Consider the following 223,157-nt stretch of genomic DNA (forward strand, 5'->3'; position numbering starts at 1 on the left):
ACCTCGTCGGCCACCGCCCGGGCGATCGCGCCCGAGCCCGTGCAGAGGTCGACGACGACGGGCGCCCGCTCCCCCGCGACCAGCGCGGAGACCAGCTGCGCCTGCTCGATCGCCCAGCCCGCCAGCAGCTCGGTCTCGGGGCGCGGCACGAAGACGCCGGGACCGACGGCGAGCTCCACGTGGCGGAAGGCTGCGGTGCCGACGAGGTGCTGCAGCGGCTCGCGGGCCGCGCGGCGGGCCACGAGGGCGTCGTAGTGCTCGCGCTGGTCGGCGTCGACGTCGTCGACCAGCAGCAGCCGGCCGAGGCCGACGTCGAGGACGTGGGCCAGCAGCAGCTCGGCGTCACGCTCGGGCGAGGCGACGCCGGCCTCGCGGAGCCGGGCCGCGGCGGCGCGGCGCAGGTCGCGGGCGTCGCTCATGACTCGAGGGCAGCGAGCCGGGCGGCCATGTCGGCCTCCACGCACGAGTCGAGCACCGGCTGGAGGTCGCCGTCGAGCACCTGGTCGAGGTTGTAGGACTTGTAGCCGGTGCGGTGGTCGGAGATCCGGTTCTCCGGGAAGTTGTAGGTGCGGATGCGCTCGGAGCGGTCGACCGTGCGGACCTGCGAGCGGCGCGCGTCACTGGCCTCGGCGTCGGCGGCGTCCTGGGCGGCCTGGAGCAGCCGCGAGCGCAGGATCCGCATCGCGGACTCCCTGTTCTGCAGCTGGCTCTTCTCGTTCTGGCAGCTCGCCACGATGCCGGTGGGCAGGTGGGTGATGCGGACGGCGGAGTCGGTGGTGTTGACGCTCTGCCCGCCCGGGCCGCTGGAGCGGTAGACGTCGATGCGCAGGTCGTTGTCGTCGATGGTGACGTCGACCGGCTCCGCCTCGGGCGAGACGAGCACGCCGGCGGCCGAGGTGTGCACGCGGCCCTGCGACTCGGTCACCGGCACCCGCTGGACGCGGTGCACCCCACCCTCGAACTTGAGCAGGGCGTAGGGCGCCTGACCCGGCTCGACCGTGCCCCGGGCCTTGACGGCCGCGGTGACCGACTTGTAGCCGCCGAGGTCGGACTCGGTGGCGTCGAGCAGCTCGACGCTCCAGCCGCGGGTCTCGGCGTAGCGGGAGTACATCCGCAGCAGGTCGCCGGCGAAGAGCGCGGACTCCTCGCCCCCCTCCCCCGACTTGATCTCCAGCAGGGCGTCCTTGCCGTCGGCGGCGTCGCGGGGCACGAGCAGCCGGCGCAGCCGCTCCTCGGCGGTGGCACGCCGGACGGCGAGCTCCTCGGCCTCCTGCGCGAAGGCGGGGTCGTCGGAGGCCAGCTCGCGCGCGGCCTCGATGTCGTCGCCCAGCCGCAGCCACTCCTGCCAGGTCGTGACGACGGCCGTCAGCTCGGCGTAGCGCTGGTTGAGCTGCTTGGCCAGGCGCTGGTCGGCATGGGTCTCGGGGAGCGCGAGGCGCCGCTCGAGGTCGGCGTGCTCCTCGCGCATGCCGTCGACGGCTTCGAACAACGGTGACTCCTCGGGCTCGGGTGGGCAGACGACAAGGCGCCGGCCACCCGCGGTGAGCGGGCGACCGGCGCCTGGCGTGAGCTACTTCGTGTCGGCCGTCTCGGCCTGGGCCGGAGCCTTCTTGGCGTAGCGAGCCTCGAAGCGGGCGACGCGGCCGCCGGTGTCGAGGATCTTCTGCTTGCCGGTGTAGAACGGGTGGCACTGCGAGCAGACGTCGGCGTGGATCGAGCCGGAGGTCGCGGTGCTGCGGGTGGTGAACGACGCGCCACAGGTGCAGGTCACCTGGGTCTCGACGTACTCGGGGTGGGTGTCCTTCTTCATGGTGTCCTCTCGAATTGTTCCGGGTCGCCCGCGTGGATCGCGTAGTGACGTGAACCGGAACCGGCGCACAAGTGTGCCACCGGTGTGAACAACGGCGCCAATCCGTGGATTCCCGCCGGCAGTCGACGGGTCAGCGGGAGCCGACGATCTTGGTCACGGCCTGCGGGGAGTCGGCGGCGGCGAGCTGCTTGCGCAGGTCACCGACGACCGCGCCCTCGGCCGGGGCGAGCAGCCTCTCCTCGTGGCGGGTGCCGGAGGCGGCCACGTCGACCGCGGGCACGATGCCCTTGGCGGCGCGCTCCGCGCTGAGCACCAGCTCGAGGTTGGCGGCCCCCGAGAGCTCCTCGAGGAAGAACTCGTCGGTGGCCGATCCGGTGCCGACCGCGACGGTCGCCAGGATGGTCAGCGAGCCGCCGTCCTCGATGGCTCGGGCCGCACCGAAGAACTCCTTCGTCGGGTGCACCGCCGAGGCGTCGACCAGACCGGCCAGGACCCGGCCGTTGGCCGGCGCGGCCAGGTTGTAGGCGCGGCCCAGGCGGGTGAGCGAGTCCAGCAGGACGACCACGTGGTGGCCGAGCTCGACCAGCCGCTTGGCGCGCTCGATGGCGAGCTCGGCGACCAGGGTGTGGTCGGCCGGCTGCCGGTCGAAGGTCGAGGCGACGACCTCGCCCTTCACGGCGCGCTGGTAGTCGGTGACCTCCTCGGGGCGGGTGTCGACCAGCACCACCATGACGTGGCACTCCGGGTTGTTGGACGTGACCGACTGGGCGATCGACTGCAGGAGCGTCGTCGCGCCGGTGCGCGGAGGCGCGAGGACCAGCCCGCGCTGGCCCTTGCCCACCGGCGCGGCGACGTCGACGACGCGTCCGATCAGGTCGGCGTCCGTGGCCAGGCGCAGCCGCTGGTGCGGGTGGACCGGCACCGCGTCGGCGAACTGCGGGCGCTCCTTGGCGCCCTCGGCCTCGGTGCCGTTGACGCTGTCGATGCGGACCATCGGGTTGAACTTCTCCCGACGCTCGCCCTCACGGGGCTGGCGCACCTGGCCGACCACCGCGTCGCCTCGGCGCAGGTGGTACTTCCGCACCATGGACAGCGACAGGTAGACGTCCTCGGGGCCGGGCAGGTAGCCCGACGTGCGCACGAACGCACAGTTGTCGAGGACGTCGAGGATGCCGGCGGCCGGCACCAGGACGTCGTCCTCGAGGATCGTGGTGTCGGGCTCGTTGCGGCCGCTGCCCTGACGGGCCGTGGTCCGGTCGCGCCCGCGACGGCGGCGGTTGCGACGGCTGCCGCCCTCGCCGTCCTCGTCGTCGTCCGACAGGTGCTGGTCCTGGCGGTTCTGGTCCTGCCGGTTCTGCTCCTGGCGGTCCTGCCGGTTCTGCTCCTGGCGGTCGCGGTCCCGGTCCTGGCGGTCGCGGTCCCGGTCCTGCTTAACCTGCTGGCCCTGCTGGCCCTGCTGGTTCTGCTTCCCCTGCTTCTGGCCCTGGTCCTGCTTCTGGCCCTGGTCCTGCTTCTGGCCCTGGTCCTGCTGCCTGTCCGACTTCTTCTGGTCCTGCTTGTCCGCGCGCTGCTCGGAGCGCTGCTCCGACCTCTGCTCCGACCTCTGCTCCGGCCGCTGCTCCGGCCGCTGCTCGGCCGGCTGCTCGGCCGGCTGCTCGGGCTTCTGCGCGGACCGGTCCTCGGCCTTCTCCTCCGCCCGCTCGGCCTGCTGCTCGGCCTGGCGCTGCTTGCGGGTGCGGGTGCGCACGGTCGTCTGCGGCGCCGGCTCGGCCGTCGCGGCGGCAGGCGCCGCGGGCTCCGTGGAGTCGGCGCGCTCCGTGGCGCGCGGGGACTCCGTGGCCGGGGCGGCCTGGGCAGGCTGGTCGGGCTGGGCGGACGGCGCCGCGGCACCACCGGACTGGCTGGCCCGGATGGCGTCGACGAGCTGCGCCTTCTTCATCGAGCCGGCCCCGGCGATCCCGAGGCCCGCGGCCATCGACTTCAGGTCGGCGAGCAGCATGGAGCTGAGCCCGCCGGACTTCTTGGCGGGCTTGCGGCCCGACTCGCCGGTCGCGGGCGTCTCGGGGGCAGCGTTCTCCGCAGCAGCAGAGGGGGTCTCGGTCACGTGGATCCTTCGCACGTCGCGTCGCCTCCCGGACCGACACGAGCGGCCGGCGAGGCGGATGGTGGTCGCCCGTCCACGCGGACCTCGCGACATCGCGAGGACGGGGACGGGCTGGTACGCCGAACGGCGCGCGTTCAGGTTAGCAGGGGCGAGCGGTCCAGCCGGACATCCCGCGTCGATCCGCGTCGGCTGCGCGCACGTGCGGCGGCTCTGGCCGCCGAAACGCCCATGAGAGGGCTGCGTCCGCCGCACGTGCGGCGGGCCTCGCCGGATCTTCCCAGGTCATCGAGGACGTCATGGCCGCCGGCCGGGTGGGCAACCGCCCGCCATGACGTTCGCGCGATCAGAGGACGACGGCGCCCCGGGGCTCGATCGCCAGGTCGTGACACGCCCAGCCGTCCGGGCAGCGTGCGGCGATCGCCGCGGTGTCGGCCGACCCGAACGCCAGCACGGTCGGTCCGGCGCCGGAGACGACGGCGGGCACGCCCTCCGCGCGCAGGCGGCGTACGAGCGCGAGCGACTCGGGCATCGCGGGCTCGCGCTGGTCCTGGTGCAGCCAGTCGCGGGTCGCGGCGAGCAGGTGCTCGGGCTGTCCGTTGAGCGCGGCCACGAGCAGGGCCGCGCGCCCGGAGTTGGCGGCGGCGTCGGCGTGCGGCACGGACTCCGGCAGCAGTCCGCGGGCGACCGTCGTCTCGACCCCGGTGGGCGGGACGAACACGACCGCGGTGACGCGGGGGTCGACGCCTGCGCGGACGGCGTACCAGTGGCCGTCCTCGCGTCCCGAGATCACGAAGCCTCCGTAGAAGGCCGGCGCGACGTTGTCGGGGTGGCCCTCGAGGTCGGCGGCGAGGTCGAAGAGCGCGTCGTCGGAGGCGAGGAGCTGGCCTCCCGCCACCAGCGCCCGCGCCAGAACGACGCCGGCCACGATCGCGGCGGACGACGATCCCAGCCCGCGGGCGTGCGGGATGGCGTTGCGGCAGCGCAGGCGCAGGCCCGGCGGCTGCTCCCCCATCAGCTCGAAGGCGGCCCGCATCGAGCGGACCACCAGGTGCGACTCGTCACGCGGTACGCCGTCGGCACCGGCGCCGTCGACCTCGACCACGAGGCCCTCGGGCAGCACCTCCGCCTCGAGCTCGTCGCGCAGCGACAGGGCCAGGCCGAGGGAGTCGAAGCCGGGCCCGAGGTTGGCCGACGTGGCGGGCACCGTGACGCGCACGGGCCCTTCGACGAAGGTGGCCATGCTCAGGTCAGGCCCGCCGCGGCGGCCGCCGCGTCGACGTCGGCATCGACCACGGTGTCGACCACGTCGCCGAACGACTCCAGGGCCGTGGCGGTGTCCTTGAGGCCGTGCCCGGTCACCGTGATCGCCACGGTGGCGCCGGCGTAGCTCTCGCCGGCGGCGAGCTCGGCGAGCAGGCCCGCGACGCCGGTCGCGGAGGCAGGCTCGACGAACACGCCGTCGTGGCGGGCCAGCTCGACCTGGGCGGCGAGGATCTGCGCGTCGGAGAGGGCGGCGAACCGGCCCCCGGACTCGAGGGCGGCCGCCTCGGCGAGCTTCCACGAGGCGGGGTTGCCGATGCGGATGGCAGTTGCCTTGGTCTCCGGGTCGGGGAACGGCTCCCCGGTCACGAGCGGCGAGGCACCCTCGGCCTGGAAGCCCCGCATGACGGGGCGCTTGCTGGCGCGGCCGAGGTCGGCGTACTGCTCGTAGCCCATCCAGTAGGCCGAGATGTTGCCGGCGTTGCCCACGGGGAGGAGGTGGTAGTCGGGAGCGTCCCCGAGGAAGTCGCAGATCTCGAAGGCCGCGGTCTTCTGCCCCTGCAGCCGGACCGGGTTGACGGAGTTGACCAGGGCGACCGGGTAGTTCCAGGCCAGCCCCTTGGCCATCTCCAGGCAGTGGTCGAAGTTGCCGCGCACCATGATGATCTGGGCGCCGTGGACGACGGCCTGCGCCATCTTGCCGGCGGCGATCTTGCCCTCCGGCACGAGCACCAGCGGCTTGAGGCCCGCCTTGGCGGCGTAGGCGGCCATCGAGGCCGAGGTGTTGCCGGTCGAGGCGCACACCACGGCCTGCGCCCCCTCGTGCTTCGCGAGCGAGATCGCGGTCGTCATGCCGCGGTCCTTGAAGGACCCGGTCGGGTTGTCGCCCTCGACCTTCAGCCACACCTGCCCGCCCGTGAGCGAGGACAGCCACTCGGAGTGCACGAGCGGCGTGCCGCCCTCACGGAGCGTGACCGCCTCGAGGTCGTCGGGAAGCAGGTCGATGAGGTCGCGGTACTCCTCGATCAGTCCGCGCCACTGGTGGTGGGCCCACGGCGCGTCAGGGGCCGGGCTCACTCGTCGCCCCCCTCGACCCGCATCACCGAGGTGACCTCGCGGACGATGTCCATGCTGCGGAGCTGGTCGACCGTCGCGCTGAGCGCGGCGTCGGGTGCGGCGTGGGAGACGACCACGAGCTGGGCGTCGGCACCGCGACCCTCCTGGCGGACGGTCTGGATCGACACGTCGTGGTCGGCGAACGCGTTGGCCACCGCGGCGAGCACACCGGCGCGGTCGTCCACGTCGATCGCGACGTGGTAGCGGGTGCGGGTCTCCCCCATCGGCAGGACCGCGCGATCGGCGTAGGCCGACTCGCCGGCCCCGCGGGTCTCGGCCAGGCGGTTGCGGGCGACCGTCACCAGGTCGCCGAGCACGGCGCTGGCCGTGGGGGCGCCCCCGGCGCCGGGGCCGTAGAACATCAGCTGGCCGGCGGCCTCCGACTCGACGAACACCGCGTTGTAGGCCTCGCGGACGCTCGCCAGCGGGTGGGAGCGCGGGATCATCGCCGGGTGCACGCGGGCCGCGACCTGCTCCTGGCCGTCGGGGCCCGGGCGGAGCTCGCAGATGGCGAGCAGCTTGACCACCGAGTCCATGTCGCGCGCGCTCGCGACGTCGGCGGCGGTGACCTCGGAGATCCCCTCGCGGTGGACGTCGGCGGCGGTCACCCGCGAGTGGAAGGCGAGGCTGGCGAGGATCGCCGCCTTGGCCGCGGCGTCGAAGCCCTCGACGTCGGCCGTCGGGTCGGCCTCGGCGTAGCCGAGCTCCTGGGCCTCCTCCAGCGCCTCGGAGAAGCCGGCGCCGGAGGTGTCCATCTTGTCGAGGATGAAGTTGGTGGTGCCGTTGACGATGCCGAGCACCCGAGTCACCCGGTCGCCGGCGAGCGACTCGCGCAGCGGACGCAGGATCGGGATCGCCCCGGCGACGGCCGCCTCGTAGTAGAGGTCGCGCTCCGCCTTGGCCGCAGCCTCGAAGAGGGTCGGGCCGTCCTCGGCGAGCAGGGCCTTGTTGGCCGTGACCACGCTGGCGCCGTTGTGGAGGGCGGAGAGGATGAGCGAGCGCGCCGGCTCGATCCCGCCGATCACCTCGACGACCAGGTCGACGTCGTCGCGGGCCACCAGGCCGTGGGCGTCGGTGGTCAGCAGGCCCTCGGGCACGTCGACGTCGCGGGGGGCGTCGAGACGTCGTACGGCGACGCCCACCAGCTCGACGGGGGCACCGACGCGGGCGGCCAGGTCGTCGTGCTGCTCGCCCAGGAGCCGCACCACCTGCGAGCCCACCGCGCCGCAGCCGAGCACCGCCACCCTCAAGGTGCGCTTGTCACTCATGAAACACCCACATCGGTCGCCAACAGGTCGGCCACAGTCTCTCGTCGCAGCACGGTGAAAGTCTTCCCGTCCCGAACTCCGATCACCGGAGGACGCAGGGCGTGGTTGTAGTTGGACGCCATGGATCTGCAGTAGGCGCCGGTGCCAGGCACCGCGACGAGGTCTCCGGGACGCACGTCGCCGGGCAGGAACTCGTCCTTGACGACGATGTCACCGGCCTCGCAGTGCTTGCCCACCACCCTGGACAGGGCGGGCGGGGCGCCCGAGGGGCGCGACGCGACGGTCGCGGAGTAGTCCGCGTCGTAGAGGGCGGTGCGGATGTTGTCGCTCATTCCGCCGTCCACGGAGACGTAGGTGCGCACGAGCCCGCCGTCGAGGGCGACCTCCTTGACCGTGCCGACCTCGTAGACGGTGCACATCGACGGGCCGACGATCGCCCGGCCGGGCTCGATGGACAGCCGCGGCACGGCGACGTCGAGGGCGCGGCACTCGTGCTCGACGATCTTGGTGATCTCGGTGGCCAGCTGCGCGGGGTCGGACGGGTCGTCCTGGGTGGTGTAGGCGATGCCGAAGCCGCCGCCGAGGTCCATCTCGGGCATCTCGACGCCGACCTCCTCGACGACGCGGGCGTGCAGCGCGAGCACGCGCCGCGCCGCCACCTCGAAGCCGGAGGTGTCGAAGATCTGGCTCCCGATGTGGGAGTGCAGGCCCAGCAGGCGCAGGCCCGGTGCGTCGTGCACCCGGCGCACGGCCTCCAGCGCGTCGCCGCTGGCGATCGAGAAGCCGAACTTCTGGTCCTCGTGGGCGGTGGCGATGTACTCGTGGGTGTGCGCCTCGACCCCGGCGGTCACCCGCACCATCACGCCGGTGGTGCGGCCGAGCTCCGTGGCGACCGACGCCAGGCGCTCGATCTCGTGCAAGGAGTCCACGATGACCCGCCCGACGCCGAGCTCGACGGCCCGCTCGAGCTCGCCGAGGGTCTTGTTGTTGCCGTGGAAGCCGACCCGCTCCATCGGGAAGCCGGCGCGCTCCGCGACGGCGAGCTCGCCCCCGGAGCACACGTCGAGCGAGAGCCCCTCCTCCGCCAGCCACCGCGCGACGGTGGTGCAGAGGAACGCCTTGCCCGCGTAGTAGACGTCGTAGTCGGCGAAGGCGTCGCGGAAGGCGACGGCCCGGCTCCGGAAGTCGGCCTCGTCGAGGACGTAGGCCGGCGAGCCGTGCTCGCGCACCAGGTCGGGCATCCGTACGCCGCCGACGCTCAGGACCCCGTCGGCCTTGCTCGCCGTCCGCGACCAGAGCAGCGGCACGAGGGCGTCGGGGTCGCTCGGCTCACGCAGCCAGTGCGGACCGCGCAACGCGCCGTCCGCGTGGGCCCAGCCGGACGGGTGCGCCGTCGGCACGCCCGATCACATCCTCTCGGGAGCCGAGACGCCGAGCAGGTCGAGCCCGTTGGCCAGCACCGCCCGGGTCGCGTCGACGAGCATCAGCCGCGCGCGGTGGAGGTCGGAGATCTCCTCGTCGCCGCGTGGCAGGACCCGGCAGCTGTCGTAGAAGCGGTGGTAGGTGCCGGCGAGCTCCTCGAGGTAGCGCGCCACGCGGTGCGGCTCGCGCAGCTCGGCGGCTGCCTTCACCACCCGCGGGAACTCGGCGAGCGCGCGCAGCAGCTCGCCCTCCTTCTCGTGGGTGAGGAGCTCGGGGTGCGACTCCGCGGTGACACCGAGGTCGGCGGCGTTGCGCATCAGGCTCGACACGCGCGCGTGGGCGTACTGGACGGTGAAGACGGGGTTGTCGTTGGTCGCGCGCGACCAGAGGTCGAGGTCGATGTCGATGGGGCTGTCGCTGTGGTAGCGGGCCAGCGCGTAGCGGCTGGCGTCGACGCCGATCGCGTCGACGAGGTCGTCGATGGTGACGACCGTGCCGGCGCGCTTGGACATCCTCAGCGGCGCGCCGTCCCTGAGCAGGTTGACCATCTGGCCGATGAGGATCTCGAGGTTCTTGCCCGGCTCGTCGCCGAAGGCGCTGCACATGGCGTTCATCCGGCCGACGTAGCCGTGGTGGTCGGCGCCGAGCATGATGAAGCAGCGGTCGAACCCGCGCTCGCGCTTGTCGAGGTAGTAGCCCAGGTCGCCGGAGATGTAGGCCGGGGTGCCGTTGGACCGGATGATCACGCGGTCCTTGTCGTCGCCGTACTGCTCGGTGCGCAGCCACAGCGCACCGTCGGCCTCGTAGGTGTTGCCCATCTCGGTGAGCCGCTCGATGGCGCGCTCGACGGCGCCCGAGTCGTGGAGGGACTTCTCGTGGAAGTAGACGTCGAAGTCGACGCCGAAGTCGTGCAGGGACTTCTTGATCTCGGCGAACATCATGTCGACGCCGACCTCGCGGAAGACCTCCTGCGCCTGCGCGTCGTCGAGCTCCTTGACGTCCGGACGGCGCTCCACGACCGCCGCGGCGATGTCGTGGATGTACTGGCCGCCGTAGCCGTCCTCGGGCGCCGGCTCGCCCTTGGCGCTGGCGAGCAGCGAGGAGCTGAAGCGGTCGATCTGGGCGCCGTGGTCGTTGAAGTAGTACTCCCGGGTGACGTCGGCGCCGGTCTTCTCGAAGATCCGGCCCAGCGCGTCGCCGACCGCCGCCCAGCGCACGCCGCCGAGGTGGAGCGGTCCGGTCGGGTTGGCGGAGACGAACTCGAGGTTGATCTTCTCCCCGGCGAACGCGTCGGAGGAGCCGTAGGCCTCGCCCGCCGCGACGATGTCGGCCGCGACCTGTCCCTGGGCGCCGGCCTCGACCGTGACGTTGAGGAAGCCGGGCCCGGCGACCTCGACCTCGGCGATGCCGTCGGAGGCGCGGAGTCGCTCGGCGACGAGGTCGGCGAAGGCACGCGGGTTGGTCCCGGCCCGCTTGGCGAGCTGGAGGGCCACGTTGGTGGCGTAGTCGCCGTGCCCCTTCTGCCGGGGTCGCTCCACCGTGACCTGGGTCGGTACGCCGTCGGGCAGCGTGATCGCGCCGTCGGCCACGAGGGCCTCCAGCACGTCGACGATGGTCTCGGAGAGCTGATCGGGATTCACCGGGCAAGACTATCGGCGGCGCATGGTGGGGGCCGAACCGGTTTCACGCCCTGGCCCGCTGGACCACCACGGGAACTGCCCTAGGGTTCGGGGCGTGACGACGCACCCCACCTACGACCAGCTGGTCGACCTCCCCGCCTACGTCGAGCAGCCCGTGCCGATGCCCTTCGAGGACATCAACGGCCACCTCAACGTCCGCCACTACATCGGCATCGCCAGCGAGGGGCTCGACGAGTCGCTCGTCGAGGTCGGCATCCCGCAGATGTGGCCGCTGACCCACGGGCACGCCTGCTTCACCGCCGAGCACCACGTCACCTACCTCAACGAGCTGCGCACCGGCGACACGATGTCGGCCCGGGTGCGCCTGCTCGGCCGCTCCGAGCGTGCGGCCCACGTGCTGATCTACCTGCTCGACGAGACGCACCGGCAGGTCGCGTGCGTGGTCGAGGAGATCTTCCTCCACATCGAGCTCGAGGACCGGCGCACCGCCCCGTGGCCCGAGGAGGTCGCGGCCAGCCTCGACGCCCGGATCGCCGAGCACGAGGCCCTGCCCTTCCCCGCCGTGACGTCCGGGTCGCTCGCCCTGCGCTGAGGCGGTTTCACCACCACGCCGGGCGACCGGTAGTCTTCACCGCGCACCGGCCCGGAGCGATCCGGGTGGTGCGGGCCTCCGTAGCTCAGGGGATAGAGCACTGGTTTCCGGTACCAGGTGCCGCAGGTTCGAATCCTGCCGGAGGCGCCCTGTGATGTCGCACGACATCGGCGACGACGGACCTACGGAAACGTAGGTCCGTTGCTCATTCCCGGGTGGGCCCATCGGCTCGGGTCCCTGTCCCCCCGGGACCAAAGACCCCTGTCAAGGCGGAGGCGGAGCCGTAGCGTGAACCGGGTCCTGGGATCTCACGCAGGGGGCACGATGAGCGGTGGTTTCGGAATAGACGTCGGGACCGCGAACACGGTGGTGTGCCACCGGACCCGCGGGGTGCTGTTGGACGAGCCGTCGGTGATGGTGGTCCGCACGTCCGAGGCGCGGACCAGACGTGTCCGCCCACTGCTGGTCGGACGGGAGGCACGCGACCTGATGGGCCGCTGCCCGGTCGGGCTCTCCGCCGTGCGTCCGCTCCACGACGGCGTGATCGTCGACCTCGAGGCCGCACGGGCGTTCATGTCCGCGCTGCTGGCCAAGGCGGCCCTGCCCGCGTGGCAGCGGATCGGCGCCCGCGCCGTCATCGGGGTCCCGGCGGGCGCGACCGCCCTCGAACGGCGCGCACTGCTGGAGGTGGCCGACGAGGCCGGGATGCGGAAGGCGGCACTGATCCCGGAGCCGATCGCGGGGGCCGTCGGCTGCGGCCTGGACCCCCTCGAGCCCAGGGCGCACATGGTCCTCGACATCGGCGGCGGCACCTCGGAGATCACCGCGTTCTGCTACGGCGGCGTCCTGTCACACCGGTCGTCGCGGATCGCGGGCGACGAGATGACGCTGACGCTCTACCGCTACCTGCGGGCCGAGCACCAGCTGCTCGTCGGCGAGCTCACCGCGGAGGCCCTGAAGTGCGCCGTGGACGCCGAGGAGGGCCTCTCCACGGTGGTGCAGGGCATCGACCTGGCCACCGGCCGGCCACGCCTGAAGACCCTGGAGTCCGCCGAGGTCCTCGAGGCGCTGCAGCCGACGGCCGACGCCATCATCACCGCGCTCGCGGGCGTGCTGGACAACCTGCCGCCGCAGGCGGCCGACGACATCCTCACCGAAGGGGTCGTCGTCTTCGGCGGCTCCAGCCTGCTGCGCGGCTTCGACAAGCTGGTCGAGTCCGCCCTGGGCTTCCCCGTCCGGATGGCCGACCGGCCGCTCACCTGCGTGGCGGAGGGCGCGGCCCGCTGCGTGGCCGACCCCGACGTGGCGCGGGCCTACGAGGACGCGTTCCTCGAGGCCGGCTGACCACCGACCGGTCACCGGTGCCTGCGGGGACGGGGCCCCGTCCGCAGGATCTCCTCCTCGTGGGCGAAGAAGTAGTCCAGCACCGGCAGCACGACGGCGCCCGACGTGCTGACCCCGTGGCCTCCGCCGCGCACGAACGACGTCGCCACCACGCGCGGGCGATCCAGCGGGGCGGCCGCGGTGAACCACGAGTCCGGCGCGCCGTTGGGCGCGGACGGGTCCTGGGCCGAGCCGGTCTTGGCGCCGGCCCGGACCGGCAGGGCCCGGAGGATGCTGGCGGTGCCGGACGTCGCGGCCAGCGCCATGCCCTCGCGGACCGGCCCCAGCCTGTCGGCGTACGGCAGCCGGCGCGGCCGCGGCCACCGGAGAGCCGACCGGCCCCGCCCCTCGCCGTACGACAGGCCGAGGTGCGGCGTCACCATGGCGCCGGTGGCGATGCCGGCGGTCCACAGCGCGTCCTGCAGCGGCGTCACCGTGAGGTAGCCCTGCCCGATGCCGAGGATCACGGTGGAGCCGGGGAACCACGTCCCGCCGTCGCGGGCGACCGAGTCCGGGGTGCCCAGGTAGCCGCCGGTCTCCCCCGGCAGGTCGATGCCGGTCGGCCGGCCGACGCCCAGGCTCCGGGCCGTGCTGATGATCGGCTCGGGGCCCATCGCCCAGGCGAGCTGGTAGAAGTAGACGTTGTTGGACAACGAGATGGCGTTGGGCAGGTCCTGCGCCGGCAGGGACATCCAGTTGCCGAAGGAGTGGTCGCCCAGCGTCCAGGAGCCGCCGCCCGGCAGCACCCGGTCCGGCGGCACGGTGCCGTCCCTCATGCTGGCGGCCGCGACCACGAGCTTGAACGTCGATCCGGGCGGTGCGGCCACCTGGGTGACGTGGTCGAGCATCGGACTGCCCGGCCTGCGCGACACCCGGGCCAACGCGCCGTTGTCGACGGGCGGGCCGAAGAGCCGGTTGTCGTACGCCGGCCGGCTGGCCGTGGCGAGGACCTGCCCGTTGCGGGGATCGAGGAGGACCGCTCCGCCGAGGTCCCCGAGCGGCTGGCCGGGCCTGCTGCGCAGCACCGCGTCGAGGGACCGGGTGAGCTCACGCTGGAGACCGAGGTCGACCGAGAGGCGCAGGGTCCTCCCCCGGCGGGGCGGGGTGTAGGGCCCCATCGCCATGGGCGTGCCGGCCGGCGTCACGTAGACGCACTGGCGGCCGTCGGTGCCGCGCAGGACGGGGTCGTAGACCTGCTCGAGCCCGGCGCGGCCGGCGATCGCGTCCAGGGCCAGGTCGGGCCAGCGCTCCATCTCGACGGGAGTGGCCACGCCCGTCCAGCCCAGCACGGGGCCGAGCACGTCACCGGCCGGGTAGCGCCGACGGGTCTCCGGGACCACGAAGACACCTGGCAGCGCCGCGTTGCGGACGCGGCGACCGGCCGCCGGCGGCAGCGACGCGACGGTCAGGTCGCGGCTCGCCCGGTGCCGGTGGAGCTGGCGTCGCAGGCCGATCTCGGGGCGCGCTGTGAGGGCTGCCAGGGTGGACACGTCGGCGGGTCGCACGAGGGCCGGCACCACCGCGACCCGGTGCCGACGGACGTCGAGGGCGAGAGGCGTCCCGTGCCGGTCGGTGATCTCACCGCGCGCCGCGGGGACCCGGGTGCAGCGCAGCATCTGGTCGAGCGCGGCCTCGCGCAGCTGGGACCCCTGCGCGCTCTGCAGCTGCCAGACGAACCCGACCATCCCGACCAGGAGGCCGGTCACCACGACGGCGGTCGTGCGCAGCAGGCGCGGTCGCGCCCGGTCCGGCCGCTCTCGGAGCCAGAGGCGGTGGGCCTCCCCGTCGGCGCCCAGGGCCAGCACGAGACCGAGCGCGGCGATGTGCACGGCGGCCGCCGTGCCCCCGTAGCTCAGCAGAGGGAACGGGACCCCGGCGGTCGGGACCAGGCCGAGGTTGCCTGCGACGGAGACCGCGACCTCGACGCTGACGAGTGCCGCGAAGCCGGCCGCGGCGAGCCCCGCCGGACGGTTGCGGGTGTGGCGACTGATGCCGACGACCCGCCACACGAGCACCATCGCTGCGAGCACGGCCGCCGCGCCGGCAAGGAACCCGAACTGCTCGACCACGCTGGCGAAGGCGAGGTCCGTGTGCCGGTCCGGCAGGTAGAGCCCGACGAGCTGGTGCAGCGGGTGGTCCGCACCGCCGGTCAGTCCACCCCAGGCGAGGGCGATGTGCATCTGCCGGATCGCCCATCCGGGACCGTCGGCGTCGGTCGACCCGCTGAGGAAGGCGTGCAGTCGCTCCTGCTGGTAGGGGTGGAGCAGCTGTTCGGCGAACGGCAGCGCGAGGGCCGCGACCACGAGGCACGGCACGAGCACCTTGAGCGGGACCCGACCGAGCACCAGCATCGTCCCGGTGACGGCGCACAGCACCGCGGCCGTCGACAGGTCGGGCTGGACCAGCACGAGCCCGATGGGCGGCACGGCGACGGCCACGGCGGTCACGAGGCGCCGCGGCCACGACCGGTCGCTCCCCAGGACCAGGGCCAGCACCAGGAGCAGCCCGAGCTTGGCGAGCTCGGAGGGCTGCATGCTGAAGAACCCGATCGCGATCCATCGCTGGGCACCCCTGACCGACATGCCACCCACGTCCACGGCCACCAGCAGCACGACGCTGACCCCGTAGCAGCCCCACGCCAGCCCGCGCAGGCCGGCGGTCCGCCACCGGCTCAGGACCACGAACAGCACCACGCCACCGCCGACCACGACCAGCTGGTGCCGTGCGGCGGCCGGGTCACCCAGCGCGGCGAGGTTGGCCACGCCCAGCACGACGAGGAGGGCCACGGCCCCGACGGCGAGGGGATCGAGCAGGCGCACGACCGGGAGGCGTGCCGGCCGGCCGGGCGCCGGGCGGGACCGGCGCCCGCCCAGTAGTCCCCGTTCGACGCTGAGCATGGCCGCCGGCTAGCAGCGCAGCGACGACCCGGTGACCGGCACCGGCGACGACTGGGCGCGTGCGGGTGCCGTCGTCGTCGCGACGAGCGCCACCGCAGGTCGCCGCGGGACCTGCACCGACGAGCTGGCATAGACCCGGGTCCAGCCGGGTTGCGCGGTCACGCTGACCGGCGGTGACCAGCTGACACCGCCGTTGCACGACGTCGCCGTGCCCACCCGCCAGGTCACGACCTGCGCGGTCGCGGCCGGTCGGAAGCGAGCCGTCACGGTGACGGCGCAGAGGGCGCCTGGGGAGCAGTCACCGGCCCGCCGCAGCTCGACCCCGGTGACGGCACCGGCCTGCCGCGGCGCAAGGGTCTCGACGCGCGGGCGGGGCCGGGACGACGCTCGACCAGCGGGCTCGGGCGACTCGCCCGCGCTCGCCTTCCCGCCCGGCTCGGTGGGCGCGGGGTCGGACCTGTCCGCACCCGCACCCGGGTCGTCGCCGCGCGTGGCCAGCACGTAGCCGCTGCCCACCACCGCCACGAGCAGGAGCACGAGGGCGAGGGCCACCCGGCCGGCCGGGGCACGTCGACGGCCCCGGGCCGGGCCACGCGGCCGGCGACGCGAGAGCCGCGTCGGTGCGGGTCGGCGAGGACCGGGCGGGTGCGGATCGGGCCGCGCCACATCGGCCGGCGTCGGCGTCGGGACGCCCGGTTGCGCCGTGGTGCTCGCCGCCATGTGGACGTACGCGCGGACGAGGTCCGCCAGCTGCGCACGCAGGCGCTCGGAGGCGTCCGCCCCGACGGTCTCGACCAGTGCCCTCCGGAGCCGGGCGGCCCGCGCGCCCGGGTCGGGGGTGGTGTCGGCGGCCGCCTCCTCGAGCCGGCGCAGCAGCGCCAGCTGCGCAGCGGAGGGGTGGGCCGGCAGTCGGCGCGCGCTGTGGACGAGCTCCCCGAGCAGCTCGGGCAGCGCGGCCCCCGAACGCGGCCCCGCACGCGTCGCCTCGACGTCCCCGGAGTCCGTGAGGGCGACCACCCAGCGGTCGTCGTGGGTCAGCGTCAGGTCGAACGCCCCGTCGACCGGGTGCGGCACGTCACTGGTCTCCATGAGGCGGGCGGCCACGAAGGCGGCTTCGGCAGGGCTGAGGGTGACCATGCCCAGCAACCGGTCGAGCGGCACTCGTCCGGCTTCGACGGCGGGGCCGGGTGACCCGGCGGGGCGCTCCTCCTCGGCCTCCGGCGCACGCGGACCCGGGTCCGTGGCGCGTGATGACGAGACTTCCTGGACCATCGGATCCCCCGTTCCTGCACACCGAGACGTGCGGTGCCTCGTGCGACCGCCGCAGCGTGACGAATCTCAGTATCGGGACGCGCCCGGGCCCCGTCACAGGGTCCTTCGTCCTGTCCGGGGTGGGTCCGGCCCGGGCTGGCTACCCCCGGGTCCCGGGCGCCCCGCGCGCGCCGTCCCGTCGTCCCGGTGACGGCCGTCACCAATCCGGGCCGCCGTCGTTGAGGGGGTCGAGGGAGCTACCGGCCGGTCACTCGGACGGCCGGGCGTCGCTCCCGTCGACCCTGGGAGGGGACATGGAGAAGACCCAGCGACGGCTCGCCGCCGTCGTCAGCCTCGGCCTGAGCGCCGCGCTCGTGCTGTCCACCGGCGCCGCGCCCGCGGAGGCCGGTGGTGGCGCCGACGCCCGGGCAGCGCGGGCGGACCAGCTCACCGGATTCGGCTACCGCGGTGACGTCTACGGCGTGAAGCTGGTGACCGACAGCGTCGAGGCGCTCAACCTCAAGGACGCCCACGCGCAACAGCTCTGCACCCGGTCGGCCGGCAAGGTGGTCGAGCAGCAGAGCGCCGTGTCGGTCCCCGACAACCCGCTCATCCAGGTCTCGGCCAGCGCGAGCCGCACCGAGACGTACGTCGACGGCGAGACGCACGGCGTCCGCGGCACCAACACCATCGGCGACATCAGCATCGGCGGCACCGTCGGCCCACTGACCACGCCCCGCCTGGTCATCAAGGGTCTGCAGACGACGGCCCACGCCTTCCACACCCCGCGGGGCTACGGTCACGACGAAGGGTTCACCTTCGCCAGCATCTCGCTCGAGCTGCTCGACAACACCGTCGTGGAGCAGCTGCCGCCCGAGCTCCAGCAGCTCCTCGCCCCGCTCGACCAGGTCACCGACACGGTCTTCACCGGGACCCAGCAGGCCGCGCAGCAGGTGTTCCAGGTGCTCAGCGACGTGACCAAGCCCATCGTCATCCCCGGCCTCGGCACCATCGCCCTGGGCTACGAGAACGGCCGAGCCAACAGCCACAACGCCCAGTCCCAGGCCTCGGCCCTTCGGATCGAGGTCACCGCGGGCGACCGCCGCCAGCTCGTGGAGCTCGGCACCGCGCGCGTCCGGATGGGCGGGCCGGCCCCGGTCGGCGTCTTCCGCTCCGGCGGCACCGCGATGGACTACCAGGCGCTGCAGGGCGCCCTGCGGTTCGGCAACGTGCAGCACAAGGCGCTCCCCTGCCAGGGCACCCGCGGCCGGACGCAGACCTACCAGGTCCCGCACGCCACGCAGCTCGTCCCGGTCCCGGTCCAGCTCGACGGCGTGACCTACCAGGTCAACGGCGACCAGTTCCGCGCGAAGGCCGGCGCCAAGCGCGGCAAGGTCGCCAAGGGCTGGTCGCGCACCGCCATCCGGTCGGTGTCGATCCCCACCGCCCAGCTGGTCATCACCGACGTCAGCTCGCGCGCAGCGATGCGCCAGAAGCCCGGCAAGCGGGTCGGCTCCAAGATCTCGACCGGCGTCGGGTCCATCACCGTCGCCGGACAGCAGGTCGCGGTGCCGGCGCCCGGCGAGGTGGTGGAGCTGCCCAACGGCGTCGGCGAGATCCAGCGCCAGCTCGTCGACACCGGCTATCGCGGGTCGCAGGTGATCGCGCTGCGGATCAAGCTCTACTCCGAGGCTGTCGTCATCGACCTGGCCCGCACCGCGGGGCGCATCTACGACTCCTGACCTCTCGGTCCCGCTGCCCGCGTGGCGCACCCGTCCACGCGGGCACGGGCCCGGTCAGCAGCCGCGCAGCGTCGCGTCGCGGCGGGCCTCGCGACCCAGGCGCCGCGCCTGCGCCACGTCGGGGAAGACCACGCTGGCGGCACCCACGAACCCGATCCGCCCGCGCACGACGCACGTCGTGATCCTCCGCGGATCGACCTGCGCGACGGCCTGGGCGATCTCGAAGAGCTCGGCCGGCGAGGCGTTGGTGTCGGTGTGGGCCATCACCGTCATGACGCCGCGCTCGATGAAGCCCGCCACGTCGGCCTGCGATCGGATCCGGGCGTGGATGCCGCGGAGCGTGCGCTGCTGGTTGGCCGAGCGGTCGAAGTCGCCGCCCGGCAGGTCGTAGCGGACCCGCGAGAACGCCATCGCGTCGTAGCCCCCGAGACGGATGCGCCCCTTGGCGAAGCCCTCCTTCTTGAGGTTGGGGTCGGCGAAGCGGCGCGGGTTGGTGACGGTGATGCCGCCGATGTCGTCGATCATGTCCTCGAAGAACGGGAACCGGGTGACCACCACGTAGTCGGGCTCGATGCCGACGAGGTTGTGCATCGCACCGGCCATCCCGCGCGGGCCGGCGAAGTAGAGCGCCGAGTTGATCTTCTCCCGCCCGTGGCCGGGGATCGTGACCCAGGAGTCGCGGGGGACGCCGATCGCGGTGGCCGCGCCCGTGCGGGTGTTGATGCCCACCAGCTGCAGGGCGTCGCCCCGCGACCGGGTCATCACCTGGCCCGGCCGGGCGTCCGACCCGACGCCGAGGATCCACACCACGTCCTCGCCACCGGTGGCCACGCCCTGCGCGTGCCGGATCTTCACCAGGTTGACCTCGGTCGGCTGCATCGCCGACGTCGGTACGACGAACGCCGTCACCGCCAGGACCGCCGCGAGGGCGACCGTCCGCACCAGCCTCGTGCTCCGTCCCATCACCGGGCTCCCTTCGCGACGTCGTAGCCGAAGACGCGCCACGCACCCCTCTTGCGGGTGAGGAAGAGCCGTCCGCGCACGGTGGTCGTGCCCGTCTTCTGGCCGGTGGTGTCGAAGCGCAGGACGAACCGCGCGGTCACGGCGCGCGCCCGTCGGCCCGTGGCCAGGATGTCGAGGGTGACCGTGCGCCTGTGTGGCGCCACGGACTCGATGCGCGGACCGGCGACCTGGTTGGTCAGCAGCGCCTTGTCGGCGCGGGCGCGCTCCTCGGCGGCGTCGGTGAAGCCGGGGAACGCGGAGGGGAAGCTGCCGCGCGGGTAGGAGCCGCCGAGGTAGGCCGCCTCCCACCAGCGGTCGACTACGGCTCCGACCTGGGCGCGCACGGCCTTGCGCCGGGCGACCGGCAGCCGGCCGTGGACCCGGTGGATGCCGACCTTCGTCGACCCGGGGTGCGAGGCCAGGGTGGCCCGCGCGTCGGACCGGCTGAGCCGCTCCGGCGATGCCGACGGCTCGGCGCCGGACTGGCAGGCGGAGGCGAGCGGCACGAGCAGGACGAGCGCGAGTCCCGCGAGGCGGGAGCCGCGGGGGGTGCGGTGGGCGTGGCGGACGCGGCCTGGTGAGGGGCGGGGCATGAGGAGCTCCAGGCGGATCGAGCGGACGACGGCGGTCCCGAGAAGGTGATGACCAACGGATGAGCTGGGGGTGACTACTGGTGTGGTCGACACCATGCCTCACCAGTCGAACCCGGCCCTGCATTTGCGTGCGTGTGCGACTAGCCTTGTCGTCGACTTGGTCAATCCTCGCGCGATCACATCTGGAAGAGGCGAAACAAGCGTGGCGCAGTCCCCGAACGGGCAGTCCGGCAACCAGTCCTCGGTTGCACCGTCATCTGACCTGGGAGCCAACGAGTGGCTCGTGGAGGAGATGAAGGAGCAGTACGACAAGGATCCCGCGAGCGTGGGGCCGGAGTGGGCGTCCTACTTCGGCAACGGGAGCGCCTCCGCGGCCCCGGCGGCGCAGAAGACCAAGTCCCAGAGCCAGTCCCAGACCACGACCCGGTCCGTCGCTCCGGCGACCTCGCAGGCTCCCGCCAAGGCACCCGCCAGGCAGGCCGCCGCTCCCGAGCAGGCGGCTGCTCCCGCGAAGTCGGCCGACAAGCCGGCCCAGAAGTCGGCCGAGAAGCCGGCGGCCAAGGCGCCGACCTCCACGCCGCGCCCGAAGGCCGCCGCCGACGAGCCGGCGAAGGGCTCCAGCGCCCCCGTCGCCAAGGACCCCAAGCCCGCGGCTCCGGCTCCGGTCAGCGACGAGCCGACCTACACCGTGCTGCGCGGTGCCCCGGCCCGCACGGCCGCCAACATGGATGCGTCGCTGTCGGTCCCGACCGCCACATCGGTGCGCTCGGTCCCGGTGAAGCTGCTGTGGGACAACCGCACGGTCATCAACAACCACCTCGCCCGCGCCCGTGGCGGCAAGGTGTCGTTCACCCACATCATCGGCTACGCCCTGGTCAAGGCGCTGCGCTCGATGCCGGAGATGAACGTCGGCTACGAGGTCCGTGACGGCAAGCCCAACCTGATCACCCCGGCCCACATCAACCTCGGCCTCGCGATCGACATGCAGAAGCCGGACGGCACCCGCCAGCTGCTGGTCCCCAACATCAAGGGCGCCGAGGCGATGGACTTCGCCGCCTTCTGGACCGCCTACGAGGACATGGTCCGCAAGGCGCGCGACGGCAAGCTGACCGTCGCGGACTTCCAGGGCACCACCATGTCGCTGACCAACCCGGGCGGCATCGGCACGGTCCACTCGGTGCCGCGGCTGATGGCCGGGCAGGGCGCGATCATCGGCGTCGGCGCGATGGAGTACCCGCCGGAGTGGCAGGGCGCGTCCGAGGAGGCGATCAACCGCAACGCCATCAGCAAGGCGATGACGCTCACCTCGACCTACGACCACCGCGTCATCCAGGGTGCGCAGTCGGGCGAGTTCCTCAAGCGCGTGCACGGCCTGCTGCTCGGCGAGAACGACTTCTACGACGAGATCTTCCGCTCGCTGCGGATCCCCTACGAGCCGATCCGCTGGGCGCGCGACGTGGTCGCGAGCCACGACGACGACATCGTCAAGCAGGCCCGGATCCTCGAGCTGATCCACGCCTACCGGGTCCGCGGCCACCTCATGGCCGACACCGACCCACTGGAGTACCGCCAGCGCAGCCACCCCGACCTGGAGGTGGAGTCGCACGGCCTCACCCTGTGGGACCTCGACCGCGAGTTCGCGACCGGGTCCTTCGGCGGCGAGGGCCGGCGCTTCATGAAGCTGCGCAACATCCTCGGCATCCTGCGCGACTCCTACTGCCGCACCACCGGCATCGAGTACATGCACATCATGGACCCCGAGCAGCGCAAGTGGATCCAGGAGCGCGTCGAGCAGCCGCACGTGAAGCCGCCCCGCGAGGAGCAGCTGCGCATCCTGCTCAAGCTCAACCAGGCCGAGGCGTTCGAGACCTTCCTGCAGACCAAGTTCGTCGGGCAGAAGCGCTTCAGCCTCGAGGGTGGCGAGACCACGATCCCGCTGGTCGACGAGATCTGCGAGGCAGCCGCCGAGACCGGCCTCGACGAGGTGTGCATCGGCATGGCCCACCGCGGCCGGCTCAACATGCTCGCCAACATCGTGGGCAAGAAGTACAGCCAGATCTTCCGCGAGTTCGAGGGCAACATCGACCCGCGCACGGTCCAGGGCTCCGGAGACGTGAAGTACCACCTCGGCGCGGAGGGCGAGTTCGTCGCCGGGTCGGGCGACAAGATCAAGGTCTCCGTCGCGGCCAACCCCTCGCACCTCGAGGCGGTCAACCCGGTCCTCGAGGGCATCGCCCGCGCCAAGCAGGACATCCTCGACCAGGGCGAGAAGTTCCCGGTCCTCCCCCTCCTCGTCCACGGCGACGCCGCGTTCGCCGGGCAGGGCGTGGTGGCCGAGACCCTCAACCTGTCGCAGCTGCGCGGCTACCGCACCGGCGGCACCGTCCACCTGGTCATCAACAACCAGGTCGGCTTCACGACGGCTCCCGGCTCGTCGCGCTCGTCCCTCTACGCCACCGACGTGGCGCGGATGGTGCAGGCCCCGATCTTCCATGTCAACGGCGACGACCCGGAGGCGTGCATCCGCGTCGCCCGGCTCGCCTTCGACTACCGCCAGGCGTTCAACAAGGACGTCGTCATCGACCTCGTCTGCTACCGCCGTCGCGGCCACAACGAGGGTGACGACCCGTCCTACACCCAGCCGCTGATGTACGACCTCATCGAGCAGAAGCGATCGGTCCGCAAGCTCTACACCGAGTCGCTCATCGGTCGCGGCGACATCACGATCGAGGAGGCCGAGCAGGTCCTCAAGGACTACCAGCAGCAGCTCGAGCGGGTCTTCACGGAGGTGCGGGAGGCCAGCTCCGAGGCGCCCACCGAGTGGACGACCGTCCCGGACTACCCCGACAAGCCGGCCGGCGACTTCTCCACGGCCGTCACGCCGGAGGTCCTCAAGCGGATCTCCGACAGCTACGTCACCCCGCCGGAGGGCTTCACCGTCCACCCCAAGGTCATGCCGCAGCTGCAGCGGCGCGCCGCCGCGATCACCGACGGCCCCATCGACTGGGGCACCGGCGAGATCCTCGCCTTCGGCTCGCTGCTCATGGACGGCCGTCCGGTGCGCCTGGCCGGCCAGGACTCGCGCCGTGGCACGTTCGTGCAGCGGTTCGCGACGATCATCGACCGCACCAACGCTGACGAGTGGACCCCGCTGACCAACCTCACCGAGGACCAGGCGAAGTTCCACGTCTACGACTCGCTGCTCTCCGAGTACGCCGCCCTCGGCTTCGAGTACGGCTACTCCGTGGCGCGGCCCGAGGCACTGGTGCTGTGGGAGGCGCAGTTCGGCGACTTCGTCAACGGCGCCCAGACCGTGATCGACGAGTTCATCTCCGCCGGCGAGACCAAGTGGCGCCAGCAGTCGGGCGTCGTCCTGCTCCTCCCCCACGGCTACGAGGGCCAGGGCCCCGACCACTCGTCGGCGCGCATCGAGCGCTTCCTGACGATGTCGGCCGAGGACGCCATGGTCGTCGCGCAGCCGTCGACGCCCGCGTCCTACTTCCACCTGCTGCGTCGCCACTCCCTCGGCGAGGAGCACCGTCCGCTGATCGTCTTCACGCCCAAGTCGATGCTCAAGCGCAAGGAGGCGGCCTCGCAGCCGGCCGACTTCGTCGGCGACACGACCTTCCGCGCGTTCATCGGCGACGACGCCGCCGACCGCGACAAGGTGGAGACGCTCATCATGTGCTCGGGCCGGGTGACCTGGGACCTGATGGTCGAGCGCTCCAAGCGCGACAACGGCGACCAGTTCGCCATCGGTCGCATCGAGCGGCTCTACCCCAACCCCGTCGAGGAGATCAAGGCCGAGGTCGCGAAGTACCCCAACCTCAAGGCCGTCCGGTGGGTGCAGGACGAGCCGCGCAACATGGGCCCGTGGCCGCACTACCAGCTCAACGTGTGGCCCCAGCTCGACCTCACCGTCGAGCCGATCACCCGTCCGGCGTCCGCGTCGCCGTCGGTGGGCACGGTGAAGCGCCACGTCGAGGAGCAGAAGACGCTGCTCGACGCGGCCTTCGAGTCGCCGCGCTCCGCCGGCCACGACTACTGAGCCGGGACCTGGGGAGCAGCGGTGTACTTCACCGATCGCGGGATCGAGGAGCTCGAGCGGCGCCGGGGTGACGAGGAGGTCACCCTGGCGTGGCTCGCCGAGCAGCTGCAGGCCTTCGTCGACGCCCACCCCGACTTCGAGGTGCCGATCGAGCGGCTGGCCACCTGGCTCGCGCGGCTCGACGACCCCGAGGACTGATCGACGCCTGGCGGGCACGAGGCCTACGCTCCTCCGATGGAGCGCGACCTGGCCGCCGACCTCGGCTACTCGCACGCCACGGGCAGCCCCCTGCACCGGGTGTTCCGGTGGGGCGCGGGCACCCGCGCGGGCGGCTGGGTGTTCTCCCGCGTCCTGCGCCACGTCGACGACGTCGTGGGCCGTCTGACGAGGGGCCGCCACAGCGCACCCAGCCTGCTGGCCGGCCTCGCGGTCCTCGACGTCACCACGACCGGCCGCAGGTCGGGCCAGCGCCGCACGAGCCACCTGATCGCGACGCCGTACGACGGCGGGCTGGCGCTGATCGGCACCAACTTCGGGCAGGCGACCACCCCGGCGTGGGCGCTCAACCTGGAGGCGGACCCTCGGGCGGTGGTCACCTACCGCGGCACGACGCGCCAGGTGACCGCCCGGGTGGCGACGCCGGCCGAGGCCGACGAGGTGTTCGCGCTGGCCGCGCGCTTCTACCCCGGCTACGCCCGCTACCGACAGCGGATCGGCAGCAGCCGACGGGTCCGGGTCTTCGTCCTCGAGGACCCCACCGGCTGAGCCCCGGGGTCAGCTGGTGCGCGGGACCACCGGGCGGACGGTGACGTCCGGGATCGTGGCGTCCCGGGGCAGGTCGACGACGTGCAGGATCGTGTCGACGACCGTGTCGGGGCTGATCCAGCGCGAGGAGTCGTAGGTCCTGCCCTCCTGCTCGTGCACCTTCTCCTGCATCGGGGTCGCGGTGCGGCTGGGGTAGACGGTGCTCACCCGGACGCCGTGGTCGACCTCCTCGGCCCGCAGCGCGTCGGCGAGGGCCCGCAGGCCGAACTTCGACGCGGCGTACGCCGACCACTCGGCGCTCGCCGAGAGCCCGGCGGACGAGTTCACGAACACCACGGTGCCGCGCGTGGCCCGCACGTGGGGAAGGAGCTCTCGGGTGAGCACCGCCGGTGCGGTGAGGTTGACCGCGATCTGCTCCTCCCAGTCCGCGAGCCGCAGCCGCTCCACCGGGGCGAGGTCGACGACCCCGGCCACGTGCAGCAGCGTGTCCACCCCGCCGTCGACCTGGCGGCCGATGCCGTTGAGGGTGCCGGGGTCGGCCAGGTCGGCGACCAGGAGCTGCGCGCGGGGGAAGGTCTGCGCCAGCTCGGCCGCGCGGGCGTCGCTGCGCGCGAGCAGGACGAGCTCGTCGCCGCGATCGGCGAGGCGGCGGGCCAGGGCCAGCCCGATGCCCGACCCGGCACCGGTGAGCACGTGCGTGCGCGTCATCGGGTGAAGACGATCTTGCCGAAGACGTCACCCTCCGCCATCGCGGCGAAGCCGTCGCGGGCCTGCTCCATCGGGATGGCCCGGTCGACCAGCGGCCGGGCGCCGGTCGCGTCGAGGAAGCGCACCAGCAGGTCGAGCTCCTTGCGCGTGCCCATGGTCGAGCCGATCACGGACAGCTGGGTGAAGAAGATGCGGGTGAGGCCGGCGTCGTCGACGTCGGGCCCCGAGGTCGTCCCGCTGATGACGATGCGACCGCCCGGGCGCAGCGAGCGCACCGAGTGGCTCCAGGTGGCCTTGCCGACGGTCTCCATGACGGCGTCGACCTTCACCGGCAGGCGGGTGCCGGACTCGAAGACCTCGTGGGCGCCGATCTCGCGGGCCCGCTCACGCTTGGCCTCGTCGCGGCTGGTGGCCAGGATCGTCAGGCCGGCGGCGCGACCCAGGGTGATGAGCGCGGTGGCGACGCCGCCGCCCGCGCCCTGCACGAGCACCGTCTCGCCGGGCTTGCAGCCACCCTGGACGAAGAGCATCCGGTAGGCCGTCAACCACGCGGTGGGCAGGCAGGCCGCCTCCTCGAAGGAGAGCGAGGCCGGCTTGGGCACGAGGTTGCGGCGCGGCACGACGACCTGGTCGGCGAAGGTGCCCTGGTGGCGCTCGGAGAGCAGCGACCGGCCCGGGTCGTCCGCCTCGTCACCGGTCCACCCGGGGTCGCCGATGACGCCGTGGACGACGACCTCGTTGCCGTCCTCGTCGACGCCGGCGGCGTCGCAGCCGAGGATCATCGGCAGCGACTCCTCGCGCAGCCCGACGCCTCGCAGCGACCACAGGTCGTGGTGGTTGAGGCTGGAAGCCTTGACGGTCACGGTCGCCCACCCGTCCGGCGCTTCGGGAGCGGGCCGCTCCCCCACCACCAGGCCGTTCAGGGGATCGTCGGAGGAGAAGGACTCGGCGTAGACGGCGAACATCCTCCGACCCTAGCGAGTGGGCGAGGCGTCCCGGCCCGGGGTCCAACGGCCCTGCCGCTCCCGCGGCGTGGTCGTCACGATGGGAGTGTCGAGCCGTCGCGCGTGGAGGGAGCCGTCAGGTGCCACGGATCACCGGTCACGTGACCATCGCGGCCCCGGTCGAGGCCGTGTTCGACATGGTCGCCGACGAGCGCAACGAGCCGCGCTACAACCCCCGGATCGCGCGAGCCAGCCTGGAGGGCCACGAGCCCATCGGCGCGGGCAGCCGGTTCGTCGTCGAGCCGAGCGGCACGGGCGCCCGTGGCCGGATGGCCATGACGATCCTCGAGCACGACCGACCACATCTGCTGCACAACGCCGTGACGTCGTCGTTCATGCAGGTCGACGGCGTCCTGCGGTTCGAGGAGAGGGGTGACGCGACGCTCCTCTCGTGGGACTGGGAGATGGAGCTCGTCGGCCGGTGGCGCGCGCTGACGCCGCTGCTGCGGCTCGTCGGACCGCGCTGGGAGCGCCGCAACTGGGTGAGCCTGAAGCACCTGATGGAGTCCGGCGCCCGCGCGACCGGGCTGTCGTAGCGGAGGGATATCCGGTTGCGGGTGCCCCACCGCCACGTTTGGGTTGCCGGATGAGCATCGACGTACGTCCCTCGGAGGACGCAGCGAAGTACCTGGCCACCGATCAGCTCGTCTGGTTCGGCGAGGTCACCGACTCTGACGCGGAGCAGCTGCGCCTGGGACTCCCGCAGGACCAGCGGTTCGTCGTCGACCTGCCCGACGGCCCCGACGACCTGCACAGCGGGATCTACGGCGTGCGCCCGATGGAGATGTCGTTGCCCGGCGGCTCCGTCGTACCGATCGCCGGCCTCACCTGGGTCGGCGTGCACCCCGACGCCCGGCGCCGGGGCGTGCTCGCCGCGATGATGACCGACCACCTGGCCCGCACCCGAGCGGCCGGCACCGCCGTGTCGGCCCTCCACGCGAGCGAGGCCGCCATCTACGGACGCTTCGGCTACGGCAGCGCGGTGCTGACGCACCAGGTCGACCTCGGCCGCGGTACGACGTTCACCGCGCCCCACCTCGAGGACGACCTCGCCGGGACCACGACGCACCTCGTGGACATGGCGGCTCCCGGGGTGACCGAGCGGATGCGCGCCTGCCAGCTGGCCGTGGCGCCCGACTTCCCGGGCACCATCGTCGGCTCCCCCGACTTCTTCTCGCTCCTGGCTCACGAGCCACCCGAGCAGCTGCGCGACAAGGAGCGGCGCCGCGTCCTCTTCGCCCGCCGTGACGGCCGGGACGTCGGCTTCACCGGCCTGCGCCGGGAGCACAAGTGGGACAACGCCCGGCCGTCGGGCACCGTGGTCGTCGGCACCCTGTGCGGCGACCCCGCCGCCCGGCTCGCCCTCGCCCGCCGCGTCGTCGACGTCGACCTGATGGGCACGACCAAGCTGGAGAACGTCGGCCTCGACGACCCGCTCCTCGCGTGGATCGGCGGCCCGCGCAGCACCGGCAGCCTCCAGACCTGGGACAGCACCTGGGTGCGCCTCGTAGACCTCGAGGCGGCCTGGCCGCTGCGGTCCTACGAGGCCGACTGCGACGTCGTCGTCGAGGTCGCCGACCGCTACGCCCCCTGGAACGCCGGCCGCTGGCGGCTGACGGCCTCGTCCGCGGCCGGCTCGGCCACGCGCACCGACGCCGGGGCCGACCTCGCCCTCGACGTGGCCGTCCTCGGTGCCGGCTACCTCGGCCACGGCATCGGCGGGCTGCTCCGGGCCGGGCTCGTGCAGGAGCGCCGCCCCGGTGCGTACGCCGACCTGGCGCGGGCGATGCGCACCGCGGTCGCGCCGGAGCCGTCGATCGGCTTCTGACGCCCCGGGCGGCGCCGGTGGGCGTCGCGCCCGCGTCAGTCCAGGGCGTCGGTCCATCCCGGTCGCCGCAAGCGCCACCACCAGGATCGCCACGTCGATCACGATCCCCCACACCAGCTGGCGGTCCCAGTAGACGACGAGCACCGCGAGCGAGGCGACGGCACCCACGACGGCCAGGCCGGCCCACATCGGCGCCAGGAGCGGGACGCCCCAGACGGCGAGCCCGAGGAGGGCGAACGCGGCGACGACAACGGCGACGAGGACGATCCCCACCGGCCGGCGTGCCTGCTCGGGAAGCAGCCACGACCGGTCGAGGTGGAACGGCCAGGCAGCGTCCTTCGACGAGACGAACCACATCAGGTGCACCGGGCCGTGGGCGACGAGCAGGCCACCCACGACGATGCGCAGCACGGTCCCCACGGAGCCTCCCGCAGCACGTCACCAGGACTGCCTGCGACGCTACCTCCGCGGCGCCCCGGCCCGCGTCGACCCGTTGGGGTAGATCGGCGCTGTCAGCGCCGGGCGACCCCGTCGCGACGAGCGGCGTCGGCCACCGCCGAGCGCACCGCCCCCGGCACCCGCGGGTCGAAGGGAGACGGGATGACGAGGTCCTCGCGCAGGTCGGCGCCGACGAGCTCGGCGAGGGCGGTCGCGGCCGCGACCTTCATGCCCTCGGTGATCGCGGTGGCGTGGACGTCGAACGCCCCGCGGAAGATGCCGGGGAAGGCCAGCACGTTGTTGATCTGGTTGGGGAAGTCGGAGCGGCCGGTGGCGACCACCCGGGCGTACTTGTGCGCCAGGTCGGGGTGCACCTCGGGCGTCGGGTTGGCCAGGCCGAAGATGATCGCGTCGTCGGCCATGGAGGCCACGATCTCCTCGGGCACCTGTCCGCCCGAGACGCCGATGTAGACGTCGGCGCCCGCCATCATGTCGGCGAGCGTGCCGCTGCGGCCGAAGTGGTCGGCCGTGTCGCGGGCGAGGGCGGCCTTCACCGCGGTGAGGTCCGAGCGCGTCGAGGTGAGGACCCCCTGCCGGTCGAGCACCGCGATGTCACGCACCCCGGCCTGGAGCAGGATCCGCGCCACGGCGACGCCGGCGGCACCGGCGCCCTGCACGACCACGCGCGCCGTGGCGGCGTCGCGTCCGGTCAGCCGGAGGGCGTTGGTCAGCGCGGCCAGCGCGACGACGGCGGTGCCGTGCTGGTCGTCGTGGAAGACCGGGATGTCGAGGCGCTCCTTGAGCCGGGCCTCGATCTCGAAGCAGCGCGGGGCGGAGATGTCCTCCAGGTTGATGCCGCCGAAGCTCGGCGCCAGGCGGACGACGGTCTCGATGATCTCGTCGACGTCGGTCGTGTCGAGGCAGATCGGCACGGCGTCGACCCCGCCGAACTGCTTGAAGAGCACCGCCTTGCCCTCCATCACCGGCATGGCGGCGGCCGGGCCGATGTCGCCCAGGCCGAGGACCGCGGTGCCGTCGGTGACGACGGCGACCGTGTTGGGCACCCACGTGTAGTGCTGGGTCATCGAGGGGTCGGCGGCGATGGCCTCGCACACCCGCGCGACGCCGGGCGTGTAGGCGAGCGAGAGCTCCTCGGGGCCGGTCAGCGCCGCCGTCGAGACGATCTCCATCTTGCCGCCGAGGTGCAGGTCGAAGACGGGGTCGCCGGCGTGCGGGTGCGAGGCCATGCCCGGGATACTGGCACAGGTCAGGGTCGCGGGAGCCGCCGTCCCACGCGTGGGAAAGGCCACACCCGCAGCCGGACGACGGCCAGCACGTCAGCCTCCGGCACCGGCCCGCGGTGGCGCGAGTCGACGCCCTCGTCGGGGTTGTCGCTCAGCAGCCACCAGCCGGCTGCGCCGGAGCGCGTACGACGCTCCTCGACCGCCCGCTTGACCGCGAGGGTCCCGTCGGCGAACCGGGCGACGACCAGGTCACCGGGCCGGGGCGAGGCGCCATAGCGGACCAGCAGCAGGTCACCGTCGCGGAGCGCCGGGAGCATCGACCGGCCACGGACCACGGCCGTCCCGAACGGGGGCCCGGAGCGTCCACCCCGAGGGGCGGGACCCCGCTGCCGACGCCTCTCCACGCGGAGTAGTGTCGCAGCCGAGTGCACATTCCCCCGATCGAGAGGAACACGATGCTTCGCCACCTGCTTGCCCCGACCGTCGAGGTCTCCGCCCACTGCGACCTGCCCTGCGGCGTCTACGACCCCGCCCAGGCGCGCATCGAGGCCGAGTCCATCAAGGCGATCATCGCCAAGGTCGCCGACAACGACGACCCCGACTTCCGCACCCGCGCCATCCTCATCAAGGAGCAGCGCTCGGAGCTCGTCAAGCACCACCTGTGGGTGCTGTGGACCGACTACTTCAAGCCCCCGCACTTCGAGAAGTACCCCCAGCTCCACACGCTGGTCAACGAGGCGACCAAGCTGGCCGGCGCCTCCGGCACCAAGGGTGAGCTCGACGCCGGCAAGGCCGACGAGCTGCTCGCCAAGATCGACGAGATCGCCGAGATCTTCTGGGAGACGAAGAAGGCCTGAGCGAAGCGAAGGCCTTCGAGTCATCAAGCGCGACCGAGCCTGCGAGGTCGTGACCGCGGAAGAATGCCTGAGCCCGGTGAAGGCCTTCGAGTCATCAAGCGCGACCGAGCCTGCGAGGTCGCGACCGCGGAAGAAGGCCTGACGCCCGCTCGCTCCGACGCCGCACCGACCTCCGGGTCGGTGCGGCGTTCGTCTCGTTCGGGACCGCCGGGGCCACCCTTCTGGCTAGGCTCCGGCTCAGCGGACGGGAGGTGTCGATGATCGAGCAGGTCAGGCTGCGTGACGGCACGGACGCCTTCGTCGTGCCCCTGGAGCGCACCGACCGGGCCACCCTGGCGGAGGAGTTCGAGACCCTCTCCCCCGAGTCGCAGCGCCGGCGCTTCCTCGCACCGGTCCGGCACCTGAGCGACGCGATGCTGGAGCACCTCGTCGACGACGTCGACGGCGTCGACCACGTGGCCCTCGTGCTCTGCGCGGAGACGCGCCCCGACGTCTACGACCCCATCGCCCTGGCCCGGATGGTCCGCTACGCCGACGTCACCGACGCGGCGGACCTCGCCGTCACCGTCAAGGACGAGTGGCAGGGCCGCGGCGTCGCGACGGTGCTGCTCGAGGTGCTGTCGCGGCAGCGCCCGTTGGGCGTCGAGCGGATCGTCACCGAGGTCCTCCAGGACAACCCGGCCTCGGTGGCGATGCTCCGGCACCTCGGTGCGGTGTCGCTGGAGGACGAGGGCCACGGGGTCTACGGCGCCGTCGTCGAGCTCGAACCGCTGACGCCGGTCGACGGTGCGACCGCGGCGCCCCAACCGGTCCCCGGAGCACGAGTCGGCGTCAGGGCGGCCCCGCTGCTGCGCGAGCGCCACCGCCGGGAGGAGCTCCGCACACGCGACCAGGTGTGTCCGTGGTTCCACTGATCGTGACGGCTAGGGTGTGCGGAGCATCGGCCTCGAGGACGGGACACTGACGCAGATGGCAGACAACACGGGGGCATCTCGCGCCGACGTCGAGCTCCGGCTCCCAGCCGAGGGGGCCTACGCGACGATCGTCCGGACCACGGCGGCCGGGCTCGCTGCGCGCATGGACTTCACCATCGACGACATCGAGGACCTGCGCATCGCCATCGGGGAGGCGAGCGCGCTGGTCATCCCCGAGGCCGACCCCACCACCGACCTCGTCGCGCGCTTCTGGTTCGGCCACGGCTCGATGACCGTCGAGCTGGAGGTCGAGGCGATGGATTCCCCCCCGCTCGACACCGAGAGCTTCGCCTGGCAGGTGCTCGACACGATGGCGCAGGACGCGTCGGCAGGACCCGAGGGTGGACGCTTCCGCGTCCGCTTCACGGTGACGTCGGCGGTCGCTGCGGGAATGACAGGTGCCGAGCTCTGACATGAGCCGAGACACGGGGGACACGGGGGATCACACGGCAGCCGAGGCTGCCCTCGAGCGGGAGGTGCACGACGAGGTCGCACTCAGCGGCCTCGAGCACCTGCGGGCGCGCAGCGCCGAGCTGTTCGGCGTGCTGCACGACGACGAGGCGAGCAGCGCCGAGCGGGCGGTCGCACGCGACGACCTGGTGCACCTGCACCTGTCGCTGGTCGAGCACTGCGCCCGCCGCTTCCGCAACCGCGGGGAGCCGTTCGAGGACTTGGTGCAGGTCGGCACCATCGGCCTGATCAAGGCGGTCGACCGCTTCGAGACCGACCGCGGCGTGGAGTTCTCGACCTACGCGACGCCGACGGTGATCGGCGAGATCAAGCGCCACTTCCGCGACAAGGGCTGGGCGATCCGGGTGCCACGCCGCCTGCAGGAGCTGCGGATGCAGATCGGCGGCGCCACCGGCGAGCTCACCCAGAAGCTGGGCCGCTCCCCCACCCCCCGCGAGCTGGCCGAGGTCATCGGCTGCACGGTCGAGGAGATCATGGAGGGCATCGAGTCCTCCCACGCCTACGCGACGCTGTCGCTCGACGCCTCCGACGACGACGATGACGGCCCGCCCGCCATGCTCGCCTCGCTCGGGGTCGAGGACGCCAACATCGAGCACGTCGAGGTCCGCGAGTCGATCAAGCCCCTGCTCGAGGGCCTCGGCGAGCGCGAGAAGCGCATCCTGCTGCTGCGCTTCTTCAAGAACATGACCCAGTCCCAGATCGCCGAGGAGATCGGGGTCTCCCAGATGCACGTCTCCAGGCTGCTGACGCGCACGCTCGCCCAGCTGCGTACGTCACTCGAGGCCGACTGACCCCACCGACCCGGGCGAGCCGTCGGGCCCGCGTCACTCCTCGTGCGGGGCTTCCTCCTCCAGCACCCGCGTGGTCGCGGGGTGGAGCAGGCCTGCGATGACGACCAGCCCGGCGACCGCGAGCCCGATCGCGACGAACGTGGTGGGGGCGTCTCGGAAGTTCCACGCCAGGCCGAGCTGGATCAGCTGGGCCATCACGACCGGCCCGCGCGCCCAGCGGCGCGCCTTCCACAGCGACCAGGCGCACCACATCAGCCCGGCCGCGGCAGCGAGGAAGAACACCGTGGTGGTAACCCCCATGGTGAGCCGGGTCGATTGCAGGCTGACCAGCTCGAGGACGCCGAGGACGAGGAGCAGGAAGGCCTCGACCGCGACCAAACCTGCGGCTACCGCGAGCGGAGGCGGCGCGGTATCGTCTCGGCCACGGGGATCCACCGGGGGCGTAACAGTCACCGGACAACAGTAGTTGTGACGGACACGACCAGCAGCGGGGGTTGTGTGAACGTTCAAATGTTGTCAGTGTGGTCGCTGCGCTGTCAGGCGCCCGGGCCAGCTGAACGTCCGCAAACAGCAACCCGACGTGATGTGAAAGAGGGAATCCCCATCCCATGGATTGGCGCAGCCGCTCCGCATGCCTCGACGAGGACCCTGAGCTGTTCTTCCCGATCGGCAACACCGGTCCCGCGATCCTCCAGATCGAGGAGGCCAAGCAGGTGTGCCGTCGCTGCGAGGTGCGCGAGCAGTGCCTCGCGTGGGCCCTCGAGGCGGGCCAGGACCACGGTGTCTGGGGTGGGCTGAGCGAGGACGAGCGTCGCGCGCTCAAGCGCCGCAACGCCCGGGCGCGGATCCGCACCGCCTGAGCCCGCCCGCTCGAGCCCGACCGCCTGGCTCACTCGAGCGGCAGGTCCGCCTGCACCCGCGTGCCCCGGCTCCCGGGGCCGATCTCCAGGACGCCACCGAGCTCCGACTCCACCAACGTGCGGACGATCGACAGCCCGAGCTGGGTCGAGGAGTCGAGGTCGAAGTCGTCGGGCAGCCCTTGGCCGTCGTCCTCGACCACGACGTGCAGCCGCCCGACGATGCGGCGGGCGGTGACGGCCACGCGGCCCGAGGTGGCGGCCGGCACGCCGGCGTAGCCGTGTTCGACGGCGTTCTGCAGCAGCTCGGTCAGCACCATCGCGAGCGGCGTGGCCGCCTCCGAGGGCAGCTTGCCGAAGGAGCCCTCCCGCACCACCCGCACGGGCACCTCGACGCCGCTGACGTCGACCACCATGGACCCGAGCCGGTCGGCGATCTCGTCGAAGTCGACGGTCTCCTCCACCGCGTGGCTGAGCGTCTCGTGCACGATCGCGATCGAGCCGACCCGGCGTACGGCCTCCTCGAGCGCCGCCTTCGCGTCCTCCGCGTCGGTGCGACGCGCCTGCAGCCGGAGCAGCGCGGCGACGGTCTGGAGGTTGTTCTTCACCCGGTGGTGGATCTCGCGGATCGTGACGTCCTTGGTCACCAGCTCGCGGTCGCGGCTGCGCAGCTCGGTGACATCACGCACCAGCAGCAGCGCGCCGCTGCGCTCCCCCTGGGGCAGCAGCGGGATGCTGCGCACGATGAGGGTGACCTCGTCGGTGCCCACCTCGGTGGCGCGGCCGTCGCGGCCACCCAGCACCGCGCTCAGCGTCTCCTCGTCGGGACGCCAGCGCGCCGGCACCAGCTCGCGGGTCAGGTCGGTGAGGACCAGGCCGGCGAGGTCGCCCTGCAGCCCGAGCCGTCGGTAGGCCGAGAGCCCGTTGGGGCTCGCGTAGACGACCCGCCCGGCGACGTCGAGCCGGACGAAGCCGTCACCGACCCGGGGCGAGTCGGCGTGGTCGCTGCGCTGCCCGCTGAGCGGGAAGTGCCCGGCCGCGATCATCTGGGTGAGGTCGGCGGCGGTCTGGAGATAGCTGAGCTCGAGCCGGCTCGGCGTGCGCACGCCGAGGAGGTTGGTGTTGCGGGCGATCGTCGCGATCACCCGGCCCGCCCGCCGCACGGGGATCACCTCCACCCGCACCGGTACGTCGTCGCGCCACTCCGGGTCGCCCTCGCGCACCAGCCGCCCGGTCGTGTAGGCCTCGTCGAGCATCCGCCGGCGCCCGGTCGGGATGAAGGTCCCGAGGACGTCGTCGACCAGCGCGGTCGGGCCGGTCGTGGGGCGCATCTGCCCGCCCGCCCAGTAGCCCCTGCCCTCGCGGTCGGGCAGCCACAGCACGAGGTCGGCGAAGGACAGGTCGGCCAAGATCTGCCAGTCCGCCATCAGGAGCTGGAGCCAGGCGACGTCGTCCTCGACGAGGTCGGTGTGGGCTCGCACGAGCTCGTGGAGGGAGGGCACCCGGCCAGCCTAGGGCCCGGCGGAGGGCGGTCCAGGGCCGGACTAGGGCCGCGTCGGAGGTCACTGGCAGGATGGGGCGCATGTCGATCGGCTACTGGGACCAGGTGCAGAAGGCCGGGTTCGAGGTCCCCTCGGACCGTCCGCTCGACGACCTCACGGCCGAGCTCACCACGATGCTCGGCTCGACCGACGCCGCGGTCCGCGACGGCACGGCGTTCCCGGCGCTCGCCACCTGGATCGAGCGTGGTGTCTACGACGACCTCCTCGCCGGCCTCGGCGACGGCATGGTCGCGGGCCTGGCCGTCGGCCTCGGCGAGACCGGCACCGACACCGTCTTCCGGCGCAGCTTCAGCTCGCTGATCCTCGCGACCTGCATGGAGCGCGACAACGAGCAGCACCTCCTGCCGGGGGCCAAGATCATGGAGTGGGGCGACCACGCCGCCACCTGGTTCCTCACCGAGCGCGACACCCGCGGGTTCGTCCCCGGCAAGGGCTGGGCGCACACGATCGCCCACGGCGCGGACACGATCGGCGCCCTCGCCGGCTCGCCGCACCTCGCCGGCCCGGAGCACGCCGTCCTGCTCGACGTCCTCGCCGAGCGGGTGCTCCAGCAGCCCGCCGACGAGCCGCTGGTGTGCGGTGAGCCCGACCGGATCGCTGCCGCCGTGATGCAGGTCCTGCGCCGCAACACCCTCGGTCTCGACGTCCTGGAGCCGTGGGTGCACCGCCTCGGCGCCGCCGGCAACCCCTACGCCGGGAGCGGGCTGGCCGACGACGACCCCTACGCCGCCACGGCGGCACCGCAGGCCCTGCTCCGGTCGCTGTTCCTGCAGCTGTCCCTGGCGGCCGACCCACCGGCCGTACGACCCGACCTCCTCCTCGTCGTGATCGACGCGCTGCGCATGACCAACGCTCCCTACCTGCGAGTAGGCAACCGCTAACCTGCAGCGATGAGCGAGAGCAGCGAGATCACCGGCCACAGCGGCGAGCTGGCCGTCCACGTCGCCCGCGCCCACGGCGTGGAGACCATGTTCACGTTGTCGGGGGCCCACGTCTTCCCGATGTACGACGGCGCCGTGAAGACGCAGCAGGAGGGGCAGGGCCCGCCGGTGCGGCTGCTCGACGTGCGTCACGAGCAGACCGCCGCGTTCGCCGCCGAGGCGACCGGCAAGCTCACCCGGGTCCCCGGGCTGGCCGTGCTCACCGCGGGTCCCGGCGTCACCAACGGCATCAGCGCGATCGCCCAGGCCCAGTTCGCCGGCTCCCCCATGGTCGTCGTCGGCGGCCGCGCCCCGCAGAACCGCTGGGGCACGGGCTCCCTGCAGGAGCTCGACCAGCCGCCGATCATCGCGCCGGTCGCCAAGGCGGCGCGGACGCTCATGACGGCCGGCGAGGTGGCGGCAGGGATGGACGAGGCGTTCACCCTGGCCCGGTCGAGCCACCGCGGCCCGGTCTTCGTCGACGTACCGATGGACGAGTTCTTCGCCCCGGCCTCCGGCACCGTGGGCTCGGGCGAGGGCATCTCCATCGAGCCCGACGGCGACGCCGTCGAGGCGATCGCCGGCCTGCTGGCCCGCGCCGAGCGACCCGTGCTGATCCTCGGCACCGACGTCTGGGCCGACCACGCCGAGGCTGCCGCGCTGCGCTTCGTCGACGACCTCGGCATCCCCACCCTCACCAACGGCATGGGCCGCGGCATCATCCCCGGCGGGCACCCCTCGCTGGTCACCAAGGCTCGGGGCGCCGCCCTCTCCGGGGCCGACCTGGTGGTCGTCGTCGGCACCCCGCTCGACTTCCGGCTGGGCTACGGCGCCTTCGGCGGTCCCGACAAGAACCCGACGGGTGAGTTCGCCCGGGTCGTGCACATCGCCGACTCCCCCGGCCAGGTCTCCGGCCACGCCGAGCTCGCCGCGTCCGTCGCGGGCGACCTCACCACCGTCCTCGACGACCTCCAGAAGGCGGTCGAGCGCGGCACCAGGCCCGACTGGCAGGCGTGGGCCGACCAGCTGCGCGACCAGGTGAGGGCCGCCGCCGCGCGCGACGCCCAGCTCCTCACGGCCGAGGCCGACCCGATCCACCCCGCCCGCATCTACGGCGAGCTGGTGCCCCGGCTCGAGGACGACTCGGTCGTGATCGGCGACGGCGGCGACTTCGTCTCCTTCGCCGGCAAGTACGTCGAGCCGCAGCGGCCCGGCGGCTGGCTCGACCCCGGGCCCTACGGCTGCCTCGGCGCCGGCCTCGGCGCGGCCATCGCCGCCCGCATCGCGCGACCCAGCGCCCAGGTCACCCTCCTGCTCGGCGACGGGGCGGCCGGCTTCTCGCTGATGGACGTCGACACGCTCGTGCGCCACGACCTGCCCGTCGTGATGGTGATGGGCAACAACTCCGCGTGGGGCCTGGAGAAGGGCCCGATGCAGATGCTCTACGGCTACGACGTCGCGGCCGACCTCGCCCAGCGCACCCCCTACGACGACGTCGTCAAGGCACTCGGCGGTGCCGGCGAGACCGTCACCGACCCCAAGCAGATCGGTCCGGCGCTCGACCGGGCCTACGCCTCGGGTGTCCCCTACCTCGTCAACGTGATCACCGACGTCGAGGCGGCCTACCCCCGCAGCACGTTCGGCATCTGAGGACCGTCCCGTGGAGCTGCGCCGGATCCGGGCCGAGGACTACGCGGCGGCCGGCGACGTCTGCGTGGCGGCCTACGAGCCGTTCCTCACCGGCGCCGAGGACGACTACCGCGAGCGGTTGCACGACGTCGCGACACGCGACGCCCAGGCGGAGGTGTGGGTGGCCGTCGACGGCGCGCGTGTCGTCGGCAACGTGACCTACTGCCCGCCCGGGTCACGGTGGCGCGAGATCGGTCGTGACGACGAGGGCGAGTTCCGGATGCTGGCGGTCCACCCGGTCGCGCAGGGCACCGGCGCCGGGACCGCCCTGGCGCGGCTGTGCGAGGAGCGCGCCCGGGAGGACGGGGCCACCGGCATGGCGTTGTCGTCGCTGGCGACGATGGCGGCCGCCCACCGGGTCTACGCCCGCCTCGGGTACTCCCGCGAGCCGGGGCGGGACTGGTCGCCGCTGCCGGGCGTCGACCTGCTGGCCTTCAGCAAGACCTTCTGACCCGGGCTCAGCACCGGCGTACGGTCGCGGGGTCCTCGGGGTCGTCGAAGCACACCGTGGCCGACGGGAGAGCCGCCATCTCCGTGCCGGAGACCATCTGCCAGAGCCAGGTTCGCCACGTGCCGCCGTCCCCCGCGACCGCCGTGACGAGGGCGCCGTTGCTCGTCAGCCACGTGCGGGTGGTGTCGTCGTCGGCCAGCTCGACCTCGCCGGTCGGGCGCAGCGCGCGGAGGACGTCGCCGTCCTGCACCAGCACCTGGGCGTACGACGGGTCGGCCGCGGAGGTGACGTAGAAGGAGGCGCCGTCGGACATCACCGACGTGGGCTGGGTGGTCGAGACCCGAGGATCCGTGACGTCCAGCGGGTGCCGCAGGGTGCGGCCGTCCTCGCCCTCGATCACCAGCGTGGCCGGGTCGCCCGCCTCGAGGCGCGCGGTGAACCGGTAGCCGACGTCGAACACGGCGCTCCCGCCCGCGCCGAACGTGTCGTCGGCCACCGGGGAGACGTACGGCAGCTCGTCCGCGGTGTCGTCACCGCACGGCTGGGTCGACTCGAGGCCGACGCGCAGGCAGCCGGCGTCGTCGGGCTGCAGCACGCCCGCGTCGTCGAGGGTCCAGGTCCACGCGTCGACGACGACCGTCTCGGGTCGCAGCAGGGTCATGTTGCCCGCCGCATAGGCGTTCACCGACCTGCTCGACCAGAGCGTGCCGTCCTCGAACCAGTAGTCGTGGATCCGCACCATCTCGTAGTGCTCCGTCCTGCTGCCCGGCACCGGCACCTGGCCGCGCCGGAGCAGGTCGGGGTCCTGCGGCACCGCCTGGACCAACAGGCCGTCACGCAGGTCGAAGACGAGCGGGTGGCCGCCACCGGCGACGGCCGAGGCGTCGTCGAAGTAGAGCACCAGCTCCTGGTCGCCGTCCCCGTCGGCGTCGATGGGGTCGAGCGCGTTGCTGTCGAGCGTCGTCCCCACCTCCGCGATGCCGTAGGCCTCCTCGCCGGTGCTGCTCAGCGTCGTCTCGATCCGCAGCCGGCCGTCGTACCCCTCGGTCGGCTCCCCGCGGAAGGTGACCTTCTCGTCGGTCCCGTCGCCGTCGAGGTCGAGACGCGGGGTCCGCGAGAGGGTGGTGGGCTCCCAGCCGCGGCCCACGTCGTCGGGCAGCTCGACCCGCGGCCCGTCGGGTGAGGGTGCGACGTCGTCGGAGCGGGGGTCACGGCCGAGGCCCTGCAGCACGACACCGAGGACGAGCAGCATGACCGCCGCGGTCGCGAGCACGACCCACGGCGACCGCCAGCGCGGGCGCAGCGGCACCACGGGCGCCAGCGGCGCGAGGCGCTCGGGCTGCACCAGGTCGGCGCGCGCGGACAGGGCGGCGCGCAGCCGCCGCTCGATGTCGGACTCCCGCTCGGGCGTGGTCGTCATCGCTCCTCCTTCCCCGTGCTCGCAGGGGCCTGCATGGCCCGCTCCAGCGCGACGAGCGCGCGGCTGGCGGTGGACTTCACGGTCCCCTGGCTGATGTCGAGCGTCCGCGCGATCTCGGCCTCCGACAGGTTCGACCAGTAGCGCAGCACCAGCACCTCCCGCTGCCGCGGCGCCAGCCGCTGCAACGCCTCGATGACCTCCCGGTGCTCCTCCGCCAGCACCGCGGTGTCCTCGGGCGAGGGTGGGGACAGGTCGTGGGGTGGCGAGTAGGCCCGCGCCGTACGACGCCTGCGCTGCGCCGAGCGGGCGGTGTTGACCACCGAGACGCGCAGGTAGGCCAGAGCCTTCGACGGGTCCCGGACCGCGTCCGGCCGGCGGGCGAGCGCGGCGAACGCGTCCTGGACGACGTCCTCCGCCGAGGCGAGGTCGTCGACCAGCAGCACCGCGAGCCGGACCAGCGAGAGCCGGTGGGCGGCGTAGAGCTCGGTGATGTCCACCGACGACTCGGTCTCGATCCCCACCCCTGCGGCCCCCGCGCTCATGTCTGGTAGACGTGTGTCCGTCCCTCAGGTTGCCCCACCGACCGCCCGAATCCCGGAAGGCCTGCCCATGCCGCAGCTCGAGCCCGCCACGCTGACGTACGTCGTCACCGACGACGACACCGCCGCAGCCGTCGGCAGCGGGTCCCTCCCGGTGCTCGGCACGCCGCGCCTGCTCGCCTGGCTGGAGGCGGCCACCTGCGCCTGCCTCGCTCCCGTGCTGGCGGACGGGGCGACCAGCGTCGGCACACGGGTGCAGGTCGAGCACCTCGCCGCGAGCCCGGTCGGCGCCGAGGTAGAGGTCAGCGCGTCCAGCGCCTACGAGGACGGGCGTCTGCACCGCTTCACGGTCAGCGCGCGCGACACCTCCAGCGGGAAGGTGCTCGCCGCCGGCGAGATCACGCGGGTGGTGGTCGACGCCGAGCGGTTCATGTCGCGGCTGACGGGCTGATCACCCCGGCGAGTGCACGGCGAGGGCGGCGCGACGGCACCAGCGCTCGGAGCTCGCGCGGGGCCCGGTGGCAGGTCGAGCGTGACGACCGAGCCCGCGCCCACGACCGTGTCCGACCCACCGGGCGGCCCAACCTCGAGGTCAGGAAGAACTGCGGCCGTACGACGAGCGCGGGCCGCGCCAGGCGTCGTACCGCCGCAGTTCTCCGAGCCGGGTCCTCGGCGGATCGCTCGGCACGTGCTCGACCAGCCGCGCAACCGTGGACGGGCGAGGAACTGCGGCCGTACGACGACCGCGGGCCGCGCCAGGCGTCGTACCGCCGCAGTTCTCCGAGCCGGGTCCTCGGCGGTCGCCGGGCACGTGCTCGACCAGCCGCGCAACCGTGGACGGGCGAGGAACTGCGGCCGTACGACGGCCGCGGGCCGCGCCAGGTGTCGTACCGCCGCAGTTCTCCGAGCCGGGTCCTCGGCGGTCGGTGGGCAACCCGCCCCGCCCGACCGCGGCGGCCGAGGACGGTCCGGACATGCAAAAGTCCCCGCCGCAGCGGGGACTTCTACGAGTTGACGGCGCGGGTGCGCGTCAGGCGTTGGGGCGCTTGCCGTGGTTCGCGCCCTTCTTCTTGCGAGCGCGGCGCTTGCGTCCGGTCTTGCCCATGGTGGTCCTCCTGGAGTCGGTGCTCGGAGCAGTGTCTCAAATCCGCCGGGAGGCGGCTAATCGGGTGGGACCGACCTCAGGCGTTGCCCTCGGTGATCTGGACCTTCACCTCGCGCAGCTGGAGGCGTACGCGCTCGCGGAGCGAGTCCGGAGCCGACTCCGAGCAGGAGCGGGCCACGAGCTGCTTGACGGCCTTCTGCAGGTCGTGGCGCTCGAGGCAGGGACCGCACTCGCGCAGGTGCATCTCGACGACGGCGCAGTCGGCCTGGTCGAGCTCGTTGTCGATGAAGTAGACGATCCGCTCGATGTAGTCGACGCAGTCGTCCTTGCCCTCTGCCATGTCGTGCTCGTGGCTGCTCACGACTCGCTCCCCTCTGCCGGACCGGGCACGGTCGACGCCGGGAGGAGGTCGTTGGCCCGCACGTAGTCGGCCAGCATGTCGCGCAGCTGGCGTCGCCCGCGGTGCAGCCGCGACATCACGGTGCCGATCGGCGTGTCCATGATCTCGGCGATCTCCTTGTAGGGAAATCCCTCGACGTCGGCGAGGTAGACCGCCAGGCGGAACTCCTCGGGCAGGCGCTGCAAGGCGTCCTTGACCTCCGAGTCGGGCAGGTGCTCGAGCGCCTCCATCTCCGCTGACCGCAGACCGGTCGAGGAGTGCGACTCCGCCCGGGCGAGCTGCCAGTCCTCCACGTCCTCCGACATCGACTGCTGCGGCTGCCGCTGCTTCTTGCGGTAGGAGTTGATGTAGGTGTTGGTGAGGATCCGGTAGAGCCAGGCCTTGAGGTTGGTGCCGGGCTTGAACTGGTGGAAGGCGCTGTAGGCCTTGGCGAACGTCTCCTGCACGAGGTCCTCGGCGTCGGCGGGGTTGCGGGTCATCCGCATCGCCGCGCCGTAGAGCTGGTCGAGGTAGGGCAGTGCGTCGCGCTCGAAGCGCACGGAGCGCTCGTCGGCGGTCTCGTCCTCGACGGCGACCTCTGCAGGGGGGGACATCTCGTCCCGGAGCGATTCAGTCATCGCCTCCCACAGTACCGCCGTGGTCCGATCCAGGGTCATTGCAGTCACACCGGCGCAACACCTCACCCGCGCCGGGGATTCCCGACGACCTCACGCACCAGCCACTCCAGGGTCGACTCGACGACGATCCCCATCGCCTCGTCCTGGCTCACCTCGCCCCGCGCGGGCACCTTGAGGGAGTGGTCGCCCCCGGGGATCACCACCAGGTCGAGGCCGTCGAGGTCGCCGGGGAACTCCTCCGGACGGCCCATCGGGTCGCGCTCCCCCTGCACCACGAGCGTCGGCAGGCCCACGGCCTGCAGCTCTCCCAACCGGGTCGGCTCGGTCCTCCCCGGTGCGTGGAGCGGGAACGACAGGGCCAGGCAGCCGGTGGCGCCCAACGACCGCGCCGTGCGGGCCGCGGACCGGGCACCGGCCGAGCGACCGCCCACGACGAGGGGCGTGCGGACCCGCATCACGTCGGCGGCACACCGCAGGGCTGTGTCGAGGGTCGGCGGGGCCGTCGCGATCTTGCGGCCCGCGACACGCCAGGGCTGCTCGAACAGCACGACGGTGACGCCCTGGGCGGGCAGCGCGTCGGCCAGCGCCAGCAGATCGGGGGCGTCCACGCCGCCGCCCGCGCCGTGGCTGAGCAGCAGCGTCGCCATGGGGCTGGTGGCGCGTCGCGTGTGCAGCCGGCCCTCGCCGTGGGGGGTCTCCACCGAGCGGACCGATGCCTTCTTCACTCGACCTCCTCCAGCGGCAGCGGTTCGATGAGCTCGGGTCCGTTGTTGCGCACGTTGCTCACCAGCCTCGGCACGGGGTAGGCCTCGAGGCGGCCGGGGGCGGCGGGCACCAGCAGGGAGGTGTCACCGGGCGTGGTGGGGTCGAGCCACTGGTGCCAGCGCTCCCGCTCCACCATGAGCGGCATCCGGTCGTGGATGTGGCCGAGCGAGTCCTCGGCCTCGGTGGTCAGCACGGTGCAGGTCCAGCGAAAGCGGTCGGGGTCGTCCTCCGCCCTCGTCGGGTCGCGCCAGATCTCGTAGAGCCCTGCCATGGCGAGCACGCCGCCGTCCTTGGGACGGATGAAGAACGGCTGCTTGACCGGCTTGCCCTTGGCGTCGGTGCGCGACGTGGGATACCACTCGAAGTAGCCGTCGGCCGGGAGCAGGGCCCGCCGGGTGGCGAAGGCCTTGCGGTAGGCCGGCTTCTCCGCGACGGTCTCCATCCGGGCGTTGATCATCCGGTTGCCGATCGAGGGGTCCTTGGCCCACGACGGCACGAGACCCCAGGTGAGGACCCGCAGCTGGCGCTGGGCAGGCTGGTCGGACTCGCGCGAGGGCGGGCGCTCGACGACGGCGTAGACCTCCTTGGTCGGTGCGACGTTGTAGTCGGCCGCCAGGGGCGCGGCGATGCGGGTCTCGACGACCTCGAACTCCTCGACGAGGTCGTCCGAGCTCCGGGACGAGGCGTAGCGGCCGCACATACGACCACCCTAGGGGAGCCGGCCGACAGCCCGGGTCAGCCGCGGGCCAGCTCGTCGAGCAGCATGCCGGCGACCGCGTCCGTGCCCGGGAGCCCCTCGATCCACACGCGCACCGGGGTGTCCGGCTCGGCTCCGCCGAGGAGGGTGCGCAGGACGCGGACCCGCCGCCCGAGGTGCTCGTCGCGGCGGGTCAGGACGCCGACCCGGTGCATCCCGAGCCGCGCCACCGTCTCGTCACGCGCGAACGCCGTCCGGGCGAGCTCGCCCGCACGTGCCAACCGCATCGCCCGCGTGAAGTGGTCGCCGGACTCGTCGGACGGATCGTCGCCCGACGGCATCTCGAACACGACGAGCGCGAAGCCGCCGACGCCGTCGTCGGTCCCGGCACCCCCGAGCCGGTACAGCTCCGCGAGCCTGCTGCGCAGGTGCGCCTGGCTCGACAGCCCGGTCAGCGGGTCCTCGCACGACAGCTGGTTGAGGTAGCCCAGCGTGGTCTCGCTCCACGCGGTGAGCAGCGCCGTGACGACGTCGTACGACGGGTCGGCGCCGGTGAGGCACTGCCAGGTGTCGCGCAGCCCGGCGAGCGTCTCCTCCACCGACGCCCCGTCGCGGGCCAGCTCCTGGCCCACGACGGCGCAGACGTCGATGACGTCCGATCCTGAGGTGAGCGCCTCGCCGACAGCCTCGAACCGGTGCGGCAACCCCGACCGCTCGACGGTGGGCTGCGGCCCGCTCACCCCAGGATCGGCAGCCGCAAGACGACGCCCCCGCACGGCGAAGATCTTCACGGCCACCCCCTCCGGGTCCCCCAGTCATTTCCCCAAGGCATGCTCTCGACATGCTCTGCAGGTGTGACGGGCCTCATCGCCGTCCATGACGCGGTCCGGACCGACAATCGGGTTTCTTCACTTTCCCGGACCGTCGACGCCCCGGCCGGGCTACAGTCGGAGGAACCGGTGTCCGCCGGAGTGCTGTTCTGCGGAAGCGTCCCAACCCATGAGCGTGCAGTCATGAGCGTCCAGATGAGCGTCGAGCCATGAGCGTGGCGACGAGCGTCGAGACGGCCAGCGACGCCGAGCTGATCTCGGCCGTCCGCGGCGGGGACGTCGACGCCTACGGCACGCTGTTCGAGCGCCACGTCGACGCCGCCCGCCGGCTCGCGCGCCAGCTCGTCCCGGCAGGCGACGCCGAGGACCTGGTGTCCGAGGCGTTCGTGAAGGTGCTCGGCGTGCTGCAGCGTGGCGGCGGACCCGACCTCGCGTTCCGCGCCTACCTGCTGACCGCGGTGCGGCGCCTCCAGGTCGACCGCTTCCGGGCGGGCTCGCGGCTGCACACCACCGACGACATGGAGGCCTTCGACCCGGGGGTGCCCTTCCGCGACACCGCCGTCGAGGGATTCGAGAGCGCCGCCGCAGCGCGTGCCTTCGCCAGCCTCCCCGAGCGCTGGCAGCTCGTGCTGTGGCACACCGAGGTGGAGGGCGACAAGCCCGCCGACATCGCGCCGATGCTGGGGATGAGCGCCAACTCGGTCTCCGCACTGGCCTACCGCGCCCGTGAGGGCCTGCGCCAGGCCTTCCTGACCCAGCACGCGGCGGAGCTCGACGAGGACGCCTGCCGCTGGACCCACGGGCAGCTCGGTGCCTACGTCCGCAACGCCTCGTCGCGCCGCGACGCCGCCAAGGTCGAGCACCACCTCGACGAGTGCCGGTCGTGCATGGCGATCTACCTCGAGCTGACCGAGGTCAACTCCAACCTCGGCGGCCTCCTCGCCCCGCTGCTCCTCGGCGGCGTGGCCACCGCCTACCTCGGCACCACCGCCGTCTCCGCCGCGGCCCCGGTGGGCGTCGGGGCGCTCGTGGGGCGGGTCCGCGACCTCGTCACCGGCAACGCCGGCGTGGCTGCCGTCGCCGGCGTGGCCGTGAGCACCGTCGTCGTGGCCGGGGGGATCGCCATCGGGCTCCGCGGCTCCGACGAGCCGGCGTCCGCGCCGACGCGTGCCCTGACGTCGGAGAGCACGACGGACTCCGAGATCGCGGTGACGGGTGCCGACGACGGCTCCGCCGCCCCCGGTGGCCGCTCACCCGGCAGCCTGCGCGTGCGATCCACCGCTCCGGCACTCACCCCGCCGCCGGGCGACGCCGACGTGACCCCGGGCTCGGCGCCCGGCTCCGAGCCGACCCAGGGGTCCGACCCCACCCAGGGCACGGACCCGACGCAGGCCACCGACGACACCACGCAGGCCCCGAGCCAGGCGCCGACGTCCGACCCGGGCAGCAACCCGACGGACGGCCCGGCCTCGAATCCCACGTCGAACCCGACGTCCGACCCGACCAACAACCCCACGTCCAACCCCACGTCCAACCCGACCAGCAACCCCACCTCGAACCCGACGTCCAACCCGACCAGCAACCCCACCTCCAACCCCACCTCCAACCCGACGTCGAACCCGCCGCCCACCCAGGACCCGACGCAGGACCCGACGCAGGACCCGACGCAGGACCCCAGCCCCGAGCCGCCCGCTGCGGACGCCTCGGTGACCGGGAGCGTCGGCGGGAGCCGGCCGACGTACGCCGTCGTGGTGCGGGTCGCGGGTCTCGCGGGCGGCGCGAGCGCGCAGCTCCGCATCGAGGGCGTCGACGCGCAGGTCGTGCGCACCGTCGACGCGCGGTGCACGGTGGTGAAGACGGTCGCCACCTGCCAGGTCGCCGGGGACACCGCCGTCGCCGTCGAGGTCGTGGTCCCGCAGGGCGGGAGCGTCGTCGCCACCCTCGCCCCCTCCGGGAGCGACTCCGACGCCGGCAACAACACCTGGCGCGCCACCCTCGGCTGATCCGGCGCCCCGGCGACCGCGCCCCGCACCCCTGCGGACGGAGCGTCCTCCCCGTGGATCGTGTAGACAATGAGCCATGACGATCACCCGGTTGCTCGCCCGTCCCATGCTGGCCACGATCTTCGTCGCCGGCGGCATCAACGCCCTCCGCAACACCGAGGGCCATGCCGCGAAGGCGAAGAAGGTGACCGACAAGGTCGTCCCGGCCGCACAGAAGGCGGCGCCGCAGCTGCCGATCCCGACCGACCCGGCCACCCTCGTCCGGGTCAACGCCGGTGCCCAGATCCTCGCCGCAGCCGCGCTGGCCACCGGTCGCGCTCCGCGGCTCAGCGCGACCGTGCTGGCGGCCTCCCTCGTGCCGACCACGGTCGCCGGGCACGCCTTCTGGAACGAGACCGACCCCCAGGCCAAGAACGCCCAGCGCCTGCAGTTCTACAAGAACACCTCCATCATGGGCGGCCTGCTCCTCGCCGCCGTCGACACCGAGGGCAGGCCCGGGCTCGCCTGGCGGGCCCGCCGCGCCGCCGCCGACGTGCGCCGCGAGGCCAAGCACGTGGCCAAGGAAGCGCGTCGCGAGGCCCAACTGGCCAAGGCCCAGCTGACCTGACCTCGATAGGGTGCGCGGGTGACTGAGCTCTGGCCGGCCCCGCGCCCCACCGACACCGTCGACCGGGTCGTCTCGCTGCCGGGCAGCAAGTCCCTCACCAACCGCGCGCTGCTCCTCGCCGCGATCGCCGACGGCCCGAGCGTGCTGCGCCGTCCGCTGCGCTCGCGCGACACGCTGCTGATGGCTGCGGCCCTCTCGTCCTTGGGCACGGGGGTCGAGGACACCGGCGGTCCGGGCGCCGGCGACTGGCGCGTCACCCCGGCCGCGTGGAACCGCGACGCCGACGTCGACTGCGGCCTCGCCGGCACCGTGATGCGCTTCGTCCCGCCCGTCGTCGGGCTGGCCGAGGGCACCGTCCGCTTCGACGGCGACCCCCACATGCGGTTGCGGCCGGTCGGCCAGATGCTGACCGCGCTCGGCGCGCTCGGCGTACGGGTCGACGACGGCGGCCGGGGCGCCCTGCCGTTCGCGGTGCACGGGACCGGCTCCGTGCCGGGCGGGACGGTCACGATCGACGCCAGCGCGTCCTCACAGTTCGTCTCGGCCCTGCTGCTCGCGGGTGCCCGCTACGACCGGGGCGTGGACGTACGCCACGTCGGCAAGCCGGTGCCCTCCCTCCCCCACATCGAGATGACCGTGCAGATGCTCCGCCGCCACGAGGTCGAGGTGGACGACGGCGACGCGAACCGCTGGGCGGTCGCTCCCGGCCCGGTCCGGGCCGTCGACCACGACATCGAGCCCGACCTCTCCAACGCGGCGCCCTTCCTGGCCCTCGCGGCGGCCACCGGTGGGCGCGTCACCGTCACCGACTGGCCCGCCGCCACCACGCAGCCCGGCGACGAGCTCCGCGAGATCCTCACCCTCATGGGGTGCGAGGTGACCCTGGCCGACGGCGACCTCACCGTGGTCGGGCCCCCACGGCTGTCCGGGGTCGACCTCGACCTCCACGACGTGGGCGAGCTGACGCCCGCCGTCGCCGCGCTCTGCGCCCTCGCCGACTCGCCGTCGCACCTGCGCGGCGTCGCCCACATCCGCGGCCACGAGACCGACCGCATCACGGCGCTGGCCACCGAGCTCGGCCGGCTGGGCGCCGACGTCACCGAGCGCGAGGACGGGCTCAGCATCCGGCCGTCGACCCTGCACGGCGGCACGTTCCACACCTACGCCGACCACCGCATGGCCCACGCCGGGGTGATCCTCGGGCTAGCCGTGGACGACGTGCTGGTCGAGGACGTGGCGACGACGTCAAAGACGTTCCCCGACTTCGCCGGCGCCTGGAGCCGCGCGGTCCACGGCGGCCAGCCGTGACCGGCCGCTACTCCGAGCACGACCACGAGCACTACGAGCGGCCGCGCCGCCGCACCCGCCCGCGCACCAAGGACCGGCCGACCTACGACGACGCCGTGGACGGCCGCGTCGTCACCGTCGACCGCGGACGCTTCACGCTGCTCGTGGACGGTCACCGGGTGATGGCGATGAAGTCACGACCGCTCGGCCGCAAGGGCGTCGTCGTGGGAGACCACGTGCGCGTCGTGGGCGACACCAGCGGTGCCGACGGCGCGCTGGCGCGCATCGTCGAGGTCGTCGAGCGGACGACGACCCTGCGCCGCACGGCCGACGACGACGACCCGGTCGAGCGGGTGATCGTGTCCAACGCCGACCAGCTGGTCGTGGTCACCGCCCTCGCCGACCCGGAGCCGCGCCCGCGCCTGATCGACCGCGCGCTGGTGGCGGCCTACGACGCCGGGATGGCGCCGCTGCTGTGCCTCACCAAGGCCGACCTGGCCGACCCCGAGACCCTGCTGTCGACCTACCGCTCGCTCGGCGTGCCGTGGGTGGTCACCCAGCTCAAGGGCGAGGGCGCCGGCGACCTCACCGAGCTGCGCGCACGGCTGCGCGGTCGCACCTCCGTGCTCGTCGGGCACAGCGGCGTCGGCAAGTCCACCCTGGTCAACGCGCTGGTCCCCGACGCCGGACGTGAGGTCGGCATCGTCAACGCGGTGACCGGCCGCGGCCGGCACACCTCGACCAGCGCCTACCTGCTCGAGCTGCCCGGCGAGGACGGGCGGGGCGACGGCTGGATCATCGACACCCCGGGGATCCGGTCCTTCGGGCTCGCGCACGTGCAGCCCGAGGACCTCATCGAGGCGTTCCCCGACCTCGACGAGATGACCGAGACGTGTCCCCGCGGGTGTACGCACGGCAGCGGCGAGCCCGAGTGCGGCCTCGACGAGGCGGTCGAGGCGGGTCAGGCCGACCCCGACCGGGTGGAGTCCTTCCGGCGGCTGCTCGCCGCCCGCGAGGCCTCGAGTGACTGGTAGCGCTCATCCCCAGACGGCCTGCGCCCCGGAGTCCCCGGCGAGGTAGACCGTGACGAGCAGGGCCACCGCGCCGACCGCCAGCAGCAGCGCGACCGGGATGCCGAAGCGCGTCTTCCGCGCGCCGCGCCCCGATGCCAGGGCCGAGACGCCGCCGAGCGCCCACGCCGCGAGACCGGAGACGAGCGCGTAGCCCAGGGCCACGTTGCGCATCAGCTCGCCGGCCTCCTGATGGTCCTCCACGATCGGCTCGAGCTCGGGTCGTGCCTCGAGCAGCGACTCGCCGGCCTGGGCCGCCAGGACCGAGGCTGCGGCCGCCACCACGGCGAGCACGACGAGCGGCCACCGCAGCAGCCAGCGCCACCTCGGCACGGCCGCGTAGGCCAGGCCGGTCAGCGCCGCGAGCGGTCCCAGGACGACGACTGCGTGCACGACGAGAGGGTGCAGCGGCACACCGTTGAGCTCCATGCGTGCAGGTTAGGGCGCGATGCTGGGAATAGCCTGTGAACATGCCCATCACCGGCTCCACCGACTACACCGACGACCTGCGGCTGGCCCACGTGCTGGCCGACGACGCGGACTCGCTGACCCAGGCCCGCTTCAAGGCGCTCGACCTGCACGTCATGAGCAAGCCCGACCTGACTCCCGTCACCGACGCCGACAAGGCCGTCGAGGAGGGCATCCGCCGCACGCTGTCCCGCGTCCGCTCGCGTGACGCGGTCGTCGGCGAGGAGCAGGGCACGACCGGGCACAGCCAGCGCCGCTGGATCGTCGACCCGATCGACGGCACCAAGAACTACGTGCGCGGGGTCCCGGTCTGGGCGACCCTCATCGCGCTCGCCGTCGACGACCAGGTGGTCCTCGGCGTGGTCTCCGCTCCGCAGCTCCAGCGCCGGTGGTGGGCCTCGGTCGGCAACGGCGCCTGGACGGGCCGCTCCCTGCTCAAGGCCACCAGGTGCGAGGTGTCCGACGTACGACGCCTCGAGGACGCGTCGCTGAGCTACTCCTCCCTGTCCGGGTGGGACGAGCGCGACCGCCTCGACGACTTCGTGTCGCTGTCACGCCGTTGCTGGCGCACCCGCGCCTACGGTGACTTCTGGTCCTACATGCTGCTCGCCGAGGGCGCCGTGGACCTCGCCGCCGAGCCCGAGCTCGAGCTCTACGACATGGCCGCCCTCGACGTCATCGTGCGCGAGGCCGGCGGCCGGTTCACCTCCCTCGACGGGACCGACGGGCCGTGGGGCGGCAACGCGCTGGCGTCCAACGGTCACCTGCACGACGCCGCGCTGTCCTTCCTGGGCGCGACGCACGACGACGGGACCGATCCCGACGTGCCGCGACGCGGTCCCGGCTCCGTCAGCAGCCTGCGCGCCCGGCAGGCCCCGCCGGTGCTCGACTGAGTGCTCGACCGGTGCTCCACTGGGTGCGACGGCCGCGCGGGTCGTTCGCCCCTGTCCCTCGCAGTCCGGCTTGGCTACGGTGACGTCTCACCAGTTCTGCGGGACGAGAGGCGGGCACATGAAGATCAAGGACGTCATCCAGCACAAGGACAGCCAGGCGGTCGTGACCATCGGACCGGAGGCCACCGTGCGCGAGCTGGTCGCCCTCCTCGCCGAGCACAACGTGGGCGCCCTCGTGGTGAGCGAGGACGGCGAGCGGGTCGCCGGGATCGTCAGCGAGCGAGACGTCGTACGCCGCCTGCACGAGGACACCGCCGTGCTCGAGAGGCCGGTCAGCTCGATCATGACCGCCGACGTGCGGACCTGCGCGGGCGACGACGGCCTCACCGACCTCATGCAGACCATGACCGAGCACCGCATCCGACACGTCCCGGTGGTGGCCGACGGACGGCTGACCGGCATCATCAGCATCGGTGACGTGGTGAAGAACCGCATCGGCGAGCTCGAGTTCGAGCGCGACCAGCTCGACAGCTACGTCCACCAGACCTGACACCCACCAGAAACGGAGCAACCCGTGAGCGAGAAGCCCGACGTCGACCCCCACATGGGCGACGTGCCCACCGACCTCGAGGTCACCGACCTCGTCGAGGGGGAGGGTGCCGAGGCCACGTCCGGCTCCACCGTCTCGGTCCACTACGTCGGCGTCGCCCACTCCTCGGGCGAGGAGTTCGACGCGTCCTACAACCGCGGTACGCCGCTGCAGTTCCGCCTCGGCATCGGCCAGGTCATCTCCGGCTGGGACACCGGCGTCCAGGGCATGAAGGTCGGCGGACGTCGCCGGCTCGTCATCCCGCCGCACCTCGGCTACGGCGACCGTGGCGCCGGTGGCGTCATCAAGCCGGGCGAGACGCTGATCTTCGTGGTGGACCTGCTCGAGGTCCGCTGACCGCACGCGGACGGATCACCTAGGCCTGGGCGTCGTGGACCAGGATCGCGACCTGCACCCGGTTCTCGACGCCCAGCTTGGTGAACAGCCGCCCGACGTGGGTCTTGACCGTCGGGACGCCCATGTAGAGTTCGGCCGCGATCTCGGCGTTGCTCAGCCCCCGGGCGACCGCGTCGGCCACGTCACGCTCCCGGTCGGTGAGGGCGTCGAGGGCCACGCGCGCCGACCGCGTCCGGTCCTGCCCGTCGGCGGAGCCGCCGCTGCGGGTGACGGCGGCGATCAGCTGGGCGGTCACGCTGGGCGACAGCATCGGCTGGCCGGCGGCCACCGTGCGGATCGCCTCGACGAGGCGGGCCGGCGGCGTGTCCTTGAGCAGGAAGCCCGCCGCGCCGAGGCGCAGGGCACGCAGCACCATGTCGTCGGTGTCGAAGGTCGTCAGCACGATGACCTTGAGCCCGGGGTCGGCCGCCAGCAGCTCCTCCGTGGCGCTGAGCCCGTCGCGCACCGGCATCCGGATGTCCATCAGCACCACGTCGGCGCCCGACGCCGGGACCACCCGCAGCGCCTCCTCGCCGTCGCCGGCCTCGGCCACCACGGACAGCCCGGAGTCGCCGCCCAGCATCATCTTCAGCGCCGCTCGCACCATCGGGTCGTCGTCGACGACCGCGAGACGCACCTCCGCCCCGCTGCTCGCTCCCGTCACGAGTCCCACGGTATCCACGCCCGGACGGCGTAGCCCCCGGTGGTGTCCGTGCCGTGGCTGATGCGCCCGCCGGCCAGCGCGGCGCGCTCGGCCAGGCCGAGCAGGCCGAGCCCGGAGGCCGGGAGCGACGGCACGGTGGCCCGGGCCACCGGAGCCGCGTTGCGCACCCCGATCACGATGCCGTCGGCGGGTGACCCGGCCACGTCCACGGTCACGGACGTGCCGGGCGCGTGCTTGCGGGCGTTGGTCAGCGCCTCCTGCACGATGCGGTACGCCGTCCGCCCGGTGCCGGCCGGCACGTCGTCCTCGACGCGGTTGGACAGGCGTACGCGCATCCCGCCGGCGCGCTCCTCCGCGACCAGCGCGGCGACGTCGTCGATGCCCGGCTGGGGTCGCTCGGGGACGGCGCCGACCGGCTGCGTCGGGTCACGGAGCACGCCGAGGACGGCCCGGAGGTCGGAGAGCGCCCGGTGCGCGTTGTCCTCGATCGAGCGGGCAGCGCTCCCCCGCTCCTCCTCGCTCAGGTCGGCGCGGTAGCCGAGCGCTCCGGCGTGCATCGCCACCAGCGAGATGCGGTGGGCCAGGACGTCGTGCATCTCGCGGGCGATGCGGGTGCGCTCCGCCGCCTGTGCCTGGGCCACGCGGGCCCGCTGCTCGCGCTCGGCGGTCAGCGCCCGCTCGCGGTAGGAGTCGACGAGCTGGCGCTGCGACCCCATGGCATAGCCCGTGGCGGCGAGGATGCCCACCGTGAGGCAGCCGAAGGCGAACGACGCCCACAGCGGCAGCGTGTCCTGGGTGAGGCCGATGCGCTCCTGGACGATCCCGGCGAGCACGCTCAGCGGGGCCACCACGGCCAGCAGCCGCCAGCGGCGGTGCGACGAGATCGAGCCGATGATCCACGACCCCGGGCCCGCGCTCGAGGCGGACACGACCGAGAAGGCCACCAGGAGCCCGGCGACCAGCGCGGGTCGGCGGTGGCGCCAGCGGATCAGCACGAAGGAGAGCAGGCCGAGCACCGGGTCGCCGACGAGGAACCACATCACGGCGGGATCCGACGCCCGCTCGGTCGCGGTGACCAGCGGGATGCCCCAGACGGTGAGGCTGATCAGGGCCGCCAGGCCGTAGCGCCAGGTCGCTGCGAGCCGACCGGTTCCCACCATGGCACCGACCCTAGATGTCGGGGCACGGCGGACGCGTCCGACCCAGGTCTCGTCCTCCGGGCCGACGCCGATACCGAGGTCGGACGCGGGCGACCCCTGCGCTCGATGTCTGTGGGCAGCGGCCGCAGCAGGCTGGAGCCATGATCACAGTCGAGAACCTCACCAAGCGCTACGGCGGGTTCACCGCCGTCGACGACATCTCCTTCGAGGTCCGCCCCGGCAGTGTCGTCGGCTTCCTCGGGCCCAATGGCGCGGGCAAGTCCACCGCCATGCGGATGATGACCGGCCTCACCCCGCCCACCTCGGGCCGCGCCACGATCCTCGGCCAGCCCTACCGCGACCTGCACAACCCCGGCCGCCAGGTCGGCGTCATGCTCGACGCCTCCGCGCAGCACCCCGGCCGCACCGGCCGCGAGGTGCTCCGGGTCGCCGCCGTGTCGATCGGTGTCTCCAAGGCCCGCGTCGAGGAGGCGCTCGCGCTCGTCGGCCTGACCGACGAGGAGGCCGGACGCCGGGTCCGCAACTACTCCCTCGGCATGCGCCAGCGCCTCGGCATCGCCGCCGCGCTCCTCGGTGAGCCGCAGGTCCTGGTCCTCGACGAGCCGGCCAACGGCCTCGACCCGCAGGGCATCCACTGGATGCGCGGCCTGCTGCGGCGCTTCGCCGACGGCGGCGGGACCGTGCTCCTGTCGAGCCACCTGCTGCACGAGGTGCAGATCGTGGCCGACGACCTCGTGATGATCGGCCGCGGCCGGATCGTCGCCATGGGCTCGAAGGAGGAGCTGCTGAGCCGCGGCGGCACGTCGGTCTCCTCGACCGACGACGCCCGCCTGGCCGGCCTCCTCCAGGCCGCGGACGTGCCCGTCAGCCGGACCGGCTCCGGGCTCGTCGTCGAGGCCGAGCCGCGCGTGGTCGGCGAGATCGCCGCCCGCGAGTCCATCGTGCTCCTCGAGCTCCGCTCCGGCGGCTCGGAGGGCCTGGAGGAGATGTTCCTCGGCCTCACGGCCGCCACCTCTCGTGAAGGAGACGCAGCATGAGCACCGACACCTCGCTGAGCACGCCCGCCGTGGGCGGCGGCTCCGCAGCCCCGGCCGGCGCCCCCACCGCCCTCCCGGGTCGCCCCGGAGTGCCCTTCGCCCGCACCCTGCAGGCCGAGGTGCGCAAGATGGTGGACACCCGTGCCGGCCGCTGGATGGTCATCGTGATGGCCGCGCTGACCGTCCTCATCCTGGCCGCGTTCGTCCTCTGGGGTCCCGAGACGGACGCGACCCTCGCCAACCTGCTGCAGATCGCCACGCTGCCGCTGGCCCTGCTGCTGCCCGTCATCGGCATCATGGCCGCCACCGCGGAGTGGACCCAGCGCACCGGCCTGGTCACGTTCACCCTCGAGCCGCGCCGCGGTCGCGTCGTGCTCGCCAAGGCGTTGGGTGCCCTCGCCCTCGGCCTGGTCGTGACGGCCGTCGCCTTCGCGGCCGCCGCGCTCGCCACCGTCGCGAGCAGCGGCACGTGGGACCTCGAGGCCGCGGCCGCAGGCGGGCTCGTGCTGGCGCTGCTGATCTACGTGCTGCAGGGCGTCGCCTTCGGGCTGCTGTTCCTCAACACGCCCGTCGCCATCGTCACGGTCCTCGTCCTGCCCACGGCGTGGACGATCGCCACGCAGGTCTTCAGCTCCCTGGCCGACGTCGGGCGCTGGCTCGACCTGGACTCGGTCACCCGTCCGCTGTTCGACGGGGAGATGGCCGGCCAGGACTGGGCCCAGCTCGGCACCGGCGTCGGCTTCTGGGTGCTGCTGCCGCTGGCGATCGGCACCTGGCGGGTGCTCACGCGTGAGGTGAAGTAACCGGGGGGTCTTCACCTCTCCCCGTCGCCACCCCTCACCAGGGGACGTCGATCTCGGCCTCCCCGGTGGCGACACGGGCCGCCAGCCCGCCCAGCGTGACCACGTCACCAGGGGCGAGCTGGCGGCCTCGCCGCGTCTCGACCTCCCCGTTGACCTGCACCGCCCCGTCGGCGAGCACCGGCTTGGCGTCCGCGCCGCTCTCGACGAGGTTGGCGAGCTTGAGGAACTGGCCCAGCCGGATCGACTCGTCGCGGATGGGTACGTCGACGGGCTCGGGCTGGGGCGACGGCTGCGACGGTTGGGGCGACATGGGACCAGTGAACCAGCCGGGGCGCGAGTCGTGCCAAGGTGTGCGGGTGATGCGTCGAGCAGCCCTGCTGGCCGTGACCGTGCTCTCCCTGGTCGCGCCGCTGCTCGCGGCCGCGGCGCCGGCCACCGCCCGTCCGGCCGCGCCGGCCGCCAAGACCGGCTGCCAGGCCCAGGCCGGGTTCGAGGCGTGCTTCACCTCCCCGCTCGCGGTCCCGCGCGACCCGACGGTGCTCGACCGGGCCAGCCGCCTCTTCGACACCGCCGGCCCCGGCGACACGATCCGGGTCGCGATGTTCCGCTGGGACATCAAGGCGCCGACCGACGCGCTCCTCGCCGCCCAGCGCCGGGGCGCGACGGTGCTCCTCGTCGGGGACGACGACCTGCGCCTCAACCGGCACGGCCGCCGCCTCATCTCCGGTCTCGAGGAGCAGGACCCGGCGCGACGCAACGTGACGATCTGCGACGGCGCCTGCCTGCCGTGGCGCGCGCCCGGGCCCTTCCCCGACAGCCAGGACGTGCAGCACCTGAAGTTCTACGTCACCGAGATCGGCGGCGTGCAGTCGTTCATGACGTCCTCGGCCAACCTCGAGGACCGCCAGTACCGCCAGTACAACTCGTTCATCAAGATCGACGACCCCGGCCTCTACGCCTTCGGCGTGTCCTACTTCTCGCGGCTCGAGGCCCAGGGGCTGGCCGTCGACGGGGAGCGGTGGGACGACCGGCGCAAGGTCTGGAAGTCCGGGCCGCTGACCGCGGCCGTCTACCCCAACCGCAGCGACCTGCTGCTCTCCACGCTCAAGGACATCTCGTGCACCCGCGGCGCCCGGGACGTGTCGGCGATGTTCGCCGTCATCCAGCGCGCCGACGTACGCGCCCAGCTGGCCCGGCTCTCCGACCGCGGCTGCCGGGTGCGCATCGTCACCTCGCGCGACACCGTGGAGAACTGGGTGCAGAGGTCGCTGCCCAGCGGCGACATCCCGGACCGCCAGGTGCGCACGGTCCTCACCCACGACAAGATGCTCGTGGTGGACGCGAAGTTCCGGGGCAGGGCGACGCACCTCGTCGTCACCGGCACCTCCAACACCACCTGCGGCGGGCTGCTCTACAACGACGAGGTCATGCTCCGGGTGGTGGGCAACCGGTGGCTGCACGACCAGTACCGCGCGCACTTCGACGATGCCTACGCGCGCGCCCACCAGAGCCGGTCGCGCATCATGCCCGTGATGAAGCCCTGCCGGGCCTGAGCCTGATGGCCGGCTCCGATCGGCCGGGCCTTCGTCGTGCAGGTCAGTGCGCCAGCAGGCTGATCGCGTGGATCAGCACGCCGACGAGGCCGCCGACGATGGTGCCGTTGATGCGGATGAACTGCAGGTCGCGGCCCACGTGCAGCTCGATGCGGCGCGCCGCCTCCTTGCCGTCCCACCGCTCGATGGTGGACGTGATCACCGTGGTCACCTCGGCGCCGTAGCGCTCGACCGCGAAGACGGTGAGGTCCGCGGCGACCCGGTCGAGGCGCTCGCGCAGCGCGGCGTCGTCCTGCAGCCGCTCGGCGAAGGAGCTCACCTCGACGAGGAGGCGGTGCCGGACGGCACCCTCCGGGTCGCGGACCGAGGTGAGGAGCGCGGAGCGCATTGCCTTCCACAGCGAGATCGCCGTCGTCACGACCTGCGGGTGCTCCAGCAGGCGCTCCTTGAGCGCCTCGGTCCGCCGGACCGTCTCCTCGTCGTTGAGCAGGTCGTGCGCGAGCTGGCCCAGCATCGAGTCGAGCGCCTCCCGGGCGCGGTGGTGCGGGTCGTCGCGGATGTCCTCGAGCCACGCCATGGCCTGCACGTGCAGCCGTGAGGTGACCGCGTCGTTGAGCTTGGGCGGCGCCCACCACGGTGCCCGCTCCTCGAGCACCCGGATGAAGGTCTCGGGGTTGTCGCGCAGCCAGCTGTGCAGCTCGTCGACGGCGAGGTCGACCAGGCCGTGGTGCAGGTCGTCACGCAGCACCTCCATCAGGGTCGAGCCGAGGAGCGGCGAGATCGGCTCGTCCCGGAAGCGCGGCACGAGGGCGTGCGTCACCAGGTCGGCGATGTGGTCGTCGCGCACCTTGTCGAGCGCGATGACGGCCACCTCGGCCACCTCGTCGACCACGCGGCGGGCGTGGGCGGGCTCCCCCAGCCAGGCGCCCACGCGGGCCGAGATGGTGGCGGCGGCCACGCGCTCGCGGATGATGTCCTCCTGGAGGAAGTTCTCCCCCACGAACTCCTCGAGGCCCTTGCCCAGCTCGTCCTTGCGCTTCGGCACGAGCGCGGTGTGCGGGATGGGAAGGCCCAGCGGGTGCTTGAACAGCGCCGTCACGGCGAACCAGTCCGCGATCGCACCGACCATCGACGCCTCGGCGCCGGCGTTGACGAAGCCCCAGAAGCCGTCCTGCCCGAGCGTGGCGACGTACACGCAGGCGGCGAGCAGGAGCAGCCCCACCGCGACCGTGCGCATCCGGCGCAGCCCGCGGCGGCGGGCCTCGTCGGCGCCCGGGTCGGGCGTGATGAGCGAGATCGGAGGGGGACTCGGCGGCGCGCTCGTCGACGAGCGCGCGGAGGAGCCCCGGGACGAGGTGGCGGAGGAGGCGACCATGCCGGCCATCCTCCCCCAACGCCCGTGACGACCCGCGTGCCAGAATGCCGCGCATGCCTCGCACCGTGATCACCTTCGGCACGTTCGACGTGTTCCATGTCGGACACCTGCGCGTCCTCGAGCGCGCGGCCGAGCTGGGTGACCGGCTCGTCGTCGGCGTCTCCGCCGACGCGCTCAACGAGCGCAAGAAGGGCCGCGCCCCCATCTTCAGCGAGCGCGAGCGGCTCGCGATCGTCGGCGCGCTGAAGGTCGTCGACTCCGTCTTCGTCGAGGAGAGCCTCGAGCAGAAGCGCGACTACATCCTCGAGCACGGCGCGGACGTGCTCGTGATGGGCGACGACTGGGCCGGGAAGTTCGACGAGCTCGGGGACATCTGCGAGGTCGTCTACCTGGCCCGCACCCCGGCCATCTCCACGACCGCGATCATCGAGCACATCGCCGATCTGTGATCCTCGCCCGGCAGCGTCGCCGGGTTAGGGTCGACCGGACATGACCTACACGAGGGGAACCATGCGCAGACTCGTCACCACCGCCGTGGCCATCGCACTGGTGGGCGGGGCGCTCGGCGCACCGGCCGTCGCTGCCGACACCGACCGTCCGGGCGTGCCCGGCTCCTTCCCCGGATCGGCCGGGGTCCTCGACCCCGCCGACCTGCTCGAGCTCACCCCCGAGCCGGCCCTGCCGGTGCTCGAGGAGCAGCTCGAGCCGACCGCCGACGAGACCCTCGCGACCGCGCGCCGCGTCCTCGCGGGTGACGCCCGGCCCACCGACCCGTCCGCGACGCTCGTCCTGCGCGACCTGTGGATGAAGCGGTCCCAGCTCAGGGGCGCCGAGCGGCGCCAGGCGGACGCGCTCCTCGCCCGTCCCACCGACGGCGTGACCGACGAGCAGGGGTTCGGCTACACCGTCGCCGAGGCGCCGCCGCTGTGCAACACGCGTCTGTGCGTGCACTACGTGCCGACCGGCCCCGACGCCCCGCCGTCGCCGGACTGGCCCGCGACCAACCTCGCGGTGATGGACTCGGTGTGGACCACGATCGTCGACCAGATGGGCTACCGGGCGCCGGTGCGTGACGGCTCGCAGGGCGGCAACCCGCTCTTCGACGTCTACCTCAAGGACCTCGGCGGCGACCTCTACGGCTTCTGCGCCGGCGAGAAGCAGGCCAAGAAGCGCACCGCCTCCGGCTACTGCGTGCTCGACAACGACTTCGCCGCCGCGCAGTTCCCCAACGGCACGCCCCAGGACAACCTCGTCGTGACCGCCGGCCACGAGTTCTTCCACGCCGTCCAGTACGCCTACGACTACGCCGAGGACCCGTGGATGATGGAGTCCACGGCCACCTGGATGGAGGAGCGGATCGCGACCACGGTCAACGACAACCGCCAGTACCTCCCGGTCAGCCAGATCTACGCGCCCAACATCCCGCTCGACGCCTTCAGCCGCACCAACGGGTTCCAGTACGGCAACTGGGTCTTCTGGGAGTACCTCACCTCCCGCTACGGCAACGGCCTGGTGCTGAAGACGTGGAAGCAGGCCGGCACCCTCAAGAAGGACGGCGGCAAGAGCAGCCTCCCGGCCCTGCAGAAGGTGCTCAGGCGCAAGGGTGGCCTCCACAAGAACTACGCCCAGTTCGCCGCCGGCAACCTCACCCCGGCCGCCAACTTCCCCGAGGGCGCCGAGTACGCCGGCCCCAAGGTCCGTGGCGCCAAGCTGCTGAGCAAGAAGAAGCGCGGCAAGCGGTTCGGCACCAAGATCAACCACCTCGCGTCCGCGTCCTACGTCTACGGCCCCGGCGACGGCCTCGACAAGCGGAAGTGGAAGCTGAGCCTGAAGGTCTCCGGCCCCTCCAAGCGCACCTCGCCGGCCGCCGTGGTGGTCGTCCACCAGCTCGACGGCAAGCGCAAGGTCAAGATGGTCCGCCTCAACCGCGGCGGCGACGGCCGGATCAAGGTTCCCTTCGACAACCGCAAGGTCGGCGCCGTGTCGGTGACCCTGGTCAACGGCTCCACGCGCTACCGGTGCAACCGCGAGACCCTGCTCGCCTGCGGCGGCAAGCCCCTCGACGACCGGCTGCGGTTCGCCGTCAAGGGGCGCGTCACCAAGTGACGCGGCACCCGCGGCTCAGGAGCTGATCCGCAGCAGGGCGTGGAGCGCGGCGACGCACTCCCCGACCAGCTGCGACAAGGAGACCGGGCGTTCGCCGGTCGGCACTGCCGACCAGGTGAGCGCCCGGTCCTCTGTGTAGGCCCACCACGCCCGTACGACGTCGCGCCGGGCCTCCGGCACGTCCAGCGCCGCCATCACGCGCTGGGTGCTGCCGTCGCGGACCGAGTCCATGACCTCGCTGACCCGGGGGTCGGCGACGCCGTGGCGGTGGACGAGCGCGAGGTAGAACCCACGGCGGCGCTCGATCTGCTCGACCATCAGCCGCGTCGTCATCTCGACCTGCCCATCGCCCGGGAGGTCGTCGTCGGGCGCGGTGGTGCGCAGGATGCGCCGGCCGGCCGCCGCGATGCAGGCGAGGTAGAAGTCGGTCTTGGTCGGGAAGTAGTGGAACAGCAGGCCGCGCGAGATGCCGGCCTCGGTGGCGATGTCGTCCATCGACAGGTCCTGGATCGGCGTCTCGACGATCTTGGCGAGACCGATGGCGACGAGCTGGCGTCGCCGCTCGTCCGCGCTGAGGCGACGGCGTACGGCCGGGGCTGGGGCGGTCACCTCGGCGTCGGGCATGCTGTTGAGCATTGCTCAACAGTGTGCGAAGGTCAACGTCATGGACTTCTCCCTCTCCCCGCGCGCCGCCGACCTCCAGGTGCGCGTGCGCGCGTTCGTCGCCGACGAGATCGAGCCCATCGAGGCCGAGGCACACCAGCGGATCACCCGGCTGCGCGAGTCCGGCGGTGACAGCTGGACGCCCGACCCCGTGATCGCCGAGCTGCAGGCCAAGGCGCGCGCCCAGGGGTTGTGGAACCTCTTCCTCCCGGCGGCGCACGCCGGGCGCTACGCCGCGGACTTCGGCACCGACGGCGGTGAGGGGCTCAGCAACGTCGACTACGCCCCCGTGGCCGAGGCGATGGGGCGCTCCTTCCTCGCCCCGCTGGTCTTCAACTCCAACGCGCCCGACACCGGCAACATGGAGGTGCTGCTCAAGTACGGCACCGACGAGCAGCGCGAGCAGTGGCTCGAGCCGCTGCTGCGCGCGGAGATCCGCAGCGCCTTCTGCATGACCGAGCCCGACGTGGCGTCCTCCGACGCGACCAACATGGCCGCGACCGCGCGGGTCGAGGGCGACGAGGTCGTCATCAACGGCCGCAAGTGGTGGTCGACCGGGATCGGCAACCCCGACTGCAAGATCCTGGTCTTCATGGGCCTCTCCGACCCCGAGGCCGACCGCCACTCGCGTCACACCATGGTGCTCGTGCCGCGCGACACCCCGGGCGTGAAGGTCGAGCGGATGCTCACCACGATGGGCTACTACGACGAGCCGCTCGGCCACGGCGAGGTGTCCTTCGACGACGTGCGGGTGCCGGCGTCCAACATCCTGCTCGGCCCGGGCCGCGCCTTCGAGATCGCCCAGGGCCGCCTCGGCCCCGGTCGCGTCCACCACTGCATGAGGGCGGTCGGCCTGGCCGAGCGCGCACTCGAGCTGGCCTGCGCGCGCGCCACGCAGCGCACCGCCTTCGGCAAGCCGATCGCCAACCTCGGCGGCAACCGCGAGCGCATCGCGGACGCCCGGATCGCGATCAACCGGTCGCGCCTGCTGGTGATGCACGCGGCCTGGCTGCTCGACCAGGGGATGAGCCGCGAGGCCTACTCCGCGGTGAGCGAGATCAAGGTGGAGGTGCCCAACATGGCCCTCGACGTCATCGACATGGCGATCCAGCTGCACGGCGGCGCCGGGGTGTCCGACGACTTCCCGCTCGCGGCCGCCTGGGTCGGCGCGCGCACCCTGCGGCTGGCCGACGGGCCCGACGAGGTGCACCGCAACGTCGTGGCGAAGATCGAGCTCGGGAAGCACACCGCATGAACCGCGTGCTGGTCACCGGGGCGGCCTCCGGACTCGGCGCCGCGCTGGTCGCCGCCTTCCGTGAGCGCGGCGACGACGTGCTCGCCACCGACCGCGTCGCCGCCCCCGGCGTCGACCTCGTCCTCGACATCACCTCCGACGACGACTGGGAGGCGGCGGTGGACGCCGTCCGCGCGCGCTGGGGCGGCCTCGACGTGCTCGTCAACAACGCCGGTGTCGCCGGCGGCGGACGGGTGGACCGCTGCACGATCGAGGAGTGGCAGTGGATCACCGAGATCAACCTCTTCGGGCTGGTCCGCGGCACCAAGGCGTTCGTCCCGATGCTCAAGGAGCAGGGCGCCGGGCACCTGGTCAACGTCGCCTCCCTCGCCGGCCTCGTCCACCCGGGCGGCATGGGCTCCTACAACGCGACGAAGGCCGCCGTGGTGGCGTTCACCGAGACGTGCGGCCACGAGCTGGCGTCGTACGGCATCCGGGCGAGCGTGGTGTGCCCGTCCTACTTCCGCACCAACCTGATGGACTCCATGCAGGGCAGCGACGAGCTCGTGGGCCGGGTCGTGGGCGGCCTGGTCGAGCGTTCGCGCACCACGGCCGAGGAGATCGCGGCCGCGGTGCTCGCCGGCATCGACGCCGGTGACGACGTGATCGTGCCCGACGAGGCGGCCCGGCAGGCCTACTTCCTCAAGTGGGCCGACCGGCCGGCCTACGACGCCGTGATGCGCGACCAGGCGGCCAAGCTCCAGGCGGCGGACGCGGGAGGGACGGCGTGAGCGCCGTGCCGGGCGCACGCGAGGTGCGCGAGGAGGACGCCTTCGACGTCGCCCGCGTGGCCGCCTGGCTGCGCGAGCACGCCGCGAGCTCCGACGGCCTCGACGGGGAGCCGGAGGTCAAGCAGTTCACCGGCGGCGCCTCCAACCTCACCTACCTGCTGCGCTACCCCTCGGGCCGCGACCTGATCGTCCGCCGCGCGCCGGCGGGCACCAAGGCCAGGGGTGCGCACGACATGCGCCGCGAGTACGTCATCCAGTCGGCGCTCGCGCCGGTCTTCGACCACGTGGCGACGATGGTCGCCTTCTGCGACGACCCCGACGTCATCGGCGGCGACTTCTACGCCATGGACCGCATCCCCGGCGTGATCCCGCGCAGCGAGTGGCCCAGCGACGTACCCCTCTCCCCCGAGCAGGCACGCGCGCTGTGCCTCGACGCCGTCGACGTGCTCGCCGAGCTGCACCGCATCGACCCGGAGGCGGCCGGGCTCGCCGACCTCGGCAAGGGTCGTGGCTACGTCCGCCGCCAGGTCGACGGCTGGTCGACGCGCTACCGCAACGCCCGCACCGACGACGTGCCCGACCTCGAGTCGGTGATGGCGTGGCTCGACGCCCACCAGCCCGACGACGTGGCCACCTGCGTCATCCACAACGACTTCAAGCTCGACAACCTCGTGCTCGCCGAGGACGACGTGACGCGCGTCGTCGGCGTGCTCGACTGGGAGATGGCGACCCTCGGCGACCCGCTGATGGACCTCGCCGGGTCGATGGCCTACTGGGTGCAGGCCGACGACGACGAGGAGTTCCAGATGATGCGGCGGGTGCCCACGCACCTGCCCGGGATGCTGACCCGCGACGAGTTCGTGGCGGCGTACGCCGAGCGCACCGGCCGGTCGGTGACCCCGGAGCAGTGGCGCTTCTACGAGGTCTTCGGGCTCTTCCGGATGGCGGTGATCGCCCAGCAGATCTACTACCGCTTCTTCCACGGCCAGACGACCAACGAGATGTACGCGCTCTTCGGACCCGCCGTGCAGATCATCGGTCGGCGCCTCGACGGGCTGATCGCCGAGCCCGGCGCGTGAGCCGCATCCTCCTCGTGCGGCACGGGCAGGCCTCGTTCGGCGCCGCGGACTACGACCACCTCTCCCCCACCGGCCGGGAGCAGTCGCGCGTGCTCGGTGCCGCCCTCGCCGCGCGGGGCGTCACCGCCGACCTGGTCGTCACCGGCCGGATGCGGCGCCACGCCCAGACGGCCGAGGGAGTGCTGGAGGGCGCGGGCTGGACGACCTCCGTCGACGTCGATCCCGGGTGGGACGAGTTCGACCACCTCCAGGTGCTCGCCGTCCACGACCAGCCGACCACGGTCGAGGGCGAGTCGGAGAAGGCCGCGTTCCAGCGGTGGTTCGAGGAGGCGACGCGGCGCTGGACGTCGGGCCACCACGACGAGGCATACGACGAGTCCTTCGCCGCCTTCACCGCGCGGGTGGGAGCGGCCCTCGCCCGGCTCGCGGAGGCCCTGCCCCGCAGCGGCACGGCCGTGGTGCTGACCAGTGGCGGACCGGTGGCGTGGGCCGCCGCGTCCCTGCTCGCCGACACCGAACGGTCCCGCACCGACCTCTGGCTGCGGCTCAACCCGGTCTCGATCAACACCGGCACGACGACGATCGTGCGCGGCTCCCGCGGCACCACCCTCGTCACCTTCAACGCCGCCGACCACCTCTCCCCCGACCTGATCACCTACCGCTAGGACTCCCCCATGCCGACGACCCTCATCACCGGCGCCAGCAGCGGGCTCGGCGCCGAGATGGCCCGCCAGCTCGCCGCGCGCGGCCACGACCTCGCGCTGTGCGCACGTCGTACGGACCGCCTCGCCGAGCTCGCCACCGAGATCACCACCGCCCACCCCGGGCGCCGTGTGGTGGTCAAGGCGCTCGACGTCACCGACCACGACGCCGTCTTCCGGGTCTTCGAGGAGTTCCGCGACGAGCTCGGCGGGATCGACCGCGTCGTCGTCAACGCCGGCCTCGGCAAGGGCCAGCCGCTCGGCACCGGGCGCTTCGACGCCAACCGCGAGACCGCGGAGACCAACGTCATCGGGGCGCTCGCCCAGACCGAGGCGGCGGCCACGATCTTCCGCGCCCAGGGTGCGGGGCACCTCGTGATGGTCTCGTCGTTCTCCGCGCTGCGCGGGATGCCCAAGAACATCACGACGTACGCCGCCACCAAGGCCGCGGTCGCCCACCTCGCCGAGGGCTTCCGCGCCGACGTGCACGGCACGCCGATCAAGGTCACCGTGCTCTACCCCGGCTACATCGTCTCCGAGATGTCCGGCACCTCGGCCAGGACGCCGCTGATGGCCTCCACCGAGAAGGGCGTGCGCGCGATGGTCGAGGCCATCGAGAAGGAGAAGAAGTCGGCCATCGTCCCGGCCTGGCCCTGGGTGCCCCTGGGCTTCGTCGTCAAGCGCGTGCCGGCGGGGCTGCTGCGCCGGATGAGCTGAGGGGCCCGTCCGACGGACCGAGCGAACGGGTGCATCGTGTGCGCCCACCTGGGAACGGGAGGGCAGCCATTCACGAGCGAGGGGACGAGCCCATGAGCAGCCCGGACGACACGACACCCACACCCACACCTGCATCCGTCGAGCGCGAGTCGACGCCGAACTCGTCCGGCCCCGAGACGGCCGCCGGCGGCATGGGCTCGAGCAGCGAGCGCGTCGGCCACACGGGCCGCGGCCAGGTGGGCACCGACGGCCTCCGCGACACGTCCCGGGTTGACGCCCCGGACGACGCCCCACCCGAGCAGTCCCCTGGCGGCGAGGAGCCGCAGCCCGAAGGCGTCGCGCCGAAGGCGGGCTATCCAAGGCTCGACCCCCGGCACGAGGACAAGCCCTACCGCACCTGAGCGGGCTGGACGGCTCCGGGCGGCTCGGCACGGCGGATCGACCGAAAGGACGAGAAGAACCGTGCGATCGGCCAGGTGGTCCGGCTCCTGGGCCGGTGTGTTCGTCGGCGGGCTCGACGATCGTGGTCCCACCGATCCTCACCACGACAACGGAGCCCACGATGACCGCACCACGACCCGCCGCCATGCTCGATGACCGTCCGATCCCGGTGGGGGCGAAGCTGGCCGCGGCATGGACGGGCGTCATGTTCCTCTACGCCTACGTCGACATCATCGCCTTCTTCAAGCCCGGCGTGGTCGACGGGATCCTCGCCGGCAAGGTCTGGGAGTTCGAGGTCAGCCAGACGCTGCTGACCACCTTCCTCGCGCTCATGGCGATCCCGATCTTCATGGTCGTGCTGTCGGTGACGCTGCCCGCCCGGGCGAACCGCATCACCAACCTCGTCGTGGCCTCGATCCAGATTCCCTACGCGGCGTTCAACGTCGTGGGCGAGTCGTGGACGTACTTCTACGGCCTCGGCGTCGTGCTGGAGGTCATCCTTCTCGTCCTCATCCTGCGCTGCGCCTGGACCTGGCCCCGCACCGCGCCGTCGGCGACCACGGCGAGCATGGCGCCCGTCGTGACCAGCCCGGGCCGTGGAACCGTCCGCGCCCGGTAGCGCCCGTGAGCCGACGCGGGCTGCGCATCGCACCTGTTCCGGTTCGGGCACAAGCGGCACTTCCTCCGGCTGCGGCGGCCCGGGCCCCGGTGGCGGCCAGTCACCCCGTCCGCGGCGTGCCGCGGGGCCGGGTCTGCGCCATCACCACGATCACGAGCAGCAGGAGCAGCGCGGAGACCGGCGCCCAGAGCGTCCGCTCCGACGAGCTGCGGGTGACGAGGTTGAGCACGACGCCCACCGCGGCGTAGACGGTCGCCACCCAGGCCAGCACGGTCGTGGTGCGGCCCCTCCGTGCCAGCGGGCCCCTGCCGGCCCGGCCGAGGACCGCGAGCGCCACCACGAGGGTGAGCACGCACGACCCCCCGGCCACGACTCGACCCGAGGCGTCGAGCGTGCCGCTCGTGCCGCCCCCTTGGGTGACGTCGCCCCACGGGGCCCCGGCGGCGACGGCGGCGTGGAAGGCGGCAACCACCGTGAGCAGCGCGGCCGCTGACCACGCGGCCGCGACAGCCGTCTGCGACGCAGTGGCCGACGTGTCCTCCCCCGCGGTCGGAAGGGCGGCCGCACGCGGTCGTCCCCGGCGTACGGACGGGTCAGTCATCGAGACGTCCCGAGACATCGAACCGTCCATCCGGCCGCAGCAGGGGGAGAAGCTCGCTCACGTCGACCTCCTTGAGTGACAGCAGCTCAGGCTCGCCGACGGACCCGCACGGGAGCAGCCGTCCCCCGAGTCTCGCGCGACCGGGCCCGGGACTGCAGGGCCGAAGGGCCCACGTCCTCAGAGCCAGCGGCGCACCCGGTGCGTATAGGCGACGTACGGCTCCCCCAGCCGCTCGCGCAGGAACCGCTCCTCCGGGCGGACGGCACCCCACCACACGAGCAGCCACGAGACCGGCAGCGTCACCACCGCCCAGAGGCTCGGCACCAGCAGCGCGATCCCGAGGTGGAGCGCGAGGAGGCCGACGTAGAGCGGGTTGCGCGAGAGCCGGTAGGGGCCCTCCTCGATCAGCGAGGTCGTCGCCCCTCCCGGCAGCAGCCCGGTCCGGTGGCGCCGGAAGAGCCAGAGCGACCACCCGTTCCAGACGGCGAAGGCGGCCAGCAGCGCCCAGCCCATGTGCACCCGCCAGCCGCCCAGCTCGACGGGATCACCCCACCACGCCGTGGCCAGGAGCCCGGCCAGCAGCGGTGCGCCGATCGCGACGGGCGGCCACAGCCGGAACGCGACGGTGTCGCCGCTCAGTAGTCGTCGCCGTCCCAGGGCTCGGGCTCCGGCTCGCGGGTGATGTGCATCGCTGCCTCCTCGGCGGAGGCGCCGGCACCGTCGATGCCGACGTCGTGGGCGACCTCCTGCTTGTCGACGTCCTGCCCGAGCCCCTCGTCGGGGGCCACGAGGCGGCCGGTGCGCGCGTCGGCCTCGTCGAGACCGAGCTGCTCGTCGAGGGCGTTCTCGTCCTCGCGGTCGTCGTCGCGGTCGTCCTCGGCGTAGGGGTCGATGTCGGGCTCCTCCTCGGCGAGCTTCTCGTCGAGCGACTCGCCCCGGAGCCGCTCGGCCTCCGTCGGGTAGTCGTCGTAGCCCTTCGGCGCGCGGTCGGGCGGCGAGTAGCCACGGTCCAGCACGTCCTCGAGGTCGCCGTCGTCCAGCGTGTCGCCGGGCTGCAGCTGGTCCTCGTCGTCGACGGACATGTCCAGGTAGGTCTCGCGGTCCTCGCTCATGCCTCAAGGCCTACCGGAGCGGACCGCCGTGGACAAGGGGCGACCGACCCATCAGCCGAGCTCGCGCTCCAGCGCGTCGGTGAGCAGCGCGACCAGGGCCTCGGTCTGGATGTTGGCCGAGGACCCGACCTCCGCGTCGGAGCCGTCGAGCGCCCGGGCGGCGAGGCCGGCCTTGGAGTCGATCAGCTCGGCTATCCGGGTGTCGATCGTCTGCGCGGCGATGATGCGCCACGCGGTGACCGGGTCGCTCTGGCCGATGCGGTGGACGCGGTCGATCGCCTGGGTCTGCTCGGCGTCGGTCCACGACAGCTCGGAGAGCACCACGTTGGAGGCCACCTGCAGGTTGACGCCGACGCCGGCGGCGGCCAGCGAGCAGACGATGACCTGCACGTCGGGGTCGTTGACGAAGGCCTCGATGGCGCGCTCGCGGGCGCGGGGGGTCTGGTCGCCGCGGATCGAGGTGTGCTTGAGTCCGCGGCGGGTGAAGGTCTCCTCGGCGATGTCCATGACGTCGACGTGGCGGGCGAAGAAGACGACCTTGCCGACGTTGCGCGCCAGCTGGGCGGCGTAGTCGGCGGCCAGGCCGGCCTTGGCGCGGCCGATGCGGCGGAACATCGAGAAGACGTTCTCGCCGCCCGTGCCCTGGTCCATCTCCTCGCGCTCCCACGTCGCGACGCGACGGACGAGCTCGTGGTCGATGCCGTCGACGACCGAGCCCGTACGACGGGTCTCGAGCGCGGCCTTGTAGCGCTGCACCAGCCGCCGGGCGAGGTCCTCCTCGGCCGCCCGGATCGAGCGGGTGTCCTCGTCGTCGAGCTCGACGGGGATGTCGGCGATGCGGCGGGCCGGGATGTCCTCGGCGACGTCGACCTTGCGGCGCCGCACGATGCCCATGTCGATGACCGCCTTGCGGGCCGCGGGGTAGAACGCGTGGTCCGCGGGGGTCAGGTCGGTCTCCTCCAGCGACTCCATCAGCCGCGCCAGCGGCTTGGTGTCGTCGACCCAGCCCAGGAACTGCCAGATCGCGCGGAAGTCCTCGATGTCGTTGATCAGCGGCGTGCCGGTCAGTGCCATCAGCAGCGGGCGGGCGGTCCGGGCGCGGAGCTGCTCGGAGAGCTCGAGCACGTGGCGCGAGCGCTGCGAGGTCTTGTTCTTGATGAAGTGGGCCTCGTCGACGACCATCCCGCGGAAGCCGAACGAGCCGAGCCAGCCGACGTGCCGGTCGAGGATCTCGTAGTTGACGATGATCACGTCGGCGAAGGCGTCGACCTGGTCGCCGTCACCGTGGATGACGGTGGCGCGGCGGCGCGGCGTCCAGCGCTCGGTCTCGCGGGCCCAGTTGGTCTTGACGACGTTGGGGCACACCACGAGCAGCGGGTAGGCGTCGGCGGCCTGCGCCGCGAGCAGCGCCTGCGCGGTCTTGCCGAGGCCGGGCTCGTCGGCCAGCAGGAAGGTGCGGTGGCCCTCGGCGGCCGCGGCGATCATGCGCGCCTGGTGGGGCATCAGCTCGAGCTTGCCCGGCGCCTTGAGGGAGGTGGCCTCGGGCAGGTCCATGCAGGAGGAGGCGCCGCCGAGCTCGAAGGAGCGGAAGAGCGGGCCGAGCAGCTCCCAGGAGGACAGCCGGCCGTGGACCGAGCGACGCTCGTGGCCGATGCCGAAGTCGGGCTTGAGGAACGGGTTGGCCAGCTGGTGCTGGAGGACCGACTGCGGCACCACCCGGCGCTCGCCGAGACCGGGGCCGGCCTCGTCGTCGGGCTTCGGCTCCTCCGGGGCGACCTCCACGCCGGCCTTGCGCAGCATCTCCAGGCGCAGGTCGCGGGCGCTGTCGGTGACGACGGACTCCTCGGAGAGGAGCCCGAAGAGGGAGGGGTCGCGGGTGGCGGTCTTGGCGAGGATCGTCGCGATGCCGTCGAGGCGCTTGAGCTCGTCGGCCTTCTGGGCGTCGGTGAGCTCGGCCGAGGCGCGTACGTCGGTGCGGTGCTCGCGGACCAGCAACGCGACGACCTGGAAGCGCACCCGCTGGCCGGGAGCGAGCGGACCGCGCTGCACCGCCGACTCGAGCTCGCGCACGGCTCGCGCCAGGACGGGGACGATGCCCTCGTTGTCCTTGTGGCGGGCGTGCGCAGGGGTGCGGCGGTTGCCGCGTTGACGCTGGCGCTGGGCCAAGGTGTCCTCCCGGACTCGGGTACGCGTCGTGGGACAGGCGAGCCCGTGCGGCTCTGCCTGCACGCCACGGCGTGGAGGTGTGGAGCGGGCGCCAGGTGCGCGGTGTCCGGCGGATCGGGGGTGATCACAGCGGCACGGCGTCTGGAACGCTGCCACCACTGTAGCCCCCGCCGGCCGGTTGCCGGTAACCAACCGCGCGTCAGCGTGCCGCGCGGTGGTCGACGATCCGGCGCATCTTGCCCACCGACCGCTCGATGGAGGCCACGTCGACGACGTCGACCCCGACGCTCACGCCGATGGACGCCTTGATCCGGTGCGCGAGCTCGGCCTGCGCGGCGTCGGCCTCGGCGTCGGTGGTGGCGTCGCGCCGCTCGACGCGGACCGTCAGGGTGTCGAGGTGGCCGGTGCGGTCGAGGTGGCACTGGAAGTGCGGCGACAGGGCCGGGATGCCGAGCACGATCTCCTCGATCTGCGTCGGGAACAGGTTGACCCCACGCAGGATGATCATGTCGTCGGTGCGACCGGTGATCTTCTCCATCCGCCGCATGCTCCGCGCGGTCCCGGGCAGCAGCCGGGTCAGGTCACGGGTGCGGTAGCGGAGCACGGGCATCGCCTGCTTCGTCAGCGTCGTGAGGACCAGCTCGCCCTCCTCGCCGTCAGGCAGCACCTCGCCGGTCACCGGGTCGATGACCTCGGGGTAGAAGTGGTCCTCCCAGACGTGCAGGCCGTCCTTGGTCTCCACGCACTCGCTCGCCACCCCGGGGCCGATCACCTCGGACAGCCCGTAGATGTCCACCGCGTGCATGTCGGTGCGCTCCTCCATCTCGCGACGCATGTCGTTGGTCCACGGCTCCGCGCCGAAGATGCCGACCTTGAGCGACGTCGAGCGCGGGTCGACGCCCTGCGCCTCGAGCTCGTCGAGGATCGAGAGCATGTAGGACGGGGTGACCATGATGACGTCGGGCTCGAAGTCGAGGATCAGCTGGACCTGGCGCTGGGTCATGCCCCCGGACACGGGCACGACCGTGCAGCCAAGGCGCTCGGCGCCGGCGTGCGCGCCCAGCCCGCCGGTGAAGAGCCCGTAGCCGTAGGCGTTGTGCAGCACCATCCCCCGCCGCCCACCCGCGGCCCGGATCGACCGCGCCACGACGTCGGCCCACATGTCGAGGTCGTCGCGGGTGTAGCCCACCACGGTCGGCTTGCCGGTGGTGCCGCTCGAGGCGTGGAGGCGTACGACGTCCTCGCGGGGCACCGCGAACATGCCGAACGGGTAGTTGTCGCGCAGCGTCGCCTTGGTGGTGAAGGGCAGCCGCGCCAGGTCCTCCAGCGACCGTACGCCGTCCGGGCCGACGCCGGCCTCGTCGAGGGCCCGGCGGTAGTGCGCGACGTGGTCGTAGGCGTGGCGCACCGACCACTGGAGCCGCTCGAGCTGCAGCGCGCGCAGCTCCTCGACCGGTGCGGTCTCGATCGGCTCGAGGTCGCCGGGCTGGGGAGTCAGGTCGAGCACGGTGTGGTCCTCCGGTCGCGCGTGGTGGGTCGTGAGAACGTTCATCCATGTCAGAGCCCGTACGACGGGGCCGGCCCGGCCACGACCAGCAGAGCGTGCTGCGCGTCGCGATCGAGCTCTTCAACCGGCAAGGCTACGACGCCACCAGCATGGGCGACCTGGCTCGCGAGCTGGGGCTGACGAAGTCCGCGATCTACCACCACGTGCCGAGCAAGGAGCACCTGCTCGAGCGCGCCCTGGACGAGGCGCTCGACGAGCTCGCGGCCGCGCTCGACACCGTGCAGGCCGACGCGTCCCGCACCCCGGAGGAGCGGCTGCGGGCCGCCGTGCGCAGCAGCGTGGTCGTGCTCGCCGAGCACCTGCCGGCCGTCACCCTGCTGCTGCGCGTGCGCGGCAACACGCCGGCCGAGCAGCACGCCCTGGCGCGTCGGCGCGAGATCGACCACCGGCTCGCGGAGATGGTGCGCGAGGCCGCCGACACGGGCGCGATCCGCGCCGACGTCGACCCGCTCCTCGCCAGCCGACTGGTCTTCGGGATGGTCAACTCGATGACCGAGTGGCTGCGCGACGGCAGCGACGGCGCCGCGCTCGCCGACACGGTCACCTCGCTCGCCTTCGACGGCCTCGTGCGCCACCGCGCCTGACGCCGGCTCAGGGCTCGAGGCACGCCGGGGTGGAGTCGCCGGGCCCGTCGGGGTCCAGCGTGCCCCCAGCCGCGTCGCGCAGCACGACGCGGTCGACGGTCGGCAGCTGCTTCAGCGTGGGCAGCACCTCGCCCGCGATGCTCACCGTCGCACCCCCGCTGCCGCACCGGCCGGTGAGCCGCAGGTCGGCCACGCCGTCGGAGACCGTGAGGTCGTCGTAGCCCGTGGCGCCGGAGCGCAGCAGCCGCAGACCTCGTGCCCGCTCCCCCGGCAGCGGGCCGGCGAAGATCCGGTCCATCAGGCCGGTGGCCGGCGTGCCCGGCACGACCGGGCGCCGCACGGCGACGAAGAACGGCTCCCGGTTGTCGACGAACCTGTCGCGGTGGAAGAACCACACCTTGCGCTGCACGGTGGCGAAGCGGGCGCCGACCTCGACGACCACCCGGGGCGGCGCCTGCAGGGTCGTGACCCGCACGGGCGTCCGCCTCGCCAGCCCGAGCCCGTACGTCGTCACCGCCTCGAAGTCACCGGAGCGGACGGCGGTCATCACGTTGGGCAGGCGGAAGGCGACGCGGCGCGGTGCCGCGGTCGACGCCCCGTCGTCGGTGTGGGCCTGGGCGCGCTCGAACCGCACCCGCAGCAGCGCCTGCCCGGCGACGTGCACGCGGCGACCGGACCCGTCGGCGTACAGCCGGTCGACGTAGCCGACCTGCCGCGTCTGCGGCAGCCCGCCCCGGAACTCGAACACCACGCGGTCGGCACCGTCGCGGTGGGCCGCCCGCACAGCGACCAGGACCGGCGTCGTCGGCGCGGTGACGGACGTCGCGGGCGCGGTCCCGCCGCTCGGCGCGGCGATCAGGGCCGGAGCGAGGACCAGCGCCAGCAGGGGCGACACCAACCGCGAGACCTTCACGACCCACCCTCCGACGCTCGTCGACCTGCTCCGACGCTAGGGCTCCGGCACCGTCGCGCCAAGGGGCCTCCGGCACGGCCGCACGGGCCTTCGGGCCCTGCCGTCCCGGTGCGACGTCGCACCAGCATGAGGGATGCGGACCGCCCGCCTGCTCTACCTCGACAACCTCAAGGTCGTCCTGATCGGGCGGTGCTGGTCTACGCGGTCGAGCACCCGTTCGGCGGCGCGACGGGCACCTTCTGGCAGGAGTACCTCGGCGCCGAGAAGCAGATCGACACCGGGCCGCTCTGGTTCGTCGGCGTGCTGCTGCTCTACTCGCTCGCGTACGCCGCGCGGCGGCTGCGCGGCGCCGAGCGTCGACGGCTGCCCGCCCCCACGGTCCGGACGCTGGTCGTGAGCGCCGTCGTCGTCGCGCCGCTGTCGTTCGCGATCCGGCTGGCCTACCCCTATGGCGGCGAGGCCGGGTTCACCGACCTCAACCTGTGGCAGTGGCCGGCCTGCATCGCCGTCTTCGTGCTGGGCATCCCGGCGGCACGGCACGACTGGGTGCACGAGGTGCCGCCCCATCTGGTGCGCCTGAGCCGACTGCTCACCTGGGCCGGGGTCGTCGCGATGACCGCGCTGCTCTACGTCACCGGGTCGAGGGACGTCGTCGACGACATGCTCGGCGGGTGGAGCCCGTACGCCGCCGCCTTCGCCTGCATCGAGGCGGTCCTCGTCGTCTTCGGCCCCGTGTGGCTGCTCGACCTCGCCCGCCGCCGCCTGGAGGTGCACCTGCCCTGGGGCGACCAGCTCGGTCGCAGCGCCTACGGCGCCTTCATGCTCCAGGCCGTGTTCCTGCTGGGGCTGGCCGTGGCGCTGCGCCCGGTGCCTGTCGCGGTCCTCGTCGCCGTCGGCGCCGTGACGGCCTCCTTCGGCGCCGCCTGGCTGCTGATCGACAAGGTGCCGGGAGTGGCGAAGGTCCTGTGAGACGTCGGATCAGCGGAGCGAGCGGCTCCTGCCCCTGAACTCCGCGACCACGGTGTCACCGGCCCGCACCGTGACGTCGTAGAGGCCTGACCGGCCCCGCAGGACGACCTCGCGGGCGCTCGCCTCGAGCACCTGACCGAGCCGGGCCGGCTCGAGGAAGTCGACCGAGAAGCCCGCGGCGACCGTCACCGGCCCGTGCGAGTTGCACGCGAGCGCGAAGGCCGAGTCGGCCAGGCTGGCGATCAGGCCGCCGTGGCACAGGTCGTGGCCGTTGACCATGTCGTCGCGGACGACCATCGAGACGCGGGCCTCGCCGGGACCGACGTGCAGCACCTCCATGCCGAGCATCGCGCTCGCCGCGTCGTCGTCCCACATCCGGCGGGCGGCACCCTGCGCCTGCTGCTGCGGGTCAGGCATCGAAGTCGACGGTGACGGCGTCGCTGACGGGGTAGGTCTGGCAGGTCAGCACGAACTGCTGCTCGACCTCCTCGGGCTCGAGGGCGTAGTTGCGCACCATCTCGACCTCGCCCGCGACCACCTTCGCGCGGCAGGTGCCGCACACGCCTCCCTTGCAGGCGAAGGGCAGGTCGCTGCGCACGGCCTGGGCGGAGTCGAGCACCGTCGCGTCGCGCGGCACCGGCGCGGTCGTCGTACGTCCGTCGAGCACGACCGTGACGTCGCTGGTGACCCCCTCGACGACCCGGTCGGCGTGGCGCAGCTCCGGCGGCGGCTCGTCGACGTAGAAGAGCTCGAAGTGCACCTTCTCCTTCGGCACGCCGAGCTCGGCGAGCACGGTGCGCGCGTCCTCGATGAGGCCGTGCGGACCGCAGAGCCAGACGTGGTCGACCGAGGGCAGGTGCACCTTCAGCGGCAGCAGGCGGCGGAGGCGCTCGGCGTCGAGGCGCCCGGAGAAGAGCTCGACGTCGCGTGGCTCGCGGGAGAGCACGTGCACGAGGTCGAAGCGGGGGCCGTGGAGGTTCTTGAGGTCGCTCAGCTCCTCGGCGAACATCACCGAGGTGGTCTCGCGGTTGCCGTAGAGCATCGTGACGGTGCTGGCCGGGTTGGCGAGCACGGACGCCGCGATCGAGATCATCGGCGTGATGCCGGAGCCGGCGGCGATGCACACGTGCCGCCCCGGGCTGGCCGGGTCGGCACGGAAGCTGCCGGTCGGCGGCGCGACCTCGACGGGCTCCCCCGGGCCGACCTCGTGGATCAGCCACGACGAGAACATCCCGCCGGGGATCTCGCGCACCCCGATGCGCGGCGCGGCACCGGCCGGCGCGCAGATGGAGTAGGAGCGGCGGTGCTCGACGCCGTCGACGACCCGGCGCAGGGTCAGCGACTCCCCGGGCTCGAAGGCGAACAGCTCGCGCAGGTCGTCGGGCACGTCGAAGGTCACCGCGGCCGAGTCGTCGGTCAGCGGCTCGACGTCGCGCACCGTGAGCCGGTGGAAGGTGGGGCTGGCGGCCACGTCTCAGATCTCCTTCACGTGGTCGAACGGCTCGAGGCAGGCGGTGCAGCGGTACTGCGCCTTGCAGGCCGTCGAGCCGAACTCCGAGACCAGCTCGGTGGCGGGCGAGTCGCACTGCGGGCAGCGGACCTGGCGGGCGGTGGGCAGGAGGGTGAGCGGGATCGGCCCGGAGGTCGACGGCGCCGGGCCGGGCGGGGAGATCCCGGCCGCGGCCAGTGCGGCGCGGCCCTCGGGCGTGATCCAGTCGGTCGTCCACGCCGGGTCGAGGCTGACGCGCACCTCGACGCGGTCGAAGCCGGCGCCCTGCAGCTCGCGCACCAGGTCGTCGCGCATCGCCGCCATCGCCGGGCAGCCGGAGTAGGTCGGGGTGATGTCGACGACGACGTGGGAGTCGCCGACCACGTCGACGTCGCGGAGCACGCCGAGGTCGGCCAGCGTGAGCATGGGGAGCTCGGGGTCGGTGACGCGCTCGGCCACGCGACGCGCGCGCTCCGTCGTACGACTCATCAGCCTCACTCCACTCACCACTGGCCCATCGGGTGGGCGCGGGCCACGGACTGCATCTCGGCCAGCATCAGGCTCAACGGCTCGCCGTGCATCCCGTCACGGCCCGTGCGGCCCAGCACCCCGGCCCGGCGGGGCGCCTCGGGGCGCGGCACGTCGGCCGCCGCGAGCACCTGGTCGAGCACGCCCTCGGCGGCCTCGCGCACCGAGGCCGGGTCGACGCCGACGCCGGCTCCGGCCGCGGCGGCCTCGACCGCGTGGGTGTCGAAGAGCTCGGGCCACAGCGGCCACAGCGCGTCGAGCGCGGCCACCAGCCGGCGGCGCGACTCGTCGGTGCCCTGCGCGAGCGTGACGAACCACCGCGCCGAGTAGTCGCGGTGGTAGGCCAGCTCCTTCACGCCCTTGGCCGCGACGGCGGCCAGCACGTGGTCGCGGCTCGAGCGCAGCCGCTCGAACGTCGCCAGCCGCCACACCGAGAACAGCAGCACCCGCACGACCGCCTCGGCGAAGTCGCCGTTGACGAGCTCGGCGAGGCGCACGTTTCGGAAGTCGTGGGCGTCACGGAAGAAAGCGAGCGCGTCCTCCGGCGGCGCCGGCGAGCCCTCGGGCAGCGCCGGGACGACCGACGCGTCGGCCTTCGCCGCGCGGGCGAGCAGCAGCCGCGCCTGGCCGAGCAGGTCGAGCGCGATGTTGGACAGCGCGATGTCGTCCTCGAGGTCGGGCGCGTTGCTGGTCCACTCCGAGATCCGGTGCGACATCACGAGCGCGTCGTCGCCCAGCATCAGGGCGTACGCCGCCAGCACGGGCGCGTCGACGCCGTCGGGGATGGACGTGTCGACCCCAGCGAGGGGGTCCTCGAAGTCGGTGCCGAAGGCCCAGTGCGCGTCGTTGACGAGGAGGCCGGAGTAGGCGCTGTCGTGCTCGTCCTCGGGAGTGGTGTGGATGTGCTCGTTCATCAGCCTTGTTCGCTCGACCTTCTGAGGAGTCGGGGTCCCCGCGGCGTTGTCCTGGAGGAGCGCAGCGGGGGAAGAAGAACGTCGTGGGGTGACATCACATGTGAGGGACGTTGTCGGGGATGTCGTAGAAGGTCGGGTGGCGGTAGACCTTGTCGCCGCTCGGGGCGAACATCGGGTCCTTCTCGTCGGGGCTCGACGCGGTGATGGCGTCGGCGCGCACCACCCAGATGCTGACGCCCTCGTTGCGGCGGGTGTAGACGTCGCGTGCGTGGAGCAGGGCCATCCGGTCGTCGGCCGCGTGGAGCGAGCCGACGTGCACGTGGTTGAGCCCGCGCTTGCCGCGCACGAAGACCTCGTAGAGCGGCCACTCCGGCTCGGGGGCGGGCACACCCTCCCCCGTCGGGACTCCCTGCAGCGGGACGGCGCCGTGCCCGCCCTCGGCGGACAGCTCGCCGCCGGTCGGCTGGTCGGTCATGCGGTGACGCTCCTCTGCTTGGCGGCGTAGGCCGTCGCGGCCTCGCGCACCCAGGCGCCCTCCTCGTGGGCGCGACGGCGGTGGGCCATCCGCTGGGCGTTGCAGGGGCCGTTGCCCTTCACGCCCTGCATGAACTCCTCCCAGTCGGGCTGGCCGAAGTCGTGGTGACCGCGCTCGTCGTTCCACTTCAGATCGGGGTCGGGCAGCGTGACGCCGAGCGCCTCGGCCTGCGGCACGGACATGTCGACGAACTTCTGGCGCAGCTCGTCGTTGGTGTGCCGCTTGATGCCCCACGCCATCGACTGGGCGGTGTTGGGCGAGGCGTCGTCGGGCGGGCCGAACATCATCAGCGCGGGCCACCAGAAGCGGTCGACCGACTCCTGCACCATCGCGCGCTGCTCGTCGGTGCCGCGCATCATCGTCGCGAGCAGCTCGTAGCCCTGGCGCTGGTGGAAGGACTCCTCCTTGCAGACGCGGATCATGGCGCGGCCGTAGGGCCCGTAGGAGGTGCGGCACAGCGGCACCTGGTTGCAGATGGCGGCGCCGTCCACGAGCCAGCCGATCGTCCCGACGTCGGCGTAGGACAGCGTCGGGTAGTTGAAGATCGAGGAGTACTTCTGCTTGCCCGCGATCAGCAGCTCGGTGAGCTCGAGGCGGGAGACGCCGAGGGTCTCGGCCGCGGAGTAGAGGTAGAGCCCGTGACCGGCCTCGTCCTGCACCTTGGCGAGCAGGATCGCCTTGCGTCGCAGGCTGGGGGCGCGGGTGATCCAGCTGCCCTCGGGCTGCATGCCGATGATCTCGCTGTGGGCGTGCTGGGCGATCTGGCGCACGAGGGTCTTGCGATAGCCCTCCGGCATCCAGTCGCGCGGCTCGATCCGCTCGTTGCGCGCGATCGTCGCCTCGAAGCCGGCCTCGAGGTCGGGGGCGGGTGGCGTCTGCGTGAGTGTCATGCGTCCTCCGACGTGGGTCTGCGACCACTGGTGTCGACCGATTTACTGACCGATCGGTCTGCTATTAGTGTGTCACCCGTCACCCCGGGCGCGCAAACACCGCCGCCCCCACCGCCGTCGAGGGAGAGCTCGTGACCCGTCTGCTCGAGAGCTACGCCGCCGGACGCTGGTACGCCGCCTCCGCCGAGGGCCACCCGCTCCTCGACGCGGCCACCGGCGAGGAGGTCGCGCGGATCTCCAGCGCCGGCCTCGACCTCGGCGCGATGGCCCACCACGCCCGCACGGTCGGCGGCCCCGCGATCCGCGAGCTGACCTTCCACGAGCGCGCGCTGCTCCTCAAGGACCTCGCCACGCACCTCACCGGGCTCAAGGACGAGTTCTACGAGCTCTCGCTCGCCACCGGTGCCACGCGACGCGACTCGATGATCGACATCGACGGCGGCTTCGGCACGATGTTCAGCTTCTCCTCCAAGGGTCGCCGCGAGCTGCCCAACGACACCGTGGTCTGCGACGGCGACCTCGAGCAGCTCGGTCGCACCGGCGTCTTCCTCGGCCAGCACGTCTACACCTCGCGGCCCGGTGTCGCGGTGCAGATCAACGCCTTCAACTTCCCCGTGTGGGGCATGCTCGAGAAGCTCGCCCCGGCCTTCATCGCGGGGCTCCCGACGATCGTGAAGCCGGCCAGCCAGACGGCCTACCTCACCGAGCTCGTCGTACGCCGCATCGTCGAGTCGGGCATCCTCCCCGAGGGCTCGCTGCAGCTGCTCGCCGGCTCCGCGGGCGACCTGCTCGACCACCTGGGCGTGCAGGACTCGGTGGCCTTCACCGGCTCGGCCCACACCGCCGGGATCCTGCGCCAGCACCCGTCGGTGCTGCACGGCGGCGTCAGCCTGCAGGTCGAGGCCGACTCGCTCAACTGCTCCGTCCTCGGTCCCGACATCACGTCGTCGGACCCCGAGTGGGACCTCTTCGTCAAGGGCGTCGTCACCGAGATGACCGCCAAGGCCGGCCAGAAGTGCACGGCCATCCGCCGCGTCATCGTCCCGGCCGCCGTCGCCGACGAGATGACCGACGCGATCGCGGCGAGGCTCGCGGGCATCACGGTGGGCAACCCCGACGACGAGTCGGTGCGGATGGGGCCCCTCGCCTCGCTCGGCCAGCGTGAGGAGGTCCGCAAGGCCGTCGAGGCCCTGCGCGCCTCGTCCGACGTCGTCCTCGGCGACCCGGCCGCGACCACCGGGTTCGCCGGCGACGGCGAGCGCGGCGCGTTCATGGCGCCCGTCCTGCTCCGCGCCCGCGCCGGCGCGGTGGAGCCGCACGACGTCGAGCCCTTCGGCCCGGTCTCGACCGTGATGTCCTACGACTCGCTCGACGAGGCGGTGGCCCTGGCCGCGCGCGGCAAGGGCTCGCTCGCCGGATCCGTCGTCACCCACGACCCCGAGGTCGCCCGCACCCTCGTGCTCGGCCTCGCACCGTGGCACGGCCGCATCCTCGTGCTCGACCGCGACGACGCGCCGGAGAGCACCGGCCACGGGTCTCCCCTGCCGATGCTGGTCCACGGCGGTCCGGGTCGCGCCGGCGGCGGCGAGGAGCTGGGCGGCGTACGCGGCGTGCTCCACCACATGCAGCGCTCCGCGATCCAGGCCTCCCCCGACATGCTCACCGCCATCACCGGCCGGTGGACACGCGGCTCGCAGCGCCACGAGACGTCCGAGCACCCGTTCCGCCACTCCCTGGCGACGCTGCAGGTCGGCGACACGATCGCCTCCGAGCCGCGGGTCATCTCGCGCGCGGACATCGACCACTTCTCCGAGTTCACCGGCGACACGTTCTACGCCCACACCGACCCCGAGGCGGCGGCGCAGAACCCGCTCTTCGGCGGCATCGTCGCCCACGGCTACCTCATCGTGTCGATGGCCGCGGGACTCTTCGTCGACCCCGCCCCGGGCCCGGTGCTGGCCAACTTCGGCGTCGACAACCTGCGCTTCCTGACGCCGGTCAAGGCCGACGACTCGATCCGCGTGACGCTCACCGTCAAGCAGATCACCCCGCGCTCCTCGGCCGACTACGGCGAGGTCCGCTGGGACGCGCTGGTCACCAACCAGGACGACGAGCCGGTCGCGACCTACGACGTGCTGACCCTCGTGGCCAAGGAGGGCTGACGCCCGGTCGCGCCCTCCGAGCGGTGCCGAGCGGTGCCTGAGGGGCATCCGGGTGTGCGGGAATGCCGCTGACGCACCGCTCAGGCGGGCGCTAGGTTGTCGACCGTGAGCCGGTCAGCACAGCGCGTCGTCGGGATCCTCGTCCTCCTGGTCCTCGGGGTGCTCAGCCTGCCGGCGGTGGCGTACGTCCTCGACGACCCGGGCACGGAGAACTGGATCGTCCCGGTGCAGCTGCTCGCGATGGCCGCGGTCGGCGCGGCGGTCACCGTCGCGCTCCCCGGGCTGGCCGGCGAGGGCGCGCCGACCGAGCGCCGCGCGATGACGGGGGCGTGGTGGGGGCTGCTCGCCGCCTTCGCCGGCGTGGTCGTCTTCTGGCTGCTGCTCAACGGGTTCGGCGGCGCGTGATCGCACCGCTGCTGCCGGGTAGGTTGCGGTCATGGCACAGAAGTCCTGGGGCGAGATGACGCCCACGCAGAAGAAGGTCGTCGCCGTGGCCGGCGTCGTGGAGGTCGTCGTCACCGCCTGGTGCGTCAAGGACCTCAAGCAGCGCCCCGCGGCGCTCGTGCGCGGGCCCAAGATGCTCTGGGTCCCGGCCCTGGCGGTGCAGCCGGTCGGTCCGATCGCCTACCTAGTCTGGGGTCGCAAGCGCTGACCCGCCGGGCGGATCAGCCGGCGAGGTCGGCGTAGCCTCCGCCGTTGACGACGTCGGTGAAGCCGAGGTCGCGCATCTGCTCGACCGCGCCCGTCGCGCGCCGGCCCGAGGCGCAGTAGACGACGTAGGACGCCTCGCGCGGCAGCTCCTCGACCCGGTCGGCGAAGTCGTCGGCCTGGTAGTCGATGTTGACCGCCCCGTCGAGGTGTCCGGCGTCGAACTCCTCGGGGGTGCGTACGTCGATCACCTCGGCCCCGTCAGCCACCCGGGCGAGCGCGTCCGCCGCCGGGATCGGTTCCGCGGTGTCGGCCGCCGACGTGGCGGCCGAGCCGACAGTCTCGACGGGCTCCTCCGCGCCGCACGCCGCGGCGCCGACGAGCAGGACGGCCACCGACGCCAGCGCAGCGAGTCGCTCGGTCGGACGACGGCTCACGCGGCTCTCCTGCACGTGATCGACCCTAGCCGTCGTAGGGAACCTCGCTGCGCCACTCGTCCTCCGGGGTCCTCACCGCGTCCCAGATCGCGTCGGCGACCCGGTCGGGGGTGAACGCGCCCTGGCGCGCCAGCGACCCGCGCACCGTGACCGACACGGCGCGGATGCCGTCGGGGGCCAGGGTCTTGTCGAGGCTGTGCACGAGGTTGCGCACGCCGGCCTTCTGCACGCCCAGCGACGCCGCACGCTCCCACGGCTGGTCGGCCGCCATGCTGCCGGTGACGCTGATCCGCGCACCGGCGGACATGAACGGGCGGGCGGCCTGCACGGTGGTGAGCAGGGCACCCACCCCGAGCGCGACGTCCGCGAGCAGCTCGGCGACCGTGAGGGACAGCGGGTCCTTCTCGCGGAAGGCGCTCGGGTTGAAGTGCAGCACGTCGATGCGTCCGGTGTGCTCGCCGAAGCGGCGTACGGCGTCGCGCGCGGCCTCCTCGTCGGTGACGTCGAGGCACGCATGGCCCACCGCGGCGCCGCGGGCCCCGAGGTCGGTGGTGAGCTGGTCCAGCACCTGCTGGTCCTGGCCGAGGAGCGCCACGTCGTGGCCCTCGTCGGCGAAGCGGCGCGCAACCGACCCGCTCACGCCGGGCCCGGCACCCACCACGACGATCACTGGTTTGCTCATGCACGTACTCGCTTCGCTCCGTGCGCGCATGAGGCACCTTGTGCGCTGTGCCGTTCGATTCGCTCGCTGCGCTTGCTCATGCCACGGTTCTACCGCAGGTCAGGGCTTGTGCGGGTGCTCACCGGTCGGGTCGTCCGGGATCGCGTTCGGTCCCTGCGTGCCTTCGTCGACCTCACCGGGATGCGGGTCGGGCTGGCCGGCCACGGAGTCGCCCGAGCTGATCTCCTCAGGGGCGTCCGGCACCATCTCGGAGACCTGGCCCCCGTCGTCGTCCTTGCCACTCATGCGGTGCTCCTCGCTCGTCGTCAGTGCGTCGTCGTCCACACAAGCACGCGGCCCAAGCACACCTCACCTCGACGGGTGGTGGGCGGGCCCGGACCGCTGGCTACGGTCGCAGCATGACGCGCTTCGGATACACCCTGATGACCGAGCAGAGCGGCCCGCGGGAGCTGGTGTCGTACGCCGTCGCGGCCGAGCAGGCCGGCTTCGACTTCGAGGTGATGAGCGACCACTACTCACCCTGGCTGACCGAGCAGGGACACGCGCCCTACGCCTGGACGACGCTGGGCGCCGTGGCACACGCGACCGAGCGGGTGGGCCTGATGACCTACGTGACGTGCCCGACCCTGCGCTACCACCCCGCCGTCGTGGCGCAGAAGGCCGCGACCCTGCAGATCCTCGCCGAGGGTCGCTTCACCCTCGGCCTGGGCAGCGGGGAGAACCTCAACGAGCACGTCGTCGGCGAGGGCTGGCCCGCGATCGCCGAGCGCCAGGACATGCTCGCCGAGGCCATCGAGGTGATCCGCGCGCTGCACACCGGCGACCTCGTCGACCACCGGGGCGACTTCTTCCAGGTCGATTCCGCCCGCATCTGGGACCTCCCCGAGCAGGGCGTCGACATCGGCGTGGCCGTCGGCGGCGACCGCGCGATCGAGCGGTTCGCCCCGCTGGCCGACCACCTCGTGGCGACCGAGCCGAAGGGCGAGATCGTCGAGTCATGGAACGGCGTCGACGGCGCGCCGCGGATCGGCACGGACGCCCGGGCGATCGGCCAGATCCCCATCTGCTGGGACCCCGACGAGGACGCCGCGATCGAGCGGGCGCACGAGCAGTTCCGCTGGTTCGCCGGCGGCTGGTCGGTCAACGCCGACCTGCCCACCCCTGCCGGCTTCTCCGGCGCCACGACCTTCGTCCGGCCCGAGGACGTCGCCGAGTCCATCCCGTGCGGCCCCGACCTCGACAAGGTCGTCGAGGCCGTCTCGGCCTACTGGGAGGCGGGCTTCACCGACGTCGCCCTCGTGCAGGTCGGCGACGAGGGACAGGACCTGTTCCTCAGCGAGGCGGCCGGCCCGCTGCTGGAGAAGCTGCGGGCGGCCGCCCCGTGAGTCCGGCCGGCGGGCCGATCAGCTGATGGCGGTGAACCGGGCGCGGTGGTGGGCCGGCGACTCGATCTCGTCGAGGATCGCGAGCGCGAGGTCGTCGGCCGAGATCGTCGACGCGCCGTCGGCGTCGCGGAGCAGCACGTCACCGCCGAGGACGTACTCGCCCTTCGACGGGGTGCCCAGCCACGACCCGTAGTCCACGGGCGGGCTGACGTAGAACCAGTCGAGCGACTCCGGGCTCGCCTCGAGGAGCGCGAGGACGTCGAGGCCGGTCCGGATCTCGGGCTTCACCTCGTCGGGGACCTGGTCCTCGGTCACGTCCCACAGGCGCGGTCCGCCCTCCTCCGCGAGAAGGGAGGACGCGCCACCGACGTAGCCAAGGCGCGTCGACGTCCCGGCCAGGCGTGCAACGAGCTCCTGCACCACGCCCTCGACCTTGCCGGCCATGTCACCACGGGGCGAGAGCCCCACGAGCACGACGTCGGCATCGGCCAGGGCCCGGTCCAGGACGTCGGGGTCGAGCACCGACCCCTCGACGTACGTCACTCCGTCGACCGGGGACGACGGCGCCGAGCGGCTCGCTGCCGTCACGTCGTGCCCGCGCCTGCGGGCCTCGGCGGCGACCGCCGCGCCTGTGTAGCCGGTGCCGCCGAGCACTGCGATGAACGCCATGGAAGGTTCCTTGCCTGTCAGGTGAGTACGTGTGGGTGTGGGGTGTGCGGGTCAGCGCCAGCCGAGGTCGGGCGCCACGTCGGTGAGCACCGTCTCGAGGACGTGGGCGTTGTAGTCCACGCCGAGCTGGTTGGGCACCGTGAGCAGCAGGGTGTCCGCGGCGGCGACCGCCTCGTCCTCGGCGAGCTCCTTGACCAGCACGTCGGGCTCGGCGGCGTACGTCTTGCCGAAGACCGCGCGCAGGTTGGCCTCGATCTGGCCGAACTGGTCGGAGCTCGACCCCTCGTGGCCGAAGTACATCCGGTCGAGGTCGGTGGTGATCGGCATGATCGACCGGCTCACCGACACGCGCGGCTCGCCCTCGTGGCCGGCCTCGCGCCACGCCTCGCGGAAGACCTCGATCTGCTTGCGCTGCTGCACGTGGAAGGGCTCGCCCGTCTCGTCGGCCTTGAGCGTGGAGCTCATCAGGTGCATGCCCTTCTCGGCCGCCCACCGGGCGGTGGCGTCGGAGGCGGCACCCCACCAGATGCGGTCGCGGAGGCCCTCGGAGTGCGGCTCGATGCGCAGCAGGCCGGGCGGGTTGGGGAACATCGGGCGCGGGTTGGGCTGGGCGAACCCCTCCCCCTCCAGCACCTGCAGGAGCACCTCGGTGTGGCGCCGGGCCATGTCGGCCTGGTCCTCGCCCGCGGCGGGGGCGTAGCCGAAGTAGCGCCACCCCTCGATCACCTGCTCCGGTGATCCCCGGCTGATGCCGAGGTGCAGCCGGCCGCCGGCGATGAGGTCGGCCGACCCGGCGTCCTCGGCCATGTAGAGCGGGTTCTCGTAGCGCATGTCGATCACGCCGGTGCCGATCTCGATCCGGCTGGTGCGAGCCCCGACCGCGGCGAGCAGCGGGAACGGCGAGGCGAGCTGGCGCGCGAAGTGGTGCACCCGGAAGTACGCCCCGTCCGCACCGAGCTCCTCGGCGGCGACCGCGAGGTCGATCGACTGCAGCAGCGTGTCGGACGCCGACCGCACCGCGGACTGCGGCGAGTCGGTCCAGTGGCCGAAGTTCAGGAACCCGATCTTCTTCATGACTGGTTCAACGCTCAACCAGTCGCGTTGTTCCCGTAGACGTGCCCCACGCTCGGCGGGCGTCCGGGCGCGGCGAGCGACAGCACGGCCCGCGCGATCTCGGGTCGCTCCTCGAGATGGTCCTCGAGGCGCTGCAGCTCCTCGGCCGCCGCGCTCTCGACGTCGTCGCCCACCAGGTCGACCGACCCGACGAGGAAGAGCCGCTCGGGGCCGACGTACTCCAGGTGCAGCGTGTTGACACTCTCCACCTCGGGCCGCTCGCGCAGCCAGCCCAGCACGGTGTCGTAGATGCGCGGGTCGGCGACCTGGCCGACGAGGAAGGCCATGTTGCGGCGCAGGAGGTAGACCGCCACCCAGCCCAGGAGCAGGCCGACGAGGATCGACCCGATCGCGTCCCACACGGGGTCGCCGGTCACCTGGTGCAACGCGAGGCCCGTGACCGCGATGACGATGCCGAGCAGCGCGGCGGAGTCCTCGAAGAAGACCGCCCGCAGCGTGGGGTCGGACGTCTGGTCGAGGAAGCGCGTCCGACTGACCTCGGCCGAGCGGGCACCGCGACGCACCTCGCGCCGGGCCTGGAGGAAGGAGATGCCCTCGAGCACGAAGGCGGCGCCCATGACGACGTAGGCCCACAGGTAGTCCGCCTCCTCCTCCGCGGCGCCGAGCGACTGGACGCCGTGGATGACCGAGACCGCGGCGCCGACGGCGAACAGCCCGAAGGCCGCGATCATCGACCACACGTAGGCCTCGCGGCCGTAGCCCAGCGGGTGTCGCTGGTCGGCCGGCTTCTCCGACCTCCGCTCCGCCACGACGAGGAAGACCTCGTTGCCGGCGTCGGCCCAGGAGTGCGCGGCCTCGGCGACCATCGAGGCCGACCCGGTCACGGCGGCGACGAGGCTCTTCAGGATCGCCAGGACCGTGTTGGCCGTGAGCGCGACGACGACGGTGAGCATGTGGTCAGACTGCCCGATCGGACGTGCCCCGCGCCTGCCCCGCCCGGCTCCCGACGTACGCGCGCTCCCGCAGGGCCGCCAGCCAGGACGGCCCGAGGCGCCACGGCCGCGGTGGGCGCAGGACGGGGTCGAACCGCGGACGAGGCAGCGCGGACCGGCGCTCCACCCGGATGGCGCCTGCCTGCACCTCCCCTGCCGGGCCGACGACACGCAGGCCGACGCTCACGGGCAGCCGGCCGACGAGCACGTCGGGCTCGGGTGAGTCGAGTCGAGCGTCGGGCACGTCGAGCACGACCTGCAACCGCTCCCCCGACGGCGCGCGCCACCACATCAGCGAGGTGAGGGTCGCGCCCGCCCACCGCCGCCGTGGTTGCAGGAGGTAGCGCTGCCACGGCGCGCTGCCGGGTGCCGTCGTGCACAGCACGTCGACGGGCGGGTCGTGCAGGAGCCGCACGGCGAGGCCGAGGAGGTCGGGCCGGCCGCGCGGCGTGCCGATGCCCTTGGAGAGCCGCACCAGGCAGGCCACGTCGCCGGCCGGCAGCGGGCCGGGGCCGCTCACCTCGGCTCGTCCCTCGTAGAGCACCCCGTCGGGGTGGAAGGCCGGAGCGGACCGGAAGGAGGCCAGCAGCTCGAAGGCGCGGCGGTAGGGAGCAGGCACGGGCCGGCAGTACCCCGCTGGGCCCTCGGTGAACCGCCGTCGCCGACCGCCCCTTGCCATCCTGACCCGCGTGGTATCCAATATATTGCATGCCAGTCCCGGTCTCTCCTGCTCCGCTCCGCACGACGCTGCTGCGCGACTCGGTCCACGACCGGCTCCGGGACGCGATCGTCGACGGCACGCTGGCGCCGGGCGAGGTGGTGCGCGACACCGAGCTCGCCGCCTGGCTTGGCGTCAGCCGGACGCCGGTGCGCGAGGCGCTGCTGCGGCTCGGCGAGACCGGGCTCGTGCGATCGGCCCCCGGGCGCTCGACCGTGGTCGCGGAGATCGACATGGCCGAGGTGCGCGACGCGCACGCCGTCGTCGTCGCGATGCACCGCCTCGCGGTCGCCGAGTCGGTCGCCCGCCTCACCGAGGACGACCTGCGCCGGATGCGGGAGGCCAACCAGCGCTTCGCCGCGGCCATCGACGCCCGCGACACCGACGCCGCGCTCGCCGCGGACGACGACTTCCACCGGGTCGCGGTGACGGTCTCGGGCAACCGGGCCCTCGCCACCGTGCTCGACCAGTTCACCCCCGTCGTACGACGCCTCGAGCGCCGCCGCTTCGCCTCCCACGCCGGCGAGCAGTCGGTCGAGCTGCACGAGCGCCTGCTCGAGGCGTGCGCCGGCGGCGACGTCGAGGCGGCGGCCGACGTCGCCTTCCGCACCTGGCAGAACCTCGCCGACCTCATCCCCGAGCCCACCCCCCAGCCCACCCCCCAGCCCACCCGCCAGCAGCAGGAGTCCCCGTGATCCTCGACCAGTTTCCCCGCCACCCGCTCACGTTCGGCCCCTCGCCCGTCCACCACCTCAGGCGGCTCAGCGACCACCTCGCCGCGAAGGGCGGCGGCGCGCAGGTGTGGGCCAAGCGCGAGGACGTGAGCAGCCCGCTCGCCTTCGGCGGCAACAAGATCCGCAAGCTGGAGTACATCGTCCCCGACGTGCTGGCCAGCGGCGCCGACACGCTGGTCTCCATCGGCGGCTACCAGTCCAACCACACCCGGCAGGTCGCGGCCGTCGCCGCGCACCTCGGCCTGAAGTGCCGCCTCGTGCAGGAGAAGTGGGTGCCGTGGGACGACCCGACCAACACCCAGGTCGGCAACATCCTGCTCAGCCGGATGATGGGCGCCGACTCCCGGCTCGACCCGCACGGCTTCGACATCGGTATCCGCGACTCGTGGAAGGACGCGATCAGCGAGGTCGAGGCGGCCGGCGGCACGCCGTACGCCATCCCGGCCGGCGCGAGCGAGCACCGGCTCGGCGGCCTGGGGTTCGCCGCCTGGGCCTTCGAGGTCGCCGAGCAGGAGAAGGCGCTCGGGGTCACCTTCGACACGATCGTGGTCTGCACCGTCACGGGCTCGACCCACGCGGGCATGATCGCCGGCTTCGCGGCCCTGGAGGACCTCACCGGCACCCGCCGCCGCGTGCTCGGCATCGACGCGAGCGCGACGATCGACAAGACGCGCGACCAGGTGGCCCGCATCGCGCGCCACACCGCGGAGCTGATCGAGCTCGGCCGCGACCTGCGCGACGACGAGATCACCGTGCTCGAGGGCTGGGCCGGGGACCTCTACGGCATCCCGGTCGAGTCCACGATGGAGGCGATGGCGCTCGGGGCGCAGCTCGAGGCGATGATCACCGACCCCGTCTACGAGGGGAAGTCGCTCGCCGGGCTCGTCGACCTCGTCACCGAGGGCGAGATCCCCCGCGACTCGAACGTGCTCTACGCCCACCTCGGCGGGCAGCCGGCGATCAACGCCTACCACTCGCTCTGGCCCGCGCAGGGCTGAGCCCGGTCAGGACACGCACGCCGCGACCGCTAGCGTCGCGGCGTGCCCGCTCCCGAGGTCGACGTCCCCGCCGCCCTGGCCTGGGCGGGGTCCGTGCTCGGCTCGCCGGTCGCGTCGTACGACGCCCTCGCCGGCGGCGTGACCTCGACGATGCTCGCGCTGCGGCACGACGACGGGGCGGAGTCGGTGCTGCGCCTGATGACGGTCGAGCCGTGGCGCTCCCACGGCGCCGAGCTCACCGCGCGTGAGCGCGACGCGCAGCTGGCGATGGCCGAGACCCCTGTGCCGGCGCCGACCAGCCTCGCCCTCGACGCGGACGGGACGGTCGCCGGGGCCGCGGCGCACCTGATGTCCCGGCTGCCCGGCGAGCCGCTCGGCGCGGACGCGGACCTCGACGGACAGCAGCTGCAGGCGATGGCCGACCTGCTGGTGACGATCCACGCGCAGCGTCCGGCGCCGCCCTTCCGGACGTTCCAGTCGTGGGCGTGGGAGGAGAAGTGGGTGGTGCCCGACTGGTCGCGCCACCCGGCGTCGTGGCGTCGCGCGTTCGAGGTGCTGGCCGGACCGGCGCCGGCCCACGAGCCGACGTTCCTGCACCGCGACTTCAGCCACCGCAACCTGCTGTGGTCCGGCGACGCGGTCACCGGGGTGGTCGACTGGGTGGAGACCTCCACCGGGCCGGCGTGGCTCGACACGGCCCACGCGGCGTCCAACCTCGCCCTGGCGCACGGCCCCGGCCCCGCGCTGGAGCTCCTCCGGCGCTACTCCGACGCAGCGGGCACCCCGGTCGAGGCCCACTGGCTCGTGATGGACGCCGTGGGCTACCTCCCGCCACCGGGCAGGCGGCCGCTGTTCGGTCGCACCGACCAGCTCGCCCGCCTCGACGACTGGCTCGACCTGCTCGTGCGGGATCCCGGTCTCAGCTGAGGGCGAAGTCGAGCGCTGCCAGCGCGTGCAGCCGGGTGGTGGCGAAGACGGGGACGTCGACGTCCTCCGGGCGCAGCAGCAGCTCGATCTCGGTGCAGCCGAGGACGACGCCCTCGGCGCCGTCGGCGACCAGGCGGGCCACCACGTCGACGTACGCCTCTCGCGACTCCTCGCGCACCACGCCGCGGACGAGCTCGCCGTAGATCACCTCGTGCACCAGCTCGCGGTCCTCGGCCGGCGGGACGAGCGCCTCGACGCCGTGCGCGGCCAGCCGGTCGCGCACGAACGCCTGCTCCATGGTGAACCTCGTGCCGAGCAGCGCGACCCGTGACAGGCCGGACGCACGGACAGCCGCGGCGGTGACGTCGACGATGTGGACCAGCGGGACGCTCGTCGCCGCCTCGATCGCGTCGGCGACCTTGTGCATCGTGTTGGTGCACAGCACGAGGCACTCCGCCCCCGCCGCCTCCAGCGCTGCGGCCTCGGCCGCGAGGAGCGCCCCTGCGGCGTCCCACTCCCCCGCTGCCTGCATCGCCTCGACCTCGGCGAAGTCGATCGACGACATCAGCACGCGCGCGGAGTGGTAGCCGCCGAGGCGCTCGCGCACCGCCTCGTTGAGGATCTCGTAGTAGAGGGCCGAGCTCTCCCAGCTCATGCCGCCCAGCAGCCCGATCCTGCGCATCCTCGGTCCCGCAGCCATGCCCCCATTGAACAGGCGGATTGAACAGGCGGGTCGGACAGGCGGGGCGTCGGTGGGCGGCGCTAGCGTGGCGCCATGGCCAGCACGCCCCTGCTGAGGTCCCGCGGGTTCGCCGTCCACCCGGCGTCGCACGCCCGGTTCGACGACGTGCGCGCGATGCTCGGGCCCAAGAACCCCACCAGCAGCGTGTGCTGGTGCCTGAGCCACCGCCTCCCGGCGAAGGACAACCGTGAGCTGGCCGGTCCGGCGCGAGGGGCCTACGTCGAGTCCCTGACGCGCCGGAGCACCAAGCCCGGGGTGCTGGCCTACGACGGCGACGACGTGGTCGGGTGGGCCGCCGTCGCGCCGCGCGCCGACCTGCCGTTCGCCCGCTCGACCAAGATCCCCCACGTCGACGACCAGCCGGTGTGGTCGGTGTGGTGCATCCGGGTCCGTCCCGGACACCGCGGCCGCGGCATCTCCCACGTCCTGCTCGAGGGTGCAGTCGCCTACGCCGCCCGGCGCGGCGCCCCGGTCGTCGAGGGCTACCCGGTCGACAACCGTGGCGAGAAGGTCGACCTGACCATGGCCTACGTCGGCACCCGCAAGCTGTTCGAGGACGCCGGCTTCGAGCTCGCCGCGCGCACCGACGCGACGTCGGCGGGCCACCCGCGTGTGGTCATGCGGCGCGCGACCTAGGCTGGGTCCATGGTCCGGACGTGGTGGGCGGCAGTGGCCCTGCTGGCGATCTTCGCCATGCACGGCCTGGCCTCCCACGCCGCGGCCGCCGAGCCCGTCCCGGTGGCGACGCCGAGCGCTGCGCTCGGGCCGGACGCGCCCCACGCGGTGCACCACCAGCACCCGCAGGCCGTCCCAGAGGCCGCACTCGAGCCGCTCGCAGCCCTCGACGCCGACGGCCACGACGGTGGGCACCACGCCATGCAGGTCCTCGGCCTCTGCGTCGCGGTCCTCGCGACGGCGGCGATCGCCCTGCTCCGCCTGGCCCGTCCCACGCGCGGCGTGCTCGCCGTCCGCCCCCGGGCCCTGCGCACGGCGTCCGCGCCCGTCGCGGTGTCCAACGCCCACGCCCCGCCCGACCTCCACGCCCTGTCGGTCCTTCGCTGCTGAGCCGCCTGCCGGCCCGGCCGGCTGACGCGACCCCTCACACCAGCACGGACACCGACAAGGAGACACCCATGTCCGCAGGCACGCTTGCTCGCGCGCGCCGCGCCACCGCGGCCGCGCTCTTCCTGACCCTCACCGGCGCCGGTCTCGCCGGCTGCGGCGAGGACGCCGCCTCGAGCGGCACACCCGCCGCCGAGCACACCGCTGCCAACGGCGACGTCTACAACTATGCCGACGTCGAGTTCGCGACCGAGATGATCCCCCACCACGCCGACGCCCTGGTGATGGTCGACATGACGCAGGGCCGGGAGCTCTCGCCGGAGTTCGCCCGTCTCACCGAGGACATCCGGGAGGCCCAGGCGCCCGAGATCGAGATGATGGCCGACTGGCTCACCGCCTGGGGCGAGGAGGTCCCGGAGACCTCCCGTGACCACGTCAACAGCCACATGGGGCACGGCGACGGCATGGGAGACCCGGACGACATGGGCGACGGGATGGGGATGGATGCTGACGACCTGGCCGACCTCGAGGACTCCAGTGCCAGCATGTTCGAGTCCATGTGGATGCGGATGATGATCGAGCACCACGAGGGCGCCATCGAGATGGCCCGCACCGAGCAGGACGAGGGCGTCTTCCCCGACGCCATCGACCTCGCCGGGTCGATCGAGACCAGCCAGACGGCCGAGATCGAGCTCATGGAGCAGATGCTCGACCGCTGACCCGGGACGGCGCGTAGCGTGGCACGGCGAGACGTCGTGCCACGCCGCGCCGCCGCCCCGGCCCGGTGATGACGTGGCCCGATGCTACCTTTAGTCAAGTAACTCAGTTGACTATGACGGGAGTGGGACGTGTTGACCAACGAGGGAGACTGCCGGGTCGTCGTGGTGGGAGCCGGAGCCGGCGGCACCCTGGTGGCCACCCACCTCGTGACGGCCCTGTCCTCGCGCTTCCGCGTCGAGCTGGTCGACCCGGCCCCGAGCACGGGGCGCGGCCAGGCCTACTCCACCAGCGACGAGCGCCACCTGCTCAACGTGCCGGCCTCGGGCATGAGCGCGTTCCCGCGCGACCCCGAGCACTTCCTGCGCTGGCTGCGCACGCACCACGACCCGAGGTTCCAGCCCCACGACTTCGCGCCGCGCGCCGCGTTCGGCCGCTACGTCGAGAGCCTGCTGACCACCGCGACCGAGTTCCCCGGCAACGCCCGGCTCGTACGACGCCGTGCCGAGGTCGCCGACATCGCGCGCGCCGGCGACGGGTTCGTCGTCGAGCTCTCCGACGGCGAGCGGCTCGAGGCGCGCGCGGTCGTGCTGGCGACCGGCAGCCGCCCCGGCACCGGCTGGGCCCCGCCGGAGCTCACCGCCGACCCACGGCTCGTAGCCGACCCGTGGACGCAGGAGATCCCCGAGGTCGGCGACGTGCTGATGCTGGGCTCGGGCCTGACGATGGTCGACCTGGCGATCAGCGCCGACCGGCCCGACCGCACCGTCCACGTGGTGTCGCGCACCGACGCGGTGCCGCACGCCCACGTGCTGCCCACGACTCCCCCGGTGCCCCCGCCGCCCGGCATCACCCGCACCCCGGACCTCGACACGCTCCGCTCGACCGTGGCCGCGCACGTCGAGCAGACCGTCGCGAGCACGGGCGACTGGCGCGCCGCGATCGACGGCCTCCGGCCCGTCACCGCCCAGCTCTGGCGCGGCCTGTCGGAGGCCGACAAGCGCCGCTTCATCGCCGAGGACGCCCGCTCGTGGGACGTCCACCGGCACCGCATGGCACCCGCCACGGCACGCCGGCTCGACGCCGTCGCCGCCGCGGGGCGGCTCGTGCGCCACCGCGGCACGCTCGCCGCCGTACGTCCCGACCCGTCCGCCCTCCACGTCACCCTCGACGACGGGACGACGCTGCGGGTGGCGGCCGTCGTCAACTGCACGGGTCCCGTCGGCTCGATCGCCGCCGACCCGCTGCTCACCCGCCTCGCGCAGTCGGGCCTGGTCCGTCCCGGACCGGCCGGTCTCGGCATCGACACCGCCGACGACGGTCGGATCCTCGGCACCCTGCCCGACACGCTCCCCTTCCTGGCCGTCGGCTCGCTGCGCCGCGGCAACCTGTGGGAGTCCACGGCGATGCCGGAGATCCGTGAGCAGGCCTACGACGTGGCCCGGGTCGTGAGCCGGTCGCTGCACGGCGAGGCACGCCGCCGGCCGGTCGACCCCTACGGCCTCACGCTCTCCACGAGCCAGGACGCCGCCGAGCGCTACAACGCCGCGCTCGGTCGCCTGCTGCGCCTCCAGGACGGCGCGGAGGAGGGCCTCGCCGAGGCGGTCGCCGCCGACGAGGGCTTCGTGCAGGCGCATGCCGCGCTCGCGCTGCTCGGTCACGAGTGGGGCACCACCTCCCACTGGCGGGAGTCGCTGCGCGCCGCCCACCGGGCCGCGTCCGAGCGCCACCTGGACGACCGCGAGGCCTCCTTCCTCGACGCTGTGACCACCAGGCTGCGCACCGACGAGGCGAGCGGCGCCGCGGCCCTGCTCCGGCACGTGAGACTCTTCCCCCGCGACGCCCTCGCCGTCAGCGTCGCGGTCCCGACCGTCGCGTTCGGCGGGCTGACCAGCGGCGCCCAGACCGGCGACCTGGTCGAGTCGCTCGGCCGGTCCTACGGCGACGACTGGTGGTACGCCGGCCAGCTCGCGTTCGTCCGCCAGGACCAGGAGCGCTGGGCCGAGGCCGAGGACCTCGCCTCCTACGCCCTCTCCGTCGAGCCGTCGTCGGGGCACGCCGTCCACGCTCGCGCCCACGTCTTCTACGAGACCGGTCAGCACGCCGCGGGGCTCGCCTGGCTCGACGAGTGGATCCGCACGCGCGGCCCGGAGGCCAACCACCGCTCGCACTTCTCCTGGCACGCGGCGCTGCACGAGCTGATGCAGGACGACGTCGAGGCCGTACGCCGCCGCTACGCGCGCGAGCTCGCTCCCTCGGTCGTCAGCGGCAGCAGGGTCGTCGTCGACAGCGGGTCGCTGCTGTGGCGCGGGCGGGTGACCGGCGCGTGGACCGACGACCTGCCCGTCGCCGAGGTGCGCAGGCGGGCGCCCGTCGAGTGGTTGACGGCACCGCCCACGCCGTTCGCCGCGATGCACGGCGCCGTGCTCCTCGCCGCCGACGGCGACGCCACCGCCCTGGCCGAGCTGGCGGCGAGCGCCGAGCGGAGCGACGACCGGGTCTTCCGCGACGTCGTCGCTCCCCTGTGCACCGGTCTCCTCCAGGTCGTCGAGGAGCGGTGGAACGCCGCCGCCGCGACGCTGACCGGCGTCACCGCCACGATGGCGCCGCTCGGCGGCAGCCGGGCCCAGCGCGACGTCGTGGAGGACACGCTCGTGCACGTCCTGGCGATGGCCGGCCGCACCACGGAGGCGGCCGAGCTGCTCGACCAGCGGTTGTCGCGGCGCTCGTCGGCGCTCGACGCACGACGCCGGGCCGCGGTGCTCGGCACGGCTCGTACGGCCGCCGACACCGCCTCGACGCGCTGAGCCTGGGGCCCCGGTCCGACGAACCCACCGGACCGGGACCCTCGGACCTGCCGCGCGCGTCCGTGTCGCGTGACAGTGGCCTCGTAGCCCGCAGCGACGCCGCGCGAGCCGTTGCTCCGGTCGTCGCTGACACCGATCGCCGGGCTGGGGGTGATGGCATGGAGACGACCGCTGGTCCCACCCCGTCCGACCCGCGCCACAGGCCGCTGCTCGGCTTCCGTGACCAGCCGGGGAGGCTCGCGCTCTGGGTCTTCCGGCTGCCGCTCCCGCTCTACCGCGCGGGTTGGGGCTGGCTGTTCCTGGGACACACCTTCCTGGTCCTGACCCACGTCGGACGCAGGACCGGTCGTCCCCACGCCACCGCTGCGATGGTGCTCGCCGAGGACAAGCGGACGCACGAGGCCGTCATCTGCTCGGTCTGGGGCCCGCAGGCTGACTGGATCCACAACCTGCAGGCCCGTCCGGCCCTCCGTGTGCAGATCGGTCGCGACTCGTTCGTGCCTGAGCACCGGTTCCTCAGCCCCGAGGAGGCCTTCGCCGTGGGCGTCCACTTCCGCCGGCGCCACCCCTGGCGGGTGCGCCTGATCAGCCGGGTGCTCGGGGTCGACCTCCGCTCGGACCAGCAGCTGCGCGACTACCTCAGCACCCGACCGTTCGTGGCACTTCGACCGGCAGGCCCGCCTGCCGAGGAAGGGCCACACGAGGAGAGGAGATGAGTCCGGTGCGGACTCCACACCTGACCCGGCCCGCCACCACCGCACAGCCGGGGACCGCGGTCCCCTCCACGCGCTCCGCGCTCGACCCGTGGGCGTGGTTCGTGGGCGGCGCCGCACTGTTCTTCGGGATGATGGACTACATCGAGTTCGACGACGACTTCTCCATCGCCCGCACCCTCGCGCCGTCCTTCTGCTGGGACAAGACGCTGGCCGAGTCCGCCCCGCGGAGCAAGCACGGCGTCACGATCGTCGGCGTGAAGCGCACCGGCGAGGACTTCACCTACGCGCGGCCCGAGACCCTCGTCAACAGGCACGACCACCTGATCGTGTCCGGCCCCACCAACAAGGTCGAGAGGTTCTGCGACCTCCGGTGACCCTCGCGCCTGCAGGACCGCGGTGCCGGCACCTCACCCGGTGGGCTCGCGGTGGCGCCGAGGACCTGCTCAGCCGTCCAGGTCGGTGGTGCGGGTGACGAGGTCGGCGAGGAGGGCGGGCATGCCGCCGGCCGCCACCACCCGGCGCTGCCGGTTGGGCTCCGTCTCCCCGGCGAGCGCGGCCGCGAGCGGCTCCAGCGGCGCCTCCATCCGGTCGGCGGCGAGCACCGACCGCGCCTCGGCGAGGACCCGGGCGGCGACCTCGCGCAGCGCGCGGAGCGACCCGTCGACGTCCACGACGCGCGTGTCGAGCCCGTAGCGCGCCGCCCGGTGGTCGTTGACGGCGAGCATGTCGTCGTCGAGGTCGCCCTCGTCCGGCGACTCCACCGCCCGCCGCGCGATCCCCTGCACCAGCGCGGTGAGCGCCGCGACGGTCGCCAGCGACGGGACGGCGTCCATCACGCGCACCTCGAGCGTCCCCAGCAGCGGTCGCGGACGCATCTCCCACCACACATAGGTGTGGTCGGAGGCCTCGGCCGCCGCCATCAGCGCCTCGGTGCGCGCGACGTAGTCGTCCCACGAGCGCAGCAGCGGCGGCATCGTGGTGCGTGGGTAGGACCGGATGATGGCCGCCCGCGCCGTGGCCTGGCCCGAGTCCAGCCCGTGCCAGTAGGGCGACCCGGCCGCGAGGGCGCGCAGGAGCGGCAGTCGGTTGCGCAGGCCGCGGTAGGCCAGCATCGCGGTGTCCGCGTCGGGCAGCCCCACGTGCACCTGCAGGGCCGCGGTCGGCGTGCGCAGGAGGCCGGCGTACTCGTCGATGATGCGGTCGTAGCGCGGCGACGTGGCGATGTGGGGGACGCCGACGGGCGCCGTCGGGTGCACGCCGGCCGCCAGGACGCGACCGCCCTGCTCGGCGACCAGGGCGCGGAGGTCGCGCAGCGATCGCCACACGTCCTCGGCGCTGCGGCACACGGGCGTGTTGAGCTCGACCTGGTCGACGTAGATCTCCCCGGTGACCACACCCGCACGCCGCTCGGCCTTCGACATGGCCTCCACGAGGGGGGCCGCGGCCGCGCCCATCAGCTCGTCCGCGTCGTCGACGAGCATCAGCTCCTCCTCCACGCCGACGGAGAACTCGCCCCCGGGCACGTGTGCGGGCACCCCTGACATCCCGCTCGTCATGGCGACAGATGCCCCGCCGGAGAGGCCGTCATGCGCAGGTCAGCGTCGCGGCGGCAGCGACAGCCGCAGGACCTTGTGCCAGGCGCTCCCGACCTGTCGCCACAGCGGCGCCGTGTTGTAGGCCAGGCCGTGGCGCTCGAACAGCTCGCGGACCGGGCCGGCGATCTCGCGGTAGCGGTTGCTCGGCAGGTCGGGGAACAGGTGGTGCTCGATCTGGTGCGAGAGGTTGCCGCACAGCACGTGGAGCCACGCCGGTCCCGAGATGTCAGCCGAGCCGAGCATCTGGCGCACGTACCACCGCCCGCGCGTCTCCTGCTCGTCGAGCTCGGCCACCTCGAAGGTCTCCACGCCCTCGGGGAAGTGGCCGCACATGATCACCGAGTGGCTCCAGACGTTGCGGGCCAGGTTGGCCAGGAGGTTGGCGGTCAGGGTGGTGCGGGCTGATCCGGTGGGCGCGGACAGGAGCGGGTGCAGGACGTAGTCGCGGAACGCGTGGCGCGCGACCCGCCGGGCAGTGGTGCGCAGCTCGGCCCTCTGCTGCGGCGTCACGTCGGCGCCCTTCCTCAACGTCTCCCCCAGGTCGAGGTCGTAGGTGGCGATGCCGTACTCGAAGAACATGGCGTTGAGCAGGTTGAGGACCGGCTGCAGGCGGTGGCGGGGGTGCCACTCCTGCGCCTCGTCGACCCGCATGATGCCGTAGCCCAGGTCGTTGTCCTTGCCGAGCACGTTGGTGTTGACGTGGTGGCGGTCGTTGTGCGCGCGCTGCCACTGGGCCGGCTCGGACGCGTGGTCCCAGTCCCAGGTCGAGGAGTGGATCCGCGGGTCGCGCATCCAGTCCCACTGGCCGTGGAGCACGTTGTGCCCGATCTCCATGTTGTCGAGCACCTTCGACAGCGCGAGCGAGGTCGTGCCCAGCCACCACGCGGTGCGGCTGCGGCTGCCGAGGAGGACGACCCGTCCGGCCACCTCCAGGCACCGCTGCACCGCGATGACGCGTCGGACGTAGGCAGCGTCATCGGCGCCGCGGTCGGCCAGGACCTCCTCGCGCAGGGCGTCGAGGGTGCGGCCGATCTCGTCGACCTCGGCATCGGTGAGATCGGCGTAGGAGCGCGGGGCGGGCGCGTGGTGGAGGAAGGCGGCCATCGTTCCCAGTGCCCCACCGACGGCGCCAGCATGCATTTCGGATCGCCCTCCGACGAGGTGGACTGGGACGCCGGTCGCTGGGTACGGAGCGTCATGACCGAGCACCCCCACCACGACCAGGACGCCGAACCGCCGACGCCGGACGGGCAGGAGCCGGATCAGGAGCAGCCGCGGCCGGGCTCCGAGCCGGCCAGCGACCCGGACCCCGCTCCCGGCGCAGGAACCACCCCCACCCACTCCGAGGAGGACGCATGACGACCTACGGAAACGACCCACTCAGCACGACCGGCACCGGCACGACCGGTGACGTGTCGGGCACCACCGGCACCGGTGGCTACGACGCCACCGGCTACTCGACCGGCACCGACTCCGGCTCGAGCACGACGGACAAGGCCAAGGACACCGCCTCCACGGCGGCCGACCAGGGCAAGAACGTCGCCGGCACAGCCAAGGACGAGGCGCTCAACGTCGCGGGCACCGCGGCCGAGCAGGCGCGCAACGTCGTCGGCGAGGCGAAGCAGCAGGTGACCGCGCAGCTGAGCGACCAGGCCACCACCGGTCGCGACAAGCTGTCGGAGACGCTCCGCACGCTCGGTGACGACCTGCAGAAGATGGCACAGGGCGAGGGCCCCTCCCAGGGCATGGCGACCGACCTGACGCAGGAGGTCTCGGACCGCGTCCGCGCCCTCGGCAGCCACCTCGAGAACCGCGAGCCCGGACAGCTCCTCGACGACGCCCGCGACTTCGCGCGGCGCCGCCCCGGCACCTTCCTGCTGGGCGCGCTCGCCGCGGGAGTGGTGGCCGGCCGGATGTTCCGCGCGACCGCCGACGGTGCGGCAGCGGCCTCGCTGGCCGAGTCCGGCGGCACGGGCACGACCGGCACGGCCTACGGCGCCGTCCCGACCGACCCGACCTACGGCACCACGGGCGTCGGCACGGGTCCGATGGGCACCGCCAGCGGCAACGCTCCCCTCGCCGGCAGCCCGAGCACCACGGGCTACGACACCCCCGCGACGCAGACGATGCCGTCGAGCCTCGACTCCACCACCTCCGGGCTCCCGGGCCAGCGCACCCAGGACACGCCGTGACAGGGGCCCAGGGGTTCGACGCCGTGCCCCCGGCCGGCGCGACGGGCCCGTCCGGCTCGCACGTCGTGGGCACGGGCACGCAGGACGAGCGCAGCCTCGGCCAGATCGTCGGCGACCTGAGCCACGACCTGACCACGCTGGTCAAGCAGGAGCTCGAGCTGGCACGCACGGAGCTCAAGGAAGAGGCCGCCAAGGCCGGGAAGGGCGCCGGGATGCTCGGCGGTGCCGGCATCGCAGGCCTGCTCGCGCTGATCCTGGGCTCGTTCGCCCTGGCCTACCTCCTCGACAACTGGATGCCGGTCGAGCTGGCGTTCCTGATCGTCACGCTCCTGTGGGCGATCGTCGGCGCCGTCCTGGCGGCCAGGGGCCGCAAGGAGCTCAAGAACGCAAACCCGCAGCTGCCGGAGACGCAGCAGACACTCAAGGAGGACGCAGCATGGGCCAGAGCACAGAAGAACTGAGGTCCGAGATCGAGCAGACGCGGCAGTCCATGACCGCCGACGTCGACGCCCTGCAGGACCGGGTGAGCCCGTCGGCCATCGTCGAGCGACGCAAGCAGGCGGCCCGCAGCCGTGTGCAGGGAGTCCGGGACAAGGTGATGGGCAGCGCTCACGGCGTCAGCTCCTCGGCGTCCGGCACGGCCGGGTCCGCCAGGGACTCCGCCGGCGGCGCAGTGGACTCGGTCAAGGGCACCGCGCAGGGCGCCGTCAGCGGCGCCCAGGACAAGGTCCAGGGCGCCCCGCTCGCGGCCGGCCTGGTCGCCTTCGGCGCCGGCATGATCGTGTCCGCGCTGATCCCCGCGTCCGAGAAGGAAGCGGTCGCCGCCGGTCACGTCGTCGACGCCGCCAAGGAGCACGGCCAGCCGGTCGTGGACCAGGCGAGGTCGGTCGCGCAGGACGTCGCCGACAGCGTCAAGGGGACGGCCGCCGAGGCCGCCCAGGAGGTCAAGGACACGGCCACCGACAGTGCTGACAAGGTCAGGTCCGAGGGACAGTCGGGAGTGGACGAGGTTCGCTCGCAGACGCGGTCCTGACAGCTCCACGATCCCACGAACCGGCCCGTCCCCATCCGGGGGCGGGCCGGTTCTTCGTGGGGTGGCCCAGGGCCGCGGGATCGACGGGCTCGGGCCCGGGGAGTCACCTGTCGACGGTGCCCGGCTCGAGGCTGACCACCGCACCGCGCTCAGGGCAGCGCAGCTCCGCAGCGAGACCCGCGGATCGGGCCCGTTCGACGAAGTCGCCGAGCGGCGACCGGAAGACGGTGTAGTCGTCGTGGTGCACCGGGACGACGACCTTCGGGCGTGAGCGCTCCACGAAGTCGACGCCCATCGGCCCGTCCATGGTGACCGTGCGCAGCAGCACCCGCGTGCACCGCCGGCACCGCAGTGACCCGCAGCTGCTCGGCACCCTTGTCCAGGACGTGCTGGTCCCACGTCTCCAGCGCCCGGGCGTCGAAGCCCCACGAGCCGAGACGTCGTACGGCGTGCGGGGTCGACAGCACCGGGGTGGACCGGTCGAGGCGAGCGCGGCTGACCCGGTCGAAGTGGTCGCCGTGCAGGTGCGAGAGCAGGACGGCGTCGAGCGCCGGCAGTGCCTCCGGCTCGATCGCCGGGTCCGTCAGCCGACGCGAGGACAGGCCCCACCCCAGGTAGGCCCGCTGACCGCGGTGCAGGAAGTTGGGGTCCGTCAGCAGGGTGAAGGACCCCAGCGACATCACGGTCGTCGCGGTGCCGACGAAGTGGAGCCGGTCGCCGTTCGTCATCACGGCGGGCCGGTGGTCAGCGACCGAGACCGGTGGTGCCGGACCGCTTGGAGAGCACGATCCCGAGGGCGATCATCCCGACCCCGAGGACGAGGTGCAGCACGTCGTCCGCGGTGTTGAGCGGGACGAAGTTGGCCTGCGAGTCCTTGTCGACGACCACGCCGTAGAGGAAGAGGAGGAGGTAGACGCCGCCGCCGACGACGAGGAAGGCACGTGCGCTCGACGGCCGCCGCGCCAGCGCGATCCCGACCACTCCGAAGAGCAGGTGGACCACGTTGTGGAGGACCGACACCTGGAAGATCCCGAGCAGCTCGGCGTGCGAGTCGTGCCCGGCCGCCTCGAGGCTCCCGCTGCCGGTGGTGATGCCCGGGATGAAGCCGAGCACGCCGACGAGCAGGAAGACGGCGCCGACGAGGACGGCCGCCGCCTGCACCGGGGTCCCGGACGCGGTGGACCGGGACTGGAGACGAGTGTTCTCTGCCATGGGGTGCTCCTTGATCGACGCCGAACGAGAACGGCGTGGGGCTCGCTCCGTACCCTCGGACTGGTGTCGCACACACCGCCCCCACCCCGGAGTGGGGTTCCCCGGCCGTGGCCCAGGTCACGGTCTGCGCCACACCGTGACGGGGTACAGATGTGTCCCGTCCCACGCAGAACCCGACGAGAGGATCGCTCGTGAACCCCATCCGCCTGGTCTCCGGAGCAGTCATGCTCCCCGCCCACGCCGCCGCAGCCGTCATCGGGACGTCGGTGGGGCTCGCGAGCACCGGGGTGCGGACGACGGCCCGTGTCGTCGGCCGCGCCGTCGAGCAGGTCTCGCGCGGAGGTCACGCGCCCTCGGCGCCGCCCGCACCGTGGGATGCCGACCGTCGGCGCACCTCGGTCCCGACCCCGGCCCCGCCCCCGGCCGCGACCCCGAACCCGGTTCCCGTGACCGAGGCTCCGGCCACGGGTGCCGCTCCCCTGGACACGCTGGCGACCGAGCCGGCCACGACGACGGCCACCACGAAGGCGCCGGCGAAGGCACCGGCGAAGAAGGCACCCGCCACGAAGGCGCCGGCGAAGAAGGCTGCGAAGAAGACGGCCAAGAAGGCTGCGAAGAGGGCGCCGTCGAAGCAGGCGGCCGTGCTCGCACCCGCCCTCGGGCTGAGCGAGTCCGAGGTCGAGGCCGTCACCGGCGACGACCCGGTGACTCCGGCCGGCATTCCGGCCGCGGGTGAGGGCGTCAACCCCGACACGACCGAGACCGACCTGCACCAGCCGGGCACCGAGCCGCTGATGGACCCTGCGACGGTCAAGGCCGTGGCCAGCGAGTCCGAGGTGCTGCGGCGCGGGGCCGACACCGACAAGGGCTGATCCCGCGACGCGCGGGACGGCTGTCAGTCGCTCGACCTATCCTCGGAGCGTGCACCGGATCTTCACCACGAGCGTGGCCTCGGTCTACCCCCACTACGTCGCCAAGGCGGAGCGCAAGGGTCGGACCCGGGAGGAGGTCGACGAGGTGATCGAGTGGCTGACGGGGTTCGACGCCGCCCAGCTGCAGGCCCACCTCGACGCCGGCACGACCTTCGAGGAGTTCTTCGCCGCGGCGCGGCTCAACCCTCGTGTCGACCAGATCACCGGCTCGGTGTGCGGGGTGAAGGTGCAGGAGGTCGAGGACCCGCTCATGCGGCAGATCCGCTACCTCGACAAGCTCGTCGACGAGCTGGCCAAGGGACGCCCCCTGGAGAAGGTGCTGCGGCACTGAGCGGGGTACGGGGCGCCATGGACCATCACTCAGACCCGCACCTGTCCTGGCGTCGACGCATCGTCCGCGGTGACGGGGTCGACCTGGCCGTCCACGAGACCGGCCCGGCCGATGCCCCGGTGGTCGTCCTGGTCCACGGCTACCCGGACACCCACCGGATGTGGCTGCCGGTCGCCGAGCGGCTGGCCGACCGGCTGCGGGTCGTGCTCTACGACACGCGCGGCCAAGGCCTGTCGCCCACCGACGCCCCCGACGCGGCCTTCGCGCTCCCGCACCTCGCCGCCGACCTGATGGCCGTGGTCGACGACGCGAGCCCCGATCGGCGCGCCCACGTCGTCGGCCACGACTGGGGGTCGGTGCAGGCGTGGGAGGCGGTGTGCGAGCCCGGCGCCGCTGACCGGATCGCCTCCTTCACCTCGATCAGCGGGCCCAACCTCGACCACGTCGCCGCCTGGACGCGTCACGCGCTCCTGCGACCCACGCCGGCCGGCGTCGTCCGCCTGGCAGGCCAGGGCCTCTCGTCCTCCTACGTGCCGTTCCTCGTCTCGCCGCTGGCGCCGCCGGTGCTGAAGGCGCTGGGTGGGCGCGACATGGTCTCGGGGCTGCGCTACTACCGCGGCAACGTCGCCCTCCGTCGCCCGCGGCGCGCGCGTCGCACGAGGGTGCCGGTGCTGCAGCTCGCCCTGACCCGCGACCCGGCGATCCGCGGCTCGGCCCTCGAGGCCAGTGACCAGTGGTGCGACGACCTCCAGCGCCGCAAGCTGCCGTTCGGGCACTGGGCGCCGCGGACCCACCCCGAGGTCGTCGCCGAGGAGGTCCTCGCCCACGTCCTCGACGTGGGGGCCCGACAGGTCGAGGGCACCGGATGACGCGGGTTCCGGCCGAGCTCACCGACCGCCTGCTCGACGTCCGCCGGATCTACCACGAGCGCGACATCGAGCGCTTCCCGCGCGCCCGCGAGGTGCTCGGGCGCTTCCCCGACGCCGAGCGCATCGAGGTGCTGTCGCACCAGGCGATCCCGGGCCTGCACGGCAACGCCGGGGCCGTCGAGGACTGGGTGCGCAACAAGCGGGAGGTCCTCGTGCTGGGCGAGAAGAAGTCGCTGGCCGCCCGGCGCAACGGACGCTCGGCCGACTGGATCGCCCCCTCCACCGCCAACGGGTGCGCCATGGCCTGCGCCTACTGCTACGTCCCGCGCCGCAAGGGCTACGCCAACCCGATCACCGTCTTCGCCAACATCGAGGCCGTCCTGGGCTACCTCGAGCGCCATGCCGGGCGCCAGGGGGTCAAGCCCGAGCCCAACCAGTGCGACCCCGTCGACTGGGTCTACGACATCGGCGAGAACAGCGACTGCTCGGCCGACGCCCTCGTCTCCGACAACGTGCGCGACCTCGTCGACCTCTACGCCAGGCTCCCCCACGCCAAGGCCAGCTTCGCGACCAAGCTCGTCAACCGCGACCTGCTCGCGTGGGACCCGCGCGGTGGCACCCGGGTGCGGTTCAGCCTGATGCCGGAGGGCCCGTCGCGCGCCGTCGACGTCCGCACGTCCCGGGTCCGCGACCGCATCGCTGCCATCGACGACTTCGTCGAGGCGGGCTACGAGGTGCACCTCAACCTCAGCCCCGTGATCGTGCACGAGACCTGGCTCGCCGAGTGGGCCGAGCTCCTCGAGCAGGTCGCCGACGGCACCAGCGCCCGGTCGCGCGCCCAGCTCGCGGCGGAGGTCATCTTCCTGACCCACAACGAGGAGCTGCACGAGGTCAACCTGGGCTGGCACCCGAAGGGCGAGGAGCTGCTGTGGCGTCCCGACCTGCAGGAGGCCAAGCGCAGCCAGAGCGGGCAGGTCAACGTCCGCTACCGCACGGGCTGGAAGGGACGCTGGGTCCGTCAGCTGACCGACCTCGTCGAGGACAAGCTGCCCGGGTGCCGGATCCGCTACGCCTTCTGACCGGCATCGACCGTCAGCCGGTGACCAGCCGGTCCGTCACCGCCCGCAGCGGAGGCCAGCCACCCCGGCCGCGCCTCGTCACCGCGTAGGCCCGCAGGCGGACCTCCGGGTCCCGCAGTCGTACGACGCTCACGCCCCGCCGCGACGCACGCCCGCGCGGGAGGAGGGCGACCCCGCGACCCGCCACCACGAGGTCGTCGACGAGCTCGAGCGAGTCGATGCGGTGCACCACGTGCGGCACGAAGCCGGCACGCGAGGAGAGTGTGCGGAGCGCGTCCTCGTCCGCGGTGTGTCGCGAGTTCACGATCCAGTCGCGGTCGGCGAGGTCGGCGAGCGCCAGCCGCCGGTCCCGGGTCGGGACGCCGATTCCCCACTCCAGGTCCCACAGCGGCGTGACCACGTGGTCGTCGCGCCACTCGGCGGGCGCGAGGTCGTAGTCGTAGACGAGCGCCAGGTCCATGTCGTCGCGCGCCAGCAGGTCCAGCGACTCCAGGGGTTCGTACTCGTGGATGCGGACCTCGACGCGGGGGTGGGTCGAGCCGAGGTCGTCGATGGCGGGCAGCAGCGACCGCCGGATCGCGGAGGCGAACCCGGCGACGCGCACCACGCCCGCCGGCTCCGCGGTCGGGTCGAGGTCGAGCCGGGCGGCGTCCACCGCGGCCAGGATCGTGACGGCGTGGTCGGCCAGCCGGCGCCCGGCGGGCGTCAGCCGGACCCGCCGTCCGTGCGGCTCGAGCAGCGGGCTCCCGACGTCACGCGCCAGCGCGGCGATCCCCTGCGAGACGCTCGACGTGGTCGTCCCCAGCGCGTCGGCCACCTCGTGCATCGAGCCCAGGCGGGAGAGCTCGAGCAGCATGCGCAGGCGACGGACGTCCATCGCTCGATTGTGTCGGATCACTGAACAAACCGTCCAGCAGAGTCACGTGGACGTGAATGGTTGTTCGGCGTCTACTGGTTGCCATGCACTCCACCACCTTCCGCTCCGGGGCCCGCGCGGGCGCGTCGATGGCCGTCGCGTCGATGCTCTTCGTGCAGCTCGGCCTGGCCGCGTCCGTCGGTCTCATCGACGACATCGGGGCGTCCGGGGCTGCCTGGCTCCGGCTCTTCTGGGCGGGGGTCCTGCTGCTGGTCCTGGTCCGTCCCCGGCTGTCGCGCTACTCACGCGAGGCGCTGTGGTCGGGGGTGGCTCTCGGCGTGGTCACCGCGGGCGTCACCCTGCTCTTCATGGCCGCAGTGGCGCGCCTCCCCCTCGGCACGGCCAGCGCGCTGGAGTTCCTCGGTCCCCTGACGATCGCCGTGTGGCGCAGCCGCGGCGTGGGTCGGTCGTGGGCCGCGGTGGCCGCGGCCGGGGTCCTGCTCCTCACCCAGCCCTGGACCGGGGCGGCCGATCCCCTCGGCGTGGCCTGTGCGCTCGGCGCCGCGGTGTGCTGGGCGGCGTACATCCTGCTGACGCAGCGCGTCGGCGACGCCGTCAGCGGCTTCGGCGGGCTCGCGGTCTCGATGCCGGTGGCCGCCCTGGTCGCGACGGCGGTCGCCGGACCGGGCGTCGTCGGGCACCTCACGCCGCAGCTCCTGCTCTACGGGCTGGGGCTGGCGATCCTCCTGCCGGTCGTGCCCTTCGCGCTCGAGCTGCTCGCGCTGCGCCGGCTCACCACCGGCGCCTTCGGGACCCTGATGGCGCTCGAGCCTGCCTTCGCCCTGATGATCGGCTTCCTCGTGCTCAGCCAGGTGCCCAACGGCATCGCCGTCCTCGGCATCCTGCTCGTGGTGGCGGCCGGTGTCGGTGCCGAGCGGACGGGCGGGCGGGTGGACGCGTCCGCCTCGGTGGACCGGTCAGGCCTGGTCTCGGCCTGACCGGTCCACCGAGCATCGCTCGCTCAGCGGGCGCGCTGGTCCCTGATCGCCGCCAGCGTGCGGTCGGCCGCACCCGACTTCACCAGACCGCGTCCCGGGTGCCCGGGGGCGCCGTTGACGGTCGACGTGTCGTAGGCGAACGTCATGATCGCCGTGGCGATGGCGTCCGAGTTGACGTCGAGCGCGTGCACGTTGACGTTGCCGATGAGGGTGTAGTCCTCGCGCAGCTGCTCGTAGAGCGCGACGTCCTGACCTGCTCCGGTGAGGTTGTCGCACGACTCGTGGTAGCACGGGTCGTACGACGCTCCGGCCACGCCGCCGTAGAGCGCCGCCTCGCCAGCGGTCTTCCGCACCTCGGCCCCTGTGAAGAGGCCACCGGCCGGGATGCCCACCGCGATGAACGGTCCGTAGTCGGAGCGACCCGAGAACTCGCTGTCCTGCGAGGGCTCGCCGCGGTCGGCGTAGAACTTCTCGAAGACGTCCTCGATCTGGGCGCTGCCGTCGGGGATGAAGCCGGGGGCCGCAGTCCCGCCGGAGTTGTCACCGTCGTAGATGCCGAACATGTAGTTGGGCGAGGCGATCATGTCGAAGTTGAGGTAGAGCGCGATGTCCTCCGCCTCCTCCTCGCTCAGCTGCTCGACGTAGTGCTCCGAGCCGAGGAGGCCCTCCTCCTCCGCACCCCACCAGGCGAACCGCACGGTGTTGGTGGGCTTGACCTTCGCCATCTGGATGGCGGTCTCGAGGAGCGCCGCGCTGCCGGAGCCGTTGTCCTGGATGCCCGCGCCGCCCTGGACGCTGTCGAGGTGGGCACCGGCCATGACGGTGTTGTCGTCGTCGCCGCTCGCGGTCTCGGCCAGCACGTTGTAGGCCGTGCGCTGCTCGGCGGTGAAGTCGACCTCCACCCGGACCGTGGCGCCGGGGGTGGTCGCGAGGTCCTCACCGACGACCTGGCTGGCGAAGACGACCGGGATCCTCAACCCCGTGGCATCACCGATCATGTTGATCATGCCGGCGGTGTTGTTGTAGATGATCGCGCCGGACGCACCCGCCGCCTGGGCGGCCAGCGCCTTGATGGCGAAGCCACATCCGCCGCGCTGGATCAGCGCGACCTGGCCGGCCGCCATCCCGGCGTAGTCGCCGGCCTCGCAGCCGTCGGTGGTGTCGGCGGCGGGGATGACGAACAGCGTCCCGGTGGCGGTGCCCTCCGGCGTCCCGGAGTCGAAGGTGTTGCGCAGGAACTCGCTGCCCTGCTCGAACACGCGGGGGTTCGGCGAGATGCGCTCGAGCTCGGAGAACTCCTCGGCGTAGGTGAACGGGAACTCCTGCACGGTCGGGTCGTAGCCGGCGGCCTCGAGCTGCTCCACGACGTAGTCGACGGATGCCTTGTAGCCGGGTCGCCCGGCCGCCCGGTCGCCGCCGTTGGCGTCGGCGATGTCCTGGAGGGCCTCGAGGTGCTCGACGACGCCGTCCGCCGTGACCGCCTTCGTGAGCTTGCGGACGGTGTTGTTGTTGGGGTCGGCGTACGCCGGCGGGCTGGTCATGGCGCCGAGCAGGGCCGCGGTCGCGGCCGCCGTCACTGCCAGATGGATCCGTCTCGGCATGGGGTCTCCTTCGCGCGAGTGGTGTCGGGGGGTTCTCGACACTAGGGCGCCCGTCGGTGCGACGCGTATCCCCCCGTTGGGGTATGGGCGCGGTCAGTCGCCCCCTGGACGCCAGCGCGGTCCACGAACCACAGCGGTCGCCCGCCCGGGCTCGATACCCGATGATCTCGTTCGTCTGGTCGCCCGGACACCTGCCGCATGTCGAGGACGGGGCTGGCGCGTTGGTCCTCGACCACAGGGAACAAGGACCCTGTCTCCCGGGTCCGGGCGCGCGTAGACACGGGGGTGAACGCGACGCCTGGACACGCCACGTCCGGAAGGGAACCACCGTGACCCTCGAACCGCCGACCCTGGCCGAGCTGCTGGACCTGCACGGTCGCACCGCGATCGTCACCGGCGGCGCGATGGGCATCGGCCGCGGCATCGTCGAACGTCTCGCTGAGGCGGGCGCGTCGGTGGTCATCGCCGATGCCGACCTCGAGGCCGCCGAGGCGACCGCCGGAGAGCTTGCCGAACGGCACCGCTCGGTGCTCGCCCTCTACGCCGATGTCGGCGACCCCGATGACGCGAACAGGCTGGTCGCCGACGCCATCGGCTGGCGGGGCCGGGTCGACGTCCTCGCCAACAACGCCGGGATCTTCCCTTCGAAGCCGGTGCTCGACATGGTGCCCGACGACTTCGACCGGGTGATCCGCACCAACCTTCGCGGGGTGTTCCTCTGCTCGCGCGAAGCGGCGCTGCGCATGCGCGGCCAGGGTTCCGGCGGCCGCATCATCAACGTCACCTCGGTCGACGCCCTGCACCCGTCCGCAGTCGGCCTGGCCCACTACGACGCCTCCAAGCACGGGGTCTGGGGGTTCACGAAGAACCTCGCCATCGAGCTGGCACCCCACGGCATCTGGGTCAACGCCATCGCCCCGGGCGCGGTCGCCACCCCGGGGGTCGCGGCCAGACAGACGAGCGGCGCTGCGGGGAGCGTCGATCCGCAGGCGATGCTCGAGGCATTCCTCGCGAAGATCCCCATGCGCCGGATGGGCGCCCCCGACGACATCGCGCGAGCCGCCCTGTTCCTGGCCAGCGATCTGGCGTCCTACATCACCGGCGCCCAGATCGTCGTCGACGGCGGCGTCCTGCTCTCCTGATCGGAAGGGGCGCACGTGAGGCAGTTGATCGACCGGACCGGTGGGCCGTGGTTCCGTCGTGAGCTGGAGGCGTCCGGCCTCGTGAGCGTCGCCTGCGACGGCCGGATCGACCTGCTCACCGCGCCTGGGTCCCAGAGGTCGAAAGCCCCTGTCGCGACGGCTGCCTGGTGCCCACACTGAGATCGTCCTGCTGCGTGCTGTGGGCTGCGAGATGCGAGGGGTGGGGATCATGACGACGGATCCGACCGGGACGCCGCCCTCAGGGGACGACTCCCGACCTGCGCCTGGTGCACCGCGGCTCACTCGGGCGAGTGCGGTCTGGGTGGCCACCGCGGCCGCACTCGTGCTCCTGGTCCTGCTCATCGTCTTCATGCTGCAGAACTCGACGAAGGTCGACGTCCAGTTCCTCGGCCTGACCGGCACCATGTCGCTCGGGATGGCCATGCTGATCGCTGCCGTCGGTGGCGGTGTGGTGGTCGCCATCGCCGGGATGGCCCGGGTCGCGCAGCTGCGGATGAATGCCCGCCGGACCAGGCGCAGCACCACCGGGACGAAACCGGGCGGCAGCGACTGACCGATGACCGGGACGTCGTCGGACCCGGCGGCGTCGGTCGCTGCTGGACACGCACGTGCGAGAGGCAGGGCACGATCTCCGGGGCGCGGTCCGTCATCGCCCGCAGTCGCTCGGGCGGTGCCGACCGCTCGCCCGACCTGGGGCAGCCGTGCTCAGCGGGGCAGCACCAGGCCGATGCGGCTCGCCCGAGTCGCTGCCTCCGCGGCGAGCCGCGTCGCCTCGGCCGCGTCACCCGGGCGACCGCGTCGGGCAAGGGTCCGGGCGATCTCGTGGGTGGTCAGCACCTCGAACGCCGCCATGCCCTCGCCTGCGGCCTGGTCTCGGGCCGCCTCCAGCTGGGCGACCGCCTCATCGAGCTCCCCGAGCGTCCGGGCGAGCAGCCCCAGGTAGTGGTCGGTGAAGCCGGCCAGGCCGACGCCCGTGCCGACCCACACCGGCAGCCCACGGTAGGGCAGCAGCCGGTCGCGCAGCGCGGCCGCTGCCTCCAGGTCACCGAGACCCGCCCAGACCTCCGCGCGGTAGGCGGTGGTGTAGAGCCACAGGAAGTCGTCGTCCAACGGACGCTGGTCCGCCCAGTCCCCCAGCAGGCCGGGGACGTCGGCAGCCCGGCCGGTGCGCTGGAGCACCAGCGCACGGAGCTCGTCCAACGGGCCGGCCGGCATCAGGTCGACCAGCCGCTCGGCGCGTGCCCAGCGAGTGGGGCCGCCGTAGACGAGGTCGACGTTGAGCTGGAAGAGAGGCTCCAGCACGTCGGCCGACACGATCGTCGTACGCCGATGCAGCGCGACGACCTGGGCGAGCAGCTGCTCGGCGTCATCGGGCCGACCCTCCGCCAGGGGGCGAAGCACCTCGGCGTACCGCACGATGACGTCGACGATGGGCTGGCCCTGGGTGAGCGCCAGCTCGCGGGCGGCGGCGTAGTCGCTCCAGCCGTCCGCGAAGCGGCCGAGGGCGAGGCGGTCCGACCCGCGCATCAGCAGGGCTCGCGCCTCGAGCTCGCGGTCTCCGCCGGCACGCGCGCTGGTGAGCACCCGGCTGGCGACCGCGAGTCGCTCGTGGGGCAGGTCGACGTGCATCAGGGAGGCGTGGGCGACCTCGAGGACGTCGGACACCTCGGGTCGGTCGGGCTGCTCCGTCGGCACCAGGGCGAGCGCAGCGGCGGTGAGCTCGCGCGAGCGCACACCGATCGTGGTGGTCTGTCCAAGGACGAGCTCGACGCCCTCGTGAGCCAGAGCATCGGTATCGACCACCACGAAGTGCTCTTGCGCGAAAACCCTGCGGGCCGTGGTCTAGTCCATCTACGCTCGCCTCAACGATCCAGCGCCGTCTCGGGCTCAGTGCCTGCTGGATCGCTTCTCGGTGGCACAGAACACTCGGGCAGCGGCGCCGCCGCCACGGTGCGTGCGCACGCGGCGTCCGGTGCTCAGCCGTCCGACCGGGAGTCGCCACCACGACGGCACCTGCTCGCTGAGCACTCGTGCGCCACGCGCGAGAACAACCACCACCATCAAGGCTTCCGTGGGGGAGCCGCCAGGAAGGCACGAGCATGCAGAAGCCCACCGCGAAGACCACGAAGGTCCTCGCCGCGATCGCCACCCCCGTCGCCCTTGTCGCGACCGGAGCGCTCATCTACACGTCCTCGTACGCCGCCTTCACCGGTCAGACCCGCAACTCGGGCAACCAGTGGTCGACCGGCTCGGTGAACCTGACCGACGACGACAACGGCACCGCCCGCTTCCAGGTCAAGGACATGCTCCCCGGCGCCACCGACGCCAAGTGCATCAAGGTCACCGCCAACGCGACCGTGCCCAGCACCGTCAAGGGCTACGCCGTCAACCCGGTCGCCAGCCCGCAGAAGCTGGAGGACCGCATCAAGGTCACCATCGAGTCCGGCGCCGGCGGCTCGTTCGCCAACTGCGACGGTTTCGTGGCCGCAGGCCCCGCCCACGTCACCGACGTCCCGTTGTCCGGCATTGCCCAGGTCAACAGCTTCGAGGCCGGCTTCGGCGGCTGGTCCGTGGACCCGGGCGTGCGCGAGAGGACCTACCGCCTGTCGTACCGGTTCGACACGACCGGCATGACGCAGTCCGAGATCGACCAGCTCCAGGGTGCCACCACCGGCATCGACATGCAGTGGGAGATGCGAACCAACGGCTGATCGCTGCCCCAGCGCACGAGCAGCACCACGACCGGCCGGGGCACTACGCCAACGTCGCTCCGGCCGGTCTCCGGCCTCCGGGATCACCACGCTCGGTCCGCATCACCCGCCGACTCGCACCACCCCTCATCGGAGACCCATGTCCTCCCAGAGCGCTGCCGCGACCGCGGCCTGGGCACGGTTCCTGGCCGTGCTCTGCTCGCGCGTCTACCGGACGTCTCTGCTGACGCTCGCGACGGTCGCCATCGCGCCGCTGCTGCTCGGCTGGGGCTCGTTCGTCATCAAGTCCGGTTCGATGGAGCCGGCGATCGACGTCGGCGACGTCGTGGTCGCCCGGCCGTTCGCGGTCGGCGAGAAGGTGGCCGTCGGCCGGGTCTATGTCTTCGACGACCCGTCCACGAGCAAGCAGCACCTGCTCACCCACCGCATCGTGGAGAGGCTCGACGACGGCTCGTACGCCAGTGCCGGCGACAACAACGACGTCACCGACGCCACCCCGGTCACCAGCGGCGACATCCACGCCCGCGGCGTCCTGCTCGCTCCGTTCGTGGGTCTGCCGATCGCGTGGCTGCAGGGCGAGGAGTGGGTCAAGCTCGCACTGTGGTTGCTGCTGACCATCGCAGCGTTCGCCACCGCGTCGCGCAACCTCGACGGGGAACCTCCGACGTGGAAGGTGCTGCGCCTGGTCCGCGACCGAGCGCGCCGCCGGCCGTCCACGACCCCGGACGATGCGGTAGGTGAGCCGCGGTCCGACCCGGTTACCGCCTCGCACCGAGGCGTCGCCCCAGCCGTCCTCGGCGTCGTGCTCGCCCTGGCCGGCACCGGGCTCGGCACCGCCAACGCCGCGTTCACCGCCCAGACCAAGAACGCCGGTTGGTCGTGGACTGTCGGCAGCTGGGCCCAGCCCTACGTCTCCGCCGTGCTCGCCGACGCCCCTGCCGCTCTCTGGCTGCTCGACGAGGCTGCCGGCACGACCACCGCCCAGGACCGCTCGGGCAACCGCGTGCTGGGCACCTACCGCACCGGCGCGACCCTCGGCCAGACCGGCGCCCTCACGGCTCGTAACCCCGGCACCTCGATGCGCACGGCCGGATCGCTGGCCTTCACCTCCGCGAACGCGGTCGCCTCGCCGACCCACCACACCATCGAGCTGTGGTTCCGCACCACGGCCACCACCGGCGGCTACGTCACCGGTTTCGGCTCCACGACGGCGGCGACGTCGCCCACCGCCGACCGCATCGTGCGGATGACCCCCTCGGGCCAGATCACCTACGGCGACTGGGTCACGAACCCGCTGCGTGTCGTCACCACTCCACGCGCCTACAACGACGGCGCTTGGCACCAGCTCGTCGTCGCGGTCGGCAACCCGAGCTCCTTCGGCGACACCGTCATCTACGTCGACGGGACCGCGGTCGTCGCCGGCCAGACGTCCAAGTCATCGACGTACACCGGCTACTGGCGCGTCGGGGCCGGCGCCGGACCGGCCTTCAACGGCAACATCGACAACGTCTCGATCTACAACACGCAGCTCACCGCCGCCCGTGTCGCCGCACACTACGCCGCCCGCTGACCCCTGGCAGGGTCCCGCGCTCGGGTCGCGGTGAAGCGGTGAGACCCCCGCAAGGCGTAGTGCTCGAAGGCTGGTAGCACCAGCTGCATCGTGTTGCGCTGACCGGGTGCCGGAACGAGCTGGCTGGGCTGAGCTCACCCTGGCCGGCGGTCCTCGTCCGCTCAGCGAGCAGCTCCTGGAGCTTGCGTTCAGCGGCGTGCGGACTGCTGGAGGTGGCTTGCAGACAGCGACCTCGCCGATGGTGCCGATACGCGTACGGGGCCAGTCCCGGATGGTCGTCACCCGTGTCGACGCCTGCCGGAGTGATGGTGGCGGCTCCCCGTACGACTTCTGGCCGGTTGGTGGCAGTCGGATCCAGACCGAAATGTTTTCAGGCTCGGAGATCAATGATCTCCGAGCCTGAAACTTTGTAGCGGGGGCAGGATTTGAACCTGCGACCTCTGGGTTATGAGCCCAGCGAGCTACCGAGCTGCTCCACCCCGCGTCGGTGAACACAACATTACAGGGGGTGACCGGTGGAGCCCAAATCGGGGTGCCCGAGGGGGCGTGGACCACGAAAAACTGCGGCCGTACGACGCTCCCGGACGGTTCCGGGTCGTCGTACGGCCGCAGTTCTCGGCGCAGTCGTGAGGGGCCTCGCGCAGCGGGTCAGCCGAGCTGGCGCACGGCCTGCTCGATGAGCTGGCGTCCCTCCTCCATCAGGCGGGCCCAGCGCACGGTGTCACCGTCCTGCTGGGCCTGGTCGGCCTCGGCGAACTTGGCGTCGGCCTGACGCAGCAGCTCGGCGACGTCGGTCTCGCCGCCGGGCTCCTGGGTGGGCTGCGAGCCGGGCGACTGGGTCGGCTCCTCGGTCGGCTCCTGCGTGGGCTCCTCGGAGGGCTGGTCGGTCGGCTCCTCCGACGACCCGTCGGTGGAGGCGTCGGACGTCAGCGCGTCCTCGATCGCGCCCACCAGCGTGGTGCCGATGCCGACCCTGTTCTCGTAGGAGACCAGCACGAAGCGCAGGATCGGGAAGTTCGACTCCCCGTCGCGGCGCGTGTAGACCGGCTGGACGTACATGAACTGGTTGCCGATCGGCACGGTCAGCAGGTTGCCCGGCACCCGGTTGGCATCGCCGGTCGTGTAGGGCAGCAGCGCCTGGCTGACGTCCTCGTTGGTCGCGAACGTGTTGGCGATCTGCAGCGGTCCGCCCGTGGGCTCGTTGGGCAGCTGCAGGACCGAGACCTTGCCGTAGCTGTCGCTCGTCGCGTCGCTGTTGACCGCCATGTAGGCCGCGAGGTTGTTCTCCTTGTCGCGCGGCACGTAGACCGAGGTCAGCGACCACGTCTCGCCCTCACCGGTGTCGGTGAAGAGGCGGTAGGGCGGCTGCAGGCGGGTGGTGCGCTGCGGGTCGCTGGGCACCTCCCAGCGGCTCGAGCCCTCGAACCACGCCGAGGCCGAGGTCTCGTGGTAGCGCTGGAACTGGAAGCGCTGGGCCTTGAAGAGGTCCTCGGGGTAGCGCAGGTGCTCCTCGAGCGAGTCCGGGATGTCCTCCTTGGGCTGCACGGAGTCGGGGAAGACCTCCATCCACGCCTTGAGGATCGGGTCCTCCTTGTCCCACTCGTAGAGCGACACCGTGCCGTCGTAGGCGTCGACCGTGGCCTTGACCGAGTTGCGGAGGTAGTTGATCTCGTCGGTCGGGAGGGTCTGGAAGCCGGTGTTCTCCTGGAGGGAGTCGTCGGTCATCTCCTCCAGCGACTCCTTCTGCGACAGCGGGTACTTGTCGGTGACGGTGTAGCCGTCGAGGATCCACTGGATCCGACCGTCCACCACGGCCGGGTAGGGGTCGGAGTCGACGGTCAGCCACGGGGCGACCTTCTCGACCATCTGCCGGGGGTTGCGGTCGTACAGGATCTTCGAGTTCTCGTGCACGCGGCTCGACAGCAGCAGGTTGGGCTCGCTGAAGCGCACGGCGTAGAGGAGCTGGCTGAAGATGTTGCCGATCGGGACGCCGGCCTCGCCGTCGTACGTCGTCGCGACGTCCTCCTCGCTCCGGTCGCCGCGGGGCAGGTCGAACTCCACCGGAGCACCACCGGGGCGCTGGCCGACGATGCTGTAGGTCGGGCTCTGCTCGCCGAAGTAGACCCGCGTCTCGTAGCCGTCCTCGCCGGCGACCCGGGACAGGGTGTCCTCATCGGCCTCCGCGCCCTCCGCCCACTGGATGCCGGACTGCTGCGTGGAGTCGTCCTCCGGTCGCTGGTTGGCGAAGGCCGCGATCACGCCGTTGCCGTGGGTGTAGGCGGTGTGGAGGTTGGACCAGTTCTGGTCGTTCTCCGCGAGTCCGCTCTGGTCGAGCTCGCGCACGCCGAGCACCACTGCCCGGTCGGTGCCGTCGATCTCGTAGCGGTCGACGTCGAGCACGTTGGGCACCGAGTAGTAGGCGCGGACCTGCTGCTGCTGCTCGAAGATCTCGCTGACGATCTGCGGGTCCACCAGCGGGATGCCGTCGGTGAGGCCGTCCAGCGCCTCGAGCTCGCCGTCGTCGGACACGGCGGTGCCGCCCACGTTGCGTACGTCGATCTGGTCGAGCTGGTAGGCCGCGCGCGTCGCGTCGATGTTGGCCTTGATGTAGGGATCCTCGCGGTCCGGCACGTTGGGGTTGACCCGGATCGCCTGGACGAGGGTCGGCACGATCAGGCCGAGGATGATCGCCGAGAGGGCGAAGAGGGCGACGCCGACCGACGGCAGCAGCCAGGTGCGCCGCCAGATGTTGGCGAGGAAGAGCAGCGCGCAGACGATCGCGATGCCGGCGAGGATCTCCTTGGCGGGCAGCACGGCCTTGTCGTCGGTGTAGCCCATGCCGGTGAAGATCGATCCGGAGTTGGTCACCAGGTCGAAGCGGTCGAGCCAGTAGTCCACCGCCTTGGCCAGCACGAAGAGCGCCAGCAGCGCGGACACCTGGATCTGCGCGGCGCTGGTGAGCCGCTCACCGGGGCGGCCGGAGAGCCGGATCCCGCCGAACAGGTAGTTCATCAGCAGCGAGGCGATCAGGCCGACGACGGCCACGGCCATCACGAAGTCGACGATGTAGTGCCAGAACGGCAGGTCGAAGACGTAGAAGCCCACGTCCTTGTCGAAGTAGGGGTCGGTCGTGCCGAAGTCCTGGCTGTGGCGCCACAGGGAGTAGCTGCGCCACTGCCCCGACGCCGAGGCCCCGGCGAAGAGACCCATCACGGCGGCGGCGCCGCCGATGACCCAGCCCATTCGCGGCGCCAGCAGCTCGCGGTAGCGGTCCATGCCGTCGTCGGGCATCCCCGGCATCCCGGGCCAGAGCACCGGCCGGAAGCGGTAGGCCATCGCCATCGTCACGGCGACGGCGGCGGCCATCAGCCCGGCGAAGACGAAGAACAGCCCGATGCGGGTGAGCAGGAGGGTCGTGAAGACGTCCTGGTAGCCGACGGAGCCGAACCACAGCCGCTCGGTCCAGAACGACGCGAAGGCGCTCAGCAGCATGAAGGCCAGGACCAGGACGATCGCGGTGATGACCAGCGCGCCCGGCCGGCGGGACGCGGTCACGGGACGCGCGCCGCCTGTGCCGCCGGGTCCGCCCGGCCGCTGGGGGCCGTCGGGTCCGGTGGGTCCGTTGGGTCGGTCGAAGGGATTGCTCATGGCCTCAGGGGTTCTCGTCGGGGTGGGGGTGGGTGTCGTGCGCGAGGTCGTGCAACGGGTCGTGCAGCGTGGCGTGGAGGAGCTCGAGGAGCCCGGGGACCAGCTCGGTGCCGTTGACCACCGACTGCTCGTCGTCGTGGGCGCGCAACCGCAGGGCGCAGTAGGAGGCGCCGGCGCGCGTCACGCCGGCGACCATCCGTACCTCCTGGCGGTCGGGGTGCTCGCGGGCGAAGAGCTCGGCCGCCGTGGGGTCGTCGGGGATCTCGTCGTCGACGTCGGGCGGCAGCACGAGCCGCTCGATGACGGCGGCGCACCCCGTCACGCTCTCGGGCCACGCGATCGTCGTCAGGGCGTCCTCGAGCACCTGCCCGGGCGGCAGGCCGTCCTGCTCGATGGGCGTGAACGACCCGTCGTCGCCGGGGCCGTCGATCGCCATCGCGGCCGCGAGCGTGGGCTCCTGCGCCACGAGCGTGGCGGTGTCGACGAGGGCGTAGAGCCGGGCGGGCTGGTCCCACCCGTCCTGGGCGACGTGCGCCTCGATCTCGAGGACGGCGGCGGCCAGTGCGGGGTCCTCGGGGAGCGCGTCGGGCGCACCCGGATCGGGGACGGCGTCGGGGGTCAGGTCCGACATCGGGTCGGTGGGGTCCGTCATGAGGCGGTCTCCTCGCAGCTGGGGAGGTCGGTGTCGGGGTCGGCGACCCAGTCGTCGAGCGTCGCGACCGCTCCGTCCAACGTGGTGGCCTTCGCCAGGCGCATGTCGCCCGGGTCCACTCCCCCGATGCCGTCGCAGTTGTCGGCGGGGACGAGGAAGAGGTCCGCGCCGGCGTCGCGGGCCGCGGCGATCTTCTGCTGGATCCCCCCGATGGGGCCGACCTTGCCGTCCGGGGTGATCGTGCCCGTGCCGGCGATGTCGGCTCCTCCGGTCAGGGAGCCCGGGGTGAGCGTGTCGTAGATGGCCAGCGACATCATCAGGCCCGCGCTCGGACCACCGATGTTGTCGGCGATGTCGACGCTGACCTGGTAGGGGAAGTCGAAGCCGACGCCGGGGGTGATGCCGATGCGCAGGTCGCCGTCGACCTCCTCGGGGGTCACGTCGACGGCCACCTCCTTCTTCCCACGTCGTACGACGAAGGCGATCGGCTCGCCCGGCGACGCGGCATCGACCGCGTCGACGACGTCCTGGGCGTCGGTGACGGGCGTGCCGTCGACCCGGAGGAGCACGTCGCGCACCTCGAGCCTGCCGTCGGCGGGCAGTCCGGGCGTCACGTCGAGCACCTCCACGAGCGGCTCCACCTCCTCGCCGAGCTGGGTGAGCGCGGCGGCGATGGCGGTGTCCTGGGAGGAGACCATCGCGGCCTCGGACTGGCGGTCGCTCGACTCGTCGGTCTCGTCGGGGGCGTAGATCGACGAGCGCGGCCAGACCGCGGCGTCGGGGTCGAAGTAGGCGCGCAGCAGCTCGGGGAGGCCCACGTGCTCCTGGGGGGTGCTGACGTAGACGGTCGTCATCCGCAGCTCGCCGTCGTCGTAGAAGGCCTCGTGGCCGTTCACCCGGACGATCTCGTCCCCGTCGTCCTCGGCGAGGATGTCGACCGTCGGACCGGGGTAGTAGGTCACGTAGGGCAGCGGCACGAAGAAGGCCGTCGCCCACAGCGCGGCCAGGAGGCACAGTGCGAGCAATCCCGCCCTGGTCCGCTGACTCATGGGCGCAACTCTCTCAAACGGCGGCAACTGCGCGGCAACGAGCCGTTGGTCAGGAGGCGCGGCGGGCGGAGCCGTCGCCCGGGGCGGCTCCGTGGCTGGGCCGGACGGCGATGCCGGTGCTGCGGTCACGCGCCGGAGCCGACGTCCGGCGCGTGCCGGCCGGCAGCTCCTTGGCGATCGCCCGGCCGAGGCGCTCGACGGCGACGTCGCGGTCGACCTCGCCGCGTCCGTCGCGACCCGCCCAGGACACCCACGTCATCGCCACGACGGCGACGACGGCCGAGGGCACGAGCCAGAGCAGGATCTCCACGCGAGGAGCGTAGGTGCCGATGGGGCCCGGGACGGGGAGGCCCTACGGCGTGCCGACCCACTCCTCGGTGGCGTCGTCGAAGACCTGGTGCTTCCAGATCGGCACCTCGGCCTTGAGCGTGTCGATCAGGGCCCGTGAGGCGGCGAAGGCGTCGCCGCGGTGCGCGGCGGTGGTGGCGACGACGACCGCGAGGTCGCCGATCTGCAGCTGGCCCACCCGGTGCACGGCCGCCACTCCCCTGACGTCGTGGTCCGCCGCCACCCGACGGCAGACGTCGTGCAGCCGGTCGAGCGCGGTCGGGTGCGCGGAGTAGTCGAGGGCCGTGACGCCCTTGCCGGCGTCGTGGTCGCGGACCTGCCCCACGAAGAGGGTGAGCCCGCCGGCGCCGGCGTCATCGAGCGCGGCCAGCACCTCGGCCACGTCGAGCGGGGTGTCGCGGATGTCGACGAGGCGCACGGGATCGGAGGAGGGGTCGCTCACGTGGCCGAGTCTAGGCGTGCCGCCGCTGGGCGCAGTGAGTACCGTGGACGCCATGAGTGACACCCCCGGAGGCCCCGGATCGTCCGGCCAGGGTCCCGACGACGACAACCCGTTCAAGGGCACGCCCTTCGAGCAGATCTTCTCCCAGATGGGCGGGTTCGGCCCGGGAGGCGGCATGCCCGACCTCAACGCGCTGATGGCCCAGATGCAGTCCCTGTTCGCGCCCCACGACGGCCCGGTCAACTGGGACACGGTCACCGACCTGGCCCGTCGCGCGGCCGCCCAGGAGCCCGACCCGAGCATCACCCCGGCCCAGTCGGGCGCCGTGGCCGACGCCGTACGCCTGGCCGACCACTGGCTCGACACGACCACGGAGTTCCCCTCCGGCGTGACCACCACGGCGGCCTGGTCACGGGCCGAGTGGATCGTGGAGACGATCCCGGTCTGGAAGGTGCTGGTCGAGCCCATCGCCGGCTCCGCCACCCAGGCCCTGGGCCAGGCGATGCCCGAGGAGATGAGGCAGCTCGCCGGCCCGCTCATGGCCATGCTCGGCAAGGCGAGCGGCGCCATGGTCGCCTCCCAGGTCGGCAGCGGCCTCGGCGCGCTCGCCGGTGACGTGCTCAGCGCCTCCGACATCGGGCTCCCCTTGGGCCCGATCGGCAAGGCGGCCCTGCTCCCGACCAACGTCGCGGCCTTCGCCGAGGAGCTGCCCGACGTCTCCGCCGACGACGTCCTGCTCTACCTCGCGCTGCGCGAGGCCGCCCACCAGCGGCTCTTCGCGGGTGTGCCGTGGCTGCGCGACCACCTCATCGGGGCGGTGTCGGACTACGGCGCGGGCATGGACTTCGACACCTCCGGCATGGAGACCAAGCTGCGCGAGGTCGACATGACCAACCCCCAGGCGATGCAGGACGCCCTCGCGGGCGGCCTCTTCGACCCCGAGCCGTCGGCGGCCCAGAAGGCGGCGCTGGAGAAGCTCGAGGTGACGCTCGCACTCGTGGAGGGCTGGGTCGACGAGGTCGTCAGCCAGGCCACGGCCGACCGGATGCCGGCCGCCGCCAAGCTGCAGGAGACCGTACGCCGTCGGCGCGCCGCGGGCGGCCCGGCCGAGCAGACCTTCGCCACCCTCGTCGGCCTGGAGCTGCGGCCGCGCCGGCTGCGCGACGCCTCGACCCTGTGGGGGTCGCTGCGCACCCGTCAGGGCACCGAGGCCCGCGACGGCGTGTGGATGTCGCCCCAGCTGCTGCCGACCGCGAGCGACCTCGACGACCCGCTCGGCTTCCGGGAGGACTCCGTCGCGCCCGGCGAGCTCTCCGACGAGGACTTCGACGCCGGCCTGCGCGACCTGCTCGACGGCGGCTCCGACGGCGGCCACCGCCCGGCCGAGTGAGCTCGCTGCACGCGAGCGCCGTCGCGACGCTCGAGCGCTGGAGCGCGCCCACGCCCGGCCAGGAGGCGCTGCGCGAGCGCTACCTGGCGCACCTCGCCGAGCACGCCGACGGCCTGGCCAAGGCGTGCTTCCCCGACCACCTCACCGCCGGTGCGATCGTCGTGTCGCCCGACGGCGGGGCCGTGCTGCTCAACCACCACCGCAAGGCGGACGCCTGGCTGGCCTTCGGCGGCCACCTGGAGGCGGGCGACGCGTCGCTGGCCGACGGCGCGCGGCGCGAGCTGGTGGAGGAGTCGGGGCTGACGTCGTTCGACTTCGACGAGGAGCCGCTGTCGCTCGACGCGCACGCCGTCGAGTTCTGCTCCGACCGGGGCACGGTGCACCACCTCGACGTACGGTTCCTCGCCACGGCCGAGCCCGACGCCGAGCACGCGGCGAGCGAGGAGTCGCTCGACGTGCGCTGGTGGCCCGTCGACGCGCTGCCGGCGACCTTCGACGACATGTACGTCCTCATCGCGGCCGCCGTCACGCGGGTGCGGTCGCGTCAGTCGTCCTCGCCGCCCGGCGGCGGCTCCAGCCGGGCGCCCGCGGAGTAGCCCTCGAGGTAGCCCTTGGCCTTCTCGGCTCGCGGGTAGCGGTCGACCCACGCCCAGAACGCCGGCGTGTGGCCCGGCTCGAGCAGGTGGGCCAGCTCGTGGACCAGGACGTAGTCGACGACCCAGCCGGGCACCTTCTGCAGCCGGTCGCTCAGCCGGATGGTGCGATCACCCGGGGTGCACGAGCCCCAGCGGGCGTTCTGGTTGGTCACCCAGCGCACCGACGCCGGGACCGCCAGGCCGCCGAAGTAGAGGTCGTTGAGCTTGGCGGCACGGACCACGAGGTCGTCGTCGGAGCGCTGGCGACGCTTCTCCTGCCGCTCGATGCGGGCGACCATGTCGGCGACCCAGGTCGCCTCGTCGCGCTTGCTCATGGTGGCCGGGATCAGCACGACGATGCGGTCGCCGTCACGGTAGGCCGAGACCGTCCGACGACGGCGGCGCGAGCGGCGCACCTCCACGTCGGGCGGGATGGCCGGGGTGCTCATGTGCCGAACCTAACGCCCGCCACCCACACCACGGGGTGGACGCGCTGGTCCCGGCCGTGTTCAGAGCCGGGCCGAGGCCCACTCGAGCAGCCGGTCACGCTCCCACGTCGTGACGATCCGGTCGGGCTCGATCCCGGCCTCGGTGGCGCGGGCGGCGCCGTAGTCGAGCATGTCGAGCTGGCCGGGGGCATGGGCGTCGGAGTCGATGGAGAACAGGCAGCCGAGGTCGCGCGCGAGCTCGAGAAGCCTGGTGGGCGGGTCGCGCCGCTCGGGCCGGGAGTTGATCTCGACCGCCACCCCCTCCTCCGCGCACGCGGTGAAGACCGCCTTCGCGTCGAACTGGCTCTGCGGCCGCACGCCCCGGTTGCCGGTGACGAGGCGACCCGTGCAGTGGCCGAGGACGTTGGTGTGCGGGTTGCGGACCGCGGCGACCATCCGCCTGGTCATCAGGGCGGCGTCCATCTTCAGCTTGGAGTGCACCGAGGCGACGCGGACGTCGAGCCGGCCGAGCATCTCCGGGGTCTGGTCGAGCGAGCCGTCGTCGAGGATGTCGACCTCGATGCCCTTCAGCAGGGTGAACGAGTCGCCGAGGTGCTCGTTGACGGCGTCGACGACACCGAGCTGGCGCGCGAGCCGCTCGGCGCTCAGCCCGTTGGCCACCCGCAGCCGCGGGCTGTGGTCGGTGAGCACGAGGTAGTCGTGCCCCAGCTCCATGGCCGTCATCGCCATCTCCTCCAGCGGCGAGCCACCGTCGGACCAGTCGGAGTGCGAGTGCAGGTCGCCGCGGAGCCGGGCCCGCAGCTCCTCCCCGCCCTGCGCCAGCGGACCGGCGGTGCCCTCCAGCCTGACCAGGCGCTCGGGCACCACGCCGTTGCACGCGTCGGTGATGACCGCGGCGGTGCTGGGGCCGATGCCAGGGAGCTCGGTGAGCGTGCCGTCGGCGGCGCGTCGGCGTACCTCCTCCTCGGGCAGCGGCAGGATCGTGCGCGCCGCCTTGCGGAAGGCCTCGATCCGGCGGGTCTCCTCGCGCTGGCGCTCCATCAGGAACGCGATGCGCCGCAGCGTCGCCACCGGACCGCGGGCGGCCCCCGCCGTCGACTCCTCAGCCAACTTCTTCTCCTCCACAGCCCCGTCGCCGGCGAAACCGCTGGTCACCCGCACAGTACGGCGCGCGCGCCGGGCGTGTCGCGCACAGGGTCCTCCCCACCCCCGGCACCGCCCTCCACGCCCATCGGGCCGCGGTGCACACCATCTCCACAACACTGTCCACAGGGGTGGACACGTGTTCGTTGACCGGGGAGGTGGCCGGCCCTAGCGTTGCGCCCAGAAGGGCCCCACGGCTCCTCGACACCGGCTGGGGAAGGCAGGTGTCGGAGGCTGCGGGGCCCCTTCTTCGTCCGCCCCTTCGTGTCCGAGCCCGCGCGGTCAGCGGCCGCGGAACTGCGGCGCCCGCTTCTCCTTCGCGGCCGCGATGCCCTCCTGCAGGTCGGCGGTCGCGAGCGTCATCGGCTGGGCGAGCGCCTCCCACTGGAGCGCGGACTCGAAGTCGGCGTGGCCGCCGTCGGCGAGCGCCACCTTGGTCAGGCGCGCCGCGATGGGGGCGGTCGCCGCGATCCCGGACGCCGTCTCGAGCACCTCGTCGAGGAACACCTCGGAGTCGATCACGCGGGACACGAGCCCCAGCCGGAGCGCTTCCTCGGCGTCGACGACGCGACCGGTGAGGAGCAGGTCGCGCGCGTGGGCGGGGCCGACCACGTTGGGCAGCAGCCAGGTGCCGGCCATCCCGGCGTGCATGCCGAGCTTGTTGAACGGCAGGCCGAGCCTGGCGCCGTCCGCGGCGTATCGGATGTCGCACGCGAGCGCCAGGCACAGGCCGGCCCCGATGGCCGCGCCGTTGACCGCGGCGATCGTCGGCACCTCGAGGCGTCGGATCGACAGCCAGGCGCGGTAGAACGGCATCATCCGCGAGCGCAGGTGGTCGACGGTGGCGTCGGGCTCGCTGGCGATCCACGAGGTGTTGCCGCCGGAGCAGAAGGCGCTCCCCTCCCCCGTCACGACGACCGCGCGCACGGACGGGTCGGCGGCCACCTCGTCGATGGCCGCGACCCACGACGAGGTCATCTCGTCACTCATCGCGTTGCGCATGCCGGGGTTGTCGAGGGTCAGCAGCACGACCCCCTCGGAGGGGCGCTCGAGGCGGAGGTGGGGGCGGTCGGCAGAGGTGTCTGGCATGGGCCGAGGGTACTGATCCGGCTGAGCGTGGAATGACCCGGTTTCACGCTCAGCGCGTGTGGTGCGTGAGCGTGGGCCGAGCGTGGCGTAGGGTCGTCGACGGAGTGCTGGCGACCGCCGGCTCTCCCCGGCGGGCTTCCCCGAGAGACTCCCCGTCGCGACGACCAAGGAAAACGAGCAAGGAGGCCGTCATGGCGGAGACCTGGAGCGGTGAGTTCTACTGCGTCAAGTGCAAGGAGAAGCGCGAGGCGGAGGGCGAGATCAAGGTCAACGACAAGGGCACCAAGATGGCCAAGGGCGTCTGCCCGGTCTGCGGCACCAACCTGAACCGCATCCTCGGCAAGGCCTGAGCCTCAGCACCCAGTGAGCTCACTGCGGCGGCGCCACCCCTCGGGTGGCGCCGCCGCTGCATGTCGGGCTGCATGCATCTCGGGTGGTCTGTGGACGACCGCCTGCATCGCTCGTCGGCGTGGCACCGTCGTGGGGTGCCCGCTCGTCCCGCTCCCTCCCCCTACGCCGCCGTCGTCCGCGCGCAGCTCGACTGCCCTGACCCCTGGTCCGACGCCGTCGTCGCGGCCCTCGCGGCCGCCGGCGTCGTCGTCGACCCCACCGCCGCGGTCGGCATCGCCGTGGCTGCCGGACGACAGGTCTCGGCGACGGTCGACGCCTGGTGCGTCGACTCGTTGCCGCACCTGCTGGTGAGCGTCCAGCCCTATGCCGTCGAGGTCGGCCCGTGGGTCGCGCCGGGCGTCGGGCCGTGCGCGAGGTGCGTGGCCGCGGCCGTGCTCGACGAGGGCGGTCCCGCCCCGGTGGCCGCAGCGCCCCGGCCGCTGCTCGCGCTCGGCGCCGGCGTGGTGGCCCGCGACCTGGTCTCGTGGTCTCGGGGCGAGCTGCCCCACACGTGGCTCACGTCGTGGCGCGTCGACCACGAGCCGGTGCCCGCCGCGCGGCGCTGGCAGCGCCACCCCTACTGCGGGTGCTCCTGGTTCGAGACCGCGGTCGACGCCGGCTGACCCGGCCGGAGCTCACCACCACTCGCTGTCGAGCTTGCTCTCCATCGCGCGCAGGTGGGTGCGGGAGCAGGTGTCGCAGAAGGCACGGCGGCGGCCGTTCTCGACCGCGGTCGTCCAGGTGAGGGTCTCGGCCTCGGGAGCCTGGGTGCCGCAGAAGTCGCACGTCACGAGCTCGCTCACGCCTCGAGGCTACCCCCGCGCCGGCGAACGCCCGGGCGAAATGGCAGTGAGCCGGTACGTCGTCACCGTGACGACGTACCGGCTCACTGGGTGTGCTCACCCGCGATCAGGGCGAGATCCGTCCCGAGGCCCGGTGGGCCTCGGCGCTTGTCAGATCGCGCGAGCGAGGGCGAGACGCGCCTGCTGCGCGGCCTGCTCGGCCTTGCGGCTCATACGACGGGCCCGGGCCAGCTGGTGGCCGCGCCGCAGTTCGTGCGCCTCTCCCAGGCGCGCGGCCATTTGCGCGCGTGCGAGTTCTTCGTTCATGAGATTCATGTCGTTGCGTCCATTTCGGTAGGTCTTCATCGGTGGTTGTTCCTTGTGTTTCCTCGGAGGTGACTGAGCGGTGACGCCTTACGCGGCTGCCCCGTCCTTCTGGTTCTGGCCGGCCTGAGCGGCGACCTGGTCGGACTTGCGGGGCCGGCCTCGCGGCCGCTTGCGCGGGATCACCACGCCCTGGAGGAAGAGCTCGCCTCCCCAGACGCCCCACGGCTCACGCCGCTCGAGGGCTCCGTCGAGGCACATCGCCCGCACCGGGCAGTCGATGCAGAGCGCCTTGGCGTGCTCCACGTCCGCGGGGGACTCGGCAAACCACAGCTCTGCGTCGTTGACGCGGCAGGGCAGCAACTCCTCATCCACTCCGGCAGCTGCGTCGTGCAGGGCCCCGAGCGGAGCCTGGGGCTCCACCTGGGTCATGTCGGCAGCTCGGTTGCGGTCGAGAACGCTGATGGTCATGTGTTCACCTCCTTCTCGTTGACCTGATCGCGGGTTGACTCACTGGGACAAACAGAAAGGCCGCGGATCCCGGGTTTCGGGTTCCGCGGCCTGGAGGCTGCCGATGTAGGTGCGTGACCTATGTCGACGGACTCCAGGCGGGAGGACCCGGGAAATCGCCCTTGACGCGAACGATGGCGGCGGCGTCGCCCTGGACAGCCACCACACCAGCACCGAGGGCGCGGGAGTGCGCGCAGGGGCGGCCGAGGGTGGACATGCCGAAGGACGGCGTCCAAGCCGTCATCGTCATCGTGTAGTTCTCCATGGGGGCCACCTCCTTCGGGGCGTCGGGCGCGGATCGTTGTCAGCGATCCCATGCGCGGGGTTGTTGTGAAGGGAACGTTAGACCCCTCACATCGTCAGGGGCAAACCATTTAATGGGTATTACCGAGAATTTGTTTTCCGGACGCCTCGCAGCACCCGCCCGGCGCGCGCCGATCCCCTCAGGCGCTCGCCTCGGCCACGAGCGCGAGCACCTCGTCGCCGTACTTGGCGATCTTGCTCGGGCCGACGCCGCTGATCGCGCGCAGCCCCTTCTCGTCGGTGGGGACGTGCTCGGCGATGAGCTGCAGGGTCGCGTCGGTGAAGACCACGAACGCCGGCACGCTGTCCTCGGCGGACCGCGCCAGGCGCCACTCGCGCAGTCGCTCGAAGAGCGCCTCGTCGTAGGACGCCGGGCAGTCGGCGCAGCGACCGGTCTTCTTCTCCACCGACGTCGACAGCGCCTTGCCGCACTCCCGGCAGTGCATGGCGGCCCGGTTGCGCCGGGTGCGCTCACGGCGCTGCCCGGACACGCCGGGCACGCCGTCGAGCAGGGGCGCGAGGAACGGCGAGCTCCCCCGCGTCGACCGGCCGCCCGGCTCGCGCGCCGTGGCCCACGACACCCTGAGCTCGTCACGGGCGCGGGTCATCGCGACGTAGAGGAGACGGCGCTCCTCCTCGATCTCGGCGGGTGTCTGCGCCTGGGAGATCGGCATCATCTTGTCGTGCATGCCGGCGACGAAGACGGCGTCCCACTCCAGCCCCTTGGCCGAGTGGATGGTCGCGAGGGTGACGGCGTCGGCCACCGGGGCGTGCTGCTCGCTGGCCCGGCGGTCGAGGTCGTCGACGAAGTCGCCGACCCCCGCCTCGGGACGCTCGCGGCCGAAGTCGGCGGCGAGGTCGACCAGCGCCTGCAGGGACTCCCACCGGTTGCGGACCTCGCCCCTGCCCTCGGGCGGCTCGGTCGAGTGACCCATCTGCGACAGCACGGCCACGACGGCCTCCGGCACGGACCCGGCCGCCTCGCCCGAGCGTGCGGCACCGCGCACGAGGGTGATCGCCTGCCGCACCTCGGCGCGGTCGAAGAACCGCGCGGCGCCGCGCACGACGTAGGGCAGGCCGCGGGCCGCCAGGGCCTCCTCGAAGCGCTCGGACTGCGCGTTGATGCGCAGCAGCACGGCCATCCGGCTGGCAGGCGTGCCGGAGGCCCGCAGCGCGGCCACCCGGTCGGCGACCGCCTCGGCCTCGGCGACCTCGTCGGTGGCCTCGCGCCAGGTGATGCGGGCACCGGACGGGCGCTGGGCGACCAGGTCGACGCCCTTGCTGGGGGTGCCGTCGAGCAGCCGGTTGGCCGCCGCGACGACCTCCGGGGTCGAGCGGTAGTTGCGGACCAGCTCGACGCTCGTGGCCGAGGGGAAGCGCTGGGTGAACTCGCGGAGGTAGCGCGCGTCTGCGCCGGCGAAGGAGTAGATCGTCTGGGCGGGGTCGCCGACGACGCACAGCTCGTCACGGCCACCGAGCCACAGGTCGAGCAGCGCGTGCTGGAGCGGCGAGACGTCCTGGAACTCGTCGACGACGAACCACTTGTACTGGCGGCGGACCTGGGCGGCCACCGCCTCGTTGTCGGCGAGGAGGCCCGCGCCGAGCAGGAGCACGTCCTCCATGTCCATCCGGCCCTGGCCGCGCTTGACCTCCTCGTAGGCGTCGAACGCGCGGGCCACCACCTCGGGGTCGAGGCCGGACACGGTCCGGCCGCGGGACCGGGCGATGGCGGTGTAGGTGTCGGGGCCGACGTTGGACACCTTGGCCCACTCGATCTCGCTGGCGAGGTCGCGCAGCGTGGCCTGGTCGACGCCGAGGCGTTGTCGTCGCGCCGCGAGGGCGATCATGCCGAGCTTGGACTCGACGAGCTCGGGGAGCTCGCGCTGGTGCACGCGCGGCCAGAAGAACCGCAGCTGGCGCAGCGCGGCGGAGTGGAAGGTCCGCGCCTGGACGCCGGGCGCCCCCAGGGCGCGCAGGCGCTCGCGCATCTCGCCGGCCGCGCGGGTCGTGAACGACAGGGCCAGCACCTCGGTCGGCGCGTAGACCCCCTGGGCCACCCCGTGCGCGATCCGGTGCGTCACCGCGCGCGTCTTGCCGGTGCCGGCGCCGGCGAGGACGCGCACCGGCCCGCGGAGCGCCTCAGCGACCTGTCGCTGCTCGGGGTCGAGCGCTTCGAGCAACGGAACAACTCCTGCGACGTCGGGGTTGGGATCGGTGAGGGTGTCGAAGCACCCTCGTCGTTGAACCCTAGACGCCGGAGGGGACACTCCATCCCATGACCTTCACGATGTTCAGCACCCCGTGGTGCGGCTACTGCCACCGACTCAAGAGCCAGCTCGACCGCGAGGGCATCGAGTTCTCGATCGTCGACATCGAGCAGGAGCCGGAGGCCGCGCTCACCGTCGAGCAGGCCAACGGCGGCAACCAGACCGTGCCGACCCTGCTCTTCTCCGACGGCAGCACGCTGACCAACCCGTCGGTGGCGCAGGTCAAGGACAAGCTGGCCACGCTCTCGTGATGCTGACGTGGAGCCTGCCGCCGACCGGGGTTAGCCTGACGTCGTGTCACTGCTGAACTCGATCGACCGCGACCACGTCCTCACCGCGATGGAGACCTGGGACGCAGCAGGTGGGGCCAACTACATGCTCGTGCGCGGCGGTGTCTCGACGCACGTGCTGATGCACCACGGCAAGGAGTACGACGCCGCGGCCATCGCCGGCATCGCCCACGGCCTCGCGACCGGGCGCACCCTCACCCCTGCCGACATCCCAGGCGGCTCGGCCGGGGCGAGCAAGGCGCTGACCCGGCTGGGCTTCGACATCCGCGACGACTCGCCGCCGAGCACCCGCGTGCCCGGCACCCGCGCGCCTCGCACGCGCGCGGCGTCGCCCCGCGCCGCGTCGACGCCCCGCCCCTCGCGGGTGGCCGCGACCGACAAGCCGGTCAACCTGTGCCCCCGCTGCTTCATCGCGCTGCCCGCCACGGGCGTGTGCGACACCTGCGACTGACGACCTAGTCCCAGCCGGGGCCGTCGAGCGGGCGCCCGAACCAGCTCTCGATCAGCGAGGACGAGATCGAGATGCCGCGCGGCACGACGAGCTCGCCCGAGCGCCCCGCGGCCTCGAAGTCCGCGCGGGTCCACCACCGCGCCTCCTCGATCTCCGCGCCGTCGACGTCGATGTCGGTCGTCAGCGCCCTTCCGGTGAACCCGAGCATCAGGCTCGCGGGGAGCGGCCAGGGCTGGCTGCCGAAGTAGTCGACCTCGCCCACCTGCACGCCGACCTCCTCGAGCACCTCACGGCGTACGGCGTCCTCCAGGGTCTCGCCCGGCTCGCAGAACCCGGCGAGGGTGGACCAGCGCCCCGCCGGCCAGGCGGTGTTGCGACCGAGCAGGATCGCCTCGTCCTCGCCCTCCCCGTGCGTGATCGCCATGATCACGGCCGGGTCGGTGCGCGGGAACTGGGGGCGGTCGCACCGGTCGCAGCGCAGCTCGTGGCCGGCGGCGCGGCTGGTCAGGGTGCCGCCGCAACGGGGGCAGAAGCGGGTGGCGTGATGCCACTCGGCCAGGCCGATCGCGTGCATCACCAGCGGCGCCTGCTGGGGCGTGCCGTCCGCGAGCAGCGCCAGCACCGAGCGCAGCGGCACCCACTCGTCGGGCTCGCCGGGAGCGCCCTCGGGCGGCACGACGACCGCCACGTGGACCACGCCGCCGCTGTCGCCCAGCAGCACGAGGGTGCCCTCCGGCGCCTCGTCGGGACCGATCCACTGGACCGCGCCGTCGACCGGGCGCAGCCGGTTGCCGGCCACGACGAGGACGCGGGTCGTGGGATCGGCCATCTGCTCGGCGAGCCACGCCGCGTCGGTGCGCCGCAGGCCCATCCGGTTGTGCGCGTGGGCGGAGAGGGCGGCGTGCGGCAGGAGGCGTTCGGGGGTCACCGCGTCAGGCTAGCGCCGCTGCTCTTTGACAATCATTCTCAACTCTGCTGAGAATGATTCTCATGAAGACGCCACGACTCCGTGTCCTGCTCGCCACCCTCGTCGTGCTGGGGGCCTCCGCCTGCGGCACCGCGACCGACTCCTCCGACGACCCGGAGCCCTCCGACGCCACCGACGACCGCGAGGCAGCCGCCGACACCGGCGGCACCGAGGCCGCGGCGGCGACCCCGCGCCTCGCCGTCACCCACGACGGCGGGGTGATGGTCGTCGACGTGACCAGCGGGGAGGTGGTCGCCGAGGAGCCGATGGAGGGATTCGTCCGCGTCTCCCCCGCCGGCGACGGTCGGCACGTCCTGGTGAGCGGCAACCTCGGCTGGCACGCCCTCGACCTCGGGTCGTGGGGCGACGAGCACGGTGACCACGCCCACCACTTCACCGGCGACGAGCCGGGCCTCACCGGCGCCCTCATCGAGGGCGCCGAGCCCGGCCACGTCGTGGCCCACGACGGGATCACCACCCTGTTCGACGACGGCACCGGCACCATCACGGTCTTCGACCCCGAGGACCTCGCCGAGGGCCAGCCAGAGGTGACCACCTCCGCGACCGACGAGGCCCACCACGGTGTGGCCGTGCAGCTGGTCGACCGCAACATGATCATGACCGTCGGGGACGAGGAGTCGCGCTCGGGCGTACGCCTCGTCAGCCCGTCCGGCGCGGTGCTCGCCGAGACCGACGAGTGCCCCGGCGTGCACGGCGAGGCCTTCGCCGAGCACACCGCGGTCCTCGGCTGCGAGGACGGGGCGGTGATCGTGGACGGCCGTGACATCACCAAGGTCAGCAGCCCGGACGCGTACGGCCGGATCGGCAACCAGGCCGGCTCGGAGGTCTCCCCCGTGCTCCTCGGTGACTACAAGACCGACCCCGACGCCGAGCTCGAGCGACCGACCCGGGTCTCCCTCATCGACACGCGCGACGCGTCCCTGCGCCTGGTGGACCTCGGCACCAGCTACAGCTTCCGCTCCCTCGGTCGGGGGCCGGAGGGCGAGGCGCTCGTGCTCGGGACCGACGGCGCGATCCACGTCCTCGACCCCGAGACCGGCGAGCGGGTCGACGCGATCGACGTCGTCGCCCGCTGGCGCGAGCCGCTCGACTGGCAGCAGCCGCGCCCGACGCTCCACGTCGTCGACGCCACGGCGTACGTCACCGACCCGCGCCGCGACCGCGTCCACGTGGTCGACCTCGACCGTGGGCGGGTGACCTCGACGCTCGACCTGCCGCACACCCCCAACGAGATCGTCGCCAACGCGGGCTGAGTCCCTAGGCTGGGCGCCGTGAGCACGCACATCGGCGCCCAGCCCGGCGAGATCGCCCCCACCGTCCTGCTGCCCGGCGACCCGCTGCGGGCGAAGTGGATCGCCGAGACGTTCCTCGACGACGTCCGCTGCTACAGCGAGGTGCGCGGGATGTACGGCTTCACCGGCAGCTGGAAGGGCCACCCGGTCTCCGTGCAGGGCTCCGGCATGGGCCAGCCGTCGATGTCGATCTACGTCAACGAGCTCTTCACCGACTACGACGTGCAGTCCATCGTCCGTGTCGGCTCGTGCGGCGCGGTCACCGACCGCGTCGGGGTGCGCGACGTGGTCATCGCGTCGGGTGCGTGCACCGACTCCTCCATGAACCGCATCGCCTTCCACGGCATCGACTACGCCCCGGTCGCCGACTTCGGCTTGCTGCGCGGCGCCGTCGAGGCCGCCGAGGCGCGCGAGGGCGGCTCGCCCTTCCACGTCGGCCTGATCTTCTCCAGCGACTCGTTCTACCCGGCGCGCCCCGAGCTGCTCGGCGAGATGGTGAAGTACGGCGTCCTGGCCGTCGAGATGGAGGCCAGCGCGCTCTACACGCTCGCCGCCAAGCACGGGCGCCGGGCGCTCGCGATCTGCACCGTGTCCGACCACATCGTCACCGGCGAGGAGACCAGCTCCCAGGAGCGCGAACAGACCTTCGGCGAGATGGTCGAGATCGCGCTGACCGCCGCGTTGGCCTGAGCCGCGCGTCGCGGTGGGCGGTGCGTGAGCGACATTTCGCGCGGGCGGATCGTGGGCGCACCGCTCGAGCGCGAGCGGTGAGCCACGCGGCTTCCGCGGCGCCAGAACACGCCTCACGCACCGCTCGAGCGCGTGTCGGCGTACGACGCGCCGGCCGGGGGTCAGAGGTCGAGGAGCTGCTCCAGCTCGGGGCGGCCGGGGAGGTCGTCGAGGTGGACGGTGCGGCCGGAGCGGACGTAGTGGAACGCTGCCCGGACCCGGTCGAGGGGCGTGCCGGTGAGCTCGGACCACGCGAGGCGGTAGAGGGCGAGCTGCAGCGGGTCGGAGGTCTCGTGGCGGCTGGTCTTCCAGTCGACGACGAGGTAGCCGTCGCCGGCCTCGGACGACTCGGCGTAGACGGCGTCGATCCGGCCGCGCACGACCTGGCCGCCCAGGACGAGGGCGAAGGGCGCCTCCACGGCGTGGGGGGCCCGGTCGCCGAAGGGGCCGTCCTCGAAGCGCTTCACGATCTCGCCGAGGTCGGCCTCGTCGTCGATGCCGGCGTCGGCCCGGCCGGGCAGCTCGTCGGGCTCGATCAGCGCCTGCTGGCCGAACCGATGCTCGATCCAGGCGTGGAACGCCGTGCCGAACCGGGCCGCGGGCGCGGGCGGTCGCGGCATGGGGCGGGCGAGGTCGCGGGCAAACGCCTCGGGGTCCTCGCGCAGGCGGGCCAGCGCGGTGACGGACAGGCTGCTGGGCAGCGGCAGGTTGACGGTGGTGGCCCGCTCCGCGCGGGCCTCGGTGAGGAGCTGGGCCAGGTCGTCGTCCCACTCGGCGACCCGGGCGGCCTCGACCATGTCGAGGCCCTCGTCGGCGGCCGTGGGGTCGACGGACCGGACGAGCTCCGCGGCCGCGAGGCGCCGTCGGGTCTCCTCCCCGGTGCCCGGCACCGGCCAGGGGCGCGAGGTGTCGACGTCGTCGTTGGGGTTGGGTGACTTCGGCGGCGGCTTCTCGAGCCACCGCTCCACGGGCTGGCCCCACTCCTCGAGCTGGTCGCGCACGACGCGCTGGTAGTCGGACGGACCGAACGGCGTCGAGCGCTGGCCCCAGACGTAGGACGTCACGGCGAGGTGATGGGCGGCGCGGGTGTAGGCGACGTAGCCGAGCCGCAGCTCCTCCTCGCCGTCGTGGGCCTTGGTCGCGGCACGGTAGGCGTCGAGCGCGGCCTTGTCGTGACCCGCGAGCTGGGGCTGGTCGGCCCGGTCGCCGCGCAACGGGGCGGGGAGCACGGCCGGGGACGAGGTCCACAGCGTGCGCGAGCGGTTGCTCGGGAAGCGGGTCTCCCCCACCCCCACGCAGAAGACCGACGACCACTCGAGGCCCTTGGCGCGGTGGACCGTCAGCAGCTTGACCGAGTCGGCGGCGGTCGGCGTGGCCACGTCGAGGCCGTTGCCCTGGTCGTCCTCGGCGGTCAGGTAGGCGAGCAGCGCCGGCAGGGTCACGTCGCCGTCGACCGACTGGAACTCCGCCACCGCCTTGACGAACAGGTCGAGGTTGTCGCGGCGCGCGGCCGCCGCCTGCGAGGTGGCCGAGGCGAGCTCGACGTCGACGCCCGTGGTGTCGATGATCCGGCGCACCACGTCGAGCAGCGGGTCACCGACGTGGCCGCGCAGCCGCCGCAGCTCGCCGGCCAGCAGGCCGAACCGGTCGAGCGCCTCGGCCGAGTAGGCGCCCTCCCCCGGTGACTCGAGCGCGTCGCTGAGGGCCGGGAGCTCGGAGGAGTCGATGCCGTCGGCGATCTGGAGCAGCTGGTCGGCGATCGATGCGGCCTCCTTGCGACCGCGCACCCCCGCGATCTCCGCGGCGCGCTCGGCCAGCAGGCGCAGGTCGCGCGGACCGATGGCCCAGCGGGGACCGGTCAGCAGGGTGAGCATCGAGGAGTTGGCCGTGACGTCGTGCATGAGCGTCAGCGTCGCCACCACCTCGGCGACCTCGGGCAGCCGGATGAGACCCGACAGCCCCACGATCTCGACCGGGATGCCGGCCGCCGTGAGGGTGTCGTAGACCTCCTCGCCCTGCGCGTTGTCGCGGCTGAGGACGCCGATCTCCGACCAGGCGGTGCCGGCGTCGTGCACCCGTTGCACCTCGGTCGCGAGCCACGCCAGCTCGTCGGCCGACCGCTCGAACACGTGGGCCTCGACGTGGCCGTCCTCGGCGCCGTCGGCCGCGCGGAGCCGGGCGACCTTGTCGCCGTAAGCCGCGAGCAGCGGCTCGGCGAGCCGGTTGGCGACGTCGAGGATGCGACGGTCGGAGCGCCGGTTGACGGTCAGCGGCAGCCGACCCGGCTCGCCGTCGGCGGCCGGGAAGGTGTCGGCGAAGTTCAGGATGTTGGACACCGACGCACCCCGCCAGCCGTAGATCGCCTGGTTGGGGTCGCCGACCGCCATCACCGGGTGGCCGAGCCCGTGGTCGGGGTCGGGCCCGGAGAAGAGGCGGGCGAGCATGGTGGCCTGCGCGACCGAGGTGTCCTGGTACTCGTCGAGCAGGACCACCTTGAAGCGCCCTCGCTCGATCTCGCCCACCTCGGGCTGCTCCTCGACGAGCCGGGCGGCGAGCGCGATCTGGTCGCCGAAGTCCATCAGCCCGAGGTCGGCCTTGAGCCTGCGGTAGCCGGTGACGAGCTGCAGCAGCTCGGCACGCCGGTCGATGGCGTTGATCGCCTTCGCGGGCGGCTCGAGGTAGGTCTTGCGGGCCTTGCCGGCCTGCTCCTCGGCCACAGCACGCTCGAACCCGCGGCGGGCCTCCTCGTCCACACGGCGTACGTCGTCGGGGTCCACGAGGTGCTCGCTCATCGCGCCGTCGAGGGCGAGGAGGTTCTGGATCGCGGTCGCGGGATGGTCGGTGAGCAGCTCGATGTGTCCGGTGAACCGGTCGATGACACGGGCGCCGAGCTGGTAGCGCGAGGCGTCGGAGACGACGCGGGTGTCGGGCTCGTGACCGATCCGGAGGCCGTGGTCGGTGAGCAGGTTGGCGGCGTAGGCGTGGTAGGTCGCGACCGTCGGCTCAAGGACGTCCTCCCCCTCGACCACCACGGAGCGGTCGAGCAGGCCAGCTGCCCCGAGGGCGGCGGTGATCCGCTGGCGCAGCTCGGCCGCGGCCTTGGTCGTGAACGTCAGCCCGAGGACCTCCTCGGGGCGGACCTTGCCGGTGGCCACGAGCCACACGACGCGCTGCGCCATGAGCGTGGTCTTGCCGCTGCCCGCGCCGGCCACGACGACCGTGGGTCGCAGCGGCGAGGTGATGGCGGCCCACTGCTCGTCGCTGGCGGCGTGGGCAGCGCCCATCAGGGCGCGGAGGTCCTCCGGCGAGTCGAGCCGGACGGGGGCGGGGAGCTGGCTCACTGGACGGTCACGCTCCCGGCGCCCCGGGCGGGGCAGATGGCGGTGAACGGGCAGTCGCGGCAGTGCGGACCCGTCGTGGCGGGGAAGGTCTCGTCGCGGACCAGGTCGGCCGCCCGGGCCAGGCCGGCGCGGAGGGCGACGCGCTCGGGTCCGGCGTCGGTGTGCGGCGGCTGGGGCTGCACCTTGCCGATGGCGGACTCGTCGTCGATGCCGAGCTGCACCAGCTCGGCGCCGCCGGAGGCGACGGGCCGCCCGGCCGAGTCGTCGAGGGCGCCGGTGTCGACGGCGTACTGGTAGAGCGCGAGCTGCAGGTTGCCGGCGACGGACGGCCCGCTGGGCGCGTTGCGGGCGCTCTTGAAGTCGACGACGACCACCCGGCCCGCGTCGTCGATCTCGAGGCGGTCGGCGAAGCCGGTGAGCTGGACCGGGCGGCCGTCGACGTCGACCACGCTCTGGAAGCGTTGCTCGGCGCCGAGGAACTCGCGCGGGTTGTCGAGGTGCCAGCGGACGAACCGGGCGACGGCCTTGCGGATCCGGGCGAGCTCGCGCTGACGCGACCACGGGGTGCGGAACGCGAGCCGGTCCCACACGGCCTCGACCTCGGCCATGAGCGGCTCCTCCTCGGCCGGCAGGTCGCCGACGGCGACGCGCTCGGCGAGCGCGTGGAGGACCTGGCCGAGGTTGGCCGACTGGTGGACCGCTGACACACCGCCGGCCTCGCGCTCGAAGAACCACTGCGCGGGGCAGACCAGGATCGACTCCAGCATGCTCGCCGAGATCGGCACCGGCCGGTCGGGGTCGCGGATCGGCTGGACGGAACGGCTGGCGCTGCGGGTGCCCCACCACGTCGACGGGTCGGCCGCCGGCACGAGCTGGCGTCCGCCGACCTCCTCGGCGGCCAGCGCGGCGAGCCGGCGGGCGGCTGCCTCGCGCAGCGCCGGCGACGCCGCCGGGTCGGCCGCGGTGCGGCGCAGCTCGGCGACGAGGCCCCCCAGCGACAGCGGCCGCGGCGGCCGGCCGTCCTGGTGGTCGATGGTGACGCCGAGCTCCTCGAGGAACCGGGAGGGCTGCTCGCCGTCGTCGTCGGGGGACCGTACGGCGCTCACCACGAGGCGTCGGCGGGCACGGGTGCACGCGACGTAGAACAGCCTGCGCTCCTCCATCAGCAGCGCCCGGCTGGTCACGGGCGGGACGAGGTCGGGGTGGCCCGAGGCGTCGACGCCGATGCGGTCGGCGCCGAGGAGGGTCGTCCGGCGGCGCAGGTCGGGCCAGCCCTCCTGCTGCACGTGGGCGACCACGACGAGGTCCCACTCGAGGCCCTTGGAGCGGTGGGCGGTGAGGAGCCGGACCGCCGCCCCGCGCACGCCCTGCTCGGCGAGCGTGTCGGCGGGCAGCTGCTGGGCGACGACGCTGGCGAAGAACGCGGCCACGCCGACGTGGTCGCGCTGGTCGACCGCGCGGGAGGCGAGGTCGAAGAGCGCGACGATCGCGTCGAGGTCGCGGTGGGCCCGGCGGGTGCTCGCGCCCCCGGCGTCGACCTGGCGGCGCAGCCGCTGGGGCCAGGTGGTGCCCGACCACAGGTGCCAGAGCACGTCCTCGACGCCCGCGCGGTCGGCCAGCATCCGCGCTCCCCCGCGCAGCAGCTCGGCCAGGGCGCCGGCGCGCTGGACGTCGGGTCCCTCGAGCCCGTCGAGGAAGCCGGGCTGGACGACCGCGAGCCGCAGCAGCTCGCGCGAGGTGCGCCGCACCGCGGGGTCGGCCACCTCCTTCTCACGCGTGCGGAGGCGGCGGACGAGCGCTCGCAGGTCGGACGCGTCGAGCCCGCCGATCGAGGAGAGCAGAAGCGACTCGATGCGACCCGGGTCGAGGAAGTCGGGCGAGTCGGGGTCGTCGTTGTCGAGGTTGACGACGGCGTGCAGGCCGTCGAGGAGCGGCACGACCGCGGGATCGCGCACCAGCGGCAGGTCATCGGACGCGACCTCGACGGGGACACCGGCGGCGGCGAGCGCGCGGCGCAGCGGCGGGATGCTGGTGCGGCCGGAGCGGACGAGGACCGCCATCCGGTCCCACGCGATGCCGTCCTCGAGGTGGGCGCGGCGCAGCAGGTCGGCGAGCCGCTCGGCCTCGGCGCGCTCGGTGTCGTAGGTGACGACCTCGACCCGGCCGTCGCCGTGCGGGCCGGGGACCGCCTCCGGGGAGAGGAACGCCTCGCGGGCCCCGGCGTCGATGCTGCCGGTGAGGGAGAGCCGGTGGGCCACCCGGCCCGCGGCCAGCAGGATCCGCGGACCGAACCGGCGGGTGCGCTGGAGCACCACCACCGGGGCGGGTGCGCCGCCGGTGGTCGGGAAGGCGGCCGGGAAGTCGAGGATCCCGCGCACGTCGGCGCCGCGGAAGCCGTAGATGGACTGGTGCGGGTCGCCCACGACGGTGAGGTCGCGCCCGTCGCCGGCCAGGGCGCGGAGGAGGGCGACCTGGCCCGGGTCGGTGTCCTGGTACTCGTCGACGAAGACGTGCTGCCACCGCGCCCGCAGCTCGTCGCGGTGGGCCTCGGCCTCGATCACGGCCCGGCGGATGAGGTCGGAGTAGTCGGTGGCGCCGAGGTTGTCGAGGACGGTGAGGTACTGCTCGAGGAAAAGCCCGGCGGCCACCATCTCGGGCAGGTCGTGCTCGATGCCGAGGGCCCGCAGCCCGGACGGGTCGAGGCCCTTCTCCCGGGCGCGTGCCAGCACGGCCTGCACCTCCCGCACGAACCCCCGTGTGCCGGCGGCGCGGCGCAGCGGCTCGGGCCACACGACCGACTCGGGGTTGTCGCGCAGCAGCTCGCGCAGGACGACGTCGGCCTCGGGCGCCGACAGCAGGCGGATGGCGCCCTCGTAGAGCTCGGCGGGCGCGTACTTCCGGACCAGGGCGTAGGCGAAGGAGTGGAACGTCGAGCACGACGCCGCCGCGGTGGTGCGGGCGACGCGGGCGGTGACCCGGTCACGCAGCTGCTCGGCGGCCTTGCGGGAGAAGGTCAGCGCGAGCACCGCGTCGGGCGAGGCGCCACGCTGCTCGATGCGGTCGACGATGGCCTCGACCAGCGTCGTGGTCTTGCCGGTGCCGGGTCCGGCGAGCACGAGCAGGGGCCCGCCCTGGTGGTCGACCACCCGCTGCTGGTGCTCGTCGAGCTGCGGGACGACGACGTCGCGCTCGGGCCGCACCAGGCGGTAGCGGGTGGACGTGTCGCTCATGGGTCCACCCCATCACGCGGGACCGACAGTGTGCTGCCGGCCCCGCGCGACGACGTACGGACGTGTCGCCTCAGCCGAGGTCGACGATGGCGGCGACGGGGCCGCCACCCTCGGGGCCCTGGTGGGCCGCGGAGACCGACACGAAGACCGCCGGGTCGCCGGTCACGGCCGCGGTGACGCCGCCCACGCACGCCTTGATCTGGCGGTGCCAGTGCACGTCGGAGTCGTCGAGCATCGCGTTGCGGCGGCCGCGGACCATGCCGTCCTGGCTGGCCTCGCACTTGAGGAAGACGTTGACCAGCTTGCCGTCGAGGTCGCTGGTGCGCGGACGCTCGGGCAGGTCGAGCCCGGCGGATCGGATCGCCTCCCAGATGCCGTCGGCGTCGAGCGCGTCCTCCATCACCGAGTGGCCGATGCGGTAGCGGCCGCCGACGCCCTTCGCGTTGCCCACGACGACGATCTGCGCCTGGTCGAGCTCGACGCCCGAGGAGCACGAGGCCACCGAGGAGTAGAGCTCGCGGTTGTGCATCACGTCGGCGTCGGTGGGCATCTCGATCTCGCCGAGGGCGACGGCGATGCCGAGGCCGGTGACGCCGTTGGAGAGGTCCATCGACTCGTGGGTGTGCTCGGTCCACACCTTCTTGCCGCGCGACTTGGCGTCGCGGATGGTGTGGATGGTCAGCAGCGGCGTCTTGGTCTGCACGTAGTGGACGTCCGCGGGGTCGGTGATCCCGGCCCGCTCCATGGCGACCTTCACGCCCGCCGCGACCTTCTCGATCATCGCGGTGTAGCCGATCTCCTCGGGCAGGATCGCCTCGCTCATCGCGAAGCCGGCGGTGAGCCGCATCTCCTCGCGCGAGGGGTCGTCCTCGGGGACGTCGGTCGTGGCGAAGATGGTGGCGTGGGGGCTGATCACGCCGTCGGTGCCGCCCGACCACACGATCGGGACGCCCTTGACCTGCTCGGGGTCGGCCCCCTTGGCGACCAGCGCCTCGCGGAAGGCGCGGTCGGCGATGATGCGGGTGTAGTCGTTGACGCCGCCGTTGCCCTCGGTCTTGCCGATGATCGCGAACACGCGGTCGGCGGCGATGACGCCGTCGTCGATGAGCTTGGTCAGCTCGGACGCGTCGGCCACGGAGTGGATGGGGACCTTGCGGACCTCGATGGCAGAGGGCATGTGGCAGTTCCTTTCAGTGGGGTCCGGTTTCGAGAGGGTCGCTGCGCGACCTCCTCAACCACCGAGGGGTGTGGGTACGACGACGGTGCCGGCGTCTCCGGCGACCGCCGCTGTGATCTGGTCGAGGCTGGTGATGACGCCCGTGCCGCCGGTGGTCTCGACGAAGCGGCAGACCGCGTCGACCTTCGGTCCCATCGAGCCGGACGCGAACTGCCCGTCGGCGGCGTGGGCGCGCAGCTCGTCGACGGTGACCCGGCCGAGCGGCTCGGCGTCGGGCTCGCCCCAGCGGACCACGGCGTTGGGCACGTCGGTGGCGATGACGAGCACCTCCGCCCCCGTGGTGCGTGCAAGCAGGGCGGCGCCGAGGTCCTTGTCGATGACGGCCTCGACCCCGACGAGCGACCCGTCGGGACGACGGACGTGCGGGATGCCGCCGCCACCGTTGGCGACGACGACGAAGCCGGCCTCGATGAGCGCCACGGCGGCCGGGGCGTCGAGGATCTCGCGCGGCTCGGGCGAGGCGACGACGCGGCGCCACCCCTTCTCGCCGCGGTCCTCCCACGTCTCGCCGTGGTCGACGAGCACCCGGGCCTCCGCCTCGGGGAGGTGACGGCCGATCGGCTTGGTGGGGTGGGTGAAGCCGTCGTCGTCGGCGTCGACGAGCGTGCGGGTGACGAGCGCGGCGCTGCGCCGCTCGATCCCCCGGACGGCGAGCTCGCGGTCGAGCGCGTCCATGAGGACGAACCCGAGCGTGGCCTGCGTCTGCGCGCCGCACCAGTCGAGCGGGACCGGGGGCACGACACCGGCGGCGAGCTCGTTCTTGACCAGCAGGTTGCCGACCTGGGGTCCGTTGCCGTGGGTGATGACGACCTCGTGGTCGTCCTCGAGGAGACCGGCGACCGCCGCCATCGCGACCTGCGCCGCCTCGATCTGGTCCTCGGGGCGGGCGCGGCCGTCGGCGTTGGTCATCGCGTTTCCGCCGAGTGCGAGCAGGACCCTCATGACGCAAACCTAGTGTCGCCGCTCACACGCTCCCCACGGCAGATTCGACCAACGACGCAGCGTTTCGCTGGCAAGTGTTGCCGGGGGCGCGCGGCCGACCGGTCAGCCCCAGGCGAAGTAGCGCAGGTAGACGTAGGCCCAGGCCACCAGCAGCGTCATGACGGTCACCACGACGCCGTACCGGGTGAAGCCCCAGAAGCTGATCGGCTCGCCCGCCTTGGCCGCGATGCCGAGGACCACGACGTTGGCGCCGGCCGCGACGGCGGTGGCGTTGCCGCCGAGGTCTGCCCCGAACACGAAGGCCCACCACAGCGGACTGTCCGCCCCCGAGACACCGGTGCCGGCGACCATCTCCTCGACGACCGGGACAGTGGCGGTCGTGTAGGGGATGTTGTCGACGAAGGCCCCCACCACCCCCGACCCGAAGAGCAGGGCGGTCGCGCCGAGCAGGTCGCGCTCCCCCATCGCCTCGGCGGCCCACTCGCTGATCGCGCCGATGACGCCGACCTGCACGAGCGCCCCGACGAGCACGAAGAGCGCCATGAAGAACGCGAGGGTGCCCCACTCGACCTCCTCGAGGAACTCCTGCGGCTCGGTGCGGGAGACGAGCACGGTCGCGCCGGCACCCATCATCGCGACGACCGACGGGTCGAGGTGGAGCACCGTGTGAAGGCTGAAGGCGACCATCACGAGGAGGAGCACGACCAGCGAGCGGCGCAGCATCCGGACGTTGGTGATCGCGTCGGCGGGACGGAGGTCGTCGAGGCCGTGCACGTTGCCCATGACGGTCATGTCCTTGCGGAACAGCCAGCGGGCCATCACCACGAACAGCACGAGCAGGACGACCGTCAGCGGCAGCGAGTGCACGAGGAAGTCGGTGAAGCTGAGCCCCGCCCGGCTGCCGATGATGATGTTGGGCGGGTCGCCGATGAGGGTGGACATGCCGCCGATGTTGGAGGCGAGGACGAGCGAGATCAGGTACGGCGCCGAGGGCAGCTCGAGCCGCCGGCAGACCGACAGCGTGACCGGCGCGACCAGCAGCACGCAGGTCACGTTGTCGAGGATCGGCGCGACGGCGGCACCGACCAGGACCAGCAGGACGAGCAGCCTGTAGGGGTGGCCGCCGGACCTCTTCGCCGCCCAGAGGGCGAGGAACTCGAAGAGCCCCGTCTGCTTGAGGACGCCGACAATGATCATCATCCCGAAGAGCAGGAAGATCACGTTCCAGTCGACGCCGGTGTGCTCGTCGAAGAACGCCGTCCGGGCGTCGACCAGGCCGATGACGACCATGCCGGCCACGCCGCCGAGGGCGGCCGCGACGCGGTGGACGCGCTCGGTCGCGATGAGGGCGTAGGCGACGATGAAGACCGCGAGGGCCGCGGAGGTGGGGATCACGCGACCCGCCTGCGCACGCCGAACGCCCGGGCAGAGCCGGCCGGGTCGTCCATGTCCTCGGCCCAGCCGGCGAGCCGGCCGTAGCGGCTGACCGACCGGAGCCGGTCCTCCACCCGGGTGACCTGGCCGAGCGCGGCGACGACGAGGACCTGGTCGCCGCAGCGCAGCACGGTGCGGGCGTCGGGGACGATCACCTCCTTCCCGCGCGCGAGGATGGCGACCCCCGACCCGGCCGGGAGGCGCAGCTCGCCCACCTCGACGCCCGCCAGCCGCGAGGCGGGCTCGACCTCGAAGCGGAGCAGCACCGCGTCGAGCCGGTCGAGCGTCGCGAAGCCGATCGACACCTTGTGGACGAAGCTGCCCTTCTCCTGCCAGCGCGGCTGGCGTCCGCGGCCGATCGCGAGCCCGACGGCGAAGCCGATGGCGGTGGCGATCAGGGCCACCGACACCGCGACCTCGAGCAGGTACGGGGTGTCGCTCATGCCGCACCTCCGGTGAGCTGGGCCTCGACCTGCGTGACCGCCAGCGCGGTGGCCTCGGTGCCGAGCGGGAGCCGGCGGGTGAGCTCGGCCGGCCAGCGGGTCTCGAGCTCCTCGAGGTCGTCGACGAGGGACTCCACCTCGAGCTGCTCGACGGCCCGGGCGACGGTGTCCTCGGCCAGGCGCGCGGCCTGCGTCGCCGGGGCGTACGCCGCGCCCGGCTGGACGTCGCGCACCTGCACCGTCAGGTCGGCGAGGGCGACCACGCGGACGCCGTCGTTCGTGCGGGAGCGCACCACGAGCGGCAGGACGCGCGGCTCCGTCGACACGGCCTCGAACCGCTCGAGCCCGGGCCAGCGGGCGACGAACCCGTTGCGGCGCACGCGCACCACCTCGCCGCGTCGCAGCACGAGGACGAGCTCCCCGGGTGCCACGCGGCGTACGCACGTGAACGTCGCGAACAGCAGTGCCGGCCCCACGATCACCAGCCACACCACCCAGGCGGCCCCGGTCGGGTCGACGGCGGTGTTCTCGTCGGGCGGCGGCATGCCCCGAGTCTTCGCGGAGCGGGCGGCCGCGACCATGGGTGCCCGACCCCATCTGGTGGGCCCGGGATGGGAAGGTGACGGCATGCGTCTGCCCAGCCACCTCCCGCTGTTCTGGACGATCTGCCTCATCAACGGCGTCGTGCTCGTGGTCGCGGCGCTGCTCCTGCTCCTCTCCCCCGCCCGGGTCTCCGCCGACGCGGTGTCCTCGGAGTTCCTCGTCATCGGTGTCGGGCTGGTGGTGATGATCCTGACCAACGCCCTCCTCATCCGCTGGGCGCTGGCGCCGCTGCACCGCCTGATCGCGCGGCTCGAGGACATCGAGCACCTCGAGCCGACCGAGCTCCCCGAGGAGGGGGCCGGCCCGGTGCTCGGCATCGCCCGCAGCGTCAACGGCCTCCTCGACCGCCTCGCCGAGGAGCGGCGCACCGGTGACGCCCGCGCGCTGGCCGCACAGGAGGCCGAGCGTCACCGCATCGCCCAGGAGCTCCACGACGAGGTGGGCCAGAGCCTGACGGTCGTCCTGCTGGGCCTCAAACAGCTTGAGTCGCAGGCCCCGGCCGCGATGGTGCCCGAGCTGGCGGCCGTGCGGGAGAGTGCCCGCACCGGCCTCGACGACGTACGCCGGGTGGCGCGACGGCTGCGTCCCGGCGTCCTGGAGGACCTCGGCCTGGCCAGCGCCCTGGCCGCCCTGGCGACCGAGTTCTCCGACCGCAGCTCCGCGTCGGTGCGGCGTTCGTTCGCACCCGGGCTGCCGGCGCTGAGCCCGGAGGCGGAGGTGGTCGTCTACCGGGTGGCGCAGGAGGCGCTCACCAACGCGGCCCGGCACGCCGACGCGCGCGCCGTCGAGCTGTCCCTGCAGCGGCTCGGCTCCCACGTCGTGCTCGAGGTCCGCGACGACGGACGCGGCTTCACCGGCCTCGCCGAAGGGTCGGGGCTGATGGGCATGCGCGAGCGCGCCGCCCTCGTGCAGGCCGAGCTGTCGGTGATCAGCCAGCCGCGGCACGGCACCACGGTGCGGCTCAAGGTCCCCGTCGTCACGGCCGGGGAGGTCGGCGCGTGATCCGGATCCTCCTCGCCGACGACCACACCCTGGTGCGCCGCGGCGTACGCCTCATCCTCGAGCAGGAGCCCGACCTCTCGGTCGTCGCGGAGGCGGCCGACGGGGCCGAGGCCGTCGAACGGGTGCGCGACACCGAGGTCGACCTCGTCGTCCTCGACATCGCGATGCCGCGGATGACCGGCCTGCAGGCGGCGTCCGAGATCGGCCGGAGGCGCAACCCGCCGAAGATCCTGATGCTCTCGATGCACGACAACGAGCAGTACTTCTTCGGCGCTCTCAAGGCCGGGGCGAGCGGGTACGTCCTCAAGTCCGTCGCCGACGAGGACCTCGTCGGCGCCTGCCGTGCGGCGATGCGCGGGGAGACCTTCCTCTACCCCGGCGCGGAGAGCACGCTGGTGCGTGACTACCTCGACCGGCTGCGCCGCGGCGAACGGGTGCCGACGTCGGTGCTCACGGCCCGCGAGGACCAGGTCATCAAGCTGATCGCCGAGGGCCGCTCCTCGCGCGAGATCGCCAAGGAGCTGCACATCGCGCTCAAGACCGTCGAGGGCCACCGGGCCAACATCCTCGGCAAGCTCGGGATGCGCGACCGGGTGGAGCTGACGCGCTACGCCATCCGGGCGGGCCTGATCGAGCCCTGACGGGCTGGCGGGGCCGGGGCACTTGGTCCCACGCCGTCCAGCCGTGCGGCCCTGTCGCGGTGGGCCGGGTGCGGTCGAGGCTCGGTCCGAGGGGACCGACCAGGCCCGGAGGGAGCGTGATCACGGTGCTCGACCGCCTCGTGGGTGCGGGCGCAGCGCTCCTGGCCGCCGGAGCGGCGCTCCAGGTCCTCGGCCGACGGGCCGGGTCCACGGCGGAGGAGCGCGCCGCCCGGCTCCCGGGCGACGACCTCGTCGTCCACCCCCAGATGGTGATGGACCACGCGATCACCGTGGCGGCCGGCCGCGAGGAGGTCTGGCCCTGGCTGACCCAGATGGGCTGGCACCTCGGCGGGTGGTACACGCCCAGCTGGGTCGACCGGCTGCTGTTCCCGGACAACTGGGCGAGCCTCGACCGGCTCGACCCGCGCCTGGTCCGCGACCTGCAGGTCGGCGACGTCGTACCGGACGGCCGGCCCGGGACCGCGCACTTCCGGGTGGCCCAGGTGGAGTCGCCGGAGCTGCTCGTGCTGGGGTCGGTGACCCACGTGCCACCGAGGTGGGCGGTGGACCGCGGAGCGCAGATCACGTGGACCTGGACGATCCACCTGACGGCGCTGCCGGGCCGCGCCACCCGCGTGCACCTCCGGGTCCGCGAGCGCACGAGCCCCGCGTGGCTCACCGGGTTCTACGTCGCCACCGTCGTGCCCTCCGACTTCGTCATGTCCCGCGGGATGCTGCACGGGCTCAAGGACCGGGCGGAGGCCCGCCGGGCGCCTGTGGAGTCGGGGCGTGCGCCGCTGGACCAGGAGCGCTACCTCCAGCGCGACCGGCGGGCCCGGGCCTGACCGGAGGATCAGGGCAGGTTCCACCAGGTGTCGAGCCGCGCGACGGCGGGCGTCGTACGCCCCTCGCGCAGCACGCGGGAGAGCCGCAGGAGGTACGCCGCGATGCCGGCGGCGCCCTGCATCCAGCCGACGCCCGGCGGGAGGAGCGGGTCGTCGTTGCGGTGCTCGGTGAAACGCCAGCACGCGCGGTCACCCTCCACGATCGCCCGCTCGACGAGCGCGTCGCCGAGGACCTGCGCGAAGGCGAGGTCGTCCTCGACGCCGAGCCGCTGCCAGGCGTCGAGGAACACGTCGCCGACGCCGGCGGTGCCGCAACAGCGACCGTCGTTGTCCCAGAAGCCCGGCCGCAGTCGCGCCGGGACCCCCGACGTGCGGATGCTGCGCAGGCAACGGCGGTGCCACTGCGCCGGGGTCTCTCCGGCGATCGTCTCGACCCCGGCGTGCTCGAGGGCGGCGAAGAGGAACGAGGTGCCGGTCGGGCCGTGGCACCAGCTGTAGGTGACCTCCTCCGTGTCGGGGTCCGGCGGGATCACATGAGGCACCACGAAACCGCCGTCGCCCGCGTCGCCCAGCGTGACCAGGTGCTCGGCCCCACTGCGCGCCGCGGCCACCAGGTCCGCACGGTCGAGCTCGGCGCCGGCGACGGCAAGGGCGGCGGCGATCCCGGCCAGCCCGTGCGACCAGTTGGGCATCTGCTCGTCCCCGTGCTCCGCGCGCAGCTCTTCGGTGAAGCGCAGCGGCACGAAGGGCCAGTTCGTGCCCGCCTCGGTCGGCTCGCCCTCCGCCAGCAGGAGGTCCGCCGCGCGGTGGGCCAGGTCGGCCGCGCCAGGAGTGTCGTGCCGGTGTGCCCACACTGCTCCGAGGAGGTTGCCCGCCGTGCCCAGGGTGGCGTCGTTGATGCGGGTGTGTGGGGGAAACCGCGGTGGCGTCATCCACGGCTGCTCCCACCCGTCGTCGGCCGCGATCTCCTCGAGCCGGGCGACCGCCTCCTCGGCCCCGTCCGCCTCGAGCGCCGCCAGGACACCGAGGTCGCTGACCAACCCGTCGAAGTAGGAGTACATCGTCGTGGTGGCGAGGTTGCCTCGGATCCGGGCGGCGATGCCCTCGGCGAGCCGCTGCTCCTCGTCGGTCCACCCGCGGGACTCGCGGACCTCGGCGAGCACGTGGGCCAGTCCACCGATACCGCTGTGCATCCCGTCGCGGTCCTCGGGCGGCCCGCCCTCGTGGGGCACGGACACGGGGATCCACGGCCCGTCGTCCCACCGGACCTGGTCGAGCACCCAGCGCCAGGCCGCGGCACCCAGGTCGGCGTACGTCTCCGGGGTCGTCACGCGGCGATCATCGCACCGCGCTGCCGCCGCGCGCGCGGCGATTTGCGTCAGCGACCCAGCAACGTGTCGAGCACGCGCGTGCCGACCGGCAGCCCGTGCTCGTCGTAGTAGGCGAACATCGCGCTGAGCCAGGGATGGGTGCCCGGGTCGGCCACCTGCCGCACCGGCACGCCCGCCTCCGCCGCCAGCTCGCGGACGGTCGCGACCCGTGTCGCGAGCTCGTACGTCGACCCGGCGTGCCCCTGCTCGGTGAGGACGACTGCTGCGGCCCGGCCCAGGTCGGCGAGGTCGAGGAAGCCGAACGGCACGTCCGGGGAGTAGGGCAGGTCGAGCGGGCCGGTGAGGTCGAGGTTCTGCAGGTAGGCGCCGGGCTGGAGGATCGTCCAGTCCAGCCCGCTGCGCCGGACCAGGTCCTCGCTCACGGCCTTGCCGACGTGGTGCGGCATCGCGGGCACGTAGGGCGAGGCCACCGAGTGGTAGACCACCCGGCCGACGCCGGCCTCGGTCAGGGCGGCCAGCACCGACGTGACGTAGGACGGCTCGTCCGGGTGCAGGTTGGGTGCGATGACGTACGCCGCCTCGCACCCGGCCACGGCCGACGCGAGGTCCGGCCAGTCGTCGCGTCCCAGCGGCCGGCCCTCGACGCCACGATCGGCGAGCGCCGCGCAGACCGCCCGTCCGGTCTTGCCGTGCCCGCCGAGGACCGCGACGCGCTGCACCGACACGCTCAGATCCGGTCGACCTCGGCGGACGTCGCTCCGTCGGCGAGCGAGGCGTAGCCCGGCCCGCGGTCGAAGAACGCGTCGTCGTCCCGGCTCCACGCCGCCCGCCCGGCACGCTCGGCCTGGGTCGCCGTGGCGTCGAAGCCCAGGTCGCCCGAGTCGGCCGAGCCGGTCAGCACGACGCCGTAGTCACGCAGCGCAGCCTCGGCCGAGACCTTGCGCCACACGACGTCGCGCACGACGAGCTCGGGGTCGCGGGCCAGCGGGTCGCCCCAGCCGCCGCCGCCCGTCGTACGAATCCGGACGACCTGGCCGGCCTTGACGACCTCGGCGTCGGCAAGGGCGTCGACCTCGCGCTCGTCGGGGCCGCCCGGGTCGATGACGACCTGGAACGGCGAGCCGGCCTTGCCACCGCGCACGCCCCAGCAGGCGAGGATCGAGCGGTCGGCGATGGACATGAAGTGCGCGTCCTTGAGCATCCGGATGTGCTTCTCGTAGCCGAGGCCGCCGCGGTACTCACCTGCGCCGCCGGAGTCCTGGGCCAGCCCGAGGCGCTCGACGATGAAGGGGAAGCGCGACTCGGTGAACTCGGTCGGCAGGTTGCGGGAGTCGGGGACGACGTGGATGGTGTCCTCGCCGTCGGCGTAGTAGCGCCCGCCCGAGCCGCCACCGAGCACCTCGCGCATGAGGTAGTCGTTGCCGTCGAGGTCCTTGCCGTAGACGCCGGTGTAGCGGATGGTCTCCTGGTCGGCCGGCATCTTGCCGTCGACGGCCTTGGCCACGACGCCGGCGAGCACGCCGAGCAGCCGCAGGATGACGAAGGTGCGGGCGTTGGTCGGGCCCGGGTGGATCGGCGTGAGCAGCGTGCCCTTCTCGGGGAAGCGCATCTCGATGAGGGGGACGATGCCTTCGTTGACGTCGAGCTCCGCCATCCGCTCAGGGGTGTCGGCGAGGTTGCGCAGGATCGGTGCGAGCCACTTCTTGAGGAAGTTGCCGCCGACGTAGTCGCCGCAGTGGTTGATCGGCCCCTTGGCCTGGGCGCTGGTGCCGGTGAAGTCGATGATCAGCCGCGGTCCGGCCGGGCGACCGTTCTCGGGGTCGGCCGGGGCGTCGCTCACCTTGGTCAGCGTGATCCGCTGCGTGTGCAGCTGCGGCTCGTCGACGCCGTCGTGCTCGGCGTAGTCCTCCCAGACGTAGGTGCCGTCGGGGATCTTGGACAGGATCTCGCGCCGGTAGGTCTCGGTGGTCGCGTCGAGGATCGCGTCGAACGACGCCTCGATGGCGTCGCGACCGTAGCGCTCGAACAGCTCGCCCAGGCGCCGCGCGCCCATCAGGCAGGCCGAGCACTCGGCATCGAGGTCGGCGGCGAGGCTGTCGGGCATCCGCGAGTTGCGGGTCATGATCCGCAGCGCCGACCTGTTCGGCACGCCCGCGTCCCAGAGCTTGATCGGCGGGACCGCCAGCCCCTCCTCGTACACGGTGGTCGCGTTGCTCGGCATGGAGCCGGGGACCGCGCCGCCGATGTCGTCGTGGTGGCCGAAGGCCTGGACGAAGGCGACGACCTCACCGTCGTGGAAGACGGGCACGGTGACGCACAGGTCGGGCAGGTGGCCGATGCCGCCCTCCGACTCGTAGACGTCGTTGTGGAAGAAGACGTCGCCCTCGCGCATCTCCTCGATCGGGTAGTCACGCACGATGGGGTGGACCAGCGCGCTGTAGGAACGGCCGGTCAGCTTGCGCAGCTGCCTGTCGTGGATGCCGGCGCGGAAGTCGTGCGCGTCGCGGATCATCGGCGAACGGCTGGTGCGACCGATGGCGGTCTCGACCTCCATCTCGACGCTGGCCAGCGTGCCCTGGACGATCTCGACCAGGATCGGGTCGACCGTCGTGCCCTCGGCCGTGAGGCGGCCGCCGTGCTCGTACGCCGTCGGCAGGCCGGCCGGGTTGACCGGCTTCGCGGTGACGTACGCCGGGTCCACGGCGCGGGTGCTGACGTCGGTGCTCATCGGCCCGACTCCTTCCGGATCACGAGGTTGGCCCAGTCGTCGACCACGACCTCGAAGCCGGGGTGGACGGGGATGGTCGAGCCGAACTCCTCGACGATGGCCGGGCCGCTGAACGTGTCGCCGGCGCCGAGGTCGCCGCGCCAGATCACGGGGGTGTCGACGTAGCCCTGCTCGGCGTCGAAGCACACCTCGCGGCGGCTGCGGACGGCGCGCTCGCGGGCGTCGCCCTCGGCCTTGTCGAGCGTCGGGATCTCCGGTCGGGTGATCGGGCCGATGCCGGTCACACGGAGGTTGACCCACTCGACCTGCTGGGTCGCGTCACCGCGGAAGTCGTAGCCGTAGAGCTGGCGGTGCTCGGCATGGAACGTCTCAGCGACGTGGGCGACGTACGCCTCGTCGACCTCGCCCTCGGGAGCGGCCACGCGGACCTCGTAGGCCTGGCCGACGTAGCGCACGTCGATCGTGCGCTGGAACTGGTGGTCCTCGGGCGCGAAGCCCTCCTTGGCCAGGGCCGCGCGGGCCCGGTCGGTGAGGTCGTCGAGGACGGCCTGCACGGCCGCGTGGTCGAGCGCCGACTCCTTGGCCACGTGGGTCTGCACGTAGTCGTTCTTGACGTCGACGGTCAGCAGCCCGAAGGCGCTCACGTTGCCCGGGTTGGGGGGTACGACGACGCCCGCGAGGTCGAGGATGTCGACGAGCCGGCAGGCCAGCAGCGAGCCGGAGCCGCCGAAGGTCGTCAGCATGAAGTCACGGACGTCGAGGCCACGCTTCACGCTGACCTGTCGCAGCGCGTTGGCCTGGTTCCACGCCGAGATCTCCAGGATGCCGGTGGCGCAGCGCTCGAAGTCGAGGCCGAGCTGTTCGGCGAGGTCGGCGATGCCCGCCCGCGCGGCCTCCACGTCGAGCGGGATCTCGCCGCCGAGGAGGTGGGGAGGGATCCGGCCGAGGGTGACGTGGGCGTCGGTGATGGTCGGCTGGGTGCCGCCCTTGGCGTAGCAGAGCGGGCCCGGGTCGGCGCCCGCCGAGTGCGGGCCGACCTTGAGGGTGCCCTCGGGCGACAGCCAGGCAATCGAGCCGCCGCCCGCGCCGACCGTGACGACGTCGATCATCGGGATCTTGCTCGGGTAGGCGCCGACCGTGCCCTCGGTGGTGAGGGTCGGCTCGCCGTCGAGGACGACGGACACGTCGGTCGACGTGCCCCCGCCGTCGCAGGTGAGGATCTTGGGGAAGCCGGCGACCTCCGCGATCAGGGCGGCGCCCAGCGCGCCGGCGGCCGGGCCGGACAGAACGGTGGTGATCGGCTGGTGCACGACCTCGTCGGCCGAGAGCACGCCACCGTTGGACTTCATCACGTAGAACGGGATCGCGTTGCCGGTGAAGCTGACCAGGCGCTCGGAGATGTTGGTGACGTAGCGGCTGACGTTGGGCTTGACGGCCGCGTCGACCAGCGTGGTCATCGAGCGCTCGTACTCCCGGTACTCGCGCAGCACCTCGCTCGAGATCGAGACGACGGCCTCGGGGTGCTCGCGACGAAGGATCTCGCGCAGCCGCAGCTCGTGGTCGTCGTTGGCGTAGGCGTGCAGCAGGCACACGCCGATCGTGGTGATGCCCTGGTCCCTGAACCAGCGGGCCGTGGCGACGGCCTGCTCCTCGTCGAAGGGACGGATCTCGGCGCCGGTGAAGTCGAGGCGGCCCCCGACCGTACGGACCCGGTCGGCCGGGACGATGCGGTCGGGCTTGACCCAGAAGTAGGAGTTGCCGTAGCCGTCGGGCACGGACTGGCGGGCGATCTCGAGCATGAACTCGTAGCCCTCGGTGGTGATGAAGCCGAGCGCCTCGACCTTGCCCTCGAGCAGCTTGTTGGTCGCCACGGTCGTGCCGTGCGAGACAGCGGTGATGTCGCCGCCGTCGCCGCCGACGATCCCGAGGATCTTCTCGATGCCGGCGATGAAGCCGTCGGCCGGGTTGCCCGGCGTGCTGGGGGTCTTGGTGGTGACCAGCTCCCCCGAGTCCTCGTCGAGGGCGACCACGTCGGTGAACGTGCCCCCGGTGTCGATGCCGATCCTGATCCGCCGCGCGCTCATGGGGACGATTCAACCGATCCGGCCACCGCGATGGCCACGGCAAGGTCTGCCGACGGATCGCCGATTGCTCGGCAACACCTGCCCGGGGTCGGGACAGGCGAAGGGCCCTCGACGGTATGAGCGTCAAGGGCCCTTCTGATGAGGATCAGGTCGCCGGAGCGGCCAGGTCCTCGGAGGTGACCGGTCCTGTGATGCTTCCGGTCGATCGCTCCTCCTCCTGGGTCCCAGCCACCCATCACCTGGTGTCTGCGACGTTCCCCGGCGTACCGGATCGCGTCGTACGGACTCGTCGTCGGAGCCATCCCGCCTCCCCTTGCGGGGCTGCGTAGGAACAGTTCTACGCCCGGGAGGTCCCGGTCCGCAAGGGTCCTTCGGCCCCGGACGCCGGTCCGCCGAGGACCAGGTCGAGGACCTCGTCGAGGGACATCCGCGCGCCGTCGGCTCTCAGCTCGTCGAACCGGTCCTCCCCCAGCGCGGTCCGGATTCCGGTGACCACCCGCTCGTGCTCCGGCACGTCGCCCGGGTGGCGCCGTGCCCCCAGGACGCGGAGCGCCTCGTCCGCGGCGCCGACCAGCACCGCGCCCAGCTCCGAGTGCCCCAGACCGTGCTCGGGGCCGGCGAGCTGCGAGACCGTCCATGCCGCCATCAGCCGCCGGCCCAGCGTCCGGCACAGCCGGAGCGCGGCGTGGGTGAGCCGGCGGGCTTCGGCGTAGTCGCCCCGGTGGTCGGCGAGGTAGCTGAGGTTGGCGAGGAACACGCTGACGTACATCTCGTCGTCGAGGTCGGTCGAGATGGCCAGGCCCTCCTCGTACGCCGCCCGGGCCAGGTCGTCGTGGCCGGCGACGCGCGTGATCTCGCCGCGGATGTTGAGCACCTGCGCGACGAGCGACGGGCTGGCCGCCTCGCGGGCCAGGCGCAGAGCCTCGTCGTTGACCCGGATCGCGTGCGCATAGCGGTCGGCGGCGCCGACGTAGGTCACCGACGTCACCGCGAGGGCGTACGCGAGCAGGCGCGGCTCCGCCAACGCCCGGAACATCGCGACCGCGAGCTCCCAGTGCTCCCGCGCCCGCCACTGGCTGTGCGGGAAGGCCAGGAAGCCCGACGCCAGGTGCAGCCGTGCGACCACTGCAGGGTCGAGGATCGCGGCCTCGGCCAGCGCCTCCTGCGTCCACCGCTGCCCCTCGACCTGGTGTCCCTCCAGGAACCAGTACGCGCCGAGGGCCGCGGCGATCCGGGCAGCGAGTGCCGCGTCTCCCCGGCCGACCGCCCACGCATGGGCGGCCCGCACCTCCTGGAGGAGCCCGGTGATGTCGTCGAGCCACCGGTCGGCCGCGTCGGTCCAGCGTCGCTCGTAGAGGTCGTCGAGGTGATCGGCGACGTAGGTGGCACGTGCGGCCTCTGCGGCGGCCCGCTCCTCGGGGAGCAGGGTCGCCGCGTGCTCGCGGACGAGCGAGAGCATCCCGAACGCCGGCTCCCCGGTGGCGCCGGCCGACCGCCGGACGAGGCTGTGGTCGACCAGGACGCTCAGCGGGTCGACCGCGTCGCTCTCCGGCCAGACCGCCTCGACGGCGTCGAGGGGGACGGGACCGCGGAAGACCGAGAGCCTCGCGAAGAGGCGCCGCTCGCGATCGCCGAGCAGCTGGAGGCTCCAGTCGATGGTCGACGGGATGGTCTGGTGGCGGTCCGGCAGGTCGCGGGCCGCGACGACGCCGGAGGCCAGGCGGTCGGCGAGCCGCTCGCGCAGCAGCGGCGCCGAAAGGGTGCGCAGGTGCCCGCCCGCGATCTCGATGGCCAACGGCAGGCCGTCGACGGAGGCGCAGATGGCACCGACGGCCTCGAGGTGCTGGGCGAGGTCGAAGTCAGGGTCGACCGCGCGGGCCACCTGGTCGAACAGCGCGACGGCGTCGGCGTGATCGGCACCGGCCGCAGCCGTGACGGCCAGCGGACGCACCTCGTGGACCTGCTCGCCGCCGAGGCGCAGGCGCGCCCGGCTGGTCACGAGCACACGGACACCGGCGGACCGCTCCAGGACGCCCGCCACCACGTCGGCGGCCGCCACGACGTGCTCGAAGTTGTCGAGCACCAGCAGCAGCGACTGCCGGTGCAGGGCCTCCGCCAGCACCTGGACCGCGTCCTGGTCGTCGCCCGCACGTATCCCGAGCTCGCGCACGACGAGTCCGGCGACCTGCCCGGGCTCCGAGACCTTCGTCAGGTCGACGTAGCAGCTGCGTTGCGCGGTCTCCTGCACGACCCGGTGGGCGACCTCGGCAGCGAGCCGGGTCTTGCCGACCCCACCGACCCCGAGCAGGGTGACGAGCCGTCCGCGGGCGAGCAGGTCGAGCACGGCGGCCACGTCGGCGTCGCGCCCGACCGTGCGGGTGGACGGTCGGGGCAGCCGCGCCGCGCCGCGGGGCAACGCCTGCCGGCTCCCCTCGGCCGCGGGCATGGCCTCGATCTCGGCGCGGACGGCGCCGAGCGCCTCGTCGGGCACGGCACCCACCTCGCGCCACAGCTGCTCGACCTGATCGAGGTGGCGGAGCGCGTGCCCGCGGCGTCCGGCCTCGACGTGCGAGCGCAGCACCCCGATGTGGGCCTCCTCGTCGAGCGGCTCGCTGGCCAGGACGTCCTCCCACCGGCCGGCGCCGCGCAGCAGGTCGAGGTGCACCGCACGCAGCCGCTCGCGGTCCGCGTGGCTCCACGTCTCGTAGAGGTCGTCGGGAAGCAGGTCCCCGGCGTAGAGGGCGATCGCGTCTTCGGCCGAGCCCGCCGCCACCACCCGTTCGAAGCGCTCGACGTCGACGGTCACCTCGGCGTCGGGCAGGAGCGAGACGACGCCGTCGACCAGCACGACGCCGCGGCCGGTGCCCAGCGACGTACGCGCGCGGTGGGCCGCCTTGTGCAGGCGCGGTGCCGCGCGGTCGAGGAGCAGGTCGGGCCACAGCAGGTCGACGAGCCGTTCCCGCGGGAGCCGGCGGCCGGGACGGAGGGCGAGGACCTTCACGAGCGCGGTGGCGTCGCGGCGCGTCCACGCGGCTGCGTCGATGGGTCGCCCGTCCACGACGACCGAGAACCCACCGAGCAGGGTGATGTCGACGTGCATCGGTCCTCCCAGCCAGTGCACGGCGACTGTACGCCTGCGCGCGCGGGCGACTCGACGACATTTCGCCGGGGAAGGACGCGGGAAGGCCGCGGGAAGGTCGCGGGCAGGCGAGCTGCGGACGGTCGAGAGGTCCACCACCGGACCGACTGGAGAGACGATGTACTGCCGCACCCCTGCCGAGCCCGTCCGCCACCCGCACCACCCGCACGACCAGCACCGCGCACAGCCCGTGGCTGCGACGGTGCCTGCCCGCCTCCGTGACGGTGCGACCGTGCACCTGCGGCCGCTGGCACCTGGCGAGGTCGACGTCGTCGAGCAGGTCTTCACGGGGATGTCGGCGCGCTCGCGCCAGCAGCGCTACCTCGTGCCGATGCCGCGCCTGCCGGGCGGCGCCCGCCGGAGCCTCGCCGCCACCGACAGCGACCGGCACGTCGCGTGGGTCGCCCTGCTCGACGGGCGACCGGTCGGGCTGTGCCGTTTCGTGCGCACGGCCCACGACCGGGCCGAGGTGGCCTTCGAGGTCGTCGACGCCCAGCAGGGCCGCGGGATCGCGTCGACGCTTGTCGACGCCGTCGCCGCCGTCGCGGACGCGGTCGGCGTCCGCTGGCTGGAGGCGAGCGTCGCCCACGGCAACCACGCCTCCGTGGCCGTCCTGGCCGGGCTCGGCCTCGAGCTGCGACCCGACGACGGCCTGCTCGTGGGCACAGGCCTGTTGCGCCTGCCCGCCGTTCCCCGGGTGGACCGGGTCGCCGTGCTGGAGCTGGCCGGTCAGCTCGTGGCGGGACCGACCAGTCGCTCGACGGCGGCCGCGACCTCGAGCAGCTGACGGTCGGCGCCGTGGCGGGCGACCAGCTGGACGCCGACGGGCAGGCCGTCGGCGGTGCGTCCGGCGGGGAGGGAGATCGCGGGGCACCCGGTGACGGTGATGAAGTAGGCCGAGCGCATCCAGGCGAGGTAGTCGGGCATCTCCTGGCCGTTGATCGTCTCGGGGAACTCCTGCTCCACCGGGAAGGGCGGCACCTGCGAGGTCGGCAGCAGCAGCACGTCGTGCTCGCCGAAGAAGAGCCGCATCGTCTCCGAGAGCGAGGTGCGCTGGGTGTAGGCGCGGGCCACGTCGGCACCGGTCAGCGGCTCGCCCGCGCGGATGTTGGCCTCGAGGGAGGCCTTGAAAGACGTCGGGTGCTCGGCCAGCAGCGGCCCGAGCTTGGCCTGGAAGTGCCAGGCACGCAGCGTGCGGAACGTGTCGTCGGCCAGGGCGAGGTCGGGGTGGGCCTCGGCCACCGCCGCACCCGCGTCCGAGAGCCGCGCCGCGGTCGCGCGTACGACGTCCGCGACCTCGTGGTCGACCACCAGCGAGCCACCGAGGTCGACCGACGTCGCGACCCTCAGCCCGGCGAGCGGGGCGGGCGTCAGCGGTGGTGCGAACGACGTGCCGGGGTCGCCCAGCGCGAGGGGGGCACGCGGGTCGGGTCCGGCGAGCACCGACAGCAGCAGCGCGAGGTCGCCGACGTTGCGGGCCATCGGACCGCCGACCGACGTGCTCTCCCACTGGTTGTAGTGCGGCCACTCCGGCACCCGGCCCAGCGAGGGCCGCATGCCGACGACGCCGCAGAACGACGCCGGGTTGCGCAGCGAGCCGCCCATGTCGGAGCCGTCGGCGAGCGGCACCATGCCCGACGCCAGGGCGCACGCCGCTCCCCCGCTCGACCCGCCCGCCGAGCGCGAAGGGTCGACCGGGTTGCGGGTGACGCCGAAGACGGTGTTGAACGTGTGCGACCCGGCCGCGAACTCCGGGACGTTGGTCTTGCCGACGAAGACCGCGCCGGCCGCGCGGACGCGCTCGACCAGCAGGTCGTCGTGGTCGGCGACGGCGTCGGCGAAGATCGGCGAGCCGTAGGTCGTCCGCCAGCCCTTCAGCGCGTGGGTGTCCTTCACCGCGAAGGGCAGCCCGTGGAGCGGGCCGATCACCTCGCCCGAGGCCTGCGCCTGATCGGCGACGGCGGCCCAGGCGCGGGCGCGCTCGGCGTCGAGCGAGACGATCGCGTTGAGCTCGGGGTTGCGCTCCTCGATCCGGTCGAGGTGCAGCTCGAGCAGCTCGGTCGCCGAGACCTCGCCCGAGCGGAGGGCGGCGGCCTGGGCCCGCGCGGTCGAGTCGACCGTCAGGTCGCTCACCGGCGGCGTCCGAAGATCCCGCCGACCACGACGCCGAGGACGACCAGCCCGGCACCGACGGCGACGCCGGTGAGGAACCCCTGGCGCGAGGCGGCCGCGGGCGCGGGCGCGGGTGCGGTGAAGACCTGCCCGGTGCTGACCGCGCCGGTCGGCGTCGGCACCGCTGCACCTGCGGCGGCAGGAGCGGCCTCGACGGGCGCCCCTCCACCCGCGATGGCCGCGTCGACGTTGCCGAAGAACTCCCCCGCCATCCGGCGCGACACGGAGGTGAGCATCCGCTGGCCGACGCCGCCGATCATCCCGCCGACGACCGCATCGGCGTCGTAGGACACCCGGGTCGTGGAGCCCTCGGGGATGAACCGCACGTTGACGGTGGCGCCGATCGTGCCGGGGGCTCCGGCACCGTCGAGCTTCATCACCAGGGACTCGTGCTCGACGAGGTCGGTCAGCTCGCAGGACCCGGCGTAGGTGCCCTTGATCGAGGCGACGCCCGCGGTGACGGTCATCGCGTAGGCGTTGTCACCGGTCGCCTCCAGCCGCTCGCAGCCCGGGATGGTGCGCACGAGCACCGCCGGGTCGAGCAGCGCTCCCCACGCCTGCTCGACGGGCGCCGCCAGCGTATTCTCTCCGGTGAACTTCATAGATGGCTCCTAGTGGCTCGGTTGCGTGACGGGCGCTGCGCGCCCTCCTCAACCAGCGGTGGTGGGGGTGGTCGTGGGGTGGGGTTCGTCGGTGTGCGCCAGGCGCAGCTCGAACAGCTCCGACGGCGAGATGGGCATCGAGGTGATCGGGAAGCCCTCTGCGTCCTCGATGGCCGCGGCGAAGACGGCGGCGGACGGGATCACGCCCGCCTCGCCGGCGCCCTTGATGCCGAGCGGGTTGAGCGGTGAGGGCGTCTCGAGGTGGTCGATGTCGATCGACGTCGGGACCTCGGTGGCGTACGGCATCAGGAAGTCCATGAACGACGCGTTGAGCAGCTGGCCGGACTCGTCGTAGGCCATCCGCTCGTAGAGCGCGCCGCCCACGCCCTGCGCGACGCCGCCGTGGATCTGCCCCTCGACGATCATCGGGTTGATCAGGTGCCCGCAGTCGTGCACGACGGCGTACTTGAGGATCCTGATCTCCGCGGTGTCGGGGTCGGTCTCGACGATCACGGCGTGCATGCCGTTGGCGAAGGTCGAGCGCGGCGGGGAGTAGAAGTCCTTGCCCTCCAGGCCCGGCTCGTCGTCCTCGGCGACCGGCGGCTTGCCGGGGTCGCCGACCGAGAACTGGGTGGCGGCCTTGGAGGCCTCGTCGAAGGCGTAGCGCAGCGGGTTGGAGAGGACGGCGATCGTGCCGAGGTCGATCGACGCGTCCGTGCCGCGGACCGACACGACGCCGTCCGCGATCTCGAGGTCGTCCTCGGACGCCTCCAGCGCCTCGGCGGCAATCCGCAGCGCCTTCTCCTTCGCCCGCAGCGCGGCGAGGTGGATCGCCGACCCGCTCATCACGGCCGCGCGCGAGGCGAAGGTGCCGACGGCGTAGGGCATCTTGCGGGTGTCGCCCGTGGTGATCTCGACGTCCTCGAACCGCACCCCGAGGGTGTCGGCGACGATCTGCGCGAACGCGGTCTGGTGGCCCTGCCCCTGGGTGGTCAGGCCCGTCGCGACCTTGACCTTGCCGGAGGTCTCGACGTGCACGTGGGCCCCCTCGTAGGGGCCGACGCCGGTGCCCTCGACGTAGCAGGCGAGGCCGATGCCGACCCGGCGGCCCTGAGCCGCCATCTCCGCGCGGAAGTCCTCGAACTCGTCCCAGCCGACGAGCGCCTTGAGCTTGGCCAGCGACGCCGGGTAGTCGCCGGAGTCGTAGGTCAGCTCGCGCCCGTCCTGGAAGACCAGGCCGTGCTCGTAGGGGAACTCGTCGGGCTGGATGAAGTTGGTGGAGCGGACCTCGGTGCGGTCCTTGCCGAGGTAGGCCGCGATCGCGTCCATCGTGCGCTCCATGACGAAGCAGCCCTGCGGCCGGCCCGCGCCGCGATAGGGCGTGACGATGACGGTGTTGGTGTAGAGCGACTCGAAGGCGACGCGGTAGTTCTGCGGCTTGTAGGGGCCGAGCAGCTGGGTCGAGGTGATGATCGGGACGATGAGGCCGTAGGGCGTGTACGCGCCGTGGTCGTGCCAGAACTCGACGTTGAGCCCGAGCACCCGGCCGTCGTCGTCGAAGCCGACCTCGACGTGGTGCTGCTGGGCGCGCTCGTGCGCCGAGGAGATGAAGTGCTCGCGCCGGTCCTCGGTGAACTTGACCGGCTTCCCCAGCGTCATCGCCGCCAGCGGGACGAGCAGCTCCTCGGGCCACGGGTGGTTGATCTTCACGCCGAAGCCGCCACCGACGTCGGGGGTGACGACGTCGACCTTGGCGAGGTCGAGGCCGAGCTTGGCGGCGACGCAGCCCCGGACACCCGTCGACGTCTGGGTCGAGGACCACACCGTCAGGCGGGACGTGTCGGGGTCCCACCGGGCCACGGTGCCGCGGCCCTCCATCGGCGTACAGGCGGAGCGCTCGACGTCGAGCTCGAGCGTCAGCGTGTGGGGCGCGCGGGCGATCGCGGCCCGCGCGTCGCCGTTCTCCTGCTCCATCCGCGCGCCGACGTTGTCCGGGACGTCGTCGTGCACGGCGGAGGTCGCGGCTCGCGCGGCGGCGATCCCGACGACCGGCGTGAGCTGCTCGTAGGCGACGCGGATCCGCGAGACGGCGTCCTCGGCGACGTAGCGGTCGACGGCGACGACGAAGGCGATGGCCTCGCCGACGTAGTTGACCTCGTCCTTGGCCAGGGCGTACTGCGTGCGGCCGTGGGTGAGGGCCGGGTGCGGGATCAGCAGCGGCAGCGGCTCGGCCATCGCGCCGGCGAGGTCGTCGTAGGTCCACACGGCCACCACGCCCTCGACGTCGAGCACGTCGGAGACGTCGATGTCGACGATGCGGGCGTGGGCGTGGGGCGAGCGCAGCACCGCGGAGTGCAGCAGGCGCGGGTCGTCGGTCAGCAGGTCGTCGACGTAGCGACCCTGGCCGCGCAGGAAGCGCTGGTCCTCCACGCGGGGCACCTTGGCGCCGAACATCTTGGTGGTCACGCGTCGCTCCGCTCGTGCTCGATCTCGGCAGCGCGGAGCACGGACTTCACGATGTTCTGGTAGCCGGTGCAGCGGCAGAGGTTGCCGGCGATCATCTCGCGCGCCTCGTCCTCGGTCGGGTCGGGCGTCTCGCGGAGGCCGGCGGTGATGGTGGTCAGGAAGCCCGGCGTGCAGAAGCCGCACTGCAGGCCGTGGCAGTCGGAGAACGCCTGCTGGACGGGCGAGAGCGAGCCGTCGTCCTCGGTGAGCCCCTCGACGGTGGTGATCTCGGCGTCCACCGCCGAGACGGCCAGCATCAGGCACGAGCGCATCGGCGCGCCGTCGACCAGCACCGTGCAGGCGCCGCACACGCCGTGCTCGCAGCCGACGTGCGTGCCGGTCAGGCCGCAGTCGTGACGAAGGGCGTCGGACAGGAGCCGTCGGGCGGGCACCTGCACCTCGTGGACGGACCCGTTGACGTGCAGGCGTACGTCGTGGAGCTGTTCGGTGGTCACGGCTGGGTCGCCTCTCCTGCCCGCGAGCGGGCGTGGTCGGTCGCGGCCGCCAGGACGCGGGGCGCCAGCACCTTGACGAGGTGGGCGCGGTAGGCGGCGCTGGCATGGATGTCGTCGGCCGGGTCGAGCTCGGCCAGGGCCTTCGCGGCGGGGTCGCCGAGCGCGTGGGTCACGTCGACGACGACGGGGACGTCGCTGACCGACACGAAGCCCAGCGACGCGCGGGTGACGGCGTCGCCGTCGGTCTCGACGTGCGCGGCCACGCCCACGAGGGCGTAGTCGCCGTGGCGGCGCGCGATCTCCTGGAACGCCACGCCCGCATCGGGTGCGAGCCCCGGGAAGAACGCCTCGACGGCGACCTCGTCGTGGGCCAGGGTCGACTCGAGCGGGCCGGCGAACAGCTCCGCCGCCGGGATCGTACGACGACCCCGCACCGACGCGACGTCGACCGATCCGTCCAGCAGCCGCAGCACCATCGGCATCTCGGCAGCGGCGTCGGCGTGCACGATCGAGCCGACGGTCGTGCCCCGGTTGCGGATCGTCGGGTGCGCGACGTGGCGCAGCGCCATGCCCAGGAGCGGCTGGGCCCGCTCGGCCTCGGACGAGGCGAGCACCTCGGCGTGCCGGGCGAGGGCGCCCACCCTGACCCCGTCCTCGGCCACGCGGACGTGGCCGAGGTCGGGCAGGGCGTTGATGTCGATGAGCATCGACGGTGCGGCCAGCCGCATGTTGAGGAGCGGGACGAGCGACTGGCCACCGGCCAGCACCTTCGCCCCCTGCTCCCCCGCGAGCGCCGCGAGGGCTTCCTCGAGGGAGGACGGTCGCAGGTAGGCGAAGGGTGCGGGCTTCATCGCTTGTGCGTGCCTCCGGAGGCTGCGTCGTCGACGCCCTCGTCGTAGTCGGGGTGGCTCATGTTGCGGGTCACCGTGCCCGTTCCGGCGCCGGTGCGGCCCTTGACCATGTGGAAGAAGACGATGACCAGGATCGTGCCGAGGGCGATGCCGCCGAGCTCGAAGTCGTCGCCGAAGGTGAGGGTCACGCCGCCGATGCCGGCGATGATGCCGGCGGCCAGGCCGACCATGTTGACGGGGTTGCCGAAGTCGATGTTGTTCTCGACCCAGATCTTGGCTCCCACCAGTCCGATCATTCCGTAGAGGACGACCGTGATGCCGCCCAGGACGCCGCCGGGCGTCGCGTTGACGACCGCGCCGAACTTGGGGCACAGGCCGAGCAGGATGGCCACGGCCGCGGCGACGTAGTAGGCCGCGGAGGAGTAGACCCGTGTCGCGCCCATGACGCCGATGTTCTCGGCGTACGTCGTGGTCGGCGAGCCGCCGAACGCGCTGGCGAAGGCGGTCGCGAGGCCGTCGGCGCCGATCGCGCGGCCCATGTAGGGGTCGAGGTCCTCGCCGGTCATCTCGGCGACGGCCTTGACGTGGCCGGTGTTCTCCGCGACGAGCGCGATGACGCCGGGCAGGACGAGCAGGATCGCGGTGAGCGAGAAGGACGGCCCGTGGACGACCGAGACGCCGTCGGCGAGGTCGCCGCTCGGCAGGCCGATCCAGTCGGCCGCCTTGACGCCGGCCCACGAGACGCGGTCGTGCTCGGTCGCCTCGGTGGCACCGCCCAGCACGGACGTGATCGGGCCGAAGACGAGGTCGGCGACCCAGGACAGCAGGTAGCCGAAGATCAGGGCGAGGAAGACCGCGATGCGCGACCAGAAGCCCGGGAGCAGCACCGCCGCGGCGACCATGAACGTCGCCGTGGCGAGCGCGACCCACTGGTCCTGGGGCCAGTAGATGCCGGCGACCACGGGTGCGAGGTTGAAGCCGATCAGCATGACCACCGCGCCGGTCACGGCGGGCGGCAGGATCCGGTGGATGAGGCCGGCGCCGGCGAAGTGCACCAGCACGCCGATCGCGGCGAGCACGAGGCCGCCGACGAGGATCGCGCCGGTGACGTAGGACGAGTCGTTGCCCTCGTCGAGGGCGCGGATCGCCGCGACCGAGGCGACGAACGACGCGCTCGTCCCGAGGTAGCTGGGCACGCGGTTCTGCACGATCAGCAGGAACAGGATGGTGCAGAAGCCCGAGAACATGATGGCGAGGTTGGGGTCGAGCCCCATCACCAGGGGGAACACGAAGGTGGCGCCGAACATGGCGACCACGTGCTGGGCACCGAGCCCGATCGTCTTGCCCCACGGCAGGCGCTGCATCGGCAGCACCGCCTGCCCCGGTGCGGGATCGACCACTTCCCACTTGAACATCGACATGTGCAGGCCTCCAGATTCGACGGGGTGGTTACCCGAGAAGCCACAAACTAGTGCGGTCCATCTCACACCCTCACTGGCGACATCTGCCGAAGGAACGCCGCAGGCACTGACAAGTTCTCGGGCGGGTCGACGGCTCGACGCCCTCATCACTATCGGTCATCCTGCCGCCGGGCGCCGCTGTCCTGCCGCTGCGCGTCCTAGCGTCACCGCCGCGTCTCTCGGACACCCGACGCAGGAACCCCCCAGCGGAGATGAGCGATGAAGAGGATCCTGGCAACGACCGTCGTGGCTCTCGCGACCGTGGGAGCGACCGGCACGGCCGCGTCCGCCGGCGAGATCACCGGCAACGGCAACCCGACCCCGATCAACGGCTACAACGCGAACTCGATCTGCGCGTTCTCGGGCCTGGACGACATGGACTTCGAGGCACCGGTGCAGCCGGGTGTCGTGCAGAACTGGGGCAGCATCCCCAAGGAGATCCGCGACTTCCTGGCCACCATCGGTGAGCACCCCGGCACGGCCTGCAACGGCAGCCGGAACGGCACCAAGGGCTGAGGCTGCCAAGCTCGCGGGATGAGCGAGCTCCGTCGGGCTGACGCCGCCGACGTGCCTGCGCTGCGGCGCATCGCGTCGGCGGCGTACTCGCCCTACCTGCCCCGGATGGGCGGACAGCGCCCCGGCCCGCTGGACGCCGACTACGCCGCGGCCGTCGCGCACGACGAGACCTGGGTGGCCTGCGTGGACGGGGACCCGGTCGGCTACCTCGTGCTGACCGACGACGCACCGGACTCGCTGGTCCTCGACAACGTCGCCGTCCTCCCCGACCACCACGGCCGCGGCGTCGGCCGCGCCCTCCTCGCGCTCGCCGAGGAGCGCGCCGCCGCCCGGGGCCGTACGCGCATCCGGCTCTTCACCCACGTCACCATGGTCGAGAACCAGGCGCTCTACGAGCGCATCGGCTACGTCGAGACCCACCGCGCGACCGAGGGCGGGGTCACCCGGGTGTTCTACGAGAAGGTGCTCTGACGCCCCGCGCGGGCGCCGGGCGCCTGCGCGGCCTCACCCCACGATCTCGAGCGCCCGGAGCGCGACGGCGACGTCGAGGCGCAGGTGCGGGTCGGAGGCGACGGGGCCGAGGATCCGCTGCAGCTTGCCGACCCGGTAGCGCATCGTGTTGTAGTGGAAGAACTGGGCGCGTGCGGCCTCGGCGACGTTGAAGTTGGTGTCGAGCAGCACCTGCAGCGTCTCGCGGAGGTCGGCGGCCTCGGGGGTGCGCTCGGCGAGCGGTCCGAGCACGTCGGACGCGAACGCCGTCAGCTCGGCGCTGTCGGGCACGAGCGCGAGCAGCCGGTGCAGTCCGAGCTGGTCGAAGCGGGTCACCGACCCGCCGCCGTGAACCCGCCGGCCGATCTCGACGGCGCGCTGCGCCTGGCGGAACGCCTCCGGCAGGTCACCGAGACCGTGGGAGACGCGGCTGACGCCGGCGGAGAAGGCGATCCGGCCGCCGCCGCGGTCGCCGCGCACCGCGGCGATGATCCGGTCGACGGCGACGTGGGCGTCTGCCGGGTCGCCGGACGGGTCGACCGGCACCAGGGTCACCACCTCGCGGCTGAAGGCGACCGACGCGATCGTGTGGTCGACCGTGGCCGAGACCTGCCGCCACGCGTGGGCGAACCTGTCCTGCCAGGCCCGCCGGTCCTCCGGGTCCGGCGCCAGGGCGGCGATCGCGTCGGGGTCGAGCACCGCGACGACGACCATCACCGGGCGGTCGAGGTGCCAGCCGAACGCCTGCGCGTGCTCGGCGACGTAGTCCTCCTCGCCGGCCCGGCCCAGGAAGACGTCGCGCAGGAAGTCGCCGCGGTACTTGTTCTCGACCGCGGTGATGGCCTCGACGCGCGTCACCAGCAGCGCCGCGACGATCGCGGCGCGCTCCAGCGCGTGCGCGTCGGAGGAGTGGATCGTCCCGTCGGGACGCAGGGCCACCAGCCGCGCGAGGTCGACGCCCGCGGCCACCACCCGGCGTACGAGCGCCTCCCCCGCACCCACCGGCGTGCCCTCGGGGTCGATCCGCTCGACGCGCACGCGCCCGGTCGGGTCGAGCAGGTCGGCGCCGGCCAGCGCCTCGCGCTGGGCCGCGTCGAGGTGGGCCGCGCGCTCGCGGCCGTCGGTGGAGGTGAAGATGACCCCGCAGCCGAGGGCATGGCCGACGGCCTCCGCGATCGCGGCGAGGTCACCACCCTCGAGCACGATGTGGGTCAGCGCGGTGTGCAGCGCGTCGGCACGCTCGAGCGCAGCCACGGCCTCCGGGTCGCTTATCAAGTCTTGGCCCACATGTGCCCCTTGGTCCGACAAGTTCTCACATTCGCGAGTGTCGCACGAGCCGTTAGCGTCTGGGGAGTGATGTCCGGACCGATCTCCGTCGCGGCACCCCAGCGGGTTCACGATCGCCTCCGCGAGGCGACCGACGGCCCCCGCGAGGTCGTGCACGCGAGCAGCACCGCGATCTACGTCGACCTCGACGGCTGGTGCCTCGGCCTGGTGTCGGCGACGGCGACCCGGGTGCCGTGCGCGCTGTGGTCGACGCTGCCCGACCTCGCCGTCCTCGAGCCCGTGGTGCGGGTGAACCACGGCGGGCTGCTGCTCGGTGACCGGCCGGTGCGGGTGACCCGGCTCGTCGACCCGCGGGTGTCCCGCGTTGGACGTCATGAGGATCCGGGGTTCGCACCGAGGATTCCCATGACGTCCGACCTCGACCTCCCCGTCGACGGCCGTCTCACCACGGCCCACCTCGACCGGCTCCTCGGCCGCGGGCCCGGCCTGACGCCGCTCGGCGACGACGTGCTGGCCGGCTGGCTCACGACCCGGGTGGCGCTCGGCCGACCGGACGAGGTGCTGGCGGCAGCCGTGCGACGACGCCTCGGCGCCACCACCCTGCTCTCGGCCACGCTGCTCGACTGCGCCGTCCGCGGCGAGGCGCTGCCCCAGCTCGCCGACTGGCTCGCCGAGCCCACCGACTCCACCGCCGACGCGCTGCTGGCCGTCGGCGCCACCTCGGGTGCCGGCCTCCTCGCCGGCGCCGGGCTGGCCCTCGCATCGATCGAGCACCACACCACACCCCGGAGGGTTGTCGCATGAAGGACCACGTCGAGCTCCGCAGCGGCGCGTACGCCGACTCGGTGACGCTGCTGCAGGTGAGCCGGGCCGTCCAGGCCAGCCCCGGTGTCGTGGCGGCCCAGGTCGCGATGGCGACCGGCCTCAACCTCGAGGTCCTCGAGGGCATGGGCTTCGAGGTGCCCGCCTCCTCCCCCAACGACATGGTCGTCGCGCTCCGCCTCGACGACGACGCCGACCTCGCCGCGGCGCTAGGCGTGGTCGACGCGGCCCTCGCACCCGTCCGGCAGGCGGCCGGCGACACCACGGTCGCGCCGCCGCGCACCACCGCGAGCGCGCTGCGGCGCACCGGGGTCGACGCCCTCGCCCTCGTCTCGGTGCCCGGCGCCAGCGCGACCGTGGAGGCGATGGACGCGCTCGAGGCAGGACGCGACGTGATGGTCTTCAGCGACAACGTGCCGCTCGCCGAGGAGGTCGCCCTCAAGCAGTACGCCGCCTCGCGCGGCGCGCTGGTCATGGGCCCCGACTGCGGCACCGCGGTCGTCGACGGCGTCGGGCTGGGATTCGCCAACGCGGTCCGCCCGGGCCGGATCGGCATCGTGGCCGCGTCGGGCACCGGCTGCCAGCAGCTCCTCGCCCTGCTCCACCACGCCGGTGCGAGTGCCGACGGGGTCGGGGTGCGTCATGCGCTCGGTGTGGGCGGTCGCGACCTGTCGGCGGCCGTCGGCGGTCTCGCCACCCGCGAGGCCCTGCGCCGCCTCGACGCCGACCCCGACGTCGACCTGGTCGTGGTGGTGTCCAAGCCGCCCGCCGAGGAGGTGGCCGAGGCGCTCACGCGCGACACGCAGGCCCTCGGCACCCCCGTCGAGCTCGGGCTCCTGGGCCGCGGCCAGCGCGACCTGAGCGCGGTCGCCGAGGCTGTCCTCCTGCGACTCGGGCACGAGGCACCCGAGTGGCCGGTCCACGGTGCTGACAACACCGGTCCGGCGACCGGCCCGCTGCTGCGTGGGCTCTTCGTCGGCGGCACCCTGTGCGACGAGTCGATGCTGCTGGCCACCGAGGCGCTCGGCCCGATCCGCAGCAACATCCCGCTGTCCGACGACCTCGCCCTCGGTGACGAGCTGATGGTCGACGACCACACCATGGTCGACTTCGGCGACGACGCCCTGACCCAGGGACGGGCGCACCCGATGATCGACCCCACCCTGCGCAACGAGCAGCTCGCCCGGGCCGCCGCCGACCCCGCGACCGGGGTGATCCTCCTGGACCTCGTCCTCGGCCACGGCGCCGAGCCCGACCCCGCAGCCCTGCTCGCCCCTGCGATCGCCGCGGCCCGCCGGGACCGGCCGGTCCCCGTCGTCGTCAGCCTCGTCGGCACCGACCTCGACCCGCAGGGCCTCGACGCCCAGCGGGACGCCCTCGTCGCCGCGGGCGCCGAGGTCCACCTCTCCAACGCGTCGGCCACCCGCCGCGCCGTCCAGCTGATCGAAGGAGCTGCCCGATGAGCCAGCCCACCGTCGTCACCGTCGGGGCCGACATGTTCGCCGACGCCGTGGCCGGCCAGGCCGTCGACGTCGAGCGCGTCGACTGGCGCCCGCCCATGCCGGGGACGGAGTCCGACCTCGCGACGGTCGCCACCGACGCCCGTCGACCCGAGGCCAACCGCCGGGCGGTCGAGGCGATGCTCGGTGTCACCGCCCACCTCGTCGACGTCGCACCCGCCTCCGAGGTGCTCGGCCTCGAGAAGGGCCAGTTCCTGCACGCCGGCCCGCCGATCACGTGGGACCGCGCGTCCGGCCCGCTGCGGGGCGCGCTCATGGGCGGCGCCGCGCTCGAGGGGCTCGTCGACGACCCCGAGGACGCCGTCGCGCTCTTCGAGTCAGGCAGCTCGGTCACCCTCGAACCGTGCCACCACCGCAGCGCCGTCGGCCCGATGGCCGGCGTCGTCACGCCCTCGATGTGGATGTGGGTCCTCGAGGACCGCGCGACGGGGCGCCGGACGTACTGCTCCCTCAACGAGGGTCTCGGCAAGGTGCTGCGCTACGGCGCCTACTCCCCCGAGGTCCTCACCCGGCTGCGCTGGATGGGCGACGTGCTCGGCCCGCTGCTGCAGGCGGCGGTGCGCGGCACCGACGAGGCGACCGACGTCACCGGCATCCTCACCCAGATGCTGCAGATGGGCGACGAGGCGCACAACCGCAACCGCGCCGGCACCCTGATGCTGCTGCGCGACCTCTCCCCCGCGATGGTGGCCAGCCTGGAGACGGGCGGCTTCGCCGGCAAGGACGTGGCCGACGCGCTGCGCTTCGTCGGCGGCAACGACCACTTCTTCCTCAACCTCGCGATGCCCGCCTGCAAGCTCGCGCTCGACGCCGGCCGCGACGTCCCGGGCTCGACGATGGTCGTCGCGATGGCCCGCAACGGCACCGACTTCGGCATCCAGGTCTCCGGCACGGGTGACGAGTGGTTCACCGGCCCGGCGCAGGTCGCCGAGGGCCTCTTCCTCGGCGACTACGGCCCCGACGACGCCAATCCCGACATCGGCGACTCAGCGATCACCGAGACCGCCGGCATCGGCGGCTTCGCGATGGCGACCGCCCCGGCCATCGTCCGCCTCGTCGGCGGCTCGGTGCCCGACGCCCTCGCGACCACGCGCCGGATGCACGAGATCACCCTCGCGGAGAACCCTCGCTGGTCGGTGCCCGTGCTGGAGTTCCAGGGCACGCCCACCGGCATCGACGTGACGAAGGTGTGCCGCACCGGCATCCTGCCGCAGATCAACACCGGCATGGCCGGCGCGGTCGCGGGGGTCGGCCAGGTCGGCGCCGGGCTCGTCACGCCGCCCGCGGAGATCTTCCCGAAGGCGCTCGCCGCGCTCGCGGCGCGCGTCCCCACCTGAGCGGTGCGTGAGGAGGACTTCACGACGGCGGGATCCTCCTCACTCACCGCCCACGGGCGCGGCGTACGACGACACGCGCCGTGGCGGTGCGTGGCGGGGAGTCTGAGGCCGAAGAATCCCCCTCACGCACCGCCCATCAGCGGGCGTCAGGCCGGGGGCGCGGACCTCTCGTTGTAGACGCCGGCCGGCTCCTGGCCGGTGAGCGCGCCGATCGCGCCCATGATCCGGTCGGTCAGCTCGCGGCGCGCCCGGCCGCTCGGGACGCCGTCGTAGTCCCCCGCGGCGGTGATCGGCTCACCGAAGCGCACGGTCACGTCGACCTTGCCGAGCCGCGGCCGGTTGGAGCCGACGGGCTGGATGTCCTCCGTGCCCTGCAGGCCGACCGGCACGACCGGGCACCCCGCCGTCAGGGCGAGGTGGGCGACACCGGTGCGACCGCGGTAGAGCCGGCCGTCGCGCGAGCGGGTGCCCTCGGGGTAGATCCCGAACGCCTCGCCACGCCGCAGCACGTCCAGCGCGGTGTCGAGGCTGGCGATCGCGGCCCTGGTGTCGTCGCGGTCGACGGGCAGCATGCCGAGGCCTTCGAACCACGCCCGGGTGAGCGTGCCCTTGACCCCGGTGCCGGTGAAGTAGTCGGACTTGGCCAGGAAGACGACCTTGCGCGGCACGACGACCGGGATGACGACGCTGTCGAAGAAGGAGAGGTGGTTGCTGGCCACGATGACCGGTCCTGTGGAGGGCACGTGGTGCAGGCCCTCGACCACCGGGCGCCACACGGCACGGGCGAGCGGGGGGATGACGCCGTGCGCGACCGTGTAGAGCATGGCGGTCATTGTGCCCCGAGCCGGGGCTGCCAGAACGCACGTGTCAGATCCACGGCCCCGCTCGGGCGCAGCGGGGTGCCCTCCTCGAGGTAGGCCTGCCGGGCCTCGTCGCCGTGGGACGGCGGCAGGGAGCCGTCCGCCCGGACCACGCGCCACCACGGCACGCCGCCCCCGTGCGCGGCGAGCACCGACCCGACCAGGCGCGGACCACCCCGCCCGAGCCGCTCCCCGACCACGTCGGCGATCGCGCCGTAGGTCGTCGCCCGCCCGCGCGGGACCGACTCGGCGCACTGCAGCACGAGCTCGGCGTAGAGCTCGCGCTCCTCCTCGGTCGTCATCGCGCCTCCGGGCGGACCAGGCGGGCGGTGACCAGCAGGAGGCCGACGGTCGTCGCCGCGGCCACGAGCCACAGCCACGACGGCGCCAGCCCGGGGTCGAGGCCGCGGACGGCGAGCCAGGTGACCGGGAGCGGGACGAGTGCCAGCGCGCCCCGGGCGAGCCACACCCGCGCCAGGCGCGGGTCGACCGCGAGCGTCGAGGGGCCGTACGACGCCAGGGTGGCGCAGACGTGCGCGGCGACGAGCAGCGCGCCGACCGCCAGCACCCGCCAGTCGACGACGTCGTGCACGGCCCACCACCCACCGACGAGCACGAGCGGCACGACGCCCACGGCGTGGTCGGGCAGCCACGCCCAGGCAGCCGCGGACAGCACGACGCCGATGACCACCCACCCGTGGGGCACTTGCGGGAGGGCGAGCGCCAGCGCCGCGCACGGCAGCACGAGCAGCAGCGCGCGCAGCACGACGACGGGCACGGTGACCCCGGGACGGAGCGCGCGCATCACGTGCGCACCTTCGGCACCCGCTCGCGGCGCGCCAGCTGCTGCAGGACCGTGTCGAGCGTGCGCGCCCCGCGCCACGGCACCACCGGCGTCCCGAGCTCGGCCAGGCGTCGCAGCCGGTCGTCCCGCTCGATCCTCCGCATCCGCGCCGCCAGGGCGGGCAGCGCGAGCCGGTCGGCGCCCTCGGGGGCGTCGAGGGCGCCACCGAGGGTGTCGATCACGACCACCGACGCGCCCCTGCGCTGCAGGCTGGCGGTGGCGGTGACGAGCGGCGTGAAGAGCATCGGCGACAGCACGTGGACCACGCTGCCGGTGCCGGCGCCGAGGTCGAGCCGCTCCGGGGCAGTGCCCCGCGCACCGGAGCGCACCCGGGCGAGCGTCCCGTGGAGTCGCTGGAGGTGGCGCGGACCGGACCCGAGCGGCACTCGCGAGCCGTCGGCGGCCACCACGAGCAGCCCGACCCGGTCGCCGGTGCGCACGTGGTGCTCGGCCAGCGCCGCGGCCGCCCGGACGGTCAGGTCGAGGGTGCTCGCGGCGCCGTCGATGCCGCCGGAGACCCCGAGGTCGCGCAGGCCGTCGACGACGAGCCACACGCCCGCGTCCTGCTCCGCGCGGGTGGTGACGACGTGCAGCTCGCCGGTGCGCAGCGACACCGGCCAGGTGATGCGCTTGAGGCGGTCGCCGGCGACGAAGGGCCGGATGCCCTCGAGCTCGGTGCCGCTGCCCACCCGCCGCGACCGGTGCCGCCCGACCAGGCCGTCAGGCTGCGGCACCTCCGCGCGGCTGTCGTACGGCGCTCGCTGGGGCAGCACGACGAGCCCGCTCTCGGGGAGGTCGAGCGGCCCGCAGCGCCACCCGGCCCAGGCGCTGGTGAGGGCGACGCGCTCGGCGCCGACCGAGCGCCGCCCCCACCGGCGGGGGCTGAACTCGAGGCCGGGCAGGCCGTCGGCGACGAGCGAGCCCGCCGCCCCGTAGGTCGGCGAGGTGGCCACGTGGGCCGTGCGGGTGCCGACCCGGGTGACGTGCTCGACCCCGGTGAGGTCGTCGACCTCGAGCCGCGAGGTCGTGCCCTGTCCCTCGTGGAGCCGGTGGTGGTCGAGGCGGGCGACGACCCGCGGGGCCTGGCGGGGTCGCGACGCGAGGCCCACCGCGGCGAGGACGACGAAGGGGGCGGCCAGCACCACCAGCACCTCCTGGCCCAGCACGATCCCGCCGGCGATGCCGCCGAGCGCGAGCAGGCAGGCCCGGACGAGCGCGGGGGTCGGCCGCCAGGAGGTCACCGGTGCGGCTCCAGCGTGCGCGGCGCCGCGACGGAGGACAGGACTGCGTCCACCACCCGGGTGCCGGACGCCTGCGTCATCCAGAGGTCCGGCTTGACCGTGATCCGGTGCGCCAGCACGGCGCGCGCCACCGCCTTGACGTCCTCCGGCACGACGTAGTCGCGACCGCGGATCGCGGCCCACGCACGAGCGGTGAGCACCAGGCCGAGGCTGCCGCGCGGAGAGGCGCCGGTGAGCACGTCGGCGTGGTCGCGGGTCGCCGACACCAGGGCGACGCAGTAGCGCGCGACCGACTCATCCACGACGACCCGTTCGACGGCGGCCTGGACCGCCGCCAGCCCGCTCGCGTCGGAGACCTGCACGATGTCGACCTCCTCGCGCTGGCGGTCGAGGCGGCGGCGCAGCACGTCGTGCTCCTCCGCCGCGCTCGGGTAGCCGAAGCCGACGCGGAGGAGGAACCGGTCGAGCTGCGCCTCGGGCAGCGGGTAGGTGCCCTCGTACTCCACCGGGTTGGCGGTGGCCAGGACGTGGAACGGGCTCGGCAGCAGGTGCGTCTGGCCCTCGACGGTCACCTGGCCCTCCTGCATCGCCTCGAGCAGCGCTGCCTGCGTCTTCGGCGGGGTGCGGTTGATCTCGTCGGCCAGCAGCAGGCCGGCGAAGACCGGGCCGGCGCGGAAGTCGAACTCCGCGCGGCGCTGGTCGTAGACGTAGGAGCCGGTGAGGTCCGCCGGCAGCAGGTCGGGGGTGAACTGGGCGCGGGAGAAGTCGAGCCCGAGGGCGCCGGCGAAGGACCGTGCGGCCAGGGTCTTGCCGAGGCCGGGGAAGTCCTCCAGCAGGACGTGGCCCTTGGCCAGGATGCCGGCGAGGACCAGGGCCAGCACCTCGCGCTTGCCCACCACCGCGCGGCCCACCTCGTCGAGGACTCGCTCGGCGAACTCCGCCACCTGGGTCGGGTCGGTGCGGGGGTCAGCTTCGGTCACGGAAGTCCTCGATTCGGGTCAGGATGCGGTCGATGTCGGCCGGTGGGATGCGCCGGGCCCCGGCGAGCTCGCGCTCGACGGCGTCGCCGAGGGCGGGGTCGCGACCCCGGGCGAGTGCCACGAGCCGGCGCGCCAGCGCGTCGGAGGGGTCGTCGGTCTGCTGGTGGCTGGAGAGCACGCGCAGGTCGGACGTGGCCTCGTCGACCCGGTCGGTCGACGGCGGGGGCCCCTGCTGCCACTGCGCGGCGGGGACGTCGACGGTGTCGATGACGAGGAAGGCCATCGTCAGCACGACGACCGACCACACCGCGTAGGGCAGCGGCCGCGGCTCCATGTCGAGCAGGAGCGTGACGACGTAGCCGATGGCGGCCAGGGCGATGCCGCCGGTCAGGCGTCCACGCCACCGGGTGGGAAGCCGGCTCACGTGCGTGCCCCGAGGCTGCGCCTGATGCCGGCCAGGGCGGCGAGCGCCTCCGCGCGGTGCTGCTCGGTGACCGGGTGGTCGGAGAAGCGGGCCTCGCGGTAGAGCTCGGCGAGGCGGTTGACCGGGCCGGTGTCGGCGTCGGCGAGGTCGAGGATGCGCAGCGCGTACTCGGACGACGTCTCCGCGACCCGGCGCGCCACGCCGGCTCGCTCGCCCTGGACCTCGAAGCGGTGCCAGGCGGCGACGATCGCGTTGCGGGGGTCCCCCGCGAGCAGCAGGGTCTCCTGCTCGCCGGCGTCGGCGGCCACCTGCTCCGCGACCCGCGTCGGCTCGTCGAGCACGGTGAAGCGGACGTCCTCGCGCTCCTCGGCGCGGATGCGGCGCGCACGGATCTCCCGCAGGACGGCCGCGAGGAGCCACAGGAGGAGCGCGGCCACGACGGCGGCCATCGTCGCCAGCAGGATCCAGATGACGACCTCGACCCACACCGGCGGTGGCCGCTCGACCACCTCCTCGCCGCCGCCGCCGAACTCCAGCGGCGGGTCGCAGTAGGGCCGCTCGGCGACGTCGTCCGGGATCTCGACCGTGGTGGTGCCGTCGGGGTCGGTGGTCACGGGCAGCGGGATGCACGTCTCGGTGGTGGTCGTGGCCGGGCGCGGTCCGGGGCCGGTGAAGACCTGGTCGGGGCCGAGCAGCGTGGCCCACGCGACGAGGACCATCAGCAGGCAGGTGCCGGCCACGGCGACGACGGCGCGCAGGCCGGGCGGCCAGTCCCCGAACGCACGCATGGCGCGACCCTAGGTGACGGGGTCGCGCCATGCGAGGGGGGCACGCCTGGTGGGGGCAGGCGCCTCGGGCAGGTCAGAGGATCGGGCTGAAGGGCTCCGTGCCCGGCACCAGGCGCAGGCCGGCGATGCCGCTCGTCGCCTGGGCGTAGGCCAGCTCGTGGGCCAGGTCGCCGACGCCGTTGGACCCGGCGAGCGGCGCCAGGGCCAGGGTGGACAGCGTGCCGAGCGCGTTCCCATCGGCGTCGAGGAAGGCCGACCCGGAGTCGCCGGGGACGCCCGCGGTCACGGTGTAGACCGGGTGCGACCACCCCTCGCCCTCGGTGCCGAGGCTCGTGCCCTGCTTGGGCGAGAGCTGCTCGATGCCCGCCCGGAGGCTGGAGTTGCCGTAGGAGTAGACGGTGTCGCCTGCGGCGGTGCCGCTGGTGTTGACCGCGACCGGGCCGCCCCAGAAGGGCACCGACGGGTTGACCTTGCCGGTGTCGGCGGCGTCGACCTTCACCAGCGCGAGGTCGTTGTAGGCGCAGGCGTTCTCGTCGGTCTCGCCGTTGCGCTGCATCGCCAGCCACGAGGAGTAGACGAGCGTGCCGCCGCCGACCCTGGTGCCCTCGGACACCAGCGACCCGCCCTCGACGAAGTCGACCTTCGTGCCGAGCGGCAGGGACCCTGCGTCGCAGCCGTTGGTGTCGGTCGCCTCACCGGTGCCGGCGCAGTGCGCGGCATAGCCGACGTACGTCGTGCCGGCCGTGTCGGTGTAGACGAAGTTGGCGGTGCACTGGGCGCCCTCGGTGTACATCTGCACGCCCGGGTGGATGGCCGCCGAGGCGGCGGGTGCCCACTGGGCGCGCGCCTGCTTCTTCGGGGCGGCGGTCGCCGGGGCGCTGGTGGCGGCTGCGGCCACGAGGCCGGCCGCGGCCAGGGTCAGGACCTTCGTGGGAGTACGCATGCCCCTCCCAACGACGTGCGCTGGGAGGGGTTACGCGTCAGTACGCCGGCTGGCTGGGGTCGATCTGGCTCACCCAGGCCACGACGCCGCCGCCCACGTGCACGGCGTCGGCGTAACCGGCGCCCTTGACGATGGCGAGCACCTCGGCCGAGCGGACGCCCGACTTGCAGTGCAGCACGATCGGCTTGTCGCTGGGCAGGTCACCGAGGGCGTTGCCGTTGAGGAACTCGCCCTTGGGGACCAGTCTGGCACCGGGGATCCGGTTGATCTCGAACTCGTTGGGCTCGCGGACGTCGATGAGCTCGAAGTCGCGGGTGCCCTCCTCGCGCTCCTTGAGCATCGCCTCGAGCTGGGTGACCGAGATCGTCGAGCCGGCGGCGGCCTCGGCCGCCTCGTCGGAGACCGCGCCGCAGAAGGCGTCGTAGTCGATGAGGCCGGTGACCGTGGGGTTGTCGCCGCACAGGGCGCAGCTCGGGTCCTTGCGGACCTTGAGCTTGCGCCACTCGAGCTCGAGGGCGTCGTAGATGACGAGCTTGCCGATGGCGGGGTCACCGATGCCGGTGATCAGCTTGATCGCCTCGTTGACCTGGATGGAGCCGATGCTCGCGCACAGCACGCCGAGCACGCCGCCCTCGGCGCAGCTCGGGACCATGCCCGGCGGCGGGGGCTCGGGGTAGAGGCAGCGGTAGCAGGGCGCGTCGTCGGCGAGGGTCGGGGCGAAGACGGACGCCTGGCCGTCGAAGCGGTAGATCGAGCCCCAGACGTAGGGGATCTTCAGGAAGTAGGCGGCGTCGTTGACCATGTAGCGGGTCGCGAAGTTGTCGGTGCCGTCGACGATGAGGTCGTAGCCCTCGAAGACCTGGAGGACGTTGTCGTTGTCGAGGCGCTCGTCGTGCACGACGACCTCGACGTAGGGGTTGACCTCGGCGATCGACTCCCTGGCGGACTCGGCCTTCGAGCGGCCGATGTCGGACATGCCGTGGATGATCTGGCGCTGCAGGTTGGACTCGTCGACCTCGTCGAACTCCGCGATGCCGAGCGTGCCGACGCCGGCCGCGGCCAGGTAGAGCAGGGCGGGCGAGCCCAGGCCGCCGGCACCGATGACGAGCACCTTGGCGTTCTTCAGCCGCTTCTGCCCGGCCATGCCCACGTCGGGGATGATCAGGTGGCGGCTGTAGCGGCGCACCTCGTCGGTGGTGAGCTCGGCGGCCGGCTCGACGAGCGCGGCCACTCCGGACTGGTTGGACGACACGGTGACTCCTTCGTGACGGACTTCGGACCAGGCACAACCGTCGCTCGGCCGGCTCTGTTCCCCGCCATGGTCCCTCCGACCCGAGGCCGGGCCCGACCGGTCCCGCGATCCGGACTCGGCCGCCCGGTCCCGCGTGCTGCCGCCGCAGCATCTTCGGCCTCTGGGGTGGAACGCGAAAGTTTTCCTTGCCAGACCCGCGTCGCGTGGGGTGGAGTAGCCCGCTGGTGACCCTCGGGGGCCACTCCGGTGGCTCTCCTGGGTCGTGCACCACCATCCCCCCACCTCTCGGAACACGGAGAACTCCCTGTGAAGAAGAAGTCACTCCCCGGCCTCGTGGCCGGCACGGCGTGCCTCGCCCTCGGCGTGGCCGCCCTCCCTGCGGCAGCAGTCCCCTCCGACGGCGCACCGGCGTCCTCGGAGCAGGTCCGGGCCAAGCCCGACAACCGCACGTCGCCGCAGATCAGGAAGCAGGCCCGCCTCAAGGCTAAGGCTCGCGCGATGGTCGAGAACGGATCGGCCGAGGCCCGCACCCAGGCTGACGGCAGCCAGGTCGTCGAGGTCGCCGACGGCGAGTTCGTCGAGCTCGGCGAGACCGGCACCGACAAGATCTGGACGATCCTCTCGGAGTTCGGCACCGAGGGCTCGAAGAAGCTCGGCCTGACGCCCGGCCCGGTGCACAACGAGATCCCGAGGCCCGACCGCACCCAGGACAACTCCACGACGTGGGAGGAGTCCTACGACAAGGCCTACTACGACGAGCTCTTCAACGGCTCCGGCGAGTCGATGAAGAGCTTCTACGAGGCCCAGTCCAGCGGCGCCTACAGCGTCGACGTGACCACGGAGGACTGGGTGACCGTCCCCGGCAACGCGTCGACGTACGGCGACAACGCGGTCGAGGACGACGGCGGCTCGTGGTCCTTCATCGACGACACCGCGGACGCCTGGGCGACCTCGTCCGGCAAGAGCACCGCGGAGCTCAACGACTACCTCGCCCAGTTCGACGTCTGGGACCGCTACGACTTCGACGAGGACGGCGACTTCGACGAGCCGGACGGCTACATCGACCACTTCCAGGCCGTCCACGCGGGCGAGGGCGAGGAGGCCGGCGCCGACCCGGACGCGATCTGGTCGCACCGCTGGTACGCCTACCCGACCACGGCCGGGTCCGAGGGCCCGTCGGTCGGCGGCACGCCCAACCTCAACGGCGGCGCCCGGATCGGCGACACCGACTACTTCATCGGCGACTACACCGTCGAGCCCGAGAACGGCGGCCTGGGCGTCTTCGCCCACGAGTACGGCCACGACCTCGGCCTGCCCGACTTCTACGACACCAACGGCGGCGACAACGGCTCGTCGTTCTGGACCACGATGTCGTCCGGCTCGTGGCTCGGCCACGGCGGCGCGGACGAGGGCATCGGCACCCACCCGGGCAGCTTCGGCCCGGAGGAGAAGCTCTTCCTCGGCTGGCTGAAGTACACCGAGGTCGACAAGGGCGAGGGCACCCGCAGCATCGCGCTCAGCCCGTCGGAGAAGCAGGTCGACGGCGCCTACCAGGCGGTCAAGGTCAACCTGCCCACGGCCACGACCACGCAGGCCCAGGTCGACATCCCCGGTGGTGACTACGCCTGGTGGTCCGGTCGCGGCGACGAGCTGCGCAACACGCTGACCCGCGACGTGCCCGCTGCCAGCTCGGTCACCGTCACCGCCGACGCCTGGTACGACATCGAGCAGGGCTACGACTTCCTCTACGCCCAGTACTCCACCGACGGCGGCAGCACGTGGACCACGATCGGTCGCGGCCTCACCGGTTCCAAGACCCGCTGGGGCGGCCTTCGCTTCAGCTACAAGCCGGCCGGCCAGGCCACGAAGTTCCGGTTCCGCTACGCCACCGACGGCGGCGTCAACGAGGCCGGTGCGTTCCTCGACAACATCTCGGTGAAGGCCGACCGGACCACGTTCACCGACGACGTCGAGACCGAGGCGCCGGGCTGGACCGCGAAGGGCTGGAAGCGCTCGACCGGCACCGAGACGGTGTCGGACAACCGCTACTACCTCATCGAGAACCGGCAGTACGTCGGCTACGACGCCACCCTGGCGGAGGGCCCGTACAACTTCTCCGAGGGCGTCACCCGGCCCAACTGGGTGGAGTTCTTCGACTTCCAGGACGGCATGCTCGTGTGGCTGGTCGACCCGACCACGGCCGACAACAACACGTCGGTGCACCCGGGCTCGGGCTACGCCCTGCCGGTCGACGCCACGCCCGACTCGTTCACCTACAGCGACGGCACCAGCCCGACCAACCGCCGCGAGCCGTTCGACGCCACCTTCGGCCTCGACACGATCGACCGGACCTGCCTGCACAAGCAGGTCGCGGCCGACAACGCCGAGGGCTACACGACGCTCGAGACCTGCTCGGGCGTCGTGAAGCAGCAGGCCACCTTCGACGACACCCTGGTCTCGACCTACTACGACGAGGCCGACAACCCGCAGAACTCGGTGAAGGTCGCCGGGGAGGGCGTGAAGGCCACGGTCACCAGCGTGGACGCCACCAGCCGCACCATGCTCGTGGACGTCACCTACTGAGGCGGTCACCCTGAGCCGGTCGTCCGATCGGCTCGGCACACGCGGGAGGGACTCCGGCACGACCGGGGTCCCTCCTCGCGTGTCCGGCTGCGGATAGGCTCGCGGTGGCCCTACCCGGCAGTACCTCCGGGTCGCAGGGCCCGAGCACCACTCCCGCTCACCCCCGGCAACAGGAGCACGACGTGACCGCAGGCAGCACCGACACCACGTCCGAAGGCGTCCACCCACGACCGCGCGGCGGCCGGATGCCGCGGCGCGAGCGTCGCGTGCAGCTGCTCGAGTCGGCGCTCGAGGTCTTCGTGGCCCAGGGCTACCACGCGGCCGCGATGGACGACATCGCCGACCGCGCCGGGGTGTCCAAGCCCGTGCTCTACCAGCACTTCCCCGGCAAGCTCGACCTCTACCTGGCGCTGCTCGACACCTCCTGCGACCTGATCATCGACAACTGCCGCGAGGCGCTGGCCTCCACCACCGACAACCGGGACCGCGTCACGGCGACGATGAGGGTGTTCTACAGCTACGTCGCCTCCGAGGAGGGCGCGTTCCGGCTGGTCTTCGAGTCCGACCTCACCAGCGAGCCCGACGTGCGCGAGCGCGTGGACCGGGTGACCACCGAGTGCGCGTCGATGATCGCCGACGTCATCCGCACCGACACGGGCCTGCCCGACGAGGCCTCCGAGCTGCTCGCGGTGTCGCTCGTGGGAATGGCGCAGGTTTCCGCACGGTTCTGGCTCGCGGGCGGCGGCCAGATCGCCCAGGACGACGCGGCGACGCTGATCGCCGGCCTGGCCTGGCGCGGCATCCGGGGCTACCCGATGACCGACGACCACTGACCCGGCATCATCGACACGTCACCCAACACCCCTGAGCTGAGGAGCAACATCGTGGAGGTCAAGATCGGCGTGCAGCACGCGCAGCGCGAGCTGGTGCTCGACACCGACAGCACGCCCGAGGACATCGAGACCCGCCTGACCGAGGCGCTGTCCGGTGGCGGCGTGCTCCGGCTGTCCGACACCAAGGGCCGCTCGGTGGTCGTGCCCGCGGACAAGATCGCCTACGTCGAGCTCGGCTCGCCGAGCTCCAGCACCGTCGGCTTCCGCTGAGGCGCCCACCGCAGGGGGTGACGACGCCCCATCCCTAGGGGCGCGCCAGATTGATCCGGGGCCCCGGGGGGGAACATGATGAGCGAGTCGGCACGCACTGCCGGCACTCCCGTCACGAGCTCGTGACAACGAAAGGTGGCCCATCATGGTCGTAGATCTCATCGTCCTCCTCATCATCGGAGCGATCATCGGTCTGCTCGGAAAGCTCGTCGCCCCCGGCGACAAGGACAACATCCCCATCTGGCTCACGATCCTGTGCGGCATCGGCGGCGTGCTGCTGGGCTACTGGATCTACTCCCTGTTCGGCGGCGACGGCTCGGGCGGTGTCGACTGGGTCCGCTGGATCGTCGCGGTCCTGACCGCGGCCGTCCTGGTCGTGATCGCCTCGACGGTGACCGGTCGCAACACCGGCAACCGCACGCGGCTCTGACACGACCCGCACGACAGCACGAGGCCCCGCATCCGCCGGATGCGGGGCCTCGTCACGTCTGCGGGACGTCCAGCCTCGGGGCCGGGCTCAGGCCTCGAGGCCGAGCCGGGCCATCCGGTCGGCGTGCAGCTCGGTCAGCCGGGCGAACATCCGCCCGAGCGCGGCCAGGTCGAGCCCCGGTCGGTCGACTCCCCCGGCCAGCAGGGCGGTGAGCGAGTCACGGTCGCCGGCGACGCGCTGGGCCTGCGTGAGGGCCTCCCCCATCAGCCGGCGCCCCCACAGGGCCAGCCGTCCACCGAGCCGGTGGTCCTCGGCGATGCCGGCGCGCACCCGCTCCACGATGAAGGCGGTCTGCCCGGAGTCCTCGAGCGAGGCGATGATGACCTCGCGGGTCTCGGCGTCGAGGTAGGCCGCGATCTCGCGGTAGAAGTCGGCGGCGAGCCCGTCGCCGACGTAGGCCTTGATCAGGCCCTCGTAGTAGTCGGAGGGCGCGGTGTGGGCGTGGAAGCTGTCGAAGCTGGGCCGGAAGACCTGCATCGCCTCGGCCGGGTCGGCGCCGAGCTGCTCGAGGCGGGCGACGAGCTTCTGCAGGTGGGCGAACTCGGCGGTGGCCATCGCCCCGATCGCGATCTTGTCGTCGATCCCGGGGGCCATCTTCGCGTCCTCGACGAGGCGCTCGAACGCCGACAGCTCGCCGTAGGCGATGGCCGCGAGGAGGTCGACGGCGGCGCGGCGGTAGTCCTCGTCGGGCGATTCCGTCATGTTCGCAGCCTAGCGATAGCATCATGGTGACCGAGCCGCCGACGCACCTGCCGGTGGCCGCCTGTATGTGCGCGGTCGGCACTTGCCCGCCAGGGCCTTTCGAGTGGGCTGACCGCATACGCGTGGGACATCCGACTCAGCAGAGAGCGACACCACCTCGTGACCACCTTCCGTGACATGGGCGTACTGCCCGAGATCTGCGACGCGCTCGAGCGCGCCGGCATCACCACCCCCTTCGCCATCCAGGAGATGACCCTCTCGGTCGCCCTGCTCGGCACCGACCTCATCGGCCAGGCGCGCACCGGCACCGGCAAGACCCTGGCCTTCGGCATCCCCGTCCTGCAGCGCTCCATCGCGCCCAGCAACCCGGCCTACGCCGACCTGCCGCAGGGCAAGCCGCAGGCCCTGATCGTCGCCCCCACCCGCGAGCTCGCGCTCCAGGTGTCCAACGACCTCCACCTGGCCAGCAAGGACATGGGGCTGCGCGTCCTCACCGTCTACGGCGGCGTCGGCTACGACACCCAGCTCGAGGCCCTCGAGACGGGCGTCGACATCGTCGTCGGCACGCCCGGCCGCCTCATCGACCTGGCCAACCGTCGCGCGCTCGACCTGTCGCACGTGCACGCGCTCGTGCTCGACGAGGCCGACGAGATGCTCGACCTCGGCTTCCTGCCCGACGTCATCACGCTGCTGTCGAAGACGCCGGAGACCCGCCAGACGATGCTGTTCTCGGCGACCATGCCCGCGGCCATCGTCGCGCTGGCCCGCACCCACATGCGCCACCCGATGAACATCCGCGCCGAGTCGTCGTACGACACCACGATGGTGCCCGCGACCGCGCAGTTCATCTACCAGGCCCACGACCTCGACAAGCCCGAGATCATCGGCCGCATCCTGCAGGCCGAGGACGCCGAGAAGATGATCGTCTTCACCCGCACCAAGCGTCAGTCCCAGCGCATCGCCGAGGACCTGCAGGAGCGCGGCTTCAACGCCTCCCCGCTCCACGGCGACATGGCGCAGGTCGCGCGCGAGAAGGCGCTCGCCCGCTTCCGCGAGGACAAGATCAAGGTCCTCGTCTGCACCGACGTCGCGGCCCGCGGCATCGACGTGCGCGGCGTCTCCCACGTCATCAACTACACCTGCCCCGAGGACGACAAGACCTACGTCCACCGCATCGGCCGCACCGGTCGCGCCGGCGCCACCGGCACGGCGATCACCTTCGTCGACTGGGCCGACCTGCACCGCTGGAAGATGATCAACAAGGCGCTCGACCTGCCCTTCGACGAGCCGCAGGAGACCTACTCCACCTCCGAGCACCTCTTCCACGACCAGGGCATCCCGGCCGGCACGAAGGGCCGCATCGTCGACCCCGCCCCGGTCGAGAAGAAGGAGCGCGCCCCGCGCGAGCGGCGCTCCGGCTCGGACCGCTCGGGCTCGGGCCGGTCCGACTCGGGCCGCTCGGAGCGCGCCGACGCCTCGACGTCCGAGAAGTCCGGCGACGCCCCCCGCCGTCGCAACCGCAACCGCCGGCGCACCCGTGGCGGTCAGTCGGTCGAGGCCCCCAAGGCCTGACCCGTCACTTCCTCGCGCGAGCGGGCTTCTTCGTCCTGGTCTTGGGGCGGGAGGCCCGCTCGACGAGGTTCTGGGCGACCTCGCGGTAGGCGGCGGCACCCTTGCTGCTGCGGCTGGTGGACAGGATCGACCGGCCGGCCGCCGGGGCCTCGGCGAATTTGATCGTCTTGGGGATCGGCGGCTCGACGACCTCGAGGTCGTAGGTGTCGCTGATCGTCTCCAGCACGGTGCGGGCGTGGTTGGTGCGGCCGTCGTAGAGCGTCGGCAGCACGCCCCACACCTCGAGCCCGCGGTTGGTGAAGCGGCGTACGTCGTGGACGGTGTCGAGCAGCTGGCCCACGCCCCGGTGCGAGAGCGTCTCGCACTGCAGCGGCACGAGCACGCCGTCGGCGGCCGTGAGGGCGGCGACCGTCAGCACCCCGAGCGAGGGCGGGCAGTCGAGGAGCACCCAGTCGTAGGCCCCGACCTCGGAGTCCTCCAGGTCCTCGGCGAGCTGCTCGAGCGCGCCCTTGATGACGTGCTCACGCCCGGTGCGGGTCAGCAGGTCGGCCTCGGCACGGGCCAGCTCGATCGTGGCCGGCAGCACGTCGACGCCGTCCTCGGTCTCGATGATGACCTCGATGGGGTCGACCCCCTGGGTCAGCACGTGGTGCACCGAGATGTCGAGGTCCTCGGGGTCGATGCCGAGGGAGAAGGTGAGGCACGCCTGCGGGTCGAGGTCGACCAGCAGCACGCGGTGCCCGAGCTCGGCCAGCGCGGCACCGATCGAGGCGACGGACGTGGTCTTGGCGACCCCGCCCTTCTGATTGGCGACGGCCAGCGTGACGGGGGCCGCTCCCCGGCTCTTGGTGCTCATTGCCGGCCATTGTGCCGGACGGCCTCGCGGGCGTTCGTCGGGTCCTGAAATGCTGTCCTGCATGACCACCTCACTCATCACCGGCGCGACCGCCGGCATCGGCCACGAGTACGCCGTCCAGCTCGCCGCCCGCGGCGACGACCTCGTCCTGGTGGCGCGCGACTCCGCCCGCCTCGAGCAGGTCGCCGAGGACCTGCGCCGAGCGCACGGGGTGGAGGTCGAGGTGCTGGTCGCCGACCTGACCGACCGCGCGCAGCTGGCCACCGTCGAGGCCCGTCTCGCCGACCGCGACCGTCCCGTGGACCTGCTGGTCAACAACGCGGGCTTCGGGCTCAAGAAGCGCTTCCTCGACAACTCGGTCGACGATGAGACCGCGATGCTCGAGGTGCTCGTCACCGCCGTGATGCGGCTGAGCCACGCCGCCCTCGGCGCCATGGCCGAGCGCGGTCACGGCGGCATCATCAACGTCTCCAGCGTCGCCGCCTTCCTCCGCCGCGGCACCTACTCCGCGTCGAAGGCGTGGGTCAACAGCTTCAGTGAGTGGGCCCACTTGGAGTACGGCTCGCGCGGCGTGAAGGTGATGGCCCTGTGCCCGGGCTTCACCAAGACCGAGTTCCACCAGCGGATGGAGGTCAAGCGCGGCGAGGGCTTCATGTGGCTCGACGTCGAGTTCCTCGTGCGCACCTCGCTCGAAGACTTCGACAAGGGCCGCGCCTACTCCATCCCCGGCGCGCAGTACAAGGCCATCCGGGCGCTGACGGCGGTCATCCCCAACCGCGTCCTGCGGATGACGCAGTCGATGGGACGCCGCTGAATGCCGGTCGTGGATCTGCCCGCTCGGCTCGCGGGTCAGCCCCCACTGGGGATGATCCTCCTCGACATGTCACGACGAGTCTCCCCGCTCTGCGACGAGCCCGTCGAGTCAGTGACCGGCACCCAGTAGGGCGAGGGGCACTGACCCCTCAGGACCGCTCGGCCGGCGCGGGCCCCAGCGTCGCGATCCACGCCTCCAGGTCCCGCGGCCGGCGGAAGAGCAGCACGGCCGGCCCGTCAGGCGAGGCGGCCCAGCTCCGCATGCGGGCGCGCTTGCGGGCGAAGGACCGGAAGTGCCACACGAGGATCGAGTCCCGGCGCACGATGGCCCGCCACGTCTCGACGTTGCCGTTGCAGCGGGGCTCCTTCGTGATGGCCGCCGAGACCGTCCTCCGCACCAGCCGGCCGAGCGAGAGCCAGCGCGGGTAGTCGAGCCCGACCACGAGCTGCGCGCGCGGGAGCACCAGGTCGAGCCAGGCGCCGTACGCCGAGTCGAGGACCCATCGCTCCCCCGCCACGACCTCGCCGATGAGCCGGCGCTGCTCGTCGCCGTCGACGGACACCCAGCCGGGCAGCCAGGTGAGCTCGTCGACGAGCGTCACCGGGTGGCCGGACCGGGCGCCGACGGCCAGCGCGGCGGTCGACTTGCCGCTCCCGGTGACGCCGTAGAGCAGGACGCGGTCGGGCAGCTCAGCCATCGAGGGGGTTGCGGGCGAGGGACAGGAGGCGGTCGTACTGCTCGGGGTCGGTCGTGTTGACCCCCAGGTCGTGGTCGACCTTGCCGAGGCCGTGGTGGTCGCTGCTGCCGGTCACCACGAGGTCGAGGTCGGCCGCGATGCCGCGCAGCTCGGCGCGGTCGGCGGCGGAGTGGTCCTGGTGGTCGACCTCGATCCCGGCGAGCCCGAGGTCCTTCAGGCCGGCGAGGGCCTCCGCGGACAGCACCGACCGGCTGCCGCGGCCCCACGGGTGCGCGAGCACGGCGACGCCTCCGGCGCCGACGAGCAGGGGGATCATGTCCTCGAGCGCCGAGGCGTAGCGGTTGACGTAGCCCGGCTGCCCGGGGCTCAGGAGGGTCGCGAACGCCTCGGTCCGGTCGCGGACCACGCCGAGCCGCGCGAGCGCGTCGGCCACGTGCGGGCGGCCGGCGGCCACGGACCCGCCTGACTCGCGTCGTACGTCGTCCTCGGTGATGTCGACGCCGTGGGCGCGGAGGGCCGCGACGATGGCGGGCGTGCGCGCCGTGCGGCCCTCGAGGATCCGGTCGAGCTCGAGCGCCAGCGCGGGGTCGGTCGGGTCGGGCAGGTAGCCGAGCAGGTGGACGCCCCGGTGGCCGTGGCGGGTGCTGATCTCCAGCCCGGGCACGAGCGTGATCCCGACCTCGTCGGCGACCTCGCGGGCCTCCGCCCACCCCGACATGGCGTCGTGGTCGGTGAGGGCGACGACGTCGAGGCCGGCGGACGCGGCCTCGCGGACCAGGTCGCCGGGGGTGTCGGTGCCGTCGCTGGCCGAGGAGTGCGTGTGGAGGTCGATCCGCACGTCAGCTGTTCCAGGTCAGCAGGGCGGGGTGCTCGCGCTCGTAGCCGAGCACCGAGACGGTCGCGGTGTCGAGCTTGAAGAAGCGTCCCTCGGCGGCCGTCTGCTCCAGCCACCGCGCCGTCAGGACGCGGAGCGAGTGGCCGTGGGCGAAGACGAGCGAGCGGTCGTGCTCACGGGTGCGCCGCACGACGCGGTCGAGCCGGGTGGACACGTCGTCGGGCGTCTCGCCGCCGGGGGTGGGGTGAGTCCAGACCGTCCAGCCCGGCACGTCCTCGCGGATCTCCGCGGTGGTCACGCCCTCGTAGTCGCCGTAGGCCCACTCGACGAGGTCGTCGTCGACGTCGGCGTCGGGGAACCCGGCCAGCTCGGCCGTACGACGCGCGCGCCGGCGCGGACTGGTCAGCACCAGGTCGAACTCCACGTCGGCCAGGCGGGACGCCAGCGCCGTGGCCGCCTCCTCGCCGGACTCGGTGAGCGGGAGGTCGGTGACGGAGGTGTGCCTGCCGTCGCGGCTCCACTCCGTCTCGCCGTGCCGGACCACCCAGAGCTCGGGACCAGTGGAGGACATGCCGCGAGTCTGCCATGGGCGCCGGACGCGGCTGCCGGTGGACGCTCGCGCCGGCGGACGAGGTGCCCGCCGGCGCGCGTCGGTGACGGCTCAGACGCTCAGACGCCGCCTCCGCCTGCCTTGCGGCGGTGCATCGGCTTGGCGACGTTCTTGTCGTTGACCTCGGAGCCGTGGGCCTTCTCGCGCGAGCCGGCCCGGTCGTCGGGGTGGTCGTGGCCCTTCTTGCGATCGAGGGCCTCCCGCATCTTCGCCTTGATGTCTGCGTTGGGGTCCTGATCAGCCATGAGGTCCTCCTCGTCGATGACGGTACGGGGCCCAGCCTGCCAAACGCCTCCGGCGGGGTCGAGCGGTTAACGCCTCCGCAGCACGTCGATCCGCGCGCCGAGCTTGCCCATCGTCCGGTAGACCTGCCAGCGACAGTCGCCGAGCATCACGTCGTAGGCCGCGTCGCCGAACTCGGCCCGGTAGCGCCCCGGGTCGCGCAGCAGCCGCGCCAGGTGCAGGAGCGCGCGTCCGCCGTCGCCGTCCTGCTCCTGCGACCACTCCCCCCACTCGGTGGACAGGTCGATGGTGTCGACGACCTCCAGCCCCGACCGGGCGATGGCGTCGTCGATCACCCGCGGGTCGGCGGAGGTCGGGACCACTCCCATGACGTCGAAGAGCCAGTCGGCCTCGTCCGCACCGAGGAGGTCGGTGGCGACGGCCTGGAAGGCGACGACGTGGCCGCCCGGCCGGAGCACGCGGGCGAACTCCGCGAAGGCGTCGTCGGGGCGCTCGACGTGGACCATGACGTCGCGGCACCAGACCAGGTCGAGCGAGGCGTCCACCGCGGGCACGTGCGTGGCGGTGCCGCGCTCGAACGCGAGGCGCGAGGCGATGTCGGGCACGAGGTCGCGTCGGGCGGCGCGAGCGAGGTCGAGGTGGCGCTGCACCGGGTCGATGCCCAGCACGCGGAAGCCGAAGTGGGTCGCGAGCCGCACGGCGTGGGCGCCCTCGCCGCACCCCACGTCGACGACCCTGCTGTCGGGGGGCAGGCCGAGCTCGCGGACGACCTGGAGGAGCACCGACGGGTCGCGCGGGCCGAGGCTCTCGTCGAGGCGCGCCGCGAAGGCGGGCTCGAGGCGCGGGTAGGTGTCGTAGAAGAAGGTCGGGTCCCAGGTCACGGAGCGAGTCTGCCGCGCTCCAGTAGGGTCACCCGCATGGCTCGCCGCGTGTTCCTCCACGTCGGCACGGCCAAGTCGGGGACCTCCTTCCTGCAGGACCTGTGGTGGCGGCACAGCGACGAGCTCCGCGGTCGTGGGCTGCTGCTGCCGGGCCGGCGCCGCGACCACTTCGCCGCCGCGGCGGTCGTCAAGGGGATGACCGCCGTCGTCGAGACCCTCGCCGACCACGAGCGCGACGCCTGGCACCGGCTCGTCGAGGAGACCCGGGCCTGGCCGGGCGACGTCCTGCTCACCAACGAGCACTTCTCCGACTCCCCCGCCGAGGCGGCCGCAGCCGCGCTCGCCGACCTCGCGGGTGCCGCCGACGAGGTGCACGTCGTCCTCACGGCCCGCGACCTGGGCCGCGTCCTGCCCTCGGCGTGGCAGCAGCGGGTCAAGATGGGCGCACGGCAGCCCTACCGCCGCTTCCTCGCCACCGTGCGACGCAGCGAGGGCGACCAGAAGTTCTGGCGCTACCACGACGTGCCGGCGATCCTCACGCTCTGGTCGGCGGGCCTCGCCGAGGGGCGCACCCACCTGGTGGTCGTCCCTCCCGCCGGGGCACCGCGCGACGAGCTCTGGCTGCGCACCGCCTCGGTGCTCGGCCTCGACGTGACCGGCCTCGACACCGAGGCCCGCCGCCCCAACGACTCGCTCGGCCTCGTCGAGGCGGAGGTCCTGCGGCGGATCAACGAGCGCGTGCCCCGCCCCCGGCGTACGCCCGCCCTGACCCGCCACGTGAAGGGCACGTTCGTGCCCGAGGTGCTGGCCGGCTCGGCGCACCGGGAGCCCTTCGTCCTCCCCGCCCGCCACCACGCCTGGGTGCACGAGCGGTCAGCAGCGACCGTCGCCGCCCTGAGCACGCGTGCCTACGACGTCGTGGGCGACCTCGACGACCTGCTGCCGGCACCGCCACGGGAGGGGCGCACCCCCGACGACGCGACCGACGATGAGCTGCTCGCCGCGGCCCGGACGGTGGCGTCCCGGCTCGGCCTCGCCCCGGTCGGGACCCTCGACGAGGCCCTGGCCGCGGTCGCCGAGCACCTGCTCGCGGGTCAGCGCGGGACGAGCGCCCAGTAGTCCAGGTCGAGCAGCACCCCGTCGGCGTACTTCCCGTCGTCGCCGCGCAGCGTCATCGCCTCGTCGCGCCCCTTCGTCGCCACCAGCCGCAGCCGCAGCGCGCCCACGCCGGGTGCGTCGAGCTCGGCGCTGTCGAGCACCTCCGACCAGGCGTGGACCGTGTCACCGGCGAAGGCGGGCGCGACGTGGGCACCGGCGTTGATCGCGGCGACGAGCTGGGCGTTGGCCAGGCCGTTGAACGACAGGGCCCGCGCGAGCGAGATGACGTGGCCGCCGTAGACGAGACGCCGCCCGTCGGGGCGGGCGTCGGTGTTGAAGTGCACCTTGGCGGTGTTCTGCCAGAGCCGGGTGGCCATCATGTGCTCGGCGTCGGTGAGGGTCACGCCGTCGACGTGGTCGATCCGCTCCCCCACCTCGTAGTCGCCGAGCCGGTGCGGCCCACCCGCGGCCACGACGTCGTACGACGTGAGGTCGAGGCCCGCGGGCACGACGAGGTCGCCGGGCACGACGACGTCCGCGAGGGTCGGTACGACGGTCTCCGGCGCCGGCGACTCGGCGGACCGCTTGTGCACCATCACCCAGCGTGCCCAGTTGATGGCGACCTCCCCGCGCTGGTTGGTCGCGGTGGAGCGCACCCACACGACGCCCGTGCGGCCGTTGGAGTTCTCCTTGAGCCCGATGACCTCCGAGCGGGTGCGCAGGGTGTCGCCGGGCACGACCGGCACGTGGAAGCGGCATTCGGCGTAGCCGAGGTTGGCCACCGCGTTGAGCGAGACGTCGGGGACGGTCTTGCCGAAGGCGACGTGGAAGGCGATCAGCTCCTCCACCGGGTGCGGCGCCAGCCCGACGGACGCGGCGAACTCCGCGGAGGACGGGACCGCGAAGCGGGTCGGGTAGATCGCGCCGTAGAGCGCCCGGTCGCCCTCGGTGATCGTGCGCGGGGTGGCGTGCTCGATCACCTGCCCGACGGTGAAGTCCTCGAAGAAGTTGCCGGCGTTGGTCTTCATGGCCGACATCGTGCCGCAGCCGCGCCCACCCGGGCCGACGTGGTCACGTGGGCTCTGTCACAGGCGGCTCAGGACTCGTAGGGGTGGCTGCGCACGACCTGCCCTGCCGGCGTCGTGCTGAGGTGGCCGGTCTCGTCGTAGTCGTTGCTGACGTAGATGTTGAGCTCGGCGCCTCCGTCGTCCCACCGGAGCAGGAGCGCGTGGGAGAACCGGCCGTCCTCCACCTGCAGCGTCCTGCGGGCCGTGGCGATGTTGGCGAAGAGGCGGCGCACGTCGATCGCCTGCACGTCGACCCGCCGGTAGGGCCCGACCACGGCGCGGGCCTCGGTGAGACGGCTCCACGTGCCGTCCCAGGTCCAGCGCTCCATCCTGGGCCGGGTGCCGCGCACGGGCACCTGCGCCTGCACGCGCTCGGGGTGGAAGCCCACCTCGAAGGCCTCGGTGGTGCCGAACTCCTCCTCGTAGGCCCGCACGAAGGCGCGCACCCGGTCCGGCTCCATGCGGAACGGCGTCGCGGTGGCGACCTGGGGCTCCGCCGGCGCCGACTCCACCTCGACCGCGACCCCGCTCGAGGTCGCCGAGTCACTCTCCCCGGTGAGCACCAGCGAGACCGCCCCCAGCCCCAGCAGGGCCACCAGCGCGAGGAACGCGACGAGCTGGACGGTGAGCCGCGGCCGGGCGGTCGGGGGCGCCGCGACGTCGCGCGCGACCGCGCCGGCCGGCACCTGCAGGTCGCGCGTCAGCGCGCGCAGCTCGTCGACGGTCTCCGCCGAGAGCGCGCGCGAGACCCGCAGCTCGCGGTCCTCCGCCCCCAGCTGGCCGTCGACGTACGCCGCCTCGATCAGCTCGACGAACCGGTCGCGGTCGGCGTCGCGTGCCCGCAACCCGTCCATGACCGGAGTCTAGGGGCGTCAGCCCTCCGACTGCTCGCGGAACGGCCGGCCCGTCAGGCGGGTCCCCGGTCGACCTCGACGCAGCTGCCACCGCGGGCGGAGCTGGCCTCGATCGCGGCGAGCACCCGCTGGACGGCGAGGCCGTCCTCGAACGACGGCGTCGGCTCCTCGCCGGCGGCGAGCGCGGTGAGGAAGTCGGCGGCCTGGTTGGTGAAGGTGGCGTCCCAGCCGAGGACGTGCCCCGGCGGCCACCAGCCGTCGATGTAGGGGTCGTGGTGCTCGGTGACGAGCTGGCGGGTGAAGCTGTCGGCGCCGTCGAGGCACACGTCGAGGTGGTTGAGCGACTCGAGGTCGAAGCGCAGGGCGCCCTCGCTGCCGTAGACCTCGATGCCGAGGGCGTTCTTGCGGGCGGTCGCCATGCGGGTGACCTCGAGGCTGACCACGGCGCCGCCGTCGGTGCGCAGGGTGCCCCACGCGGCGTCGTCGACGGTGACCTCCTCGGGGCCGTCGGCTCCGGTGCGCTGCGGCACGAAGGTGTGGGTCGTCGCGTTGACGGCGGTGAGCTCCTGGCCGAGCAGGAAGCGCACCTGGTCGATGGCGTGGGAGGCGAGGTCGCCCAGCGCGCCCGACCCGGCCAGCTCGCGTCGCAGCCGCCAGGTCATCGGGGCCGCGTCGTCGGCGAGCCAGTCCTGCAGGTAGGAGACGCGCACCTGCCGCACCTGGCCGAGCCGGCCCTCCGCGACGTGACGCCGGGCCAGCGCCAGCGCGGGGACGCGGCGGTAGTTGAAGCCCACCATCGAGTGCACGCCGCGCTCGCGGGCGGCCCGTGCGGTGGCGACCATCTTCTCCGCCTCGGCCATGGTGTTGGCCAGCGGCTTTTCGGCGATGACGTGCTTGCCGGCCTCGAGCGCGGCGATCGCCACCTCGGCGTGCAGGTGCCCCGGGACGCAGACGTCGACGATGTCGATGTCGTCGCGGTCGAGCACCTCGCGCCAGTCGGTGGCCGACTCGGCCCAGCCGTACTGACCGGCCGCGGCCGCCACGGCCTCGCCGTCACGACCGACCAGCACCTGCCGGCGTACGCCGGGAGCGCCGGGGCGCAGCGCTGAGACGTTGCGCCACGCGTGGGAGTGGGCCTTGCCCATGAAGGCGTAGCCGATGACGGCGACTCCCGGGGACCCGGCGGCGCCCGAGGCGCTGGGTGTGCTGGTCACGTGATTCTCCTGACTTGCGATGACGGTCGCTCAGGCGAGCGACCGGAGGAAGGACAAGCCGTCTCGGGCGAGCTCGTCCTGGGTGGGTGCCAGTGGACGCCAGATGGAGGCGGCCGTGGCGATGGAGGCATTGTCCGCCGTGAAGCTCTCGATGACGAGCGGGCCGTCGTAACCCACGTCGTCGAGCGCGGCGACCAGGGCCTGCCAGTCCGTCTGGTCGCCACCGGGTGCGCCACGGTCGCTGCCGCAGACCTGGACGTGCGCCAGGTGCTGACCTGCGGCCCGGACCGCGTCCGCGCTGGAGCGCTCCTCGATGTTGAGGTGATAGCTGTCGAGGGCCAGGCCCAGCCCCTCGCCGAGGAGCGGCTCGAGGGCGGTGAGGGCCTGGTCGACGGTGTTGATGAGCGAGGTCTCGTAGCGGTTGAGCGGCTCGACCCCGAGACGCACGCCCTGCGCGACCGCGTGGTCGACCACGGGTGCGAGGTGCGCGCGGAGGTCGTCGTACGCCGCGCTCCGCTGGTCGGCGTCCATGCGCCAGACCCGGCCGGTGGAGGCGTAGAACGGGCCGCACACCGTCCGCGCGCCGATGCCGGCGGCGAGGTCGATGCAGGCCCGCAGGTAGTCCTGGGTGTCGGCCACGCACGAGGCGTCCACCAGGTCGCGGCCCGGCGCCATCGCCCCCACGACGCACGGTGTCAGGCCGGTCTCGGCGAGGAGGTCGGACACGACGGGGACGGTGAGGTCGCCGGCGTTCTCGAGGGGCAGCTCGACGGCGTCGAAGCCCATGCCGGCGATCCGGTGCAGCAGGTCACCCGCGCCCGCGTCGGTGAGCGGGGAGGTCCAGACCCACGTGTTGACGCCGATCTCTCGCATGGAGCCGTCCTTCCGGGGCGCGGGATGGGGAGGGAGTGGTGCCGGGATGGGTGTCGGTGGGCCGGGCGCGAGCCCGGCCCACCGACGGGTGGATCAGATCCGTCTCAGTGCCGGATCAGGGGATCTGGCGCTCCTGCCAGACGTCCGGGTAGCCGGGAAGGTCCTCGCCGCCGAACTTGGCGTAGTGGCCGTCGGGCATGCCGTCGTTGGCCTCGAGGTAGTCGCCACGCTCGTCCTCGGTGATCGGGGTCTGCGGGAGGACCCACTCCTTCGGGACCTCCTCGCCGGCCCAGATCTTCTCGAGCGCGAGGAGCGGGGTGCGCCACTGGAAGTTGGAGTAGACGGGCGCGAGGCCGGTCAGACCGGTCTCCTCCCACTTGCGCAGGAAGCTCATCTCGTCCTCGCCGGTCATGACCGGCAGGTCGGCACCGAAGTCCTCGAAGGCCTCGATGGCGGCGACGGCACCGTCACCGGCGTCCATCCACACGCCCTGGACCTCGCCCTTGTTGAGCTCGTCGGTGATGAAGGTCTTGATCTCGGTCGGGTCGGCGCCGGTGAAGAAGTCGACCGCCTCGATGCCGTTCTCCTCGAAGAGCTTCTCGGCCGCGGCCCAGCGCTGCTCGAGGACGTCGACGCCGGGAAGGATGCGCAGCGCGACGACCTTGTCGCCCTCCTCGAGGTTGTCGATGAGGAACTCGGCGGTGTCGATGCCCCACGCGAAGCCACCGATCGGGTGGATGAAGGTGGTGGCGCAGTCGGTCTCGACGCCGCGGTCGAAGACCACGACGGGCTTGCCGGTCTCGCACGCACGCTCGACCGCGTCGGTCATGGCGGCGGTGGAGTTGGGCGAGATGATGAAGGCGTCGCAGTTGCCCTCGGAGATGAAGTAGTCGATGTCGGCGATCTGGGTGTTGTCGTCGTCACCGGCGTCGCGGGTCTCCATCTCGGAGATGACGCCCTTGTCCTGCAGGTCCTTGAGCTGCTGGTTCATGGTGATCCAGCCGGTCTGGCGCCACGGGTTGGAGATCGAGGCGTTGGCGAAGCACGCCTTGCCCGCCTTGTTGGACTTGTAGTCGGCGGTGTCGGTCATCTCCCCGTCGATGTACTGCAGCCACGGGGTCTCGGGGTCACCCTCGAAGGTGGCCGAGCGCTGCTCGTACTGCTCGTCGTAGACGGCCTGGTCGAACCACTCCTGGTCGCCGCCCTCCTCCTCCGAGCCCTCCGAGGCGTCGGCGGACTCGGACGTCTCCGAGCTTTCGTCGGCGCCCGACGCCGAGTCAGTCGGGTCCTCGGTGCTGCAGGACGTGGCGAACACCCCGAGCAGCAGGGCCGAGGCCACGGCCATCGGCGCGCGGTGAATCTTTCGGCGCATCAGATTTCTCCTGTTTCAGTGCCCGGACGGGCAGTGGTGGGTGATGGTGCGGATGGAGCAGCGGATGAAGCAGGTGGTGCGGGTGGTGACGTCCGAGTGGGGCGTCGGCCCAGGGACCAGGCGCGACCGGCAGCGGCGACGGCGAGGATGATGATCACGCCCTGGACTGTCGGCCTCCAGGTGGATTCGACCTCCTGGAAGTTGAGGAAGGAGAACAGCAGCTCGAGCGCGAAGGCGCCCGCCGCGGCGGAGAGGATCCAGCCCCGACCACCGCCGAGGACCACGCCGCCGAGCACGACGGCGGTGATGGCCTGGAACTCGTAGCCGGCCCCCACCGAGGGGTGCACGCCGGCGTAGCCGACGAGGAGGATGCCGGCGACCGTGGCGGAGAGTGACGAGAGGATGAAGGCCCGGGTCTTGACCCACCACACGTGGGCGCCGGCGAGGCTGGCGGCGTCCGGGTTGTCGCCGGTGGCGATGATCGTGCGGCCGAACGGCGACCGCATCAGCCACACGCCGGCGACCATGATGACCACGAGGATGATCACGGGGTAGGGCAGCACCTCGAGGACCGGCACGTCCTGGATGCCGCCGCGACCGATCTCGCGGAACGCGTCGACCGGGTTGCCGGTGGCGGCGCCACCGGTCAGGAAGCGGACGAGCCCGCCGAGGGCCAGCATGGTGCCGAGGGTGACGATGAAGCTCGGCACCCGGAGGATCGTGGTGCCCAGGCCGTTGACCAGCCCGACGACCACGCCGATGAGCAGCATCAGCGCGATGGCCGGGAGCACCCGGCTCTCGTCGTCGCCGATGTAGTTGCCGGCGATGACGACCTGCGTGGCGATGACCGCGCCCATGGAGAGGTCGAACTCGCCGGAGACGATCACGTAGTACTGGCCCATCGCCGCGATCGCGATCGGCGCGGTGCGGCCGATGAAGCGGATCAGCTGCGGCGGGTCGCCGAACGACGGGTTCGCCCACACCACGGCCATGAAGAGGATCGCGGCGAGGATGAACACCGCACCGCCCGGGGTGACGGCGCCGCGCAGCAGCCGCTGGACGAGCGAGCCGTCGGTGAGCGGGAGGGTGCGGCCCGCCGTGCTGGGGGCGGAGGTGGTGGTGGCGCTCATGCGGGCTCCCCCTTCGTGGACGGGCCCTTCGCGGCCGGGACGGGCAGGACGGGTCTGGAGGCACCGAAGCGCGGTGGACGTCGTACGACGCTGCGGCGGGCGTAGACGGCGACGGCCAGCACGATCACCAGGCCGCGGACGAAGTCCTTGAGGAACGGGTTGACCTGCATGACGCCCATGACGTTGTCGAGGACCGCGAAGATCGCGACGCCGCCCATGGTGCCGACGACGCTGCCCTTGCCGCCGGCGAGCAGGGTGCCGCCGAGCACGACCGCCGCGATGGACAGCAGGTCGTAGCGGCCCTGCGACCCGATCGTCGGCGACCCGACGCCGGTGCGTGAGAGCAGCAGGAGCGCGGCGAGGCCGGCCAGCACCGAGCAGAGCACGTGGGCCGAGACGACGGGCAGCGCGATGCGCACACCCGACATGCGGGCGACGTCGCGGTTGCCGCCGATGGCGTAGACGTGGTGGCCCAGCCGGGTGTAGCGGAGCATGAGCGTCACCAGGACCGCACAGGCCAGCAGGACGAGGAACGCGGTGGGGATCCATCCCACGATCCCGCTGCGGCCCAGCAGCCTCAGGTCGGGTGCGGCAGCGCCGTGGCTGCCCTGGTAGTTGGTGCCGAGGTAGCCGCTCACGACCAGGCCGATGCCGAGGCTGGCGATGAAGCCGTGGACGTGCAGGAGGCTGACCAGCAGCCCCATCACGAGGCCGATGACGGCGCACACCACGAGGGTGTTGAAGACCGCGGCAGGGATGTTGCCGTCGAGGCCCTTCATGCCGCCGGCGGCGATCACCGTCGCGAGGCTGACGACGTAGGGCACCGAGAGGTCGAGGCTGCCCACGAGGATGACCAGCGTCTGGCCGATCGCGATCAGGCCGAGCACGCTCATCGCGGTGAGGACGGCCCAGATGTTGCCCTGGCTGAAGAAGTTGCGGCCCTCGATGCCGGTGAGCACCGCCGACACGGCGACGACGGCGACCAGCACGAGGTAGATCAGGGCGGTCGAGTCGAGCTGTCGTGCCCCGCGCGGTCGCGCGGCGCGCCGTCGGCGTACGGAATCACCGGGCTCGACGCCCATGGCCCGCTCGGGGGTGCTCGCCGGCTCCGGGGTCCGGTCGGTCGTGGCGCTGCTCTCGGGGTCCCCGCGGCGTTGGTCGCCGGAGGAGCGCAGCGGGGGAGACGGGGAACGTCGTGGGGTGTCGTTCATGCTGCTTCCTCGCTCGCTGCTCCGGTGGCCATCGCCAGCACGGCTTCCTCGGTCGCACCTGCCGGGAGCTCACCGGCGAGGGTGCCGTCGCGCATCACGAGGATCCGGTCGGACATGCCGATCACCTCGGGGAGCTCGCTGGAGACCATCAGCACGGCGACGCCCTGGCGGCTCAGCTCGCGCATCAGCTCGTAGACACGGTGCTTGGCGCCGACGTCGATGCCGCGGGTGGGCTCGTCCATCAGCACGACCAGCGGGTCGATGCTCAGCCAGCGGGCCAGCACGACCTTCTGCTGGTTGCCGCCGGACAGGAACTGGACCTCCTGGCCCAGGCTGTGCGCGGCGACGTCGAGGTTGGACAGCACCCCGGGCATGTCGCGCCGGGCCGTGCCGGTGCGGCGCGGGAAGACCGCGCGCACCACCCCGAGGGCGTTGTCGAGGATCGACTGGTTGAGGGCGAGGCCCTTGGCCTTGCGGTCCTCGGTGATGAAGGCGAGCCGGGCGCGCACGCCCTGGCGGGGGCTGCTGACCTTGAGCGGCGAGCCGTCGAGGGCGATGGTGCCGCGCGAGACGGGGTGGACGCCGAAGACGGTCTCGAGCAGCTCGGTGCGTCCCGAGCCCTGCAGCCCCGCGATGCCGACGATCTCGCCGGCGCGGACCTCGAGGGACACGTCGTCGACGTAGCCGTTGCCGACCCCGGACAGCGCGAGCCGCACGTCGCCGACGGTGACGTCGGCGGGCTTCTCGGGGAAGTACGTCGTCAGCGGCCGGCCCACCATCAGGCGCACGAGCTCGGCCTCGGACAGCTCGGCGGCCGGGCGGGTGGCCACGTGCTGGCCGTCCTTGAGGATGGTGATCGTCGAGCAGAGGTCGAAGATCTCCTTCAGCCGGTGCGAGACGTAGACGATCGCGACGCCGCGGTCGGTGAGGCGACGGATGATCGAGTAGAGGAGCTCCACCTCGTGGTCGGCCAGCGCCGCGGTGGGCTCGTCCATCTGGATCACCTTGGCGTCGAAGCTCACCGCCTTGGCGATCTCCACGATCTGCTGCTCGGCGACCGAGAGGCTGCGCACGAGGGTGCCGGCCTTGAGGCCCGTCACGCCGAGCCCGGTCAGCAGCTCCTCGGTGTCGCGGCGCATCCGGGCGGTGTCGACCGGACCGACCCGGCCGAAGCGGCGCGGCTCCCGGCCGAGCCAGATGTTCTCGGCGATGGTGCGCTCGAGGAGGAGGTTGAACTCCTGGAAGACGGTGGACACGCCGGCGTGCTGCGCCTGGACCGGGTGGCTGAACGAGACCTGCTCGCCGCCCACGACGATCGTGCCGCTGTCGGGGGTGTAGACCCCGGCCAGCATCTTCATGAGCGTCGACTTGCCGGCGCCGTTCTCACCGACGAGGCCGTGGACCTCGCCCGCACGCAGGCTCAGGTCGACGCCGTCGAGCACGGTGTTGCCGAAGAAGCTCTTGGTCATCCCGGTCGCGACGAGGGCGCTCTCGGCCGGGTTGTTCGGGGGGTTGATCGGAGGCACGGCGACACTGTGGCACGCGTCACGGGCTTTTGTCGAGCGCCTGCCAAAAGTGTTACCTCTAGCGTGCAAAGTCATGCATGTGCTTGACTCCGCCCGTGCGCACCGGTGAGCTTTTCGATCTCCTTCGTGACGGAAGGCCCTGGACCCGTGCCCAGCTGGCCGAGGCGACGGGACTGGCCCGCTCGACGATCACCGCACGCATCGACACCCTCATGCGCCTCGGTCTCGTGGCGCCCTTCGGCGGCGCGCGGTCGACCGGTGGCCGCCCGCCGGCCCTCTTCGCGCTCAACCCCACCGCCAAGCTCGTCGTCGGCGTCGACATCGGCGCCACCCACGCCCGGGCCGCGCTCACGGACCTCAACGGCTCCATCCTCGGCGAGGTCGACACGCAGATCGCCGTCGCCGACGGCCCCGAGGCGGTCCTGTCCTGGGTGGTCCAGTCAGTGCGCGACCTCCTCGAGACCAGCGAGCGCCCGGTCACGGACCTCGCCGCCATCGGGATCGGGCTGCCCGGCCCCGTCGAGCACTCCACCGGCCGCCCGATCAACCCGCCGATCATGCCGGGGTGGGACCGCTTCGACGTGCCTGCCTACCTCCAGGAGAAGTACGACGTCCCGGTGCTGGTCGACAACGACGTCAACATCATGGCGCTCGGCGAGCGACGCGGGCACCTGCGCGACGTCGACGACCTCGTGCTGATCAAGGTCGCCACCGGCATCGGCGCCGGCATCGTCTCCGGCGGCGTCCTGCAGCGCGGCGCCCAGGGCACGGCCGGCGACCTCGGCCACGTCCGGGTGCCGGGCGCCGACGACGTGCCGTGCCGGTGCGGCAACTCCGGGTGCCTCGAGGCCGTGGCGGCCGGCCCCGCGCTCGCGGCGGCCGTGCGCGCCCAGGGCGAGCAGGCCGAGACGGGCGGCGACGTGGTCGAGCTCGTGCGCTCGGGCAGCCGCGTCGCGATGGGCGTGGTCCGCCAGGCCGGCCGCGACATCGGCGAGGTCGTCGCCACGATGGTCAACCTGATCAACCCGTCGGTGGTCGTCATCGGCGGCCAGGTCGCGGGTGCCGGCGAGCACCTGCTGGCCGGGATCCGCGAGTCGGTCTACCACCGCTCGCTGCCGCTGGCGACCGAGCACCTGCGCATCGTGACCTCACGCGCGGGCGGCGAGGCGGCCGTGCTGGGCGCCTCGGCGCTCGCGATCGAGCACGTCCTCTCCCCCGACGTCGTCGAGGCCGCCAGCGAGGCGCTGGCCGCCGCCGACGCCGCGGCCGAGGTCGCGGGGCGCTGACCCTGGCCCCGGACCGCGACTCAGCTTGATCCGGGCGTGCCCGCCGCTGGATTCCGCCCTGGCGCGCCGAGGGTGGTCACCGGATATCCGGAGACCACCCCGCTTTGCACCCGGGATCTGGGGTGCGAAGCGGGGATCCCGGGCGCGAAGTCGTCCTGCGAGGGCGGCGTACGACACCCGCTCAACGCAGCTGGTAGTCCTTGAGCAGGCTGCGGCCGATGATCATCTTCTGGATGTCGGAGGTGCCCTCGCCGATCAGCATGAACTTGACCTCGCGCATCAGCCGCTCGATCTCGTACTCCTTGGAGTAGCCGTAGCCGCCGTGGATGCGGAAGGAGTCCTCAACGACCTCGTTGGCGTACTCCGAGGCCACCATCTTGGCCATCCCGGCCTCGACGTCCATGCGCTGGCCGGTGTCCTTCAGCCGCGCGGCCTTGACCATCATCGTGTGGGCGACCTCGACCTTGGTGGCCATCTCCGCCAGCCGGAACAGCACCGCCTGGTGCTCGGCGATGGCCTTGCCGAAGGTCTTGCGCTGCTGGGCGTAGGCGATGGCGAGCTCGAAGCCGCGCCACGCCAGCCCGCACGCACGGGCGGCGACGTTGACGCGCCCGACCTCGACGCCGTCCATCATCTGGAAGAAGCCCTTGCCGGGCTCTCCGCCCAGGACCTGGTCGGCCGCGATCCGGTGGCCCTCGAGGATGAGCTCGGTCGTCTCGACGCCCTTGTAGCCCATCTTCTCGATCTTGCCGGGCACGGTGACGCCCTGGGCGGTCTCGCCGAACCCGGCCTCCTTCTCGACCAGGAACGTCGTCATGTTCTTGTAGACCGACTCCGCGCCCTCGTCGGTCTTCGTCAGCACCGCGACCAGGGTGGAGGTGGCGCCGTTGGTCAGCCACATCTTCTGCCCGGTGATGCTGTAGGAGCCGTCGTCGGCGCGCGTGGCCTTCGTCGACACCGCCGCCACGTCGGACCCGAGGCCCGGCTCGGACATCGAGAACGCGCCGCGCACCTCGCCGGTCGCCATGCGGGGGAGGTACTTCTCCTTCTGCTCCTGCGTGCCGTGCTGGATCAGCATGTAGGCGACGATGAAGTGGGTGTTGATCACGCCCGACACGCTCATCCACCCGCGCGCGATCTCCTCGACCACCAGCGCGTACGTCAGCAGCGACTCGCCCAGCCCGCCGAACTCCTCGGGGATCGTCAGGCCGAAGACACCGAGCTCCTTGAGGCCCTCGATGATCTCGGTGGGGTACTCGTCGGCGTGCTCGAGCTCCTGCGCCACCGGGATGATCTGCTCGTCCACGAACTGGCGCACGGCCTTCAGGATCTCGGACTGGTCCTCGGAGAGGCCGTCGGTCTGGCAGAGGCGGGGCATGTGGGGCTCCTGGGCGCTCGCGGCTGGATCGCTCGGAGTCTAGTTACCGGTCGTTCACCTGGGGCAGGGTCCGGAGCCGAGACAGTCGTCACACCGCCGGATCGTCAGGGACGCGTGAGAGAGTGGAGCGCATGCGAGCCACACGAACGATCGGACCAGCCCTCGGAGCCTCCCTCGTCCTGCTTCTCGCAGCGTGCGGGGAGGACACCACCGACACCGGCGTCGACCCGTCGTCGGAGGGCTCGTCCAGCGAGACCCCCACCGACACGCCGACCGAGACGCCCACCGCCGCGCCGGTCGAGCCCGTCGACTTCGGTGACGAGCCGGCGGTCGAGGCGCGCTACAAGAAGGCCGCGCTGCGAGCGACGAGCGACGACCTCATCACCATGGTCCCCTCGACCCTCCCCGAGGGCTGGACGACGGTGGGCGGCGGCTACGAGCCCGACCCCCAGTGGTGGCGCATGGAGTTCACCGCGCCGACCGGAGACGTCGTCCTCGACCAGCTCCCCGGCACGAGCGACGACGCGCTCGGCGACCAGCCCCACCTGACGGCAGCCGACGACGTCGACCTGTCCGACTGGGGCACCGGCGCGTGGTCGGCGTGGGACCACGACGGCGCCTCGGTCCTGGCCTACGACCTCAAGGGCAGCACCGTGGTGCTCCAGGGCCCCGACCTCGAGACCGTCCGTGGACTCGCCGAGACCCTCCTGCCTGCCGACGAGGCCGTCGAGCAGGAGGGCTGAGCGGGCCTGACCCGCTGGGTCAGTCGTTCTCCCAGGTCGGTCCGGCACCCTTGAGGCGGTCGGGCTCGACCGTCACCATCGGGCCGACACCGACGCGGCGGCCGTTGACCATCTTCCAGGACGAGTACGTCGTGGTGTAGGCGTCGCGGCTGAAGGGCTTCTGCCACATGAGGTTGAAGTTCTTCATGTAGTCGCGGACGTTGCCGCGCCCGTGCATGCTGAACAGGATCTCGTCCTGCGGGGTGCCGAGGCTGGACCAGTTGGTCGAGCCGGTCCACACCATGTGGCTGTCGACGTTGCCCTTGTAGGAGCCCTTCAGCACGAAGTACTTGTGGTGCGTGTAGCGCTCGATGTTCTCCGGCATGTTGTCGATCTCGGGGTCACCGGTCGGCACGTCCTCGGCCAGGTTGAACCCGGTGGACCGCAGCGGCACGCGACCGCGCGCAGTGGGCGCACCGATGTGCTGCTTGGTGTGGTAGCCCATCAGGCCGTAGTTGACCCGCAGGTTGCAGCCCTGCGCGTAGAGGTCGCGCAGCTTGTCGGCGATGTAGTTGCCCCGCTTGCCGCGCATGGAGTGCATCGACAGCGCGAGCTGCGTACGACGCTGCGCGCCCGCCGCGTCGGTGTAGACGCACTGGACGTTGTTGAGGATGTCGATGACGGCGTCGTTGGTCGGCGTCGTGTAGCGCGGGAAGACGATGTTGTAGTACTTGTGCTGGTCGCCCGAGGGGCAGGTGAGGCCCGCCTCGCAGAAGGCGTAGGTCGCACGGCGCTTGTCCCAGTCGGGACGCATGTCGTTGAAGAGGGCGATGAACTGGTCGTAGAGCGTCTTCTTGCCGACCGTGGTCCACAGGTCGTTCCACTGCCAGCGCACGGCGTTGAGCGTCATGTTGTAGGAGCCGAGCATGACGACGTTGCGGTTCTTGCCGGTGCGGCTGAACAGGTAGAACTTGCTGTGCAGGTTGTTGTACTCGTTCTCGTCGGCCCGGCAGCCGGACGTGCAGCGCTTGAGGAAGTTCTTCTTCTTCGTGTTGTGGCCGAGCACGCGCTGGATGCGCACCTGGGCACCGGGCACGAGGTGGTCGTTGAGGAGGACCCGAACCTTGACACCGCGGTTCTTGGCGCGGATCAGCTCGTCGGCGAAGACCTGGCGGTCCAGCGAGTAGGCGGAGATGGTGATCTTCTCGCCCTTGGGCGTGTTGCGGATGGCACGCAGCACGTGGCGCTCGATGACGTAGCGGTCCTTCTCCACCATTGGGTTGTTGAACTTGGCCCCGGTGGGGACCTTCCACTTCTTGTTGGGCTTGCCGGGCTTGCGCGCGGCGGACGCCGTCAGCGTCGTGGACGCGGCGGCGGACCCGGCGGTCGGCGCGGACGGGGCCGCAGTGGCTCCCGAGGTGGACGCGGCCAGCGAGGCCAGCAGCCCGCAGGCGGCGAGAAGGGCAACGAACTTGGAACGCACAAAGACTCCTACGTGGCACCGAGGCGCCCGGATCAGAGATTCCCCCGACGTGGCGGCACATCACCTGTGCACGCGCGGACGTCGGCCACGATATCAGCGACCAGACGTGACGCCGATTCGAGAAGTTCGTCCGCGGTGACCGTGTCGGGCTCGCGACCCGTGGCCCCGCCGCCGTCGGCGGTGAGCGCCGAGAGCTCGCCGAGGACGTGGAAGCCCCGGTCGGCGATCAGCGCCGTGGCTGACCGGTCGAGCTCGGCGAAGCGGGCGAGGTGGCGCTCGGGCAGTCCCCCGCGCTCGCGCGGCTGCCGCGCCAGCAGGTCCTCGGCGAGGTAGCCGCGGATCCACACGCCGCGCTCCTGGGCCGAGTAGGGCGGCAGGTGCTTGTTGACCAGCCGCAGGGTCTCGATCTGCACGATCCCGAGGGCGGGGTTGACCGCGTCGACCGGGGCGTCGTAGGCGTCGGGGTCGATCCCGAGGACCTCGGCGAAGTGCCGCCAGTGCAGGTCGCGCGGCTGACCGGCACCCGGCATCACCAGGACGTGCACCCGGTCGGCCGGGAGGTCGGGCGTCCAGCGCTCGAGCACCCCGGCCAGGTCCCAGGTGCGCATGCTGAACTCGGGGCCGCCGGCGGGCTTGCCCGCCATGACCGCGTCGAGGTCGACGGTGCTGCCGTTCTTGACCGACTCCTGCCAGCCGGCCGAGACGACGCTCGCGGCGTCACGGGCGGTGACGACGAGGTGCACCTCAGCGTCGGTGAAGGCGGCGATCGCCCGGGAGGCCTGCTCGGCGCTGGCGCCGCAGAGGAACTCGTGGGTGACGAGCACGTCGCCGGGGTGCCTGGCGGCCTGGTCGACGAGCCGCTGCCAGGCCCCGGGGGCGTCCGGGTGGCGCCGGGCCAGCCGGGGCCGCTCCTGGAGGTCGAGGGCCGCCCAGAGGTGCTCGCGGTGGCCGAACCCCGGCAGGAGCAACCCTGCCGACCGCAGCCGGTCGCGGTTGGCCCAGACGACCTGCTGGAGGTAGGTCGTGCCGGTCTTGGGCAGCCCGATGTGGAGGAACACCCGGCGTGGCCTGCCCTGGTCACCAGGACCAGGGCTCAAGAGAAGTCCTCCCGGTACTTCCCGAGCAGCTCCTCCAGCTTCTCCTCGTCGCGCGCGGCCACCGGCAGCAGCAGCTCCGTCACGACGTCGGTGAGCTCGGCCAGACGCACGTTGAGGGCGCGGTTCTCCCGGACGGCCTCCTCCAGCGCGGCGACGCGCCGCTCGAGGTCGCCACCCACCTCGGGGGCGGAGCGGTTCCCCCTCCGATTGCCCAGTCCGAACATGTCTGCTCCCACCTCACGCGTTCCAGTCGATGATCATGCGGCACACCTGCGAGCTGCCGGGCGAGTCCGACACGTGCTCGCGGACCTGCTCCAGGATCCGGCCGCCGGACTCCTCCACCTCGGCCACGACGACCGCCGGGTCGAGCGGCTGCCGGGCGCCGGTGCGGCGAGCGTAGCCGTCGCGCCCCTTCTCGCTGAGGAACTGCAGGTGCAGGGTTCCGGTGGTGCCGGCCAGCACCATGCGGGCCGAGCGCAGCATGTTGAGGCGACCCCGGCGCCCGAGGCGCTCGACGACGTGGACGCAACCGACGGCGCGGGGGCCGGGCATGCGGGCGATCCAGGCGGGCACGGCGAGCACGTGGCGCAGCTCGAGGAGGTTGAAGAGCTGGAAGGTCACCCGCGGGTCGTCGGCGCGACGCTCCGCCTCGGCGTCGTACGCGAAGGGCTGGAAGTCGAGCCCGATCGCCGTGACGCCGCGGTCGGCGAACCAGACGACGTCGGTGCCGCGTCCGCAGCCGATGTCGACGTACGTCGCGAGGTCGGGGTGGCGCTCGGCCACCGCCTCGGCGACGGCCGAGACCGACGCGGCGTGGTGTGCGGTGCGCTTGTGGTAGGCGTACCAGCCGGCACGACCGGTGCGCATGCCGCGGAACCAGCCGTTGAAGAGCTCGATGGTGCTGGCCGGGGTGGTGAACTTGTAGGCCGGGTCGGGCACCCGCCACTGGGGCCCGTAGGTGGCGGTGAGGAACCTGTCGGCGTCGGCCGGCACGGGGAACTCGCGGCCCTCCAGGGACGCGGTCCCGAGGGGGTAGATCCACTCGCGCTCGAACGGCACGGCGATCTCGCCCATGAGGTAGAGCTTGCCCGCGCGCATGAACCCGCCGAACACGTCGAGCCCGCGGTCGAGGCCGTCGCTCTCGAGGACGTGGACCTTCAGCGCGATCGCGCTGTAGCGCGTGACGCGGTAGCCCATGTCGGTGAGCGCACGCTGGATCCGGAAGGACTCGCGGATCACGTCGACCGGGTGGTCGTAGGTGCTGACGTAGCCGAGGTCGGCGTCGCTGTCGTGACCGATGAGCCCGCCGTCGCGGATGGCGCCGAGGGCCGTGCCGTAGGCGAGGAAGGCGTCCAGCCCGACCTGGCGCAGCGCGCCGAGGACCTCCTCGATGGCGTCGAGCAGCGGCTCGACCTGCGCGGCGTCGCGGGTGTCGAAGGTCTCGACCAGCTTGAGCGACTTGTCGAGGCTCAGCGGACGCCCGGCGGGGTTGACGACGGCGATCCGGTCGGGTCGCTCCCCGAACTGCACGGTGCGCGAGAAGAGCACCGTGCCGGTGCCCGGGTCGGTGAGGGTCACGTCGGTGACGCCGTCGAGGAACGCGCGCAGCGGCTTGGGCCACTGCAGGCTGATCCCGTCGTCGCCCCTGTGACCGTCGCGCAGCAGCCAGAAGGACCAGATCCGGCGACCGTCGAAGGCCACGTCGACCAGCTGCTCGTCGGCGTCGGCCACCAGCAGGCCCGCGGCGTCGATCCGGAGGACCTCCAGCGCGTCGGGACGGCGCAGCTGGCTCAGGGACCTCACCCGGCGGACTATACCGAGGGCGCGGCCCCCGGCTTCATCGCCTACTCGACGACACCCTGGTCGTCGGCCTCGCCGTCGGTCTCGTCGCCGGACTCCGGCTCCAGGACGCCCTCGGTGAGGGTGGCGGTGGTGTGCACCATGTTGTGGTCGGAGGCCTGGCCCGTGCCGGTGACGGCGTAGCCGTCGAAGGCGACGCCCGTGGAGCCGAAGACCCAGTCGACCTGCATGCCGGCCGGGGGCGAGCAGCCGCCCGCCGAGCTGCCGCCCGCTGCGGCCGTGAACACACCGCCGGCGGTGAAGCGGCAGAAGATCTCCGCGCGCTCGTTGTAGTCGCCGGTGGCGATCACCGGGGTGCCGTCGGCCTGGTGGAGCTCGGTGAGGTGCGCGACCTCCATGGCGGCCGCCTCGGCCCTCCATCGGGCGTTGTTGCCCAGATTGGGCGTGTCGGCCGGGTTGTGGAAGTTGGCGAACCACGCCCGCCGTCCGGTGCTGAGCGACTCCAGCAGGACCACCGGCATGTCGATGCGGTTGCCGCCGGCGTAGGGGATGGGAAGGGTGTGGGCCTCCACCAGCCGGAACATGTCGGAGCGCCAGGCGATGTTGAAGCGGACGGACCTGTTGCCCAGCGACATGCCCGGGTAGAGCGAGTACTCCCCCGCGCGCGAGGTGAACATGCCGTACTGGCTCTGCTCGAACTCCTGGAAGCCGACGACGTCGATGCCGTTGGCGCGCAGCTGGCCGATCGTCATGTCCATGCGCGGGCCGGCGTCGGGCCACCCCGGCCGGTTGCCGCCCGGCCCGGTGTGGGAGTCGCCGAGGACGTTGTAGGAGGCGACCTGGAACTCGAACGACTGCGTACGTCGTTCGACCACCTCGACCTGCCGGGAGACGCGGGCGGCGAGCCGGCGCTGGGCGGCGCGGAATCGGCGTACGGACGCCTCGAGCTGCTCCGGCCTCGGGTGCTCGGGCTCCGCGCCGGCCGACCCGGACGTCTGTCCGGAGCCGCCCTCGTCCCCACCCTGGTCGCGCGGGGAGGTCGAGTCGGACGCGTCGGACGCCGCAGTGGCCTCCGAGGAGTCCGAGCGGTCACTGGCCACGTCGTCGACCGACGAGTCCGACCAGAACGAAGCCCAGACCACGGCGGCGATGATCGCGAGCACCAGGAACGGAGCCCACAGCTCCACGCGCGAACGGCGTGGGCCGCTCGTGGTCTCGGGGTCCTTGCGCTTCACGGCCACCTTCTGCGAGGGGTGAGCCGACTGCTCCGTCGGACGACTCCCCGCCCGGCGTCGACGGCCCGGAGGCGCAAGCCTAACCGTGCGCCGCGCCCCCGCACCAACCGTCCCGGATCAGGACCCGGGCACCAGCAGCGGGTCGAAGGCCTGGAACCGCTGCTGCGGGTCCATCGACGACCCCGGCACCGGCGGCACGCCCAGCGTGCGCGTCACCAGGTTGGTCAGGTCGCCGACCCGGATCGGCTGCGCGCCGGAGTAGCTCGGCTGCGCCCGGCCGGGCGAGCTGAAGGACGGGTTGAGCGCGTAGAGGTCGCTCCCGGCCGGGACGCCCGGACCGGTCATCCACATCGGCACCTTGTAGCTCTTCGCCCAGGTCCGCGACGAGCCGCGCGACTTCTGCGCGCCGCCGGTGCCGGTGACGATCAGCAGCGTCGTGCCGTTCATCGCCGGCGACTTGGCGATGCTGCGGCGGATGCCGGCCACCTTCTGGAACGCCTTGCGGACCGCCTTCTCGTAGGCCGCACCCTTGAACCCCTCGTCGAGCCCGGCCTTCAGGACCCCGGACAGCTCGATGACGCTCAGCTCGGCGGGCTTGCGCTCGATCGTCTCGCGCCACCAGCCGACGCTCCGCGCGTCGTCGCGCATGATCTTGAACCGATCGATCTTGGCGGTGCCGTCGTCGACGCCGTAGGGGTCCTTGCCACCGCTCTTGCGGTTCCAGCTGCGCAGGATGAGCTGGGTCTCCTTGCGGCTCGAGGCGAACATGGTCCGCGCCGAGTTGTTGTGGGCGAGGTCGAAGAGGCTGGAGACGTACTGTCCCGCGGAGTCGTGGACCGTCGAGGGCAGCGTCTTCTCGGAGCCGACGCCGTGCCCGCCGCGCTTGGGGAACACCCGGCGACCGCTGAGCAGCGACATCAGGTTGGCGTCGGCCTGCGTGTTCTCGGTGACGGTGCGCGCGTTGGTGGTCGACGCGCCGTTGCTGACCATGCGGGTGGCCTCGCCCGGGGCCTTGGAGCCGCCCGCGATGGCCGAGGTCAGCCCGGGGACGGCCACGACCACGACGTGGTCCACGCCGTTGGGCGCGGACGCCGGGACGACGGCGTTGGCGTAGTAGAGGGGGTGGTCGCTGGTCTTGGAGACGAAGTCGTTCCACACCCGCGTGTAGGTGTTGAAGAAGACGTCCCGGGTGCCCATGATCCAGTCGATCGCACCGCCGGCGGGCGGCTGGCACGTGCTGCCGTCGACGTAGCCGCCGCTCGCGGACCACATGCCGGAGCCGGGAGCGACCTTGCAGTAGTAGCTGCCGCGCTCGTTCTTGTCGCCGAGCGAGATGAACGGAGCGTCGGGGTAGGCGGCGCGCAGCTCGTTGGCGAGCGCGACCTCCATCGCGAAGCCGGTGTCGCGGTAGGACTGGGCAGGACCGCGGACGTCGGCGGGGTTGTGGGTGTTGAAGAACCAGACCCGGCGCCCCGTCTCGACGTTCTGCAGGAGCACGGCCGGCATCCGGCTGGGCACGCCGTCGAAGTAGGGGATCGGGATGGTGCGCGCCTCGAGGAGCGTCCACACATCGGTGCGCCACCCGATGGAGTTCACCGAGGGGCCGGCCGGGTTGTCGAGGCCCGGGTAGGTCTGCCACGAGGTGCCCATCAGCTCACCGAAGCGGGCCGCCTGCGGCGGCTGGAACTCCTGGAAGCCCACGACGTCGAGGGTGTTCTGCTGGAGCAGGCTCACCACGCGGTCCATGCGCACGGTGCCGGACTCCCAGCCCTTGCGCTTCCCGCCGGGGGCGGTGTGGTCGGCGCCGAGGACGTTGAAGTTGCCCACCCGGAACGAGGTGGCCGGCGTCGTCTGGGCCGTGTCGGCCAGGCGGGCCGCGACGGGCGAGGCCGCGGGCTCTGCCGCGGCGGCGGACGCCGGGCCGGCGTCGGGAGCGGCGGGGGCCACGAGCAGGGCCGTGGCGAGCGTCAGGCCGACGGCGCAGAGGCGTCGGACGGAGGACGGGCGCGAGGAAGCGTTCGTGCCGGGCATGGAAGGGGCCTCACAGATGTCGGGGAAGTGGCGTCGTCGAGGTGACCCGACCGTGACCACTCACCGCACGTGCAGCACGTACCGGCCCGGGCCCGATCGATGTGACAGAAGTGACTCGTGCGACGTCAGGGTACACCACGTCGCCGGCGCGGAGGGGGATCGCGCGAGACGCCGGCACGCTAACGTTGCGGCCGTGAGCACCACCCCGACCCGCGTCTTCGTGGCCCGGATCGTCGGGCTGCCGATCTTCGACCCCCAGGGCGACCAGGTGGCCAAGGTGCGCGACCTCGTCGTCGCGCTCCGCACCGAGACGAGCCAGCCGCGCGTCCTCGGTATGGTCGCCGAGGTCTTCGGACGACGCCGGATCTTCGTGCCGATGACGCGGATCACCGCGATCGACAGCGGCCAGGTGCATACGACCGGCCTGCTCAACATGCGCCGCTTCGAGCAGCGCTCGACCGAGACGCTCGTCATGGGCCAGATGCTCGACCGCACCGTCACGATCAAGGACTCCGGCGTCACCGGGGTCGTCTACGACGTCGCGATGGAGCAGGCGCGCAACCGCGACTGGGTGCTCTCGCGCGTGGCGGTGCAGGAGCCGAGCAAGGGCTTCCGCCGCAAGGGCCAGACCCACGTGGTCGAGTGGCGCGACGTCACCGGCCTCACCCGCACCGAGCCGACCCAGGGGGCCACCCACCTGATCGCCGCGCTCAACGACATGCGCCCGGCCGACGCGGCCAACATGATCCACGACCTCCCGCCGGAGCGGCGTTCGGCCGTCGTCGCAGCCCTCGACGACGAGCGGCTCGCCGACGTGCTGGAGGAGCTGCCTGAGGAGGACCAGGTCGAGATCCTCGAGCACCTGGACTCCGAGCGCGCCGCCGACATCCTCGAGGAGATGTCGGCCGACGACGCCGCCGACCTCATCGCCGACCTGAACCCCGAGACCGCCGCGACCCTGCTCGGCCTCATGGAGCCCGAGGAGGCCGAGGACGTCCGGCGGCTGATGTCCTACGAGGACAACACCGCCGGCGCGATGATGACGCCCGAGCCGGTGATCCTCTCCCCCGACGCGACCATCGCCGACGCCCTCGCCCACGTGCGCAACCCCGAGCTCACGCCCGCCCTCGCGGCACTCGTCTACGTCTGCCGCCAGCCGCTGGAGACCCCGACCGGCCGGCTGCTGGGAGCGGCCCACATCCAGCGCCTCCTGCGCGAGCCCCCCTCCACCCTGGTCGCCGCCGCGCTGGACGAGTCGATGGACCCGCTGCGCCCGGACGCCTCGATGGACCAGGTGGCGGCGCACCTGGCGACCTACAACCTCGTCGCGGCGCCCGTGGTCGACGACGAGGGCCGGCTGCTCGGCGCCGTCACGGTCGACGACCTGCTCGACCACATGCTCCCCGAGGGCTGGCGCGACCACGCGCCCCGGCCCGGCCGGATCAACGGCGGGCCCAGCGCCGGGAGGGCCGGATGAGCGAGAGCCGTCGTGCGCGTCTCGACACCCCCCGGGAGACGCGCCGCTCGATCGTGCGCCGCCCCAGCGTCGACGCCGACGCGTTCGGCGTCTTCGCCGAGTCGTTCGCCCGCTACATGGGCACCGCGAAGTTCCTGCTCTGGATGACGATGTTCGTCGCGGCCTGGATCTGCTGGAACGTGCTGGCGCCCGGTGACCTGCGCTTCGACGAGTTCCCGTTCATCTTCCTGACCCTCATGCTCAGCCTGCAGGCGTCCTACGCGGCCCCGCTGATCCTGCTCGCGCAGAACCGCCAGGAGCAGCGCGACAAGGTGGTCGCCGAGCAGGACCGCCAGGCCAACGCGCGGGCCCACGCCGACATGGAGTTCCTCGCTCGCGAGGTCGCCTCGCTGCGGATGGCGGTCGGCGAGGTCGCCACCCGCGACTTCCTCCGCTCGGAGCTGCGCGGGCTCCTCGGCGACATCGAGGACCTCTCGCGCCGGGAGCCCGAGGACGAGCCGGGCGGGTGAGCCCTCGGGGTGGCTCGTAGACTTCATCCCCATGAGCACCCCCACGCAGCAACAGGTGATGGACGCCCTCGCGACCGTCAACGACCCGGAGATCAAGCGCCCGATCACGGACCTGGGGATGGTCGACTCCGTCGAGGTCGCCGGGGACGGCTCGGTCGCGGTCCACGTGCTGCTCACGGTGGCGGGCTGCCCGCTCAAGGACACCATCAACCGCGAGGTCACGGCTGCCGTCACCAAGGTCCCCGGCGTCGCGTCGGTCGACCTCACCCTCGGCGTGATGACCGCCGAGCAGCGCGCCGGCCTCAAGGAGATCCTCAGCGACGGGCGTGCCCAGCGCGAGATCCCGTTCGCCCAGCCCGGCTCGCTCACCAAGGTCTACGCCATCGCCAGCGGCAAGGGCGGCGTCGGCAAGTCGTCGGTCACGGTCAACCTCGCCCTCTCGCTCGCCTCGCAGGGCCTCAGGGTCGGCATCGTCGACGCCGACATCTACGGCCACTCGGTGCCGGCGATGCTGGGCGTGGCCGACACCCGGCCGACCCAGGTCGACGACCTCATCATGCCGGTGCCCACGCCGAGCGGCGTCTCGGTCATCTCCATCGGGATGCTCAAGCCCCGCCGCGACCAGGTGGTCGCGTGGCGCGGCCCGATGCTCGACCGGGCCCTCGTCCAGATGCTCGCCGACGTCTACTGGGGCGACCTCGACGCGCTGCTGCTCGACCTGCCCCCGGGCACCGGCGACGTGGCCATCTCCCTCGGCCAGCACCTGCCGAGCGCCGAGGTCGTGGTCGTCACGACCCCGCAGGAGGCGGCCGCCGAGGTCGCCGAGCGCGCCGGCACGATGGCCTCGATGATGCACCAGCGCGTGGTCGGCGTGGTCGAGAACATGAGCTACCTCCCCTGCCCGCACTGCCCGCCGGAGGACGACCACCGCCTGGAGATCTTCGGCAGCGGCGGCGGTGCCCGCGTCGCGGCGACCCTGTCGGAGCGGTTCGGCTACGACGTCCCGATGCTGGCGCAGATCCCGCTCGACATCTCGCTGCGCGAGGGCGGTGACGTCGGCAAGCCCATCGTGGAGGCCGACCCGACCGCTCCCGCCGCGCGCGAGCTCACCCGGGTGGCCCAGACGCTGGCGGGCCGCGGACGCGGGCTGGCCGGCATGCAGCTCGGGCTCACCCCGTCCAGCAAGTTCTGACCACGTCCGACGACCGCTCCGACCAGGCAGTAGGTTCTGAGGCATGTTCGACGTCGGGCTCCTCGAGCTGGCCGTGATCGCCCTCGTGGCGGTCGTCGTGCTGGGTCCGGACAAGCTGCCCGACCTCGCCCGTCAGGCGGCCCAGCTGCTCCACCGGGCCCGGGGGCTCGCCACCAACGCGCGCGACGAGCTGCGCAACGAGCTCGGCCCGGAGTACTCCGACCTCCAGCTGCGCGACCTCGACCCCCGCTCGATCGTGCGCAAGCACATCACCGAGGCCATGGCCGAGGTCGACCGCGAGCAGGCCGAGGCCGCCAAGAAGTCCGTGCTCCCCGAGGGCCACGTCCCGCCCTACGACGTCGAGGCCACCTGACGCCCTCAGTCGTCGCGGCTCTGCACGGCGACGAGCCCGGCATAGGGCACGAGGAGCGTCGTGCCGGCGCTGTCGCGGACCTCGAGGAAGTCCGCGCCGACGCGCACGACGTACGCCTCGTGGCGGGTGCCGTCGGCCAGGTGCAGCAGGCAGCGCGCCTCCGCGTCCGCGAGCCGGCGCAGCGCCGCGCGCAGGCCGAGCCGGTCGACCGGCGACCAGGCGAGCTCGGGCACCGAGCGCCCGCTCGCTCCCCGTACAGCGGTGACGGCTCGTAGCGGGACGATCCAGTCCTGGGCCGCACCGCTCAGCAGGCACCACCCCTCCCCCACCCGCGCCAGCCGGCCCTCGACCCGTCCCAGGTGCGGGACGTCGAGCGACACCTCGTGCCCGCGTGAGGCCATCAGCCGGCTGGCGAGGGTGACGGCGCCGTACTCGGTGCGGGCGCGGTCCGCGAGCTCGGCCTCCCGGTCGGCCTCCCAAGCCGCCGCGGCCTGGCCCTCGAGGTCGTCGAACAGCGCGAACAGGTCGTGCTCCCAGGACATGGGCCGAGCCTAGCCAGCCGTGTGGATGACCTCGCAGGCCCGCGTGTCGGGCCGGCAGCGGGCCAACGCCTGGGTGCTCTCGTCCGGGGAGACGAGCTGCGCCAGCAGCTGGTCAGCGGTCTCCCAGCGGAACCCCGGGACAGCGAACCGCCACCCGTCGGGCGCGTCGATGACGTCCGAGCCCGAGCCGTCGCGCCGCTGCACGTGCAGGTCGGTGGTCGTCCACGCCTCGCCGCCGATCGACCCCGGCGGCACGTAGGCGAGCCACTGCTCCCCGGCCTCGAGCACGTCGTGGGTCGGCACCGGGCCCAGCCGGGTGAGCGTGCCGTCCGGTGCGAGGCGGGCGAGGTAGGGCGCCCCGCTGGTCTCGTCGGTCTGACCGTAGGTCGTCCCCGCGTTGACGATGAGGCCCGCGTCGGTCCCCCTCAGGACCACCTGTCCCGGCGCGGTATCGGCGAGGTCCACGACGGCGTTGTCGACCAGGGGTCGCCAGAGCCACTGGAAGTCGGGACCGCCGGCCACGACGAGTCCGTCGTCGGTCACCGCCACCGCCCGGGGAGGCGGGTCGATCGGTCCGCGCGGGAGGTCGACGGCACCGAAGCCCTCGCCGGCGAACTCGGTGTCAGCCCCCACCAGCCGCCACCGGTCGCCGGGCTCGGCCTCCACGTGCGCGGTGTAGCCGCCGCCGGGCGAGATGACGACCGACTGGTCGATCCGACCGTCGATGGGCTGGGGCTCGTCGTCGAAGCCCCACCACCACGTGCGGTCGTCACGCAGCGCGACCCAGTGCGTGCCACGACCCTCCGCCGTGAACCACCGACCGGGCACCTGGGCACCGCCGACGAAGAGGTCGAGGCCCACCGCCACGGGAAGGTCCGTGTCCGGCGCGCCCTCCGCCTCGGGCTCACCGGTGCCCTGCGACGTCTCCTGCACCGTCGGCTCCGCACGTGCGGGTGCATCGCCGCTCGGCAGCGACCCGCACCCGGCCCCCGCAGCCAGCAGCGTGCCTGCCGCCGCGGCCCGGACCGCGGCTCGCTCCGTGATCGTCCTCATCGTCATCGTCCCCCTTGCACCGGGAGACGTCGTGGACCTCCGGTCGGTTGCCGCGGCCCTCGAACTTCTGTGGATGACGCGTTGACAGCATGCGTGAACATTCGTTGAATGAAGCAAACACACGCAAACGAAAGGATCGTGTGATGTCTCGGGGGATGCTCACCGCGTGCCGGCCGTACGCCGTCTGGGCGGGCGTGACGGCTGTCGCGGCGGCCGCCGCCGCGTCGGTGCCGGCCGCGTGGCGCGAGGCGACGCACGCCAGTGCCCACGAGCGCGTCCCCGACGTGCTCGTCGCCGGCTGCGCCACCTTGCTGGCCCTGTCGCTGGGATGGCTCTGGCTGGTCACCTCGGTGACGGTCGCCGAGCTCGTGGCCGGCCGGGTGCCCCGCGGCGCCGGAGGGGCCACCCGGCGCCTCGTGCTGCTCGCGTGCGGAGCTGCCGTGGTCGCCGGTGCGGCCCTGCCCGCCCACGCCTCGGGCGGTGACGGGGCGGAGGTGCTCGTGGGGCTCCCGCTCCCCGAGCGCGCGGTCGCCCCGGCCACCACCCCGGCCATCACCCCGGCCGTCACCCCGGTATCGCCCACTCCTGTCCTGCGGACGACCGGCGACACCCACGTGGTCCGCGAGGGCGACTCGCTGTGGTCCATCGCCCGGGCCCACCCGGCGCCGGGTGTCGGCGTCGACGAGCGGTGGCGAGCGATCTGGCGCCACAACCGTGACGTCGTGGGCGACGACCCCGACGTGATCCACCCGGGTCAGGCGCTCCGCCTGCCTGCCGACCCGCCCACCGACCCAGCCACCCACACCGAGAAGGACGGAGAACCACGATGAGCACACCCGACACCGCCGAGGCCGAGGTCATCGTGCTCCGACCGCGTCCCGGCATGGCCAGCGTCCAGGGGGCGCTCGCCCTGGACCTGACGCCGCGCACCGCTCCCCCGCGGCCGCGCCTGCGCAGCACCCGCGCCAGCGACCTGGCCGACCTCGAGCGCGCCTCCCGGGAGCAGGTGGACGCCTTCGTCGGGCGCTACCTGCAGGCGGCGGTCGAGATCGCGGCCGGCGACCGCCCGGTCGCCCAGCTGCTCCGCCACACCGTGCCGGAGGTCTTCGACGCCCTGGCCGGGCGCGCCCGCACGGTCACCGCCGCCGGTGGTCTCGCCCCGGGCCGGGTCCGGGGAACCAACCCGGCGCGGCCGGTCGTCGTCGGCGTACGCACCGCCCTGATCCGCAGCGACGCGGTCGAGGCGAGCGCGCACGTGCGCTACGGCCGTCGCTCACGCGCGGTCGCCGCGCGGTTCGAGGTCGTGCGCGACCGCTGGCAGTGCGTCGCGATCGCGTGGGGCTGACGCCCGACCCGGGCCGAGCCCGGCCCGGGGTCGCTCAGCCGCCCATGGTCGCGCGGCCGGTGGCGCCACCCGGGGCACCGTGGCAGCGCTTGAACTTCTGTCCCGAGCCGCAGGGGCACAGCGAGTTGCGACCGACGCCCGCGAACGGGTCGTCCGCGCCGCCGGGGGCAGCGTGGACCTCGGCGTCCCCGTCCTCCGACGGGGCGCTGTAGGACAGGTTCTGCGGGCGGTTGGGCTTGTCGAGGCCCTTGGCCCGGATCGTGGGCGCGTGGGACTGGGCCTGCGCGAAGTCGATCTGCGGCGTGGCGGCCGACACCTGCGGCGCGGCCTGCGGCGCGCCTGCGAGGACCGACTCGTCGGACGTGTCGTCGTCCTCCTCCTCCTCGACCTCCACCTGGAGGTTGAACAGGAAGCCGACCGACTCCTCCTTGATGCCGTCCATCATCGCGGCGAACATGTCGAAGCCCTCGCGCTGGTACTCCACGAGCGGGTCGCGCTGGGAGTAGGCACGGAGGTAGATGCCCTCGCGGAGGTAGTCCATCTCGTAGAGGTGCTCGCGCCACTTGCGGTCGAGCACCGAGAGCACGACGCGACGCTCCAGCTCGCGCTGGACCTCCTCGCCGATCTCGTCCTCGCGACGGTCGTAGGCCGCCTGCACGTCCTTCTGCAGGTCTTCGATCAGCTTCTCGCGGCTGAGCCCCTCGACCCCACCGGCCTCCTTGACCACGCCGTCCTTGGTCAGGCCGACCGGGTAGAGCTGGTTGAGGGCGGTGAACAGGGCGTCGAGGTCCCAGTCCTCCGCGTAGCCCTCGGTCGCGCCGCGGACGTAGCCCGCGATCACGTCGTCGAGGAAGCCGCGGATCTGGTCGCCGAGGTCGGCGCCCTCGAGCACCCGGCGGCGCTCGGCGTAGATGACCTCGCGCTGGCGGCTCATCACGTCGTCGTACTTGAGGACGTTCTTGCGCGACTCGAAGTTCTGCGACTCGATGTTGGCCTGGGCGCCGGCGATGGCGTTGCTGACGCGCTTGGCGTCGATCGGCACGTCGTCGGGCACCTTGAGGACGGTGAGGATCCGGTCGACCCACTCGGACTTGAACAGCCGCATCATCTCGTCCTGCAGCGACAGGTAGAACCGGGACTCACCCGGGTCGCCCTGACGCCCCGAGCGACCGCGGAGCTGGTTGTCGATGCGGCGCGACTCGTGGCGCTCGGTGCCGACGACGTAGAGGCCGCCGAGCTCCCTCACCTCGTCGTGCTCGGCGGCGACCTGCGCCTTGATCCGCTCGACCATCGCGGGCCAGGCGGCGTCGTAGTCCTCCGGTGACTCGACCGGGTCCAGGCCCTGCTTGCGCAGCTCCTGGTCGGCGAGGAAGTCGACGGAGCCGCCGAGCATGATGTCGGTGCCTCGACCGGCCATGTTGGTGGCGACGGTGACGGCGCCCTTGTGACCGGCGAGCGCGACGACCTTGGCCTCGTCGGCGTGCTGCTTGGCGTTGAGGACGGTGTGCGGGATGCCGCGCTTCTTGAGCAGGTTGGAGAGGTACTCCGACTTCTCGACCGACACGGTGCCGATGAGGATCGGCTGGCCCTTCTCGTGCCGCTCGGCGATGTCGTCGGCGACGGCCTCGTACTTGGCCTCCTCCGTCCGGTAGACCAGGTCGACGTTGTCGACGCGCTGCATCGGGCGGTTGGTGGGGATCGGGACCACGCCGAGCTTGTAGATCTTGTCGAACTCCGAGGCCTCGGTCATCGCCGTGCCGGTCATGCCGGACAGCTTGTCGTAGAGGCGGAAGTAGTTCTGCAGGGTGATCGTGGCGAGGGTCTGGTACTCCTCGCGGACGGTCACGCCCTCCTTGGCCTCGATGGCCTGGTGCAGGCCGTCGTTGTAGCGGCGTCCGGCCAGGATGCGGCCGGTGTGCTCGTCGACGATGAGCACCTCGCCGTCCATGACGACGTACTCCTTGTCCTTGCGGAACAGCTCCTTGGCCTTGATGGAGTTGTTGAGGAAGGAGATGAGGGGGGTGTTGACCGAGTCGTAGAGGTTGTCGATGCCCAGGTGGTCCTCGACCTTGGTGATGCCGGGCTCGAGCACCGAGATGGTGCGCTTCTTCTCGTCGACCTCGTAGTCGGTGTCGCGCACCATCGAGCGCGCCACCTTGGAGAACTCGGCATACCACTTGACCTCGTCCTGGGTCGGGCCGCTGATGATGAGCGGCGTGCGCGCCTCGTCGATGAGGATCGAGTCGACCTCGTCGACGATCGCGAAGTTGTGGCCGCGCTGGACGCACTCCGCGACCGAGTCCGCCATGTTGTCGCGGAGGTAGTCGAAGCCGAGCTCGTTGTTGGTGCCGTAGGTGATGTCGCACGCGTAGGCCTCGCGCCGCTCGGCCGGGCGCATCGACGGCAGGATCACGCCGGTGGTCAGGCCGAGGAAGTGGTGGACGCGGCCCATCTGCTCGGACTGGAACTTGGCGAGGTAGTCGTTGACCGTGACGACGTGGACGCCCTTGCCCTCGAGCGCGTTGAGGTAGGACGGCAGGACGGCGACGAGGGTCTTGCCCTCACCGGTCTTCATCTCCGCGATGTTGCCGAGGTGGAGGGCCGCCGCGCCCATCACCTGCACGTCGAAGGGGCGCATGCCGAGCACGCGCTTGCTCGCCTCGCGCACGGTGGCGAAGGCCTCCGGCATGACGTCGTCGAGGGTCTCGCCGTTGGCGAGCCGCTCGCGGAACTCGTCGGTCATGCCGCGGAGCTCGTCGTCGGTCATCTTGACGAAGTCGTCCTCGATGGCGTTGACGGCCTTGGACACGGCTTCGAGCTCACGGAGGATCTTGCCCTCGCCGATGCGGAGGAGCTTGTCGATGATGGCAGGCACGAGTGGTAACTGTACCCAGCGAACCCAGCCTCGCGGGATTCGGAGCCGCCCCGGGGGCTGCAACCGGCGCTCAAGCGGACTGCAAGCGACGCGGCCCACGGTGGGTGCCGACAGCCCGGGACCTGCCGGGCGCCCACCTCCAGGAGCCTCCGTGAGCACCACCACCCCTGACGTGACCGACACGCGCGTGATGAACACGCTGCACACCTTCTTCCGGCGCGAGCACCGGCTCGCCGGCGGGCTCCTGCGCGGAGTGGCCGACGGCGACACCGCCCGGGCGAAGGTGGTCGGCGCGCACCTCGACTTCCTCCTGCGCGCCCTGCACCACCACCACACGATCGAGGACCGGGTGCTGTGGCCCCTGCTGCTCGAGCGGGTGCCCGACGAGCTGGCACCGATCGTGCACCTGATGGAGTCGCAGCACCAGCGTGTCGACGGCCTCATCGGTGAGATCGGCGCCCTCCTGCCCGGGTGGGTCCGCGACGCCGACGCCGTCACGGCGAACCGCCTCGCCGACCTGTTCGACACCCTCTACGTGCACCTGGCCGAGCACCTCGACGCCGAGGAGGAGCGGCTGCTGCCGATCGCGGCGCGCTGCATGACCCAGGCCGAGTGGGACCACATGGGCGAGGTGGCCCGGCGCGAGGCACCGCGCGAGGAGGGCATGCTCGCGCTCGGCATGTTCCAGCACGACGGCGACCCCGAGGTCTTCGCCCAGATGCTCGGGGACGCGCCCGCGCCGGTCCGCTGGCTCCTCCCCCGGCTCGCGCGACGTGCCTTCCGGCGGCACGCGCTCGCGGTCCACGGCACCGCCACCCCGTGACCCCGCGTCAGAGGCGGGCCAGCTCGGCGGCGGAGCGGTCCGCCCAGAGCGCCAGGCCGAGGTGCTCGTGCACGTCGCGCGCGGCGTGCAGGTGCTCACGCGCCGCGGCGACGTCGCCGGTGGCGGCGGCCAGCAGTCCCAGTGAGTGGTGGACGCTCCCCCGGAAGCCCACCGGCACCGAGATCGCGAGCCGCTCGGCGTACGGCGTCAGCGCGGCCGCGAGGTCGCGGGCGGCGTCGGCGTCGCCCAGGGCCGCCCACACCTCGGCGCGCACGGCGGTGAGCATCAGCCAGAGGTAGTCCGGCAGCAGCGGCGGCTGGTCGCGCCACTCCCCCAGCAGCAGCCGCAGGTCGTCGTGGCGGCCGCTGCGCACCATCGCCAGCGCGTGCACCTCCCGCAGCCCGGGATGGAAGTGGCGCACCTCCCCGAGCACCGGCTCCATCTCGGCCAGCCGCCCCTGCACGTCACGCACGAGCGAGAGCTGGCACAGCCCGATGCCATAGCCGGACATGGCCAGGGTCGCCTGGAACGCCTCGTTGTCCTCGATGGCGCGCTCCGACTCCTCGAGCCGTCCCTCGAGCGCGAGCCGGAGCGCCAGGCACCAGCCGCTGACCGCGAGGTTCTGGCCGAGGTGGTGGCGCTCGGCGAGCTCGTGCGCCCGGACCACGTCGGAGTGCGCGGCGTCGAGGCGGCCGAGCTCCCCGCGGTCCTGCGCGCGGGCGGTCAGCGCGCCGGCGAGGTCGTGCGGCGCTCCGACCCGTGCGGCGAGGTCGACGATCTCGTCCGAGAGGGGCATCCGGTGGTGCAGCAGGTCGGGTCGCAGGAGCGCGACCTGGGCCAGGCGGAGGGTGAGCAGCTCGCGCCTGCCCCGGTCCGACGATCGATGGACGACGGCCACCGCCTCGTCGGAGAGCCGGGTCGACACCTCGCTGCTCCCCGGCCGGTTGAGGTGCTCGGCGGCCATCGCCGCCGTCAGCACCCCCCACGTGCCGGCCTCGGCCGGGTCGTCCGCGGAGAACATCTCGCGCACCCGTCCCCAGAGCTCGATGGCCTCGTCGTCGTAGTCCGGGTGGGCGCGCCAGCCCCACACCATGCCCTCGGTGACGGTGAGCAGGGCGGCGACGGCCGCGTCCCGGTCCCCACGGCCGAGGGCGGAGCGTGCCGCGCGCTCCGCCGGTGACCACGCATCGACGGGCCGGCCCACCCGGGTCAGGGCCCGGGCCACGGCGACCAGCACGTCCTCGCGCTCGCGGTCGTCGGTGGTCGCGTCGAGTGCCTGGAGCTCCTCGGCGAGGGTGGCCAGGCGCAGGGCCTCGTCGTAGGCGGCCGCCGACGACGCCTCCGCCGCCGCGCGCCGCGCCAGGACCCACCCGGAGCGCGCGTGCGCCGGACCGGCCAGCCGGTAGTGCTCGGCGAGGTCGGCGGCCACCTCGCCGACCCGCCCGGCCCAGACCTCCTCGAGGGCCGCGGCGACGCGCGCGTGCAGCCGG

The 223,157-nt window shown here is 72.8% G+C and carries 225 protein-coding genes and 2 tRNA genes (2 of these 227 cut by a window edge); 98 read left to right on the top strand and 129 right to left on the bottom strand.

All coding sequences use genetic code 11. From position 1 onward, the window contains the following. The 9 genes from prmC to argS form a co-directional block, all read right to left on the bottom strand. Window positions 1-419 carry the 5' portion of a peptide chain release factor N(5)-glutamine methyltransferase gene (prmC, locus tag NCI01_RS09960; protein WP_254181332.1) on the bottom strand. The gene continues 445 nt to the left of window position 1, outside the view, so the window shows 419 of its 864 coding nt (coding positions 1-419); its start codon is at window positions 417-419; its stop codon lies beyond the left edge, outside the window. After that, a complete protein-coding gene (gene prfA, locus NCI01_RS09965) occupies window positions 416-1,489 on the bottom strand; it encodes a peptide chain release factor 1 (protein ID WP_254181333.1) in 1,074 nt (357 codons plus the stop codon). Before prfA ends, prmC begins: the two co-directional genes overlap by 4 nt. Before the next feature lie 81 nt (window positions 1,490-1,570). After that, window positions 1,571-1,810: a 50S ribosomal protein L31 gene (gene rpmE, locus NCI01_RS09970; protein WP_254181334.1), complete on the bottom strand. Its 240-nt coding sequence runs from the start codon at window positions 1,808-1,810 to the stop codon at window positions 1,571-1,573. A 130-nt stretch (window positions 1,811-1,940) separates the two neighbouring features. Beyond that, window positions 1,941-3,914, bottom strand: a complete 1,974-nt coding sequence (gene rho, locus NCI01_RS09975; protein ID WP_254181335.1) for a transcription termination factor Rho — start codon at window positions 3,912-3,914, stop codon at window positions 1,941-1,943. Window positions 3,915-4,257: 343 nt separating this feature from the next. Beyond that, a complete protein-coding gene (gene thrB, locus NCI01_RS09980; protein ID WP_254181336.1) occupies window positions 4,258-5,154 on the bottom strand; it encodes a homoserine kinase in 897 nt (298 codons plus the stop codon). A 2-nt stretch (window positions 5,155-5,156) separates the two neighbouring features. Next, entirely contained in the window at window positions 5,157-6,251 is a 1,095-nt protein-coding gene (thrC, locus tag NCI01_RS09985) for a threonine synthase (protein ID WP_254181337.1), read from the bottom strand. Then, on the bottom strand, window positions 6,248-7,558 hold the full coding sequence (locus tag NCI01_RS09990) for a homoserine dehydrogenase (RefSeq protein ID WP_254181338.1): 1,311 nt from the start codon (window positions 7,556-7,558) through the stop codon (window positions 6,248-6,250). The genes thrC and NCI01_RS09990 overlap by 4 nt, the downstream gene beginning before the upstream one ends. Further along, the gene (lysA, locus tag NCI01_RS09995) at window positions 7,555-8,958 is read right to left on the bottom strand and encodes a diaminopimelate decarboxylase (protein WP_254181339.1); all 1,404 of its coding nucleotides are present in this window, start codon (window positions 8,956-8,958) and stop codon (window positions 7,555-7,557) included. The genes NCI01_RS09990 and lysA overlap by 4 nt, the downstream gene beginning before the upstream one ends. A 6-nt stretch (window positions 8,959-8,964) precedes the next feature. After that, a complete protein-coding gene (gene argS / locus NCI01_RS10000) occupies window positions 8,965-10,620 on the bottom strand; it encodes an arginine--tRNA ligase (RefSeq protein ID WP_254181340.1) in 1,656 nt (551 codons plus the stop codon). A 94-nt stretch (window positions 10,621-10,714) separates the two neighbouring features. On the opposite strand from argS, the gene NCI01_RS10005 reads away from it, so the two are divergent. The 3 genes from NCI01_RS10005 (at window position 10,715) to NCI01_RS10015 (ending at window position 12,556) form a co-directional block, all read left to right on the top strand. After that, window positions 10,715-11,212 carry a thioesterase family protein gene (locus tag NCI01_RS10005; protein ID WP_254181341.1) on the top strand — a complete coding sequence of 166 codons (498 nt, stop codon included), beginning with the start codon at window positions 10,715-10,717 and terminating at the stop codon, window positions 11,210-11,212. Between the two features lie 74 nt (window positions 11,213-11,286). Further along, window positions 11,287-11,359, top strand: a tRNA-Arg gene (locus tag NCI01_RS10010). A 177-nt stretch (window positions 11,360-11,536) separates the two neighbouring features. After that, window positions 11,537-12,556: a rod shape-determining protein gene (locus tag NCI01_RS10015; RefSeq protein ID WP_254181342.1), complete on the top strand. Its 1,020-nt coding sequence runs from the start codon at window positions 11,537-11,539 to the stop codon at window positions 12,554-12,556. Between the two features lie 11 nt (window positions 12,557-12,567). Here the strand turns inward: NCI01_RS10015 and NCI01_RS10020 are convergent, their stop codons facing one another. Further along, complete coding sequence (locus NCI01_RS10020) at window positions 12,568-15,492, bottom strand: FtsW/RodA/SpoVE family cell cycle protein (RefSeq protein ID WP_254181343.1); 2,925 nt, start codon at window positions 15,490-15,492, stop codon at window positions 12,568-12,570. 9 nt (window positions 15,493-15,501) lie between these two features. Beyond that, window positions 15,502-16,764, bottom strand: a complete 1,263-nt coding sequence (locus NCI01_RS10025; protein WP_254181344.1) for a hypothetical protein — start codon at window positions 16,762-16,764, stop codon at window positions 15,502-15,504. A 293-nt stretch (window positions 16,765-17,057) separates the two neighbouring features. On the opposite strand from NCI01_RS10025, the gene NCI01_RS10030 reads away from it, so the two are divergent. Continuing rightward, window positions 17,058-18,485, top strand: a complete 1,428-nt coding sequence (locus tag NCI01_RS10030; protein WP_254181345.1) for a choice-of-anchor P family protein — start codon at window positions 17,058-17,060, stop codon at window positions 18,483-18,485. Window positions 18,486-18,539: 54 nt separating this feature from the next. Here the strand turns inward: NCI01_RS10030 and NCI01_RS10035 are convergent, their stop codons facing one another. Together NCI01_RS10035 and NCI01_RS10040 are read right to left on the bottom strand one after the other, a co-directional pair. Next, window positions 18,540-19,448: an LCP family protein gene (locus tag NCI01_RS10035; RefSeq protein ID WP_254181346.1), complete on the bottom strand. Its 909-nt coding sequence runs from the start codon at window positions 19,446-19,448 to the stop codon at window positions 18,540-18,542. Beyond that, window positions 19,448-20,080, bottom strand: coding sequence for a hypothetical protein (locus NCI01_RS10040; protein WP_254181347.1), 633 nt, complete (start codon window positions 20,078-20,080; stop codon window positions 19,448-19,450). The genes NCI01_RS10035 and NCI01_RS10040 overlap by 1 nt, the downstream gene beginning before the upstream one ends. Before the next feature lie 292 nt (window positions 20,081-20,372). On the opposite strand from NCI01_RS10040, the gene NCI01_RS10045 reads away from it, so the two are divergent. Genes NCI01_RS10045 through NCI01_RS10055 form a run of 3 tightly spaced genes read left to right on the top strand, consistent with a single transcriptional unit; the run spans window position 20,373 to window position 24,893 of the window. Beyond that, window positions 20,373-24,128, top strand: coding sequence for a multifunctional oxoglutarate decarboxylase/oxoglutarate dehydrogenase thiamine pyrophosphate-binding subunit/dihydrolipoyllysine-residue succinyltransferase subunit (locus NCI01_RS10045; RefSeq protein ID WP_254181666.1), 3,756 nt, complete (start codon window positions 20,373-20,375; stop codon window positions 24,126-24,128). Between the two features lie 21 nt (window positions 24,129-24,149). Further along, window positions 24,150-24,326, top strand: coding sequence for a DUF6104 family protein (locus NCI01_RS10050; RefSeq protein WP_168218509.1), 177 nt, complete (start codon window positions 24,150-24,152; stop codon window positions 24,324-24,326). A 36-nt stretch (window positions 24,327-24,362) separates the two neighbouring features. Continuing rightward, complete coding sequence (locus NCI01_RS10055) at window positions 24,363-24,893, top strand: nitroreductase family deazaflavin-dependent oxidoreductase (RefSeq protein ID WP_254181348.1); 531 nt, start codon at window positions 24,363-24,365, stop codon at window positions 24,891-24,893. Between the two features lie 9 nt (window positions 24,894-24,902). Here NCI01_RS10055 and NCI01_RS10060 read toward each other — a convergent pair whose 3' ends face one another. Together NCI01_RS10060 and NCI01_RS10065 are read right to left on the bottom strand one after the other, a co-directional pair. Beyond that, the gene (locus NCI01_RS10060; RefSeq protein ID WP_254181349.1) at window positions 24,903-25,601 is read right to left on the bottom strand and encodes an SDR family oxidoreductase; all 699 of its coding nucleotides are present in this window, start codon (window positions 25,599-25,601) and stop codon (window positions 24,903-24,905) included. Further along, a complete protein-coding gene (locus tag NCI01_RS10065; RefSeq protein WP_254181350.1) occupies window positions 25,598-26,566 on the bottom strand; it encodes a zinc-binding dehydrogenase in 969 nt (322 codons plus the stop codon). Before NCI01_RS10065 ends, NCI01_RS10060 begins: the two co-directional genes overlap by 4 nt. Window positions 26,567-26,685: 119 nt before the next feature. On the opposite strand from NCI01_RS10065, the gene NCI01_RS10070 reads away from it, so the two are divergent. Together NCI01_RS10070 and NCI01_RS10075 are read left to right on the top strand one after the other, a co-directional pair. After that, entirely contained in the window at window positions 26,686-27,141 is a 456-nt protein-coding gene (locus tag NCI01_RS10070) for an SRPBCC family protein (RefSeq protein WP_254181351.1), read from the top strand. 50 nt (window positions 27,142-27,191) lie between these two features. Further along, on the top strand, window positions 27,192-28,433 hold the full coding sequence (locus NCI01_RS10075; protein ID WP_254181352.1) for a GNAT family N-acetyltransferase: 1,242 nt from the start codon (window positions 27,192-27,194) through the stop codon (window positions 28,431-28,433). Between the two features lie 512 nt (window positions 28,434-28,945). On the opposite strand, the gene NCI01_RS10080 is transcribed toward NCI01_RS10075, so the two are convergent. Both NCI01_RS10080 and NCI01_RS22720 read right to left on the bottom strand, forming a co-directional pair. After that, entirely contained in the window at window positions 28,946-30,118 is a 1,173-nt protein-coding gene (locus tag NCI01_RS10080; protein ID WP_254181353.1) for an NAD(P)-dependent malic enzyme, read from the bottom strand. 20 nt (window positions 30,119-30,138) lie between these two features. Next, entirely contained in the window at window positions 30,139-30,450 is a 312-nt protein-coding gene (locus NCI01_RS22720) for a S24/S26 family peptidase (protein WP_254181354.1), read from the bottom strand. 120 nt (window positions 30,451-30,570) lie between these two features. On the opposite strand from NCI01_RS22720, the gene sodN reads away from it, so the two are divergent. The 4 genes from sodN to NCI01_RS10105 all read left to right on the top strand — a co-directional run bounded on the left by sodN (window position 30,571) and on the right by NCI01_RS10105 (window position 33,208). After that, window positions 30,571-30,972, top strand: a complete 402-nt coding sequence (gene sodN, locus NCI01_RS10090) for a superoxide dismutase, Ni (RefSeq protein WP_179620218.1) — start codon at window positions 30,571-30,573, stop codon at window positions 30,970-30,972. 257 nt (window positions 30,973-31,229) lie between these two features. Beyond that, window positions 31,230-31,886, top strand: a complete 657-nt coding sequence (locus NCI01_RS10095) for a GNAT family N-acetyltransferase (protein WP_254181355.1) — start codon at window positions 31,230-31,232, stop codon at window positions 31,884-31,886. A 55-nt stretch (window positions 31,887-31,941) separates the two neighbouring features. Next, window positions 31,942-32,358: an ATP-binding protein gene (locus tag NCI01_RS10100; protein ID WP_254181356.1), complete on the top strand. Its 417-nt coding sequence runs from the start codon at window positions 31,942-31,944 to the stop codon at window positions 32,356-32,358. A 1-nt stretch (window position 32,359) separates the two neighbouring features. Continuing rightward, entirely contained in the window at window positions 32,360-33,208 is an 849-nt protein-coding gene (locus NCI01_RS10105) for an RNA polymerase sigma factor SigF (protein WP_254181357.1), read from the top strand. A 33-nt stretch (window positions 33,209-33,241) separates the two neighbouring features. Here the strand turns inward: NCI01_RS10105 and NCI01_RS10110 are convergent, their stop codons facing one another. Continuing rightward, window positions 33,242-33,586 carry a hypothetical protein gene (locus tag NCI01_RS10110; RefSeq protein WP_254181358.1) on the bottom strand — a complete coding sequence of 115 codons (345 nt, stop codon included), beginning with the start codon at window positions 33,584-33,586 and terminating at the stop codon, window positions 33,242-33,244. Window positions 33,587-33,816: 230 nt separating this feature from the next. On the opposite strand from NCI01_RS10110, the gene NCI01_RS10115 reads away from it, so the two are divergent. After that, the gene (locus tag NCI01_RS10115; RefSeq protein ID WP_056601527.1) at window positions 33,817-34,068 is read left to right on the top strand and encodes a WhiB family transcriptional regulator; all 252 of its coding nucleotides are present in this window, start codon (window positions 33,817-33,819) and stop codon (window positions 34,066-34,068) included. A gap of 29 nt (window positions 34,069-34,097) precedes the next feature. Here the strand turns inward: NCI01_RS10115 and NCI01_RS10120 are convergent, their stop codons facing one another. After that, window positions 34,098-35,567, bottom strand: coding sequence for a sensor histidine kinase (locus tag NCI01_RS10120; protein ID WP_254181359.1), 1,470 nt, complete (start codon window positions 35,565-35,567; stop codon window positions 34,098-34,100). Window positions 35,568-35,647: 80 nt separating this feature from the next. On the opposite strand from NCI01_RS10120, the gene NCI01_RS10125 reads away from it, so the two are divergent. Genes NCI01_RS10125 through NCI01_RS10135 form a run of 3 tightly spaced genes read left to right on the top strand, consistent with a single transcriptional unit; the run spans window position 35,648 to window position 38,687 of the window. Next, entirely contained in the window at window positions 35,648-36,508 is an 861-nt protein-coding gene (locus NCI01_RS10125; RefSeq protein WP_254181360.1) for a DUF2785 domain-containing protein, read from the top strand. Between the two features lie 9 nt (window positions 36,509-36,517). Next, window positions 36,518-38,197: an acetolactate synthase gene (locus NCI01_RS10130; protein WP_254181361.1), complete on the top strand. Its 1,680-nt coding sequence runs from the start codon at window positions 36,518-36,520 to the stop codon at window positions 38,195-38,197. Between the two features lie 10 nt (window positions 38,198-38,207). Then, window positions 38,208-38,687, top strand: a complete 480-nt coding sequence (locus NCI01_RS10135; RefSeq protein WP_254181362.1) for a GNAT family N-acetyltransferase — start codon at window positions 38,208-38,210, stop codon at window positions 38,685-38,687. A gap of 7 nt (window positions 38,688-38,694) precedes the next feature. Here NCI01_RS10135 and NCI01_RS10140 read toward each other — a convergent pair whose 3' ends face one another. Beyond that, window positions 38,695-40,107 (bottom strand): hypothetical protein, encoded by a 1,413-nt coding sequence (locus tag NCI01_RS10140; protein WP_254181363.1) that lies wholly within the window; start codon window positions 40,105-40,107, stop codon window positions 38,695-38,697. Further along, window positions 40,104-40,649 carry a SigE family RNA polymerase sigma factor gene (locus NCI01_RS10145; protein WP_254181364.1) on the bottom strand — a complete coding sequence of 182 codons (546 nt, stop codon included), beginning with the start codon at window positions 40,647-40,649 and terminating at the stop codon, window positions 40,104-40,106. The genes NCI01_RS10140 and NCI01_RS10145 overlap by 4 nt, the downstream gene beginning before the upstream one ends. 67 nt (window positions 40,650-40,716) lie before the next feature. On the opposite strand from NCI01_RS10145, the gene NCI01_RS10150 reads away from it, so the two are divergent. Further along, window positions 40,717-41,097 carry a thioesterase family protein gene (locus NCI01_RS10150; protein WP_254181365.1) on the top strand — a complete coding sequence of 127 codons (381 nt, stop codon included), beginning with the start codon at window positions 40,717-40,719 and terminating at the stop codon, window positions 41,095-41,097. Window positions 41,098-41,676: 579 nt separating this feature from the next. Here NCI01_RS10150 and NCI01_RS22945 read toward each other — a convergent pair. From NCI01_RS22945 to NCI01_RS10175, 6 genes are all read right to left on the bottom strand, one after another. Beyond that, a complete protein-coding gene (locus NCI01_RS22945) occupies window positions 41,677-41,751 on the bottom strand; it encodes a 50S ribosomal protein bL37 (RefSeq protein ID WP_369759046.1) in 75 nt (24 codons plus the stop codon). Between the two features lie 76 nt (window positions 41,752-41,827). After that, entirely contained in the window at window positions 41,828-42,112 is a 285-nt protein-coding gene (gene rsrA / locus NCI01_RS10155; protein ID WP_254181366.1) for a mycothiol system anti-sigma-R factor, read from the bottom strand. Beyond that, window positions 42,109-42,768 (bottom strand): sigma-70 family RNA polymerase sigma factor, encoded by a 660-nt coding sequence (locus tag NCI01_RS10160; protein WP_372495141.1) that lies wholly within the window; start codon window positions 42,766-42,768, stop codon window positions 42,109-42,111. The genes rsrA and NCI01_RS10160 overlap by 4 nt, the downstream gene beginning before the upstream one ends. 62 nt (window positions 42,769-42,830) lie before the next feature. After that, complete coding sequence (locus tag NCI01_RS10165; RefSeq protein WP_254181367.1) at window positions 42,831-43,493, bottom strand: alpha/beta hydrolase family protein; 663 nt, start codon at window positions 43,491-43,493, stop codon at window positions 42,831-42,833. Continuing rightward, a complete protein-coding gene (locus NCI01_RS10170) occupies window positions 43,490-44,233 on the bottom strand; it encodes an SOS response-associated peptidase (RefSeq protein WP_254181368.1) in 744 nt (247 codons plus the stop codon). The genes NCI01_RS10165 and NCI01_RS10170 overlap by 4 nt, the downstream gene beginning before the upstream one ends. Before the next feature lie 35 nt (window positions 44,234-44,268). After that, window positions 44,269-45,021 (bottom strand): hypothetical protein, encoded by a 753-nt coding sequence (locus tag NCI01_RS10175; protein ID WP_254181369.1) that lies wholly within the window; start codon window positions 45,019-45,021, stop codon window positions 44,269-44,271. 248 nt (window positions 45,022-45,269) lie between these two features. Between NCI01_RS10175 and NCI01_RS10180 the strand changes: the two genes are divergently transcribed. The 4 genes from NCI01_RS10180 (at window position 45,270) to rsgA (ending at window position 49,991) form a co-directional block, all read left to right on the top strand. Then, the gene (locus NCI01_RS10180) at window positions 45,270-47,063 is read left to right on the top strand and encodes a sigma-70 family RNA polymerase sigma factor (RefSeq protein WP_254181370.1); all 1,794 of its coding nucleotides are present in this window, start codon (window positions 45,270-45,272) and stop codon (window positions 47,061-47,063) included. A 76-nt stretch (window positions 47,064-47,139) separates the two neighbouring features. Next, a complete protein-coding gene (locus NCI01_RS10185; RefSeq protein ID WP_254181371.1) occupies window positions 47,140-47,670 on the top strand; it encodes a DoxX family membrane protein in 531 nt (176 codons plus the stop codon). A gap of 18 nt (window positions 47,671-47,688) precedes the next feature. After that, window positions 47,689-48,978 (top strand): 3-phosphoshikimate 1-carboxyvinyltransferase, encoded by a 1,290-nt coding sequence (gene aroA, locus NCI01_RS10190; RefSeq protein ID WP_254181372.1) that lies wholly within the window; start codon window positions 47,689-47,691, stop codon window positions 48,976-48,978. Beyond that, entirely contained in the window at window positions 48,975-49,991 is a 1,017-nt protein-coding gene (gene rsgA / locus NCI01_RS10195; RefSeq protein ID WP_254181373.1) for a ribosome small subunit-dependent GTPase A, read from the top strand. The genes aroA and rsgA overlap by 4 nt, the downstream gene beginning before the upstream one ends. A 3-nt stretch (window positions 49,992-49,994) precedes the next feature. Here the strand turns inward: rsgA and NCI01_RS10200 are convergent, their stop codons facing one another. Next, window positions 49,995-50,456 carry a DUF2231 domain-containing protein gene (locus tag NCI01_RS10200; RefSeq protein ID WP_254181374.1) on the bottom strand — a complete coding sequence of 154 codons (462 nt, stop codon included), beginning with the start codon at window positions 50,454-50,456 and terminating at the stop codon, window positions 49,995-49,997. Window positions 50,457-50,497: 41 nt separating this feature from the next. Here NCI01_RS10200 and NCI01_RS10205 point away from each other — a divergent pair, with 41 nt between their 5' ends. The 3 genes from NCI01_RS10205 (at window position 50,498) to NCI01_RS10215 (ending at window position 52,334) form a co-directional block, all read left to right on the top strand. After that, window positions 50,498-51,388, top strand: coding sequence for an inositol monophosphatase family protein (locus NCI01_RS10205; RefSeq protein WP_254181375.1), 891 nt, complete (start codon window positions 50,498-50,500; stop codon window positions 51,386-51,388). A gap of 118 nt (window positions 51,389-51,506) precedes the next feature. Then, the gene (locus NCI01_RS10210; protein WP_254181376.1) at window positions 51,507-51,938 is read left to right on the top strand and encodes a CBS domain-containing protein; all 432 of its coding nucleotides are present in this window, start codon (window positions 51,507-51,509) and stop codon (window positions 51,936-51,938) included. Window positions 51,939-51,992: 54 nt separating this feature from the next. Next, a complete protein-coding gene (locus NCI01_RS10215) occupies window positions 51,993-52,334 on the top strand; it encodes an FKBP-type peptidyl-prolyl cis-trans isomerase (RefSeq protein WP_254181668.1) in 342 nt (113 codons plus the stop codon). A 19-nt stretch (window positions 52,335-52,353) separates the two neighbouring features. Here the strand turns inward: NCI01_RS10215 and NCI01_RS10220 are convergent, their stop codons facing one another. Both NCI01_RS10220 and NCI01_RS10225 read right to left on the bottom strand, forming a co-directional pair. Beyond that, on the bottom strand, window positions 52,354-53,037 hold the full coding sequence (locus NCI01_RS10220) for a response regulator transcription factor (protein WP_308213210.1): 684 nt from the start codon (window positions 53,035-53,037) through the stop codon (window positions 52,354-52,356). Further along, window positions 53,034-54,197: a sensor histidine kinase gene (locus tag NCI01_RS10225; protein WP_254181378.1), complete on the bottom strand. Its 1,164-nt coding sequence runs from the start codon at window positions 54,195-54,197 to the stop codon at window positions 53,034-53,036. The genes NCI01_RS10220 and NCI01_RS10225 overlap by 4 nt, the downstream gene beginning before the upstream one ends. 140 nt (window positions 54,198-54,337) lie before the next feature. Here NCI01_RS10225 and NCI01_RS10230 point away from each other — a divergent pair, with 140 nt between their 5' ends. Next, entirely contained in the window at window positions 54,338-55,234 is an 897-nt protein-coding gene (locus NCI01_RS10230; RefSeq protein WP_254181379.1) for an ABC transporter ATP-binding protein, read from the top strand. Further along, window positions 55,231-56,037 carry a hypothetical protein gene (locus NCI01_RS10235; protein ID WP_254181380.1) on the top strand — a complete coding sequence of 269 codons (807 nt, stop codon included), beginning with the start codon at window positions 55,231-55,233 and terminating at the stop codon, window positions 56,035-56,037. The genes NCI01_RS10230 and NCI01_RS10235 overlap by 4 nt, the downstream gene beginning before the upstream one ends. Before the next feature lie 34 nt (window positions 56,038-56,071). On the opposite strand, the gene NCI01_RS10240 is transcribed toward NCI01_RS10235, so the two are convergent. Then, entirely contained in the window at window positions 56,072-56,347 is a 276-nt protein-coding gene (locus NCI01_RS10240; RefSeq protein WP_254181381.1) for an RNA-binding S4 domain-containing protein, read from the bottom strand. Between the two features lie 49 nt (window positions 56,348-56,396). On the opposite strand from NCI01_RS10240, the gene NCI01_RS10245 reads away from it, so the two are divergent. Further along, a complete protein-coding gene (locus NCI01_RS10245; protein ID WP_254181382.1) occupies window positions 56,397-57,590 on the top strand; it encodes a phospholipase D-like domain-containing protein in 1,194 nt (397 codons plus the stop codon). Window positions 57,591-57,633: 43 nt separating this feature from the next. On the opposite strand, the gene NCI01_RS10250 is transcribed toward NCI01_RS10245, so the two are convergent. Next, window positions 57,634-58,965 carry a DUF445 domain-containing protein gene (locus NCI01_RS10250; RefSeq protein ID WP_254181383.1) on the bottom strand — a complete coding sequence of 444 codons (1,332 nt, stop codon included), beginning with the start codon at window positions 58,963-58,965 and terminating at the stop codon, window positions 57,634-57,636. A gap of 53 nt (window positions 58,966-59,018) precedes the next feature. Between NCI01_RS10250 and NCI01_RS10255 the strand changes: the two genes are divergently transcribed. Beyond that, the gene (locus NCI01_RS10255) at window positions 59,019-59,414 is read left to right on the top strand and encodes an FAD synthase family protein (RefSeq protein ID WP_254181384.1); all 396 of its coding nucleotides are present in this window, start codon (window positions 59,019-59,021) and stop codon (window positions 59,412-59,414) included. 61 nt (window positions 59,415-59,475) lie between these two features. After that, window positions 59,476-61,071, top strand: a complete 1,596-nt coding sequence (locus tag NCI01_RS10260; protein ID WP_254181385.1) for an MXAN_6640 family putative metalloprotease — start codon at window positions 59,476-59,478, stop codon at window positions 61,069-61,071. A 15-nt stretch (window positions 61,072-61,086) separates the two neighbouring features. On the opposite strand, the gene NCI01_RS10265 is transcribed toward NCI01_RS10260, so the two are convergent. Beyond that, window positions 61,087-61,707 (bottom strand): TetR/AcrR family transcriptional regulator, encoded by a 621-nt coding sequence (locus NCI01_RS10265; RefSeq protein WP_254181386.1) that lies wholly within the window; start codon window positions 61,705-61,707, stop codon window positions 61,087-61,089. 28 nt (window positions 61,708-61,735) lie between these two features. Here NCI01_RS10265 and NCI01_RS10270 point away from each other — a divergent pair, with 28 nt between their 5' ends. The 7 genes from NCI01_RS10270 to NCI01_RS10300 all read left to right on the top strand — a co-directional run bounded on the left by NCI01_RS10270 (window position 61,736) and on the right by NCI01_RS10300 (window position 67,316). Continuing rightward, window positions 61,736-62,989 (top strand): acyl-CoA dehydrogenase family protein, encoded by a 1,254-nt coding sequence (locus tag NCI01_RS10270; RefSeq protein ID WP_254181387.1) that lies wholly within the window; start codon window positions 61,736-61,738, stop codon window positions 62,987-62,989. Next, a complete protein-coding gene (locus NCI01_RS10275; protein WP_254181388.1) occupies window positions 62,986-63,759 on the top strand; it encodes an SDR family NAD(P)-dependent oxidoreductase in 774 nt (257 codons plus the stop codon). The genes NCI01_RS10270 and NCI01_RS10275 overlap by 4 nt, the downstream gene beginning before the upstream one ends. Continuing rightward, window positions 63,756-64,838, top strand: a complete 1,083-nt coding sequence (locus tag NCI01_RS10280) for a phosphotransferase family protein (RefSeq protein WP_254181389.1) — start codon at window positions 63,756-63,758, stop codon at window positions 64,836-64,838. Before NCI01_RS10275 ends, NCI01_RS10280 begins: the two co-directional genes overlap by 4 nt. Beyond that, a complete protein-coding gene (locus NCI01_RS10285) occupies window positions 64,835-65,503 on the top strand; it encodes a histidine phosphatase family protein (RefSeq protein ID WP_254181390.1) in 669 nt (222 codons plus the stop codon). The genes NCI01_RS10280 and NCI01_RS10285 overlap by 4 nt, the downstream gene beginning before the upstream one ends. Window positions 65,504-65,512: 9 nt before the next feature. Next, window positions 65,513-66,256, top strand: coding sequence for an SDR family oxidoreductase (locus NCI01_RS10290; RefSeq protein WP_254181391.1), 744 nt, complete (start codon window positions 65,513-65,515; stop codon window positions 66,254-66,256). Window positions 66,257-66,348: 92 nt separating this feature from the next. Next, on the top strand, window positions 66,349-66,657 hold the full coding sequence (locus tag NCI01_RS10295) for a hypothetical protein (RefSeq protein WP_254181392.1): 309 nt from the start codon (window positions 66,349-66,351) through the stop codon (window positions 66,655-66,657). A gap of 161 nt (window positions 66,658-66,818) precedes the next feature. Beyond that, complete coding sequence (locus NCI01_RS10300; protein ID WP_254181393.1) at window positions 66,819-67,316, top strand: DUF6326 family protein; 498 nt, start codon at window positions 66,819-66,821, stop codon at window positions 67,314-67,316. A 100-nt stretch (window positions 67,317-67,416) separates the two neighbouring features. On the opposite strand, the gene NCI01_RS10305 is transcribed toward NCI01_RS10300, so the two are convergent. The 5 genes from NCI01_RS10305 to paaK all read right to left on the bottom strand — a co-directional run bounded on the left by NCI01_RS10305 (window position 67,417) and on the right by paaK (window position 72,747). Further along, complete coding sequence (locus NCI01_RS10305) at window positions 67,417-67,917, bottom strand: hypothetical protein (RefSeq protein WP_254181394.1); 501 nt, start codon at window positions 67,915-67,917, stop codon at window positions 67,417-67,419. A 177-nt stretch (window positions 67,918-68,094) separates the two neighbouring features. After that, on the bottom strand, window positions 68,095-68,430 hold the full coding sequence (locus NCI01_RS10310; RefSeq protein ID WP_254181395.1) for a methyltransferase family protein: 336 nt from the start codon (window positions 68,428-68,430) through the stop codon (window positions 68,095-68,097). A 122-nt stretch (window positions 68,431-68,552) separates the two neighbouring features. Next, window positions 68,553-69,029, bottom strand: a complete 477-nt coding sequence (locus tag NCI01_RS10315) for a DUF5709 domain-containing protein (protein ID WP_254181396.1) — start codon at window positions 69,027-69,029, stop codon at window positions 68,553-68,555. A 51-nt stretch (window positions 69,030-69,080) separates the two neighbouring features. Continuing rightward, complete coding sequence (locus NCI01_RS10320; RefSeq protein ID WP_254181397.1) at window positions 69,081-71,195, bottom strand: DEAD/DEAH box helicase; 2,115 nt, start codon at window positions 71,193-71,195, stop codon at window positions 69,081-69,083. Window positions 71,196-71,394: 199 nt separating this feature from the next. Beyond that, entirely contained in the window at window positions 71,395-72,747 is a 1,353-nt protein-coding gene (gene paaK, locus NCI01_RS10325; protein WP_254181398.1) for a phenylacetate--CoA ligase PaaK, read from the bottom strand. Between the two features lie 2 nt (window positions 72,748-72,749). On the opposite strand from paaK, the gene NCI01_RS10330 reads away from it, so the two are divergent. Next, the gene (locus NCI01_RS10330; protein ID WP_254181399.1) at window positions 72,750-73,346 is read left to right on the top strand and encodes a TetR/AcrR family transcriptional regulator; all 597 of its coding nucleotides are present in this window, start codon (window positions 72,750-72,752) and stop codon (window positions 73,344-73,346) included. Between the two features lie 7 nt (window positions 73,347-73,353). Here NCI01_RS10330 and NCI01_RS10335 read toward each other — a convergent pair whose 3' ends face one another. Further along, a complete protein-coding gene (locus NCI01_RS10335; RefSeq protein WP_254181400.1) occupies window positions 73,354-74,259 on the bottom strand; it encodes an AMIN-like domain-containing (lipo)protein in 906 nt (301 codons plus the stop codon). A gap of 189 nt (window positions 74,260-74,448) precedes the next feature. Here NCI01_RS10335 and NCI01_RS10340 point away from each other — a divergent pair, with 189 nt between their 5' ends. Beyond that, window positions 74,449-75,228 (top strand): acyltransferase family protein, encoded by a 780-nt coding sequence (locus tag NCI01_RS10340; RefSeq protein ID WP_254181401.1) that lies wholly within the window; start codon window positions 74,449-74,451, stop codon window positions 75,226-75,228. A 9-nt stretch (window positions 75,229-75,237) separates the two neighbouring features. Here the strand turns inward: NCI01_RS10340 and paaI are convergent, their stop codons facing one another. The 6 genes from paaI to paaA form a co-directional block, all read right to left on the bottom strand. After that, window positions 75,238-75,645: a hydroxyphenylacetyl-CoA thioesterase PaaI gene (paaI, locus tag NCI01_RS10345; RefSeq protein ID WP_254181402.1), complete on the bottom strand. Its 408-nt coding sequence runs from the start codon at window positions 75,643-75,645 to the stop codon at window positions 75,238-75,240. Beyond that, window positions 75,638-76,699 carry a 1,2-phenylacetyl-CoA epoxidase subunit PaaE gene (gene paaE, locus NCI01_RS10350; RefSeq protein WP_254181403.1) on the bottom strand — a complete coding sequence of 354 codons (1,062 nt, stop codon included), beginning with the start codon at window positions 76,697-76,699 and terminating at the stop codon, window positions 75,638-75,640. The genes paaI and paaE overlap by 8 nt, the downstream gene beginning before the upstream one ends. A 3-nt stretch (window positions 76,700-76,702) precedes the next feature. Continuing rightward, window positions 76,703-77,206 (bottom strand): 1,2-phenylacetyl-CoA epoxidase subunit PaaD, encoded by a 504-nt coding sequence (gene paaD / locus NCI01_RS10355; protein WP_254181404.1) that lies wholly within the window; start codon window positions 77,204-77,206, stop codon window positions 76,703-76,705. Window positions 77,207-77,220: 14 nt separating this feature from the next. Further along, window positions 77,221-78,159 carry a 1,2-phenylacetyl-CoA epoxidase subunit PaaC gene (gene paaC, locus NCI01_RS10360; RefSeq protein WP_254181405.1) on the bottom strand — a complete coding sequence of 313 codons (939 nt, stop codon included), beginning with the start codon at window positions 78,157-78,159 and terminating at the stop codon, window positions 77,221-77,223. A 94-nt stretch (window positions 78,160-78,253) separates the two neighbouring features. Beyond that, complete coding sequence (paaB, locus tag NCI01_RS10365; RefSeq protein WP_443689965.1) at window positions 78,254-78,634, bottom strand: 1,2-phenylacetyl-CoA epoxidase subunit PaaB; 381 nt, start codon at window positions 78,632-78,634, stop codon at window positions 78,254-78,256. Further along, window positions 78,631-79,584: a 1,2-phenylacetyl-CoA epoxidase subunit PaaA gene (paaA, locus tag NCI01_RS10370; protein WP_254181406.1), complete on the bottom strand. Its 954-nt coding sequence runs from the start codon at window positions 79,582-79,584 to the stop codon at window positions 78,631-78,633. The genes paaB and paaA overlap by 4 nt, the downstream gene beginning before the upstream one ends. A gap of 131 nt (window positions 79,585-79,715) precedes the next feature. Here paaA and paaZ point away from each other — a divergent pair, with 131 nt between their 5' ends. The 3 genes from paaZ to NCI01_RS10385 all read left to right on the top strand — a co-directional run bounded on the left by paaZ (window position 79,716) and on the right by NCI01_RS10385 (window position 82,398). Next, the gene (gene paaZ / locus NCI01_RS10375) at window positions 79,716-81,746 is read left to right on the top strand and encodes a phenylacetic acid degradation bifunctional protein PaaZ (protein WP_254181407.1); all 2,031 of its coding nucleotides are present in this window, start codon (window positions 79,716-79,718) and stop codon (window positions 81,744-81,746) included. A 105-nt stretch (window positions 81,747-81,851) separates the two neighbouring features. Then, window positions 81,852-82,151, top strand: a complete 300-nt coding sequence (locus tag NCI01_RS10380) for a hypothetical protein (protein WP_254181408.1) — start codon at window positions 81,852-81,854, stop codon at window positions 82,149-82,151. 31 nt (window positions 82,152-82,182) lie between these two features. Continuing rightward, a complete protein-coding gene (locus NCI01_RS10385; protein ID WP_254181409.1) occupies window positions 82,183-82,398 on the top strand; it encodes a PLDc N-terminal domain-containing protein in 216 nt (71 codons plus the stop codon). A 13-nt stretch (window positions 82,399-82,411) separates the two neighbouring features. Here NCI01_RS10385 and NCI01_RS10390 read toward each other — a convergent pair whose 3' ends face one another. From NCI01_RS10390 to NCI01_RS10400, 3 genes are all read right to left on the bottom strand, one after another. Continuing rightward, entirely contained in the window at window positions 82,412-82,831 is a 420-nt protein-coding gene (locus tag NCI01_RS10390; protein WP_254181410.1) for a rhodanese-like domain-containing protein, read from the bottom strand. A gap of 25 nt (window positions 82,832-82,856) precedes the next feature. Then, window positions 82,857-83,513, bottom strand: a complete 657-nt coding sequence (locus tag NCI01_RS10395; RefSeq protein WP_254181411.1) for an SDR family oxidoreductase — start codon at window positions 83,511-83,513, stop codon at window positions 82,857-82,859. Window positions 83,514-83,612: 99 nt separating this feature from the next. Continuing rightward, the gene (locus NCI01_RS10400; RefSeq protein WP_254181412.1) at window positions 83,613-83,798 is read right to left on the bottom strand and encodes a hypothetical protein; all 186 of its coding nucleotides are present in this window, start codon (window positions 83,796-83,798) and stop codon (window positions 83,613-83,615) included. A 113-nt stretch (window positions 83,799-83,911) separates the two neighbouring features. On the opposite strand from NCI01_RS10400, the gene NCI01_RS10405 reads away from it, so the two are divergent. Next, on the top strand, window positions 83,912-84,898 hold the full coding sequence (locus tag NCI01_RS10405) for an LLM class F420-dependent oxidoreductase (protein WP_254181413.1): 987 nt from the start codon (window positions 83,912-83,914) through the stop codon (window positions 84,896-84,898). An 18-nt stretch (window positions 84,899-84,916) separates the two neighbouring features. On the opposite strand, the gene NCI01_RS10410 is transcribed toward NCI01_RS10405, so the two are convergent. The 4 genes from NCI01_RS10410 to NCI01_RS10425 are packed head-to-tail and all read right to left on the bottom strand — an operon-like array spanning window position 84,917 to window position 88,252. After that, entirely contained in the window at window positions 84,917-85,567 is a 651-nt protein-coding gene (locus NCI01_RS10410) for an NAD(P)-dependent oxidoreductase (RefSeq protein ID WP_254181414.1), read from the bottom strand. 51 nt (window positions 85,568-85,618) lie between these two features. After that, window positions 85,619-86,641 (bottom strand): LLM class flavin-dependent oxidoreductase, encoded by a 1,023-nt coding sequence (locus NCI01_RS10415; RefSeq protein WP_254181415.1) that lies wholly within the window; start codon window positions 86,639-86,641, stop codon window positions 85,619-85,621. A 14-nt stretch (window positions 86,642-86,655) separates the two neighbouring features. Then, entirely contained in the window at window positions 86,656-87,594 is a 939-nt protein-coding gene (locus tag NCI01_RS10420; protein WP_254181416.1) for a cation diffusion facilitator family transporter, read from the bottom strand. Between the two features lie 4 nt (window positions 87,595-87,598). Next, complete coding sequence (locus tag NCI01_RS10425; RefSeq protein WP_254181417.1) at window positions 87,599-88,252, bottom strand: hypothetical protein; 654 nt, start codon at window positions 88,250-88,252, stop codon at window positions 87,599-87,601. An 89-nt stretch (window positions 88,253-88,341) separates the two neighbouring features. On the opposite strand from NCI01_RS10425, the gene NCI01_RS10430 reads away from it, so the two are divergent. Genes NCI01_RS10430 through NCI01_RS10440 form a run of 3 tightly spaced genes read left to right on the top strand, consistent with a single transcriptional unit; the run spans window position 88,342 to window position 91,010 of the window. Then, window positions 88,342-89,046 (top strand): GntR family transcriptional regulator, encoded by a 705-nt coding sequence (locus tag NCI01_RS10430; RefSeq protein WP_254181418.1) that lies wholly within the window; start codon window positions 88,342-88,344, stop codon window positions 89,044-89,046. Continuing rightward, window positions 89,043-90,083, top strand: coding sequence for a 1-aminocyclopropane-1-carboxylate deaminase (locus tag NCI01_RS10435; protein ID WP_254181419.1), 1,041 nt, complete (start codon window positions 89,043-89,045; stop codon window positions 90,081-90,083). Before NCI01_RS10430 ends, NCI01_RS10435 begins: the two co-directional genes overlap by 4 nt. 42 nt (window positions 90,084-90,125) lie before the next feature. Then, the gene (locus NCI01_RS10440) at window positions 90,126-91,010 is read left to right on the top strand and encodes a phosphotransferase family protein (protein WP_254181420.1); all 885 of its coding nucleotides are present in this window, start codon (window positions 90,126-90,128) and stop codon (window positions 91,008-91,010) included. Here the strand turns inward: NCI01_RS10440 and NCI01_RS10445 are convergent. Continuing rightward, complete coding sequence (locus NCI01_RS10445) at window positions 91,003-91,710, bottom strand: aspartate/glutamate racemase family protein (RefSeq protein ID WP_302181877.1); 708 nt, start codon at window positions 91,708-91,710, stop codon at window positions 91,003-91,005. The two genes, NCI01_RS10440 and NCI01_RS10445, sit on opposite strands and share 8 nt — an antisense overlap. A gap of 75 nt (window positions 91,711-91,785) precedes the next feature. On the opposite strand from NCI01_RS10445, the gene NCI01_RS10450 reads away from it, so the two are divergent. The 6 genes from NCI01_RS10450 to NCI01_RS10475 all read left to right on the top strand — a co-directional run bounded on the left by NCI01_RS10450 (window position 91,786) and on the right by NCI01_RS10475 (window position 97,428). Beyond that, window positions 91,786-92,388: a GNAT family N-acetyltransferase gene (locus NCI01_RS10450; RefSeq protein ID WP_254181421.1), complete on the top strand. Its 603-nt coding sequence runs from the start codon at window positions 91,786-91,788 to the stop codon at window positions 92,386-92,388. 9 nt (window positions 92,389-92,397) lie between these two features. Beyond that, window positions 92,398-92,817, top strand: coding sequence for a DUF6153 family protein (locus tag NCI01_RS10455; protein ID WP_254181422.1), 420 nt, complete (start codon window positions 92,398-92,400; stop codon window positions 92,815-92,817). A 68-nt stretch (window positions 92,818-92,885) separates the two neighbouring features. Continuing rightward, window positions 92,886-93,533: a DUF305 domain-containing protein gene (locus NCI01_RS10460; protein WP_254181423.1), complete on the top strand. Its 648-nt coding sequence runs from the start codon at window positions 92,886-92,888 to the stop codon at window positions 93,531-93,533. Window positions 93,534-93,662: 129 nt separating this feature from the next. Further along, window positions 93,663-96,338, top strand: coding sequence for an FAD/NAD(P)-binding protein (locus NCI01_RS10465; protein WP_254181424.1), 2,676 nt, complete (start codon window positions 93,663-93,665; stop codon window positions 96,336-96,338). Window positions 96,339-96,496: 158 nt separating this feature from the next. After that, on the top strand, window positions 96,497-97,054 hold the full coding sequence (locus NCI01_RS10470) for a nitroreductase family deazaflavin-dependent oxidoreductase (RefSeq protein ID WP_254181425.1): 558 nt from the start codon (window positions 96,497-96,499) through the stop codon (window positions 97,052-97,054). A gap of 5 nt (window positions 97,055-97,059) precedes the next feature. Next, window positions 97,060-97,428, top strand: a complete 369-nt coding sequence (locus tag NCI01_RS10475) for a cation:proton antiporter regulatory subunit (protein ID WP_254181426.1) — start codon at window positions 97,060-97,062, stop codon at window positions 97,426-97,428. A gap of 69 nt (window positions 97,429-97,497) precedes the next feature. Here NCI01_RS10475 and NCI01_RS10480 read toward each other — a convergent pair whose 3' ends face one another. Then, entirely contained in the window at window positions 97,498-98,589 is a 1,092-nt protein-coding gene (locus NCI01_RS10480) for a carboxylate-amine ligase (RefSeq protein WP_254181427.1), read from the bottom strand. Between the two features lie 60 nt (window positions 98,590-98,649). Further along, the gene (locus NCI01_RS10485; protein ID WP_254181428.1) at window positions 98,650-99,753 is read right to left on the bottom strand and encodes a fatty acid desaturase family protein; all 1,104 of its coding nucleotides are present in this window, start codon (window positions 99,751-99,753) and stop codon (window positions 98,650-98,652) included. 93 nt (window positions 99,754-99,846) lie between these two features. Between NCI01_RS10485 and NCI01_RS10490 the strand changes: the two genes are divergently transcribed. The 4 genes from NCI01_RS10490 to NCI01_RS10505 are packed head-to-tail and all read left to right on the top strand — an operon-like array spanning window position 99,847 to window position 101,874. Beyond that, window positions 99,847-100,008, top strand: coding sequence for a hypothetical protein (locus tag NCI01_RS10490; protein WP_254181429.1), 162 nt, complete (start codon window positions 99,847-99,849; stop codon window positions 100,006-100,008). Beyond that, window positions 100,005-100,841: a YtxH domain-containing protein gene (locus NCI01_RS10495; RefSeq protein WP_254181430.1), complete on the top strand. Its 837-nt coding sequence runs from the start codon at window positions 100,005-100,007 to the stop codon at window positions 100,839-100,841. The genes NCI01_RS10490 and NCI01_RS10495 overlap by 4 nt, the downstream gene beginning before the upstream one ends. Beyond that, a complete protein-coding gene (locus tag NCI01_RS10500; protein ID WP_254181431.1) occupies window positions 100,838-101,302 on the top strand; it encodes a phage holin family protein in 465 nt (154 codons plus the stop codon). Before NCI01_RS10495 ends, NCI01_RS10500 begins: the two co-directional genes overlap by 4 nt. Next, window positions 101,278-101,874, top strand: a complete 597-nt coding sequence (locus NCI01_RS10505) for a DUF3618 domain-containing protein (protein ID WP_254181432.1) — start codon at window positions 101,278-101,280, stop codon at window positions 101,872-101,874. The genes NCI01_RS10500 and NCI01_RS10505 overlap by 25 nt, the downstream gene beginning before the upstream one ends. Window positions 101,875-102,023: 149 nt before the next feature. Here the strand turns inward: NCI01_RS10505 and NCI01_RS10510 are convergent, their stop codons facing one another. Further along, on the bottom strand, window positions 102,024-102,602 hold the full coding sequence (locus tag NCI01_RS10510; RefSeq protein ID WP_254181670.1) for an MBL fold metallo-hydrolase: 579 nt from the start codon (window positions 102,600-102,602) through the stop codon (window positions 102,024-102,026). A gap of 16 nt (window positions 102,603-102,618) precedes the next feature. Next, the gene (locus NCI01_RS10515) at window positions 102,619-103,086 is read right to left on the bottom strand and encodes a DUF4383 domain-containing protein (RefSeq protein WP_254181433.1); all 468 of its coding nucleotides are present in this window, start codon (window positions 103,084-103,086) and stop codon (window positions 102,619-102,621) included. 191 nt (window positions 103,087-103,277) lie between these two features. On the opposite strand from NCI01_RS10515, the gene NCI01_RS10520 reads away from it, so the two are divergent. From NCI01_RS10520 to NCI01_RS10535, 4 genes are read left to right on the top strand one after another with little or no spacing between them, the layout of a single operon-like run. Next, on the top strand, window positions 103,278-103,958 hold the full coding sequence (locus tag NCI01_RS10520; protein WP_254181434.1) for a hypothetical protein: 681 nt from the start codon (window positions 103,278-103,280) through the stop codon (window positions 103,956-103,958). Between the two features lie 49 nt (window positions 103,959-104,007). Continuing rightward, complete coding sequence (locus NCI01_RS10525; RefSeq protein ID WP_254181435.1) at window positions 104,008-104,349, top strand: DUF2200 domain-containing protein; 342 nt, start codon at window positions 104,008-104,010, stop codon at window positions 104,347-104,349. Window positions 104,350-104,366: 17 nt separating this feature from the next. Next, window positions 104,367-105,218 (top strand): alpha/beta fold hydrolase, encoded by an 852-nt coding sequence (locus NCI01_RS10530; RefSeq protein WP_254181436.1) that lies wholly within the window; start codon window positions 104,367-104,369, stop codon window positions 105,216-105,218. Further along, the gene (locus NCI01_RS10535; RefSeq protein ID WP_254181437.1) at window positions 105,215-106,297 is read left to right on the top strand and encodes a spore photoproduct lyase family protein; all 1,083 of its coding nucleotides are present in this window, start codon (window positions 105,215-105,217) and stop codon (window positions 106,295-106,297) included. The genes NCI01_RS10530 and NCI01_RS10535 overlap by 4 nt, the downstream gene beginning before the upstream one ends. Window positions 106,298-106,310: 13 nt before the next feature. Here the strand turns inward: NCI01_RS10535 and NCI01_RS10540 are convergent, their stop codons facing one another. Further along, window positions 106,311-107,174, bottom strand: a complete 864-nt coding sequence (locus NCI01_RS10540; RefSeq protein ID WP_254181438.1) for a LysR family transcriptional regulator — start codon at window positions 107,172-107,174, stop codon at window positions 106,311-106,313. 83 nt (window positions 107,175-107,257) lie between these two features. On the opposite strand from NCI01_RS10540, the gene NCI01_RS10545 reads away from it, so the two are divergent. After that, entirely contained in the window at window positions 107,258-108,151 is an 894-nt protein-coding gene (locus NCI01_RS10545; RefSeq protein WP_254181439.1) for an EamA family transporter, read from the top strand. Window positions 108,152-108,174: 23 nt separating this feature from the next. Here the strand turns inward: NCI01_RS10545 and NCI01_RS10550 are convergent, their stop codons facing one another. Next, a complete protein-coding gene (locus NCI01_RS10550) occupies window positions 108,175-109,752 on the bottom strand; it encodes a M28 family metallopeptidase (RefSeq protein WP_254181440.1) in 1,578 nt (525 codons plus the stop codon). Between the two features lie 161 nt (window positions 109,753-109,913). On the opposite strand from NCI01_RS10550, the gene NCI01_RS10555 reads away from it, so the two are divergent. After that, window positions 109,914-110,894, top strand: a complete 981-nt coding sequence (locus tag NCI01_RS10555) for an SDR family NAD(P)-dependent oxidoreductase (RefSeq protein ID WP_254181441.1) — start codon at window positions 109,914-109,916, stop codon at window positions 110,892-110,894. A 322-nt stretch (window positions 110,895-111,216) separates the two neighbouring features. Continuing rightward, the gene (locus NCI01_RS10560; RefSeq protein WP_254181442.1) at window positions 111,217-111,468 is read left to right on the top strand and encodes a lipopolysaccharide assembly protein LapA domain-containing protein; all 252 of its coding nucleotides are present in this window, start codon (window positions 111,217-111,219) and stop codon (window positions 111,466-111,468) included. Window positions 111,469-111,620: 152 nt separating this feature from the next. Here the strand turns inward: NCI01_RS10560 and NCI01_RS10565 are convergent, their stop codons facing one another. Beyond that, entirely contained in the window at window positions 111,621-112,721 is a 1,101-nt protein-coding gene (locus NCI01_RS10565) for a hypothetical protein (protein WP_254181443.1), read from the bottom strand. A gap of 293 nt (window positions 112,722-113,014) precedes the next feature. Here NCI01_RS10565 and NCI01_RS10570 point away from each other — a divergent pair, with 293 nt between their 5' ends. Then, window positions 113,015-113,626 (top strand): hypothetical protein, encoded by a 612-nt coding sequence (locus tag NCI01_RS10570; RefSeq protein WP_254181444.1) that lies wholly within the window; start codon window positions 113,015-113,017, stop codon window positions 113,624-113,626. Between the two features lie 139 nt (window positions 113,627-113,765). Continuing rightward, window positions 113,766-115,196, top strand: a complete 1,431-nt coding sequence (locus NCI01_RS10575) for a signal peptidase I (protein ID WP_254181445.1) — start codon at window positions 113,766-113,768, stop codon at window positions 115,194-115,196. A 410-nt stretch (window positions 115,197-115,606) separates the two neighbouring features. On the opposite strand, the gene NCI01_RS10580 is transcribed toward NCI01_RS10575, so the two are convergent. The 6 genes from NCI01_RS10580 to NCI01_RS10605 form a co-directional block, all read right to left on the bottom strand. Beyond that, window positions 115,607-115,680: transfer RNA gene (locus NCI01_RS10580), tRNA-Met, on the bottom strand. Window positions 115,681-115,844: 164 nt separating this feature from the next. Further along, the gene (locus NCI01_RS10585; protein ID WP_254181446.1) at window positions 115,845-118,751 is read right to left on the bottom strand and encodes a UPF0182 family membrane protein; all 2,907 of its coding nucleotides are present in this window, start codon (window positions 118,749-118,751) and stop codon (window positions 115,845-115,847) included. A gap of 97 nt (window positions 118,752-118,848) precedes the next feature. Continuing rightward, complete coding sequence (locus NCI01_RS10590) at window positions 118,849-119,496, bottom strand: PPA1309 family protein (RefSeq protein WP_254181447.1); 648 nt, start codon at window positions 119,494-119,496, stop codon at window positions 118,849-118,851. After that, entirely contained in the window at window positions 119,493-120,545 is a 1,053-nt protein-coding gene (locus NCI01_RS10595; RefSeq protein ID WP_254181448.1) for a YlbL family protein, read from the bottom strand. The genes NCI01_RS10590 and NCI01_RS10595 overlap by 4 nt, the downstream gene beginning before the upstream one ends. Window positions 120,546-120,594: 49 nt before the next feature. After that, window positions 120,595-120,855: a hypothetical protein gene (locus NCI01_RS10600; protein ID WP_254181449.1), complete on the bottom strand. Its 261-nt coding sequence runs from the start codon at window positions 120,853-120,855 to the stop codon at window positions 120,595-120,597. A 42-nt stretch (window positions 120,856-120,897) separates the two neighbouring features. Then, window positions 120,898-121,335, bottom strand: a complete 438-nt coding sequence (locus NCI01_RS10605; protein ID WP_254181450.1) for a molybdenum cofactor biosynthesis protein MoaE — start codon at window positions 121,333-121,335, stop codon at window positions 120,898-120,900. A gap of 52 nt (window positions 121,336-121,387) precedes the next feature. On the opposite strand from NCI01_RS10605, the gene NCI01_RS10610 reads away from it, so the two are divergent. Together NCI01_RS10610 and NCI01_RS10615 are read left to right on the top strand one after the other, a co-directional pair. Continuing rightward, window positions 121,388-122,725: a zinc-dependent metalloprotease gene (locus NCI01_RS10610; protein ID WP_254181451.1), complete on the top strand. Its 1,338-nt coding sequence runs from the start codon at window positions 121,388-121,390 to the stop codon at window positions 122,723-122,725. Continuing rightward, window positions 122,722-123,321, top strand: coding sequence for an NUDIX hydrolase (locus NCI01_RS10615; RefSeq protein WP_254181452.1), 600 nt, complete (start codon window positions 122,722-122,724; stop codon window positions 123,319-123,321). Before NCI01_RS10610 ends, NCI01_RS10615 begins: the two co-directional genes overlap by 4 nt. Here the strand turns inward: NCI01_RS10615 and NCI01_RS10620 are convergent. The 3 genes from NCI01_RS10620 to NCI01_RS10630 form a co-directional block, all read right to left on the bottom strand. Next, window positions 123,270-123,809, bottom strand: coding sequence for a M48 metallopeptidase family protein (locus NCI01_RS10620; protein ID WP_254181453.1), 540 nt, complete (start codon window positions 123,807-123,809; stop codon window positions 123,270-123,272). The genes NCI01_RS10615 and NCI01_RS10620 overlap by 52 nt on opposite strands. A gap of 60 nt (window positions 123,810-123,869) precedes the next feature. Continuing rightward, on the bottom strand, window positions 123,870-124,964 hold the full coding sequence (locus NCI01_RS10625) for a PHP domain-containing protein (protein ID WP_308213211.1): 1,095 nt from the start codon (window positions 124,962-124,964) through the stop codon (window positions 123,870-123,872). 270 nt (window positions 124,965-125,234) lie between these two features. Beyond that, window positions 125,235-126,041, bottom strand: a complete 807-nt coding sequence (locus NCI01_RS10630) for an enoyl-CoA hydratase/isomerase family protein (protein ID WP_254181454.1) — start codon at window positions 126,039-126,041, stop codon at window positions 125,235-125,237. Window positions 126,042-126,232: 191 nt separating this feature from the next. Between NCI01_RS10630 and NCI01_RS10635 the strand changes: the two genes are divergently transcribed. Both NCI01_RS10635 and NCI01_RS10640 read left to right on the top strand, forming a co-directional pair. Next, window positions 126,233-126,391: a DUF5679 domain-containing protein gene (locus NCI01_RS10635; protein ID WP_090969683.1), complete on the top strand. Its 159-nt coding sequence runs from the start codon at window positions 126,233-126,235 to the stop codon at window positions 126,389-126,391. 135 nt (window positions 126,392-126,526) lie between these two features. Beyond that, complete coding sequence (locus NCI01_RS10640) at window positions 126,527-127,054, top strand: hypothetical protein (RefSeq protein ID WP_254181455.1); 528 nt, start codon at window positions 126,527-126,529, stop codon at window positions 127,052-127,054. Window positions 127,055-127,066: 12 nt separating this feature from the next. Here the strand turns inward: NCI01_RS10640 and NCI01_RS10645 are convergent, their stop codons facing one another. From NCI01_RS10645 to NCI01_RS10665, 5 genes are all read right to left on the bottom strand, one after another. Continuing rightward, window positions 127,067-127,234 carry a hypothetical protein gene (locus NCI01_RS10645; RefSeq protein WP_254181456.1) on the bottom strand — a complete coding sequence of 56 codons (168 nt, stop codon included), beginning with the start codon at window positions 127,232-127,234 and terminating at the stop codon, window positions 127,067-127,069. A 150-nt stretch (window positions 127,235-127,384) separates the two neighbouring features. Next, window positions 127,385-127,579 carry a putative WhiB-interacting protein gene (locus tag NCI01_RS10650; protein WP_254181457.1) on the bottom strand — a complete coding sequence of 65 codons (195 nt, stop codon included), beginning with the start codon at window positions 127,577-127,579 and terminating at the stop codon, window positions 127,385-127,387. A gap of 48 nt (window positions 127,580-127,627) precedes the next feature. After that, on the bottom strand, window positions 127,628-128,008 hold the full coding sequence (locus tag NCI01_RS10655) for a WhiB family transcriptional regulator (protein ID WP_372495142.1): 381 nt from the start codon (window positions 128,006-128,008) through the stop codon (window positions 127,628-127,630). A 118-nt stretch (window positions 128,009-128,126) separates the two neighbouring features. Continuing rightward, window positions 128,127-128,312: a hypothetical protein gene (locus NCI01_RS10660; RefSeq protein WP_254181458.1), complete on the bottom strand. Its 186-nt coding sequence runs from the start codon at window positions 128,310-128,312 to the stop codon at window positions 128,127-128,129. A 178-nt stretch (window positions 128,313-128,490) separates the two neighbouring features. After that, a complete protein-coding gene (locus NCI01_RS10665; RefSeq protein ID WP_254181459.1) occupies window positions 128,491-130,530 on the bottom strand; it encodes an ATP-dependent DNA helicase UvrD2 in 2,040 nt (679 codons plus the stop codon). A 95-nt stretch (window positions 130,531-130,625) separates the two neighbouring features. On the opposite strand from NCI01_RS10665, the gene NCI01_RS10670 reads away from it, so the two are divergent. Then, window positions 130,626-130,868 carry a mycoredoxin gene (locus NCI01_RS10670; protein ID WP_254181460.1) on the top strand — a complete coding sequence of 81 codons (243 nt, stop codon included), beginning with the start codon at window positions 130,626-130,628 and terminating at the stop codon, window positions 130,866-130,868. Window positions 130,869-130,911: 43 nt separating this feature from the next. Next, window positions 130,912-131,358: a ScoMcrA-related endonuclease gene (locus tag NCI01_RS10675; protein WP_254181461.1), complete on the top strand. Its 447-nt coding sequence runs from the start codon at window positions 130,912-130,914 to the stop codon at window positions 131,356-131,358. 4 nt (window positions 131,359-131,362) lie between these two features. On the opposite strand, the gene nudC is transcribed toward NCI01_RS10675, so the two are convergent. Then, a complete protein-coding gene (gene nudC, locus NCI01_RS10680; RefSeq protein ID WP_254181462.1) occupies window positions 131,363-132,286 on the bottom strand; it encodes an NAD(+) diphosphatase in 924 nt (307 codons plus the stop codon). 62 nt (window positions 132,287-132,348) lie between these two features. On the opposite strand from nudC, the gene aztD reads away from it, so the two are divergent. Then, on the top strand, window positions 132,349-133,599 hold the full coding sequence (gene aztD, locus NCI01_RS10685) for a zinc metallochaperone AztD (RefSeq protein ID WP_254181463.1): 1,251 nt from the start codon (window positions 132,349-132,351) through the stop codon (window positions 133,597-133,599). An 18-nt stretch (window positions 133,600-133,617) separates the two neighbouring features. Beyond that, entirely contained in the window at window positions 133,618-134,328 is a 711-nt protein-coding gene (deoD, locus tag NCI01_RS10690; RefSeq protein ID WP_254181464.1) for a purine-nucleoside phosphorylase, read from the top strand. A gap of 161 nt (window positions 134,329-134,489) precedes the next feature. Here deoD and NCI01_RS10695 read toward each other — a convergent pair whose 3' ends face one another. The 7 genes from NCI01_RS10695 to NCI01_RS10725 form a co-directional block, all read right to left on the bottom strand. Further along, on the bottom strand, window positions 134,490-137,708 hold the full coding sequence (locus NCI01_RS10695) for an ATP-dependent helicase (protein WP_254181465.1): 3,219 nt from the start codon (window positions 137,706-137,708) through the stop codon (window positions 134,490-134,492). Continuing rightward, window positions 137,705-140,938, bottom strand: a complete 3,234-nt coding sequence (locus NCI01_RS10700; protein WP_254181466.1) for an ATP-dependent helicase — start codon at window positions 140,936-140,938, stop codon at window positions 137,705-137,707. The genes NCI01_RS10695 and NCI01_RS10700 overlap by 4 nt, the downstream gene beginning before the upstream one ends. 70 nt (window positions 140,939-141,008) lie before the next feature. Further along, entirely contained in the window at window positions 141,009-142,115 is a 1,107-nt protein-coding gene (gene bar, locus NCI01_RS10705) for a barbiturase (protein ID WP_254181467.1), read from the bottom strand. Window positions 142,116-142,169: 54 nt separating this feature from the next. Continuing rightward, entirely contained in the window at window positions 142,170-143,117 is a 948-nt protein-coding gene (locus tag NCI01_RS10710) for a carbamate kinase (RefSeq protein WP_254181468.1), read from the bottom strand. Between the two features lie 102 nt (window positions 143,118-143,219). Continuing rightward, a complete protein-coding gene (locus NCI01_RS10715) occupies window positions 143,220-144,512 on the bottom strand; it encodes an ArsB/NhaD family transporter (protein ID WP_308213212.1) in 1,293 nt (430 codons plus the stop codon). Continuing rightward, window positions 144,509-144,994 carry a TrkA C-terminal domain-containing protein gene (locus tag NCI01_RS10720; RefSeq protein WP_254181469.1) on the bottom strand — a complete coding sequence of 162 codons (486 nt, stop codon included), beginning with the start codon at window positions 144,992-144,994 and terminating at the stop codon, window positions 144,509-144,511. Before NCI01_RS10720 ends, NCI01_RS10715 begins: the two co-directional genes overlap by 4 nt. Then, entirely contained in the window at window positions 144,991-145,539 is a 549-nt protein-coding gene (locus tag NCI01_RS10725; RefSeq protein ID WP_254181470.1) for an SPFH domain-containing protein, read from the bottom strand. Before NCI01_RS10725 ends, NCI01_RS10720 begins: the two co-directional genes overlap by 4 nt. A gap of 82 nt (window positions 145,540-145,621) precedes the next feature. Here NCI01_RS10725 and NCI01_RS22220 point away from each other — a divergent pair, with 82 nt between their 5' ends. From NCI01_RS22220 to NCI01_RS10745, 3 genes are all read left to right on the top strand, one after another. Further along, complete coding sequence (locus tag NCI01_RS22220; protein ID WP_302181880.1) at window positions 145,622-146,599, top strand: sensor histidine kinase; 978 nt, start codon at window positions 145,622-145,624, stop codon at window positions 146,597-146,599. Next, window positions 146,596-147,240: a response regulator gene (locus NCI01_RS22725; RefSeq protein WP_254181471.1), complete on the top strand. Its 645-nt coding sequence runs from the start codon at window positions 146,596-146,598 to the stop codon at window positions 147,238-147,240. Before NCI01_RS22220 ends, NCI01_RS22725 begins: the two co-directional genes overlap by 4 nt. Window positions 147,241-147,365: 125 nt before the next feature. Beyond that, window positions 147,366-148,085: an SRPBCC family protein gene (locus NCI01_RS10745; RefSeq protein ID WP_254181472.1), complete on the top strand. Its 720-nt coding sequence runs from the start codon at window positions 147,366-147,368 to the stop codon at window positions 148,083-148,085. A gap of 8 nt (window positions 148,086-148,093) precedes the next feature. On the opposite strand, the gene NCI01_RS10750 is transcribed toward NCI01_RS10745, so the two are convergent. The 5 genes from NCI01_RS10750 to NCI01_RS10770 form a co-directional block, all read right to left on the bottom strand. After that, a complete protein-coding gene (locus tag NCI01_RS10750) occupies window positions 148,094-149,416 on the bottom strand; it encodes a lanthionine synthetase LanC family protein (RefSeq protein WP_254181473.1) in 1,323 nt (440 codons plus the stop codon). A gap of 47 nt (window positions 149,417-149,463) precedes the next feature. Beyond that, window positions 149,464-150,141, bottom strand: a complete 678-nt coding sequence (locus NCI01_RS10755; RefSeq protein WP_254181474.1) for an SDR family oxidoreductase — start codon at window positions 150,139-150,141, stop codon at window positions 149,464-149,466. Window positions 150,142-150,143: 2 nt separating this feature from the next. Next, window positions 150,144-152,144 (bottom strand): hydantoinase B/oxoprolinase family protein, encoded by a 2,001-nt coding sequence (locus NCI01_RS10760; protein ID WP_254181475.1) that lies wholly within the window; start codon window positions 152,142-152,144, stop codon window positions 150,144-150,146. Further along, the gene (locus tag NCI01_RS10765; RefSeq protein ID WP_254181476.1) at window positions 152,141-154,228 is read right to left on the bottom strand and encodes a hydantoinase/oxoprolinase family protein; all 2,088 of its coding nucleotides are present in this window, start codon (window positions 154,226-154,228) and stop codon (window positions 152,141-152,143) included. Before NCI01_RS10765 ends, NCI01_RS10760 begins: the two co-directional genes overlap by 4 nt. A gap of 337 nt (window positions 154,229-154,565) precedes the next feature. Further along, window positions 154,566-157,349, bottom strand: coding sequence for an ATP-binding protein (locus NCI01_RS10770; protein ID WP_254181477.1), 2,784 nt, complete (start codon window positions 157,347-157,349; stop codon window positions 154,566-154,568). A 220-nt stretch (window positions 157,350-157,569) separates the two neighbouring features. Between NCI01_RS10770 and NCI01_RS10775 the strand changes: the two genes are divergently transcribed. Beyond that, on the top strand, window positions 157,570-158,154 hold the full coding sequence (locus tag NCI01_RS10775) for a GNAT family N-acetyltransferase (RefSeq protein ID WP_254181478.1): 585 nt from the start codon (window positions 157,570-157,572) through the stop codon (window positions 158,152-158,154). Here NCI01_RS10775 and NCI01_RS10780 read toward each other — a convergent pair. The 6 genes from NCI01_RS10780 to NCI01_RS10805 are packed head-to-tail and all read right to left on the bottom strand — an operon-like array spanning window position 158,097 to window position 165,373. Next, window positions 158,097-159,500: an amidase gene (locus tag NCI01_RS10780; RefSeq protein WP_254181479.1), complete on the bottom strand. Its 1,404-nt coding sequence runs from the start codon at window positions 159,498-159,500 to the stop codon at window positions 158,097-158,099. The two genes, NCI01_RS10775 and NCI01_RS10780, sit on opposite strands and share 58 nt — an antisense overlap. Continuing rightward, complete coding sequence (locus NCI01_RS10785; protein WP_254181480.1) at window positions 159,497-160,141, bottom strand: SRPBCC family protein; 645 nt, start codon at window positions 160,139-160,141, stop codon at window positions 159,497-159,499. The genes NCI01_RS10780 and NCI01_RS10785 overlap by 4 nt, the downstream gene beginning before the upstream one ends. 48 nt (window positions 160,142-160,189) lie before the next feature. After that, window positions 160,190-162,607 (bottom strand): aerobic carbon-monoxide dehydrogenase large subunit, encoded by a 2,418-nt coding sequence (gene cutA / locus NCI01_RS10790; protein ID WP_254181481.1) that lies wholly within the window; start codon window positions 162,605-162,607, stop codon window positions 160,190-160,192. After that, a complete protein-coding gene (locus NCI01_RS10795) occupies window positions 162,604-163,101 on the bottom strand; it encodes a (2Fe-2S)-binding protein (RefSeq protein WP_254181482.1) in 498 nt (165 codons plus the stop codon). The genes cutA and NCI01_RS10795 overlap by 4 nt, the downstream gene beginning before the upstream one ends. Then, a complete protein-coding gene (locus NCI01_RS10800; RefSeq protein WP_254181483.1) occupies window positions 163,098-163,952 on the bottom strand; it encodes an FAD binding domain-containing protein in 855 nt (284 codons plus the stop codon). Before NCI01_RS10800 ends, NCI01_RS10795 begins: the two co-directional genes overlap by 4 nt. Further along, complete coding sequence (locus NCI01_RS10805) at window positions 163,949-165,373, bottom strand: uracil-xanthine permease family protein (protein WP_254181484.1); 1,425 nt, start codon at window positions 165,371-165,373, stop codon at window positions 163,949-163,951. Before NCI01_RS10805 ends, NCI01_RS10800 begins: the two co-directional genes overlap by 4 nt. Before the next feature lie 258 nt (window positions 165,374-165,631). Here NCI01_RS10805 and NCI01_RS10810 point away from each other — a divergent pair, with 258 nt between their 5' ends. Together NCI01_RS10810 and NCI01_RS10815 are read left to right on the top strand one after the other, a co-directional pair. After that, window positions 165,632-165,928 carry a hypothetical protein gene (locus NCI01_RS10810; RefSeq protein WP_254181485.1) on the top strand — a complete coding sequence of 99 codons (297 nt, stop codon included), beginning with the start codon at window positions 165,632-165,634 and terminating at the stop codon, window positions 165,926-165,928. 18 nt (window positions 165,929-165,946) lie between these two features. Next, the gene (locus NCI01_RS10815) at window positions 165,947-166,399 is read left to right on the top strand and encodes a GNAT family N-acetyltransferase (RefSeq protein ID WP_254181486.1); all 453 of its coding nucleotides are present in this window, start codon (window positions 165,947-165,949) and stop codon (window positions 166,397-166,399) included. A 33-nt stretch (window positions 166,400-166,432) separates the two neighbouring features. Here NCI01_RS10815 and NCI01_RS10820 read toward each other — a convergent pair whose 3' ends face one another. Continuing rightward, window positions 166,433-167,671, bottom strand: coding sequence for a PucR family transcriptional regulator (locus NCI01_RS10820; RefSeq protein WP_254181487.1), 1,239 nt, complete (start codon window positions 167,669-167,671; stop codon window positions 166,433-166,435). A gap of 102 nt (window positions 167,672-167,773) precedes the next feature. Between NCI01_RS10820 and NCI01_RS10825 the strand changes: the two genes are divergently transcribed. The 3 genes from NCI01_RS10825 to NCI01_RS10835 are packed head-to-tail and all read left to right on the top strand — an operon-like array spanning window position 167,774 to window position 171,383. Beyond that, on the top strand, window positions 167,774-168,508 hold the full coding sequence (locus NCI01_RS10825; RefSeq protein WP_254181488.1) for an oxamate carbamoyltransferase subunit AllH family protein: 735 nt from the start codon (window positions 167,774-167,776) through the stop codon (window positions 168,506-168,508). Beyond that, the gene (locus NCI01_RS10830; protein WP_254181489.1) at window positions 168,505-169,989 is read left to right on the top strand and encodes an AllF/FdrA family protein; all 1,485 of its coding nucleotides are present in this window, start codon (window positions 168,505-168,507) and stop codon (window positions 169,987-169,989) included. The genes NCI01_RS10825 and NCI01_RS10830 overlap by 4 nt, the downstream gene beginning before the upstream one ends. Further along, complete coding sequence (locus NCI01_RS10835) at window positions 169,986-171,383, top strand: YlbE family protein (RefSeq protein ID WP_254181490.1); 1,398 nt, start codon at window positions 169,986-169,988, stop codon at window positions 171,381-171,383. Before NCI01_RS10830 ends, NCI01_RS10835 begins: the two co-directional genes overlap by 4 nt. Window positions 171,384-171,529: 146 nt before the next feature. On the opposite strand, the gene NCI01_RS10840 is transcribed toward NCI01_RS10835, so the two are convergent. The 9 genes from NCI01_RS10840 to moeZ form a co-directional block, all read right to left on the bottom strand. After that, window positions 171,530-172,207: a lysophospholipid acyltransferase family protein gene (locus tag NCI01_RS10840; protein ID WP_254181491.1), complete on the bottom strand. Its 678-nt coding sequence runs from the start codon at window positions 172,205-172,207 to the stop codon at window positions 171,530-171,532. A gap of 5 nt (window positions 172,208-172,212) precedes the next feature. Then, window positions 172,213-172,545, bottom strand: a complete 333-nt coding sequence (locus NCI01_RS10845; protein WP_254181492.1) for an MGMT family protein — start codon at window positions 172,543-172,545, stop codon at window positions 172,213-172,215. Further along, the gene (locus NCI01_RS10850) at window positions 172,542-173,048 is read right to left on the bottom strand and encodes a hypothetical protein (protein ID WP_254181493.1); all 507 of its coding nucleotides are present in this window, start codon (window positions 173,046-173,048) and stop codon (window positions 172,542-172,544) included. The genes NCI01_RS10845 and NCI01_RS10850 overlap by 4 nt, the downstream gene beginning before the upstream one ends. Continuing rightward, on the bottom strand, window positions 173,048-174,328 hold the full coding sequence (locus tag NCI01_RS22730) for a DUF58 domain-containing protein (protein ID WP_254181494.1): 1,281 nt from the start codon (window positions 174,326-174,328) through the stop codon (window positions 173,048-173,050). Before NCI01_RS22730 ends, NCI01_RS10850 begins: the two co-directional genes overlap by 1 nt. Continuing rightward, the gene (locus tag NCI01_RS10860; protein WP_254181495.1) at window positions 174,325-175,308 is read right to left on the bottom strand and encodes an AAA family ATPase; all 984 of its coding nucleotides are present in this window, start codon (window positions 175,306-175,308) and stop codon (window positions 174,325-174,327) included. Before NCI01_RS10860 ends, NCI01_RS22730 begins: the two co-directional genes overlap by 4 nt. Further along, window positions 175,295-175,732: a hypothetical protein gene (locus NCI01_RS10865; protein ID WP_254181496.1), complete on the bottom strand. Its 438-nt coding sequence runs from the start codon at window positions 175,730-175,732 to the stop codon at window positions 175,295-175,297. The genes NCI01_RS10860 and NCI01_RS10865 overlap by 14 nt, the downstream gene beginning before the upstream one ends. Further along, window positions 175,729-176,520, bottom strand: a complete 792-nt coding sequence (locus NCI01_RS10870; RefSeq protein ID WP_254181497.1) for a DUF4129 domain-containing protein — start codon at window positions 176,518-176,520, stop codon at window positions 175,729-175,731. The genes NCI01_RS10865 and NCI01_RS10870 overlap by 4 nt, the downstream gene beginning before the upstream one ends. A 73-nt stretch (window positions 176,521-176,593) precedes the next feature. Then, the gene (locus NCI01_RS10875; protein ID WP_254181498.1) at window positions 176,594-177,463 is read right to left on the bottom strand and encodes a serine protease family protein; all 870 of its coding nucleotides are present in this window, start codon (window positions 177,461-177,463) and stop codon (window positions 176,594-176,596) included. 37 nt (window positions 177,464-177,500) lie between these two features. Continuing rightward, entirely contained in the window at window positions 177,501-178,715 is a 1,215-nt protein-coding gene (moeZ, locus tag NCI01_RS10880) for an adenylyltransferase/sulfurtransferase MoeZ (RefSeq protein ID WP_254181499.1), read from the bottom strand. 306 nt (window positions 178,716-179,021) lie between these two features. Between moeZ and NCI01_RS10885 the strand changes: the two genes are divergently transcribed. The 4 genes from NCI01_RS10885 to NCI01_RS10900 all read left to right on the top strand — a co-directional run bounded on the left by NCI01_RS10885 (window position 179,022) and on the right by NCI01_RS10900 (window position 182,831). After that, the gene (locus tag NCI01_RS10885; protein ID WP_254181500.1) at window positions 179,022-181,298 is read left to right on the top strand and encodes an immune inhibitor A domain-containing protein; all 2,277 of its coding nucleotides are present in this window, start codon (window positions 179,022-179,024) and stop codon (window positions 181,296-181,298) included. Window positions 181,299-181,543: 245 nt separating this feature from the next. Beyond that, on the top strand, window positions 181,544-182,131 hold the full coding sequence (locus tag NCI01_RS10890; protein ID WP_254181674.1) for a TetR/AcrR family transcriptional regulator: 588 nt from the start codon (window positions 181,544-181,546) through the stop codon (window positions 182,129-182,131). Window positions 182,132-182,182: 51 nt separating this feature from the next. Then, entirely contained in the window at window positions 182,183-182,401 is a 219-nt protein-coding gene (locus NCI01_RS10895; protein ID WP_254181501.1) for a DUF3107 domain-containing protein, read from the top strand. 145 nt (window positions 182,402-182,546) lie between these two features. Further along, a complete protein-coding gene (locus NCI01_RS10900) occupies window positions 182,547-182,831 on the top strand; it encodes a GlsB/YeaQ/YmgE family stress response membrane protein (RefSeq protein WP_254181502.1) in 285 nt (94 codons plus the stop codon). Window positions 182,832-182,918: 87 nt separating this feature from the next. Here NCI01_RS10900 and NCI01_RS10905 read toward each other — a convergent pair whose 3' ends face one another. After that, entirely contained in the window at window positions 182,919-183,593 is a 675-nt protein-coding gene (locus tag NCI01_RS10905; RefSeq protein WP_254181503.1) for a ferritin-like fold-containing protein, read from the bottom strand. Window positions 183,594-183,770: 177 nt separating this feature from the next. Between NCI01_RS10905 and NCI01_RS10910 the strand changes: the two genes are divergently transcribed. Then, window positions 183,771-185,165 (top strand): DEAD/DEAH box helicase, encoded by a 1,395-nt coding sequence (locus NCI01_RS10910; protein WP_254181504.1) that lies wholly within the window; start codon window positions 183,771-183,773, stop codon window positions 185,163-185,165. A gap of 4 nt (window positions 185,166-185,169) precedes the next feature. Here NCI01_RS10910 and NCI01_RS10915 read toward each other — a convergent pair whose 3' ends face one another. Then, window positions 185,170-186,021: a ParA family protein gene (locus tag NCI01_RS10915; RefSeq protein ID WP_254181505.1), complete on the bottom strand. Its 852-nt coding sequence runs from the start codon at window positions 186,019-186,021 to the stop codon at window positions 185,170-185,172. Between the two features lie 61 nt (window positions 186,022-186,082). Between NCI01_RS10915 and NCI01_RS10920 the strand changes: the two genes are divergently transcribed. Beyond that, on the top strand, window positions 186,083-186,835 hold the full coding sequence (locus NCI01_RS10920; protein WP_254181506.1) for an SDR family NAD(P)-dependent oxidoreductase: 753 nt from the start codon (window positions 186,083-186,085) through the stop codon (window positions 186,833-186,835). 148 nt (window positions 186,836-186,983) lie between these two features. Here the strand turns inward: NCI01_RS10920 and NCI01_RS10925 are convergent, their stop codons facing one another. The 5 genes from NCI01_RS10925 to NCI01_RS10945 form a co-directional block, all read right to left on the bottom strand. Then, the gene (locus NCI01_RS10925) at window positions 186,984-187,532 is read right to left on the bottom strand and encodes a P-loop NTPase family protein (RefSeq protein ID WP_254181507.1); all 549 of its coding nucleotides are present in this window, start codon (window positions 187,530-187,532) and stop codon (window positions 186,984-186,986) included. Further along, the gene (locus NCI01_RS10930; RefSeq protein ID WP_254181508.1) at window positions 187,525-188,370 is read right to left on the bottom strand and encodes a PHP domain-containing protein; all 846 of its coding nucleotides are present in this window, start codon (window positions 188,368-188,370) and stop codon (window positions 187,525-187,527) included. The genes NCI01_RS10925 and NCI01_RS10930 overlap by 8 nt, the downstream gene beginning before the upstream one ends. A 1-nt stretch (window position 188,371) precedes the next feature. After that, window positions 188,372-188,938 carry a histidine phosphatase family protein gene (locus NCI01_RS10935; protein WP_254181509.1) on the bottom strand — a complete coding sequence of 189 codons (567 nt, stop codon included), beginning with the start codon at window positions 188,936-188,938 and terminating at the stop codon, window positions 188,372-188,374. A 98-nt stretch (window positions 188,939-189,036) separates the two neighbouring features. Further along, entirely contained in the window at window positions 189,037-189,222 is a 186-nt protein-coding gene (locus NCI01_RS10940; protein WP_191278748.1) for a DUF5302 family protein, read from the bottom strand. A gap of 66 nt (window positions 189,223-189,288) precedes the next feature. Continuing rightward, the gene (locus tag NCI01_RS10945; protein ID WP_254181510.1) at window positions 189,289-190,101 is read right to left on the bottom strand and encodes a class I SAM-dependent methyltransferase; all 813 of its coding nucleotides are present in this window, start codon (window positions 190,099-190,101) and stop codon (window positions 189,289-189,291) included. Between the two features lie 36 nt (window positions 190,102-190,137). On the opposite strand from NCI01_RS10945, the gene NCI01_RS10950 reads away from it, so the two are divergent. Then, the gene (locus tag NCI01_RS10950) at window positions 190,138-191,220 is read left to right on the top strand and encodes a hypothetical protein (RefSeq protein ID WP_254181511.1); all 1,083 of its coding nucleotides are present in this window, start codon (window positions 190,138-190,140) and stop codon (window positions 191,218-191,220) included. Here NCI01_RS10950 and NCI01_RS10955 read toward each other — a convergent pair. The 8 genes from NCI01_RS10955 to NCI01_RS10990 form a co-directional block, all read right to left on the bottom strand. Next, window positions 191,196-192,227: a MaoC family dehydratase gene (locus NCI01_RS10955; RefSeq protein ID WP_254181512.1), complete on the bottom strand. Its 1,032-nt coding sequence runs from the start codon at window positions 192,225-192,227 to the stop codon at window positions 191,196-191,198. The two genes, NCI01_RS10950 and NCI01_RS10955, sit on opposite strands and share 25 nt — an antisense overlap. Before the next feature lie 68 nt (window positions 192,228-192,295). After that, window positions 192,296-193,120, bottom strand: a complete 825-nt coding sequence (locus NCI01_RS10960) for a DUF1707 SHOCT-like domain-containing protein (protein WP_254181513.1) — start codon at window positions 193,118-193,120, stop codon at window positions 192,296-192,298. 53 nt (window positions 193,121-193,173) lie between these two features. Next, window positions 193,174-194,334 (bottom strand): Gfo/Idh/MocA family protein, encoded by a 1,161-nt coding sequence (locus tag NCI01_RS22735; protein ID WP_254181514.1) that lies wholly within the window; start codon window positions 194,332-194,334, stop codon window positions 193,174-193,176. A gap of 30 nt (window positions 194,335-194,364) precedes the next feature. Then, window positions 194,365-195,207, bottom strand: coding sequence for a sugar phosphate isomerase/epimerase family protein (locus tag NCI01_RS10970; RefSeq protein WP_254181515.1), 843 nt, complete (start codon window positions 195,205-195,207; stop codon window positions 194,365-194,367). A 115-nt stretch (window positions 195,208-195,322) separates the two neighbouring features. Further along, window positions 195,323-196,579 carry a substrate-binding domain-containing protein gene (locus NCI01_RS10975; protein ID WP_254181516.1) on the bottom strand — a complete coding sequence of 419 codons (1,257 nt, stop codon included), beginning with the start codon at window positions 196,577-196,579 and terminating at the stop codon, window positions 195,323-195,325. Continuing rightward, window positions 196,579-197,709 carry an ABC transporter permease gene (locus tag NCI01_RS10980; RefSeq protein WP_254181517.1) on the bottom strand — a complete coding sequence of 377 codons (1,131 nt, stop codon included), beginning with the start codon at window positions 197,707-197,709 and terminating at the stop codon, window positions 196,579-196,581. Before NCI01_RS10980 ends, NCI01_RS10975 begins: the two co-directional genes overlap by 1 nt. After that, window positions 197,706-198,920 carry an ABC transporter permease gene (locus NCI01_RS10985; protein WP_254181518.1) on the bottom strand — a complete coding sequence of 405 codons (1,215 nt, stop codon included), beginning with the start codon at window positions 198,918-198,920 and terminating at the stop codon, window positions 197,706-197,708. Before NCI01_RS10985 ends, NCI01_RS10980 begins: the two co-directional genes overlap by 4 nt. Further along, window positions 198,917-200,446 carry a sugar ABC transporter ATP-binding protein gene (locus tag NCI01_RS10990; protein ID WP_254181519.1) on the bottom strand — a complete coding sequence of 510 codons (1,530 nt, stop codon included), beginning with the start codon at window positions 200,444-200,446 and terminating at the stop codon, window positions 198,917-198,919. The genes NCI01_RS10985 and NCI01_RS10990 overlap by 4 nt, the downstream gene beginning before the upstream one ends. Window positions 200,447-200,541: 95 nt before the next feature. On the opposite strand from NCI01_RS10990, the gene NCI01_RS10995 reads away from it, so the two are divergent. Continuing rightward, window positions 200,542-201,732 (top strand): ROK family transcriptional regulator, encoded by a 1,191-nt coding sequence (locus NCI01_RS10995; RefSeq protein ID WP_254181520.1) that lies wholly within the window; start codon window positions 200,542-200,544, stop codon window positions 201,730-201,732. Window positions 201,733-201,913: 181 nt separating this feature from the next. Here NCI01_RS10995 and NCI01_RS11000 read toward each other — a convergent pair whose 3' ends face one another. Beyond that, a complete protein-coding gene (locus NCI01_RS11000; protein WP_254181521.1) occupies window positions 201,914-203,110 on the bottom strand; it encodes an acyl-CoA dehydrogenase family protein in 1,197 nt (398 codons plus the stop codon). Between the two features lie 131 nt (window positions 203,111-203,241). On the opposite strand from NCI01_RS11000, the gene NCI01_RS11005 reads away from it, so the two are divergent. Further along, window positions 203,242-203,853: a hypothetical protein gene (locus NCI01_RS11005; protein WP_254181522.1), complete on the top strand. Its 612-nt coding sequence runs from the start codon at window positions 203,242-203,244 to the stop codon at window positions 203,851-203,853. A 19-nt stretch (window positions 203,854-203,872) separates the two neighbouring features. Here NCI01_RS11005 and NCI01_RS11010 read toward each other — a convergent pair whose 3' ends face one another. From NCI01_RS11010 to NCI01_RS11035, 6 genes are all read right to left on the bottom strand, one after another. Next, entirely contained in the window at window positions 203,873-205,315 is a 1,443-nt protein-coding gene (locus tag NCI01_RS11010; protein ID WP_254181523.1) for a phospholipase D-like domain-containing protein, read from the bottom strand. A 32-nt stretch (window positions 205,316-205,347) separates the two neighbouring features. Further along, window positions 205,348-206,373: a hypothetical protein gene (locus tag NCI01_RS11015; protein ID WP_254181524.1), complete on the bottom strand. Its 1,026-nt coding sequence runs from the start codon at window positions 206,371-206,373 to the stop codon at window positions 205,348-205,350. A gap of 35 nt (window positions 206,374-206,408) precedes the next feature. Next, window positions 206,409-206,636 (bottom strand): DUF6752 domain-containing protein, encoded by a 228-nt coding sequence (locus NCI01_RS11020; RefSeq protein WP_254181525.1) that lies wholly within the window; start codon window positions 206,634-206,636, stop codon window positions 206,409-206,411. Between the two features lie 13 nt (window positions 206,637-206,649). Continuing rightward, window positions 206,650-208,215, bottom strand: coding sequence for a LicD family protein (locus NCI01_RS11025; RefSeq protein WP_254181526.1), 1,566 nt, complete (start codon window positions 208,213-208,215; stop codon window positions 206,650-206,652). A gap of 41 nt (window positions 208,216-208,256) precedes the next feature. Beyond that, window positions 208,257-209,447, bottom strand: coding sequence for an endonuclease/exonuclease/phosphatase family protein (locus tag NCI01_RS11030; RefSeq protein WP_254181527.1), 1,191 nt, complete (start codon window positions 209,445-209,447; stop codon window positions 208,257-208,259). A gap of 117 nt (window positions 209,448-209,564) precedes the next feature. After that, window positions 209,565-211,478: an endonuclease/exonuclease/phosphatase family protein gene (locus NCI01_RS11035; RefSeq protein ID WP_254181528.1), complete on the bottom strand. Its 1,914-nt coding sequence runs from the start codon at window positions 211,476-211,478 to the stop codon at window positions 209,565-209,567. Window positions 211,479-211,671: 193 nt separating this feature from the next. Between NCI01_RS11035 and NCI01_RS11040 the strand changes: the two genes are divergently transcribed. From NCI01_RS11040 to NCI01_RS11055, 4 genes are read left to right on the top strand one after another with little or no spacing between them, the layout of a single operon-like run. Beyond that, window positions 211,672-212,955, top strand: coding sequence for a magnesium transporter MgtE N-terminal domain-containing protein (locus NCI01_RS11040; RefSeq protein ID WP_254181529.1), 1,284 nt, complete (start codon window positions 211,672-211,674; stop codon window positions 212,953-212,955). Beyond that, window positions 212,952-213,464, top strand: coding sequence for a DUF1003 domain-containing protein (locus NCI01_RS11045; RefSeq protein ID WP_254181530.1), 513 nt, complete (start codon window positions 212,952-212,954; stop codon window positions 213,462-213,464). The genes NCI01_RS11040 and NCI01_RS11045 overlap by 4 nt, the downstream gene beginning before the upstream one ends. Before the next feature lie 31 nt (window positions 213,465-213,495). Then, window positions 213,496-214,656, top strand: a complete 1,161-nt coding sequence (locus NCI01_RS11050; RefSeq protein WP_254181531.1) for an Mrp/NBP35 family ATP-binding protein — start codon at window positions 213,496-213,498, stop codon at window positions 214,654-214,656. A 43-nt stretch (window positions 214,657-214,699) separates the two neighbouring features. Next, a complete protein-coding gene (locus NCI01_RS11055) occupies window positions 214,700-215,029 on the top strand; it encodes a sec-independent translocase (RefSeq protein WP_254181532.1) in 330 nt (109 codons plus the stop codon). A 5-nt stretch (window positions 215,030-215,034) separates the two neighbouring features. On the opposite strand, the gene NCI01_RS11060 is transcribed toward NCI01_RS11055, so the two are convergent. Further along, entirely contained in the window at window positions 215,035-215,571 is a 537-nt protein-coding gene (locus NCI01_RS11060) for a hypothetical protein (RefSeq protein WP_254181533.1), read from the bottom strand. 9 nt (window positions 215,572-215,580) lie between these two features. Beyond that, window positions 215,581-216,624: a hypothetical protein gene (locus NCI01_RS11065; protein ID WP_254181534.1), complete on the bottom strand. Its 1,044-nt coding sequence runs from the start codon at window positions 216,622-216,624 to the stop codon at window positions 215,581-215,583. A 143-nt stretch (window positions 216,625-216,767) separates the two neighbouring features. Here NCI01_RS11065 and NCI01_RS11070 point away from each other — a divergent pair, with 143 nt between their 5' ends. Continuing rightward, entirely contained in the window at window positions 216,768-217,454 is a 687-nt protein-coding gene (locus NCI01_RS11070; RefSeq protein ID WP_254181535.1) for a LysM peptidoglycan-binding domain-containing protein, read from the top strand. Continuing rightward, a complete protein-coding gene (locus NCI01_RS11075; protein WP_254181536.1) occupies window positions 217,451-217,969 on the top strand; it encodes an Rv3235 family protein in 519 nt (172 codons plus the stop codon). Before NCI01_RS11070 ends, NCI01_RS11075 begins: the two co-directional genes overlap by 4 nt. Before the next feature lie 34 nt (window positions 217,970-218,003). Here NCI01_RS11075 and secA read toward each other — a convergent pair whose 3' ends face one another. Further along, window positions 218,004-220,844, bottom strand: coding sequence for a preprotein translocase subunit SecA (gene secA, locus NCI01_RS11080; RefSeq protein ID WP_254181537.1), 2,841 nt, complete (start codon window positions 220,842-220,844; stop codon window positions 218,004-218,006). Between the two features lie 151 nt (window positions 220,845-220,995). Between secA and NCI01_RS11085 the strand changes: the two genes are divergently transcribed. Continuing rightward, the gene (locus NCI01_RS11085; protein ID WP_254181538.1) at window positions 220,996-221,667 is read left to right on the top strand and encodes a hemerythrin domain-containing protein; all 672 of its coding nucleotides are present in this window, start codon (window positions 220,996-220,998) and stop codon (window positions 221,665-221,667) included. Window positions 221,668-221,674: 7 nt separating this feature from the next. Here NCI01_RS11085 and NCI01_RS11090 read toward each other — a convergent pair whose 3' ends face one another. Further along, window positions 221,675-223,157, bottom strand: partial view of an ATP-binding protein gene (locus NCI01_RS11090; protein WP_254181539.1) — the 3' portion only. It continues 1,832 nt past the right edge of the window; 1,483 of the gene's 3,315 nt are visible here — the last part of the coding sequence; its start codon lies beyond the right edge, outside the window — the gene reads right to left on this strand; its stop codon occupies window positions 221,675-221,677.

This window comes from Nocardioides pinisoli, assembly GCF_024199985.1.
GTDB classification, from domain to species: Bacteria; Actinomycetota; Actinomycetes; order Propionibacteriales; family Nocardioidaceae; genus Nocardioides; species Nocardioides pinisoli.

Coding starts and splice junctions, on each gene's coding strand:
- NCI01_RS10060 (WP_254181349.1), bottom strand. CDS start 25,601: ATGACGCGCACGCACGTGCTCACCGGTGCCGGGTCGGGCATCGGGCTG.
- paaI (WP_254181402.1), bottom strand. CDS start 75,645: ATGCCTGACCCGCAGCAGCAGGCGCAGGGTGCCGCCCGCCGGATGTGG.
- NCI01_RS10720 (WP_254181469.1), bottom strand. CDS start 144,994: ATGAGCGACACCCCGTACCTGCTCGAGGTCGCGGTGTCGGTGGCCCTG.
- NCI01_RS11005 (WP_254181522.1), top strand. CDS start 203,242: ATGCGAGCCACACGAACGATCGGACCAGCCCTCGGAGCCTCCCTCGTC.
- NCI01_RS10420 (WP_254181416.1), bottom strand. CDS start 87,594: ATGCTCACCGTCGTCGTCGCGCTCACGGCCAACACGGTCCTGGCGATC.
- NCI01_RS10405 (WP_254181413.1), top strand. CDS start 83,912: ATGACGCGCTTCGGATACACCCTGATGACCGAGCAGAGCGGCCCGCGG.
- bar (WP_254181467.1), bottom strand. CDS start 142,115: ATGCCCTCTGCCATCGAGGTCCGCAAGGTCCCCATCCACTCCGTGGCC.
- NCI01_RS10185 (WP_254181371.1), top strand. CDS start 47,140: ATGACGATCACCCGGTTGCTCGCCCGTCCCATGCTGGCCACGATCTTC.
- NCI01_RS10305 (WP_254181394.1), bottom strand. CDS start 67,917: ATGACTGACCCGTCCGTACGCCGGGGACGACCGCGTGCGGCCGCCCTT.
- NCI01_RS11045 (WP_254181530.1), top strand. CDS start 212,952: ATGAGCGAGAGCCGTCGTGCGCGTCTCGACACCCCCCGGGAGACGCGC.
- NCI01_RS10265 (WP_254181386.1), bottom strand. CDS start 61,707: ATGCTCAACAGCATGCCCGACGCCGAGGTGACCGCCCCAGCCCCGGCC.
- NCI01_RS10235 (WP_254181380.1), top strand. CDS start 55,231: ATGAGCACCGACACCTCGCTGAGCACGCCCGCCGTGGGCGGCGGCTCC.
- NCI01_RS10950 (WP_254181511.1), top strand. CDS start 190,138: ATGGCTCGCCGCGTGTTCCTCCACGTCGGCACGGCCAAGTCGGGGACC.
- NCI01_RS10505 (WP_254181432.1), top strand. CDS start 101,278: ATGGGCCAGAGCACAGAAGAACTGAGGTCCGAGATCGAGCAGACGCGG.
- NCI01_RS10920 (WP_254181506.1), top strand. CDS start 186,083: ATGACCACCTCACTCATCACCGGCGCGACCGCCGGCATCGGCCACGAG.
- NCI01_RS10040 (WP_254181347.1), bottom strand. CDS start 20,080: ATGCCCCGCCCCTCACCAGGCCGCGTCCGCCACGCCCACCGCACCCCC.
- NCI01_RS10430 (WP_254181418.1), top strand. CDS start 88,342: ATGCCAGTCCCGGTCTCTCCTGCTCCGCTCCGCACGACGCTGCTGCGC.
- NCI01_RS10840 (WP_254181491.1), bottom strand. CDS start 172,207: ATGCTCTACACGGTCGCGCACGGCGTCATCCCCCCGCTCGCCCGTGCC.
- NCI01_RS10095 (WP_254181355.1), top strand. CDS start 31,230: ATGATCGAGCAGGTCAGGCTGCGTGACGGCACGGACGCCTTCGTCGTG.
- NCI01_RS10485 (WP_254181428.1), bottom strand. CDS start 99,753: ATGGCCGCCTTCCTCCACCACGCGCCCGCCCCGCGCTCCTACGCCGAT.
- NCI01_RS10115 (WP_056601527.1), top strand. CDS start 33,817: ATGGATTGGCGCAGCCGCTCCGCATGCCTCGACGAGGACCCTGAGCTG.
- NCI01_RS10655 (WP_372495142.1), bottom strand. CDS start 128,008: ATGACCATCAGCGTTCTCGACCGCAACCGAGCTGCCGACATGACCCAG.
- NCI01_RS10315 (WP_254181396.1), bottom strand. CDS start 69,029: ATGAGCGAGGACCGCGAGACCTACCTGGACATGTCCGTCGACGACGAG.
- NCI01_RS10385 (WP_254181409.1), top strand. CDS start 82,183: ATGGCACAGAAGTCCTGGGGCGAGATGACGCCCACGCAGAAGAAGGTC.
- NCI01_RS10760 (WP_254181475.1), bottom strand. CDS start 152,144: ATGAGCACCGACGTCAGCACCCGCGCCGTGGACCCGGCGTACGTCACC.
- NCI01_RS10035 (WP_254181346.1), bottom strand. CDS start 19,448: ATGGGACGGAGCACGAGGCTGGTGCGGACGGTCGCCCTCGCGGCGGTC.
- NCI01_RS10595 (WP_254181448.1), bottom strand. CDS start 120,545: ATGAGTCAGCGGACCAGGGCGGGATTGCTCGCACTGTGCCTCCTGGCC.
- NCI01_RS10510 (WP_254181670.1), bottom strand. CDS start 102,602: ATGACGAACGGCGACCGGCTCCACTTCGTCGGCACCGCGACGACCGTG.
- NCI01_RS10650 (WP_254181457.1), bottom strand. CDS start 127,579: ATGAAGACCTACCGAAATGGACGCAACGACATGAATCTCATGAACGAA.
- NCI01_RS10300 (WP_254181393.1), top strand. CDS start 66,819: ATGACCGCACCACGACCCGCCGCCATGCTCGATGACCGTCCGATCCCG.
- NCI01_RS10075 (WP_254181352.1), top strand. CDS start 27,192: ATGAGCATCGACGTACGTCCCTCGGAGGACGCAGCGAAGTACCTGGCC.
- NCI01_RS10985 (WP_254181518.1), bottom strand. CDS start 198,920: ATGAACGACACCCCACGACGTTCCCCGTCTCCCCCGCTGCGCTCCTCC.
- NCI01_RS10670 (WP_254181460.1), top strand. CDS start 130,626: ATGACCTTCACGATGTTCAGCACCCCGTGGTGCGGCTACTGCCACCGA.
- NCI01_RS10815 (WP_254181486.1), top strand. CDS start 165,947: ATGAGCGAGCTCCGTCGGGCTGACGCCGCCGACGTGCCTGCGCTGCGG.
- NCI01_RS10270 (WP_254181387.1), top strand. CDS start 61,736: ATGGACTTCTCCCTCTCCCCGCGCGCCGCCGACCTCCAGGTGCGCGTG.
- NCI01_RS10205 (WP_254181375.1), top strand. CDS start 50,498: ATGCCCATCACCGGCTCCACCGACTACACCGACGACCTGCGGCTGGCC.
- NCI01_RS10470 (WP_254181425.1), top strand. CDS start 96,497: ATGGAGACGACCGCTGGTCCCACCCCGTCCGACCCGCGCCACAGGCCG.
- NCI01_RS10180 (WP_254181370.1), top strand. CDS start 45,270: ATGAGCGTGGCGACGAGCGTCGAGACGGCCAGCGACGCCGAGCTGATC.
- NCI01_RS10080 (WP_254181353.1), bottom strand. CDS start 30,118: ATGGCCTCGCACCCGCACGCCGGCGACCCCGTCTTCGACCTGCACCTC.
- NCI01_RS10210 (WP_254181376.1), top strand. CDS start 51,507: ATGAAGATCAAGGACGTCATCCAGCACAAGGACAGCCAGGCGGTCGTG.
- NCI01_RS11050 (WP_254181531.1), top strand. CDS start 213,496: ATGAGCACCCCCACGCAGCAACAGGTGATGGACGCCCTCGCGACCGTC.
- NCI01_RS11070 (WP_254181535.1), top strand. CDS start 216,768: ATGTCTCGGGGGATGCTCACCGCGTGCCGGCCGTACGCCGTCTGGGCG.
- NCI01_RS22220 (WP_302181880.1), top strand. CDS start 145,622: ATGCGTCTGCCCAGCCACCTCCCGCTGTTCTGGACGATCTGCCTCATC.
- NCI01_RS10215 (WP_254181668.1), top strand. CDS start 51,993: ATGGGCGACGTGCCCACCGACCTCGAGGTCACCGACCTCGTCGAGGGG.
- NCI01_RS10445 (WP_302181877.1), bottom strand. CDS start 91,710: ATGGCTGCGGGACCGAGGATGCGCAGGATCGGGCTGCTGGGCGGCATG.
- NCI01_RS10830 (WP_254181489.1), top strand. CDS start 168,505: ATGAAGGACCACGTCGAGCTCCGCAGCGGCGCGTACGCCGACTCGGTG.
- NCI01_RS10535 (WP_254181437.1), top strand. CDS start 105,215: ATGACGCGGGTTCCGGCCGAGCTCACCGACCGCCTGCTCGACGTCCGC.
- NCI01_RS10980 (WP_254181517.1), bottom strand. CDS start 197,709: ATGAGCGCCACCACCACCTCCGCCCCCAGCACGGCGGGCCGCACCCTC.
- NCI01_RS10960 (WP_254181513.1), bottom strand. CDS start 193,120: ATGGACGGGTTGCGGGCACGCGACGCCGACCGCGACCGGTTCGTCGAG.
- NCI01_RS10905 (WP_254181503.1), bottom strand. CDS start 183,593: ATGACGGAATCGCCCGACGAGGACTACCGCCGCGCCGCCGTCGACCTC.
- NCI01_RS10400 (WP_254181412.1), bottom strand. CDS start 83,798: ATGAGTGGCAAGGACGACGACGGGGGCCAGGTCTCCGAGATGGTGCCG.
- NCI01_RS10800 (WP_254181483.1), bottom strand. CDS start 163,952: ATGAAGCCCGCACCCTTCGCCTACCTGCGACCGTCCTCCCTCGAGGAA.
- NCI01_RS10550 (WP_254181440.1), bottom strand. CDS start 109,752: ATGCCGAGACGGATCCATCTGGCAGTGACGGCGGCCGCGACCGCGGCC.
- paaD (WP_254181404.1), bottom strand. CDS start 77,206: ATGAGTCGTACGACGGAGCGCGCGCGTCGCGTGGCCGAGCGCGTCACC.
- NCI01_RS10125 (WP_254181360.1), top strand. CDS start 35,648: ATGTCGATCGGCTACTGGGACCAGGTGCAGAAGGCCGGGTTCGAGGTC.
- NCI01_RS10545 (WP_254181439.1), top strand. CDS start 107,258: ATGCACTCCACCACCTTCCGCTCCGGGGCCCGCGCGGGCGCGTCGATG.
- NCI01_RS10145 (WP_254181364.1), bottom strand. CDS start 40,649: ATGAGCGCGGGGGCCGCAGGGGTGGGGATCGAGACCGAGTCGTCGGTG.
- NCI01_RS10250 (WP_254181383.1), bottom strand. CDS start 58,965: ATGGTCGCCTCCTCCGCCACCTCGTCCCGGGGCTCCTCCGCGCGCTCG.
- NCI01_RS10200 (WP_254181374.1), bottom strand. CDS start 50,456: ATGGAGCTCAACGGTGTGCCGCTGCACCCTCTCGTCGTGCACGCAGTC.
- paaB (WP_443689965.1), bottom strand. CDS start 78,634: ATGACCGACCAGCCGACCGGCGGCGAGCTGTCCGCCGAGGGCGGGCAC.
- NCI01_RS11065 (WP_254181534.1), bottom strand. CDS start 216,624: ATGAGGACGATCACGGAGCGAGCCGCGGTCCGGGCCGCGGCGGCAGGC.
- NCI01_RS10700 (WP_254181466.1), bottom strand. CDS start 140,938: ATGAGCGACACGTCCACCCGCTACCGCCTGGTGCGGCCCGAGCGCGAC.
- NCI01_RS10850 (WP_254181493.1), bottom strand. CDS start 173,048: ATGCGCGCGCTCCGTCCCGGGGTCACCGTGCCCGTCGTCGTGCTGCGC.
- NCI01_RS10870 (WP_254181497.1), bottom strand. CDS start 176,520: ATGCGTGCGTTCGGGGACTGGCCGCCCGGCCTGCGCGCCGTCGTCGCC.
- NCI01_RS10575 (WP_254181445.1), top strand. CDS start 113,766: ATGTCCTCCCAGAGCGCTGCCGCGACCGCGGCCTGGGCACGGTTCCTG.
- NCI01_RS10275 (WP_254181388.1), top strand. CDS start 62,986: ATGAACCGCGTGCTGGTCACCGGGGCGGCCTCCGGACTCGGCGCCGCG.
- paaA (WP_254181406.1), bottom strand. CDS start 79,584: ATGACACTCACGCAGACGCCACCCGCCCCCGACCTCGAGGCCGGCTTC.
- NCI01_RS10620 (WP_254181453.1), bottom strand. CDS start 123,809: ATGAGCACCCCGGCCATCCCGCCCGACGTGGAGGTGCGCCGCTCGCGC.
- rpmE (WP_254181334.1), bottom strand. CDS start 1,810: ATGAAGAAGGACACCCACCCCGAGTACGTCGAGACCCAGGTGACCTGC.
- NCI01_RS10045 (WP_254181666.1), top strand. CDS start 20,373: ATGAAGGAGCAGTACGACAAGGATCCCGCGAGCGTGGGGCCGGAGTGG.
- NCI01_RS11060 (WP_254181533.1), bottom strand. CDS start 215,571: ATGTCCTGGGAGCACGACCTGTTCGCGCTGTTCGACGACCTCGAGGGC.
- NCI01_RS10140 (WP_254181363.1), bottom strand. CDS start 40,107: ATGACGACCACGCCCGAGCGGGAGTCCGACATCGAGCGGCGGCTGCGC.
- NCI01_RS10955 (WP_254181512.1), bottom strand. CDS start 192,227: ATGAAGACCAACGCCGGCAACTTCTTCGAGGACTTCACCGTCGGGCAG.
- NCI01_RS10570 (WP_254181444.1), top strand. CDS start 113,015: ATGCAGAAGCCCACCGCGAAGACCACGAAGGTCCTCGCCGCGATCGCC.
- NCI01_RS10100 (WP_254181356.1), top strand. CDS start 31,942: ATGGCAGACAACACGGGGGCATCTCGCGCCGACGTCGAGCTCCGGCTC.
- NCI01_RS10225 (WP_254181378.1), bottom strand. CDS start 54,197: ATGGTGGGAACCGGTCGGCTCGCAGCGACCTGGCGCTACGGCCTGGCG.
- aztD (WP_254181463.1), top strand. CDS start 132,349: ATGAAGACGCCACGACTCCGTGTCCTGCTCGCCACCCTCGTCGTGCTG.
- NCI01_RS10835 (WP_254181490.1), top strand. CDS start 169,986: ATGAGCCAGCCCACCGTCGTCACCGTCGGGGCCGACATGTTCGCCGAC.
- NCI01_RS10970 (WP_254181515.1), bottom strand. CDS start 195,207: ATGCGAGAGATCGGCGTCAACACGTGGGTCTGGACCTCCCCGCTCACC.
- NCI01_RS10910 (WP_254181504.1), top strand. CDS start 183,771: ATGGGCGTACTGCCCGAGATCTGCGACGCGCTCGAGCGCGCCGGCATC.
- NCI01_RS10460 (WP_254181423.1), top strand. CDS start 92,886: ATGTCCGCAGGCACGCTTGCTCGCGCGCGCCGCGCCACCGCGGCCGCG.
- NCI01_RS10725 (WP_254181470.1), bottom strand. CDS start 145,539: ATGCCGCCGCCCGACGAGAACACCGCCGTCGACCCGACCGGGGCCGCC.
- NCI01_RS10240 (WP_254181381.1), bottom strand. CDS start 56,347: ATGTCGCCCCAACCGTCGCAGCCGTCGCCCCAGCCCGAGCCCGTCGAC.
- NCI01_RS10260 (WP_254181385.1), top strand. CDS start 59,476: ATGCGCAGACTCGTCACCACCGCCGTGGCCATCGCACTGGTGGGCGGG.
- NCI01_RS10825 (WP_254181488.1), top strand. CDS start 167,774: ATGTCCGGACCGATCTCCGTCGCGGCACCCCAGCGGGTTCACGATCGC.
- NCI01_RS10290 (WP_254181391.1), top strand. CDS start 65,513: ATGCCGACGACCCTCATCACCGGCGCCAGCAGCGGGCTCGGCGCCGAG.
- sodN (WP_179620218.1), top strand. CDS start 30,571: ATGCTTCGCCACCTGCTTGCCCCGACCGTCGAGGTCTCCGCCCACTGC.
- NCI01_RS10710 (WP_254181468.1), bottom strand. CDS start 143,117: ATGAGGGTCCTGCTCGCACTCGGCGGAAACGCGATGACCAACGCCGAC.
- NCI01_RS10230 (WP_254181379.1), top strand. CDS start 54,338: ATGATCACAGTCGAGAACCTCACCAAGCGCTACGGCGGGTTCACCGCC.
- NCI01_RS10940 (WP_191278748.1), bottom strand. CDS start 189,222: ATGGCTGATCAGGACCCCAACGCAGACATCAAGGCGAAGATGCGGGAG.
- NCI01_RS10530 (WP_254181436.1), top strand. CDS start 104,367: ATGGACCATCACTCAGACCCGCACCTGTCCTGGCGTCGACGCATCGTC.
- NCI01_RS10160 (WP_372495141.1), bottom strand. CDS start 42,768: ATGACTGAATCGCTCCGGGACGAGATGTCCCCCCCTGCAGAGGTCGCC.
- NCI01_RS10490 (WP_254181429.1), top strand. CDS start 99,847: ATGACCGAGCACCCCCACCACGACCAGGACGCCGAACCGCCGACGCCG.
- NCI01_RS10150 (WP_254181365.1), top strand. CDS start 40,717: ATGCCGCAGCTCGAGCCCGCCACGCTGACGTACGTCGTCACCGACGAC.
- NCI01_RS10540 (WP_254181438.1), bottom strand. CDS start 107,174: ATGGACGTCCGTCGCCTGCGCATGCTGCTCGAGCTCTCCCGCCTGGGC.
- NCI01_RS10975 (WP_254181516.1), bottom strand. CDS start 196,579: ATGCGCCGAAAGATTCACCGCGCGCCGATGGCCGTGGCCTCGGCCCTG.
- NCI01_RS10635 (WP_090969683.1), top strand. CDS start 126,233: ATGGCGGAGACCTGGAGCGGTGAGTTCTACTGCGTCAAGTGCAAGGAG.
- NCI01_RS11055 (WP_254181532.1), top strand. CDS start 214,700: ATGTTCGACGTCGGGCTCCTCGAGCTGGCCGTGATCGCCCTCGTGGCG.
- NCI01_RS10900 (WP_254181502.1), top strand. CDS start 182,547: ATGGTCGTAGATCTCATCGTCCTCCTCATCATCGGAGCGATCATCGGT.
- NCI01_RS10810 (WP_254181485.1), top strand. CDS start 165,632: ATGAAGAGGATCCTGGCAACGACCGTCGTGGCTCTCGCGACCGTGGGA.
- NCI01_RS10890 (WP_254181674.1), top strand. CDS start 181,544: ATGCCGCGGCGCGAGCGTCGCGTGCAGCTGCTCGAGTCGGCGCTCGAG.
- NCI01_RS11035 (WP_254181528.1), bottom strand. CDS start 211,478: ATGCCCGGCACGAACGCTTCCTCGCGCCCGTCCTCCGTCCGACGCCTC.
- paaC (WP_254181405.1), bottom strand. CDS start 78,159: ATGAACGAGCACATCCACACCACTCCCGAGGACGAGCACGACAGCGCC.
- NCI01_RS11075 (WP_254181536.1), top strand. CDS start 217,451: ATGAGCACACCCGACACCGCCGAGGCCGAGGTCATCGTGCTCCGACCG.
- NCI01_RS10330 (WP_254181399.1), top strand. CDS start 72,750: ATGTCAGAGCCCGTACGACGGGGCCGGCCCGGCCACGACCAGCAGAGC.
- NCI01_RS10255 (WP_254181384.1), top strand. CDS start 59,019: ATGCCTCGCACCGTGATCACCTTCGGCACGTTCGACGTGTTCCATGTC.
- NCI01_RS10020 (WP_254181343.1), bottom strand. CDS start 15,492: ATGCTCAGCGTCGAACGGGGACTACTGGGCGGGCGCCGGTCCCGCCCG.
- NCI01_RS10590 (WP_254181447.1), bottom strand. CDS start 119,496: ATGACGGACCCCACCGACCCGATGTCGGACCTGACCCCCGACGCCGTC.
- NCI01_RS11020 (WP_254181525.1), bottom strand. CDS start 206,636: ATGTTCGGACTGGGCAATCGGAGGGGGAACCGCTCCGCCCCCGAGGTG.
- NCI01_RS10105 (WP_254181357.1), top strand. CDS start 32,360: ATGAGCCGAGACACGGGGGACACGGGGGATCACACGGCAGCCGAGGCT.
- NCI01_RS10845 (WP_254181492.1), bottom strand. CDS start 172,545: ATGACGACCGAGGAGGAGCGCGAGCTCTACGCCGAGCTCGTGCTGCAG.
- NCI01_RS11000 (WP_254181521.1), bottom strand. CDS start 203,110: ATGCCCCGCCTCTGCCAGACCGACGGCCTCTCCGAGGACCAGTCCGAG.
- NCI01_RS10875 (WP_254181498.1), bottom strand. CDS start 177,463: ATGCGTACTCCCACGAAGGTCCTGACCCTGGCCGCGGCCGGCCTCGTG.
- NCI01_RS10130 (WP_254181361.1), top strand. CDS start 36,518: ATGAGCGAGAGCAGCGAGATCACCGGCCACAGCGGCGAGCTGGCCGTC.
- NCI01_RS10785 (WP_254181480.1), bottom strand. CDS start 160,141: ATGAAGTTCACCGGAGAGAATACGCTGGCGGCGCCCGTCGAGCAGGCG.
- NCI01_RS10805 (WP_254181484.1), bottom strand. CDS start 165,373: ATGTCGATGTTCAAGTGGGAAGTGGTCGATCCCGCACCGGGGCAGGCG.
- NCI01_RS10055 (WP_254181348.1), top strand. CDS start 24,363: ATGGAGCGCGACCTGGCCGCCGACCTCGGCTACTCGCACGCCACGGGC.
- NCI01_RS10455 (WP_254181422.1), top strand. CDS start 92,398: ATGGTCCGGACGTGGTGGGCGGCAGTGGCCCTGCTGGCGATCTTCGCC.
- NCI01_RS10515 (WP_254181433.1), bottom strand. CDS start 103,086: ATGGCAGAGAACACTCGTCTCCAGTCCCGGTCCACCGCGTCCGGGACC.
- NCI01_RS10410 (WP_254181414.1), bottom strand. CDS start 85,567: ATGGCGTTCATCGCAGTGCTCGGCGGCACCGGCTACACAGGCGCGGCG.
- NCI01_RS10495 (WP_254181430.1), top strand. CDS start 100,005: ATGACGACCTACGGAAACGACCCACTCAGCACGACCGGCACCGGCACG.
- NCI01_RS10245 (WP_254181382.1), top strand. CDS start 56,397: ATGCGTCGAGCAGCCCTGCTGGCCGTGACCGTGCTCTCCCTGGTCGCG.
- NCI01_RS09990 (WP_254181338.1), bottom strand. CDS start 7,558: ATGAGTGACAAGCGCACCTTGAGGGTGGCGGTGCTCGGCTGCGGCGCG.
- thrB (WP_254181336.1), bottom strand. CDS start 5,154: ATGGCCACCTTCGTCGAAGGGCCCGTGCGCGTCACGGTGCCCGCCACG.
- NCI01_RS10925 (WP_254181507.1), bottom strand. CDS start 187,532: ATGGCTGAGCTGCCCGACCGCGTCCTGCTCTACGGCGTCACCGGGAGC.
- NCI01_RS10295 (WP_254181392.1), top strand. CDS start 66,349: ATGAGCAGCCCGGACGACACGACACCCACACCCACACCTGCATCCGTC.
- NCI01_RS10395 (WP_254181411.1), bottom strand. CDS start 83,513: ATGAGCAAACCAGTGATCGTCGTGGTGGGTGCCGGGCCCGGCGTGAGC.
- NCI01_RS10935 (WP_254181509.1), bottom strand. CDS start 188,938: ATGTCCTCCACTGGTCCCGAGCTCTGGGTGGTCCGGCACGGCGAGACG.
- NCI01_RS10170 (WP_254181368.1), bottom strand. CDS start 44,233: ATGTGCGGCCGCTACGCCTCGTCCCGGAGCTCGGACGACCTCGTCGAG.
- NCI01_RS10310 (WP_254181395.1), bottom strand. CDS start 68,430: ATGGGCTGGGCGCTGCTGGCCGCCTTCGCCGTCTGGAACGGGTGGTCG.
- NCI01_RS10030 (WP_254181345.1), top strand. CDS start 17,058: ATGGAGAAGACCCAGCGACGGCTCGCCGCCGTCGTCAGCCTCGGCCTG.
- NCI01_RS10555 (WP_254181441.1), top strand. CDS start 109,914: ATGATCTCGTTCGTCTGGTCGCCCGGACACCTGCCGCATGTCGAGGAC.
- NCI01_RS10630 (WP_254181454.1), bottom strand. CDS start 126,041: ATGCCAGACACCTCTGCCGACCGCCCCCACCTCCGCCTCGAGCGCCCC.
- NCI01_RS10450 (WP_254181421.1), top strand. CDS start 91,786: ATGGCCAGCACGCCCCTGCTGAGGTCCCGCGGGTTCGCCGTCCACCCG.
- NCI01_RS10415 (WP_254181415.1), bottom strand. CDS start 86,641: ATGAAGAAGATCGGGTTCCTGAACTTCGGCCACTGGACCGACTCGCCG.
- NCI01_RS10025 (WP_254181344.1), bottom strand. CDS start 16,764: ATGGTCCAGGAAGTCTCGTCATCACGCGCCACGGACCCGGGTCCGCGT.
- paaK (WP_254181398.1), bottom strand. CDS start 72,747: ATGAACGTTCTCACGACCCACCACGCGCGACCGGAGGACCACACCGTG.
- NCI01_RS10660 (WP_254181458.1), bottom strand. CDS start 128,312: ATGGAGAACTACACGATGACGATGACGGCTTGGACGCCGTCCTTCGGC.
- NCI01_RS10015 (WP_254181342.1), top strand. CDS start 11,537: ATGAGCGGTGGTTTCGGAATAGACGTCGGGACCGCGAACACGGTGGTG.
- NCI01_RS10765 (WP_254181476.1), bottom strand. CDS start 154,228: ATGAGCGCGCGGCGGATCAGGATCGGCATCGACACCGGGGGCACGTTC.
- NCI01_RS10915 (WP_254181505.1), bottom strand. CDS start 186,021: ATGAGCACCAAGAGCCGGGGAGCGGCCCCCGTCACGCTGGCCGTCGCC.
- NCI01_RS10610 (WP_254181451.1), top strand. CDS start 121,388: ATGAGTGACACCCCCGGAGGCCCCGGATCGTCCGGCCAGGGTCCCGAC.
- NCI01_RS10065 (WP_254181350.1), bottom strand. CDS start 26,566: ATGTTCGCCGTCTACGCCGAGTCCTTCTCCTCCGACGATCCCCTGAAC.